Source organism: Enterobacter asburiae (assembly GCF_024599655.1).
GTDB classification, from domain to species: domain Bacteria; phylum Pseudomonadota; class Gammaproteobacteria; order Enterobacterales; family Enterobacteriaceae; genus Enterobacter; species Enterobacter asburiae_D.
On sequence record NZ_CP102247.1, the window covers coordinates 2,747,764 to 2,973,271 of the forward strand.

Consider the following 225,508-nt stretch of genomic DNA (forward strand, 5'->3'; position numbering starts at 1 on the left):
TGCACGAGGTGATGCGCTTATCGATTGAGTATCTGCGTGCCGACAACTATCAGGCCTATGGCGATCTGGACGCGCAGCAGGCGCAGGACGAGATGGAAGCGGTCTATAACCGCTGGCGCGCCGAAAACAACACCCTGCTGAAGGCCGCAACCGAAGAGAACCAGAGCAGCTTCACGCAGATGCAGTGGACGCTGGCGGCGATTCTGCTCGCCGTTATCGCGGTTCTGGTGGTCATCTGGCAGGGTTTACAGCACCTGCTGTTAAAACCACTCCACTCCATTATGAACCATATTCGCGCCATTGCAGGGGGCGACTTGACGCAGGATATCGCCATCTCTGGCCGCAACGAGATGGGGCAGCTGGCCACCGGCCTGCATGAGATGCAGCAGTCGCTGGTGACCACCGTCAGCGCCGTACGTGGAAGTACCGACTCCATCTACACCGGTGCAGGCGAAATTGCCGCAGGAAGCAACGATCTTTCCGCCCGCACCGAGCAGCAGGCCGCCTCGCTGGAAGAGACCGCCGCCAGCATGGAAGAGCTGACCGCGACCGTGAAGCAGAACTCCGATAACGCCCGTCAGGCCACGCTGCTGGCGAAAAACGCCTCTGAAACGGCCGCGCGCGGCGGTCACGTCGTGGATAACGTGGTTCGCACCATGAACGAAATCGCCGACAGTTCGCAGCAAATCGCGCATATTACCGGCGTGATTGACAGCATCGCGTTCCAGACCAACATTCTGGCGCTTAACGCAGCGGTGGAAGCGGCGCGCGCCGGGGAACAGGGGCGCGGTTTTGCGGTTGTTGCAGGCGAAGTCCGTACGCTGGCGAGCCGCAGCGCGCAGGCGGCGAAAGAGATCAAAGGGCTTATTGAGAACTCCGTCAGCCGGGTGAATACCGGTTCTGAGCAGGTCAGCGAGGCTGGCACCACCATGAAGGAAATTGTCGCCGCCGTCACCCGCGTGACCGATATCATGGGTGAGATTTCATCTGCCTCTGACGAGCAGAGCCGCGGTATTGAGCAGGTGAGCCTGGCCGTTTCGCAGATGGATAGCGTGACGCAGCAAAACGCCGCGCTGGTGCAGGAGTCCGCCACGGCGGCTGCGGCACTGGAAGATCAGTCCGAGCAGCTGCGCCAGGCGGTAGCGGCGTTTCGCCTGAACGGCAAAGAAAAAGCGGTCGCCCCACGCCCGGCCAGTCTGAAAACGCCACAGCTGCTGCGCCCGGCAACTACAGCCGCCTCCACCGACAGCAACTGGGAAACGTTCTGAGTCTCAGGCGGGCGAGCATATCGCCCGCTAGCGGCTGCGCTTGGCGTGCCGCTCCCAGTTTTCCTGTTTTGCTTCATCGGATTTTCGCAGTGAAACATAGCATGCCCCGCTGCCGCCGTGATGCGGCAGCGCCACGCAGAAAGCCTGCACTTCCTCAAACTCGGTTAACCAGCGCGCCAGATAGCTGCGCACCACATTGGGATGCGAATTCTGCTCGCGCCCTTTCCCGTGAATGATAATCAGATTGCGTAACCCGTCTCGTCCGGCCTGGCGGATAAAAGAATAGAGCATCTGACGGCAGCGTTCCGCTGGCTGACGCAGGAGGTTTAAGCTGGCCTGGCGGGCGTATTTACCCGAGCGCAGCTTATCGATAACGCCCTGCTGTACCCCTTCGCGCTGGAACGCCAGCGGCTCCTCCAGGGGAAGCACGTCAAGAAAATCCAGCGTCAGGAAGTTATCCAGCTGTTCGCTATTCACCTCCCCGCGCGCCCGCGTATTGCGGCTGGGCTGCCAGTGAATATCCGCGCAGCGCTTCAGGGGCTGGACATCTTCCATGGCGTCAAGAAAAAATGATTTGTCGTCAGGGTTCATGGACATCCTCCGGCTACATCTGAGGACTGTACTATACCTGCGCCAGAGACCGGCCTCAATCACCGTTACAGGGCGATGCGTGGCAATATTATTAACCTGATGAATATATATAGTAATTATTAAATAAACTTAAATCAGACTTAACTAAAATTTCAGCAAAGGTAAAATACGTGATTTGTGTTAAAATTTCATTAAATCAATCACTCGCCTGCCTTTCATTTTTCGGGAAAAGTGTTATACCTAAATATACCTGCCCCATGGAAATAATACCCAGGATTGGCGAAAGGACGCACTGCTGTGTGTACTATAGGGTCTGTCTGATGTCGGGCAGATCCTGTTTTTTTAATAAGCATTTCACGCTCAGATTAATTTTCTCGCTTCCCTTCTGAATTGCGTAATTAATGATTCCGCCAGGGGCGTCTGCCGTGAATCACGGCGCTGAATTAAATAATAGGCCGCTTTAGGAAGCGATTCGACAACCGGCAGCATAACCAGACGGCGCGCCAGCAGCGGGTCACAGCCTAGCTCCTGCGGCAATATGCTTAAAAAATCACTTTGCGCGACCAGGCTAATACAGGAAGAAAAGGTTTCGCAAACCACACCAATTCGCGGTATTTGCGAACGATCGCTAAATACCTCTTCTAATTGCTTGTAATAGCTTCCCCGCGGCGTCGGCATTGTCCAGTTATAATGCAGAAGTTCATTAATAGACGTCGCCCCCATGGCCGGATGTCCATCCCGACAAAATACCGCAAACGGTTTTTCGAAGAGCTTTTCAAACGTAAATTCCTGGTCGTAAGGCCCCTGATAATAGGTGTTGATGGTGAAGTCCAGTTCGCCCTGGCGTAATTCATTGATCATCGACACCAGTTGCCCTTCCATAATCCGCACCTTGACCTGCGGATGCTGTGCATGGAAGCGGGTAATGACGGCGGGCATCAGCGTGCGTGAAACGCTGGCCCCCATTCCTATATTGATCTGCCCGGCCAGCTCCCCCTGCCGCTGACGGATGTCATCCTGCGCCGCACGCAGCTCTTCCAGAATCAACCTGGCGCGCTGGTAAAAGCCCTCGCCGCATTCGGTCAACGCGACGCCCTTACTCCTGCGCACGAAAAGCTGCGCCGCCATGCCCTCCTCCAGCTCTTTGATGGATTTGGTCAGCGCCGGCTGGGAAAGATTCAGCGTCCTGCTGGCACCGCGGATGCTGCCCTGACGCGCAACCTCAACAAACGCCCGGATTTGATGAAATTTAATCTGGAATGTCATAGCCCGACCGATAACCGTTGTTTATCAGAGTAAAGAAACTGTCATCTACTTTAATGGAAAGGGATGTGCGAGGGTAATTCCTGAACGGTTAAAACTGTGAAAAATCGGTTAGTGATAAGTAAAAACTATCACAGCGTGAAGCAGTTCACATATTTTAATGATGACAGGAACAGATATGGACACACTGGCGCAGTACATCCAGACGTTATCCCCGCAGCTGAGCGCATGGCGTCGTGATTTTCACCATTATGCGGAATCCGGCTGGGTAGAGTTTCGTACCGCCGCGAAAGTCGCGGAAATCCTCGACGCGCTGGGTTACGAACTGGCGATGGGTCGCGACGTGGTGGATGCCGAAAGCCGGATGGGGTTGCCCGATGCCGCTACCCTGGAGCAAGAGTTTGCCCGCGCGCGGGCGCAGGGGGCGCCTGAGAAATGGCTGGCGCCGTTTGAAGGCGGGTTTACCGGCATTGTGGCGACCCTCAATACCGGGCGTCCTGGACCGACCCTGGCGTTTCGCGTCGACATGGATGCTCTTGACTTAAGCGAAGCGCTGGATGAAAGCCATCGCCCGTTTCGCGACGGTTTTGCCTCCTGCAATCCGGGAATGATGCACGCCTGCGCGCACGACGGCCACACCACGATTGGTCTGGGGCTGGCGCGGGTGCTTAAGCAGAATGAAGCGCAGCTCAACGGCACCCTCAAGCTGATCTTCCAGCCTGCCGAAGAAGGCACCCGCGGCGCGCGCGCCATGGTTGCCGCCGGGGCGCTGGACGACGTGGACTATTTCACCGCCATCCATATTGGTACCGGCGTCCCTGCCGGAACGGTGATTTGCGGCAGCGATAACTTTATGGCCACCACCAAGTTTGACGTGAACTTTACCGGCGTTGCCGCACACGCGGGCGGTAAACCGGAGGACGGACGTAACGCCCTGCTCGCCGCCGCGCAGGCCGCCCTCGCCCTGCACAGCATCGCCCCGCACAGCGAAGGCGCCTCCCGGGTGAACGTCGGGGTGATGCAGGCGGGCAGCGGACGCAACGTGGTACCTGCGAATGCCCTGATAAAGGTTGAAACCCGCGGTGAAAGCGAAGCGATTAATCAGTACGTCTTTGAACGCGCGCAGGCGGTCATTACCGGTGCAGCGGCGCTCTACGGCGTGCGCGCCGAGATGCGCCTGATGGGTGCCGCGACGTCCAGCGCGCCGACACCGGCGTGGGTTGATTATCTGCGCGAACAGGCGAGCCAGGTTTCCGGGGTTCTCCACGCTATCGATAAGGTGAAGGCGCCAGCAGGCTCCGAAGACGCCACGCTGATGATGGCCCGCGTGCAGCAGAACGGCGGCATGGCGTCCTATATGGTGTTCGGCACGGATTTGAGCGCCGGGCATCACAACGAAAAATTCGACTTCGATGAGCAGGTCATGGCCATCGCCATTGAAACGCTGGCGCGAACTGCGCTCAATTTCCCGTGGACGCGAGGTGTGTAATGCAGGAGAACTACGCTTTTATTGCCGATGCGATCGACACGCGATGTCGGACGTTAACCGATATTGCCGACGCGATCTGGGATCGTCCTGAAACCCGCTTTGAAGAGTTCTGGTCCGCCGAACGGCTCGCCAGCGAGCTGGAGTCAGAAGGATTTACGCTGACGCGCGAGGCTGGCGGTATTCCAAATGCCTTTATCGCCAGCTTCGGCAGCGGGAAACCGGTCATCGCCCTGCTGGGTGAATACGACGCGCTGGCCGGGTTAAGCCAGCAGGCGCACTGCGCAACGGCGCAATCCGCCACGCCGGGAGCTAACGGCCACGGCTGCGGACATAACCTCTTAGGCACCGCGGCGCTGGCGGGCGCGGTGGCGGTGAAAAGCTGGCTGGAACAGCACGGCGGCAGCGGAACGGTGCGTTTTTACGGCTGTCCCGGTGAAGAAGGTGGCTCCGGGAAAACCTTTATGGTGCGCGAAGGCCTGTTTGATGACGTCGATGCCGCCGTCACCTGGCACCCGGAAGCCTTCGCCGGGATGTTTAACGTCAGCACGCTCGCGAATATTCAGGCAGCCTGGCGTTTTCACGGTGTGGCGGCACATGCAGCCAACTCCCCTCATCTGGGACGCAGCGCGCTGGACGCCGTGACGCTGATGACTACCGGCACCAACTTCCTCAACGAACACATCATTGAGAAAGCGCGCGTCCATTACGCCATTACCGATACCGGCGGGATTTCGCCCAACGTGGTGCAGGCGCAGGCTGAGGTGCTGTACTTGATCCGCGCCCCGGAGATGGCCGATGCGCAGCAGATTTACGAACGCATCGAGAAAATCGCCCAGGGCGCGGCGATGATGACCGAAACCACCGTCGAGTGCCGCTTTGATAAAGCCTGCTCCAGCTACCTGCCGAACCGCACGCTTGAAGCGGCGATGTATCGCGCGTTGCAGCACTACGGCACGCCAGAATGGGCCGCCGAGGAACGCGACTTTGCCCGCGAGATCCGCGCCACCCTGACGCCCAACGATCTGCAAAACAGCCTGAAAAATATTGCCGCAACGGGGGGAGACGCGGGTAAAGCCTTTGCCCGTCGTCATCAGGAGACGCTGCTGGTGGATGAAGTCGCGCCCTATGCCGTCACCGACAACGTGCTGGCTGGCTCCACGGACGTGGGCGACGTCAGCTGGAAAATGCCGGTCGCCCAGTGCTTCAGCCCCTGCTTTACCGTCGGCACGCCGCTGCACACCTGGCAACTGGTGGCGCAGGGGCGTACCTCCATCGCCCACAAAGGCATGCTGCTGGCCGGAAAAGTAATGGGCGCGACCGTGCTCAATCTGCTGCAGGACGCAGCGCTGCTGAAAAAATGCCGTGAAGAGTTCGAACAACAATTACAAGAAAAACCGTACGTGTGTCCGATCCCACATGGCGTGACACCGTCACCTTTAAAATAAAAAAACACAACACAACAACACAACACTCCCGAGGAACGCCCATGAGTATGTCATCCATACCTTCGCATTCCCCATCCGGTAAGCTCTATGGCTGGGTTGAAAGGATCGGCAATAAAGTGCCGCACCCTTTCCTGCTGTTTATCTATCTGATTGTGATTTTAATGGTCGCCACCGCCGTGCTCTCCGCCTTTGACGTGAGCGTGCGCAGCCCGGCTGACGGCAGCCTGGTGGCGGTAAAAAACCTGCTCAGCGTTGACGGACTGCACTGGTTTTTGCCGAACGTTATCAAAAACTTCAGCGGTTTCGCCCCGCTGGGCGCCATTCTGGCGCTGGTGCTGGGTGCCGGGCTGGCGGAACGCGTGGGCTTGCTGCCCGCATTAATGGTGAAGATGGCTTCGCACGTCAGCGCCCGTTACGCCAGCTATATGGTGCTATTTATCGCCTTCTTCAGCCATATCTCCTCCGACGCCGCGCTGGTGATCATGCCGCCGATGGGGGCGCTGATTTTCCTCGCCGTCGGGCGTCATCCCGTGGCGGGCCTGCTGTCGGCGATTGCGGGCGTGGGCTGCGGATTCACCGCCAACCTGCTGATCGTCACCACCGACGTGCTGCTGTCCGGCATCAGCACGGAGGCGGCAAAGACCATTGATGCGGCAATGCACGTCAGCGTGATCGACAACTGGTACTTTATGGCAAGCTCGGTGATTGTCCTGACGATTGTCGGCGGGCTGATTACCGACAAGATCATCGAGCCGCGCCTGGGTAAATGGGAAGGCCGTAGCGATGAAAAGCTGGACACCCTGAGCAAAGAGCAGCGCTTCGGCCTGCGCGTGGCTGGCGTGGTCTCGCTGGCCTTTATCGCGCTGGTGGCGCTAATGGTGGTGCCGGAAAACGGCATACTGCGCGATCCGGTTAAACATACCGTCCTGCCGTCGCCGTTTATTCAGGGCATCGTACCGCTGATTATCCTCTTCTTCTTTGTCGTTTCACTCGCCTACGGTATCGCGACCGGCAAAATCCGCCGTCAGGGCGATCTGCCGCAGCTGATGATCGAGCCGATGAAAGAGATGGCGGGCTTTATCGTGATGGTGTTCCCGCTGGCGCAGTTTGTGGCGATGTTTAACTGGAGCAACATGGGCAAGTTTATGGCCGTGGGGCTGACCGACGCGCTGGAGGCTGCCGGGCTAAGCGGCGTACCGGCGTTTGTCGGTCTGGCGCTGCTGTCATCCCTGCTGTGCATGTTTATCGCCAGCGGCTCCGCCATCTGGTCGATTCTGGCCCCGATCTTCGTGCCGATGTTTATGATGCTGGGGTTCCATCCGGCGTTTGCGCAGATCCTGTTTCGCATCGCGGACTCCTCGGTGATTCCGCTGGCGCCGGTTTCGCCGTTTGTTCCGCTGTTTTTAGGCTTCCTGCAGCGCTATAAACCGGAAGCCAAACTGGGTACCTACTATTCGCTGGTTTTACCCTATCCGCTTATCTTTTTAGGGGTATGGCTGGTGATGCTGGTGGCATGGTATCTTGTCGGCCTGCCGATTGGGCCGGGGATTTACCCGAGGCTGAACTAAAGGAATGAGGATGCTGAGATTACTCGAAGATAAGATTGCGACGCCGCTCGGGCCGCTGTGGGTGATCGCGGACGAGCAGTTCTGCCTGCGCGCCGTCGAATGGGAAGAGCACAGCGACCGCATGGAAGAACTGCTCCATGTTCACTACCGCGCACAGGGGTATGAACGTATTCACGCCACCAACCCGGGCGGGCTGAGCGACAAGCTTGCGGCCTACTTCGAAGGCGATCTCAGCATCATCGATACTCTGCCGACCGCTACGGCAGGCACCCCTTTTCAGCGCGAAGTGTGGCAGGCCCTGCGGTCGATTCCGTGCGGGCAGGTCATGCATTACGGCCAGCTCGCGGAGCAGCTAGGCCGCGCAGGGGCCGCACGTGCGGTGGGTGCCGCGAACGGCTCGAACCCGGTCAGCATTGTGGTGCCCTGCCATCGCGTTATTGGCCGCAACGGCACCATGACGGGCTATGCTGGCGGCGTGCAGCGAAAAGAGTGGTTGCTGCGTCACGAAGGGTATCTCTTGCTCTAGTTCCCAGGCTTTTTGTGCTTAATTTTCTTCCGGTTAGGCTAAAAATCCATAATCAAGCTGTGGAATTTCAAGAAGATGGCGACATGTTGTCGCCTCTTGTCCTTATTGAGGGTTTGTCAGGCTTACGTACTTACCAAAAAGATGTTAAAATTGACCAATATCAATTAAGGCTTGAGCAAACCTATGATCCCGGAAAAGCGAATTATACGACGCATTCAGTCTGGCGGTTGTGCTATCCATTGCCAGGATTGCAGCATCAGCCAGCTCTGTATCCCGTTTACCCTGAATGAGCATGAACTCGATCAGCTTGATAATATCATCGAGCGTAAAAAGCCTATTCAGAAAGGGCAGACGCTGTTTAAAGCGGGAGACGAACTGAAATCGCTCTATGCTATCCGTTCTGGCACCATCAAGAGCTACACCATCACCGAACAGGGTGATGAGCAGATCACCGGCTTCCATCTGGCGGGCGACCTGGTGGGCTTTGACGCCATCGGCACGGGCCATCACCCGAGCTTTGCTCAGGCACTCGAAACCTCGATGGTTTGCGAAATCCCGTTTGAAACCCTGGACGATCTGTCCGGCAAGATGCCTAACCTGCGTCAGCAGATGATGCGTCTGATGAGCGGTGAGATCAAAGGCGATCAGGACATGATCCTGCTGCTTTCCAAAAAGAATGCGGAAGAGCGCCTGGCCGCGTTTATCTACAACCTCTCCCGCCGCTTCGCCGAGCGTGGCTTCTCGCCACGTGAATTCCGTCTGACGATGACGCGTGGCGATATCGGTAACTACCTGGGTCTGACCGTGGAAACCATCAGCCGTCTGCTGGGCCGTTTCCAGAAAAGCGGAATGCTGGCCGTTAAGGGTAAATACATCACTATCGAAAACGGTGAAGCGCTGGCCGTTCTTGCCGGGCACGCCCGCAACGTGGCGTAACTTTCCGCCTGTTGATGACCAGACTGATAAATTCTTGTGATTTATTGGTCTGGTATAATCACTTCCGTTCCAAGATATTTTCACCGCAGCACGTCCCCACACAGCGCCCGAAAGGTTCTCGTTGAGGTTATGAATTGAGAGAAAGTTTGTTTTTCGTTTCAGTCGTGATTGCCTCTGTGACCTTTATCTTCATCTGGATCATGCTTGTCGGCCCGATGAAGGGGGAGGAAAAAACCTACGTTCAGGACTCCACGACCTTTGCGATAGCGGTGATGGTGCTGCTGTTTATTGCGTTTATCGCGGTGACGACCACGGTACTTTTCCTCTGATAATTTTTCATGAATTATTGATCTGGTAAAACCTCCCCTCTGTTTCATTCAGGATATATAGGTTACTCTTTTAATTACAGACTGTGGTGACAGTAGTAAGGAGACCTGTATGGCCAAGTATCAAAACATGCTGGTAGCTATCGATCCGAATCAGGACGATCAGCCAGCATTACGACGCGCTGTGTATTTACATCAACGGATTGGTGGCAAAATCAAAGCGTTTTTGCCGATCTATGACTTCTCGTATGAGATGACCACCCTTCTGTCGCCTGACGAGCGCACCGCTATGCGTCAGGGCGTCATCAGCCAGCGTACCGCGTGGATCCGTGAACAGGCGAAGTATTACCTGGAAGCGGGTGTACCCATTGATATTAAAGTGGTCTGGCATAACCGACCTTTCGAAGCCATCATCCAGGAGATTGTCGCCGGTGGGCACGACCTGCTGCTGAAGATGGCGCACCAGCACGACAAGCTGGAATCCGTGATTTTCACCCCGACCGACTGGCACCTACTGCGTAAATGCCCTTGCCCGGTCTGGATGGTGAAAGACCAGCCGTGGCCTGAAGGCGGGAAAGCCGTTGTGGCGGTAAACCTCGCGAGTGAAGAGGATTACCACAATTCGCTGAACGAGAAGCTGGTGAAGGAGACCATCCAGCTTGCCGATCAGGTGAATCATACCGAAGTGCATCTGGTTGGTGCCTATCCGGTCACCCCGATTAACATTGCCATTGAGCTGCCTGAATTTGACCCGAGCGTGTACAACGACGCGATCCGCGGTCAACACCTGCTGGCTATGAAAGCGCTGCGCCAGAAATTCAGCATCGATGAGAAAATGACCCACGTGGAAAAAGGGCTGCCTGAAGAGGTGATCCCGGACCTGGCGGAACACCTGCAGGCGGGGATTGTGGTGCTGGGCACCATTGGCCGGACCGGTATTTCTGCGGCGTTCCTCGGCAATACCGCTGAACAGGTGATCGACCATCTGCGCTGCGACCTGCTGGTCATTAAGCCGGATGAGTACCAAACGCCGGTTGAGCTGGACGATCCTGAAGACGATTAACCAGCAGGATGAAAAAAAACCGTCGGGGAACCGGCGTTTTTTTTTTGCCGGGTGGCGGCTTCGCCTTACCCGGCCTACGGATTTGGTAGGCCCGGTAAGCTTGTGCGCCACCGGGCTTTACCCTGTCAGAGTGATTTCAGAATCGCATCCACGCTGGCTTTGGCATCACCAAACAGCATATGGGTGTTCTCTTTGAAGAACAGCGGGTTCTGAACCCCGGCATAGCCGGTATTCATGGAGCGTTTAAACACAATCACGTTCTGCGCCTTCCACACTTCCAGAACAGGCATACCGGCGATTGGGCTACCCGGATCGTCCTGTGCAGCAGGGTTAACGGTATCGTTAGCACCAATGACCAGCACGGTGTCGGTATCGGCGAAATCATCGTTGATCTCATCCATTTCCAGCACGATGTCGTAAGGCACTTTCGCTTCCGCCAGCAGCACGTTCATGTGGCCCGGCAGACGCCCTGCCACCGGGTGAATACCAAAGCGAACCTTGATACCCCGCGCGCGCAGCTTCTCGGTGATTTCCGCCACCGGATACTGCGCCTGTGCCACCGCCATGCCGTAGCCCGGGGTGATGATCACGGAATGCGAGTTTTTCAGCATGTCTGCGGTATCTTCAGCAGAAATTTCACGGTGCTCACCCACTTCTTCATCCGCACTGGAAGAAGACCCATCGGTCCCGAAACCACCGGCGATAACGCTGATGAACGAGCGGTTCATCGCCTTACACATGATGTAAGACAGGATCGCACCGGAAGAACCCACCAGCGCACCGGTGACGATCAGCAGGTCATTGCTCAGCATAAAGCCTGCCGCCGCTGCGGCCCAACCGGAGTAGGAGTTCAGCATCGAGACAACCACCGGCATATCCGCACCGCCGATGGACGCCACCAGGTGCCAGCCGAAGGCCAGCGCGATGATAGTCATTACCAGCAACGCCAGCACCTGCAGACCGACGCTTTCGGTACGCACGAAGACCACCAGCAGTACAAACGACACCACCAGCGCCGCCAGGTTCAGCTTATGACGGTTTGGTAGCATCAGCGGCTTAGAGGAGATCTTCCCGCGCAGCTTGCCGAACGCCACAATGGAGCCAGTGAAGGTTACCGCACCGATGAAGATACCGAGGAACACCTCCGTCAGGTGGATGTTCACCAGAATCGGTTCCAGGCCCGGTTCGTGATACAGGTAGCTGTTGAAGCCCACCAGCACCGCCGCCAGACCCACGAAGCTGTGCAGAATGGCAACCAGCTCCGGCATTTCGGTCATTTCGACGCGTTTTGCCAGGCGAATACCAATCGCGCCGCCGATGATCATCGCCACCAGGATCCACGCCACGTTGCCGGTATCCGGCCCGAAGATGGTGGCAATCAGCGCAATCGCCATCCCGGCGATACCAAAGTTATTCCCCTGCTGAGACGTTTCGTGTTTGGAAAGCCCCGCCAGACTGAAAATAAACAGGATTGCAGCAACAATGTATGCGGCTGTCACTAATCCTCCAGACATATGCTACCCCTTAGCCTTTACGAAACATTTTCAGCATGCGCTGAGTCACGGTGAAACCACCGAAAATATTGATACTGGCGATCAGCACCGCGATAAAGCTCAGGAAGCTGATCCAGCCGCCGTGACCAATCTGCAGTAACGCCCCCACCACGATGATCCCGGAGATGGCGTTGGTTACCGACATCAGCGGCGTATGCAGCGCATGAGAGACGTTCCACACCACGTAGTAGCCTACGACGCAGGAGAGCGCGAAGACGGTAAAGTGGCCGAGGAACTCTTTCGGCGCAACGTCAGCCAGCCAGCCGAACAGAATAATCACCAGCGCCATGATCGCGTATTTACGCCACGGAGAAGCCGGTTTGGCGGGTTCTTTTGGCGCGGGCGCCGCTTTCGGTGCCGCCTGAGGCTGAGCAGAAACCTGAATAGGCGGCGCAGGCCAGGTAATTTCACCTTCACGGACGACGGTGACGCCGCGCACCACCACATCGTCGAAATCAACGGTGACGTTGCCGTCTTTCTCTTTGCAGAGCAGCTTCAGCAGGTTGACCAGGTTAGTGCCGTAGAGCTGAGAAGACTGCGTTGGCAGACGGCCCGGCAGATCGGTATAACCGATCACCTTCACGCCGTTCGCGGTCGTGGTCACCTGATTCGGTACGGTATATTCGCAGTTACCGCCGTTTTGGGCGGCCAGGTCGACAATCACGCTGCCCGACTTCATGGAGTCAACCATCTCACGGGTAATCAGCTTCGGCGCCGGTTTACCCGGAATAAGCGCGGTGGTGACAATAATGTCGACATCTTTCGCCTGAGCGGCGAAGAGTTCCATTTCGGCTTTGATAAACGCTTCGGACATCACCTTCGCGTAACCGTCGCCGCTGCCTGCCTCTTCCTTGAAGTCCAGCTCAAGGAATTCGGCACCCATACTCTGGACCTGTTCCTTTACTTCAGGACGGGTGTCAAAGGCGCGTACGATCGCGCCCAGGCTGTTTGCCGCACCGATTGCGGCAAGGCCCGCCACGCCCGCGCCAATCACCATCACTTTCGCCGGAGGGACTTTACCCGCGGCGGTGATTTGACCGGTAAAGAAGCGACCAAATTCGTGGGCCGCTTCAACAATGGCGCGGTAGCCGGCAATGTTTGCCATGGAGCTTAAGGCATCCAGCGACTGCGCGCGCGAAATGCGCGGCACGGAGTCCATCGCCATCACGGTCACGCCACGGGCTGCCAGCTTCTCCATCAGCTCCGGATTTTGCGCAGGCCAGATGAAGCTCACCAGGGTCGTCCCGGGATTCAGCAGCGCAATCTCACTCTCTTCCGGTGCGTTGACCTTCAGAATCACCGGCGACTGCCAGACGTCAGCACCGTCGACCACTTCCGCGCCAGCCTGGATAAAGGCCTCGTCATCGAAACTCGCCAGTTTGCCTGCGCCGCTTTCAACCGCGACCGTAAAACCCAGTTTAAGCAGTTGCTCCACCGTTTTCGGTGTTGCCGCTACGCGGGTTTCATTGGCTAACCGTTCTTTTGGTACCCCAATACGCATAGTTTTCCCTTCCATCGGTTTTTGATGATGGTTTATCGATAAATGCCCGCGGTTTGTATCAATTTTCGCCATCGCGCGAGCGACGAGATATGATTAACCCCGGAAAATAAAACAGTAACAAACTGTCTATAACCTACTGAAAATAGCGCCCGCGATCTACCGCCAGAAAACACTATTTCTTACTTTATCTGTGAAAAATAAGCGATCGGCGTCACTGACAGTGATATTTACCTTAAATTCATTGCCAGAACCGATAAATCGCGCAAGCGGAGCGGTAAAAACATGATATAGCGCCGTAAGAGAACAACTTATTAACATTAAATTAACTTGTAAAAGTCATATGCTTTATCAGTTTTACTTGTCAAACGCGTGTTTTTTCAACATATCACTAAATGTTATCGAATTCGGTGATTCAGTCAGCACAGGCAGTGAAAAATGGCGCAGACAGCGACGGGTTTTAAATGCAATAATCGGGACCGTCTCAAATTAACAACAATACCAGTACATGGTTTGCGCAAGGCGAAGGATCATTTTTATGAAGCTTAAGAACACACTCCTGGCGTCCGCACTTCTTTCCGCGACCGCCCTGTCTGCGAATGCCGCAACAGAGTTAACGCCGGAGCAAGCGGCAGCGTTAAAACCTTTTGACCATACGGTCATTGTGGGTCGTTATAATTCTATTGGCGACGCCGTCGCCGCGGCATCAAAAGCTGCTGATAAAAACGGGGCTGCCTCGTTTTATGTCGTTGATCAGTCCGATTACGGCAACAGCGGTAACCAGCGCGTGACCATTGCGCTGTTCAAAGACAATGCGCCAAAAGCTGACGCACCGAAAAACCGCGTGATCAACGGTGTTGTTGAACTGCCGAAAGATCAGGCGATTGAGCTGGAACCTTACGACACCGTTACCGTTCAGGGCTTCTACCGCAGCCAGCCTGAAGTGAACGATGCCATCACCAAAGCCGCGAAAGAGAAAGGGGCCTACTCTTTCTTCATCGTGCGTCAGGTCGATGCTAACCAGGGTGGCAACCAGCGTATTACCGCTTTCATCTATAAAAAAGATGCGAAAAAACGTGTTCTGCAGAGCCCGGATGCTATCCCGGCGAATTCAGAAGCAGGTCGCGCGGCAATAGCAAAAGGCGGCGAAGAAGCGAAGAAAGTTGAAATTCCAGGCGTAGCAACGACGGCTGCCCCAAGCGCTGAAGTGGGCCGTTTCTTTGAAACGCAGTCCACGAAAGGTGGCCGTTACTCCGTTACGCTGCCGGACGGTACCAAAATTGAAGAGCTGAATAACGCCACTGCAGCGCAGATGGTGCCGTTCGACAGCATCAAGTTTACCGGCAACTACGGCAACATGACGGAAGTCTCTTACCAGGTCGCGAAGCGTGCGGCGAAGAAAGGGGCGAAGTACTACCACATCACCCGCCAGTGGCAGGAACGTGGTAACAACGTGACCATCAGCGCCGATCTGTACAAGTAACAAAATCGTTTATGAAAGGCGGCGCAATGCCGCCTTTTTTGTTACTTTTTTTGAATTTCTGCCCCACGTCATTGCATGCTTTCGTTACACTCCGTAAAATCCCGCGCCTTAGTGTGATCCACCATTTTTATGCGCCTGAGCGAAATAATTATTCTGGATTTTGACCTTTCATAACAGGAAGCCAATGGAAAAGAAACTTGGCCTGAGTGCTCTGACTGCACTCGTTTTAAGCTCAATGCTGGGTGCAGGCGTATTCAGTTTGCCGCAGAATATGGCGGCCGTCGCCAGCCCTTCCGCGCTCATGATTGGCTGGGGCATTACGGGTGTCGGAATACTGCTGCTGGCCTTCGCCATGCTGCTGCTCACCCGCATTCGCCCGGACCTGGACGGCGGCATTTTCACCTATGCGCGTGAAGGTTTCGGCGAGCTGATTGGCTTCTGTTCCGCGTGGGGATACTGGCTGTGTGCGGTTATCGCCAACGTCTCCTATCTGGTTATTGTCTTCTCGGCGCTCAGTTTCTTTACCGATACGCCTGAGCTGCGCTTCTTTGGCGACGGGAATACCTGGCAGTCTATTGTGGGCGCCTCGGTGTTGCTGTGGTTCGTCCACTGGCTGGTGTTGCGTGGCGTACAAACGGCCGCCAGCATCAACCTGGTGGCGACGCTGGCGAAACTGGTTCCGCTCGGCCTGTTTATCGTTCTGGCCTTTATTGCGTTCCGTCTGGACGTATTTAAGCTCGATTTCAGCGGCGTTGCGCTGGGCGTTCCCGTCTGGGAGCAGGTGAAAAACACGATGCTGATTACCCTTTGGGTATTCATCGGTGTTGAAGGCGCGGTCGTGGTTTCTGCCCGGGCCCGGAATAAACGCGATGTGGGCCGCGCGACGCTGCTGGCCGTACTGGCTGCGCTCGGGGTCTATCTGCTGGTGACGCTGCTGTCGCTGGGCGTGGTGGCGCGTCCTGAGCTGGCTGAAATGCGTAACCCGTCAATGGCAGGCCTGATGGTGAAAATGCTCGGCCCCTGGGGCGATGTGGTGATTGCCGCAGGGCTGATCGTCTCCGTCTGCGGCGCTTACCTGAGCTGGACCATCATGGCGGCTGAAGTGCCGTTCCTGGCCGCGACGCACAAGGCGTTTCCACGCCTGTTTGCCCGTCAAAACCAAAACAGCGCGCCGTCGGCATCACTCTGGCTGACCAACATCAGCGTTCAGGTCTGTCTGGTGCTGATCTGGCTCACAGGTTCAGACTATAACACCCTGCTGACCATCGCCTCGGAGATGATTCTGGTACCCTATTTCTTAGTGGGTGCGTATCTGTTAAAAATTGCCACACGCCCGGCGCATTATGTCGTGGGTGTCGGAGCCTGTATTTACGGCCTGTGGTTGTTGTATGCTTCCGGACCTCTGCATCTGCTGCTGTCGGTAGTGCTGTACGCACCGGGTCTGCTGGTGTTTATCTACGCCCGCCGCACGCATCAGCTGGAGAACGCGCTGAAACGCCGTGAGATGGCATTAATTGGACTGCTACTGGTTGCTGCCCTACCGGCAACCTGGATGTTAATGGGATAGCATCGCCTTTCCCATTGTTGAACTGTAAAGGAGAATACGATGGGAAATGCACCGCTTCGCCCAATACTGATTACCGGCGGAGGTCGCCGTATCGGCCTCGCCCTCGCCCATCACTTCCTCAACCTTCGCCATCCGGTCATTGTTAGCTACCGTACGGAATACCCGTCGATTGAAGGATTACGTAAAGCCGGTGCTGTCTGCATTCAGGCTGATTTTTCAACCGATGAAGGCATTCTGGCTTTCGCGGAAGAGGTGAAATCCACCACGACGGGGCTGCGCGCCGTGATCCATAACGCCAGCGCATGGCGTGCCGAAAAACCCGGGACGTCACTCAGCGAAACGCTCTCCGCCATGCTGCAGATCCACGTTAATACCCCTTATCTACTCAACCACGCCCTGCAGGATCTGCTGCGCGGTCATGGGCACGCTGCGGGCGACATTATTCACTTTACCGATTATGTGGTGGAGCGCGGAAGCGACAAGCACATCGCCTACGCGGCCAGCAAAGCCGCGCTGGATAACATGACGCGCTCGTTTGCCCGCAAGCTCGCGCCCGAGGTGAAGGTGAACGCCATCGCCCCGGCGATGATTTTGTTTAACGAAAACGATGATGCGGAGTATCGCCAGCAGGCGCTGAATAAGTCGCTCATGAAAATCGCCCCGGGCGAGAAAGAGGTGATCGATCTTGTGGATTACCTGCTCACCAGCTGCTACGTCACCGGCAGAACCTTTGCCGTGGACGGCGGCCGACCGCTGCGCTAGTGAAAGCAAATAACAGACTGAATAGCGCAACCGGCGTTAATTTTGAAAGATTAATGGAAGGTTAAGGTTTCGCAGTGTATGTTGGCTTTTTTCACGAAAACAGACGCTGTATGAATAAGATTGTTTATGTTGAAGACGAACCCGAAGTCGGGCAACTGATCGCCGCCTATCTGGGTAAACATGATATGGACGTCATTGTTGAACCTCGCGGCGATCGTGCCGAAGAGGTGGTCGTCCGTGAAAACCCGGATCTGGTGCTGCTGGATATCATGTTGCCAGGCAAAGACGGTATGACGCTCTGCCGTGACCTGCGCGCCCGCTGGGAGGGACCTATCGTCCTGCTCACCTCACTGGACAGCGATATGAACCACATTTTGTCGCTGGAGATGGGTGCCAATGACTACATTCTGAAAACCACACCGCCTGCCGTCCTGCTTGCACGCCTGCGCCTGCATTTACGCCAGCACGCCAGCATCGAACGCGAAGCGCCCGCGCCGTCTCTGACGCCGCACAAAGCGATGCGCTTCGGTACTCTGTCTATTGACCCCATTAACCGCCAGGTGCTGCTCTCTGGCGAGCTTATCGCCCTCTCCACCGCAGATTTTGACCTGCTGTGGGAGCTGGCAACGCACGCCGGGCAAATCATGGACCGCGACGCGCTGCTGAAAAATCTGCGCGGCGTGAGCTATGACGGAATGGACCGCAGCGTTGACGTGGCGATTTCGCGTCTGCGCAAAAAGCTGCAGGATAACGCTACCGAGCCCTACCGCATTAAAACCGTGCGTAATAAGGGTTACCTGTTTGCCCCGCATGCCTGGGAAACCTGATTCCGTTATCTGGCTAGCATAACGTGCGCGAAATGAAGGCATTACACAGCGATGTCCTTCTTTCGCGCGTTTATTTTTACGTTTGCGCAACAATTAACTTGCTAAGCACGCGAACTATCCCATAATTAAAACTTCATCCATCCTTTCTACAGCCAGCACTGCCCCGGCGACATGCAGACTCTTTTATCACCGTGAAGCTCTCACGATACCTCTCCCATAAAATCTTGAAATGAGGATTTAAGCCCATGAAATATGTATAGCTACAGTCAGGTAGAAGCCATCAAAACCAATCTTGAATGGATTGTTAATCAGGCAGCGCTTAGCTATCCCTCCCCCTCACGCGCCGATCAAAAAGCGATCTTTGATCTCCTTGAACTCATCCAGTCTTACGAAATTCTCCTGGATTTAATTCGCGAATTCGGGGCCGATGTGATTGATATGCACATTGCGGAAGGACTGGCCGTAACGGAAACACTCATCGCCAAGGTAAAAAACAGCGCGAAAGCCATGTAACACGCTTCACAGACATGAAAATATCGACGGGTTTTCATGTATATTCTGCACAAAGCGTTTCTTCGGTGAGATCCAATGAAAAAGCTGTTTGTGCAGTTTTAGTGTGCAGAAAATCCGCAACTCGTTGAAATAGCTTTATTTGTCTTGATATCAGTGAGTTAGCCAGAAACGTTTAACGGACATCTACGGACGTGTACGGTCTTTTTTGTGCCCCTATCGGTGTCCCTTCCTTCAAAATGCCCCCAAATTTGCCCCCATAATTCTGATTCGATTGGCTGATTTGCGAGCACTTTTCCAGTTTTTAAACCTCCTGCTTTACTGCCCCCAACTCCCAACAGCATAATCACCGTGAATGAGTTGTATGACTTAATCGGCGTGCGCTATTTTGTTGATTACTGCTTGTTTGCATGGCATTACTTCACTCCCCTTATGACATTTGAGAAGGACTTCTATGAAACAATTATTCTCTCACCTTCCGGAGGAATTCCTCCATACTCACCTCGGTAAATTCAGATTTGGATCCTTTGACGACATCCCAAAAGACGATGAACCGTTTGTCTACCCTAAGTTCAGCGACATTCGTTTCATTCTACCTCCTGTGTTTGCTCAAGAGGGTGGATGCATCATTTTTGCCGATGGGTTAAAAATTCTGGAAAGCATGGGGGATGAGGCATTTAACATCGACCCAATTCGCTGGCACAAAGTTAAAAGCTACATTGCCAACGGTATTGTCGAGTATCCGGAGATGAGCTCGCCATTCCGAATTATGGATGGTCGGCACAGAACCCTCGCTCTTACTCAACTTTATCCTGGTATAAAAATTCCAGTTATCGTCCCTCACAGCCTTCACAGTGAAGTTATTGAAACAGGAATTTTCAATAAAGCGATCGTTGAACCAATGCTTTAACTGCAGGTAGATAGGCAGGCAATACATTGGTCCCCATTTAGTGTGCTTATCTGTGCCTATACTTTCAGTCTGACAACTGGAGGTGCCCGATGTGTGGACGTTTTGCACAATCCCAAACCCGTGAAGAATATCTGACATACCTGGCCGATGAAGCGGATCGCATACGACCCTGAACCTATTGGCCAGTACAACGTGGCACCAGGCACTAAGGTTTTGCTGCTGAGCGAACGCGACGAGAAACTGCATCTTGATCCTGTTTTCTGGGGTTACGCACCCGGGTGGTGGGGTAAGCCGCCACTGATTAACGCGCGCGTCGAGACGGCGGCCACTAGCAGAATGTTTAAACCACTCTGGCAGCATGGCCGGGCGATATGCTTCGCCGATGGATGGTTCGAGTGGAAAAAAGAAGGCGACATAAAACAACCCTACTTTATCCACCGCGCTGACGGTCAGCCCATTTTTATGGCGGCGATCGGCAGCACGCCGTTCGAGCGTGGAGATGAAGCTGAAGGTTTTCTCATCGTGACGTCCGCAGTTGATAAAGGCTTGGTTGATATCCACGATCGCAGGCCACTAGTTCTGTCACCGGAAGCGGCCCGCGAATGGATGCGGCAGGATGTTGGTGGGACGGAGGCTGAAGTGATAGCCGCCGACGGCGCTGTGCCAGCCGATAAATTCATTTGGCACCCCGTTCTACCCTCAGTAGGCAATCCTCGTAATCAAGGATCTGATTTGATTATGCCAATACACTCTGTCTAGCTTTCAACATTATTTTTACTTTTATTACTCTTGCATAGTATAATTTCGAAAAGGAAATGACAGAGCAGATACTATGTGGAATTATATTAAAAATAACGAAGCAATTACTGTTGCTATACTTAGTGCACTAGCTTACGTCGCCACGTATATCTTCGAGTGTGGATATGCAAATTTTTACGGCATCCCAAAAGAGTTAATATCCATCTCTTTGGGAAATATTATAACAATGTCCCTCACTCTTTTTGTTGTGTCTTACATGTGTTTCATTTTCTGCAGCCTTCCTCTGGTATTAATGACTAGACTGAATAAAAATATATACATATCAACCATATTACCACGTATAATCTCATTTTCCATTTTTGTTACAATCATTCTTTTTTTGAATGGTTCCGCTAATTATATTAATTTAAAGAAAACCATTTATACTATGGTGGCAATTTTCTTTATGGCTTCATTTATGGCTTTCCTCAAGGAGAAGGAGAAGGAGAAGGAGAAGGAGAAGGAGAAGGAGAAGGAGAAGGAGAATGCCATACAAATGAACGAAGCCTCACCTTTCAAAGTAATTGACAGCGCTTTTGCAAATTTATTTATTGCGGGTGCAGCGTCGATGATATTTATTTTAAGCTGCGGGACATATATTGCTAAAACCACCTTACCTTTAGGGAATATTCAGTTAAGTGGTAAGGAATACTCTATCATTCGTGTTTATGGAGAGAATTTTATAGCCATAGAAAAAGAAGACATGAGTAAGGAAACTGCAAAAAGAAATAAAATCTATATATTTAAAGGTGAAGACCTTAAGTCCACCCCAATTATTACCCATGAAGTAAAACCAGCCAAGGAAAATAAAATCAACACTCCTTAGATAAAAACAAGCCACTTTAAATATTTTAAAGTTTCATTTCACACTTATTAAATCTGCGAATCTTGTTGTATACCGCGGCGACAGCATTTCGCGTTTCATCTGCCACTGCTGCTGAATGCCCTGTCCGGCAAAGTAAAGAGTTCCTTTCCCATCTTTCGCATTCAAGTGATCGAGCACCTCCATCAATCTTTCACTACCGGCACGCGGCGCGTTCTCGTCGAACAAGTTGAGCTGGGCCACACCCTGGCTGAAGAAGTCACCCAGCATTATGCCGGCTTTCTGGTACCGGTGACCATCCTTCCAGATTTTGTCTAGGCACTTTACCGCGGCGTTGATAATGTCGCGGGAATCCTGAGTGGGGGTGAGAAGCTTCATGGACGCACTGTTACCGTAATACGGCTCTTTAAGCGCAAAGGGAGAGGTTTTCACGAACGCAGAGATAAAGCGGCAGTACTGATGTTCACCCCGAAGTTTTTCAGCACCACGGGCGGCATAGCTGCAGATAGCCTGGCGCATTTGTTCATACTCAGTAACGCGTTCGCCGAATGACCGACTGCAGACGATTTCCTGCTTAGCTGGTGCAAATTCCTCCAGATCGAGGCATGGCTCTCCGCGTAGCTCCCTAACCGTTCGCTCGAGTACCACGTTAAAGTGTTTACGGATAATCCACGTACTCTGCTCAGAGAGATCCAGAGCTGTTTTGATGCCCATGGCATTCAGCTTCTTGCTTATGCGCCTGCCGACGCCCCACACGTCCTCAACGGGTACCAGGGCAAGGAGTCGGCGCTGGCGATCGATATTGGACAGGTCCACTACCCCGCCCGTTTGCCGCTGCCATTTCTTGGCCGCGTGATTGGCCAGCTTCGCCAGTGTCTTTGTCTGGGCTATCCCAACCCCAACAGTCAGGTGCGTACGCTTCTGAACCGTAGCGCGGATTTCTTTGCCGAAGTCAGTCAGGTCCCGGCAGTTGCGAACGCCAGTCAGGTCGCAAAAAGCTTCATCGATACTGTAAATTTCGACGCGGGGGCTCATTTCTTCGAGCGTTGTCATTACACGGTTCGACATGTCCGCATAAAGCTCGTAGTTACTGCTGAAGCAAACAACGCCAGCACGCCGGAAAAGCTCTCTTTGTTTGAAGAAAGGCTCTCCCATGGTAATTCCAGCGGCCTTGGCCTCGGCGCTTCGTGCGATTACACAGCCATCATTATTTGAGAGAACGACAACCGGGCGCCCTCTCAGGTCAGGCCTGAATACGGTCTCGCATGATGCGTAGAACGAATTCACATCACAGAGCGCAAACATAGTCAGCTCGCCGATTTGACGATGAAAGTAACAACGCCGAAAACGTCCAGCGTATCTTCGTTGCCTACAACAATCGGACTGTAGGCGCTGTTCATAGGATTGAGCTGCACTGTCGGTCGAAGCTGCAGGCGTTTAACAGTGAATTCCCCTTCTACTGCGGCGATGACAATGTCACCGTGCTCAGCCGTGCGCGAACTGTCCACCACCAGCAGATCGCCGTCACTGATCCCGGCTTCAATCATCGAGTCGCCTGCAGCTTTAACGAAATACGTTGAGCTCGGATGAGCGACAAGTAACTCATTGAGATCGATACGCTGTTCAACGTAATCAGCTGCGGGACTTGGGAAACCACACTGAACTAAGTCACTGAAAAGCGGGAGAGCGATAATTTCTCGCAGTTCTGTTGGCCTGATGAATTCCATTGCACACACCTCAAATACTGTTTTTGTATACAGTAGTTTTATTTGTAAGTGTCCGCAAGATACAGGCCCTACCGTCACTGCTTAAAGCTTCGCCGTTTCGTTTCTAAGTTTCTCTCTCGTTTCGAATTATGGCTTTTGTAAATTTTTCGATAATGGCTCTGTTTGAGCCGAATCAAATCGTGCAGAGCTAGTACTCGCAGACAATGATTAGTGATTTTTTTAGTTTCCTGATTGCAAACTTTCTACCTTATGATTCAACTCCTTGATTGCCTGAAGGCATAGCGCGATGACGCCAGAATATTCCACTGTGTAGCTGCGCTTACTGTCATCTCGCTTTCTTGTCAGCTGTCTGGTGTTTGTCACCTCACCAGCCTCATTTACCTCTTCAACAGACTCATACTGATCATGATCTTCAAATACCGATCCAACAGCCTCCGGCAGAACTTTGATGAGTTCCTGGGCAATCACCCCAGCCGATGGAAGGCCGCTGTCCTTCCAGTTGAATGTCACTCCACTTAAGCACATAACTTTGTCGAGTGCGTTCTCGATGGCTTTGACATCGTCTTTTTTATCCGCATCCGAAGTCTGAGTCAGTGATGCGCAGGTGATATTTCCAGGGGTAATAAATCTATCTCCCCGCATTGCGAAATATTTTTCTGTGCCGGGTTTGGCTGCCTGGGTTGTGACAAATACCAGATCACCATAATTTTCGCAGAAGGAGTAGGACATACTATCCAGAGAGCCCGGATACTTGAACGCAAACACTCCGAAACTGCTGGACTGAGTAATGACATTTATTGAACCAGTGGCATTTAAAGCAGATGAAATCGTGCCTCCTGATTTTCCGTTCACCGTACCCAGCCGTGAATCATCCCCGGCAGCCACCGTTCCCGCTGCTGTTCCAACGCCCCTCGTAGCACTGTCTCCCAAACCGAGGTTTGTGCGAGCGCCTGATGCGGTTGTCGATCCGGTACCGCCCTGATTAACAGGTACGGCCCCGCCGCTCTTAGTCGCCATATTGTTAGACAGATATTTCCATGATGGGCCGGTGAAGGTGGTGCCGTCAGGCAGCTTTACCGTGATGTTTCCGGCAGCACTGAAAACCTGCTGCCAGTTCTGTTTGTCGTAATTCAGTCCACGCAGAGCTTCAGCACTTTGCGCCACCAGCGCGGCAGTGACCATGTTCAGCGCCACACGGGGCACCGCTGACCAGGCTGCGCCCGATTGCGTGGGCCCAGTAAAGTTGCTGACCAGCATCAGCTGGGTATTGCTCTCGACTGATTTCACCGGCAGCGTATAAGGTACACCGCCCACAGTAGAGACAATGAAGTCACCTGCGGTGAGTTCTGTTGCGAATGAGGTTCCGGAACCGCCAACAATGGCGGACCCGTTTGTCAGGGTGATGGTACCTGCCGACATAAAGGACTCCTGAATTCAGATAATAAAAAACCCGCCGGAGCGGGTTTTCGTGTTGTTCATTTTGAACAGGTCGACCTGGTAAAGTTGTTTTTACTTATCCACCCCCAGCTGAAGGGATATCCAGCTTTGTATTCAACCTGGCTTGCTACTTGTCGCACACCATATATCTGTACGGTTTGTTCCTGCCCACCTAAAAGGGTTACAGCCTCACACACAGGAAGCTGCTTCTCAAAAATGTTTGCTGAGCAAGCAGAAAGAAGACAGACAATTAGCAAACTGCCGAGTATTTTTTTCATTTTTTATCCCTGAGGTAATTCGTACTTTGAAACTTAACCTGACGGGAAAATTAATGAAAATAGATTGAACAGATCAATATCGATTAATTGATCGTTTAAAACGATCAATTAATCAAATGCAGCCGTGTTGATTGCCGTCAAAGCTATTCCAGTCGTTGTCCCACCCGCAGCAGAGCCGGTTGCCGTAGTCGAGGGCGCGGCATTAATCCTGCTTGATGAACCATTAAACCGACATCCTGAGTAGGCTGTGATATTCACAATAGTGGGTGGTTTAGTGTTATTGTTCTGAATGATCTGGGAACCAAGAATAGCGGGAGCCACCGCATAACTTCCTGGCAAAGTGACGTCAATATTAATTCCACCTGTTGCAGCTCCTGGTGTCCCAACAGTCACGAGATCACTCAATATCCGACTCTCGTTTGTCAGGACCAGCTTTCCGGAAGCATCCCAGATAGCAAATCCCCATTTTGGCAATGTCTGTGGGAAAATGGCAAATATGTAAGCCGTTAAGGTATGTGCCTGTCCATAAGCATTGCTTGACCCAACAAGAATATTTCCCCCTGATCTTGCGGCAGTAACTACCGTGGGCTGAGCAGTATCACTCGTTTTGCAAAAAACCATCGCCGGATATGAAACGTCCAGAGCTATTGTTGCAGATGCACCGTGATATGCCCCGCTTGCTACTGAGTTAACCACTACCCTCCTGTAGAGACAAAATGGCGTGGACTGAGGCGTAATAAAGGGATTTCCATTATCCAGAGCTATCAGTGCGCCATAATCTGCCATTATGCTTTCTCCACAAAAACTACGAGCTCACATTCAGAGGCTGGATAGTTTCCAATCCCTGCGCTGTTTGCTGCTCCAAGAGTTATCGTATTTCCGCTGGCGACGATACTGCGCCCTACCGAGACCGCCCCCTTATCCAGAGAAACGACAAACCCGACCTTCATTCCTGCCGGAATGGTAAACGACCAGCTTCCAGAGTTTTGCCCCTCAGAAAGTTGAATACGTCCGACCACTGAAACTGGCTTAATACCATAATTGTTCGGATTGCCATTGGCATCCCATGTCTGAATGCCCCACGTCATTAAAATACTCCTGTAAGTTTACCAATCTGTACGCGGAGGACACCGTTCGCATCCCTGATGCTGTCAGTAACGTTCGTGGTCTTTCTTGCGCCCTGCCCATCGCTGCCGTAGTTTTCCCAGGTACCGCCTTTGTCCAGTTTCCACCCGGACTGCCCTGGGACGTAATTGTTGGACTGGATGAAGTTGCCGATTTTGGCATTGGTGATCGTGCCATCCTGAATAAACGCTGAGCTCATAAAGACCTGACCATTAACCACCGCGAACGGTGAATACTGGGTATCACCACTGCCACTCATCAATACAAACTGATTAGCGTTGAACCCAATACGGGTAACTACTGGTTTCCCGGCCTCAGCAAGCACAGCAATCGACATCCCGGCGTTGTACATCACCCCGTTTATCCTCACGCCTGTTTTGAGGGTGTAGATTGCCGAAGCACCGGAGGCATCGACGACGGCTGTGAGCTTGTCTTCCAGGGAAGCGGTGACGTTGTCGATCTGCGCCTGCACCTGTGTCGACATTTCGGCCATTGCCCTATCCACCTCAGCAATAGTCGTTTTCACAACCAGGATATCGGCACGTACCTCTCCGTATTGCGCCCATTGATGTTCAACTGTTCCGTGGTTAGCCAGCGCGTTCTGCATTGCGGCTTCAAGATTGGTATCAATATCGCTGGTCAGGCGGTCGCCGTCGGCCGAGGTAAGGAAATCGTCTGCTATTTCACCCAGATAATCATCAGCATTATCGTTAGACATCCCCCTGATCCAGTCGGTGTACCCGGACTCGTTGCCCGTTCTGTCAACCAGCTGTGCGCGATACCAGAATTCCTGCCCGGCTTTCAGCCCGAGCTGGGTATATTCAGCAGATGGATAAGGTACGTCCGATAGCAGCAACGGATCGGAAAAGTCGCTGTTGGCCGTGTACTGGAGTTCTGTTTTGAGGGTATCGCCGGTGTTTCCCGGGAACCCCCAGTTCAGACGAATACCCCAGTTAATTCCCGTAGCCATAAAGCCCACTGGCTTGGGCGGATTGCCCACTTTGCCGGTCAACGTCTTCTCTTCCGAAAATCCCCACCCGGATGAAATTTCCGCTGCATTGATAGCACGCACGCGCACCAGGTACCGTCCGGCGTAGATGCCGGAAACGTCAAAGGAAGCGGTGGAGCTACGAGGCACGTTAACCCAGTTCCCGTCGTTGCGGCGCCACTGCGCCTCATAAGCGATGGCATTTTGTGCCTGGTCCCAGCTCACTCGCATGGTTTCGACGCTGATATTCTGCTGAACCACCGAAAACGAGCTGATCGCGATGTTGGCTGGCGGCGACTGATTACCTGGAGGGATGACACTTACCGGCCGCTGATCAATGATGGCACCCGTATCGATTCGGGCATATTTATCCGGATCGTGATTTGCCCCCGTGATGGTATATGTCCCGTCATTGTTATCGGTGACACTAATTACCCTGTACTGCTGCGCATAGAGTTCATCAGATTCAATAACCCATACAGCCTCAGCCTGCGGAAGTTCACTAAAGGCGGTTGTCACGGTAATCATTTCACCTGACAGGGACTGAATCGTCCGGAATTGGGTAATACCCGACGGCAGGTTTACCATTATCCTGTCACCGGCCTTAGCACTTGGTACCCGGTCAAGTTTGAGTACACGGCCATTAACCGCGGATAATCGACCACCTAAATCTCGGCCAGAGAGATTTCGGTCAGCGACAGCAATTATGTAGCCAGGCTGAGGGATATTGCCGTCCAGACCAACCTCAAACGTTACAATCCTATCTTTATTGTTGGTCAGGATCCCCCAGCGCCCTTTTCTGTTAGCCTCAGACTGCCGGGTGCAACCGATGGCGGTGATCTCAAGCTGGTTGAAACCATAGCGCGCCACCAAAGCCTGCTCGAAGACGGGCTCCATTGCATCAGCATACCCATTTGCCGGATCAGACCAGGATACAAGAGCGTTTGTATAGCGACTTTTGGTTGTGCTGCTGGAATATACGAATTTGCCGTCGACAACGTTAGCATGCGTGTAGGTAAAATCGACATCTCTGGGCATGTCTGCAAGGGCAACAATCTGGTCGTCTCCCCAGTAGGTCATGCCTCGAAAAATGGCGGCGAAGTCACGCAGGACGGTGTAAGCGTCATTCCGATCCTGAATGTATACGTTGCAGGTGTAACGAGGTTCAGTTCCGCTACCCCCCTTACCATCCGGTACCGGTTGATCACAATATTGAGCGACCTGATAAAGCGTCCATTTGTCGATATTGGCTGCCGTTAGCCGATTACCAAGGCCGAAGCGGTCAGTGACCACCAGATCGTAAAATATCCACGCAGGGTTATCCGTCCATGCCCACTTAAATGCGCCCGTCCAGGTGCCGCTGTACGTTCGTGTTTCGGGGTCATAGTTATCGGGCACACGAATAACTCGCCCGCGAGGCTCGCAGGAAATTTGCGGTATTGAGCCATTGAACTGGCTCGAATCAAATTCGATGTACAGTAGCGCGGTGTTCGGATAGCGCAGTTTGGCGTCGATTACTTCTGTGAAGCTTTGCAGCGTCATCGTGTCGCCAATCTTCGCGCTATTTGCGTCAGCTGTAATCTTGCGCAGCCTGATGGTCCAGGTGCTGCCCGCCTGAGGTAAATCAATACGGTGGCTGCGTTCATAACCAGAGGTAGTTTTCCCGGTCACGCTGGTATTTAGCACCGTCTGCCAGGTACCGCCATCTGTCTGCAGGTCAATTGCGTAGTTGACCGAATAGCCAACCAGATCGCCATCGTCCTCCTGTTTGAAGAGAGAAGCCCATTTTAGACGCAGGCGAACAGCTGAAAGCTGCGTATTGGTGAACGTGCGCGTCCACGCTGTAGAGCTGGAAACTTCGGTACCTACATTGATTTCGTTTTCAGTACCTGGGATCCCTTGAATGTATTTTTGCGCCTGAGTTCCAGAACGAAACTCCCAAGCCACACCGCTGAAGTTCTGTGAACCATCTGAGTTCTCAAGTGCGGTGCCATCGAGATAAATATCGCGCGCAGTGAGGCCACCAGCAAACTCCCCCTCTCCCAGCGCGAGAAGGATTTTGGCCTTGGCTACTGACTGCAGATCGTCTGGCTGTTCTGTAGGAGTTCTTGAGCTTGAACTGCCGCCCTTGCGGCCTTTAATAGCGGTTGCTATAGCCATATTGCGCCCATAAAAAAAGCCACCCGGAGGTGGCTGATTGAAATGTGTTTAATCTAGTAGAATTCAACTTTCGTATTCGCTGTCATTAGTACTGGCTTCGGCACAGGATTCCCTGCGCTCTGCACTGTTACTTTACATATTTCAGGAACAAGCTTTTCGCTATAATGACAAGTATTCGTTGCTGTATAACCTTCCGAGTAAACTGATGTGTTTATAATTTTATAATCAAGAGGCTTCCTGTCTTTATCAACATAAGATATTTCGTTTTTAGAGAGGACCTTTCCAGAACCATAAAACTCAGAACGTATCAAATTAGAATTATCATCATAAAAATGCTCAGATATTTTCTTACCCAAATAATAAGTATCTTTAATTAAGCCATTCGAGTAAAGACTATATCGTAACTCGTCACCATTTTCATTTTTAGTCAAAATATTACATTTTTCATCGAGCTGTATTAAGAAAGGCTTACCATCTCTTTGGCCAACAAGACTTCCATTGCTATTTTTTAAATTTGTTTCATGACCAGACGAAACGTTATCAAGATCTAAGCTTTCGACACAACCATTCTTAGCTAGTCTGATGGCGATTTTATAAGTGACCTTACCATTTTCTTCAACATCAGTATCTAATGATTTGACAGCTCCTTTAACTGGATTGAAATCAAACATAGTAGATAAATTATAGAGGAGAGGTATGTAATGGTTATCAGCTAAAGCCATGCCTGAAAATAAGGAAGTACAAAGGAAAAGAGTAGATATTTTTTTCATTTTTGAATCTAAGCTCAAGTTACCCCATATTAAGTAAGCCCATTACAGCATGCTTACTGCTGATCTTCAACATAGATACCGGCGGAGATGATCGCGCCACCTATACGGCGCCGTCCGTACAAGAGCGGTACCGGATTGCCCTGAGCTGTCGTATTTGTTACTCCACCAAAGGCATAACTAGCCTTGTTGTCTGCCGATTGCTTGCTGGCAAGTCCGGTTGTCTGTGGAGAAAGCATTTGAACGACACCGCCAAGGGCCATCGCAGCGCCAAATTGCATTAGAGGAACACCGACAGCACCACCGCCAAAGTATGACGCCACAGCACCAACTGCGACCAAAGCCACGCCTAAGATGGTCTGGAATACTCCACCACGTTTACTCCCGAGGATAACCGGCGCAATACGGATATCAGCACTACTCTGATCCATAGAGAGTTCGTCATCGTTCAGGTTACGCTTTCCACTGAATACAGCGTAAGTAAGCCCACGCTGCTTGCTGGTATTCAAAAACCGCTCGAAGCCTGGCACGATAACGCACAATGCGCGGATGGCTTCTTTTGGTGATGCTACAGAAAGTTGGAATTCGCGGCCAAACGTAGTACCCAAAACACCATATAGGCGAACAGTACGGACGGATTCGTACATTATCCCTCCTGCATGATTAGGCTTTTATGCCTGACAATTTTCATTGTTCTCTCCATCCAGTACCCTCCATATGGCACACGTTGACTGAGGTGACCATAAAGATGATGGAGAAGCATGTTCCCCTCCAGCAAGATCCCTGAATGGTTCCACTTATTCGATTCCACCTGCATGATGATCAAATCGCCCGGCATTGGCGATCCATTGAATTCGCGGAACCCACATTCGTACCAGCAATCCTGATAGAAATTATCCGGATAGGAGTCCTCCCACCACGGATAATCAACACGGTAATCCTTAAGTTCAACATCCTGCTCCTGCCGGAAATAGCTCATTACCAGCCCCCAACAGTCGTAGTGTCCGAGCACAAACGGGCGCCCGAGCAGCGGCAATTCTCCGCGGGGAGTAATGGTACGAAAGTCTCCTTCCGGCCAACTGACAATATGCCAGGGCAGCAACGTTGCATCGCATTGAGCCTTGTCCAGTTCACTTGGTTGGGTCGTCGCATCAGGGTGACTATGTACGATTCCCGTTATCGTCCCCCAGTCTTCAGCAGCAGCGTAATCCTCTGGCGCAAGATGAAACTGTTCAGTTGGTTCGACAGCCAGATTACGGCATGGGAAATAGCGTTCCACCCGGCTTTTCTGCGCTATCACGCCGCAGCATTCGTGGGGATAGTCTTTCGCAGCATGCGCCAGGATGTCCTGAATTGTTTTCTGACGCATGTTAACTCCTGATCAAAGATGTTCCTGGAAAACCACCGAAAGGAAGTTCATCGTGTTCACCAAACCGAAGCTTGCAGGCGGTGAGCGTGCCGTTGCATTCATCCAATGAGGGATCGCTTACCGGATTGTTGTTTCTGTCGAAGTAAAGCGTGCCGGCATAATCGCACCCATCGCCGGTGCGGTACCTATTCCGGATGCACCATGTGCAAAGGGAATGCAGCTGTCTGGTCGGAATCATCAATCCCTGCAGATCCATCGGGCTGGTAAGAACAAACTCGATACTTTCACCGGGAAGCTCGCTATTTTTACCGTCGATATAGAAAACCCGCTTCCTCACCTGCAAGGGATCTGCTGTTGGATTTCCATCCGGGAAATTACGCGCATCCAGGTAATGCGCAAAAGTGTCATGAATCGTAACTTTGGCCTGCAGCATATCGTCATAGGCCAGACAGAGCGCAGTGATAGAGCTGTCAATGTTGGCAACGGTGAGCCTCGGCTGGGCGCTACTGCCATCGGTTGACGCTTCCAGTCCCTCGAGTTTATATGGCCAGGCACCATACTCTTCGCCCTGCCACCAGATACTCTTCGCCTTTAACTTTGATTCGTCGCCACCAGCAGCCGCAATCTCTTCTTCAGTATGCGGGAGGTTATAAGCGTGAAAGCGCAGAACGTCGTCAAGACCAAACGCAGAACCGTCTACCTCAAGAAGACGTATTTTTTCACCCGGTTCGAGGCGTTGATAATCTTCAGTAATCATGGTGTGTATGCCTGTTTGAAGGTTGCTTTTATGGTTATCACTTTGCTGGATAGCGGCTGGGCTTTAATGGAATCAGCTTCAATCCGGTATAAACCGGTTTCGCCAACAGGAGACGTCCAGATAAAGGATTTTGTGATGTGCTTGCGGCAAAAACTCAGCGCATCGAGCATCTCAGCTTTTTTTCCCGTTAAGGTCATCGGCCATGACTGTTTTTCAGGGTTGATGCCTTCACCGGCGATCTGTTCAAAGCCGTCTCCGAAAGATGCAGAGCGTGTTGCGTAAGTGAACTCCCCTTCCATTCCCGCCTGAATCTGGGTTCGCCAGGTAAATGTTTCGATCGTCACTTTTCCTCCGGGCATAAAAAAACCCGCCGAACCGGGTATAATTCGATTATTCGCTGAAAGAAATTTCATCTCCAATTGTCGATTCATTACGTATATTTGAATGGCTATTACACAATTTCACTACACAGCGAGTTCTCATGAAAACACTACTAATCGCAGCTCTTTCTTTAGCGCTTGTGGCGCCCTCGATCACTTATGCAAAAGGTTCTCGTGGTCATTACACCAACGGGAAAGGCTCCTCACACAAGGGTGGGACATATACAACACACAAGTATCTGCCCCGTAAATAATTAATCTTGTGATAGCAGGCTCAAACAAGGGACTGCTATCAGTTTATCAACGGCTTTTCATAGCGTTCCAAATCAACCTTCCGGGTTGCAACTCTTTAGCAATTCCAGCACGAACAGACTGATCGATGGTCTGTTTATAAGCCCGAGAAATAGCATCGTTATTGCCGGAAGGCTGCTGCTGAGTGTTCTGGTTATGAACGATCACGGACGTTTGAACGGTTACGCCGCCAGTTGCCGAAGATTGCAGCCCATACATCGGGGCGCGGCCAACATAACCGCCGTTTGCATACCCCTGAGCTCCACGCATAAGCGCATACAGATTGCCGACACCCAGTGCACGGGTCGCTTCCTTCGTAAACACAAACTCACCGCCGTGTACAACGCCTTTCGGTTGGTATTTACCGCCATCTCCCGTGTAGCCGCCTCCATCAAAACCGGGGACCAAACCACCACCTGAGAAACCAAAGAACGCGCCGATACCGGTTCCACCAAACGCTGACTTCATTCCATTAACCAGAGCCAGTTGGGTCAGCATCTGGGCGATGCCCTTGAGGAAAGTGGAAAGAAAATCTGAGAAGTTAGATTTACCTGTTGTGAAGAAATCAGTCAGGGTGCTGGCCATCCCGGTGAACGCGTTACTAGTAACCGTCTGCACCTGCGAGTACACATTGGTCGCGCTGTCTTCGAAATCAGCCCATCCCTTTTTCGCGCCGGTCAGCCAGTCACCGCGTAGCTGATCCTCAGCATTATAGTAATCGTTAGCTGCCTTAAGCTGTTTCTGGTATCCCTCTTCATCCAGCGAACCACCAGTATTTTTCCAGCCGGCGGCGAGCTGACTTTTTGCCAGCTCTCGCTGCGCCTGGCGGTCACCCATCCCCGCGCCACCCAGTAATGCGGCCTGTTTCTCAGCCATCTGCGTGACGTATTTCTGCGAGGTATCCATGCGCTTGTTCAGCAGTTCCTGCGCGGAAATCTGATCACCCAACAGGGCTTTCTGCCGCACTAACTGTAGCACCTGGTCTTTACTCGCGAGCAGAGATTGCTCCTGCTTTGTCAGAGAGCGAGATCGGGAGGCCTCTTCCAGCACCTGAAATTTCGCTTCCGTAGTCCAAAGGTCTTTGCGCTGTTGGCTGATATTGTCGTTCAGCCCTTTATGCTGCTGCAGCGCGCGTAACTGTGCCTGAAGCGCCAGTAGCTCGGCCTGGGCAGCATCCGTGCTGCGATCGCCAGCCGATAAAGTGCCCTGCTTTCCGGTTTTCGTCTTTTTACCAAAAGCAGCAACCTCTTCCCGATCCTTCTTGGTGGTTGCAGTACTTATCTTTCTGGTCGTATCGAGGTATTTACCTGCACTGATATCAGCGGCATCCCAGTCTTTTTTCAACTGAGAGACACTGTCGCCATAAGCGCTGGCCATTTGTTCGTTATAGTCCTGCCATCCCTGCAAAGTATCCGTTTTCGCCCAGTCAGGAATGAGATTAATCGCAGCCGCAATAGAGGAAGAAATGATCTGGTTCAGCTTCTGGAAAACGATCGCTACGCTGTAATAAATTGCGTTGAATTCCTTCAGTGTGTTTGATGCCAGCTCTGCTACCCACTGACCGATATTCTGCATGGCCTCAGATGCCCAGTCTTTGATATCCAGCCACAGGCGACCAAACGGTGTCAGCGAGTCATAAGCCTGCTCTCCGCGCTCAGCCATTGTGTCGCCAAACAAATCCATGGCCTGTGTAACTGCAGCAGTCTGGTCCTTCTGCTTCACCAGCTCATCAATGTGCTTAAGCTGCGAAACAGTCAGGAAGTTGTATTGTTCGTTTAGACTCTGAAGGGCTTTAACGGGGTCTTTTTCGATGTCCTTATAGGCTTTGGTGATGTCCTGCGCCGACACAATACCGGTCTGAACCGCCAACGCCGTAGAGCCCGCCGCTTTTTCGAGCTGCTGCTGTGTGAGCGAACCCATGCTAATTAGTTCAGTCATCAGACTCTGAACGGTTTCTACAGTAGCGCCAGTAGAGGCAGCAATCGACTGAGAGGAAGCCATAACCTGGAGCGCTGAAGTGCTGGCAATGTTGCCTGTCCTGATAATGGCCTTATTAATATCGTCGTAGGCTGTGAAGTAGTCTGCTCCCGCTTTTGCAGCAATCAGAACAGCACCGGCCAGGCCACCAATGGCCACTCGGGCAGGAGTCACCATCGACAACATCGCTTTCAGAGCATTGCCTACACCGCCAAACGAATCGCGCAGCTGGCCGCCCTGCTGAATGGCTACCATATAAACCGGCATACCAGACGCCAATGAAGTTACGATGTCGGTCATTTGCATTGGTAGATAACGCATCGCGTTGCGGTATTGCCCCGCGCTGATCGCTCCTGACTTCCACGCTTCCTCCTGCTCTTTCAGTCGGGCGATCATGGGTGCAGCACGATCGGACACGCCAAGTTGGGCTGCTTTTAGCTCTAACAGTTCTGCGCGCGTTTTTCCGATTGCTGTAACCTGCTCTTCCAGCGAATCGATAAAGGTCTTGCCCGCCGAAGCTGCACGCTGCACTGCCTGTGCCTGTTCAATGCGAGCCCGCCCCTCTGCGGTCTCAGACTCCATGACCTGCGCCAGTTTAGCTCGGGTCGTCTCAAGCACGCTGTTGTAGCGAGTAAAGTCTTCATCCCCTACCAGCCCTTTACCGCGAAACTTCGCCAGGCTCTCCTGGATCGTGTCCAGTTCATCCAGCGCCTTGTTTACCGGGCTAATTTTATTCAGCAGGTTCTGCAGCTCCTGGCGCTGTTGCTTCAGGCTTTCACTGTTTTTCTTCTGGTTATCGATACCGGTACGGAACGTACTGTTCAGGTCATCAGCTTTACCTGCCGCGGCGGACGCGGTCTCCTGAAAGCGATCCAATGCCTGATTACCGCGCTCCAGCTCACTGGTATTTACACGCAGGGAAATCGTGGCGATATCGTTACTCATTCCGCCCTCTCTTTATGCATAATTTTTAGCGCAGCACTTTCCATCACCCGGATGTCCGAAAGCGCGGTTGCCTCGTCGTCGACGTTGTGCAAACGCATCACCCAGGGCAAAACGTTATAGTCGAGCCCGGACGCGCCCCCCATTCCCGTTCGCCATTGCGTACTGACAGTCTGAAACACCAGGAATGAAGTCCATACATCTGGCCAGACGTCGATGTAATGATCGTCGTAATCATCCGGCGTAAGCCCGTATGGTGCCAGGTCTGCCGCTGTGGGTTCAGGCGTATAGAACGCAGAGGCAACCGCTATCAGTTTTTTTCGCGCTGCCCCATCAGCTCGCGGTAGTAGGTTTCCGGGATGGCCTTCATCGCCGCCGGATAGTTTTCCAGCAGCACCGACAGGTTTTCCGCGTTGAATGCATCGGGAAGTGCCCAGCCAGCAATGATTTCCATCAGAAAATCAGTGGCGGTTTTGCCTTCCAGTTTTTCCAGATTAGCCAGCTCTTTGAGTGGCTTATGATTAAACGTGAAGGTCAGCACGCCATCCTCATCGCCGGCGCGCGGGATCGAGACGTTGGCCTTAAATGTAGGTTTTGGCTGAAGGGTGAATTTGGTCGCCATCGATACCTCTTAACGGAAAAAAGCCTCCACAATGGGAGGCATGGAATAGTGAAAGCTCTGACGGCTAGGCGGCAGCGTCAGTCACCTTGTAGAACGTCATCGCCGATGACTGCAGGTTCAGCACCACACTTACTGTCTCTACCTCGTTAACCGCAGTAGTTGGCGTATCGTCAAAGGACGCCGTGGCCGCCCAGTAACGGTTTTCCTTCGCCTTCGGCACGTACATGTAAGCCGCAACCGTCTCTTCGTCTTCGTCCAGTTGGCGCAGCAACGGATAAACCGGGAGAGTTGAGTCGTGAGCGATCGAGTAGGTCTGAGAGACTGCGGATTTATAGGTATTCAGGTTTCGCTGGCGGTCGTCGCTCAGGAACTGAATCTGTGTGGTGTTCTGATCGCCACCAGATTTCGACACCTCAGTAATTTGCGGCAGCTCGGTCCATTCAAGAACCTTGCGGATCGAACCGGTACCGCCACCAGCGGCATATTTGTTTTTGTTGGTGGTATTGATATTGCGAAGAGTTACGGCGCTTTCGGCAATCGCATCAATTTTTGCAATGACGTTATCAACACCGGACCAGTTGCAGTTCACATGAACAATATCACCCACCTTGAGTGCGTCCGCTTCACTCACGGTGATCACCATATTTTCGGCGTTCGTCGCCCCGGTGAAAGTAATGGCTGGGCCATAACCCGATGCCAGATAGACGTGAGCGCCGTTAGGCAATGCAAAGCCCATATTGGTTTCTCCTTCAGAAACGGGAAAACCGGCTCAAGGCCGGTCAGTTGTGGGACATCAGAGGGGAATCAGCTGTTAATGTCTGCCCGATAATTTAGGCTGACAGGAACGGTGTAGGACACAGGTGTAGGGATGCCGCGGAATATGCCAGGCACGCTGCTAATCCAGCAGGTAAAGTCTTTGCCTGCAATTTCCTGCCCCTCAGGGAACAATTCTGCCACCCTGCCCGCCAGAGCAACGACGGAGGTGCGGCCGGAGCCGGCTGGCGCCACGACATTAATCTGGTACACGCCTGAATAAGTCCGGCAGCGCAATCCGAGATCGATTGTTCGCGGCGTAACGGGCATATCGTGAACGGCCAGGTACATCTCGTTAGCAGGGGGTGTAAACGGCACGTTTTCCCAGGCAACCGGGATACCTTCAGCATCAGCCCACTCGCCGAGCCTGGCGGCCAGCACCGCCGCGATATCGGGAATCATTTAGTCACCTCCCTTACTGCTTGCTCAAAAAATCGCTGAAACTCAGCAGCAGTAATGCGTACCATCCCTCCCGGAGCTTGGGAAGAGTGCCCCATCTCCAGTCGATACGCGTAAGGGACGTTGTTGCAGAAATAAATAGCCTTCATCCCGACTTTGAACAGCGACAGCGTGTAATTCCCTGAGGCTTTTGTCAGATTTCCGGTTTTATCTACACGTCCCGTTTCATCTGTGGCCGGTGCATCAAAAGAAACCTGCCAGTTGCCCCGAAACCGTCCACCGGTATATCCAGGCGGCGCTTTGATATCCATCCCATCCACCAGTCGAGCCTTCTTCTTAAGTCGTCCGGTTTTAGTCAGGTTGGCAGGGTCCGATTTTTGCGCTTCGTTATGGTCGTATACCGCCTGATTGTAAGAAGATGCCGTCTGGTTGATGCCCCAGAGTTCCGGGTTGCCGACAGGTGACATCATCACCAGTTGATTAAGGATCCGAATGCCGACAGCACGTACGACCGCTTCCTGATTCGCTTTGGCTTTGTCCACGAACGCGGTGATGGCAGCCGTGAACGCCTTGTTATCGCTCATGCTATGCCCTCAACTGAGATTTGTAGCAGAGCACCACACCGCCCGGTTTCACCGGGTTAGGCTTAACCACGCGGTGGATTACACCGTCCACGTCGATCAGATCGCCGATTTTGATTTCCTGCTCAGCACTGAAGACAATCCGAACATCGCCGTTTTCAATGACGGTTTCGTCAATTTCGCCTGGCGCGTAATCCGTCTTAACTCCTCTGGCGGTGAACTGGATATCATCGGAACGATGCTCCACACCACCGATGACGATTAACGTGCCCTTACGCGTGACGTTGTACGCAATGCCGTTCTGCTTGAGCATACGAGTCGTTGTCGCCTGCATTCGCTGATAGTTGATGGCCATTACGCGCGCTCCGCGAAAGCATTGATTGCATATCCACGCCCACCAGCCAGGTCGCCGAGAATAGCCATTACCGCCGGATAGGATGGTGTGAACACCTCACCATCGGCAACCGCATAGGTCATGGTTACGGCGCCTTCGACACGTTCGGTTTTAACCGCGGCCTCACGAACGCTTGAAAGCAAATCGCCCTCAATCGCCTCGATAGCCAGCATGCATTGTGCGGTGATAACCTGCCGCGGCACCTGGTCGGGTGGGAAATCATGTTCATCCAGAACGACATTCACGCGTGGCCATGCCAGAGCCTGTCTCGGGCCAGCTTTTGAGCCTACCCAGTCCAGCCCCTCTAGGTAATCCATTGCCTTAATCAACAAAGGTGTAAGCTTGTCAGGCAGTTCAATGCCGCGTATTTCCGCAAATGAGGCAAGATCCTCTTCACTGGCGTAGCTGTTGGCATCAGGAGAGGTGATATCGGTATTGATCATCGAATCATCCTGTTTATGGGGCTTTCGCCCCATTCGTTATTCTCCGGCAGGTGCAGTAAAAGTGATCTCATCCGTGGTTTTCGCCACTCCTTCAACCGTGCCGGTTACCGTGAAGGTGCCTGCCGTATCAGAGGTGAGCTTGACCGTCGCCCCACCAGCAGAGCCGGTCTGAGAACTGGCCGTGCTAAGCGTGCCGCCCGTTGAATTCCAGGCAACGGTTTTGCCGGAAACACCTGCTCCGTTTAGCGTGTACTTCAGGGAAATGGTGACCGCATCGGTGCTGTCAGCGGTTGCGGAGGTTTTATCCGCTGACAGCGTTACTCCCCCGCAGTGGATCCCAGCTTAATCAGCACGCCAGCCGTAGATTTGTTACTGGTGAAGTGCTTCTTCCAGTTACCTGCAGTGCCGATTTTGGTCAGGTCCGGGTTATCACCTTTGGAGGTATCCCAGCTGTAACCCAGCAGGTCGACATTCACCACACCTTCTGCACGGTATCCGATCGCCAGGTTTTCCTGATCGTTGATGTCGTAGGAACGGAAGCCCGGCGCCTGAGACTCGGTGACGGTAACCGCACCAGCTACCAGCCCAAGGATCGCATCAGCGTCCATGGTGTCGGTCACCAGCACAGGTTTACCCAGCGTGCCTGGCTGCCCGCCGTAAACCACCACGCCCGCTTCTTCGTAGATTTTGTTGGCGATCGCCTCATCCACGATGTCGAAGTAAGTGGCGGAGTGCATAACGAAGAGCACAACACGGTTGAACTTGTCGCCGTACTTACGCAGGCCGCGCGTCAGGGTCTTCTTACCGTCTGTTTCGATATCTGCGGTAACCACCATGTCCGCGTTTGCGCCAATAGCAGCCGTAAGCGCTTTCAAGCCATATTTCACATAGCCTTCCAGCGTCGCATCAGCAACATCAGTGCCGATCACCTCTGAGAACTCGTCAACCGAGCGGCCGCGGCGTTTGAACGCTTCTTCAGTAGTTTCATATGGACCGTATTTCCACGGCGCTTTGACGGATACGGCTTCACCGGCGCCAATCTTCTTACCCGTCACCTTTTCGGTGGAGTTAACGTCACGCGATTCGATTGAGCCGCCCACTTTGTAGAAGGCTCGCTTGCGGAAATCGCCTTCAATCAGCTCGTTATCCAGCAGGATCGCGCCGTTGGAGGACGCGTTGAAAATTGCCAGGTTGTCCTGGCGACGCTCGAGGAAAGCGGTCTGCGCCAGATCGTCATAAATGATCAGGTCACTATTAACAGTGCTAGACATGGGTTAATCCCTTATTTCGGAAGTTTGAGGAAGGCCTGCTGGCCATGCTTGCGGATGTAATCCGCTTTGTCGCTGGCGCTCATTTCGGAACGTTTCAGGCTGCCACCACCGTTTGGCTTGTGCCCGCCCGCGCCAGTGCCTTCAGCGCGTGGGAACAGATGCGGAGCCGTCTCCTTAAGAGACTCCGCCCATTCGAGTGGACTCAGTGGCGTTTTGCCGTCTTTACCGAACAGAACATCGCCATTTGCATCAACTGCTATGGCCTCGCCTTCGTCGTTGAGCTGGAAAGTGCCTTTGGCACGCAGAATGAGATCGTCGGATGCTTCCGGCAGCGCACCAGCTTTTGAGGCTGCTGCACGGATTGCATCGCCCAGAACTCGATCCCGGAATTTGTTGGAGAACGCTTCGGCTTTGTCGGCGCGTTCATTTGCGGCTTTGATTTGCTTATCGACGTCAGCACGCAAACGCTCGGTGCGCTTATCGAGCACCTCATCGATTTTCCCGGCGGCAATAAGCTTTGCCTCTTCATCGTCAGAAAAACGCTGGAGAATGCCGCGTACAGCGTCTGGATCGATACCTTCAAAGCGGGACAGGTTTTCTTTCTGCTGTTTAATGGTGCCCAGCAGTTCGCTATTTTTCGTTTTGAGGCCAGTGACTTCGCTGGTCACGCGCTCATCAATCAGCTTCTGGATTTCTGGGGTGATTTCGATACCACCGCCACCGCTGCCCTCACCGCCGCTTTCAGGTGCGTAAAATTTCAGAAGCATGTTTCGAATTAACATAATTTCCCCTCGGGATTTTGCCGGGCCTCGCCCATAAAAAAGCCCCGGCAGATGCCAGGGCGTGAAGAAAGAAGTGGTTGTTAGTTGTCAGTGCCTGAGAGCTGCTTCAAGCGTTCCAGGCTGATCCATTCGCCTTTGTCAGTGAACATATCAGCCAGGTTGATTTCACCGGCTCGGAACAGACGGCCACGCTCGGCACCCAAAACCTGATCCTGCCGTTGAGCTGGCTGACGCTCGAGCCATTCCAGATACGTGGTTTTAGCTGGCACCTGGCCATCCATGCTGGCACGACTCCCCTCGTCCATCTCGTCGATATCGATGCCGAGTTCGCGCCACGACTTGAGGATCAGGGTTTCGGTAGAACGACAGCAAAAATGAATTTTCCCGGGTCCCTGCAGGTAAGGCACCTTATGCCCGACCGGTTTGTTATCCAGGGTGTAACGCAGCAGGTCACGAATAATGCAGTCATGACTTGTTTTATTGTCCAGCGTAGACAGCCACTGTTTGCCTTTCACGATATCGCTGTTGGCGCTGGTGAAGCTGTTGCGTGCAGTGGCAGCCAGATGATTAACGGCTGTTTTAGCGATGCTGGCGGCATTTGCCCTGCTCATCTGCAGCGCGCCGTCGCGATAGTCTTTGTTGGCGTGGCCACGAACATTGCGGGCTATAGTTTCTACCGTGTCGCCGGCAAGATAACCCCTGCGGACAGCGTTCACGATACGCGCCAGCCTGTCCGATTCCAGATTAACCGCCCACTCACTCAGCAGCCGCCCCTGAAAGGGCTGCGCCATCGCCGCGGCATACACCATATCGGCGGTGATGCCCTGCAGCGGATAGTGAGACAAGACCTGTGATGGCAGAAGGGAATCGAACAGGCTCAGCTGATAACTGGCTTCGTTCTTTGCCAGCGCCACCAGCTCACTCTCGAGCCCTGCCTGCATGGTGGCAACGGCCTGATGGTTAAGCTCACGCACGCTGCCCAGTAAACTCTGCAGACGGCTAACGGTGAAGCTCTCAGGAGGCAATCTGTCCAGCGCATCTAGTAGCCGTGCCGAAAGATCCGCGTCCGTTTCGTTAAGCAACTTCACCATCCGGTTTGCCACTCCGGTGGCGTAGCGACTTAACCAGACGGAATGTGCGATCGACTCATCGCGCAGGCTTTCGTTAATGGTGGCCATATCAGCCTCCCGTCAACGTTGGTGCCTGATTGCGAAGCGCATCAATAACCTCGTCCGGACTGTCGGCCGGGTCAATGAGATCGAGCTTCTGCAGCGCGCGAATCATATCGCTATCGCGCAGCGCACCGGACTGCCAGGCGTTGACGATTGCCGTCACCATGCCCGACTCGGCAACCTTCGCTATGAATTCCTGATTGATGGTGTAACTCGTTGTTTCGCCCTTGATGCCGAGGTATTTCGCACACCATCCCAGCGCCAGCGTATAGGCCTCAGAAACGTTCGAAACGCAGATACCGAGCACCGATGTGGAAGATGTTTGCTCACCACTCGCCTGCGTCGCAGTCTTCGCCGTGGCGTTCTGCTCAATCAGTCGGGCGCCCAGTTGCACCATGTAATCGCGCTTACTGTCCATGGCCTCTTTAGCCAGCATGTTCGGCTGCGCCTGGGCATAGCCAAACGAGCCCTCCTTGGGAAGCAAAAGCGGTGATCGGGAACCAATTTTCACGCCCTTCTTCTCGAGGTGATCGCGCCAGCCGGTATCGAGCCCGGTCATATACGGCTGCACCTGGCCACAGAACCACACGCTGTCTTCATAGTCAGCACTGTTACGGTAATGCCCGTGGTTTATCTCCACCAGCGCGGCCAGCGGTGAATCATCGATAGTGGGATCGTTATTCTGAGCACCGACAAAGGTGAACGGAATTTCGTCCCAGTAGTCCTTTCCTTTCGGCTTAGGGTGGTACTCACTGTCAACGGTGTAGGTTCCGCTTGCGGTGCCACCAGCCCGGCGCCACACCCGGCAGATGAACCGCCCTTCTTCCAGCGCCAGCTCGCGGTACTGGATTTCATCCTTGTAAGCGTAACCATCCGGCTCTTCTACGCATTCGCGCAGGACCACAAGCACCAGCTGATCGCGCCCGTTAATTCGCTTTGTTCGCCAATTAATGATGTTCTCTGCCGGGTAGCGGAGGATAATCGCCTCATCGGATGCTTCTGCGTAGTCAACATAAAGCCCCTCTCGTGCCACCTCCAGCACGTTCTCGGTCACCAGTTGCGACTGCTGATAGATGCTGGTTCCGGCCCCGTCAGCATTGTCCAACAGGTACTTCAGCTTCTCCGGACCGTTAACCGTGGGGTCCTTGCGATACGCCATCCCAAGCATGCCGATCTTCGTATTGCCGGCAATGGCGTAGAACACCGCGCGGCTCAGATAGTCCTCATTACGCTTACGGTTGCGCGTGGATTTATCAGTTGGGTCGAGATAAGGCAGATATTTATTACCCGCCGCCTTTACGGCCTCAGCGCCTTTGCAGAAGTCCCTGTATTTCCGCCAGGCAGCAGAAGCCGCCCGGTGTTCTGGTCGAACCCAGGTGATATCGTCGTTTGCCATATCAGAAAGTAGTGTCCATAGTGATTGAGTATGCCGGTTTCACGATCGGGTAATCCTTCACGATGAAGTACCCACCAGCATCATTGGGGTGATCGTTATCAGCTGATTTGTCCGGTTCGCCATTGGCCGCCCAGATTTGCTGTTCGAGGCTTTCGGTGTAAACCGGGCAATTCTGCACATTCACCAGGTAGCGGCGTTCTCCGTTGGCGTTGCAGAACATGGCGTTCATCGAGTTGATGCGATCCTTAACCGGCGGGTTGGCATCATCAACGATGACGCTGAATCCGGCATCATTGAGCTGAGCAATATCTGTCTTGCTGGCGTTCTGTGATTTGCGGGAGTCGCCAGAGGCATCCGGATAGATGTAAATCTCCCGGCTCTTCACATAACGGCCATCCTCGTAGCGCCAGAACTCTTCCTGGATACGCTTAATCATCGCTGGCGTGTCGTAGACCTTCACCAGCTCACGGACCGCACGTGGTAGGCCATTACGCTTAACGTGAACAATCGCGGCCATTTTTCCCACGTTGAAGTCCATACCAATGAACAGCGGATCCCCGTCCTGAATCTCGTCAGAACAGTTATTCAGCTTGCGGTTAAATGTGTGGTAAATGGTCCCGCTGTTAAGGTTGGTGAATTTCCCTCGCAGGTATGCCTGAATCAGTTCATCCGGATAAGAACTCAACAGCGACGGGATGTAATCCGCGGGCAGGTTCTTAGCGTTATCGAATGTGCTGGCCTGTATCAGACCGTACAGTGCCGCAAGCTCTGGCTTTTCACGTACGGCCTTCACAAACTGCTGATAAACAAATTTGAAACCTTCCGGCGTTGTCGTTACGTCAATTCCATTCCTCAGGCCCGGGATGTTGTAACGCATACGGGCGATAATTTTTCGCCAAGCCTGCAGTGCTTTGGCAGCCGCCATGACGTCCAGCTCATCCACCATCGCATTACCGATTTTGAAACCGACTATCGAGCCGGGTTTCTCCATCGAGCGGCAGATAGTTGTCCCGCGGTAACGCCGTCCCTCATAGAAGTGAACCTCTTTGTTCCCCTCATTGATTTTGACGTTCAAGCCCCAGTCAAAGGCCACCTCTTCAATCGTCGGGTAGAAGATGTCACGAATCTGCGGGTACGTCGGCGCGAAATAGCCCTGGTTGATTTTAGGGTGCTCCCACATCCCCTTACAGATGCCGCCACAACCTACCCACGTCTTACCGGAGCCGAACCCGGCAACGTAGGCTTTGAATTTGTGCTGCATAGCGAGGAAGCGCGCCTGAGGAATGTTAAGTGTCGGGCTGATCCCCATCGTCTGCCCTCGCATCCACTACGTTGATATTGATCTGCACTGGGGTTGGTTCATCGTCCTCACCATCACCCGCCAGCTCTTTACGGAGTTTCTCAACCTCCAGCTGCCGGCGTTCGATTTCTATCTGCTGCAGGCGCTGCGCAAACTCGCTATCAGCCAGGCCAAGGCGTTTCATGACCGCTTCGTACATGCGCTCGCGGCTGATGGCTGTGATTTCTACGCCGTTCTTGCCGACCTTCACGCCTGAGTAAGCCAGCGCAGCATCAGGGGAAAGTTTCCTCGTGTCTGCGAAGTAAGGCTGGCCAATGCCGTCGCCGTTGCAGCGCGGGCATACTGGGTTAGGCTCTCTGTTGTGGTCATAGCCGTAACCGCCGGAATCTTCAGGTTCGCGTCTGTCACGTTCAACAGCCTCGAGCCTCTTCTCTTCGAACTCAACTGCATCGCGCCACTGATACTGGTGACCGAAGCCCCAGCAATAACGACAAGCCCCGCGACGATACTGCGACAGCTGATTGGCATCGAAAGTAGCGAGCTGCCACATCTGCTCAAGCACTTCATCGGCACTTCCAAGAGTGCGCACAATGGACGCTTTTTGCTGCTGCGCAATAGCCTGCGCAACTGAAGTTTTCTGAAGGAGTTGATAGCCGATTTGTTCAGCTGATTTTTTACTGTAGCCAGCCCGGATAGCTGCCTGTGTGGCATTGCCATCCTTCAGGTATTCTGCGACAAAGCGTCTTTGCTGTGCCGTTAACCCATCATCATCCACCAGCTCATTTGCGCTTTTATCTTTCTGCGCAGTGCGCATTTTTTTCTGCGCAGGTTTTTGCGCAGTTTGCGCAGAAGGTTTTTTGATGTATCGGCGGGCAGTCGCATAATTCAGTCCCTGCGCTTCACACCACTCTTTCGGTGATACGCCGGTTGCGGCATGTTCGGACAGGAACCGTTGCTGAAGCTCGCCCCAGTCCGGTTTTGCCATGTTTTTTCCTTGCGTCACTCACTATCAAATAGCAATAAAAAAGGCCGCATGAGCGACCTTGTTTTGTGAAGATACGATTAAAGGAGTTTGATTTTGACCTCGTACCCCTCAAGACCTGTCATCGCTTCACGAGCGATAAACTCAATTTCGGAAACTTCATGGCCTGTTTTTTTTCGTAACTCTGAAATTTTTTTTGATATGAGGGCAGAAATTTCTTCTTCTGCCTTGTGCGTCAGTTCTTCAATTTTCATTATTACCTCTTTTGGCCGTTTACTATTTCCATTATCAAGTGAGACGACAGTTATCGATACATTGCCGCTAACCTAACTGTATGTAAATAGTAGACTACCTGTGTAACAGATGCTGAATGGGCTAACTTCCAACTAGTCACCTACAGGAGGTCCCCAGCGTCAGTAATGCCCTAAAGAATGATAAAAAAAGCTCCTTCATCATTACAAGGGCTTTTGCCATAGAGGGATGGATACCTCCTGGTGAATCGTCGCTCAGTCACCGGAAGCCCGCAGCCTAATTTGTTAAAGATTGGCGCATGACAAGAAGACCCATCAGACACGTCACTGCCACTATGAACTGGGCTAATTCAAAACCTTCCACTACAGCAAAACCTGTAGGTAGTGGTTACCTTTTCCGGCAAGGATCATCAACCGTAAGATGCGAGGTTTCACATTATTGCATTTAAAAGTGCATTTAGTTTGCAATATTTGTGTGAGATGTTATTTTGCCAAAGCCTTAGAGCAAGAAGCACACAAATAAAACAAAAGATTCAACTCATAATTGCCCCTCACAAGGGGCATTTTTTATGGCAGAACGCATTTCAACCCATTCGTTCTTGTGCATGTGATTTCGAGTAAAATTTAATCTGATTATAGGGAATACCATGTGAAGCATATGCAACAAGAAAGAACTATCAAAGACCGTTAACCTGAGGAAATTCCTAATACTTTTCGCTTACGCTTGTTGATTACTGGCTGACTGCCAGGCTATCCAAGACTCTGATGTGGAGAATGCCAACTCCAGGGAAACATCGATAAAAAGAGCAAGTGAAACTGAGACTCCTTTAGCTCTCCATGCGAGGGCTTTTTTTTGGCATCACCCAATCTATCAGATTGCGCTTAAAATATATGCTAATGCTAGTGTCCAAGAGCGAGATAGTGGCAGAACCTTGCGGATGAGGTTCTATTTCAGACACTGCTCTTTGATGTAGTCCTGCAGGTAGCCAATTTGCTTTCTCACTGTGACGATTCGCTTTCTGAGGGTGAAATAATCCCGTTCAGCGGAGTCAGTAAGTCTGGGGCTGGTAGCATCGCCCATGCCGCCGGTGCTGGTCGCTCCGTTCGCGGGACATCTGGCGTTGACGTGCAACCCACACTTACCAGTGCTAACGCAACGCTGCAGATCTTCAAGCTGAGATTTCGCATCGGCTAATTCCTTCGTGTATTTAGCATCCAGTGCCGCTGCATCACGCTGGCGGGTCTGCATGTCTTTGATGGTGGCGATCGACAGGCTGAGTTTCTCAGTGGCTTTATCGCGTTGGTCTTTATAAGCGATGGCGTTGTCGCGGTAGTGGTTAATCGCCCAAGCCATGGTAACTAGCAGGCTGATAACGACAGCGAAGATGATGGCTGTTAATCGGCTCATTTCTGACCCCACTCGCAGACTTCGCGCTCAACCTCCCGGCGGGATACCAAGCCCTTCCACTGCTTGCCACCGGCATACGTCCACCGCTGCAGTTCTTTGCATGCACCCGGAATATCACCGGCATTCAGTTTCTTCAGCAGCGTCGATCTGCTAAACGCCCCAGTTCCCACGTTGTAAGTAAAGGAATAAAGTGCGGCGCGGGTAGGTTCAGGGATGTAGACCTTAATAAGCGGGTCGATAGCTGCAGCAACCTTGCGCAGATCTGACTGCAGTAGTGCATCGCACTCTTTATCGGTGTAACGGTGCCCGCGGCGAACGTCGGCACCAGTGTGCCCATCGCAAACAGTCCAGACGCCGACGACATCCTGATAAGCGTAGTAGCGTCGACCTTCCAGCCCATCCGCATTGCCCAGCAATACTGCAGCAATGGTGATTGCTCCGGATCCGCCAACAATGGCACCCACCAGTTTATTCCTGAGTGTCGGGTTCATCTCGGCTCCTGCTGCGGCGTTTGTCTTCGCGGATCTTGAAATAGAGATTCGTCAGATAAGTCAGTACGGCAATGATGATGCCCACCAGCACGCCGATAGCGTTCCACTGTTCGGGACTGTAGGCATTCAGCATGCCGTTTAGGATGCTGCCGGCTGAAGCGCCGTATGCAGCGCCGGTGGTTAATTTGTCCATGCGATACATGCTCTCACCTCGCTCTGTGCGGGTGCTAAATTTGGGAATAAAAAAAGCCCGCTCTTTCGAAGCGGGCCAATGAGTTGACTATTTGTAAGGTAGGTGTGAGTGAGACCTATGCTCAGGAGTGAAACTGTATCGGCTGATTCACTATAGGCTCAGGAGAACCACCGGAGAGGTAGGCACATCTCACAACTCAAAGCGTAGCAGCAGATTACAAAACCATAAAAAAAGGCCTGCTTTTTATGGCAGGCTCTCAAGGAATTTGAAACTTGTATTGTTGTTGTCATGGTGCCGGGTGCCTCCCGGTGACTCTACCCCAGTCAGCAAAGACGCGCGCATACCTGCAGATAGCAGTTGACTGGAACGCCCTTTCGCTTAGAAAGGATTCACCACAGAAATAATTTACGTGCTATTCATTCCTGTGGTCAATGGATTATCTTTGAACAAAAAAAAAGCCTACTCATAGGAGCAGGCAACCATACGCTAACAGCATGCACGCTGTTAGTAAACGCACTCAATACAAAGCACTTCCATATCCATTCCACCGGATATTTAGAAGAGTAGTTCGAAAAGGATGAAGTGCAATAAATACAGTGCAATATCGTGCGATAAATCTTCTTAGCTAATTGGTGGAGAAAGTGGGCCGGAGAGAACTTCCGCTTCTCCGTTATCGCAGAGGGGATCTCCCTGCGTCAGATGCCAGACACCAGTTATAGTCTGGCCAGTTTCAAGATCCTCGGTTACACCATTGGTGTAGTAGGCAACCTGAATCTTGCCGTTGTGCTGTACCCAGTAGAAACCTTCTTCCATTTTCCCTCCTGCTTGGTTGGGAAAATTATAAATCACCGCGGGGTTGGTTGGTTTTAGAAATTCTTAAATCGCTTTTAAGCAAAAGCCCCACGGGGTTAACCGCAGGGCTTTAAACGAAGGCATTAACCCATCGTTAGAGGAAAATTACCACAGATTCGGGAAATGTAAATAGCTCACGATAAAATAATGCCCTATTTTGTTATCTGCTTCAGCTGCGCATCAGCCCATGCTTCTTCGATATCAAACTTGGTAATTAACTGATCGTAGAATGGCTTAACAGACTTCTTCCAGGTATCGAGGCTGATTGCATCCGTTATCTGACATACAGCTGCGTAAGCCTCAGTCGATGGAATTCGCTCATATCCACGTCCGCCGCAGCGCTTGCAATCGGCCAGAACCGGCACGCCCTGCTTTTCAGAGAGGTCCTGATTCACTGCTTTACCGCGCCCGTGGCAGTCTTTACAGGCGCAGCTGACAACTTTCTTCCCTTTGCAGGTCGAGCAAAGGACCTTAGCGACTTCTTTCACCTGGCGCTTAACCTCGAAATCACTCGGAGATTGCTTAAGGTCTTTTGCCCATTGTGGAAGCTTCATCGTGTAGTGCGATTTCATCATGAAAACATCAGCCTCAATGAATCCCTGCCCCGAGCAGCAATCACACTGTTTCACGCTGGCGGCGCTGCGAGAATAATCTTCAAAAGCGAAAGTGGCCAGCTGGCGCATAACCAGTGGCTTAACCGCATCGTCCAGCTTGCGAAGCGCAGCTACTCGGTCGCACTTGGTCAGCGCATACTGGGCCAGCAACTCAATCGCCCTCTCCCGGTCATTGTTGCTGATCCCCATCTTCCCAAGAAAAGCGCTGTAACCCAACGCAGCCCGTTCCTGCGTCATACCAATAGCGGCCATGATATCCGTTCCGCTTAATGAGTCTGACGCCGTAGCGCGCGGAGAGTCGCTAATCATTGTCGATTTGGCGAAGTGATATTTGAGGGTATTTTCAAGATTCATGCGGTCTCCAGCTCGGTAATAGTGAGTTCCAATTTCCCGCCCTTAACGACAGGCATTTTCACAACGCGGTAATCAACAACCTGGCAGTCATCCATCCAGAATCCCGCCTTGGTTAAAGCGTCGAATGCAGCTTTTTGCAGGTTATCCAGATCACGGCGCCGGCGGTCTGGCATATGACATTCAATTCGGATTTTGAGTGGTGCAGCCGTTCGGATATTAAGCCGGGCGCTGCGAATGACACTGGCCACTGCATAGCGGTACGCGATGCCATCAGCGCTAATGTGCGTGCGCCCGCGGTTGTGCCGGTAATACCGGTTATTGCTCGGCGGCCAGGGCAAAGTGATTTGATATGTCTTCACGTTCACCCCCACATCCGGTTTCGCCGGCGGCTATCCGGGCGCGCTGGTGTATTTGAGGTCGGCAAGAATGCACTGACAGTCCATGTCACGTAATCCGGGTTAAGGCTACGCTCAACTCGTACCCCGCGCGCCATGTAACGCTTAACGAGTTCGTCGGCCTGTTCGGTGCTGCAATCGGTGTGGTGGAACCAGGTCTTCTTCATCCCCATCACCCCGCGAAACCAAGCAGTTGCGCGGCGACATTTTCTGCCTCATCACGACTGCGGAATGAACGCGACAGGACCCAACGCCAGAGGACATCGAGCGCAGCTTTATAGAGTTGCTGGAACTCGAGCTCGTCCATGTTGGCAAACGAGATGCTTCGAGGATGTTTTTTGAGTGTTCCGTCAGGGAGCTGAATGGCATCAAAGTGCCCTGCCTCGACGATCACCCAAGAGCGGTAAGCATCGAAGGATTTGCACAGGCTAATGCCATTCGTGACGCGCCGGTAAGCAACCTGCTCAAGATACTGCTCGGCAGCATCGATAAGCGCGCCTTCATTCCCGCCATACGAAGCCAGGAACTTGGCGTAGCCGGTGATCAGCTTCCGCTCGTTACTCGAGATAGCCCCGCCAGTTGGTTCCCAGTATTCAAAACCGAGATTGAGAAGCGCGAAAAAGCGCCGGTGAAATGCCGGGTTTCGTACCCGCCTGAACTCGGCAACAAGAACATCGCCGAGCCGGGTTTTGGATTGCAGAATAACGCTGGTCTCGGGCGTAGCCGGGATCAGTATTCCTGAGTGGTGTTTTATAAGTTGTAATTCTAGCGCCATGGTTCTCTCCGTGGCGCATCAGGTATAGGTTGTTCAGGCCTATGAAAGAATAATATCAGACGGAGGTGTAACTCGGTACCCCAGCCGTTTTGCAAATTGCATAAATCCGTTGAGAGTGAAAATTTCTTCCTCTTCGAGTAACGGTCGTAATGAAACTATTCCGTTTACTCGATAAACCAGATATCTCCCTTCCGCCGGGAAGCTATAGATAACTGCCTTATCGGCCCTTCTGACCACGTCGTACCATTGATCATCTGCATTAAAGGCATCTGCACTACACACTATTTCCCCCAGAGCGACTTATTGACGCGGTAAACAGTAATCGGGAACAGCCAGGGGAACGCAAACAGCGATACTCTTTGAAACTGCTCCAGTGAAATTCACGCGATTAATTAAACCACTCGTCAGCGCTTTCCCAGGTCTCCTGCACGATATGTTCGACCTCTTTCTTGTCACTCCCGAAAACAGTCAGCCCATCATGGCTGGCACGCTTAATCGTAAGCTGGCAATCATCAAACTGCTTACTGAGCCTTTTCAGCAGTTCTGACTCGAGCGCAGGTATAGCTCCATCAGGAAGTTTCTTCATGCGATCAATGGTTAACTCGATTTTCATATGTCCCTCCGCAATGAATTACTGTATGCATATACAGTATATTTATAAACGTATCTCACGGATTTTGCAACGCTTTAAGAGTAGAAATGCAAACCTGAGTTTTGAACAAAGGGCCTAAAAGAACATAGGCTGGCTTTGATTCCCGCTCAAAAGCTCTGTACGGCCCTTTCTCTGAAAATCATCCATGTCGGTTGATCTCTGAATCATTAATAATAATATCGTTCAAGGCTATGAAGGAGAGTTATGGAGGAAAGATGTTGGGCTGGAAATTACTAATTGGCTTTCTTTTTGTCGCAATCGTTGGGTTAGCACTGTTCGGTTTCGTTTTTTCACTCCAGCAGTTGACGTAAAAAGTACGATCATCCTCTGTTGCATGCCATGCACGAAACGCAAAAAACCCGCTCAGGGCGGGTTTTTTATGACTTTCACTTATCTGCTCAGGCTTGTGCCGTCATCGCTGTCGTAAGTGTTCAGGTCACTCTCAGCGATTACAGCGCAACAACGTTAGCAGCTGCCGGACCTTTGGCACCATTCTCAATCGAGAACTCAACCTTTTGGCCTTCATCCAACGTTTTATAATCATTACTCTGAATAGCAGAAAAATGTACAAAAACATCTTTGCTACCATCAGTTGGGCTAATGAAACCGAAGCCTTTTTCAGAGTTAAACCATTTTACTAAACCAGTCATTTTATTTGACATAGATACTTCCTTTAATTTTATTGAGCCACATGTTGTGGCGAACATGGCCTGATTGCAAATGAGGACTTACTGGGCAATTTGGAGAAGGCTCATGCAGAAGAGTATCTAAGGATAACACTTGAAATGAGGACTGCTTTATTAAAACTGCTTTCATAAGGTCTGTATGCCAAACCGAGGACACATAGTGAACCCACACGAGACATTAAGCAAGATTAGATTTGTCAGCGATTTACTGAGGAAATTTACAATCCAACGATGTTTTAAATTTGCTTGAGGAGAGTATCAAATTCACACGCTACTCTTGCTGTCGGGAGAAATGCCGTGCCCTATCATCTCTATTCAATCTATACTTCATCCTTGTGAAAAACCGCTAACGATGACGAATATAGTGTTTGTCTTTCTTATCAAAATCATTCCAGCTTTTGATTTGCTCTGGCTTTGAGCCCTTTTCTATCATTACTTATCATAAAATTCTTATGCTTAGAAAATTTATATTATGAGAAACATAATATAAGAACAGGAAGTGAGCCTTCAAATCAACATGCGGTCAGCATCTAAGGTGATCACGCCTGAATCCCCTTTCCTCTTGCCAGGTTAATTCTGTCAATGCATTCCCTCAATGCTTTGACTTGCTCCGAAGTGAGTTCAGATTCATCAATTGTTGTCAGAAAAGCGTTGAGGGAGCGCTCAATATCGTTTTTAGTCAATCGTAAACAGATAACCTTAACCCAACGTGGCGAGAACTTGCTGAGGCCGATTGCTCTTGTGATGCGCAGTTTCATGAGATGCCTCTTTAACGCCAGTGGTGGCGATTTGTAACTCGGTTATAACACACGTGGAGAAGACTTATGTGACTATTTCGCCTTAGAAATTTCTAAGGGTCGTTTAGCCAGGGTAACCGGGCTTTCAGTAAACATCTAAGTTGGTTTTCCAGCATGTCACACAAGCGCCTCGTCATAACCCGAAGCGGCTTATCACGTGAAGGTAGTTTTTACAGTCATACAAAGGCTGGAATGTCAGCTTTGTGCCAAAAGCGGACGTAGCTAACAGTACTTAGTGTTGATCAGCGGGAAGCTGGTCAACTCCATTACCAACTGATCGTTGTATCTAATATTGGGGCAGGTCGGGCCGGGCTGTGCAAGCGGCCTAACAAATTTCGTTGAGAACACTTATTCCTGTTGTTAGTTATTCTCCTACCGAAATTATTCTTCCAATTTCATTAACTATCGCCTCCTTGCATTGCATGAGTTCTTTCCGATAAAAGGCTTCATGTTTATGGAAACGTGGCGCTGGAACTAATAATGAGATAGAAAAACGACCAAAAAGTGTGTCTAGCGCTACTGCTATCGTGCAGACGCCCTCAAGAGTTTCACCCAGATCTATAGCCAGCCCATTGGCACGAACATCGGCGATCAGCTCCAGAAGCTGTGGAAGAGTTTTAACTGTCATTCCGGTTAGATCTTCATAGGCATCGCCTACCAGTATGCGGACATCTTCATCCCTTTCCATAGCCAGTAACACACGACCGCCGGAAGTACTGTAGAGCGGCAAATTAAGTCCAATACGAGGTACAACACGTAATTCACGTGATGCTACAACGTAATGGACGATTGCCAGCTGGGTACCACTGGCACGTGCCAGGGTCACTGTTTCATTAATATTGGCCGAAAGCTGCTCCAGGAAGGGACGTACAAGATCCACTACATCGCTGTGCACACTGGAAATAAGTTTGAGTAGTGCTGGTCCCAGACGCAGACCACCTGCACCGCTGCTACGCACAAGTTGAGCACTGTCTAAGGCCGCGACAATACGCTGCACCGTTGAACGAGGGAGAGCAACCTCCTGCGCAATTTCCCCCAGACTCATGCCGCCTGGGTGTTTACCCAGCACATTCAAAATTGCAGCTGCACGGGCGATAACCTGAATCCCGCCGGGTTTTTCATCCTCAAAGCTTGAAGCATTAACGGCCATATAGAGCTCCTTATCATCCGGTGACGGACAGCCTGTTATCTCAGTTCTTGTCTTAATTATCACATTGCAATGGACGCTACCACAATGTAAGATGCCACAATGTACCACAATACGGTACATTGTATCGATTTAATGCACGAGAACTTTGTATGAATGCACAGCGTTCTACCCAACCCTTGCCCCCCTTTACCTGGCGCCTTGCAATGGGGTTTGTGGGTGTACTGATTGCAGCCTTGACCTCCGGACTTAATGGTCGGGTTATAGATATAGCGCTTGCAGATGTGCGTGCCGGAATTGGCGTGACTTATGATCAAGCCAGCTGGTTCACATCTGCCTACCAGGCCGCGGAAGTAGTGGCGATGATGATCGCACCATGGTTTGCTGTGACTTTTTCGCTGCGTAAATTCGCGCTTGCTAGCGCTGGCGGTTTTATGGTTTGCGGCATACTTTTACCCTTACTGCCGAATGCGCCGTTGTTTATTCTCTTGCGAACGATACAGGGCCTGTTTAGCGGCGCACTTCCTCCCTTACTCATGACTGTGGCGCTACGTTTTCTGCCACCATCTATAAAACTTTATGGACTTGGAGCTTATGCTCTGACTGCGACTTTAGGTCCAAATGTGGCACCTTCACTGGCGGCATTCTGGACAGATGAAGTGAGCTGGATGTTCATGTTCTGGCAAGCGGTCCCCGCCATTTTGATTTCGATGATATTTATTGGCTGGGGTTTGCCGCAGGACCCGATTTATCTCGACCGATTTAAACAGATCGACCTGTTCGGTATGCTTACCGGCTGTTCTGGTATGGCGTTTTTAATAATCGCCATCACTCAGGGTGGACGTCTGGACTGGTTTGAATCGCCGTTATTTAATTGTCTGTTATCCAGCGCCATCGTGTGCCTGGCGATTTTTCTGATTAATGAATGGTTTCATCCCCTCCCTTTGTTCAAATTACAGATGCTGGAGAGAAGTAACTTTTCATATGGCCTGATGGCGCTCGCTGTAGTGTTGGTACTGGCGCTGGCTGGCTCGGCTTTGCCGTCCAATTTCTTTGGCAAAGTAGAGGGCTTTCGAACAGCGCAATTTGCGCCGCTGGCTTTGACCATTGGGCTCCCGCAGTTAATTATCACTCCACTTGTTGCCGCACTGCTTAGTCTGCGCTGGGTTGATTGTCGCTGGCTGATAGCTTTCGGGATTGCTCTGATGATTTTCGCCAGCCTGATGGGTATGCAGATAACCAGCGACTGGGCACGCCAGAATTTCTGGGCCATACAGGTTCTGCTGGCGATTGGATTACCGTCAATTATTTTACCGTTGCTTATGAGCGCAACCAGCGTTGTGGCTCCCCCGGAAGGACATTATGCCTCTGCTATGTTCAATACCGTACGGGGTTTTTCAAGCATCGCTGCTGGCGTATTAGTGGAATGGTTTATAAATCACAGAGAACAATTTCATTCTAATGTTCTGGTCAATAACGTAGCCAACCGCCCATGGTTGATATCGACACCGGTCAGTGAGCAGGCCAGCAGCAGCATCCCTTTATTACACGACGGCAGCATCAGCAACACCGAGAACATCGCGGGATTTATCACCTTATTAAAACATCAGGCAATTGTTCTGAGTCTGGGCGACAGCTATCTGCTGATGACTGGCTTTGCCGTCCTGCTGTTATTACTCACTGTCTGGTTGCCAAAACGTGTCTGGCCGCCCCAGACACGTTTTCAACCTGCCATGACTAAATAGAGGTGGTTAAATGAAATTTTCTGTATCCAGAAGGACGATTCTGCTCAGCGCATTATTAATTCTGATGATGACGATGATATTTTTCGTCTGGTCGACAATGCTGAATAATGATACACGTACCAATGATGCCTATGTGAATGCGGATTACACACTGGTAGCACCAAAAGTATCGGGTTATATCAAAAATATCTATGTCGCGGATAACCAACGGGTTAAAGCAGGGCAAACACTGGCCACGCTGGATGACCGAGACTACACAATAGCGCTTGAAATGGCGCAAGCTAATTTGCAGCTTAGTCAAGCAAAACACCTGAGCAGCCTTGCACAACTGGAGCAGCAACAATCCATTATTGCTCAGACTAAAGCGACCCTTTTAGCCAGTCAGGCATCGGCGCAGTACGCCAGTCAGAACGCTGAACGTTTTAACAAACTTTATCAAAGAGGTACCGTCGCTGCGGACGATCAACAAAAAGCTCATTCAACGCAGCGTTCTGCATCCGCAGTCGTTCGTCAGAACGAAGCTGCTCTGACCTCAGCAGAAAAACAGGTAGGCGTGTTGAGGGCTGCATTACGTCAGGCGGAAGCCGATGTTGCAGTCGCGCAGGCAAAGGTCAGTCAGGCGAGGCTTAACCTTTCTTATACGCGTATTGTTGCACCAGTCGATGGGATGGTAGGCCAGCGTTCGGTGCGCCTCGGTGCCTACGTTAACGCAGGGACACGTCTGCTGGCCGTGGTTCCGCTACATCAAACTTACATCACTGCCAATTATCTTGAAACACAGCTGGCAAATGTTCAGCAGGGGCAGAAGGTCTTAATTAAAATTGATGCCATGCCTGGCAAAAAGTTTACTGGACATGTCGATAGTATCGCTCCTGCAACCGGCGCAACGTTTTCAGCCATCCAGCCAGACAATGCAACGGGTAACTTTACTAAAGTCGTCCAGCGTTTACCGGTGAAAATAGTGCTGGATGGTAATCAACCCGATGCAAAATTATTGCGCGTCGGGATGTCAGCCGTTCCTGAAATTGAGATCCGCTAATATTCCAGATACACTCAAAAAACCGCTCTATTTTTGAACGTCTGGCTTAGAAACGGTGTTCCCGTTAGCGATACGTAATATCCTGTAGGAGATATATGGCACCGACACCAGACTAAATTCCTGTTAAAAAACACATGTAGTATCACGATCATATTTAGTCGACCCTCATTTACAGGGAGTGATCGACTAAATATTTTTATCAGGCAACGATACGGCTAAACAAGAGATTATTATTCACGCCTGGCTATCAAAAAACTTAATGCTGCATAAGCGCCAGTGTTTTTTCCTTAACCCGCTCCAAAATTTTCTGCGCCTCTTCGGTTGAGCGAATATTAGTGTATCCAATGACTAACCCATAACGTTTTTGTGTCTGCGCATACCAGCTCGAGAGTGGCCGGACGTAAAGCTCGTGCTGTGTCCATAATGCAGCTAATGCGGTATCTACAATGCCACGTTGCAGAAAGGCAACAATATGCATCCCGCCATCTGTAAGCTCAAATTCAAATAACCCTGGAAAGCTCGTTTCAATTGCTTCAAGCATCATGCGACGCCGCTGCTGATAGAGTAAGCGCATCTTTTTTATATGCCGGTAGAAGTGCCCTTCGCTAAGGAATTGCGCAAGTATTTTTTGCGGCAGTAATGGTAGACCCGTTTCAAGGATTTCGCCCAGTTCACTGAAACGGGCTACCGTCTCCTGTGGTATTACCATATAGCCGATACGCATAGCTGGCATTAGCGTTTTACTAAACGTACCGGTATAAATAACCCGGTCATGCATATCGAGGCTTTTCAACGCCGGGATTACTTTTCGTGTGTAATGAAACTCTCCGTCGTAATCATCTTCGATTATCCAGCTACTGTTTTGCTGTGCCCAGGCCAGCAGCTGATGCTTACGCGGTAATGAAAGGCTAACTGCGAGCGGACTTTGATGAGTGGGTGTAACGATAGCGAAGCGTGCATCATTGTGATAGCGCTGAAGAAAATCAACATCCATGCCCTGCCGATCAACAGGTATATAGTGCAGATTGGATGCCATTCGCTTCAATAATTGCTGACCATAAAAGTAGCCAGGATCTTCAAACAGCACTTTATCGTCAGGCTGTGCAAGTACCGACAGAATTAACCGTAAGTTGGCCCGATAGCCGCTGGTAACAAAGATTTGCTCCGGTCGGCAATTCATTCCTCTTGAAATATTGAGATAACTTGAAATGGCCTCACGTAGCGGCTGAAAGCCCATTACCGGGGGCATGAGCATTTCTTCTGGACGAAGACTTCGCGCCGCTTTTCCCGATATTAGTAACCATTTTTTATGGGGAAATTCATCCAGGGCAGGGATTCCGAGCCTCAGATCACCCTTCCTTTCAGTAATCTGTGTGTTAAGTGAACAAGACGATACAGCGTTGTCTGCGCTGACCGTTGAAGTTAGCCTGAGCTCCGGATTTATATAGGTCCCCTTTGCCCCCAGACTCACGAAATAGCCTTCTCCAATAAGAATTTCATACGCGGTTTCTACCGTTTTTCGCGCTACCTGCAACTCGCTTGCTAGCGAACGAATCGAGGGAACGCGCGCTCCCGGTTTCAGAAGACCGTCCTGAATCTGCTGACGATAGCGGGCATAAATCTCTTTGTACCCCATTAAATGCACCTTTAGATGTCCTATCAATTAAGTGCAATAATGGCCCTTTTTAACCAGACATACAAGATTAAGATATGGCTATTAACTAAGCCACTCAATATGAGGCGTCATGAAGATTGAACATTACGACACCGCTACTGACCTTGCCCGTTGCTTTGCGCTGATGCGGGAACTACGCAGCAAACTGACGAATGAGAAACAATTTATCGCCCAGGTACAGCGCCAGCAGGCGCAAGGCTATCGGCTTGCAGGACTGGAGCAGGATGGCAAACCAATAGCGCTGGCCGGTTATCGACTGCTCGAAAATTTTATTCACGGGCAATTCTGTTACGTCGACGATCTGGTAACAGTGAGCGAGGCTCGCGGTCAGGGGATGGGTGCAACGCTGTTGAATCACTTAGCGGTAATCGCACGTGAATACGGTTGTGGTCAGATGGTCCTTGATACCGCCATTAGTAATTCAGGAGCCCAGACATTTTATCAGCGTGTCGGATACACCGCCCTCGGCCTGCACTTTTATAGCGATCTCACCTGAGGAAAAAAATGATGAAACTGCTTCACATTAAAGTCAGTCCGGATTTATCAGGATCGGCATCCCGCGCGGCGTCTGAACGCCTTGTAGAAAAATTACGCGCGCATCATGCCGAGCTTGAAGAATCAGTTCTGGACCTGGCTCAACGGCCGCTACCACATCTTGATGCATTTACCATTGCTGGTTTTTTTACCCCACCAGACCTACGTAGTGAAGCTCAGCTCACCGCTATTAAGACTTCGGAACAACTGGTAGATCAGCTTTTTGATTGCGACACACTGGTTATCTCATCACCGATGTGGAACCTCGGCCTGCCTTCCGTGCTGAAGGCCTGGTTCGATCATATAACCCGCGCCGGACGAACTTTCGCCTTTACGCCAGAGGGCAAAAAAATAGGGCTAGTCAGCGGCAAAAAAGTGTATTGCGTTGTCGCCAGCGGCAGCGTATTTGCCCACGGTCCATTTGTAGCAGATGACCAGTTCACGCCCTACATTCGCGTAGCGCTTGAATATATTGGCATTACCGACGTGCAATTTATTCGGGTAGACGGCACGCATGACCCCGTAACTCGTACTACAGCATTACCCCATGCACTGCAAACCATTGATCGTTTATTTTAAAAAGAGGATTACAATATGTCGTCACGTGTGAATCATTTCAAAACCATCCCGGCACTGGCTAAAACACTTGCCGATGCTTCTATGGCATTAGGAAAAATCTCGCTGGATAAAAAACTTAAGCACTTAGTGGATATCCGTGCCTCACAGCTAAATCATTGTGCATTTTGTCTGGATATGCATGTTAAAGAAGCAAAAATGCATGGAGAGCGTGAACTGCGTCTTTATCACGTTGCAATCTGGCGGGAATCGCCATTGTTCAGCGCCAAAGAGAAAGCTGCTCTGGCACTGACTGAAGCTTTGACCCGCATTGGTAATAATGGTGTAAGCGAAGCGCTTTACAACGAATTGCGCGAACATTTCTCTGAAGTGGAAGTATCAGAGTTAACATTCACCGTTGCTGTAATTAATGCCTGGAACCGTCTGCAGATTTTATCGCAGATGGCACCAGGCTCGATGGATAGCGCTTACGGTCTGGATCGTGCTGAATTACATTAATAAATGTCCGCCAACAACACTTCTTGTTGGCGGCTTTATTTTTTAATTATAAGCTTACATATACTGTAATAACCGCACACGAATAGTATTCATAGTGTATTTTCAACCTAATATTATACATGCTTAAAAGAATATTAAGATCGATTATATTCATCGCTAGCTGTTAAAAAAGTAAAAACCGCCTTTCGGCGGTTTTTACTTTTGGGGAAATGAGTAACCAATCGCGAGAAGAAAATGAATGGTAATTTATGCCTTGGCCAGCGGCTTCATTCGAAAGCTGACGCCCATACGATTAAGTGCATTCATTGTTGCAATAACGATGGTCAAATCGACCAAATCTTTTTCACCAAATACTGAAAGCGCTGCAGAATACGCTTCATCCGAAGCATGTGTCTCACTTACTCTGGTAACTTCTTCAGCCCATGCCAGCGCCGCTTGCTCCAGATCCGAGAATAAATATGTAGCCTCCTCCCATACGGGAATCAGAACTATTTTCTCTACCGACATGCCACACTTCATAAGATCGCGGGTGTGAATATCAATACAATGCGCGCAGCCATTAATCTGAGATACTCTTAAAAAAACCAAATGTATTAACTCTTCCGGGAGATTTGTTCCTGTTGTGGCGAAATGATGCAGCGTTCCCAGTGCTTTTGAGCCTTCTGCAGATACCTGGAACCAATTTGGACGTTTCATTTGTTTTCCTTTAGAAAGTGTTACTTGATTGATTTATCTACGGAAATATGCCTCACCTTCTTCAGAAGGATTACTGATGGATACTTCAGTGTTAAGTCATCATAATCAAAATTGACATATAAAAAAGACACAAAGAAGAGGAAAACGCGTAGGACATGTTAGAAATGGAATGCCATGAAACTAATATGGGTTTAACTTTGATTCAACAATGATGATTGTTTGAATGGCCAATTTTAGTCTTTATGCAGAAATGGCACCTGAGGATGTGACTTGGTGAAGGTCTTCATCATTATGGTAAAAAAGTTGCAGGATACATTGTCGGATCACTCTTTCTTCTGGCTGAACTGCCGATTACCAGCAGGCTAAAGCCTGGCTATCCCAAACGACAATCGACGTTCCCAGGGAAGAAATGTTTAATTCATATGTAATGAAATTCGTTCTGTACGTACACCTCTCGCTCATAGCGGACCATTTCTTTCCTATGCCCTTCCTTCAGCCTTCATCCGCTCGTATTTGGCTTTGAGACGCTCTGCAGGTGTCGGTCCCTTCGACGATACTGGTGCTGCCAACGCTCTACGAACTGGCGGAATCGGCTTCCCGGCCAGCACCCGCTTTTCCCACACATCCAGAATGTCACTGGCTTCACGCTCGAGTTCTTTAAGACTCAACTGACCATTTGTTCCACGGCGCCGCAGTTCAAGGCAAATGTGGTAATAAACCGCCTTTGGCCACGGATATAGCTCGCTGCTCGGGTACCGATAAACCAGCTTCCTCCACTTCCAGTATTCAGCCATGACGTCAGCAGTGGTGATCCCCAGCACGCAGCGCCCTTCCCTGCACCACTTGATGAACTGGCCTGGAGAAGGCAGGAATGGACGCTCCTGACGGCGTACCATGCGCATACCGGCCTCAACCTGCTCCAGAGTGGTGATCCCGTTTTCTTTGAAGGCCAGCACCCACTGGCGGCGGATTTCGTCTACGTCGTCTTGGCTTCGATTAACCAAGCTTGCCGGGAACGCGGCCGCCAGCTGCACAAACAGGCCGTTGATAATCTGCGCCACCTGCTGCGTTTGTTCGCGTTCGGTGTACTTCTCAGGCAGGTTGTGCGCTACGCAGCGGGCCTGTTCCCGGTCAAAATTGCGAATGCTCTCTGCTAGGTTTTTCATTCCAGCACCCCGTCAATCCAGTCAGTGTTATGCAGGTCAATGCCGCCCCGGGGAGGTTTTACCGCTCCGGTTGCACGCAGCCGCTTGGTGGTGAGCTGATCCCACTGCTTGCGCAGACTCGAAGGGCTCAGGATGTTGTCTTTCCAGAATTCGTCCCGGTTAGCCCACTGGAACAGGTCACAGATTTCGTAGTGGGTACGTTTGTCCTGGACACGCATCAGCCTGATGGTGTTTGCCCATTCCGCCCAGTTTGGCTCAGATAGCGATGCGTTGACGGTGAGAAGCCTGTCGTAAATCCAGCGTGCTGCCTTGAGGTCGTCAGCGGATCCCCATGATTTACCTGCCGGGGTGTATATCCCGGCGGCAGCTTCTGGATGGCGAGAGAGAAACTTTTGAGTTTTCTGGTTTCGGGATTCGTCAGAATTCCGAGACGAGGATATTTTAATATTGTTCTTGTTATAGTCTTGGGTGTCTACCGTTTCCGGGAAGACTTTTCCCGTTTTCGGTAACACTTTTTCCGATTTCGGGAAGGTTTTTCCCGTTTTCGGTTTGTCTAAAATCCAGGCGGAAAGGTCAGTATTTATACCGACCGTTTTCATCACGCCCTGCTTTTGACTGAAGATAATTTTGCGATCTGCGAGCGATTTGAGCGCATCCGAAACGTGGGAATCACTCAGCCCTGTAAGCTCGGCGATCACCGTGTTCGTAACGCGGTCCTGTTTCTTGTTCCAGCCGTAGGTAAGCCAGATCACCGCCTCAAAACACTGCCACTCCCGGCCTGACATTCTCAGACGAGGCTTGAGCTGTTGGATCTCGTTAGCGACCTTGGTATACCCGTTCGACAGGTCGGCCATACGACCTCCCGGTTGTTCGGTTCTATTGGGGAAATTGATAATTTCAGCTGTGTTTGACATACTTAGCTCCGCAATTACACTCCGTTTTTGCACCTGAAAGCCGTTGGTGTTCGAGCACCGCGGCTTTCGCCTTTTCTGAAGTCTTCACATTGCCCCCAGCATGGTTGTAACCATCGCCAGTAAAGGCGCCGTTAGGTCAGGGTCGACTCTGAACATTTCGAAAATCCCCTCGCCTAACTCCTTCAGCTTTTCCTTCTTCGGTGCATCGAGCATCAGAGCTTGCTTCGCCTCACTCACCTCTTTTTCCAACCTGGCCATTCGGTAGGCAAACGAGTCGTTCTTTACGACGCGGTCGCGGTATCGAATCGGTAATACAGACATGATCGCGGGCACCAGCTGTTCGACGTTCTTTCGGTACGATGCGGAGTCTTCTTTGTTGTCCAGCCAGCGGAACAGCTTCACGTTCCAGACATCGGCCTGGCCTGAAAAATCCACGCCAACAACTTGAAGTTCTTCAGCTGCTTCTTGGATTTGAAGCGCAACAGCTACGCGCCCTTCTGCCGCTGCCCAAGCTCGTACCGCTGAGCAGATATCGCGATGATCGATATCCTTCACTGCCGATTCGCTTTGATGACACTGGAATATCAGTGAATTAGAGGAAGCTCTGCTACTCTGTTGAAATGAAACAGTTTGCATTGTTAAGGCTCCTGTTTAGGTAAACCGTCAGTTGGGTTTGGATAGAGGTCGGGGCGCAGCTCGTGTGGGGTGACGCCAGTGGCGTTGTATATTCGAAGAACACGATCGGCGGGAACAATCCCCTTATAGCGGTTCCGCCAATGACTAATAGTCATTGCACTAACTTCCAGCAGTTCTGCTAACCGGGTTGCGGTTCCTGCTCTAGTAATGGCTTTATCAATTGCTTTCATAGTTAACTCCAATGGTAACCATCAAATTAAACTAAATGTTTATTTTAATGTCAACATTTTGAATATTGAGCTAATAAACTTTTGGTTTAGAATTCTGTTATGAAAGAAAAAACTCATCAGATTAATCATCCGCAAGTGCAAAGGCTCAACGAGATCCTTGAGCTTAAGAATTTGACCAAGTCAGACATGGCTCGCATTTGCGGTGTCAGTGCTCAATCGGTCAATAACTGGTTCGTGCGCGGCACTATCGGGAAAAGCTCGGCGATAAAACTGGCAGATGCGCTTGGGGTGAGTCTTGAGTGGGTCCTTGGCCAAGAGGTCAATGAGAAGGACGGTTTAAAAGATGATGAACGGAAACTACTCGAGCTCTACCGACAACTTCCCGACGATGAAGAAAAACAGAATTTCCTTCGAGTGTTGTCGCTCCGTCTGAAAGAACTAGATGCTCTGTACGAGAAGTACATGAAGGGTCGGATTACGAAGCTAGAATAGTTCAATAAAAATCAATGAATTGAAGTTGAAATTTTGTCGATTTTAGAATGATTTTAAAGGATCGCCATTGACTACATTGACCACCCCACTTTGGAATTCGATGGGAGTGATTCCACCAATAGACGAGGCTGACCCAACCAGCCACGCACGCTCTCCATACGTGATGGATATAGTGAATTTTGTTAACATGTTTGCTCTTACAGCAACGCGAAGAAAAATTCTTAAGGGGTTTTTGGCTTACCGTTCATGCTTGAGTCAGGTTGGGCTAACAGAAGGATTTCAGTGGGTTGACGGGAGTTTTACAGAGAATATTGAGCTTACTGAGCGGCGCGCACCCAATGACGTCGATGTTGTTACTTTTTTCAAATTTCTCCCTGGTGATGACGATTCATCAGTAATAAATCGAAATCCAGACTTGTTTGATCATGAGTATGTTAAAAAAAATTACCTTGTAGATTCTTACTATGAGGGGCTTGACGCACCAGGTCATTACCTTGTCGATAGGACTGTATATTGGTACAGTATGTGGGCGCATAAACGTGATTTATCATGGAAGGGGTTTATCCAAATCCCATTAAACCCGCAACTCGATGTTGTTGCGTTAACTATACTTAATGCAAGTGAGGCTGAGGAGGGAAACAATGAATCGTAACGATTATATGTTCGCTCTCAGTGAACGCGAACAGCTAAGCAACCTATTGAAAAGCACACCTGAAAGCTCTTCCATAAGCAGAAGAAGCTTAGAAACTCGTCTAAAGAAAGTAGAGAGTATTATCTCAGAAGCAAACCTGTTAGAACACGAGCCAACCAGTGCAGTACTTACATTCAAAGGTCCTACAGTAATGGGGACTCATGGTATTTCTGCATCATTCGGTACAAAAGCACTCTCATTTTTCAATGATGCAATTGCATATGTTGCAAGCGCATTTAATGGCCCGCTTCCATCATCGGGTAAAGTGCCGAATATAGAAAACAATCACTTAATGATTACAGCAGCTGCCAGGGGGTCTTTTGGTTTTGTCTTAGAGGAGTTCAGACCAGATGCACCGCTGGGCTTTGATGAACAAACTCCTGTTTCTAAGGCTTTAGAAAAGACACAACAGATTTTACAGGCAAGCTTAGATGGTGATAATGAAAAGCTCTCCGATGCCCTTGAAGAACTAGATCAAAGAGCCTTAGATAAAATCAGGGGATTCATTCATTATCTATATGAAAATAAAACAGTATTTACTCTAAAAAATAACAACTATAGCATCTCATTTCGAGAGCCAAAACAGTTGGAGAATACCTATCAGCAACTAGGTAGTGATAACATAAAACAGGAGATTATCGAGGCAGATATTTTCTTCTTAGGCACTCTTCCAAATAAACGCCAATGTGAATTTATTGAACTAGGTTTTACCGAGATAAAAACAGCAAAAATCGACAAGTCCATTGAAGACCCGAATGTTATCAACCAACACCTCGGTGTGAAGGCCAGAGCAACATTTTCTAAAAAGACTATCGGTGAAGGAAAACCAAGATTCACTCTTATCAAACTACCTGAATGGGCAAACAACGCTCAAAATTGATAGTTTTGTAGTCATCATGCAAGTGTAAACAACCCCAAATCCCAGCCCTCGCTGGGATTTTTTTTATCCCAACCCCGCAAATTATGCATCACTCCTTACGCGAACTAAACATTTTGTTTATTATATAATACTCATTATGTTGACACGATTTTAAACTTTGTGTTTAATGAATTCACCAAGACGCACTACGAACCACCAAGGCAGGACGCCCACGAAGTAGCCGCCGACGGCACATGAACAGTCGGATGAGGTGGAGAGATTAACGCGCATCAGGTGTAAACGTTCCGCTGGCCGGCGATAAGGCAAACGAGGGTGAGAATGATTGATTTCGCACGCAAACCAGGACGGCAGCAAGCCGTAAAACTTAACTTGTTCGAAGTGATTCTTCGCCGCCTGTGCTACCTGCTGGCGCAAAAGGGGAATCCAGATGTGTAACTCAACGAAATGCGGGTACTGCAGCAAGCCGGCTAAACCGGAGGAAGTAGTCAAAAGTACCCTTCTCTATCGCAACGGCGCACAGCTGGCGCGCAAAGAAAAAGAATACTGTTCTGAACGTTGTGCTTCGTACGACCAGATGGCCCACGAGGCATAACGTAAAAGCCGCGCAAGGCGGCCCGTACGTCCGGTGCTCCCGACCAAAGTTACACCGGAAAACTACTTAAAAAACCAAAGTTCACCCAATGGGCGCTATCTCTGGCCCGGGGATCTTACATCCAAAAAAGAGGATCTCACATGGAATTTTTCTATGTAGTGAAGGCTACGCAGAAATCCGGCAAAGAAGACGCAGTGATTTGGTTCACTGCGAAATCTGAAGCCCGTGCAAACCTGCAGCTCGATGTTGAGCTGGAAGAAGCAGGTATTGAAACCGGACGCGGTAAAGATTACGCCAAACCTGTTCGCACCGATTTCCCGGTCTACAACGACCTCCCGGAAGAAAGCACCGTGGATTACACCTGGTGCAAAAGCTACGAACTCCAGGACGATGGACGCACCTGGCTACCAAAGGCTGCCGCTGAGTCTACTGAAGCCGTTGACAACATTGCCGCACCGGAACCGACCGTTAAAGTCGAAACTATCGTCGAGAGTGTCCCGCTTGAAAACCGCACTCCAGCGGTTCGTTTTGCCGTCCACCTGACCAGCGACAAATACCAGTCACACATCACTAAAGAGCAGCAGCTGGCTGCCAGCGAAATGTCACTGGATGAAGGCAACACCTATCTCCAGAACCTGCTGATGGCGAAGAGCGACATCCCTGAAGTTGCCGAACTCAGCCTGAACGCTGAGTGGAAACTGGTTCAGGCGATTAAGCAGGTATTCGCGCCAGATGAAGCGCACGAAACTGAAATTATCGCTGCATTCATGGCTGACTGGGCGAGAGCAGATGCCGGCGACCGCAATCAGTTAGTTGAAGAGTGGAGAAGCGGAAAGCTTATTCTTCTTAAATCAGATATCGCCAGCGAGATCGGTGTTACAACCGGTCAGGATCCAGAACCTGAAAACGGTCTTCAGATTGACGAGAATGATGACGAAACCACTCGTTATCCAGTCGTGCGTATGCCGTTCCGGAAGCAGCTACTCGCCCAGTTCACCGCCAATGAACTGCGTCACCACTTAACCCGCGAAGAGTACGAAGCTATCAGCGCGCTGGAGATGGACACTGACAACAGCTATGTCCAGAACCTGCTGCTGGCGGCAGAAAACTGCGAAGAGGTGAAGGGTTACGATACCAAAGACCTTTGGCGCTATACCGACGCCATTCGAAAGGTGTTCAGCCAGGAGAAGCGCCACGAACTCGCTTTGGTTCTCCGTTTTACCCGAATCTGGGCGGCGACTGATTATATTGACCGCGGCATTCTCGTTCGCGAATGGGCTGCAGGTAATCGCATCAGTAATGTTCAGCGTACTGATTCTGGTACCAATGCAGACGGTGGCTATGTGACGGATCGCGGCGAAGGCGCGCACCACACTCTGGACACTCTCGATCTTGAGATCGCCTGTGCCCTGCTGCCTATGGATTTCCATCACTTTGAAATCCCCTCAAGCGTTTTACGTCGCGCCAAAGAAATCGTGGCGAAGAAAGAAGAACCATGGAAATCATGGAGCGCCATCCTGCGTCATCAGCCCGGCGTACTGGCGGTGAACCGTGCGGCAATCTTCAATCTGATCCGCATCGCACCAGAAAACATTCATCACACGCCAGCGACTCATCTTGAGTTTGTGAATAAAACCATGACGGCTGAGTTTAACTCTGCTGTGGAGTTGCTGCCGCTGTCTACTCCGGCTGTTGAGACCGAAGCACCAGTTGAACAACCGCAGGTTGAAAATCTCGGCAGCGGCATGTTCTCCATCGATGGCCTGATGGGTGGAAATAACAATCCGGGCATCAATACCACCTCAAATGAAGTCGAACAAACGGAAAACGCAGCGGAGACCACCAACGATGTGCAGATGGAAACGGCTAAGCCAGAAAAAGACGAAGATGTTGGTTCGATACCACCAGGCGAAAGCACTGATGCAGCTAATACGCAGACAGATTCCATAGCGCCGGAAGAGCAGCAGTCAGAACCCGTAATCGAATACCCGGCTTACTTCGAGCCTGGCCGCTACGAAGGTCTGCCGAATGATGTTTATCACGCAGCAAACGGTATTAGCTCAACCCAGGTAAAAGATGCCCGCGTCAGCCTGATGTACTTCAACGCGCGCCATGTGGCTAAAACTATCCCACGTACAGCATCCAAAGTGCTGGATATGGGAAATCTGGTGCACGCCCTTGCACTGCAGCCGGAAAACCTCGAAGCAGAGTTCAGCGTAGAACCTGAGATCCCGGAGGGAGCTTTCACCACCACCGCAACTCTGCGTGAGTTCATCGACGTGTACAACGCCAGCCTGCCGGCGCTGCTAAGCGCTGACGAGATTAAAGCGTTGCTTGAAGAACATAACGCGTCCCTTCCCGCTCCAGTGCCGCTTGGCGCAAGCCTGGAAGAAACGGCTCAAAGCTATATGGCTCTCCCTGCTGAGTACCAGCGTATTGAAGAAGGCCAGAAGCAAACGGCAACGGCAATGAAGGCATGTATCAAAGAGTACAACGCCACTCTGCCGTCGCCGGTTAAAACCAGCGGTAGCCGTGATGCGCTACTTGAGCAATTAGCGATCATCAATCCTGATCTGGTGGCACAGGAAGCGCAGAAACCGACGCCGCTGAAAGTCTCCGGCAGCAAAGCAGACATGTTCCAGGCAGTGAAGTCGGTTAAGCCCGATGCCATATTTGCCGACGAACTGCTGGATGCCTGGCGCGACAACCCTGGCGAAAAGATTCTGGTTACACGCCAGCAGCTGGCCACAGCGCGTGTAATTCAGTCTGCACTCCTTGCGCACCCGACCGCCGGCATGCTGCTGACACATCCAAGCCGCGCCGTTGAAGTGAGCTATTTCGGTTTCGACGACGAAACCGGATTAGAAGTGCGTGTACGCCCTGACCTCGAGATTGAATTAGACGGCGTGCGCATCGGTGCTGACCTGAAAACCATCAGCATGTGGAATGTGAAGCAAGAAAGCCTGCGCGCCAGACTGCACCGGGAAATCATTGACCGGGACTACCACCTCAGTGCGGCTATGTATTGCGAGACCGCGGCGCTGGACCAGTTCTTCTGGATTTTCGTCAACAAAGACGAGAACTACCACTGGATCGCCATCATCGAGGCGTCCACCGAACTGCTTGAACTGGGCATGCTCGAGTACCGTAAAACGATGCGCGCCATCGCAACCGGATTCGACACGGGCGAATGGCCAGCGCCGATCACTACCGATTACACCGATGAACTGAACGACTTCGACCTGCGCCGCCTCGAAGCGCTGCGCGCTCAGGCTTAAGGGGGATTTATGCATAACACTAACGTTACCGTTGCTGACCAGAACACCGTTATTAACTCCAACGTGGCTTTGTTCGATTCCCAGTATCTGAACGCCATCAGCACATTTGCGCAGATCATGGCTCAGGGCACTGCCACCGTTCCTAAACACCTGCAGGGCAACCAGGCCGACTGCATGGCAGTTGCGATGCAAGCGGCACAGTGGCAGATGAATCCTTTTGCCGTGGCCCAAAAGACGCACCTGATTAACGGTGTGCTCGGGTATGAAGCGCAGCTGGTTAATGCAGTCATTTCACGCAGTGGCGTGCTGGCCAGCCGCTTTGAATATGAATGGTACGGGCCATGGGAAAAAGTTGTTGGAAAATTCCATATTCGTAAAGGCGAAAAAGGCGAGTACCGGGTCCCGGGCTGGACCCTGGCTGACGAAGCCGGGATCGGCATTATTATCCGCGCAACCCTGAAAGGTGAAGATCAGCCAAGGGAACTCGATTTGCTGCTGGCTCAGGCCCGTACCCGAAATTCTACCCTCTGGGCTGACGACCCTCGCCAGCAACTGGCGTACCTGGCCGTCAAACGCTGGGCGAGGCTGTTCTGCCCGGATGTGATTCTGGGCGTTTATACCCCGGATGAGCTCGATGATCGACGTGAAGAACGAGAGGTAAACCCGGCACCGGCGCAGCACGTGAGCCTTGCAGACATTTCAGGTGACAACGTCACTACCACTCAAACGGCTCAGGAATCAGCTCAAAACATCGATGCACTTGCTGATGATTTCCGTGATCGCATCGAGGCGGCTCAGGATGTGGATAGCGCTAAAGCTCTGCGCGCAGATATTGAAACCGTGAGAGCAACGCTGGGTTCTGCCCTGTTCACTGAGCTGAAAAACAAAGCCGTGAAGCGTTATTACCTGGTTGATGCACGGAACAAAGTCGAAGCAGCCATCAATTCATTGCCATCTTCAGATGAGCCGGATGCAGCTGCGCGGTTCGCGGAGGTAGAGCGCGTTCTTGCAGCGTCTAAACGCCATCTGGGCGACGAATTGCATGGTCAGTTCAGCATCACCCTGGCGGACATGAAACCGGAATACGTGGACTAACGAGATCGGGAGGGAAAACCCTCCCTCAAGGAGAAGAAATGCGACTGATTAATCGAGGCAGTAAGCAATCCCCTTTGGCTCGCCAGGCATGTGAAATCGCACTCGCAGCCCACCAGCAAAGATATGGTGACTATGGGCGCAGCAAGATGAAAGAGACCTATACGGTGAGAGTGGAAGGCGTGAAGGTCTGGGTTGAAGTGGTCAACTGCAAGGCAAGCTACGTGGCCACAGCAATGACTGGTATGCGTCGACTGCGTTCCCTGCCCGGGCAGACAAACTGAAACTGAAATATCAACGACTAAAGACCGGCATATCTATACTCATGCCGGTTACCTGAGGTGAACCATGTCGCAGGTAATTTACGATTCAGAATGGGGCGTTGCTTCAAAACTAAAAGAGAAGACAGGCCTTACCGATCGTCAGATTAAAAGCTATCGCCAAACCTCCTGGGTAGAAGGTGTTCATTTTAAGAGAATCCCATTGGATGGAAGCAGCTCCGAAGAGCGAGGACTTGTCTGGTACAACATCCCAAACATTAACAGGTTTGTGAAGGAGGCATAATGGCTGCAATGCCAACGGGTGTTGAGATCCACAACAATAAGATACGAATAAGTTTCAAGTTTCAGGGCGTTAGATGTCGAGAAACATTGAAAGGATGGATCGTAAATCCATCGAATCTCAAAAAAGCCGGGAATCTAAGGGCCAAAATTGTAAGCGAGATTCAGCTGGGCACTTTTGACTACCGGGGCGTGTTTCCGGAGTCAAAGGTAGCAGCAAAGTTTTATACATCTAAAAATATTACGACCTTCGCCGAACTTGCATCAACCTGGTATGAAAACCATAAAATCGATCTCTCACCCAATGCCGCAAGAAGCTATGGCATAGCTGTAAGAACTTTAACAAAACTAATTGGCCCTGAAACGCTGGTTGCATCCATCACCAACAGCGACATTCTGGGCTGGAGAAAGGAATTACTGACTGGTGAGACTAACTATGCTCCCGAAAAGAGAAGAAATAAAACCGGCCGCGCCGTTAGAACAGTAGATTATTATCTGGCCATCCTGCGACAAATCCTCGACTATGCGGTCAAAAATAAAGTCATTTCATATCAACCATATGTCGGGATAAAAAGGCTTCGCAAAGGGCAAACAAAACCCGATCCACTGCTGAGACATGAATTTGAGCAGTTGAAAGAGACTGCTCCGGCTCAGCAGAAAAACATGTGGCAATTTTTCGCTTATACCGGCGTTCGGCCCGGGGAGCTTTGCGCTCTTGCCTGGGAGGATATCGATCTTAATTCCGGCGAAGCTACGATTGCACGCAATCTAACTCAGGAAGGTTTGTTTGGACCACCCAAAACCGAAGCTGGATACCGGACGATAAAGTTACTGGAGCCGGCTCTGGAAGCATTGCGAGCTCAAAAGGAACTTACTGGGGGTGCCCCTAAAGTACCAATCACTTTTCACCACCGGGAGTTCGGTAAAACGGAAACGCAGAAACTGCACTTTGTGTTTATGCCTCGACCTCAGAAAGGCAAGCAAGCTGCGTACTATTCAGTCAGTTCAATTGTGTCATTATGGGATATTACGGTAAGACGATCGGGAATTCGCCGCAGACGCCCCTATCAGCTGCGTCATACATACGCATGCTGGATGTTGTCGGCAGGTGCTAATCCTGCTTTTATAGCGAATCAGATGGGTCATGAGAATGCAGAGATGGTCTTCCATGTATACTCTGCGTGGATAAATGCTCTCGATAGCGATCAGGTATCATTTTTGAATCAGCGCTTTGGCGGATATGCAAATGCCCCTATAGTGCCCCTGAAGGTAAAAACAAAGTAGTTAATTACTTGATTTCCCGGTGATATTTAATGAAAAAGCTGTTTGTGCAGTTTTATCTTTTGCTGTTTGTCTGCTTCCTGGTCATGACCATGCTGGTCGGGCTGGTCTATAAATTCACCGCCGAACGTGCGGGCAGGCAGTCGCTGGACGATCTGATGAAAAGCTCGCTCTATCTGATGCGCAGCGAGCTGAGAGAGATCCCGCCGCACGACTGGGCGAAAACCCTCAAAGAGCTGGATCTGAACCTGTCATTCGATTTACGCATCGAGCCGTTAAAAGATTTTGAGCTGGATCCGCCCGCCATGCAGCGTCTGCGCGACGGGGACATCGTCGCGCTGGACGAGAAATACACCTTTATCCAGCGTATTCCGCGCAGCCATTACGTGCTGGCCGTCGGGCCGGTGCCCTATCTCTATTATCTGCACCAGATGCGTCTGCTGGACATGGCGCTGATGGCCTTTATCGCCATTTCGCTCGCGTTTCCGGTCTTTATCTGGATGCGCCCCCACTGGCAGGACATGCTGAAGCTGGAATCCGCCGCGCAGCGCTTTGGCGAGGGGCATTTTACCGAACGCATCCACTTTGACAGCGGTTCCAGTTTTGAACGTCTGGGCGTGGCCTTTAACCAGATGGCCGATAACATCAATGCCCTGATTGCCAGTAAGAAGCAGCTGATCGACGGGATTGCCCACGAGCTGCGCACGCCGCTGGTTCGCCTGCGCTATCGTCTGGAGATGAGCGAGAATCTGACGGAAGCGGAGTCTCAGGCACTTAACCGCGACATTGGCCAGCTTGAAGGGCTGATTGAGGAGCTGCTGACCTACGCGCGCCTCGATCGTCCGCAAAACGAACTGAACCTCAGCACGCCGGACCTGCCCGCCTGGCTGCAAACCCACATCGATGACGTTCAGAGCGTGAACCCGCAGCGCACGCTGTTAACGCGCGTCACACCGGGTGATTACGGCGCGCTCGATATGCGCCTGATGGAGCGCGTGCTGGACAACCTGATGAACAATGCCATGCGCTACAGCGAAAGTACGCTACAGATTGGGCTGGATTTGCAGGGCAATCAGGCCAGCCTGACGGTAGAGGATGACGGTCCGGGAATTGCCCCGGAAGCGCGAGAAACCGTGTTTGAACCGTTTGTCCGCCTCGACCCCAGCCGCGATCGCGCCACAGGCGGATGCGGCCTGGGACTGGCGATTGTCTACTCTATCGCGCAGGCGATGGGCGGCACGGTGCATTGCGAAGAGAGCGAGCTCGGCGGCGCGCGCTTCTGCTTTAGCTGGCCGGTGTACCATAACATCGCCCTTCCCGTCCCTGCCTGACCTCAACCGCACGCTGGCCTGACCCGGCGTGCTGTGCTATATGATAAGTATGTTGTAACTAATGAGAGTGCTTATGGCGACCTACGATCTCCTCGAACGGCTGAACAGCACGTTTCGGGAAATAGAACACGAGCTCCTGACCCTGACCGAACGTTTGCAGGCCTGCCGCCTGCTGGCCGCGCGCGTCTTTACCCTGCCCGATGTGGCTAAAGGGGCCGAGCACGACCCGCTGGACGCCATCGAGGTTGAACAGCACATCGGCAGCGCCGCCCTTGAGCTGGCGCTGAAACACTATCGCCGCCTGTTTATCCAGCAGCAGTCAGAAAACCGCAGCAGTAAGGCGGCCGTGCGTCTGCCCGGCGTGATCTGCCTGCAAACCGATGCGACAACGCGCGACGCGCTGGAAAGCCAGATTACCCATATCAACACCCTGAAAGCGGCATTTGAAAAGATCATTACCGAAGAGTCCGGCCTCGCCCCTGCCGCCCGGTTTGAATGGGTGCACCGCCAGCTTCCGGGGCTGATTACCCTGAACGCCTATCGCACGCTGACGGTACTGCGTCACCCCGCCACGCTGCGCTTCGGCTGGGCGAATAAGCACATCATTAAAAACTTCACCCGGGATGAGATTCTGGCGCAGCTGGAAAAAAGCCTGAAGACGCCGCGCACCGTCGCACCGTGGTCACGTGAACAGTGGATTGAGCGCCTGGAACAGGAGTATCACAGCATCGCCTCGCTGCCGGCGGACACGCGCCTCAAGATAAAGCGCCCGGTGAAGGTGCAGCCTATCGCCCGCGTCTGGTATTCCGGTCAGCAAAAACAGGTTCAGTATGCCTGTCCGACGCCGCTGATTGCGCTTTATGATGCCGAGCAGGGGGCCATCGTGCCGGATATTGGTGAGCTTTTGAATTACGATGCGGACAATGTCCAGCACCGTTACAGACCTCAGGCGCAGCCGCTGCAGCTGATTATTCCGCGGCTGCACCTGTATGTGGCGGGTTGATTATTTCAGGCTGCCGACCATCGCTTCCGGACGAACCCAGGCGTCGAACTCCGCCTCCGTCAGATAGCCCAGCGCCAGGGCGGAGGCTTTCAGCGTCAGCCCCTCTTTATGCGCTTTTTTAGCGATCTCGGCGGCCTTGTCGTAGCCGATATGGGTATTCAGCGCCGTCACCAGCATCAGGGATTCATTGAGCAACTGGCTGATACGTTCGCGATTCGGCTCAATCCCTACCGCACAGTGCTCGTTAAAGCTCTCCATCCCGTCCGCCAGCAGACGAATCGATTGCAGAACGTTGTGGATCACCATCGGGCGATAGACGTTTAGCTCGAAGTTGCCGGACGCACCGCCCAGGTTGACGGCCACGTCGTTGCCCAACACCTGACAGCAGAGCATGGTCATGGCTTCGCACTGGGTCGGGTTGACCTTACCCGGCATGATAGAGCTGCCCGGCTCGTTTTCCGGAATGCTGATTTCACCGATGCCGCAGCGCGGGCCCGAGGCCAGCCAGCGCACGTCGTTGGCGATTTTCATCAGCGAGGCCGCCAGCCCTTTCAGCGCGCCGTGGGTGTGGACCAGCGCATCGCAGGTCGCCAGCGCTTCAAACTTATTGGGCGCCGTGACGAACGGCTGTCCGGTGATGTTTGCCAGCTCCTCCGCCACGCGCACCGCGTATTCTGGATGGGTGTTTAACCCGGTCCCGACCGCCGTCCCGCCGAGCGCCAGCTCCGCCAGATGTGGCAGGCTGTACTCAATATGCTTCAGATTATGTTCCAGCATCGCCACCCAGCCGGAAATCTCCTGGCCGAGCGTCAGCGGCGTGGCGTCCTGCAGGTGCGTACGGCCAATTTTAACGATGTCGCGGAAGGCCTGCGCTTTCTCGTTGAGCGTGGATTTCAGAACGTTGAGCTGCGGGATAAGCTGCTCGCGGATAGCAATCACCGCCGCCACGTGCATCGCCGTCGGGAAGACGTCGTTAGAACTCTGGCTTTTGTTGACGTCATCGTTCGGATGGACCTTACGCTCCATGCCGCGCACACCGCCCAGCAGTTCGCTCGCCCGGTTCGCCAGCACTTCGTTCATGTTCATGTTGCTCTGGGTGCCGGAACCGGTCTGCCAGATGGCGAGGGGGAATTCATCGGGATGCTTACCCGCCAGCACTTCGTCGGCGGCGTTGATGATGGCGGTCGCTTTGTCTGCCGTCAGCAGGCCTAAATCCTGGTTCACCTTAGCGGCTGCACGTTTGGTGAGCGCCAGCGCCTGAATCAGCGAGACGGGCATTTTTTCAGTCGAGATACGGAAATGCTCCAGCGAACGCTGGGTTTGCGCGCCCCATAGCTTGTCGGCCGGGACGTCGATGGCGCCCATCGAATCTTTCTCATGGCGTACCGTGGTCATTACTTTCTCCTTGATAACAAAAGAGGGATTGCTCACATGCTTAAGGGATAAGTATTGATGACTTCTGGGAAACGATATGGCGCTTTGTGCGCTCTTTTTGGTGTCGGGTGGCGCTGACGCTTACCCGACCTACCGAATACGTAGGCCGGGTAAGGCGCAGCCGCCACCCGGCTTTTTAGCTTACTTCACGCAGGCCGAACACTGAGAGGACTGGATCTGCTTGAAGAAGTCGTTACCTTTGTCATCCACGAGGATAAACGCCGGGAAGTCTTCCACTTCAATTTTCCAGATCGCTTCCATACCCAGTTCCGGGTATTCCACGCACTCCAGGCTCTTGATGCTGCCCTGCGCGAGCACCGCCGCCGGGCCGCCGATGCTGCCGAGGTAGAAGCCGCCGTGCTTGTGGCAGGCGTCCGTCACCTGCTGGCTGCGGTTGCCTTTCGCCAGCATGATCATGCTGCCGCCGTTGGCCTGCAGCTGGTCAACGTACGAGTCCATGCGGCCCGCCGTCGTTGGGCCTAACGAGCCGGAGGCATAGCCTTCAGGCGTTTTCGCCGGGCCGGCGTAGTAGATCGGGTGATCTTTAATGTACTGCGGCAGCCCTTCACCGTTGTCCAGACGCTCTTTCAGCTTCGCGTGCGCGATGTCGCGGCCCACGATAATCGTGCCGTTCAGGGAGAGACGGGTCGAAACCGGATACTGCGAAAGCTGTGCCAGGATCTCTTTCATCGGACGGTTCAGATCAACGTGAACCGCTTCACCCTCACCCGCTTTACGCAGCTCTTCCGGAATGTATTTACCCGGGTTGTTTTCCAGTTTTTCGATCCACACGCCTTCGCGGTTGATCTTCGCCTTGATGTTGCGATCCGCAGAGCAGGACACGCCCATCCCGACCGGACAGGATGCGCCGTGACGCGGCAGACGGATCACGCGCACGTCATGGGCGAAGTATTTGCCGCCAAACTGCGCCCCGAGGCCCAGGTTACGCGCCTCTTCCAGCAGTTCCTGCTCAAGCTGCACGTCGCGGAACGCCTGGCCGTGCTCGTTACCTTCGGTAGGCAGGCCGTCATAGTATTTGGTTGAGGCCAGCTTGACGGTTTTCAGCGTGCTTTCAGCCGAGGTACCGCCGATCACGAAGGCAATATGGTACGGCGGGCACGCCGCGGTGCCGAGGGTGCGCATCTTCTCAACCAGGTAGTTCTTCAGCTTGCCCGGGGTGAGTAGCGCTTTGGTTTCCTGATAGAGATAGGTTTTATTGGCTGAACCGCCGCCTTTGGCGATGCAGAGGAATTTGTATTCGTCACCGTCGACGCTGTAGAGATCGATCTGTGCAGGCAGGTTGGTGCCGGTGTTGACCTCTTTGTACATATCCAGCGCCGCGTTTTGCGAGTAGCGCAGGTTATCTTCGGTGTAGGTGTTGTAGACGCCGTGCGCCAGGGCCGCTTCGTCACCGCCGCCGGTCCAGACGCGCTGGCCTTTTTTACCGACGATGATCGCCGTGCCGGTGTCCTGACAGGTTGGCAGAACACCTTTCGCCGCGATGTCTGAGTTACGCAGGAACTGCAGGGCAACGTATTTATCGTTTTCGCTGGCCTGCGGGTCGCTCAGGATATCGGCAACCTGCTGCTGGTGCGCTGGGCGGAGCATAAACGAGGCGTCGTGGAAAGCGTGCTGCGCCAGCAGCGTCAGCGCCTGCGGATCAACCTTGAGGATCTCTTGTCCTTCAAACTCAGAGACGGAGACGTGATCGCGGGTTAACAGGTAATACTCGGTGTGATCCTTACTGAGGGGGAAAGGATCCTGATAATGGAAGGGTTTATTCGACATTGGTCTCTCACTTACTGCTTCGGTCTGTTTATTCAGGGCAGATGTTCCGCTGCCCGGCTTAAAAGCGAGTCAGCTTATCCTACACAATTTTTTAACAAAAACTGAGACTAGTACGACTTTTTACATCCACAGGTTACTTCCATGAGGTTTATTGCTTTAATACCCGGAGTTAATTCCACAATTGAATCAGGGCTTGATAATGCAAAAACTCATTAACTCAGTGCAAAACTACGCCTGGGGAAGTAAAACTGCGTTAACGGATCTCTACGGTATCGCGAACCCGAACAACCTGCCGATGGCAGAACTGTGGATGGGGGCACACCCGAAGAGCAGCTCAAAAATTGAAGACGCCAGCGGCCAGGTACGCAGCCTGCGTGACGTAATTGATGCCGATAAAGCCGCGCTGCTGGGTGACAAGGTCGCTCACCGCTTCGGCGAACTGCCGTTCCTGTTCAAGGTGCTGTGCGCCGACCAGCCGCTCTCCATCCAGGTTCACCCGAACAAGAAAGCCTCTGAAATCGGCTTTGCGAAAGAGAACGCGGCGGGTATCCCGTTAGACGCCGCCGAGCGTAACTACAAAGATCCTAACCACAAGCCGGAGCTGGTCTTTGCGCTGACCCCGTTCCTGGCGATGAACGCGTTCCGCGAGTTTTCAGAGATCGTTTCTCTGCTGCAACCGGTCGCGGGCGCCAACAAGGCTATCGCCCACTTCCTCGAAAACCCGAACGCAGACGCGCTGAGCCAGCTGTTTGCCAGCCTGCTGAATATGCAGGGTGAAGAGAAATCTCATGCGCTGGCGGTACTGAAAGCAGCCCTGGACAGCCAGCAGGGTGAACCGTGGGAGACCATCCGCCTGATTTCCGAGTTTTACCCGGACGACAGCGGCCTGTTCTCCCCTCTGCTGCTGAACGTGGTGAAGCTGAACCCGGGCGAAGCGATGTTCCTGTTCGCTGAAACCCCGCACGCCTACCTTCAGGGCGTGGCGCTGGAGGTGATGGCCAATTCCGATAACGTGCTGCGCGCGGGCCTGACGCCGAAATACATCGACATCCCTGAGCTGGTTGCCAACGTGAAGTTCGTGGCGAAACCTGCCGCGGAGCTGCTGACTCAGCCGGTGAAAAACGGCGCAGAGCTGGACTTCCCGATTCCGGTTGAAGATTTTGCCTTCTCCCTGCACGACCTGAACCCGGCCGAAACCGCCATCGCGCAGGACAGCGCGGCAATCCTGTTCTGCGTGGAGGGCGAAGCGACGCTGCGCAAAGGCGAACAGCGTCTGGTGCTTAAAGCCGGTGAGTCAGCATTCGTTGCAGCCAATGAGTCTCCGGTTAGCGTAAGCGGCACTGGTCGCCTGGCGCGCGTTTTCAATAAGCTTTAAGCACTTACTGAATTTTTTAACAACTCTTGCTAAGCTAGTTGCAGGCTTAATATCTCCAGGCGGTTTTTACCGCCTGGTTTCATTTTAGGGATAGTCGCAATGAAAAAATCGGTCGTAGCGGTTGGAGTGATTGTAGCGTTAGGCGTGGTCTGGACGGGTGCGTCCTGGTTTACCGGGAAACAGCTGGAAGGCCGTCTGGCTGAGATGGTGGCGCAGGCTAACGGAGAGATTAAGCGCAGCGCGCCGGAGGCGGGCCTTGAGCTGAGCTACCAGAATTATCATCGCGGCGTGTTTACCAGCCGTATGCAGCTGGTAGTGAAGCCGGTTGCCGGTGCTGAAAACGGCTGGCTGAAACCGGGCCAGAGCGTGGTGCTGGACGAGGTGGTGAGCCACGGTCCGCTGCCGCTGGCGCAGCTGAAGTCCTTTAACCTGATCCCGTCGATGGCGTCTGTTCATACCGTGCTGGTGAATAACGACGTCACCAAACCGCTGTTTGACCTGGCGAAGAATGAGTCGCCTTTCGACATTAATACCCGAATTAGCTATGCCGGTGACACAAGTTCCGATATTGCCCTGAAAGCGCTGAACTACGAGAAAGAGAATGAGAAAGTCGCCTTCAGCGGCGGCCACTTCAAACTCGATGCTGACCGCGACGGAAACGTGTTCTCCCTGACGGGTGAAGCGGAAAGTGGCCTGGTCAATGCCGTGAATGAATATAACCAAAAAGTTCAGCTCACCTTCAGCAACCTGAAAGCCGACGGCAACAGCCGAATGACCGATTTCCAGGAGCGTATCGGCGATCAAAAGCTGTCTCTCGACAAGGTTGCCATTGCGGTTGAAGGAAAAGAGATGGCCGTGCTGGAAGGCATGGACGTCAACGGCAAATCCGACGTTTCCAAAGACGGTAAGAGCATCAACACCCAGCTGGATTACACGCTGAAGAGCCTGAAAGTGCAGAATCAGGATCTGGGCACCGGCAAACTGTCGCTGAAGATCGGCAATATCGACGGCCAGGCGTGGCACGAGTTTAGCCAGAAATACAGCAAAGAGAGCCAGGCGCTGCTGACCGATGCCGCGCTGCAGCAGAACCCTGAGGTATATCAGCAGCAGGCGATGGCGGTGCTGTTCAACAACCTGCCTATCCTGCTGAAAGGCGAGCCGGTGATAACCGTTGCGCCGCTGAGTTGGAAAAACAGCAAAGGCGAAACCAGCTTCAACCTGTCTCTGTTCCTGAAAGATCCGGCAAGCGCAACGGGTGAACCGCAGACGCTGGCGCAGGAAGTGGATCGCAGCGTGAAGTCGCTTGACAGCAAGCTGACCATCCCGATGGATATGGCGACCGAGTTTATGACCCAGATTGCGAAGCTGGAAGGCTACGGCGATGAAGACGCCGGCAAGCTGGCTAACCAGCAGGTGAAAGGGCTGGCGGCAATGGGCCAGATGTTCCGCATCACCAAAGTGGAAAACAACACGATTTCCACCAGCCTGCAGTACGCCAATGGCCAGGTAACGCTCAACGGCGACAAGATGCCGCTGGAAGACTTCGTCGGCATGTTTGGTATGCCAACGCTGGGGATGCCGGAACCGGCAGCACCGGCAGCACCAGCCGAACCGACGGCACCGCAGCAGTAAACGTCAAAACCCCTCGAATGAGGGGTTTTTATTGCCCGCTAGCTTTTCCATCCAGCCAGGAAATCCAGCAGAAGCGCGTTCACTTTCTCTGGCTGCTCCTCCTGCGGCAGATGGCCGCACTCATCAATACCCTGCGCCCGCAGGTTTTCCGCCATTTCGGCCCAGACGCTTTCCATATCGAAAAGTTTGCCGACCGCATGAAAATCATTACCCCACAGCGACATTACCGGGCAGGTGATTTTCACCTCAGCGTCAGCCATATCCTGCGCCACATCCTCTGCGTTGGCGCGATAGTCAGCCATCGCGCCGCGCACGGCGCCCGGCGCCTGATACGCCCGAACATAGGTGTCAAACGCCTCGCCGCTAATGGTCGACGGATTGTAGGTCCAGTCAGAGAAAAAGTGGCGCAGCCAGATATGCTCCCGACCCGCAATCAGCGCTTCCGGCAGGTCTGGCACAAGATGAAACAGGAAGAACCAGTACGCACGCGCAATCGACGCATTCAGATCGCGCGCCACAATACGGGTTGGTACGTTATCCATCACTACCAGTCGATCCACCAGCTCAGGGTAATCTTTTGCAAACCGCGTCGCGACGCGCGCGCCGCGATCGTGCCCCACCAGCACCACTTTCTGTAAACCCAGCACACGCATCAGTTCCCGGATGTCCCGCGCCATGTTGCGCTTATCATAGCCAGAAGCAGGTTTATCCGTTTCGCCATACCCGCGTAAATCAGGTGCGATCATGCGGTAGTACCGGGACAGTACGGGTATCTGGTAGCGCCAGGCATAGTTTGTTTCAGGAAAACCATGCAGGAGAATAACCGGTGCGCCTTCACCCTCTTCGACCACAAACTGACGGATACCGTTTGCCGTTACGGTGTAACTTTTCATGCTCGTCACCTCACTTTATTTCAGCAGAGGCACGTTGGCCGCACGCTGATAAGGACCGTAATTGACAGGATTCCAGCTATAGCCCTGCTGCCAGGCGGTGATATGACCGATACCGGGGAAAGGCAGATGCGCTGCGGCCATCCACTCACCGTCTTTCGCCAGCGCGTTAAACTCCTGCGCCCTGGATGAGATGGCTTTTTTCGGATCGACATCAAAGCGAATAGACACTTCAGGGTGCGGGAACTGGACGGCAGGAGCATGAATCAAATCCCCAATGAAGTTGATAGCCGTCCCCTTCGACGCGAAGCGATAAACGGTACTGCCAGGCGTATGCCCAACGGCATATGCCGTCCGGACTTCCGGGATAGGCGAAGCTGGCGGGACGAAGGTTTTAAGGTGCCCGGCGGCTTTATAGGCGGACAGCGCATTCCTGGCGATAGCGAAATACGCCTTCGCATTAGCCGGCGCGCTCGCTTCTTTTGCAGGGTCAAGCCAGTAGTCGGCCTCCCCCTGCGGTACATATACGGTGGCATTCGGGAACAGCGCCTTACCCTCTGCATCACTCAGGCCGCACACGTGGTCAAGATGCAGGTGGGTCAGGAAAATGGTATCAACCTGCTCGGGACGGTACCCTGATGCGTTCATATTGCTGACCAGCTGGCCGGCCGTTTCCGCCATGCAGTGACCACCCCCGCTGTCAATCATGACCAGGTGTTTACCGGTATTAACCAAAAACGCGTTGAAGGAAGTAGGCATGCGTTCGGAATCGATTTTGCGTTGCGCCAACAGGTTGCGAACCTTGTCGGGTGAAAGCCCTTGCAATAGCGTTGGCGAAAGATCGTTATAGCCGTCGAACAGCGCCGTCACCTCGTATTCCCCTACCGCCAGACGATAATAGCCCGGGACCTGCTGTTTCACCTGCGCAGGGGCATCTGCCCACGATGTGCCAGCAAAGAGCAGGCCACTGAATGCAAGAACCGTTTTCAACTTTTTCATCTTCACTCCAAATTCATGTTTATCAGGATGTGAAGAGACTATGGCAGCGTAACGATAAATAATGTAGATAGGTAATTTGATAAGGCAGCATAACGATAAACGATATAATGAGACTTGAAGATATTGAAGTGTTTGTCGAAGCCGTCAAGGCGGGTAGCCTGGCGGGCGCCGCGCGTCGGCTCTCTGTGAGCGCCATGGCGGCGTCACGGTCTCTTAATAATCTTGAGGCTGAACTGGGGGTCAGGCTGGTGCACCGCACCACGCGTTCCCTCTCACCTACCAGCGATGGTGACATTTTTTTGCCGCATGCACAGGCGCTACTGGAAGATAAAAGCAACGCGCTTGCTGACCTGTTTCCCGAAGGGACCCACCTTTCCGGACGCCTGCGCATTACCGCCTCAGCGGGGTTTGGCCGGAAGATTGTGGCTCCCATGCTGACCCGGTTCATGCAACAGCATCCTTCCCTGCAGGTCGATTTACTCGCCACCGACGAACAGGTTGATATTGTCGGAAAAGGCATAGACGTGGCGTTACGCATTGCGCCGCTGCGCGATAACCGGCTGGTTGCCCATCGTCTGTGTCACAACCCTCGCGATCTCTGCGCCAGCGCGACGTATCTTGCCGCCAATGGCTATCCCAAATCGTTTAACGATCTGGCGGCACACAGCTGTCTGACCACGTCAGACACCGTTCACTGGTCATTCGAACAGGGCGAACAGCGTTACAAACAAAAGGTGTCGGGCCGATTCTCCGCGAACTCTATTGAGGCAATTTTCGAAGCCTGCCTGGGAGGGTTGGGGATCGCCAATTTATCCCGCTGGTACGTAGAGCCGACGTTCAGAGAGGGTAAACTCGTGCGGATCGTTCTTGAGGATGCCCAGCCGGAATCGCTGGCAGTGTGGGCGGTTTACCCGACCTCCCGCCTGATCCCGGCAAAAGTACGAAAGTTTGTGGAAGCGCTGGAAGCCGAATTGCTGCTCAATCCGCTAACGCAACCCACCTGATATCATTTCACCGTCACCAGCCGCGCCGCCACAATCTGGTGCCCGGCCTGCACATCCGTATTGTCGATGCGCTGCATGATCCTGTCTGCCAGCGTGTAGCCCATCTCCCGAGCAGGGGTGGTGGCCCACACGATCGGCAGGTCGTCGAGGGCGTTTTCACCGACGTCAGCGAACGCCCCGAGCGCCACCTGGTGGCCGAAGAAGGTTTCCACCCCGCCCTCGCCGCCTTGACGCCCGGCGCGGATCAGGCCAAACCAGGCGCCCATGGCAATCACATCGTTGTAGCAAATCACGGCGCTGATCGTCGGACTGCTTCGCAGCAGCGCGCCTATCGCTTCCGCCGCTTTCTTCTGGCTGGATTCACACTCCACGACCCATTCGCTGTGGAACGGCAGACCGTATTTAATTAGCGTTGCGCAGTAGCCGCCTACCCGCTCGGCGCGGGTCAGGGACGAGCTTTTCCCGCCCAGCCAGGCAATGCGCTGATGCCCGCGACGAATAAGATGCTCGGTCAGCATTTGCGCGGCCTGCATGTTATCCGGGCGCAGCGTATCGGCCTCGTCCAGGTAGCTGGCGCGCGAAGCAAACACCAGCGGCACGCCTTTCGCGGCGGCGCGCTCGCACAGTTCGCTGCCCACGCCCGACGCTCCGGCAACGATCACCCCGTCTACCCCCTGGTTAAGCAGCATATCGAGCCGGGAGAGAAGCTGATCGGCCTCGCGACCGCCGTGCAGCAGAAAGACCATTCGTCCCTGCGCTTCAAGCGCTTCGGTTAACCCGGCGGTCAGCTCCGCATAGAAAGGTGACGTCAGGTCGCGAACTATCAGGCCAATCACCCCGCTTTGCCCGCCGCGCAGCGCCGACGCCTGACGGTTACGCACAAAGCCCAGCTGTTCAACCGCCTCGTTCACCCGCTGACCGGTGGCAGGAGAGATTCGCCCTTTCCCGCTTAGCACCAGAGAAACGGTGCTGACGGAAACGCCCGCCGCCAGCGCGACATCGTTGATGGTGATTTTTTTCGCTACAGCCATGTGTCGGCGTGACTCCCTGAAATGAGATCGGTAAAACGTTTTATCAATACGTTATCTTTATACTACCAGTCAAAGCCTGAGAATGTGATTTAGCGCGCACTAAACTTTGATAAAACGTTTTATCTTCTCGCAGCATTGAAGCAGACAAACTGATTTTAACAATAAAGGAGTCGTTTTATGACGGCGAAAGCAGCACAAAAAATATCGCTGTGGGAATTTTTCCAGCAACTGGGTAAAACCTTTATGCTGCCCGTGGCACTCCTCTCGTTCTGCGGGATCATGCTCGGGATCGGCAGTTCGCTAAGCAGTAAAGACGTCATCACGCTGATCCCGTTCCTCGGTACCCCCGTGCTGCAGGCGATCTTCATCTGGATGAGTAAAGTCGGCTCCTTTGCGTTTAGCTTCCTGCCCGTCATGTTCTGCATCGCCATCCCGCTAGGCCTGGCGCGCGAAAATAAAGGCGTCGCGGCGTTTGCCGGTTTTGTGGGTTACGCGGTGATGAACCTGGCGGTTAACTTCTGGCTGACTGCGAAAGGCATTCTGCCGACCACCGACGCTGCCGTGCTGAAAGCCAACAACATTCAGAGCGTGATCGGTATCCAGTCCATCGATACCGGGATCCTCGGGGCAGTGATCGCGGGTGTAATTATCTGGATGCTGCACGAGCGCTTCCACAATATCCGCCTGCCGGATGCCCTGGCCTTCTTCGGCGGTACCCGCTTCGTACCGATTATCACCCTGGTGGTGATGGGCCTGTTTGGTCTGATCATTCCACTGATCTGGCCGGTCTTCGCGATGGGCATCAACGGCATTGGCCGCATCATCAACGGCGCGGGAGATTTTGGTCCGATGATCTTCGGCACCGGCGAGCGTCTGCTCCTGCCGTTTGGTCTGCAGCATATCCTGGTGGCCCTGATTCGCTTCACCGAAGCGGGCGGTACGATGGAGGTGTGCGGTCACGACGTGAGCGGCGCGCTGACCATCTTCCAGGCGCAGCTGAGCTGCCCGACCACCCACGGCTTCTCCGAAAGCGCCACCCGCTTCCTGTCTCAGGGTAAAATGCCTGCCTTCCTCGGCGGCCTGCCGGGTGCCGCGCTGGCGATGTACCACTGCGCGCGCCCGGAAAACCGTCATAAAATTAAAGGCCTGCTGATTTCCGGCGTCATCGCCTGCGTCGTGGGCGGTACCACCGAGCCAATCGAATTCCTGTTCCTGTTCGTCGCGCCGGTGCTGTACCTCATCCACGCGGTGCTGACCGGCCTGGGCTTTACCGTGATGGCGGTGCTGGGCGTGACCATCGGCAACACCGACGGCAACGTGATCGACTTCGTGGTGTTCGGGATCCTGCACGGCCTGTCCACCAAGTGGTACCTGGTGCCGGTCGTGGCGGCTATCTGGTTCGCGGTGTACTACGGTATCTTCCGCTTCGCCATCACCCGCTTTAACCTGAAAACGCCTGGCCGCGATACCGATACGGCAAGCAGCGTTGAACAGGCGGTAGCCGGGACCGTGGGCAAGTCTGGCTATAACACCCCGGCCATTCTGGCGGCGCTGGGCGGTGCGGATAACATCACCTCTCTGGATAACTGCATTACCCGCCTGCGTCTGTCGGTGGCGGATATGTCAAAAGTGAATACCAACGCCCTGAAAGCCAACCGGGCCATTGGCGTGGTACAGTTAAATCAGCACAATTTGCAGGTGGTTATCGGCCCGCAGGTGCAGTCGGTGAAGGATGAGCTGGCTACCCTGATGCGAACAGTAGAAGCCTGATGCCTCAGCCCCCTCTCATGAGGGGGTTTTACTTTAAGGATTAACGTCATGTTTGATTTCTCTACCGTCGTGGATCGACACGGCACCTGGTGTACCCAGTGGGACTACGTCGCCGACCGCTTTGGCGCGGTCGACCTGCTGCCCTTCACCATCTCGGATATGGATTTCGCTACCGCTCCCTGCATTACCGACGCGCTGCATCAGCGCATCAATCACGGCGTGTTGGGCTACAGCCGCTGGAAGAACGATGAGTTTCTCGCCGCCGTCGCGCACTGGTTCCAGCAGCGCTTTAACAGCCAGATTGAGACCGAATCGGTCGTTTATGGCCCTTCCGTTATTTATATGGTTTCTGAGTTGATTCGTCTCTGGTCAAACCCCGGCGACGGCGTGGTGGTACATACCCCGGCATACGATGCGTTTTACAAAGCCATCGAAGGCAATGGGCGTCACGTGGTGCCCGTAGAGATGGAAAAGCATGCCGCTGGCTGGCTGGGAAACATGGCTGCGCTGGAAGCGGCCCTGGCGAAACCTGAAAACAAAATTTTGCTGCTGTGCAGCCCGCAAAACCCGACCGGCAAGGTCTGGACGCGGGAAGAACTGACGCAGATGGCGGAACTGTGCGAGCGCTATGACGTGGCGGTTATCAGTGATGAAATCCATATGGATATGGTGTGGGGCGAGCATCGTCACACGCCGTGGAACGCGGTGGCGCGCGGTAAATGGGCGCTTCTCACCTCCGGCTCGAAAAGCTTTAATATTCCGGCGCTGACGGGCGCTTACGGCCTTATTGGCGATGAGGAGAGCCGTAACGGTTATCTCAGCGCGCTAAAAGGCCGGGACGGCCTCTCTTCCCCTTCCGTGCTGGCGCTGACGGCGCATATCGCCGCCTATCAGCAGGGAGCGCCGTGGCTGGATGCCCTGCGGGGTTATCTGGAAGGGAATTTGTTGTATATCGCACAGGAACTAAACAGCGCTTTTCCGAAACTGAACTGGCAGCCGCCAGAAGCGACCTATCTGGCCTGGATTGACCTGCGTCCGCTGAATATTGACGATCGGGCGCTGCAAAAAGTGCTGATCGAGCAGCAAAAGGTTGCCATCATGCCGGGATATACCTACGGCAAGGAGGGAAATGGCTTTGTTCGCCTGAATGCGGGCTGCCCGCGCAGCAAGCTGGAACAAGGCGTTCAGCGCCTCATTGCCGGGATTAACGCACTCCTGTAATCAATTTGCGCAACGGAATATTCCCTTGCGCAAATAGCTTTTTACCCCGTTTTGTTTTTATAATATGGCGCACTTTAACCAGAAAAGAGTGCGACCATGATTGATACACGCCTGCCTTTAACTGATATTCATCGTCACCTTGACGGTAACATTCGTGCCCAAACCATCCTCGATCTTGGCCGCCAGTTCAATTTAACGCTTCCAGCGCAGACGCTTGAGTCGCTGATCCCGCATGTACAGGTGACCTCCAATGAACCGGACCTGGTCAGCTTCCTGAGCAAACTCGACTGGGGCGTGAAGATGCTGGCCTCGCTGGATGCCTGCCGCCGCGTGGCGTTTGAGAACATTGAAGATGCGGCCCGTAACGGCCTGCATTACGTCGAGCTGCGCTTCTCGCCGGGCTACATGGCGATGACCCACAACCTGCCCGTTGCAGGCGTTGTAGAAGCCGTCATTGAAGGCGTCCGCGAAGGGTGTAAAACCTTCGACGTTCAGGCCCGTCTGATTGGCATTATGAGCCGTACGTTCGGCGAAGCCGCCTGCCTGCAGGAGCTGGAAGCGCTGCTGGCCCATCGCGATGCCATCACCGCGGTCGACCTCGCCGGCGACGAGCTGGGCTTCCCGGGCAGTCTGTTCCTCTCCCACTTCAACCGCGCGCGCGATGCCGGCTGGCACATTACCGTGCATGCGGGTGAAGCGGCTGGCCCGGAAAGCATCTGGCAGGCCATCCGCGAGCTGGGCGCCGAGCGTATCGGTCACGGCGTGAAGGCGGTTGAAGATCGCGCCCTGATGGATTTCCTGGCGGAGCAGCGTATCGGGATTGAGTCGTGTTTGACGTCTAACATTCAGACCAGCACCGTGGCAACGCTGGCGCATCATCCGCTGAAAACGTTCCTCGAGCACGGCGTGCTGGCCTCGCTGAACACCGACGACCCTGCGGTTCAGGGCGTGGATATCATCCACGAGTACAACATCGCCGCACCGCAGGCGGGCTTGAGCCGCGAGCAGATCCGTCAGGCGCAGATTAACGGGCTGGAAATTGCCTTCCTGACGCCTGAAGAGAAGCAGGCGCTGCGGGATAAGGTGGCAACCGCGTAAACCCTTTGCCGGGTGGCGGCTACGCCTAACCCGGCCTACAAAAGCATTTCAAACTTATGCCAGACAGAGCGTGGCGCGATGTTTGGCAGATTCGATGCCCAGTTCAATCAGCTCCATAATCTGAATCGCCTGGCTGGCCGGAACCGGATTGTCTCCCGTGCCGTTAAGCGCATCGCGGATGGCCGCATAGTAGGCCGGATAGTTTCCCGGGATCGTCAGCAGGGTCTCCTCAACGAGTTCCTCGCCTTCAACCCGCGTGACCACGCCGTCGCGCATGTCATAGCCCCAGTCTTCCTGCGGTAAACGTTCACCGCTTTTCAGACGGTCCTCCTGCGGATCGAGACCAAACTTCACGTAGCTCCCGCGCGTACCGTGAATGATATAGCGGGCCGATTCTGCGGCCGCGACCATCGTGCCGTGCAGCACAATCCGCCGCTGCGGGTAGCTGAGCACTGCGTGGAAGTAATCGGTTGTCTGCGCGCCGGGCCTGAGCTGGGCCAGATCGACCGTCATGCTCACCGGCAGACCAAAAAGATTGACGGCCTGATCGAGCAGGTGCGGGGCTAAATCGTACCAGATACCGCTGCCCGGACCGGCCTGCTCGCGCCAGCGGTTTCTCACCTGCGGACGGAAGCGGTCAAAGTGCGATTCAAAAAAGAGGATCTCCCCTAGCGTGCCCTCGCTGAGAAGCCTTTTTACCGTCAGAAAATCGCTGTCCCAGCGGCGGTTATGGAATACCGACAGCAGCCTGCCCAGGCTCTTTGCCAGCGCATCCAGCTCGCGAGCCTGAGACAGCGTGACGGTAAAGGGCTTATCGACAACCACGTGCTTACCGGCTTCCAGCGCGGCTTTTGCAAGCGGAAAGTGGGTGTCGTTCGGCGTGGGGATGACGATTAAATCAATATTCGGATCGTTGAAAAGGTGTTTAGGTTCAGAGACAACCGGCACGGAGGGCCAGTCGGCGTGGACTTTAGCGGCATCGCTGCTGGATACCGCCGCCAGCGCCATCCCCGGCGTCCCGGCAATCAGAGGCGCATGAAACGTTTTGCTCGCGTACCCGTAGCCGATAAGCCCGACGCGGATATTATCACTCATAGTGCCATCCTCTTTTATGACGTTCTTATTTCACACTGGCTAACCTGTCATGACCACAGATTAATAATGTGCCATATGACTTAAAATAGCAGGTTGTACGGGTTGTTTTTGTTACATAGTATTAACCTACTGATTTTGTTTAAGGGAACCGTTCCCAAAGCTCTTGCCGTCGGGGAAACGTCGCTGTAACATTTGCGCCCTGTATTTATGGATAAAGTACAATTACGAATCATGACGTCAATTATTAATCGAATCATTGAATTAGCGGGATGGATTGTCCTTGGGGTTTCGGTCATTTTGCTGGGCGTTGCCAGCCATATCGATAACTACCAGCCGCCGGAGCCTGTCACAGTCGCCCAACCTAAGTAACCGGTTACCGCAATAAAGAGTGACATAATATGTCAGTTACTTATTGCCAGCCCTGGTGAACACGGTTAACCTTCTCTTCCAGGCATCGTCTGATGCCTGAATTTCAGCAAAGAAAACTCCTAATTTCGTCGCGTTACCTGAGTGGGCTGTTTACGTCTTAATTAATCCGTTTATTATTCGACCGAATTACCTTAACTGGTATTACTCACTTTTATATGGAAACTTATTAATATGACAGTTCAGGACTATTTATTAAAATTTCGCAAGATCAATTCGCTTGAGAGCCTGGAAAAACTGTTTGACCATCTGAACTACACCCTGTCGGATAATCAGGACATCATTAATATGTATCGCGCCGCTGACCATCGCCGTGCGGAGCTGGTTTCCGGTGGTCGTTTGTTCAACGTCGGTGAAGTGCCTAAGTCCGTATGGCGTTACGTTTTATAAGAAAGTAGCCATCCGCGCGAAATGTTATATACTCTCCGCCCTGCAAACTGGCTGTACAACATTTCGCGCAGATTATGGGAGAGTTCATGACCGCAACGCCTGGAGAACGCATTGGAGGCTGGTTAATCGCCCCACTGGCATGGCTGCTGGTTGCCTTATTAAGCGCATCGCTTGCGCTGCTGCTGTATACCACCGCATTAGTTACCCCTCACGCCATCCAGACCCTGATGTCGCAAAGCGTGCTGAATATTGCGATGTGGTTTGTGTCGTTCGTTTTCGCGATTGGAATGTGGTACTACACGCTGTGGCTGACCATTGCCTTCTTTAAGCGCCGCAAGAGTGTGCCGAAGCACTACATCATCTGGCTGCTGATTTCGGTTCTGCTGGCGGTGAAAGCCTTTGCTTTTTCGCCCGTTTCAGACGCTCTGGCCGTTCGTCAGCTGCTTTTCCCACTGCTGGCTGCGGCGCTGCTGGTGCCCTATTTCAAGCGTTCGACGCGGGTGAAAAACACCTTCGTGAACCCGTAATAACCCTACAGATAACCTGTTGTCGCCTGCGTTGGTTTGTCCGATAATAGGCGGCTTTTTTATTTCAGGCTAAATAATGACCGATTACTTACTGCTCTTTGTCGGCACCGTGCTGGTTAACAACTTCGTTCTGGTGAAGTTCCTTGGCCTGTGCCCGTTTATGGGCGTGTCCAAAAAGCTGGAAACGGCGATGGGCATGGGGCTGGCGACGACCTTCGTGATGACGCTGGCGTCCATCTGCGCGTGGTGGATCGATACCTGGATCCTCATCCCGCTGGGGTTAACCTATCTTCGTACGCTGGCCTTTATTCTGGTTATCGCGGTGGTGGTGCAATTTACCGAAATGGTGGTGCGCAAAACCAGCCCGGCGCTTTATCGCCTGCTGGGCATCTTCCTGCCGCTGATCACCACCAACTGCGCCGTTCTCGGCGTGGCGCTGCTGAACATCAACCTTGGCCATAACTTTATGCAGTCGGCGCTGTATGGTTTTTCTGCGGCAGTCGGTTTCTCCCTGGTAATGGTGCTGTTCGCCTCCATTCGCGAGCGCCTGGCAGCAGCGGATATTCCTGCGCCCTTCCGCGGTAACGCGATTGCGCTGGTGACCGCAGGTTTAATGTCTCTGGCCTTTATGGGCTTTAGTGGTCTGGTGAAGTTGTAATGAATGCTATCTGGATTGCCATCGCCTCTATCAGCGTTCTGGGGTTGGTGTTTGGCCTTATCCTGGGTTACGCCTCCCGCCGTTTCGCGGTAGAGGACGATCCTGTTGTTGAGAAAATTGATGAGCTGCTGCCGCAAAGCCAGTGCGGGCAGTGTGGCTATCCCGGCTGCCGCCCCTATGCCGAAGCGGTAGGGATTCAGGGTGAAAAAATTAACCGCTGCGCCCCCGGCGGCGAAGCGGTGATGCTGAAAATCGCGACCCTGCTCAACGTTGATCCGCAGCCCGTTGACGGCGATGCGGACGTGCAGGAGCCGGTCCGTGCCCTGGCCGTGATCGACGAAGCCAACTGCATCGGCTGCACCAAATGTATTCAGGCCTGCCCGGTTGACGCCATCGTGGGCGCAACCCGCGCTATGCACACCGTCGTGGCGGACCTCTGCACCGGCTGTAACCTCTGCGTGGCCCCCTGCCCGACGCAATGTATCGAGCTGCGCCCGGTTGAAACGACTACCGAAAGCTGGAAGTGGGATCTTCAAACCATTCCGGTTCGCAATATTCCTGTGGAACAACATGCTTAAGTTATTTTCTGCTTTCAGAAAAGAGAAGATCTGGGACTTTGACGGCGGTATTCATCCACCGGAAATGAAAACCCAGTCCAACGGCACGCCGCTGCGTCAAATTCCGCTGGCGACGCGTTACGTTATGCCGCTCAAGCAGCATATTGGCGCTGAGGGTGAGCTGTGCGTGAAAGAAGGCGATACGGTGCTTCGCGGCCAGCCGCTGACCTTTGGTCGCGGACGCATGCTGCCGGTCCACGCGCCCACCTCCGGTAAGGTGGTCGCCATTGCTCCGCATACGGTGGCGCATCCGTCCGCGCTCTCAGAACTGAGCGTGATTATTGAAGCCGACGGCGAAGACCGCTGGATTGACCGTGACGGCTGGAGCGATTACCGCACCCACAGCCGCGAAGCGCTTATCGAGCGAATTCATCAGTTCGGCGTCGCCGGGCTGGGTGGCGCGGGCTTCCCGACCGGCGTCAAGCTGCGCGGCGGTGGCGATAACATTCAGACGTTGATTATCAACGCCGCCGAGTGCGAGCCGTATATTACCGCCGACGATCGTCTGATGCAGGACTGTGCCGCCCAGGTGGTGGAGGGCATCCGCATCCTCGCGCACATTCTGCAGCCGCGGGAAGTGCTGATCGGTATCGAAGACAATAAACCCCAGGCTATTTCCATGCTGCGCGCGGTGCTGGCGGGCAGTCACGATATTAGCCTGCGCGTTATCCCGACCAAGTACCCTTCTGGCGGCGCAAAACAGCTGACGCAAATTCTCACCGGCAAGCAGGTTCCGCACGGCGGACGCTCTTCGGATATCGGCGTGCTGATGCAAAACGTCGGCACCGCTTATGCCGTGAAGCGCGCGGTGATTGACGGCGAACCGTTAACCGAGCGCGTGGTGACGCTGACCGGGGAATCGATTTCTCGTCCGGGCAACGTCTGGGCGCGTCTGGGTACGCCGGTGCGCCATCTGCTGGAACAGGCTGAGTTTTGCCCGGGCAGCGACCAGATGGTGATCATGGGCGGCCCGCTGATGGGCTTTACCCTGCCGTGGCTGGACGTTCCGGTAGTGAAAATCACCAACTGTCTGCTCGCGCCTTCCCCGACCGAGATGGGCGAAGAGCAGGAAGAGAAAGGCTGCATCCGCTGCAGCGCCTGCGCCGATGCCTGCCCGGCGGATCTGCTCCCGCAGCAGCTGTACTGGTACAGCAAAGGCCAACTGCACGACAAAGCAAAAGCCCATAACCTGGCCGACTGCATTGAATGCGGCGCCTGCGCCTGGGTCTGCCCGAGCAACATCCCGCTGGTGCAGTATTTCCGCCAGGAGAAGGCTGAAATTTATGCCATCTCCATGGAAGAAAAACGCGCTGCGGAAGCCAAAGCGCGCTTCGAAGCGCGCCAGGCGCGACTGGAACGCGAAAAAGTCGCCCGTCAGGAACGCCATAAGCAGGCCGCCGTTCAGCCTGCCGAAAAAGATCAGGATGCCATTAACGCCGCACTGGCGCGCGTTCGTGAGAAAAAAGCAACCGCGGCACAGCCTGTGGTGATCCCTGCAGGTGAGAAACCTGATAACAGCGAAGCCATCGCCGCACGTGAGGCGCGTAAGGCCGCAGCGCGTGCCCGTCAGGCTGAAAAAGCGCAAACGGCCCAGGCAGAGGCGGAGATCGACCCGCGTAAAGCCGCCGTTGAAGCGGCAATAGCCCGCGCCAAAGCCCGCAAAGCCGGTGAGCAAAGCGTGGTCGTCGAGCAGGATGAGGTCGACCCGCGCAAAGCGGCCGTTGAAGCGGCGATTGCCCGCGCCAAAGCGCGCAAAGCAGCGCAGCAGGCTCCTGCGGCAGAACCCGAAGCACCGGTCGACCCTCGCAAAGCCGCCGTCGAAGCGGCCATCGCTCGCGCCAAAGCCCGTAAGGCGGCGCAGCAGGAAGAGCAACCGCAGGCCGCCAACGATGACCCGCGCAAGGCCGCCGTCGCCGCCGCCATTGCGCGCGTTCAGGCGAAGAAAGCCGCACAGCAAGCAGTTAACGAGGATTAAATGGTTTTCAGAATCGCAAGCTCCCCTTACACCCACAATCAGCGCCAGACATCGCGCATCATGATGCTGGTCTGCCTGGCGGCGCTGCCGGGCATTGCCGTTCAGTGCTGGTTTTTCGGCTGGGGAACCCTGTTCCAGATAATCCTGGGCTGTGCCAGCGCCTTAGCGGCGGAAGCCCTTGTGCTTAAGCTGCGCAAGGCGGCTGTCTCCCGCATTCTTGCCGACAACTCCGCGCTGCTGACCGGTCTGCTGCTGGCCATCAGTATCCCACCGTTCGCCCCATGGTGGATGGTGGTTCTCGGGACCGTTTTCGCCGTGATCATTGCCAAACAGCTGTACGGCGGGCTCGGTCATAACCCGTTTAACCCGGCGATGATTGGCTACGTGGTGCTGCTGATCTCCTTCCCGGTGCAGATGACCAGCTGGCTGCCGCCGCACGAGATTGCGGCCACGGTTCCGGGCTTTATGGATGCCCTGCACGTTATCTTTACCGGCCATACGGCGCTCGGCGCTGACATGAACACGCTGCGCATGGGCGTGGACGGTATCAGCCAGGCGACGCCTCTCGATACCTTTAAAACGTCCCTGCACGCCGGGCACAGTGTTGAGCAGATCATGAAATCCGCGATCTACAGCGGCATGCTGGCGGGTGCAGGCTGGCAGTGGGTTAACCTGGCGTATCTGCTGGGCGGCCTGTTCCTGCTGCAGCAGAAAGCCATTCGCTGGCATATTCCGGTCAGCTTCCTCGTGACGCTGGCGGTTTGCGCGACGCTGGGATGGGTCTTCTCTCCTGAATCCCTGGCCAGCCCGCAGATGCATTTGCTCTCCGGTGCGACCATGCTAGGTGCCTTCTTTATCCTGACGGATCCGGTTACGGCGTCAACGACTAACCGCGGCCGCCTGATCTTCGGCGCGCTGGCGGGCCTGCTGGTATGGCTGATCCGCAGCTTTGGCGGTTACCCGGACGGCGTGGCATTTGCCGTCCTGCTCGCCAACATTACCGTTCCGCTCATCGACTACTACACGCGTCCGCGCGTGTACGGCCATCGCTAAGGGTTTCGCCATGCTAAAAACGATGCAAAAACACGGCGTCACGCTGGCTGTCTTCGCCGCGGTCCTGACGGGGCTGACGGCACTGGTGAATGCGTTAACCAAAACGACCATCGAAGAACAGGCTTCAAAGCAGCAAAAGGCGCTCTTCGATCAGGTGATTCCGTCAGATTTCTACGATAATGACCTGCAAAAAAGCTGCTTTGTGGTAGACGCGCCACAGCTTGGGAAAGGCGCGCACCGTGTCTTTATCGCCCGCAAAGGGGATAAACCGGTAGGCGCAGTGATGGAAGCGACGGCGCCCGACGGCTATTCCGGCGCTATTCAACTGCTTGTCGGCAGCGATTTCACCGGCACGATACTGGGCACCCGCGTGACGGAACACCATGAGACGCCGGGTCTTGGCGATAAAATTGAAACCCGGCTGAGCGACTGGATTTTGCACTTCGCCGGTAAAGTTATCCATGGCGAAGGTGACACCGCGTTTGCGGTGAAGAAAGACGGCGGCGAGTTCGACCAGTTCACCGGCGCGACCATCACGCCACGCGCCGTGGTGAACGCCGTAAAACGAGCCGGGCTGTATGCTGAAACGCTGCCCGCGCAAATCAACAATCTTCCAGCCTGTGGAGAGTAATCATGAGCCAGGTTAAAGAGGTTATTGTCCAGGGGTTGTGGAAGAACAACTCCGCGCTGGTACAGCTTCTGGGGATGTGCCCACTGCTGGCGGTAACGTCCACCGCCACCAACGCGCTCGGTCTGGGTCTGGCAACCACGCTGGTGCTGACCCTGACCAACCTCTCCATCTCCGCCCTGCGCCGCTGGACGCCGTCGGAAATTCGTATTCCGATTTACGTCATGATCATTGCGTCGGTGGTCAGTATCGTCCAGATGCTGATTAACGCCTACGCGTTTGGCCTGTACCAGTCGCTCGGGATCTTTATTCCCCTGATCGTCACCAACTGTATCGTCGTCGGGCGTGCTGAAGCCTTCGCGGTGAAAAACAGCCCCGCCATGTCGGCGCTGGATGGTTTTTCCATTGGCATGGGCGCCACGTGCGCCATGTTCGTGCTGGGCTCGCTGCGCGAGATCCTCGGTAACGGTACGCTGTTTGACGGCGCAGATGCGCTGCTCGGCGGCTGGGCCAAAGTGCTGCGCGTTGAAGTGTTCCACACCGATACGCCATTCCTGCTGGCGATGCTCCCGCCTGGCGCATTTATTGGCCTTGGCATGATGCTGGCGATAAAATACCTGATTGATGAGAAACGTAAGCGCCGCGCGGCTGAGCGTAGCGTTCTGGAAGGGACACCCGAGAAGGCTTCATGAATAAAGAAAAGCGCATTGCGATCCTGACCCGTCTGCGGGACGAGAACCCGCACCCGACGACGGAGCTGAATTTTACCTCCCCGTTTGAGCTGTTGATCGCCGTGTTGCTCTCTGCGCAGGCTACCGATGTGAGCGTCAATAAAGCCACTGCCCTGCTCTATCCGGTCGCCAATACGCCGAAAGCCATGCTGGAGCTGGGCGTGGAAGGCGTGAAGTCCTATATCAAAACCATCGGCCTGTTTAACAGCAAAGCAGAGAACGTCATTAAGACCTGCCGGATCCTGCTGGAACAACACGGAGGCGAAGTGCCGGAGGACCGCGCCGCGCTGGAAGCCTTACCCGGCGTGGGGCGTAAGACCGCGAACGTGGTGCTCAATACCGCGTTTGGCTGGCCCACTATCGCCGTGGATACGCATATCTTTCGCGTGTCTAACCGGACTAACTTTGCGCCGGGGAAAAATGTCGAGCAGGTCGAAGAGAAGCTGCTGAAAGTGGTTCCGGCAGAATTTAAGGTTGATTGCCACCACTGGCTGATTCTGCACGGCCGTTATACCTGTATTGCCCGCAAGCCTCGCTGCGGCTCCTGCATTATTGAAGATCTCTGCGAATACAAAGATAAAGTGTATTCCTGATCGTCCCAACCCCACACCAAAAGAAGGGCTATCGAGCGTTCTTCTTTTGGCCGTTATTTGTCCGTCTTTCGCTTCCTCTGACCTGTCACTTGTTCGGCTGTTTAACGCTCAAACAGGTTAATACTTTTTTCATAGCCAAAAATTTCTATACATCTGTGATCGCGATCACCCTGATAACTTCATGTTGAATTTTTGTTGTCAAAATCGGCCTAAACCCTTTGTCTGACAAGATACTCTCCTTCCTATACCGAAGATAAGACCAGCTATTTTTCAGAATATGGGCTATATCACTGCATGAAGCGGTAAATAGCAGAACATATCGCCAAAAGCCGATTGGATAGGGTTATTGCCAGTCGAAAAAACTGCCTTTACTCATGGCATGAAATTTAACGCTGAATAACATTTATATGAACCGACGATTATACCACCCCAGATATATGTAACAGATTATTACAAACGTATTGCCAGATGGGGCAGGATAGTGAACATTACCCGCCGTTTCTCCTCCCAATATAACTATAAGGCGTATGGGCTACGGCCATCACGCTATGAACACCCCCGTTAATATGGGATGTAAAAAAAGAGGTATATGTGTCTACTGCAAACAATAAACCAACAGATGAAAGCGTGAGTCTTAACGCTTTTAAACAGCCTAAAGCGTTCTATCTCATCTTCTCTATCGAGTTATGGGAGCGTTTTGGTTATTACGGCCTGCAAGGGATCATGGCCGTTTACCTGGTAAAACAGCTGGGTATGTCCGAAGCCGATTCCATCACGCTGTTCTCTTCCTTCAGTGCTCTGGTGTACGGTCTGGTCGCTATTGGCGGCTGGCTGGGCGATAAAGTTCTCGGGACTAAACGCGTCATCATGCTGGGCGCCATTGTCCTGGCAATTGGCTATGGTCTGGTTGCATGGTCAGGGCATGATGCCGCTGTCGTGTATATGGGTATGGCGACGATTGCCGTCGGTAACGGTCTGTTCAAAGCGAACCCGTCCTCCCTGCTTTCGACCTGCTATAACAAAGACGATCCGCGTCTGGACGGTGCATTTACCATGTACTACATGTCCATCAACATCGGTTCGTTCTTCTCAATGCTGGCAACCCCATGGCTCGCGGCAAAATTCGGCTGGAGCGTGGCGTTTGCCCTGAGCTTCGTGGGTATGCTGATCACCGTGGTGAACTTCCTGTTCTGCCGCAGCTGGGTTAAAGACTACGGTTCAAAACCTGACTTCGAGCCTGTGCATATGGGCAAACTGCTGGCGACCATCGTGGGCGTTGTTGTCCTCGCGGCAATCGCCACCTGGCTGCTGCACAACCAGGGTATCGCACGTGCCGTTCTGGGCGTGGTTGCGCTGGGTATCGTGATCATCTTTGCGAAAGAAGCCTTCGCCATGCAGGGTGCTGCCCGTCGTAAGATGATTGTGGCGTTCATTCTGATGCTGGAAGCGATTATCTTCTTCGTGCTGTACAGCCAGATGCCAACGTCCCTGAACTTCTTCGCTATTCGTAACGTTGAGCATTCAATCCTCGGTATCGCGTTCGAACCTGAGCAGTTCCAGGCGCTGAACCCGTTCTGGATCATGATTGGTTCCCCGATTCTGGCCGCTATCTATAACAAGATGGGCGACCGTCTGCCAATGCCGCACAAGTTCGCCGTGGGCATGGTGCTGTGTTCTTGCGCCTTCCTGGTGCTGCCGCTGGGTACCAAATTTGCCACCGACGCCGGTATCGTGTCCGTTAACTGGCTGATCCTGAGCTACGCGCTGCAGTCTATCGGCGAGCTGATGATCTCCGGTCTGGGCCTGGCAATGGTTGCACAGCTGGTGCCGCAGCGTCTGATGGGCTTCATTATGGGTAGCTGGTTCCTGACCACTGCGGGTGCGGCAATCATTGCAGGTAAGATTGCTAACCTGATGGCGGTTCCGGAAAACGTGACTGATCCACTGCTTTCCCTGAACGTGTACGGTACCGTGTTCATGCAGATTGGTATCGCGACTGCGGTTATTGCCGTTCTGATGCTGCTGACCGCACCGAAACTGAACCGTATGACTCAGGACGACGACAAGACGGCTGAAGCGACCAAAACCGCTACCGCGTAATATTATTGAGAAACGACGAGCCGCTAATGCATATTAGCGGCTTTTTTTTTCTCCGTTTGGGCACTAACATAGCTGGAACCTCAGCAAAAAGGAGTTACCGATGAAACTGTTCTACAAACCGGGCGCGTGCTCTCTTGCTTCCCATATCACCCTGCGCGAGAGCGGCAAAGATTTTACGCTGGATGGCGTTGATCTGATGAAAAAACGTCTGGAAAACGGTGATGATTTTCTTGCCATCAACCCGAAAGGACAAGTTCCGGCGCTCCTGCTGGATGACGGTACCCTGCTGACCGAAGGCGTGGCGATTATGCAGTTCCTGGCCGATAGCGTACCCGATCGCCATCTGCTGGCGCCGGTCAGTACCATTTCTCGCTATAAAACGTTGGAATGGCTGAACTACATTGCGACCGAGCTGCACAAAGGTTTTACGCCACTGTTCCGCCCGGATACGCCAGAGGAGTTCAAACCGACCCTGCGCGCGCTTCTTGAGAAAAAGCTGCAGTACGTTAATGCATCGCTGAAAGACGATCAGTGGATTGCGGGTTCGCGCTTCACGATTGCCGATGCGTACCTGTTCACCGTGCTGCGCTGGGCGCGCGCGGTTAAGCTGAACCTGGAAGGGTTAGACCATATTGCATCGTATATGAAACGCGTGGCAGAGCGTCCTGCCGTGGCTGCGGCGCTGAAAGCGGAAGGTCTTAGCTAATATCGCCCGGCGGCGCTTCGCTTGCACGGGCCTACGGGTTTTGTAGGCCGGGTAAGCGCAGCGCCACCCGGCATAGTTTAAAGCTGGGTTGCGCTGAAATAGTGCTCCGGCTTCGCGATACGATCCTGTGCCGCTACCACCTGCAGTTCATATTCCTGCATCTCTTTCGTCGCAATCATGATTTCGTACACCGCCGCAGTAACGTGCTCCAGCGCGTCGCGTATCGTCGCCCCTTGCAGTAATTTCACCAACAGCAGACCGCTGGTGACATCTCCGACCCCAACCGGCTGGCGCAGGCCAAAATCCACCAGCGGACGGCTGATATGCCAGGCGTCATCTTTCGTCACCAGAAGCATCTCAAAACGGTCCTGGCTCAGCCCTGCGCGCGCAAGGTGTTTAACCAGCACAACCTCAGGCCCCTGAGCGATCAGTTCACGAGACGCGCTTACCGCCTCTTCTACGCTGTTAACCGGACGCTCGCAGAGAATTTCGAGTTCGACCAGGTTTGGCGCAATGATATCGCTGGCGGGCAGCGCGTGACGGACGTGAAACTCTGCAACGCCAGGCGCCACGATGCAGCCTTTCTCCGGATGGCCCATGACGGGGTCGCAGAAGTATTTTGCCGCCGGGTTTGCGGCTTTCACCTGGCGCACGATGCCGAGGATGTGCTCCCCCTGCTCCGCTGAGCCGAGGTAACCGCTTAGCACGGCGTCACAGCGTTTAAGCTGGTCGATATCGGCAATACCCTGCACAACCTCGGTGAGGTGCGAAGGCGGCATCACGCAGCCGGTCCATTTGCCGTACTGCGTGTGGTTAGAGAACTGCACGGTATTAAGGGGCCAGACGTTGACGCCGAGACGACGCATCGGGAATTCCGCGGCGCTATTGCCAGCGTGTCCAAAAACAACGTGGGACTGAATGGCGAGGATGTTCTTCATTTTTTTCTTACCAAACCCTGAAAAAACAAAAAGGGGCGTGGTTTCCCACGCCCCCTGGAGACTGTTAATTACTTCCAGCAGACAAGGCAGTAGTTCTTCTTGCCGCGACGCAGCAGCGTGTAGCGACCATACAGACGGTCGCCGTCAACGAAGGTGTATTCCGGGTCGGCCTGTTTCTCACCGTTGATGGTGATAGCGTTAGACGCGATGGTTTTACGCGCCTGACCGCGGGAAGGCTGGAGCTCAGAGTCCACCAGCGCCTGCATCAGGTCAGCCCCTTTTTCCATCTCAACCATTGGCACGCCGTCCTGCGCCAGCTGTTCGAAGTCCGCTTCGCTCAGATCGCTCAGGGTACCGTTGAACAGGCTTGCGGTAATGCGTTTTGCCGCAGCCAGACCTTCTTCACCGTGAACCAGTTTGGTCACTTCGTCCGCCAGCACGTACTGCGCGCGCGGCGCTTTACCGCTGTTCTTGTCTTCTTCTTCCAGCGCGTTGATCTCTTCAATGTCCATAAAGGTGAAGAACTTCAGGAAGCGGTAAACATCGGCATCCGCCGTGTTGATCCAGAACTGGTAGAATTTGTACGGGCTGGTTTTCTTCGGATCGAGCCATACCGCGCCCCCTTCGGTTTTACCAAATTTGGTGCCGTCGGCTTTGGTGATCAGCGGAACGGTCAGACCGAAGACCTGATTCTGGTGCAGACGACGGGTCAGGTCGATACCGGAGGTGATGTTACCCCACTGATCGGAACCGCCAATCTGCAGGGAAACACCGTGCAGTTTGTTCAGGCAGGCAAAGTCATAACCCTGCAGCAGGTTGTAGGAGAACTCGGTAAAGGAGATACCCTGGTCGTCGCGGTTCAGACGCTGCTTCACGGCCTCTTTGTTAATCATCTGGTTAACAGAGAAGTGCTTGCCGATATCACGCAGGAAGGTCAGCACGTTCATGCCACCAAACCAGTCGTAGTTGTTCGCAGCAATGGCGGCGTTATCACCACAGTTGAAGTCGAGGAACGGTGCAACCTGTTTGCGGATCTTATCCACCCACTCCTGCACGGTATCTTCGGTATTCAGTTTACGCTCAGCGGCTTTAAAGCTTGGGTCACCAATCAGACCGGTTGCACCGCCCACCAGGGCAACAGGCTTATGGCCCGCCATCTGGAAGCGTTTCAGGCATAACAATGGAACAAGATGCCCCAAATGCAAGCTGTCAGCGGTGGGATCGAAGCCGCAATAGAGCGCGATCGGGCCTTGCGCCAGTCGCTCTGCTAACGCTTCCTCGTCCGTCACCTGGGCCACGAGGCCCCGCTCTTGCAATTGTTTAATCAAGTTACTGCTTGCCATCAAATTCTCCATGTATAAACGACTGCACCTTTGCCGGTACACGACTTTTCGCCTGATGCGAAAGGACAATAGAATAAAGCGCAAGCGCGGCGTGCGCTAGCGCTTAAATCAACAAATTTCGGGGATTACGGTGCCAGTCTGTCGATTTTCCAGCCGCCATTCTCGCGCTGGTATAAAAAGCGGTCGTGCAGGCGATGTTCACCGCCCTGCCAGAATTCCATCTGCTCAATAGGGATACGAAAACCGCCCCAGAAGCTTGGCAGGGGAATTTCACCCTGCTGGAACTTCTGTTTCAGCTCCAGGAATTTACTTTCCAGCACGCCGCGGGCAGAAATTCGGCTGGACTGTTTTGATACCCAGGCGCCAATCTGGCTGTCTCGCGGACGGCTGTGGAAATACTTCACCACTTCCAGCGTCGAGAGACGTTCCGCCTTGCCGGTGACCATCACCTGACGTTCCAGCATGTGCCAGGGGAACAGCAGGCTGATACGCGGATTGTTTTCCAAATGGTGCGCTTTGCGGCTGCCGAGGTTGGTATAGAACACCAGGCCTTTCTCGTCATAGTGCTTGAGCAATACGATGCGCTGATAGGGTTGACCGTTTTCATCAACCGTCGCGACAACCATGGCCGTTGGATCGGCAAGTTTCGCTTCGCAGGCCTGTTTCAGCCAGCGTTCAAAAAGCACGAGGGGTTCAGCGGGAAGATCCTGACGACGCAGGCCGCCTTTGGTGTATTCACGGCGCAGATGCGCAATTTGCTGCAGTTCGTCGTTATCTGACATGGCGTTAGCTGACATTGAGAGTGGGTGGCGCTATTGTGCGCCGCCCCTGTAAAAATCTCAACGCTTCGGATTTTCAAGCTGGCAATTGTTCAGCACAATGCGGTCGCGTTTGTAGACCGTAGCGCTGTCGCCTTTCGACCAGAAGACGTAGATACCGTCGGTGTAACGTGCGCCGGAGGCCGACATGCCCTGCTTCAGCGTCAGCAATTTATTGTCGTAAACAAAGCTGGCTTCCTGGCGTGGATTATTCAGCTTCACGGTCAGCGGTTTTTCGTCGCAGCGATACTCCAGCGTATCGGTCTGCATGCGCTCAAGGAGCTGGTTGTAGACGCTGCATCCTGACAGTAACAAAGGGGCGGCAATTAGAAGAAGTTTTTTCATGGGCGTATTCCGAAGACTTTCCTGGTCCTGGAGGGCATGGCTGCCCTCCTGTTTCGTTCCATTCTAACCACGACATGCCGCGCTGAATTTCAGTTAACTCTGATTATGACGAGGATTTGCCGGGAAAATCGCCCCGAGGACACTCGCTTCACGAGCACCGGTTACCGACGGCAAGTTGCCCGGCAGTCCGGCAATGGTGCGCCAGGCGAGCCAGGCGAAGGCCAGCGCCTCCATATCATCACCGCTGATGCCGGCCTCATCGGTCGTGGTCACCTCGGTACCCGGCAGTAGCCCCGCGAGGCGCGCCATCACCAGCGGGTTGCGGCTTCCTCCGCCGCACACCAGCAGGCGCTCACATCCGCCGCTGAGCAGCACCTGTTCGGAAATAGACACGGCTGTGAGTTCTGCAAGCGTCGCCTGGACATCCTGCGGCGCGAGCGCCGGGAATGGCGCCAGCTGACGCTCAAGCCAGCCCAGGTTGAAGTATTCACGCCCCGTGCTTTTAGGGGCAGGCAGGGCAAAATAAGGATCGCTTAGCATCGACTGCAGCAGCGGAAGAATCACTTTCCCACTGCTCGCCCACTCGGCGTTTTTATCATACGGTTGACCGCACTGACGCCAGATCCAGGCATCCATTAACATATTGCCCGGGCCGGTATCGTAGCCGCGGACGGGCTGCCCCGGAATGAGCATCGACAGGTTGGCAATCCCACCAATGTTGAGCACCATCCGCCGCTCTGTTGGGTGCGCCAGCAACGCCTGATGGAACGCGGGTACCAGCGGCGCGCCCTGCCCGCCAAGGGCGATATCGCGACGACGGAAATCGCCTACTACCGTCACGCCCGTCTTAGCCACAATTTGGTTGTTATCGCCGATTTGCAGGGTATGCGGGGCGTCCCCAATAGGCTCATGCCAGACCGTTTGTCCGTGACACCCGATAGCCACCACATCCTGCGGGCGAAGATGTTCTTTTTGCATCAAAGCCTGCACCGCATCCGCAAACAGCGCCCCCAGGCGGACATCAAGCTGTCCAAGCTGGGAAAGGGTTAGCTGCTGCCCCTGACAGATACTCAGAATATCCTCTTTCAGTGAAATGGGGATTGGCCAGGTCAGGCTCGCCTGCTGTGCCACCATGTTTTCGTCAATGGCGGCCAGAACGACATCTACCCCATCCAGACTGGTGCCTGACATCACACCAATGTAGCGACCCGATTTCATGCGCTTTCCTTACGTTGCGTGGGCTAAGGACATCCACTCAACCATAAACGGCGCAGCTTTGCCATCCGGCAATAATATTTTTTAACAATGTCAGACGGGCAACACAGGCGAACCCTGTTTATGTCTCGTTAAGCCAAATTCAAGTACAATTTTCCTATTGTTAGTGCAAAGATATGAACTATGGCCCCTTATGCCATATAATTTAGCCATAACGGATGCCCCACTCGGGCGTTTTTGGTGAACAGGAGATTCAAATGATTTTACGTGTACTGGGCGTTTCGCTGATTGGTTTAACTCTGGCTGGCTGTGTGAATGACAGTTCACTTTCTGGCGACGTTTACAGCGCTTCTGAAGCGAAACAGGTTCAGAACGTGACTTACGGTACCGTTGTTAACGCACGTCCTGTACAGATCCAGGGGGGTGATGAAAGCAACGTAATGGGTGCAATCGGCGGTGCCGTTCTGGGTGGTTTCCTCGGTAATACCGTCGGTGGCGGCACGGGTCGCTCGCTGGCAACAGCCGCAGGCGCCGTTGCGGGTGGCGTAGCCGGCCAGGGCGTTCAGGGTGCGATGAACAAAACCCAGGGCGTAGAGCTGGAAATCCGTAAAGACGACGGCAGCACTATCATGGTTGTACAGAAACAAGGCAACACCCGCTTCTCTGCAGGCCAGCGCGTTGTTCTGGCAAGCAACGGACGTCAGGTGACCGTTTCCCCACGTTAATTAAAAATGGATGTGGCCATCGGGCCACATCCATTTACAATATATATCACTCCCACAAATATATTTACAAAATATATTCACCACACCTATTATTTACCACGGCATATATTGTTTCTGCGCAAAGTATTTAGCGCGCTAATTGATTAAACTCATCGCAATCCTCTTACCTTCATTCATTATAAAGTCGTTAAAAACCTATATGATTGCGAATCGTCGTTCTCTAAAGAGTCGTTATATCGCGTTCTGCCTCGGTTGCATTGTTGTCATCGGGATATTACAAACGCTCTATTTAAAGGTCGTTGAATGGGTACCTTCCTTTTCACCGCTTTTATTCCCTACGCTCACCATTTTTCTGCTGGTGTTCCACCTGTTTATTGCCTGTTTCATGGTGATGAAATACTGGTGTGACAGAAAACGGCTGTATCTGGTGGCCTTTGCCTTCGCCTTTGCGGGCTCCGCATTGCTGATGGTCGGAACGCTCTCCAGCTTTCCCGCCTGGCTGGACCTCTACCAGTTCAACGTGGTGAACTACAACGATGCGATGATCTACTATATGTTCCGCCATCTCTTAATGGCGGTGCTTATCATCGTTGCGGCAATACTCTATACCACGCGCAATTATCCTCTTTCACGACTGGCGCATATCGCGATTGTAAGCGGCGAGTTTCTCTTTACGGCCTGTGCGGTGGGATTGGCCTGGATCTATTCCAGTCATTCAACATTCTTATCAATTGACCTGGTTGATAATGAAACGCGTCAGTTTATGGTTCTCTGGAGCCAGTTCATTAATATTTCATTAATTGCTTTGTGGGTGGTGACATTAGCAGCGCTGATGTTTATTACGCGCGTACGCAATTTATTTTGGGTAGGCGGTAATTTTTTGTGCGTCTGCTATATCGTCACGCTCTCAATGCTGTTGATGGGTGGACATGCCGAAGGTATCTCCTGGTATCGCGCCCGCTTATTTGAAACTGTCGCCACGCTGCTGATTATTTTTGTTCTGCTCTACGATGTCTTCAGGCTGTATCGCGACTCGCACGTAAAATACCAGCAGTCCTACCAGAACTCGATTCGCGACCCGCTCACGCGCCTGTACAACCGCAGTTATTTTTATGAATCATTAAAGCAGGCTCTGGATATCGCCAAACCCAGCCGCCCTGTTTCCGTCATCGTCAGCGATCTCGATCGCTTCAAGCGTATCAACGACACCTACGGGCATCTTCAGGGCGACAAAGTCCTGCAGTTTGTCGCCAATCTGCTGATGGATTCGGTGCGCCCGCAGGATATCGCGGCCCGTATCGGTGGTGAGGAGTTTGTTCTGATGCTGGCCAACACCCCATCAGACGCGGCGTACCAGGTGGCAGAACGCATACGGTTGAAGCTGAGCAGCTTTGATCACACCAGCAGCGGCGGTCAGCTACCGGAGCCGATCACCATCAGCATGGGGGTGTTTACGGCAACCTCCTCGTCGGTAAGCGCAGAGGAGTGCGTGGAAAGTGCCGACAAGGCAATGTATGAAGCGAAGGAGACAGGCCGTAACCGTGTGGTCGTCTTTAAGTAAAAAAAAGGCCTTGCTACTGCAAGGCCTTGTTGTTTGTCAGTCTCTCGACTGCAGCTCATGGATGTTTTGCTCCAGGCGCCCAATGAGGCTAATGAGCATTTCCAGCTCCGCCGGTGAAACACCTGACAGGATCTCACCGCGCGTTTTGGTAATCACGGCTTCCATTTCCGTAATGATAGGCGCCGCTTTCTCGGTGAGTTTAATCCGTTTCGCACGACGATCGCTGGCGCAGGTTTGCCGCGAGATCAACCCCTTCTCTTCCAGCTGGTCAAGCGTGCGCACCAGCGACGGTTGCTCAATTCCTATCGCTTTTGCCAGTTGAATTTGCGACTGATCGGGCGGCAGCTGATGGATGTTGTGCAGCGTGACCCAATGCGTCTGTGTGAGCTCCAGAGGTTTCAGGCGATGGTCAATCAGAGCACGCCAGACGCGTACCAACCTTGCCAGATCAGAACCTAATGGCGATTCCAATTTCATCTCCTTATAATTAGCTTGCTAAGTTATTATACTGATTTTAGAATAGTGTGCAGCATTTGTATTGCCAAAACAAATGCAATACTGCATTCATCGAACTTAAAAGTATGACTTACACTGAATTGTGATGCTTCATCATACTAAGACAAGCCAACGCGGCATTCTGTTCACTGCAAAGGATTTCTGCCCGTGACGTTTTTTCATCGCTCAGAGGGTTTACCCCTTCAGGACCTGATCTTCGGTGCGTCAGTCTACTTTCCTCCCCTGTTTAAGGCCGTTCTGGTGGGCTTTATTCTCTGGCTCATCGCGCATCGTCTGCTTCGCGACTGGATGTACTCCGGCGAAGTCTGGCATCCCATGCTGATGGATCTTTCCCTGTTTGCCCTCTCCGTAAGCCTGGGCCTTGTCGTTTTGACTGCGTGGTGAATATGTCCCTGAAAACGTTAAAATACTTTTCCACCCTGTTTGTCCTTGCCCTCGCGCTGGTTGCGGGCTGGTGGATGTGGAATTTTTATATGCAGTCGCCCTGGACGCGTGACGGCAAAGTTCGTGCTGAACAGGTCAGCATCACCCCTCAGGTGTCGGGAAGCATCACGACGCTGTTGGTCAAGGATAACCAGTTCGTCAAAAAGGGAGAGGTTTTATTCCGAATTGACGACACCCCGTACCACATTGCGATTCTGAACGCCCAGGCGCAGCTGGCGAAAGCCCAGTCGGATCTGGCAAAGGCAAACAACGAGGCCAACCGCCGCCGTCACCTGTCGCAAAACTACATCTCAGCGGAAGATTTAGACACCGCGAATATTAACGTTAAGGCTATGCAGGCGAGCGTCAACGTGGCGGAGGCGACCCTTAAGCAGGCGCAGTGGCAACTGACCCAAACCGTGATTACGGCACCGGTCGATGGATGGGTGACCAACCTCTCCGCCCGCGTGGGTAACTACGCCACTACCGGCCAGCCGGTTTTTGCCCTCGTCGACAGCCACTCCTTCTACGTCGTGGGCTATTTCGAAGAGACCAAGCTTCGCCATATTCGCGAGGGATCGCCCGCCGCGATAACGCTTTACAGCGGCTCGCAAAAGTTACAGGGTCACGTATCCAGCATTGGCCGGGCCATTTACGATCAAAGCGTTGAAACGGATTCAGGGCTGGTGCCGGACATTAAGCCGAACGTTCCCTGGGTGCGTCTGGCCCAGCGCGTGCCGGTTCGCGTAGAATTTGATCGTTTGCCGGAGGACATTACCCTGGTATCCGGCACCACCTGCACCGTCTCCATCGGAACCCGCTAATGAAGCTTCAGGGGCTCGCCTGGCACAACACGCCGTGGATGAAAGCGACGCGTCCCCAATGGCGCTACGCGCTGCGTAACGGCATTGCCATGTGCCTTGCGCTGACCGTCGCCTACTATCTGAACCTGGATGAACCCTACTGGGCGATGACGTCCGCAGCGGTGGTCAGTTTCCCAACGGTCGGCGGGGTGATCAGTAAAAGCCTTGGCCGTATCGCAGGCAGCCTGCTCGGCGCCACCGCGGCGTTAATTATCGCGGGCCATACGCTAAACGATCCGTGGCTGTTCCTGCTGAGCATGGCGGCATGGCTGGGATGCTGTACCTGGGCCTGCGCCCATTTTACCAATAACGTCGCCTACGCGTTCCAGCTGGCGGGCTATACCGCCGCCATTATCGCCTTTCCGGTGGTAAACGTGCTCGACACCACCGAGCTGTGGGATATCGCGCAGGCGCGCGTCTGCGAAGTGATTGTCGGGATCCTCAGCGGCGGCTTTATGATGATGATCCTTCCCAGCACGTCCGACGGCACCGCGCTCATCACCGCGCTGAGAACCATGCATACCCGACTGCTGGAGCACGCGAGCCTGCTGTGGCAACCGGATACCAGCGACGACATCCGCCTCGCGCATGAAAAGGTTATCGGACAGATCCTGACCATGAATCTGTTGCGTATTCAGGCGTTCTGGAGCCACTACCGCTTTCGCCGTCAGAACACCCTGCTTAACTATTTGCTGCACCAGCAGCTGCGCATGACCAGTGCCATCTCCAGCCTGCGCCGGATGCTGCTCAACTGGCCGACGCCGCCTGAAAACACCCGTGCCGTGATAGAAGCGCTACTCGCGGCCCTTGCGCGCCCAGATGCGGACATCTACACCGTGGCGCGGATTATCGCCCCGCTCGCCCCGGCTGATGAGAACGACTACCGCCATCGCGCCTTCTGGCAGCGCCTGAATTACTTTTGTCGGCTGTACCTGCGCAGCAGTCGCTGGATCGCGTCCGTCGAAAATGCCACCCCATTAACGGAGTTCAACGTCCCCGGCAGCCCGGCACTCGCACGCCATACCGACTACCTGGAAGCGCTGTGGAGCGGTTTTCGCACCTTCTGCGCGCTGATGCTGGTAGGAGCGTGGAGCATTACCACGCAATGGGAGTCCGGCACGGCGGCCCTGACGCTTGCCGCCATCAGCTGCGTGCTTTACTCCGTCGCGGCCTCGCCGTTCAACTCGCTTACGCTCCTGCTGCGCACGCTGGTGCTGCTGTCGCTGTTCAGCTTTGTGGTGAAGTTTGGCCTGATGGTGCAGATAAGCGATCTGTGGCAGTTCCTGCTGTTTCTGTTTCCCCTGTTAACCACCATGCAGCTTCTGAAGCTGCAAATGCCCAAACTGGCGGGTCTCTGGGGACAGCTGATTGTCTTTATGGGGTCGTTTATCTCCGTGACGAATCCCCCGGTTTACGATTACGCCGACTTTCTCAATGACAACCTGGCGAAGATCCTGGGCGTGGGGCTGGCGTGGCTGGCTTTCGCGGTGCTGCGTCCCGGCTCCGATGCCCGCAAGAGCCGCAGGCATATTCGGGAGTTACGCAGAGGGTTTGTCGACCAGCTCAGCCGTAAACCGCATCTGGGTGAAAACGAGTATGAATCGCTGGTGTATCACCACGTCAGCCAGCTGAATAACAGCCAGGACGCGCTGTCGCGGCGCTGGCTGCTGCGCTGGGGCGTGGTGCTGTTGAACTGCTCGCACGTGGTCTGGCAGCTTCGCGCGTGGGAAACGCGCTCCGATCCGCTGTCGCAGGTTCGTGATGTTTGCATCTCCCTGCTGCGCGATGTGATGAGCGAGCGCGGCGTCCAGCAGCGGCCGCTGGAAACCACGCTGAATGAACTGCAGCGGATCTGCGATACGCTGGCACGGCATCATCTGCCCGCAGCCCGTGATTTGGCCTCGATAATCTGGCGCCTGCACTGCTCGCTGTCGCAGCTGGAACAGGCCCCGCCGCCGGGTACGATTGGGGATCAGATCACGCCGCACGCATAGCGTGCCCCGCCGCCACCGAGCGGTTTAGGGCTATCGGACATGTTATCGCCACCGACATGAATCATCAGCGCTTTGCCTTTCACCTCATCCAGCTTTTTCAGTCGCGGTGCGACAACGGGATCGGTGGCTTTACCATCGTTATTCACCACCAGCACAGGCAGATCGCCTAAATGCCCCATGCCATCCGGGCCTTCATGCTTGCCGGAATGCTGCGGATCGAGGTGACCCCCGGCCGCTTCCGCCGCCGACGGTTTGCCCTCTTTTAAAGCGGGCTGGCAGCTGCCTTTGGCGTGAACATGGAAACCATGTTCACCGGGAGGGAGGGCTTTGAGGTTGGGGGCAAACTCCAGTCCTTTATCGGTTTCAGTGATTTTCACCGTTCCGATGGACTGACCCACACCCTGTGAGGTGACGAGATTCATTTCCACTTCGTCACTGGCTGCCTGCGCCCCTGCGCAAACAACCAGCGTGACCAGTGCCAGAGCAAAACGCTTCATAATGACCTCCGCGGGTTATTTTTTGCCCCTTAAGTGTATACCAGGGGCAAAGATTTCACCGGAAAGTCACCTTCATGCGGTTTATGGTACGTCGTAACCCAGCGCGGCCTTGCGGATGCGGAACCACTGCTGACGGGTCATCTGCAGCTCTTCAGCCGCCAGCGCAGAACGCACGCGCTCAATTTTGCCGGAACCGATAATCGGCAGCGGTTTTGACGGCAGGCGCAGGATCCACGCGTAAACCACCTGCTCGATGCTCTCGGCGTTCAGCTCGCGGGCGATGGTTTCAAGCTCGTTGCGCAGCGGCTGGAATTCATCATCATTAAACAGACGTCCGCCCCCCAGGCACGACCAGGCCATCGGGCGAATGCGCAGCTGCTGCAGCTGATCGAGGGTACCGTCCAGCAGCAGCGGCTGGTGTACCGGGGAGATCTCAACCTGGTTAGTGGCCAGGGTAAACGGCAGACGCGACTGAAGCAGCGCAAACTGTGCCGGGGTAAAGTTAGACACGCCGAAGTGACGCACTTTCCCACTCTGGTGCAGGTTCAGGAAGGCTTCCGCCACCTCATCGGCATCCATCAGCGGGTCGGGGCGGTGGATTAACAGCAGGTCAATACGGTCGGTCGCCAGATTGACCAGCGACTGCTCGGCGCTCTTGATGATGTGTGCGCTGTCGGTGATGTAATGACCGAGGGCGTGCTCAGGTTTTGCCGTGGTGGCAATCCCACACTTCGTGACGATCTCCATGCGATCGCGGAGTGCCGGAACCAGCTTGAGCGCCTCGCCGAACGCGGCCTCGCACTGGTAGCCACCGTAAATATCCGCATGATCGACCGTGGTGATGCCTAAATCGAGGTGCTCTTCAATAAAGCTCGCCAGCTGGAGGGGGGACATATTCCAGTCCATCAGGCGCCAGTAGCCCATAACAAAACGGGAGAATTCTGGCCCCTGGGGGGCAAGGGTAATTCGCTGAACCATAACATTTTCCTCAAGGACGTAATGTCATGAGTATACGCAATTACCGTGTTAAAAAAGTGAAGGTTGCTGCGGTTCTTCGGTCTCACCGGCTTTGTTTGCGCGTATTTTGCGCAGAAAACGCTGTCGGCAGAGGCGTAGCACCTCCTGCTTCTGCGTGTCGCTAAAGTTTTGCCAGTTAAAACGCTCATCACGGGTACGCATGCACCCGCGGCAATATCCGCGTTCATCGACCTGACAAATACCCCGGCACGGGCTCTGGATGGGGAAAAACTCCAGCTGCTCTGCCACACTCACCTCCCGATAGCCACTCTCACCTACAGTGAAGACGCTAAACGCGCCGCGTGCAAGGCCTATATCACAGATTTATGGCATTAAGGTTTCACTAATCTTCCCTCTCTATACTCGGCCCATCATGACAATGACAGGTTCACCGATCGATGTGGTTAATCAAAAAGTTACAATGTAACGACATTAAATTTACTCTGGGCTGTGCACTCTTCTTTACTCTGCTTAACGGGCTGTTTATCCAGCGCAGCTGGGCCATTATTGGCCCTGTGCATCTTCACGACTTCCTGTTTGCCGCCTCCGTCCCGCTGGTGCTGTTTTGCGGTTGGGTGATTGTTTTTAGCCTGCTGAATATCCCGTATCTCCGCAAGCCGCTGCTGATTGTGTTGACGATCGGATGCGCTGCAGCAACCTACTTTATGTACACCTATGGCGCGGTGATCGATCAGAACATGATTGTGAACGTGTTCGAAACCAACTCTCAGGAAGCGACCGCCCTGGTGACCCCGCAGATGATCCTGTGGATTGTCATTGCCGGCCTCGTGCCTTCCGCGGTGCTGGCGTTGACCCGTATTCGTACCGGGAAATGGTGGTATGCCCTGCTGACGCGGGTTGCCGCGATGCTCGGCGCCCTGCTGGTGATTATCCTGATTGCCGCGCTGTTTTATAAAGACTACGCGTCGCTGTTCCGCAATAACAAAAGCATCGTCAAAATGGTCACCCCGGCGAACTATGTCAGCGCCGTGGTGAAGTACAGCAAAATGCGCTGGTTTGCCGGCGATCAAACGCTGGTTCGCATTGGTGAAGATGCCCATAAAGGGCCACTGATTACCGGTCAACAAAAGAAAACCGTTCTGGTGCTTGTCGTCGGCGAAGCGTCTCGCGCGGCAAACTACTCCCTGAACGGTTACGGGCGCGAAACCAACCCGGAACTGAAAAAGCAGGATGTGATTAACTTCCCGCAGGCCTCCTCGTGTGGGACTGAAACCGCGGTCTCCGTTCCCTGTATGTTCTCCGGCATGACGCGCAGCAAATACGATGCCGACCTGGCTCACCATCGCGAAGGACTGCTCGACGTGCTCAAGCATGCGGGTATCAACCTGCTGTGGCGCGACAACGACGGCGGCTGTAAAGGTGCCTGCGATCGCATCCCTCATACCGACATGACGCAGTGGAATCTGGATCAGTTCTGCAAAGACAAATCCTGTATTGACGATGTCAATTTCTACCGTCTGGACAACGTGCTGGATGGCGTGAAGCAAGACACGGTGCTGGTTATCCACCTGATGGGGAGCCACGGTCCGGCATACTATCGCCGTTACCCGGACAACTTCCGTAAATTCACCCCAACCTGCGACACCAATGAAATTCAGGATTGCGATCATCAGGCGCTGATGAACACCTATGACAACACCATCCTCTATACCGACAGCATGGTCAGCAAAACCATTGATGCGCTGAAAGCGCGCCAGGGAAGCATGAACACCGCGCTGATTTATCTCTCAGATCACGGTGAATCGCTGGGTGAAAGCGGTATTTATCTGCACGGTACGCCGTACATGCTGGCACCGGAGCAGCAAACGCATATTCCGTTTATGTTCTGGCTGTCACCGGATTACGCGAAAAACTTTGGCGTAAACGAACAGTGTTTGCGTGACCATGCAGCAAAAAATGCGGTTTCTCAGGACAATTTGTTCTCGACCGTACTGGGTATGATGGACGTGAAATCAACGGTTTATCAACAGCAGCTGGATATCCTGAGCGCATGTCGCCAGTAAACGCGCTTGCATTAGACCGAACGGTCTATTAGAGTGCGGCCATGAGCAGAAATACTGAACACGATACCCGCGAACATTTACTGGCGACCGGCGAGCAGCTTTGCATGCATCGCGGGTTTACCGGTATGGGGTTGAGCGAGTTGTTAAAAACCGCTGAGGTACCGAAGGGGTCGTTTTACCACTACTTTCGGTCCAAAGAGGCCTTCGGCGTGGCGATGCTGGAGCGTCATTATGCTGGCTACCACCAGCGTCTGGCGACCCACTTTGCATCGGGTGAAGGCAACTACCGGGATCGTGTTCTGAACTACTATCAGGAAACGCTGAACCAGTTCTGTCAGCAGGGCATCATCAGCGGTTGCCTGACCGTTAAGCTGTCTGCAGAAGTGTGCGATCTTTCTGAAGATATGCGCACGGCGATGGATAAAGGTGCCCGCGGCGTTATCGCCCTGCTGGCCCAGGCGCTGGAGAAAGGCCGCGATGAAAAAACGCTGGCCTTTTCCGGCGAGCCGCTAACCCAGGCGCAGGTATTATATGCGCTCTGGCTAGGCGCTAACCTGCAGGCAAAAATTTCGCGCAGTGCCGTGCCGCTGGAAAGCGCGCTGGCACATGTGAAAATCAGTATTACTGCGCCTGGCGTATAGCAGGCGTTTTTATTTACCTTATTACTAGTCGACTGGTCTACTCAGGAGTCTTTATGTCAGCTGAAAAATTATTTACCCCCTTAAAAGTGGGTGCCGTCACTGCGCCAAACCGCGTGTTTATGGCTCCGCTTACCCGTCTGCGCAGCATTGAGCCGGGTGACATCCCAACCCCACTGATGGGTGAATACTATCGTCAGCGCGCAAGCTCTGGCCTGATCATCACCGAAGCCACGCAGATTTCTGCTCAGGCTAAGGGTTATGCGGGTGCGCCGGGTCTTCACAGCCCGGAACAGATCGCCGCATGGAAGAAAATCACCGCGGGCGTTCACGCTGAAGAGGGTCGCATTGCGGTCCAGCTGTGGCATACCGGTCGTATCTCTCACAGCAGCATTCAGCCTGGCGGCCAGGCACCGGTCTCCGCTTCGGCCCTGAGCGCAAATACCCGTACGTCCCTGCGTGATGAAAACGGCAATGCGATCCGCGTGGATACCTCTATGCCGCGCGCGCTTGAGCTGGACGAGATCCCGGGTATCGTGAACGACTTCCGCCAGGCCGTGGCCAACGCTCGTGAAGCCGGTTTTGACCTGATTGAGCTGCACTCCGCCCATGGCTATCTGCTGCACCAGTTCCTGTCACCGTCGTCTAACCATCGCACCGACCAGTACGGCGGCAGCGTTGAAAACCGCGCTCGCCTGGTGCTGGAAGTGGTTGACGCTGTATGCCAGGAGTGGAGCCCGGACCGTATCGGGATCCGCGTCTCCCCAATCGGTTCTTTCCAGAACGTCGACAACGGTCCGAACGAAGAAGCTGATGCTCTGTACCTGATCGAAGAGCTGGCTAAACGTGGCATCGCCTATCTGCACATGTCCGAGCCGGACTGGGCTGGCGGTAAGCCTTACACGGACGCATTCCGTCAGAAAGTGCGCGAGCGTTTCCACGGGGTGATCATCGGCGCGGGGGCTTATACCCCAGAGAAAGCCGAAGACCTGATCGGCAAAGGGCTGATTGATGCCGTCGCGTTTGGCCGCGACTACATCGCCAACCCGGATCTGGTTGCCCGCCTGCAGAAAAAAGCGGCCCTGAACCCGCAGCGCCCTGAAAGCTTCTACGGCGGCGGCGCGGAAGGCTACACCGACTACCCTTCTCTGTAATCTCGCCGTTGTTCATTGATAGCGGCGATACTTCGCCGCTATACTAAAACATCGTTTCTGTTCAAAAAGACAGTCTATTTCATTGGTTAATGAGGAAATTATGCGCCTACTTCACACCATGCTGCGCGTTGGCGATCTGCAACGTTCCATTGATTTCTACACTAACGTACTGGGCATGAAGCTGCTGCGCACCAGCGAAAACCCGGAATACAAATACTCGCTGGCGTTCGTGGGTTACGGCCCGGAAACGGATGAAGCGGTGATCGAGCTGACCTACAACTGGGGCGTAGACAGCTATGAGCTGGGCACTGCCTACGGCCACATCGCGCTGGAAGTGGACAACGCGGCCGAAGCGTGTGAGCGCATTCGCAGCAACGGCGGTAACGTTACGCGCGAAGCGGGCCCGGTAAAAGGCGGCACCACCGTGATTGCGTTCGTGGAAGATCCGGACGGTTACAAAATCGAGCTGATTGAAGCCAAAGACGCGGGTCGCGGTCTGGGCAACTGATCCCTCAGGGCGCAACATGCGCCCGTTGTTTTACTGCATCACCCTGCAAAATTTGCCATAATGCGCTCTGCTTTTTCCCCTTGTAAGAGACCCTGATGTCCGATAACGCTCAATATAGCGGTCTGTGCGACCGTTTTCGTGGTTTTTATCCCGTTGTCATTGATGTTGAAACAGCCGGATTTAACGCTAAAACCGATGCGCTGCTCGAAATTGCCGCCATCACGCTGAAGATGGATGAACAGGGCTGGCTTATCCCGGACACCACGCTGCATTTCCACGTTGAACCTTTCGAAGGGGCAAACTTACAGCCGGAAGCGCTGGCGTTTAACGGTATCGATCCGCATAACCCGCTGCGTGGTGCAGTGAGTGAATATGATGCGCTGCACGCCATTTTTAAAATGGTGCGTAAAGGCATGAAAGAGAGTAACTGCAGCCGCGCCATCATGGTGGCCCATAACGCCACCTTCGATCACAGCTTTACCATGGCCGCCGCCGAGCGCGCCGCGCTTAAACGCAACCCCTTCCATCCTTTTGTGACCTTCGACACCGCCGCCCTGAGCGGCCTGGCCCTGGGACAAACGGTGTTATCAAAGGCCTGCATCACGGCAGGAATTGAGTTTGACGGCACGCAGGCACATTCCGCTTTATACGATACGGAGCGCACCGCAGAGCTGTTCTGTGAGATCGTCAACCGCTGGAAGCGTCTGGGCGGCTGGCCGCTGCCGATGGGTGATGAGGCCGAGCGCCAATCGTAGGTCGGGTAAGCGCAGCGCCACCCGACAAAAAAAAAAGCGACCACATAGCGGGTCGCTTTTTTATTTCAGCAGAAAATTACTCTGCGTCCGGCTCTTCAGTTTTGTACTTCGCTGCCGTCTCTTTGATCAGCTGCTGCAGTTCGCCGCGCTGATACATTTCAATCAGGATATCGCAGCCGCCTACCAGTTCACCGTCAACCCACAGCTGTGGGAAAGTCGGCCAGTTAGCGTACTTTGGCAGCTCAGCGCGGATGTCCGGGTTCTGCAGGATATCAACGTAAGCAAAACGCTCACCACAGGCTGACAGTGCCTGAACCGCTTGTGCGGAGAAGCCGCAGCTTGGCAGCTTCGGAGAACCTTTCATATACAGCAGAATCGGGTTTTCAGCGATCTGGCGCTGGATTTTTTCAATAGTGGTGCTCATGTCTTGCTTCCTTTAACATCTGTTACGGCATTCGTCTGACATTGTAGCGGGTCAGACTGGCATCGGAAAATAACATTTTTGTCACGTTTATACATTCTACCCCGAGTCACGAAAAGTTGCATTGCAAATGGTGTTTACCCCTGCGGCGGTCAGGGTTTTGCTTAGGGAGTGGGCAATTGTGCGACAGAACGATGAATTTTTTTGCACTTGCTAACGAAACACGCTTGTAGATTGAAAAATGCTATTAACTTTCTGGGTTTTTATAGATTAGAATCGACGGGCTTTGTAAATCACACGCGGGTATTATTGATAACCTGCATTTATCAGGGGACTGCCCAGTGGCGCGGATAAATAAAATCTCGATCACGCTCTGTGCTTTACTGTTTACTTCACTCACTTTCACGCCAGTGGCAAACGCCTCTCAGCAGGCGCGGCATTCTGCTGTACAAAAAAACCATCTGGTGAAAGCCACAGAACGTAAGAAAAAAACCACCGCTAAGAACGACAAGAAAAAAATACCGGCTCAAACGAAACAGACCGCTTCCAGCAAGACGAAAACAAAACCTACCCGCACTGCCCACTCCGCCAAAAATAAAGCTTCGCAAACCGCCGCTAACCTCGTTACTGAAAAATGCATCACGCGTAAAGGCCACAAGGCGAAATGCACGAAGGTCACGAAAATAGCGGAAGTGCATAAAGTGCGAGTACAGAAAGCGCAAAAAACCGCGATGAACAAACTGATGGGGCAGATTGGCAAACCCTATCACTGGGGTGGCAGCTCGCCGCGTACCGGTTTTGACTGCAGCGGCCTCGTCTATTACGCCTATAAAGATCTGGTCAAATTCCGCATTCCTCGTACCGCCAATGAGATGTACCACCTTCGCGATGCCTCTCCGGTTGACCGCGGTGAGCTGGAAAACGGCGATCTGGTGTTCTTCCGCACCCAGGGTCGCGGCACGGCTGACCACGTCGGCGTCTATGTCGGCAACGGGAAATTCATCCAGTCACCGCGTAGCGGCCAGGATATTCAGATCACCTCTCTCAGTGAAGACTACTGGGTACGCCACTACGTCGGCGCGCGTCGCGTGATGACGCCAAAAACCATTCGCTAACCCCTGCCCTGCCACATTCGTGGCGGGGTAAGTTCCTCTTTTGCATAACCTTTCAATTTGCTATCCTGTCCCTGTTGTCTGTGTGGTTATTGGCAACGCAAAATACAATAAGGAGAGAAGCAATGTCGTTCGAATTACCTGCACTACCGTATGCAAAAGACGCCCTGGCACCGCACATTTCGGCGGAAACCCTGGAATATCATTACGGCAAGCATCACCAGACGTACGTCACCAACCTGAACAATCTGATCAAGGGCACCGATTTTGAAGGCAAAACGCTGGAAGAGATCGTTCGCAGCTCAGAGGGTGGCGTATTTAACAACGCCGCTCAGGTGTGGAACCACACCTTCTACTGGCACTGCCTGGCGCCGAATGCCGGCGGTGAACCTGCCGGTGAACTGGCTACCGCTATCACTGCCGCATTTGGCAGCTTCGCGGATTTCAAAGCGAAATTTACCGATGCAGCCATCAAGAACTTCGGTTCTGGCTGGACGTGGCTGGTTAAAGAGGCGGATGGCAAACTGGCTATCGTTTCCACCTCTAACGCGGGCACCCCGCTGACCACCAGCGCTAAGCCGCTGATGACCGTAGACGTTTGGGAACACGCTTACTACATTGATTACCGCAACGCGCGCCCGAACTACCTGGAGCACTTCTGGGCACTGGTTAACTGGGACTTTGTCGCGAAGAACTTCGCCGCGTAAGAGACACGCAGAAGGGTTCGCCCTTCTGCGTTTTTGGTTTATTCCGCAGCGCAGGCTGCTTCAGGCTGTTTACGACCCGACATCATCACCAGCAGCAGGCCGAGCGCGGCAATAATCGCCCCCATCACCGGCACAAAGCTGTATCCCAGTCCCCCTGAAATCACGGCCCCACCGGCCGCCGCACCGAGCGCATTGCCCAGGTTGAAGGCACCGATGTTGACCGAAGATGAGAGGCCCGGCGCTTCATGCGCGACGCGCATCACGCGCATCTGCAGCGGCGGCACCACGGCAAAGGTGGCAGCACCCCAGACGACCATCGCGATCGCGACCCCAAACTCATTACGCGCCAGCCACGGAATGGCGATCATGATGACAATCAGCAGGGTTAAGAAGCCCTTCAGCGTCCCGCTCACGGAACGGTCGGCAAATTTCCCGCCGAGATAGTTACCGATCGAGAAGCCCACGCCAATCAGCACCAGCATCGCGGTCACAAAGAGTGGCGTTGCGTGGGTGATGTCATGCAATACCGGTGAAATATAGGTGTAGAGGGTAAACATCGCCCCTGCCCCCAGCACGGTGGTGAGCAGCGCGGAGAGCACCTGCGGACGCATCAGCACCGACAGTTCTCTACGCACGTCAGGACGTTCCCCCGCGCTGCCTTTCGGCAAGGAGAAGAACAACGCCACCATCGCAACCACGCCCAGCCCGGCAGTCGCCAGGAAGGACATACGCCAGCCGATCGCTTCCCCCAGCCAGGTTGCCGCAGGCACCCCGCCGATGTTGGCAATCGTTAGCCCCATAAACATGGTTGCCACGGCGCTCGCCTGCTTATGTTTTGGCACCACGCTGGCAGCCACGACCGACCCCAGCCCAAAGAACGCGCCGTGGTTAAGGCTGGTCAGAATGCGTGACAGCATCAATGTGGTGTAGTCCGGCGCAATCGCCGAAAGCACGTTGCCCAGGGTGAAGATCGCCATCAGGAAAATCAGCGCATTGCGGCGCGCGCGGTGCGAAAGCAGAAGCGTCATCAGCGGCGCCCCTACCATCACGCCGATAGCGTAGGCGCTGATTAACATGCCTGCCGCAGGGATCGAGACGTCTACGCCCCGGGCAATAACGGGCAGTAACCCCATCGGGGAGAATTCAGTGGTGCCAATCCCAAAAGCGCCAATCGCCAGGGCCAGCAGGGGAAAATTGATTTTCATGCGTCAACTCCGGATGCCGTGTCATGTGGTGACACAGAACAAAGAAGCGGAAAGCATGACATCAATCACAAAAAATGAGAAGTTAACAAAATGGCAAAAGATTTTTGCCAGAGAAGTAACAATCCGGGGAGTCGGGAGGGAGAAGGCTCTCCCTCCGCGTAAATCAGTGCAGCGCTGCCGTCAGACCGGCCGCGACAATCAGAGCCAGCACAACAACGGTGGTGAACAGCGAAAACTTAAGATCGGAACTCATCAATTTTTCTCCTTTTAATCCCCACACGAAAAGTGAGCTTGCTCATTTTTGCACAGATTACGTCAAAAATCTTCCTGGATTTATACTGATAACCACTTTACCTCTTCCCCTTTTCATCAAGATAGGACAAAATTCCACGCTAAATTTATTAGCGTACCGGCCATTGACCCCCTCCTGACGTCCCGTGTCGTTTTCCCGGCGTGCCGCAATTCAACATTGCGAGATAAGGGTGAGAGAAGGCAAACGTTTACCTTCATGTTTTTCAGGAGTTTAGGATATGGTCTGGAGTGACATTTAATGGCAACAATTAAAGACGTAGCAAAACGCGCAAACGTTTCCACTACAACCGTATCACATGTAATTAACAAAACCCGCTTCGTGGCGGAAGAGACGCGCAATGCCGTCTGGGCAGCGATCAAAGAGCTGCACTATTCGCCAAGCGCGGTTGCGCGTAGCCTCAAGGTTAATCACACCAAGTCCATTGGATTGCTGGCGACCAGCAGTGAAGCGGCCTATTTTGCCGAGATCATTGAAGCGGTTGAAAAAAACTGCTTCCAGAAAGGCTATACCCTCATTCTGGGCAACGCATGGAACAGCATTGAAAAACAGCGCGCCTACCTGTCGATGATGGCGCAAAAGCGCGTTGATGGCCTGCTGGTGATGTGTTCCGAGTACCCGGAATCCGTGCTGTCGATGCTCGAAGAGTATCGCCACATTCCGATGGTGGTGATGGACTGGGGCGAAGCGCGCGCGGATTTCACCGATTCCGTTATCGATAACGCCTTTGAAGGCGGCTATATGGCCGGTCGTTATCTGATCGAACGCGGCCACCGCGAGATTGGCGTGATCCCCGGTCCGCTGGAGCGCAACACCGGCGCGGGCCGTCTGGCCGGTTTTATGAAAGCGATGGAAGAAGCGCTGATCAACGTGCCGGAAAACTGGATTGTGCAGGGTGACTTTGAGCCGGAGTCGGGCTACCGCGCGATGCAGCAAATCGTCTCCCAGCCGCACCGTCCGACCGCCGTTTTCTGCGGGGGCGACATCATGGCGATGGGTGCGCTCTGCGCTGCCGACGAGCTGGGCCTGCGCGTCCCGCAGGATATTTCTGTGATCGGGTATGACAACGTGCGTAACGCGCGTTTCTTCACGCCAGCGCTGACCACCATTCACCAGCCGAAAGATTCGCTGGGCGAAACGGCCTTCAATATGCTGATGGACAGGATCGTCAACAAGCGTGAAGAGTCGCAGTCCATTGAAGTTCACCCGCGTCTTATCGAACGCCGTTCCGTTGCGGACGGTCCGTTCCGCGACTACCGTCGTTAATCGCTTTACGGGGCCAGCTACGCTGGCTCCCGTAACCATTCCCGGTTTAGCGTTTCGCTGTCTCCCAGATAATCCAGCAGCCAGGCCATCGCAGGCGAGACATCATTTTGCTGCCAGGTGAGGCAGCAGGCCGCATCCGGGAACGGATTCTCCAGCGTCAGCTCAACCCACTCCCCGGTATCGATGCGCGGACGCGCGAAATGAACGGGCACCATTGCGACGCACAGTCCGGCACTGAGACACGTCGCCGACGATTCCCAGTCGGGGGCCACTACCCGCCGCTGGTTGTCCAGAAGCCAGGTGATACGCTTGGGCAATGAACGGGACGTATCCTCCAGCACCAGCGACGGCCAGTTGCGCAGCGTATCATCGCTCAGCGGCCCTTCCATCGCCGCCAGCGGATGATCGCTTGCCACCACGCACTTCCAGCTCAGCATCCCCATATCGCGAAAAGCGTAACGCCCCCCGACCGGGATCGCCTGCGTGGCCCCGATCGCCATCTCTGCCCTGCCGTCCGCCAGCGCATCCCAGACGCCGTTGAACACCTCCTGCGAAACCCGCAGTTCGACATCCGAAAAATGACGATAGAAGTCGACGATCATCTGCCGGGTGCGTTCCGGCTTAACGATGTTGTCCACCGCGATGGAAAGATGCCCCCGCCAGCCGTTAGCGATCTGCTGACACTGTTCGCGGGTGATCTGCATTTTTTTGATAACAGAACGCCCTTCCTTCAAAAACCACGCGCCTGCGGGCGTTAATTCCACATCACGATGCCGCCGTTCAAACAGCGGAACAGCCAGCCACTCCTCCAGCTGACGCACCGTGTAGCTGATTGCCGAAGGGACGCGGTGCAGCTCCTGCGCCGCACTGCTAAAGCTACCGTTACGCGCAACAGCATCGACCACTTCAAGAGAATAATCTGACCACATTTTCTGCCTGCAAAAAATTTGAATGCACCCGCCAAATATTAGCGTTTCACAAGCGGCTTTGCACTCCCTACACTCAGCGCCAATGTATACCTGCCTCCTCAGGAGAATAAAATAATGCAACCCAGGAACGGTTTTTTAGTCTGGCTCGGCGGCTTAAGCGTGCTGGGCTTTTTGGCCACCGATATGTACCTGCCGGCGTTTGCCGCCATGCAGGAAGATTTGCAAACCCCGGCTGCCGCCATCAGCGCCAGCCTGAGTTTATTCCTCGCCGGTTTTGCTTTCGCACAGCTTCTCTGGGGACCGCTCTCGGATCGCTTCGGTCGTAAACCGGTACTGCTGCTGGGCCTGGCCATTTTTGCCGTGGGCTGCCTGGGGATGTTATGGGTACGCGATGCCACCTGGCTGCTGGTGCTGCGTTTTATTCAGGCCGTGGGCGTCTGTGCCGCGGCCGTGACCTGGCAGGCGCTGGTCACCGACTATTACCCGGCTAACCGCACTAACCGTATTTTCGCCACCATTATGCCGCTGGTGGGTCTCTCACCTGCCCTCGCTCCCCTGCTGGGCAGCTGGATCCTCGCGCATTTCGACTGGCAGGCCATCTTCGCCACGCTGTTTGCCATTACCCTGGTACTGATGCTGCCGGCGTTCGCCCTCAAGCCCGCGCATAAAAAAGAAGCGCATGCTGACGCGAAGCCGATTACCTTCACGTCCCTGCTCAGCACCAAAGCGTATCGCGGCAATGTCCTGATCTATGCCGCCTGCTCGGCAAGCTTCTTCGCGTGGCTCACCGGTTCGCCGTTCATTCTGCACGATATGGGCTACAGCCCGGCAGCCATCGGCCTGAGCTATGTTCCGCAGACTATCGCGTTCCTGGTGGGCGGGTACGGCTGCCGCGCGGCGCTTCAGAAGTGGGAAGGTCAGCAGATGCTGCCGTGGCTGCTGGTGCTGTATGCGCTGAGCGTCATCGGGACCTGGGCCGTTGGCTTTATTCCGGGTGCCGGTCTGGCTGAAATTTTGATCCCATTCTGCGTGATGGCCGTTGCGAACGGGGCGATTTACCCGATTGTCGTAGCCCAGGCGCTGCGTCCGTTCCCGCAGGCGACGGGCCGCGCCGCCGCGCTGCAGAACACCCTGCAGCTGGGGCTGTGCTTCCTGGCAAGCCTGGTGGTCTCGGCGCTGATTGCCACGCCGCTCCTGACCACCACCAGCGTAATGCTGGTCACCGTTGCGCTGGCGGTGATGGGCTATCGCCTGCAGGCAGCCGCGCAGCGCGAGCAGGACAACCGCACTCAGGTTGAAACGTCGCATGCATAATCGCGCCGGAAATCATGTTAATTTTCAGTGATTAGGTTGCTAAGAATTTTCTATTGAATCACCAAATTTTGAGGCCTATACTAAATTTGGTTCGATTAAATACGATAAATATTAAGTGTTAACGGGAGCCGGAGCGCTCCCGTTTTACCATGGAAGGCATTTCGGCAAGGGTTATCTCCCTTCCTCTGTTCTACGTCGGATATTAGCCTCGCGGTATTTACCGTGAGATTTCTCACAAACCAAAAAAAGCGTCTACGCTGTTTTAAGGTTCTGATCACAGTAGGGTGATGGAGAAGCTATGAGTTCATCGTGTATAGAAGAAGTCAGCGTTCCGGACGATAACTGGTCCCGGATCGTCAGTGAACTGTTAGGTCGAGCAGGCATCACTATCAATGGGTCATCGCCGTCCGATCCTCAGGTTAAACATCCCGACTTTTTTAAACGCGTGTTGCGAGAGGGATCGTTAGGCCTGGGAGAAAGCTATATGGACGGCTGGTGGGAGTGCGAACGTCTGGATACCTTTTTCGCCAGCGTGCTGCGTGCCGGTCTTGAAAATCAACTCCCTCGCAATCTGAAAGACACCCTGCGTGTCGCCTCTGCCCGACTGTTCAATCTGCAAAGTAAAAAACGCGCGTGGATCGTTGGCAAAGAACACTACGATCTTGGCAATGACCTGTTCAGCCGTATGCTGGACCCTTTCATGCAGTACTCCTGCGCCTACTGGAAAGACGCGTCGACGCTTGAAGAGGCTCAGCAGGCCAAGCTGCGTCTGATTAGCGAGAAGCTGCAGCTTCAGCCTGGTATGCGCGTGCTGGATATCGGCTGCGGCTGGGGCGGGCTGGCGTATTTTATGGCGAAGCACTATGGCGTCAGCGTCGTCGGCGTGACGATTTCAGCGGAACAGCAAAAAATGGCGCGAGAGCGCTGCCAGGGTCTCGATGTCGATATCCGGCTGCAGGACTACCGTGACCTGAACGAACAGTTTGACCGAATCGTTTCCGTCGGCATGTTCGAGCACGTCGGGCCGAAAAACTACGATACCTATTTTGAGGTGGTGGATCGTAATCTGAAACCGGACGGCATCTTCCTGCTGCACACCATTGGCTCTAAGCGGACCGACAATAACGTTGACCCGTGGATCAACAAGTACATCTTTCCGAATGGCTGTTTACCGTCCGTTCGCCAGATTGCCAACGCCAGTGAACCCCATTTCGTGATGGAAGACTGGCATAACTTTGGCGCGGATTACGACACCACGTTGATGGCATGGCACGCGCGTTTTCAGGAGACCTGGCCTGAGATTGCGGACAACTATTCTGAACGATTCAAGCGGATGTTTAGCTATTATCTGAATGCCTGCGCGGGGGCGTTTCGCGCACGGGATATTCAGCTCTGGCAGGTGGTATTCAGCCGTGGGATTGAACACGGACTCCGTGTCGCACGCTGAAAAATAACCCCGGTAGCCCGGGGTTATTTTTTATTCTTCTTCTGCGGCGGTCTTTATTATTGCCGCTTCTTTTGCTGCCAGCACGCGCTCAACCGTATCCACCACCGCCTGGGTTTGCGGATCGATTTCAATATTCACGCGGTGTCCCAGTTTTTTCGCACCCAGCGTGGTGCGCTGCAGCGTTTCAGGAATTAAATGTACGCAAAAACGCGTGGGCGTTACTTCACCCACCGTCAGGCTAATCCCATCGATGCCAATAAATCCTTTATAGAGGATGTATTTCATTAATGAAGGATCCTGCATTTTAAACCAGATTTGACGGTTATTTTCCGAGGTCACAATTTTCGCCACTTCAGCGGTGGTCATGATGTGCCCGGACATCAGGTGGCCGCCAATCTCATCGCTGAACTTCGCCGCACGCTCAACGTTGACGGTATCTCCCACCGCCAGCTCGCCCAGGTTGGTGATGCGCAGCGTCTCTTTCATTAAATCAAAGCTAATCTGATTGCCGTTAATTTCGGTAACGGTCAGGCAGCAGCCGTTATGGGCGATCGACGCGCCGGTTTCAATGCCCTCAAGCATATATTCCGGCAGCTCAACAACATGAGTACGGAAATTAGGTTTTTCATCAATGGACACCACTTTGGCGGTGCCCTGCACAATACCAGTAAACATGCTTACAACTCCTGTTTTTTCCGGACGGTGGTGACACCGTTTAATCCCACCACAATAACAGTTGGAAAAACAGGTTGCCAGCGGAGCGCATTTTCTGGCGATTTTTTCACTAGATAAATAGCTAAAGCCCGCTACAATAGCTGGCACCCCCCTGCATTTTCTTCTTGCTGCCCGTTTCGGCGGCTTTTTTAGTCTCTCAAATAACTACAAAATAAAGGTGTTCACGTGCAGAAGTACATGAATGAAGCGCGCCAGTTATTGGCACTGGCTATACCAGTGATCGTCGCGCAAGTGGCCCAGACCGCAATGGGATTTGTGGATACGGTAATGGCAGGTGGCTACAGCGCCACCGATATGGCGGCCGTTGCTATCGGCACGTCAATCTGGCTTCCGGCCATCCTGTTCGGCCACGGTCTGCTGCTCGCGCTCACGCCTGTTATCGCTCAGCTCAATGGCTCGGGTCGTCGCGAGCGCATTGCCCACCAGGTTCGTCAGGGTTTCTGGCTGGCAGGGTTTGTCTCCGTGCTGATCATGGTTGTGCTCTGGAACGCGGGCCATATCATTCGCGCTATGCATAACATTGACCCGGCACTGGCTGATAAAGCCGTGGGCTATCTGCGCGCCCTGCTCTGGGGTGCGCCCGGCTACCTCTTTTTCCAGGTGGCGCGTAACCAGTGTGAGGGCCTGGCGAAAACCAAGCCCGGGATGGTGATGGGCTTTATCGGCCTGCTGGTCAATATTCCAGTGAACTATATCTTTATTTACGGTCACTTCGGGATGCCGGAGCTGGGCGGCGTCGGCTGCGGCGTGGCGACGGCAGCCGTTTACTGGGTGATGTTTTTCGCGATGATCACCTATGTAAAACACGCCCGTTCCATGCGCGATATTCGCAACGAGAACAGATTTAGCACGCCGGACTGGAGCATCATGACGCGTCTGGTGCAGTTAGGGTTGCCAATTGCCCTCGCCCTGTTCTTTGAGGTGACCCTGTTTGCCGTGGTCGCTCTGCTGGTCTCCCCGCTGGGCATTGTGAACGTGGCCGGGCACCAGATTGCGCTGAACTTCAGCTCCCTGATGTTCGTCCTGCCGATGTCCCTGGCGGCGGCGGTGACGATCCGCGTGGGCTTCCGCCTGGGCCAGGGCTCAACGCTGGATGCGCAAACGGCCGCCCGGACCGGGCTGGGCGTCGGCGTCTGCATGGCTGTCTGTACGGCGCTCTTTACCGTGGCACTGCGGGAGCAGATCGCCCTGCTCTACAACGACAATCCGGAAGTGGTGACGCTGGCCTCGCACCTGATGCTGCTGGCCGCGATTTACCAGATCTCTGACTCCATCCAGGTGATTGGCAGCGGCGTGCTGCGCGGATATAAAGACACGCGCTCCATCTTCTTTATCACCTTCATTGCCTACTGGGTGCTGGGACTGCCGGCTGGCTATATCCTGGCGCTTACCGATCTGGTGGTGGATCGCATGGGTCCGGCAGGGTTCTGGATGGGCTTTATCATCGGCCTGACGTCGGCGGCGATTATGATGATGATGCGAATGCGCTTCCTGCAACGCCAGCCATCAACGATCATTTTGCAGCGCGCTGCACGTTAACGACGCAGTAGCCGCCGCCCGGCGGCTACTTTCTCTTCACTTTGCGCGGTAATGAAGCAATCGCGTGAAATCAGAGAGAAAAATGCATTTTCCCTCTTGCCACCTCGGTGCTGTGCCGCTAATATTCGTCCCCGTTGTCACCGACAACACGTTGCGTTCATAGCTCAGTTGGTTAGAGCACCACCTTGACATGGTGGGGGTCGTTGGTTCGAGTCCAATTGAACGCACCATTCTGCGTCCGTAGCTCAGTTGGTTAGAGCACCACCTTGACATGGTGGGGGTCGGTGGTTCGAGTCCACTCGGACGCACCATTTCAGTCCTGAAATGGTGCAAATCCTCTTCTGATATCCTGAATTTTCCTAATCCCTTATTTTCATCATTATTCTCCTGCTACGCTTTTCCTATGGAAAAAAAACAGGAAGACCGTCGATGAAGAAAATCGCGATTATCGGCTCCGGCCCCACAGGGATTTATACTTTTTATCATCTCCTTAAAAACAGCACGCCGCTCTCAGTTTCCATCTTTGAACAATCCGAAGACGCTGGCGTGGGTATGCCCTATAACGACGACGATAACTCTCGTCTGATGCTGGCGAACATTGCGAGCATTGAAATCCCGCCCATTTTTATGACTTACCTCGACTGGCTTAAGGGCCAGAGTGACGCCCATCTTGCACGCTTTAAGGTGGATAAAGCCCGCCTGCATGACCGGCAGTTCCTGCCCCGACTCCTGCTGGGTGAGTATTTCCGCGACAGCTTTCTTTCCATCGTAAAAGAGGCAAAAAGGCTGGGATTCAACGTTGATGTCCATGAATCTGCGAAGGTGACTGACATCATTACCGCGACAACCGGCGTTACGCTTTCCGTAAACGGCAGCGTCTTGCCCGATCAATTCGACCTTGCGGTTATCGCCACCGGCCACGTCTGGCCAGAAGAGGATGAAGCCACGCGCACGTTCTTCCCAAGCCCTTGGTCCGGTCTGATGGACGCCCGTATTCCTCCCTGCCGCGTCGGTATTATGGGGACATCGTTAAGCGGTCTCGACGCGGCCATGGCGGTAGTGATGCAGCACGGTGCGTTTCGCGACGATAAATTCGTGCTGGATAAAGGCAGCGAAGCATTAAACATTGTCCTGATGTCCAGGACGGGCATCCTGCCGGAAGCCGATTTTTACTGCCCTATCCCCTACGAACCGTTGTCGGTATTGACCGAACGCGCGGCTGAAAGCGAGATTGCCAAAGGGTCGTATGGCCTGCTCGACCGCATCTTTACCCTGATGGTCAAAGAGCTTCAGCTCGCTGACCCGACGTGGTGCGAGAAAATATCGCTGCATAAGCAGAATGCGGACAGCATCCGTGAGGCCTGGTTTGAGGATCGTAAACTGCACGGTCCGTTTACCTGGGCGGAGGAGAATCTCAACGAAGTTGAGCGGAACAAACGCGAACGGCGCACCGTGGCCTGGCGCTATACCGTCCTTCGGCTGCATGAGGTGGTTCAGGAGATTGTCCCCCACCTCGACGAAGAGGACAGAGAGCGCTTTAAGCAAGGCCTGGCCCGGGTATTTATCGACAACTATGCGGCCATTCCCCCGCAGTCGATCCGAAGGCTGCTCGCGCTTCGCGAAGCCGACATCATTAGCGTGGCTGCGCTCGGTGACGATTACGAGCTGGATGTTGGCAGCGATCGAACGGTGATAACCACAAAAGAGACCGTTTACCGCTTCGACGTTTTTATTGATGCGCGCGGGCAAAAGCCGCTCAAAACGAAAGATCTGCCCTTCCCGACGCTGCGCAAACAGCTGGAAGCCACGGGCGAAGAGATACCCGACGTCGGCGAGGATTACACCTTAAAAGCGCCTGACACCGTTCGCGGGCGCATCGCCTTCGGCGCGATACCGTGGCTGATGCACGATCGTCCCTTCGTTCAGGGGCTGGCGGAGTGTGCAGAGATTGCACAAGCAATGGCGAAGGCGGCGGAAAAACCCGCGACCGGATCGCGGCGCAGATTACCGTATCTTGAGAACTGACAGGGCGTCCATGCCCTGCTGTCGCGGATTACTCGAAGAAGACTTCCGGGTTTTCAGACAGCGAAACGAAGGTTTTCGTCTCTTTATCCAGGGCAAGAATTTTGCCGCTTTCAATGTCGTACACCCAGCCGTGCAGTCGGATAGAGTTATTACGCAGGCCCACCGCGACGGACGGATGGGTCTTAATGTTGCTCAGCTGCGCAAACACGTTCTCCTGCACCATCGCATTGACTTTATCGATCGGCTTATCCCAGGTTTTCTTCTCAACCACGGCTTTCGCCGCGTCGGAATAGCGCAGCCAGTGTGACACAGCAGGCATCGGCTCCAGGTTCGCGTTATCGGCAATCGCCTTCATCGCGCCACAGTTGGAGTGACCGCAAATCACGATATCCGTGACGCCCAGCGCCACCACGGCGTATTCGATGGTGGCGGACACGCCGCCAGGCTCCGGCCCGAACGGCGGCACGATGTTGCCAGCATTACGAATGACAAAGAGTTGTCCTGGCTCCTGCTGGGTGACCAGTTCCGGGACCAGACGGCTGTCGGAGCATGAGATGAACAGCGCTTTGGGATTCTGGCTGGACGCTAAACTGCGGAAGAGTTCTTTACGTTGCGGGAAAATCTCTTTTTGAAAGCTGAGAAAACCTTCAATGATATGTTGCATAGCAATGTCTCTTTTATCTGTTTTAGTTTAGGTATGATCGAGATCACACTCGTAAAGTTTACCCATCGTGGTTTACTTCAGACAAGCAATATATTTCTGGCCCGACCGCTGCACAATCTCGTCCGCCAAGGCCTGGATGTTCTGCCCTTCGAACGCGCCGTAAAGACGTTCAAAGGTTTTGCCTTCGAGATGACTCACGACTGACTCCACGGTGCGGGCCGGCAGCGGAAGATAATTCGGATAGCTCCACATAAACGAGACGCCGTCTTTACCCGGCGTGACCTGCAGAATATCGCCCACCAGCAGTACCCCGTCCCCTTCCTGCCAGTGCAGCACGGTTCCACCGGCAAAATGCCCGCCCAGACGTAGCAGGGTGACCGACGGGAAAACGTCCAGCGAATCCCCCTCCCAGAAATGAATGGCCGGGCTGTCGCGCATAACCCACTCTCTGTCGCTGGCGTGCAGGTACACCGGCGCATCAAACGCCGCAGCCCACTCCTGCATCGTGGTGTAATAGTGCGGATGTGAAATCGCAATTGCGCTGAGGCCGCCGAGGGCGGTAATGAGCGTTTTGGTTGCGGGGTCGAGGTTGGCGATGCAGTCCCAGAGGATATTCCCGTGAGGCGTTTGCAGGAGCAGCGCCCGCTGGTTGATCGCAAACGCAGGGACCGTTTTGATCCCAAACAGCCGGGGCTCCAGCTGCTGCCATTTGTTGGTATGCGTGGCGGTGACGGTGTCGAGATCGGTCCACGCCTGGCCCGTGGCGGGCACATACTGGCGCTCGTCCTCGCAAATCGGACATCGGTCCGGCTGCGTATCGTAGGCGGTTCCACAGGTTTTACAGAGTGTAATCATGTGCTCTCCTCAGCGATAAAGCACTGAGTATGGCAGGGATTATCCTTATGTGCTGCGAGGTACATTGCTGGCTTTTTTTGCCCTATACTGTGCCAGTATCAAAAACTGAACTGAGCAGGTGCCACATGGAAATTGATCTCGATAACTTAGTCTTTAACGGTCTGGATGAAGCCGAAGAGCGTAATGCGGAACGTCTGGACGATGCGGACAAAAAAGCGCAGGCGATTGTCGCCGACGATGACTGCGGCGATGCCTGCAAGATCTAATAAAAAAGCACCGGGAAACCGGTGCTTTTTTATTTCACTCGTTAAACGTCACGCACACCTCGTTCCAGTACGTTTCGCGCGTGCGGCGCAGTTCAGCGTGACGTTTTATCATGGAACCACTCCGGGTCAATGTTGGCAACGTCCACGCCATACAGGCTGGCGACAGGCAGGATTGACTCAAGAACACGTTGCGCGCTGTTCTCCGCATTCACTGGTCGGGTCGCAAAAAACCGCCGTAACGTGCTGATCCACTTTTTCATCGTCTTACCCTCTCTCGCCGTGTCTGACCTCAGTTAAGCACTCAAATGCCGCGCGGGGGAAATACCAAAATCCACTGTCGATGTGCAGGATTTGCAAATAGCATCCCGTTCTTTTCACTCTTCATTAACACCTTGTTCACTAATGCTTTTTTGCTCATAGCAAAGAACGATTTCTTATTTGGCGATAGCTTTCGCTTATGGGAGCGTAGCGGGGTAAAACAAAAACAACGGGATGGCGAATGACTATGGCAGCAAACATGAAAGGGTTTACCAAACGGACATGGGTACTGGGATTACTGGCGGCGGGCAGCCTGCTTTCAGCGCAGGCACAGGCCGATCAGCTGGCGGATATTAAGGCCGCAGGGGTGGTGAAAGTGGCCACGTTTGACGCCAACCCGCCGTTTGGCTCTATTGATGCAAAAACGCACGAGATCGTGGGTTATGACGTGGACTTCGCCAAAGCGCTTGCAAAATCGCTCGGCGTGAAGCTTGAACTGGTTGCCACTAATCCGGCTAACCGTATTCCGCTGCTGCAGTCCGGGAAAGCAGATCTGATCGTGGCGGATATTACTATCACCCCGGAACGCGCGCAGGTGATTGATTTCTCGACCCCTTACTTCGTCACCGGCCAGCAGTTCCTGGTCCCGGCTAAGTCCCCGGACAAGCTTGATGACTATAGCCGGGCGCGCATTGGCGCGGTCAAAGGAACGACGGGCGAACAGGCGCTGCACCAGCGTTTCCCGCAGTCACGCGTGCTCTCTTATGACGATATTCCCCTGGCGCTGACGGCACTGCGCAATGGAAACGTGCAGGCCATCACCCAGGACAGCACCATTCTGGCCGGTCTGCTGGCGCAGGCACCGGATAAAGCGAACTTTAAAATCCTGCCCGACCTGCTCAGTAAAGAAGAGATTGGCGTTGGGGTGAAGAAAGGTGAAACGGCGCTGCTGAAAGCCGTCAACGACGAGCTGGTCAATCTCGAGAAGAACGGCCAGGCGGCAAAAATCTACGACGTCTGGTTTGGTCCAGGCACCCCAGCCCCACAGCCTCGCGCCTTTAAAATAGAAGCCAGATAATTATGCTCTCAGCTTTATTTTCACACTCCGCGGCCGGTGCCGCGGATTTTTCACATCTGGAACAGGCCAGCGTCGAGTTTCGTCATGTGGACAAACGCTACGGCGACCATCAGGTTTTAAACGACATAAATCTCACCATCACGCCCGGTGAAGTGGTCGCCATCCTCGGCCCCTCGGGCTCCGGTAAATCCACCCTGATTCGTCTCATCAACCAGCTTGAAACTCTGAGCGGCGGAGAGATTCTGATCGACAACAAGCCTACCGGAAAGCTCTCCGGTACCGGGCTGCGCCAGCTGCGCAGCCGCGTGGGGTTTGTGTTCCAGCAGTTCAATCTTTACGCCCACCTCACCGCCAGCCAGAACATCACCCTGGCCCTGGAGCACGTTCACGGCTGGAAGCCGCAGCCTGCCCAGGAGCGCGCGCTGACCCTGCTGGAGAAGGTCGGAATGCTGGAAAAAGCCCACCATTTCCCGGCAGAGCTTTCCGGTGGACAGCAGCAGCGCGTCGCGATTGCCCGCGCCCTCGCCTCTTCACCGCAAATCATTCTGTTCGATGAACCCACCTCCGCGCTGGATCCGGAGATGATTGGTGAAGTGCTGTACGTGATGAAAGCCCTCGCCCACAGCGGGATCACGATGATCGTGGTGACCCACGAGATGCAGTTTGCCCGGGAAATTGCCGACCGGATTGTCTTTATCGACGGCGGGCAAATTCTGGAAACCGCGCCGCCGGCGCAGTTTTTCAGCCAGCCGTCGCATCCGCGCGCGCAGCGGTTCCTGCAAAAGGTGCTCAACCCGCTGCATCAGGAGCATTTGTAATGCCCGCGCTCGACTGGCAGGGGGTACTGACCGGACAGCCTCTGCAGTGGATACTCTCCGGATTCCTCACCACTCTGTGGGTAACGCTTGCCGGGATGCTGCTGGCCAGCCTGCTCGCACTGCTCTTTATGCTTCTGCGCCTTTCCGGCGGACGCCTCGGGAACGCGGTCGTCAGCAGCTGGGTATCGCTGTTTCGCAATACGCCGCTGCTGGTGCAGCTGCTGTTCTGGTATTTTGCCGCCTGGAACGGGCTACCTCAGGCGTTCCGCGACGCGGTGAACGCGGATCACAGCTGGTCAATTCTGCCCGGCGACGTCTGGTGGTTTACGCCCGAATTTTTATGTTCTGCCTGGGGTTTGGGCGTCTTTACCTCGGCGTTTTTAATCGAAGAGGTGGAGTCGGGGTTACGTTCCGTGCCTGCCGGACAGCTGGAGGCGGCGCTCGCTCAGGGATTCTCCGCGTGGCGTCTGTTTCGTTACATCCTTCTGCCGCAGGGCCTGGCCAACGCCTGGCAGCCGGTCGTGGGCCAGTACCTTAATCTGATGAAGCTCTCCTCGCTCGCGAGCGGAATTGGCTTTGCCGAGCTGACCTATCAGGTCAGGCAGATCGAGAGCTATAACGCGCACGCGCTGGAGGCATTCACCCTCGGAACCGCACTCTATCTGCTGACCAGCCTGGTCATGGGGATGGTGCTGGTTCGCATTGGACCTGAAGCGAAACGTAAACGCCCAAACGTCGCCACCTCAGGGAGTGAAAAACATGATTGCCGGACTTAATGTCATCACCGACAACCTCGATTATCTGCTGTGGGGACGCGCGGCAACGGGTGAACCGGGGGGCGTACTGCTCTCGTTGATAATGGCGATTGGGGCTGCCGTCATCGCTCTGCCCGGCGGGATAGTGCTCGCGTGTCTGGCCTGGCGCTTTACCGGGCTTGTGCGAAAGGCCCTCTTTTTGTGGGCAGAGCTGATTCGCGGTATCCCGCTCATCTTCGTGATTTTCTGGATGTGGTATCTCCTGCCGCTTATGACCGGAGGCGATCTGCCGGGGGCGCTTACCGTCACGCTAGCCCTGGCCTGGTTTACCGCGGCAACCGTAATGCACTCGGTGCTGGCCGGGCTTAATGCGCTACCGTCCGGGCAGTACGAGGCCGCACTGTCTCAGGGATTCAGCACGCAGCAAACCCTCTTACGCGTGCTGCTGCCGCAGGCGCTGAGGAATATTCTGCCGTCGCTGGTGGGGATTTTTATCAGCCTGCTGAAGGATACGTCGCTGGCGTTTATCGTGAACGTACCGGAACTGACCACGGTGGCGGGACAGGTCAACAACCGGGTGCAAATCTACCCGGCGGCCATTTTTATCTTTACGGGCGTGGTCTACTACCTGCTCTGCTGCTCGCTCGAGCAGCTTGCGAAGCGCTGGCGCTTTACCCGGCCAGCGCTTTAACCACCGTTTCCATCGCTTCGGTTGTCAGTTCACTGCGTTTAACGCGCTGGTTCGCCAGCGCGGTACGCAGGACTCCGGCAATGACAATATGCTTTGGCTCCTGCCCTAAATCACGCATCTCAAGCACCACCTTCCCGACCACCCGGCACATCTCCTGGTACAGCGCTTCATCTTTGGTCACGTTACCCATCGTCATCACTCCATTGCCTTTTAAACGTTGAGCTTAAATGATTCTCCTGCCGGATACAAAAAAGAAGCCCGGCGAGAGACTCGCCGGGCTTCATATGTAAAATCAGTAAATTAGTTGTTTACTGGAATAACCGCGCCTTTGTACTTGGTGCGGATCCAGTCCTGAATCTCTTTCGAGTGCAGCACGTTCACCAGCGCGACGATATCTTTCTTCTTCTCGTCACCGCGGTGCACGGTAATGATGTTGGCGTACGGGTTGTTTTCACCGCTCTCTACCGCAATCGGGTCGTGAACCGGGTCCAGACCCGCATCAATCGCGTAGTTGGCGTTGATCACCACCGCAGCGCCTTCGTCGTTGTTGTACATCTGCGGCAGCAGAGAGGCTTCCACGTTAGGCGTGAACTGCAGCTTTTTCGGGTTCTCGACGATATCGCTGATGCGCGCGGTCACTTTATCGATGCCCGGCTTCAGCTTGATCACGCCCTCTTTCTCGAAGATGGAGAGAATGCGCCCTTCTTCTGAAACCGCGTCACGCATGATGATCTTGCCACCTTCCGGCAGGTCTTTCAGCGACTTGTATTTTTTGGAATAGATGCCGATTGGCTCAATGTGGATCGCGCCCGCACTGACAAAATCGTAGTCTTTATCGCCCGCATGATCTTTCAGCACGCTGTTCAGGTAAGGAATGTGCTGGAAATAGTTCGCGTCGATGTCATGACCCGCCAGCGCGGTGTTCGGCAGAATGTAGTCCTGGAACGGTTTAATCTCCAGGTCGATACCCTGCTTCGCCAGAATCGGCTTTGCCTGCTCCAGAATTTCGGCGTGCGGCGTGTTGGATGCGCCCACGGTCAGGGTGTCAGCCCAGGAAGCGAAGCTCAGGGCGCTCAGGGTTGCGGCGGCGATCAGTGTCAGTGTCTTTTTCATGATGTGGTTCCTGTGTGTTATTAGAGATTATCTTTTGTCTAACAGTGAAGTAATGACATCGCCGCAGAACTGGATAATGAAAACGATGATCAGAATGGTCACCGTTGCCACCAGCGTGACGTCACCATGGTTGCGCTGGAATCCTTCCAGATAAGCCAGATTTCCCAAACCGCCGGCGCCAATCACCCCCGCCATTGCGCTGTAGCTCACCAGCGCAATCAGCGTCACTGTAATACCTGATACCAGTGCAGGTGATGATTCCGGCAGTAAAACCCGAAACACTAACGTGCTCAGTCGTGCGCCCATCGAGCGCGTTGCTTCTATAACGCCTTTATCCACTTCACGCAGGGCGATCTCCACCAGGCGTGCGTAGAACGGTGCGGCGCCCACAATCAGCGCCGGCAGCGCCGCGTTGGCGCCAAGAATGGTGCCGACGACGGTCTTGGTGAACGGGATCAGCAGGACAATTAGGATGATGAACGGAATGGAGCGGAACACGTTCACCACAATCGAAATGACGCTGTAGACCGTGCGGTTGTGGAACAGCCCGCCGCGCGCGGTTAAAAACAGCGCCAGCCCCAGCACGAGACCCAGCACAAACGTCGCCACGCCGGACAGTGCGGTCATGTACAGCGTCTCCAGCGTCGCCGCCCAGAGCTGATCCCACTTGAGATGCGGAAAGAGATTCTCAGCCATGTTTAATCACCTCGCCTTCAATATCGCTGTGCTGCAGGTCGGCGAGGATATTGTTCAGTTGTTCATCGGATGCCACGACATGTACCCAGAGCTGACCAAACACGCCGTGGGCGGTTTGCGTCATTTTCCCGTGCAGGATGTTAAACGGCAGGCCGTAGCGCAGGGTCAGTTCACCCACGATCGGCTTATGGGTGCTGTGCCCGGTAAAGTTTAGCCTGATGACCGTGCCTTCCAGATCCTTTGCCAGTTCGGTATTGAAGGTTTCCTCTTCGGCGTACTGGCTCACCTGGCGGACAAACTGCTGCGTAATCGGCTGCTGCGGATGGGTAAAGACGCTCAGCACGTCGCCCTCTTCCACGACTTTACCGTTCTCCATCACCGCCACGCGGTCGCAGATTTTGCGCACCACGTGCATCTCGTGCGTGATCAGCACGATGGTCAGTTTGAAACGACGGTTAATATCCAGCAGCAGATCGAGTATCTGATCGGTGGTCTGCGGGTCTAGCGCGGACGTGGCCTCATCGCAGAGCAGCACGTCAGGGTTGTTTGCCAGCGCGCGCGCAATACCAACGCGCTGTTTTTGCCCGCCGCTCAGCTGGGACGGGTAGGCATGCTCACGCCCCTTCAGGCCTACCAGCTCCACCAGCTCGGCGACGCGCGCCTTGATATTGGCTTTTGGCACACCGGCGATTTGCATCGAGAAAGCGATGTTCTCGCTCACGGTGCGCGACCACAGCAGGTTGAAGTGCTGGAACACCATGCTGATTTTCAGACGCGCCTGGCGCAGCGCTTCACCCTTTGCAGCAGAGATATCCTGCCCGTTAATGGTGACGCTTCCGGCGCTGGGTTTTTCCAGGCCGTTCAGCAGACGAATCAGCGTGCTTTTCCCGGCCCCGCTGTAGCCGATAATTCCGTAAATCTGTCCCTGCTCTATCGTCAAATTGACGTTATCAACGGCAGTCAGCGCGACCTTTCCGTTGTCAAAAACCTTCGAAATATTCCTGAGTACGATCATTCTTATTCTTTATCCGTTTCGCGCATGGCTGTTTAGCAGTATGGATGTCCAAACGATAGTAAACAGGCGTTATCAGGTTTTAAATGACCAAAAAAGAATTTGTTATAACTTTAAGAAATAAACAGCGGATTGAGCGGGTGGGGAGCATTTAGACCAATTTCAGCAATGATTATCTGCCGGATGCATATCTGCCGGTAGATGCCCGCAAAAAACGGTCATTTTTGCAGCATTTCATACCGATATAGCCATCCTCACATCCAGACAACTTTACGTCTTTCTGTCCTGACTTCCAAAAACGGCATATATATTCTTTTCTGTTCTAAAGAGCAGTGAATGGTTCTTTATTGAGAAAATTTCACCGCCCTATCATCCCGTCATGACATCCAGAAAGGAAAACATCATGACGATTTATCACTCCGTCACTGAACTGATTGGTCGTACCCCGCTTATCCAGCTGCATAAGCTTGATACCGGTCCCTGCTCGCTGTTCCTGAAGCTGGAAAACCAGAATCCGGGCGGTTCTATTAAGGATCGCGTTGCGCTGTCGATGATTAACGAAGCGGAGCGTACCGGGCAGCTGCTGCCGGGCGGCACGATTATTGAGGCCACGGCGGGGAATACCGGTCTCGGCCTGGCGCTGATCGCCGCCCAGAAGGGCTACTCGCTGATCCTGGTGGTGCCGGACAAAATGAGCCGCGAGAAGATTTTCCACCTGCGCGCGCTGGGTGCCCAGGTGGTGCTAACCCGCTCCGACGTTAACAAGGGCCACCCCGCCTATTACCAGGATTACGCCCAGCGCCTGGCCAATGAGCTGCCCGGCGCGTTTTACATCGACCAGTTCAATAACGAAGCCAACCCGCTGGCGCACCGCACCACCACGGCACCGGAGCTGTACGAGCAGCTTGACGGCAGGATCGACGCCATCGTGGTGGGCGTCGGCTCAGGCGGTACGCTGGGCGGCCTGCAGGCGTGGTTCGCCGAGCACTCTCCGCACACGGAGTTTGTCCTGGCTGACCCGGCCGGTTCCGTTCTGGCCGACCAGGTGGAAACTGGACGCTACCACGACGCGGGCTCCTGGCTGGTTGAGGGTATTGGCGAAGACTTTATTCCGCCGCTGGCCCACATTGAAGGGGTGAATCGCGCCTGGCGCATCACCGATCGCGAGGCCTTTACCACCGCGCGCGATCTGCTAAAAACGGAAGGCATTCTGGCGGGCTCCTCCAGCGGCACGCTGCTGGCGGCCGCGCTGAAATATTGCCAGGCGCAGACCGCGCCGAAACGCGTGGTGACCTTCGCCTGCGACAGCGGCAATAAGTACCTCTCGAAGATGTTCAACGATGACTGGATGCGTCAGCAAGGGCTCATCACCCGCCCTCAGGCTGGCGATCTCTCTGACTACATCGCCCTTCGCCACGATGAAGGCGCCACCGTCACCGCCGCCCCGGACGACACGCTCTCCACCGTACTGGCACGCATGCGTCTGTATGACATCTCCCAGCTGCCGGTGCTGGAGAACGGCAAGGTGGTGGGCATTATCGACGAGTGGGATCTCCTGCGGCATATCGGCGGCGACGGCGATCGCTTCTCGCTTCCGGTGACGGCAGCCATGACGCGTCAGGTGGAGTTCCTGGATAAACACGCCCCGGAAAGCGCCCTGAACGCCATCTTCGACCGCGGCCTGGTGGCCGTGATTAATGACAACGACCGTTTTCTCGGTCTGATTACGCGCAGCGACGTTTTGACCGCCTGGCGCAACCGTCTTCAGCAATAAAGGAATAGATGATGAAAAACCTGGCTACCCTGAGCGTACACAGCGGCGAATTCAACGACCAGCACGGCGCCGTCATGCCGCCGATTTACGCTACCTCGACGTTTGCGCAACCGTCACCCGGCGAGCATACCGGCTATGAGTATTCCCGCAGCGGCAACCCTACCCGCCACGCGCTGGAAACCGCCATCGCCGAACTGGAAGGCGGCACGCGCGGCTACGCCTTTGCCTCCGGTCTGGCGGCCATCTCCACGGTGCTCGAACTGCTGGATAAAGACAGCCATATTGTCGCCATCGATGACGTTTACGGTGGGACGTACCGCCTGATTGAAAACGTGCGCAAGCGCAGCACCGGCCTGCAGGTCAGCTGGGTTAAACCGGACGACCTGGCCGGGCTTGAGGCCGCCATTCGCCCGGATACCCGCATGGTGTGGGTCGAAACGCCAACCAACCCGCTCCTGAAGCTGGCGGATCTGGCGGCCATTGCGGCGATCGCCCGTCGTCATAACGTCATCAGCGTGGCGGATAACACCTTCGCGTCGCCGGTGATCCACCGTCCGCTGGAGTCGGGTTTCGATATCGTGTTGCACTCCGCCACCAAATACCTGAACGGCCATTCTGACGTGGTGGCCGGGCTGGCGATTGTCGGGGACAACAAGGAACTGGCGGATAAGCTGGGCTATCTGCAAAACGCGGTAGGCGGCGTATTGGATCCGTTCAGCAGCTTCCTGACGCTGCGCGGTATTCGCACGCTGGCGTTGAGGGTAGAAAAGCACAGCACCAACGCGCTGACGATTGCGCAATGGCTCGATCAGCATCCTCTGGTCGAAAAGGTGTTCTATCCCGGCCTGGAATCGCATCCGCAGTATCAGCTTGCCCGCACGCAGATGGCGCTGCCCGGCGGAATGATTTCCGTCGTGGTAAAAGGCGATGCGCAACGCGCCACCGAGGTGATTCGCAACCTGAAGCTGTTCACCCTCGCAGAGAGCCTCGGCGGCGTGGAAAGTCTGGTGAGCCAGCCTTACAGCATGACCCACGCCTCGATTCCGCTGGAGCAACGCCTCGCAAACGGCATTGTGCCGCAGCTGATCCGTCTGTCAGTCGGGATTGAAGATCCGAAAGACCTGATTGCCGACCTCAGCCAGGCGCTGCAAAAATAAGCAAAATGCGGCAGGTCAATCACCTGCCGCCATAAGTTGTCATCATGGCTTAACGCCTTGATAACAATATTATGTGAAACTGCATAGATTATTTCTGAAACACCGTTTCCATTTTCCTTTTATCTTAAAATCAGCGTATAATGCGCGCCTAATCCCTGGTGAATGGTTTCAGCGCTTGGAATACAAAAAACAACGTACAACTTCTCCACTCCTTCGTTGGGCTGTCACTCAGGCACACTTTCTTCTGCACGCTCATTTGATGTCTCCTATCCTTAGTGCGTGTCATATACTCTTTTGCAACACAGGTTTGACTCCGCGGCGGTGCGCCCCCGGAGCGAGATTTCCATATCCTTCCCAACTTAAAGACTAAGACTGTCATGAAAAAGACGAAAATTGTTTGTACTATCGGCCCGAAAACCGAATCTGAAGAGATGCTGACCAAGATGCTGGACGCCGGCATGAACGTGATGCGTCTGAACTTCTCCCACGGTGACTACGCAGAACACGGTCAGCGTATCCAGAACTTGCGCAACGTGATGAGCAAGACCGGTAAAAAAGCGGCGATCCTGCTGGATACCAAAGGTCCAGAAATCCGTACCATCAAACTGGAAGGCGGTAACGACGTTTCCCTGAAAGCGGGCCAGACCTTCACCTTCACCACCGACAAAACCGTTGTCGGCAACAGCGAAATCGTTGCAGTGACCTACGAAGGCTTCACCAGCGATCTGTCCGTCGGTAACACCGTGCTGGTAGACGATGGTCTGATCGGTATGGAAGTCACCGCGATCGAAGGTAACAAGGTTATCTGTAAAGTGCTGAACAACGGCGACCTGGGCGAAAACAAAGGCGTTAACCTGCCGGGCGTCTCTATCGCACTGCCAGCACTGGCTGAAAAAGACAAACAGGACCTGATCTTCGGTTGTGAACAAGGCGTTGACTTTGTTGCGGCCTCCTTCATCCGTAAGCGTTCTGACGTGGTTGAAATTCGTGAGCACCTGAAAGCGCACGGCGGCGAGAAGATCCAGATCATCTCCAAAATTGAAAACCAGGAAGGCCTGAACAACTTCGACGAGATCCTCGAAGCGTCTGACGGCATCATGGTTGCACGTGGCGACCTGGGCGTAGAAATCCCGGTTGAAGAAGTGATCTTCGCGCAGAAGATGATGATCGAGAAATGTGTTCGCGCGCGTAAAGTGGTTATCACCGCAACGCAGATGCTGGACTCCATGATCAAAAACCCACGCCCAACCCGCGCAGAAGCAGGCGACGTGGCAAACGCCATCCTCGACGGTACTGATGCCGTTATGCTGTCCGGTGAATCCGCGAAAGGTAAATATCCGCTGGAAGCGGTGTCCATCATGGCCACCATCTGCGAACGTACCGACCGCGTGATGAAAAGCCGTCTGGACTACAACAACGACAGCCGCAAGCTGCGCATCACCGAAGCAGTATGCCGCGGTGCAGTAGAAACGGCTGAGAAACTGGAAGCACCGCTGATCGTGGTTGCCACCCAGGGCGGTAAATCTGCTCGCGCGGTGCGTAAATACTTCCCGGATGCGACTATCCTGGCGCTGACCACCAACGAAACCACTGCCCGTCAGCTGGTGCTGAGCAAAGGCGTGATCCCTCACCTGGTGAAAGAAATCGCGTCTACGGATGATTTCTACCGTCTGGGCAAAGAAGTGGCGCTGGAGCTGGTTGATCGCGGTCTGGCACAGAAAGGTGACGTTGTGGTCATGGTTTCTGGCGCGCTGGTACCAAGCGGAACCACCAATACCGCATCTGTTCACGTGCTGTAATAATTCCCGAACGAATTAATTTTGATAAAAAGCGCCTCCGGGCGCTTTTTTTATTCCCGGCATTAGCCAAAGTCATTCAAATTGCAAATCGGGTTTCTCTATTTAATTGCGAATTATCTAAGATGAATCCGATGATAAATGCCTTTTTTTACATAGATTTTTGCCCCAAAAGGGCTGATTCGATGCTTCTTTGAGCGAACGATCAAAAATAGGTGTATTCCCATCAAAAAAATATTCTCAACCCAAAAAACTTTGTGTAATACTTGTAACGCTACATGGAGATTAACTCAATCTAGAGGGTATTAATAATGAATCGTACTAAACTGGTACTGGGCGCGGTAATCCTGGGTTCTACTCTGCTGGCTGGTTGCTCCAGCAACGCTAAAATCGATCAGCTGTCTTCTGACGTTCAGACTCTGAACGCTAAAGTTGACCAGCTGAGCAACGACGTGAACGCAATGCGTTCCGACGTTCAGGCTGCTAAAGACGACGCAGCTCGCGCTAACCAGCGTCTGGACAACCAGGCTACTAAATACCGTAAGTAATAGTACCTGTTAATAAAATGGCGCACATTGTGCGCCATTTTTTTTGCCTGCGTCAAACGGCTACTGCGTCACCTTCTCCCCTTCATCTTCCGCTACCGCTGCGGACACCCGACTGTTCTGCACCGACAACACGCTATTGCTGGCTGACGGACCGCTACCTGACGACACGATAACCGGGATCCCGGCGCGGCGTGACAGGGCTTTCTCAATCAGAGTCTTATCGCTTCCCGCCTGAGAGACAAAGGTCGCAAAGTCTGCGGAATGCGTAATGGGCGAGACCTGCGGGTTTTCCCCTTCTACCTGCGCCAGCGGGCGGTGGACTTCAATATAGCGTTTACCGTCCGGCTCCACGGAGAACTTCACGGGTTCATTGATAATCTGTACCCGCGTGCCAACCCGCACCTGTTCGAACAGAGCTTTAATGTCCGGGGCATTCATCCGCATACAGCCGGAGCTGACGCGCAGGCCGACGCTGTCGGGCGCGCTGGTGCCGTGGATGAGATATTCCCCATTCCCCACGCCTAAACGCAGTGCGAAGCGTCCAAGAGGGTTATTTGGCCCGGCAGGTACCACCGGCGGTAATTTAATTCCCTGCTCCAGAGAGCGCGCTCTGATGCCCGGCGTAGGTGTCCAGGTGGGATTCGGGATTTTCTGGCTCACGCGCGTGGTCGTGACCGGCGTTTCCAGCCCCAGCTGTCCGATGCCGAGCGGGAAGACCTGAACGATGTTTTCTCCCGGCGGGAAGTAGTAGAGCCGAAGCTCTGCGAGGTTCACCACAATGCCCTCGCGTGGCGTATCCGGCAGCAGCATCTGCGACGGAATAGTAATCACGGTTCCCGGCGCAGGGTTTACCGGCGCAATGGTATTGTTCGTTTCCAGGATCACCTGCGCCGCCGTATTAAACCGGCGGGCGATGGTCTGAAGCTTATTATCCCCTTCCTGTATCGTGTAGGTTTGATTTTGCCCAATCAGGCGGCTGCCTGCGGGCGGCAATGGATAGTCCATCGCGCGGGCCGAATTAAGTGCGCCGAGCGAACTGAGGAGTAATAGAGTTATTAGAGACGCGCGCTTCATGCTGAGATTCCTTATTCACTGACAGAACGCCAGAAAGCTGAAAAACCAGCGAGGCGGGAACCACCTCGCGAAACAGAATGAATGCTGTTCTGTAAGTCTAGCTAAGGATTGCAGCTTTGGCGCGAATGGCGCGAATCATCGCTTCCAGTCCCTGGGATCGGGACGGGGTGAGGTGTTGGGTCAGGGCCATTTTTTCAAACCACGGGCGGACATCGAACGCGACAATGTCCTGCGCCGACATCTGGTGATAGAGAATAAAGACGACCGCAATAAGCCCTTTCACAATGGCCGCGTCGCTGTCGCCGCGTAATTCGATAGTGCCGTCGTCAGATTGCTTCATCACAATCCACACCTGGCTCTGACAGCCCTGAATGATATTATCCGGGTTATGCGCCTCTTCGCTGAGCGGCGGCAGACGCTGCCCCAGCTCGATGATATAGAGATACTTCTCTTCCCAGTTTGCGCAACGCGAGAAGTTGCGCAGTAATTTATCTTTGTCCGGCAGTTCCGCCATCTTTCGCCTCTCCGTTAGCCCAGCAGCTGGTGAATGCGCTTAAGCCCCGCCACCAGCCTGTCGACTTCTTCCGTTGTGTTGTACATCACCAGCGACGCGCGGCACATTGCCGGTACCTGGTAAAACGCCATCAGCGGCATCGCGCAGTGGTGCCCGGTACGGACCGCCACGCCGTAGTTATCGAGGAAACTGCCCACGTCATAAGCGTGATGTTTCCCAAGATTGAACGCAATCACCCCTTGCCGGTCGGCGGGCCCGTAGAGGGTCAGATCCGGTACGCTGGCAAGCTCCGCAAGCGCATAGTGCATCAGCAGCTGTTCGTACTCCTGAATGCTGTCAAGGCCGATTGCGGAGACGTAGGAAATCGCCGCCCCCAGACCGATAATCCCGCCGGTATTGGGCGTGCCCGCCTCAAAACGCCACGGCGCGCGGGCATAGGTGGTGCCTTCCGTCAGGCTGACGGTGGCGATCATCGACCCGCCCCCTTCCCATGGCGGCATCGCCTGCAGGATTGCCTCTTTCACGTACAGCACGCCAATCCCGGTCGGCCCATAGAGCTTGTGGCCTGAAAAGACGTAGAAATCGCAGTCCAGCGCCTGGACGTCAACCGCGTGGTGCATCACCGCCTGAGCGCCGTCAATCAGCACCTTCGCGCCCGCCTGATGGGCCTTTTCTACAATCTCTGCCACCGGGTTTTCCGTCCCCAGCACGTTGGAGACCTGGGTGACCGCCACCAGCCGCGTTTTATCGTCAAGCAGTGCGTCTAGCTGCTCGAGCTGCAGCGTCCCGTCGGCGTTCAACGGGATCACCCGCAGCTGCGCGCCAACGCGCTCGCAGAGCATCTGCCACGGCACGATATTGGCGTGGTGCTCCATCTGGGTGATGATGATGTTATCCCCCGCGTGGACCTGCGCGTTGCCCCAGCTGTTAGCGACAAGGTTGATCCCTTCGGTGGTTCCGCGCACGAAGACCAGCTCTTCAGGCGAACGTGCATTGAGGAAGGCGGCCAGCTGCGTACGCACGTTTTCCATACGCTGGGTCGCCTCGGCGCTCAGGGTATGAATACCGCGATGCACGGCGGCGTAGCCGTGGCGATAAAACTCGGCTTCCGCATCCACCACCTGATTCGGCTTCTGCGCGCTGGCCGCGCTGTCCAGATAGGCCAGAGGAAGACCGTTCACTTCACGGGTCAGAACCGGAAAATCTGCCCGTACTTTCTCGACGGGAAAACTCATGCTTCGCCTCCAGGCAGACGCTGGCCGATACGCGCCAGCACCTGCTGTTTTAACTGACTATCGTGAAGCGCTTCCGTCAGCTCGGCGGCAAACGCATAGATAATCATTTTCTGCGCCGCCTGCTCGTCGATGCCGCGGGAACGCAGGTAGAACATCTGCTCGTCGTCGATGCGCCCGACCGTCGCACCGTGGCTGCACTTCACATCGTCGGCGTAGATCTCCAGCTGCGGTTTGGTGTCCACCTCCGCCAGGCGGCCTAACAGCAGATTGTTGTTGGTCATCTGCCCATCGGTTTTAATGGCGTGCTGCGCCACGTTAATCAGTCCGTTAAACACCGCGCGGCCTCTGTCGCTGACGATGGTTTTATGCAGCTGGCGGCTGTTGCAGTAGCCCTTATTGTGCTCAAGCCAGGTGCGCGTGTCGCACACCTCTGATTTAACCGGCATCGCCAGGCTGTTGATGCGCAGCGTGGTGTTTTCACCGTTAAGCTGCGTGCTGGTGTTGTGACGTAGCACCGCCCCGCCGAGCAGGAAGCTATGGCTGTACGCCGCGGCATCCTGACCCAGTACAATGTCGTTATGGGCAAAGTGGTGGCTCTGCGCATTTTCAAACGCCAGCTTGACGTGGTGAAGCTGCGCATTGGCGGCAACGTTCATCGTCAGACGGGATCCGGTAAAGTGACGCGTCTCGTTGAGGCTGACGTAATGTTCGATGACCGTGGCCTCCGCCCCCTCCGCCAGCTCCAGATGGTGGCGATAGTGCGCGGTGTTGATTTCGTCGCCGTCCAGCCCCTGGGTGATGTGCATCAGCAGCAGCGGCTTCGCCGGACGCTGGTTACGCTTCACGCGGATATGCGTCACGCTGCGGGCCAGACTCTCGGTCAGGTGCAGGAAAACCTCAGGCTGAACCGGGGCGCTAAGAGACTGGCGATCGTCGTTGATCTCAATCTCAAATCCGCTCGCCGGAAGCGCGTCGCTCAGCTCAGGACGGAACTCACCGTCGACAAACACCAGGCGCACGGCATCCACGCCCACTGCCAGCGCGTCACGCTGCGCAGGTGTGAGATCCGCCAGACGGGTCACAAACTCGGCGTTCAGCAGGCCATCAAGCGGGGTGTACTTCCAGTTTTCATGCTTACGCGTCGGCAGGCCGAGACGCAGCATCTGCTGCAGATGCTGCTGCGCCTGCTCAGAGCGCATGCCGCCCTGGGCTTCAAACAGCCTGTGCCACTGCTGGAGCGCATTACTGCTGTTCGGTAAGCCAGCCATAGCCCTGCTCCTCCAGTTGTTTAACCAGCGTGAAATCACCGGATTTCACAATACGTCCCTGGTAAAGCACGTGAACGTAATCCGGCTTGATGTAGTCCAGAATGCGCTGGTAGTGGGTGACGATAATGAACGAACGCTTGCCGTCGCGCAGGGAGTTCACCCCGTCAGCGACAATCTTCAGGGCGTCGATATCCAGACCGGAGTCGGTCTCATCCAGAATGCACAGCTCGGGCTCCAGCACCGCCATCTGCAGAATGTCGTTACGCTTTTTCTCGCCGCCGGAGAAGCCAACGTTCACCGAACGGGTCAGCAGATCCTCCGGCATTTTCAGCAGCTTGATCTTCTCTTCCATCAGGTCCTGGAAGTCGAAGCGATCCAGCGCCTCCAGGCCGCGATACTTGCGCACCGCATTCAGCGCCGTCTGCAGGAAGAACTGGTTGCTGACGCCCGGTATTTCGACCGGGTACTGGAAGGCCATAAAGATGCCCTCTCCCGCGCGGTCTTCCGGCGACATCTCCAGCAGATCTTTGCCATTAAACTCGACCGAGCCGTGGGTCACCTCATAATCTTCGCGCCCCGCCAGCGTCGCAGAAAGCGTACTTTTCCCGGAGCCGTTCGGCCCCATGATGGCGTGGACTTCACCCGGTTTGACGTCAAAATTGAGGCCACGCAGGATGGCTTTGTCTTCTACGCTAACCTGTAAATCTTTAATGCTTAACATGTGCTTTCCTTAACCGACGCTGTGTTCAAGACTAATGGCGAGGAGTTTCTGAGCTTCAACGGCAAATTCCAGCGGCAGTTCAGAGAACACATCCTTACAGAAGCCGTTGACGATCATCGAGATGGCGTCTTCTTCGCTGATCCCGCGCTGCAGGCAGTAGAAGAGCTGATCTTCCCCAATCCGCGACGTCGTCGCCTCGTGCTCAAGCTGGGCCGTGTTGTTACGGCACTCGACGTACGGGAAGGTATGCGCCCCGCAGTCTGCGCCAATCAGCATCGAGTCACACTGGGTAAAGTTTCGCGCATTGGTGGCCGTCGGCATGATTTTCACCAGCCCGCGATAGCTGTTCTGGCTATGCCCGGCGGAAATCCCTTTCGAGATGATGGTGGATTTGGTGTTTTTACCGATATGGATCATCTTGGTGCCGGTATCGGCCTGCTGATGGCCGCTGGTCAGCGCCACGGAGTAAAACTCACCGATAGAGTTATCCCCGCGCAGGATGCAGCTCGGGTATTTCCAGGTGATGGCCGAGCCGGTTTCGGACTGGGTCCACGACATCTTGCTGTTTTCGCCTTCGCACAGCGCGCGCTTGGTGACGAAGTTCAGGATACCGCCGGTATTGCCGTCGCCCGGGAACCAGTTTTGCACCGTGGAGTATTTCACCTCGGCATCTTTATGGATGATGACCTCCACTACCGCCGCGTGCAGCTGGTAGCTGTCGCGGACCGGAGCGGAGCACCCTTCGATGTAGCTGACGTAGCTGCCTTCATCCGCGACCAGAATCGTGCGCTCGAACTGGCCGGTTTTTTCGGCATTGATGCGGAAATAGGTGGAAAGCTCCATCGGACAGCGCACGCCTTTCGGCACATAGATAAAGGTGCCGTCAGAGGCTACCGCCGCGTTGAGCGCCGCAAAGAAGTTGTCGTTAGAGGGCACCACGGTCCCAATGTACTTTTTCACCAGTTCCGGATGATCGTGAATCGCTTCTCCGAAGGAGCAGAAAATGATCCCCTGCTCAGCGAGCTTCTCGCGGTAGGTGGTCGCCACCGAGACGGAGTCGAAAATGGCGTCCACCGCCACCTCTCTCCCCTCACGCACGGGTACGCCAAGCTGATTAAAGGCTTCTTCCACCTCTTTGCTGAGGAAGCTGTTCTCCGCGCCAGTTTGCTGCACCGCGCCGGGCTGCGAGGCGCAGGTGTCGTCACAGCTGCCGCAGGACGGCGCAGAGTAGTAGCTGTAATCCTGATAGTTCAGCTTGTCATAATGCGCTTTCAGCCAGTGCGGCTCTTCCATCTGCAGCCAGGCGCGGAAGGCGCTCAGGCGAAACTCCAGCATCCACTCCGGCTCGTTACGTTTCGCCGAGATCGCCCGCACGACATCTTCGTTGATGCCTTTCGCCAGCTCATCGGTCTGCAGCTGGGTGAAGAACCCCTCTTTATAGTTGAGGTGTCCACCGCCCCAGGTATTTACTTCACTCGTTGCTTCAGTATTACGAGACATAGTACCGCCTATACCCCAAAGCTTTCGCCGCAGCCGCATTCGTTCTGGGCTTTCGGGTTATGAAATTTGAATAACTGGTTTAAGCCTTCGCGGACGTAGTCCACTTCGGTGCCGTCAATAAACGGCATGGCCTGCAGCGCGACGTACAGTTTCGCGCCGTCCGTCTCGAACACCAGGTCATCTTTCTCGGGTTCGGTGACGGTATCGAGCACGTAGCCAAAACCTGCGCAACCGGTCTGTTTGACGCCCAACCGCACGCCGAGGATCTCGGGCTTTTTCGCCACCAGCTCGTGAATATGTGCCGCCGCCGCTGGCGTGAGCGTTAAGCCGCGCCAGGCAAAATCGGCAGGATTAAAGGTTTCTGAATGCAGTTCCATAGGTCCACCTCATCTGATAAGCCATCAGGGCATAACACCATGTTAGTGATAACGATTATCACTTCAACCCTCTGTCAGCAGGGGCATTCGGCTAAACCGCCCTTTTTGCCTACTTTTATTAAGCATAGACCCTATGGCAGGATGCAGTCAGGATGGATGTATTTGTTCAATGCATTGATTAATAATGCATTTCGTCGCGGTATTTATGACGGAGAGGAGAAAAGTAAAATATGCATCGGAAATGCCTATTTTTGAGATAGATTTTTTTATTTCGATGAAATCAGGCCATTTTAATAAAATCAGTGGCTTACGAATAGCAAACATTAGACAATTAAGGATCGTTTCGTAAATTTTTTCGCAAAAAAAACACTTTAACCCATTGTTTTCCCACCCAAAACCAATAGAAATAGTGGTAATTCCATCGCCGGGCAGTGGCTGCAAAATATGTCGATGAAAGCCCCGGCGGATACGGGGCTAATGATACTCACGGTTTAAAGACCGCTTTCAGCAGTAGACTTCGCGCGCGCGATGGCTCCAGCGTTAAATATTGGATGTTCATAGTTATCGGTTACATCACGGACCCTGTATATCTTCCATATGCCAGATTCACGCCGAACGAATACCTGAAGCTCTAACTTCCCTCCGTACTCCTTGCCAATCCATACGGGCAAAATTTCGCCGCCCATAAAAGGCTTAGCATCACCGACAGTGAGCGCCGATACCCATGATGGATCATAGTCCTGCGCATAAGCGAAGTAGTCAGATCCAATAAGGTCTTGCTCGGGTATCGCCTCAATATCATCCAGTCTCTTGAGCGTGTCGGCAGAGACATATTCGCGCAACTCAGACGGCGAATAAGCATTGTCGCTGCTGGTAAGAGACATCAGATAAGTAGAGTAAAAAGAATGTACTCGCATCGGCGCACTCTGATCCGGCTTAACTGAGCAAGCGGAGAGCAAGCATGTGTATAACACTATTGCGGCTCTCATCAATTCATCCTGTAAATTTTGTAGGCCGGATGAGCCGCGCGATACCCCGGGCCAGGGTACATGCTGTGCTGTCGGAAATCGGAGATCCATTGTGTCCCGTCATACATGGTCATATGCCCGCTGGAGTTTCCTCCCTGATAGGGTTGAATCACAGCGACATCACCGCTCAACAATGTTGAACCCGGCGGAACTTCACGAAATCCCGCTCGCAGTAATGATTGCCCGTAATCTTTTGCGTTTAGCGTTCTCTCAAGCCGTATGCCGCCAGCAGCTATAGCCTCCCTGGTAAAGGTAGCACATTCATTATGGGAACGACCGAGAGCGCGTGACCGGAGGTGTGAAACAGCAGCTTCTTTATTCCAACTCATTCTTAGTTCCTTTAAGTAAGTAAGAAGGAAATTATTAAATTAACTACTGATAAATTGTGGGATTAAAAATGCTGAAGTTTATTTTTAAAACTCAAAGGCAAGATCGACGCTATGACAGCGGTACTGGTGCAATGCATCTTCGCGAATACCTATGCCGTATCGCCGGAAACAAAAAAGGCCCTCTGGGCCTCTGACGATCAGTGATGAAATGAGACTGCAAACCCCTGTTCACGCCAGTGGTCGAGCTGTTCCTGCTGGCGAGGCGTTGGGGATTTCCCCGTCCAGACGAAGATTTTTTGCCCAGGGAACAGTTCAGGACGCGGCGAATCAATAGGTTCCGCCAGAACGTCAATGTGCCAGCCCTTCTGCGATAATCGCGCGGCTTCCAGCCACAGGTGGGTGCGGTCATCGCATTCCCAGCCAATCAGCAGCGCGTCTTTACCGGCTTTTTTGCGGGATTCCGACAGGCTTGCAATGGCGAATTCGATCAGTACACCGTCAAACAGGCTCGCCATGTGACGCACGGTATTTTGATCCTGATTCATTCGCTGACGGACGGGAGAGATAATATTGTCAATCAGCGCGTCCATCGCGTGATCGCGGCGGAATTCACTGATTTTGGCGCGCAGTTTTGCCGGGCTGGCGTAACGCAGAACGGTCATCATCTCTTCCTGGAACGAGACCCAGTTGCCCTGAGTCAACACTTCTTTGTTTTCCAGCAAGGCTTTGACTTTTCCGACCGAGACGCCGCTCTTCATCAGGCGCTTGATCTCTTCAATGCGCAGGATATCTTCATCGTCGAACTGACGATGACCCCCTTCGCTGCGCTGCGGCTTCAACAATCCATAACGGCGCTGCCAGGCACGCAGCGTAACGGGGTTGATACCGCATCGTTCGGCTACTTCGCCGATACTGTAATAGGCCATTAACTCCCTCACGCTCAGAACTTCCATACCTAACTGCACCAACCTTATCAGATTGTACACACCATTTGTATAACTAAGACCGCATTTTGAACGGGTGAACGGGGTTCTTTCCCATCCACCTGTTAATACATTGTTGTATAAAATTTGCCATTCGTACAGTTAAGTCTGCCGGAATGTGTACAGCTTTATCAGAAGTCGAACTTTTTCTCCGGCCACGCAATCGCGGGAATACCGCCGTGGCGCGGGCTGGCAAAAAGATGCCCCTGGAACTGGGAAATCCCCGCAGACTCCAGCCACATCCACTCTTCCGCCTTCTCTACCCCCACCGCGCAGAACTGGATCTCTAGCGAGGAGCAGCATTTGATAATCGCCTGAATAATGGCCTGTCGGGGGCCACTTTTATGCACGTTCGCCACCAGATCGCGATTAATCTTAATTCTGTCCGGCTGGAACTGCGCCAGCAGCTGCAGCCCGGCAAAACCGGCGCCAAAGTGATCGATCGTCACGCTGATGCCCGCGCTTTTTAACTGCCTGACCGAATCCGTGAATTCATCAAAACGGGAAATGGCTTCGCTCTCGGTGAACTCCACCACAATTTGCTCGGGCACAAACCCATTTGCTTCAATCGCGGTGAGCAGGAAATCCACGGCGTTGGGAATGTTGACCAGCGTCATGGGCAGCAGGTTAAGGGATAACGTCTGGTCCTGTAGCCCCAGCGCGCTGGCCATGGAGAGCGCCACCTGCTTGCTTTGTAAATCCGAGGCATACACCTCGTCACGCGGCCGGTTAGCGAAATAGACCCCCGGCGGGTCGCCGTCAGGGGTGCGGAGAAGCGCCTCCCAGGAGACGACCTGTTGCATAAACGGATCGACTATCGGCTGGAACGCAAAGCTGCAATCCGCCCCCTTCGCGACCACCTCAGGCTGCGCCGACAGGCGCGTTTCCTCGCGAACGAACTCCCAGGAATCCGCCGGCGGCAGTTCAAAATAGTTCGCTTTTTCCGTGGCCTCGACAAAGGTGCGGAAAAACTGCAGCGGGCGATCGTTATACGTCAGCTGATAGCGTGTCGTTCCCCTGTTAAGCACCTGCTGCAGCACCTCGTCCCTGTCGAAGTGGCGTAAATCAAAAAGCTCCATGCCCACGTTGCCAAACCGTCGGACGGGCCCGTGATCGCGCATCAGCTCCACCACGTTATGGTGCCGCGTGTCGCTGCAGATCTGCTCATAGATGGCAGAGACGTGCTCCACTGGCCCTTCAAGCAGCTGAAAAAAATGTGTGCCGTTAAACAGCAGGATCCCCGTGACGTTGGATTGCCGATTTTTACTATTTGCAGCAGCGACCATTGCTTCCAGCGCCTTCACTGGAACGTCCTCGCAGATATGACTGCGGTAAATGATGGTTGTGAGCATGCGATTCCTGGGGGTTAGGGTTTTGGCCACAAAAAAGGTGGATAAGGATCATTTATAGCACATTAATTGCCTGACAAATAATTTACATCTCAACCATTTACGGCAGTTAATGAAACATTTTTCTGTGCTGTACAACTTACCCGTACCAGACCTTTTTGTACAATATATCCTGTAACATTACCGGCTCATGACAAGATCATAAGACAATGAAAATAAAGCAATTTATAAAATATATCATAAAAATATTAAAAAACTGTACATTTTCAGTGTACAGATTTAGGAATTATGTATACCTTAATTGTAACGTTAGTGATTACAAAATTTTACAGGAGCGAAACATGCAGCAGAAAGGTTACGCCACAGATTCCGCAGCAGCGATCGCACAGTACTTCGAAAAGGCCGCACTGCCTACCCAGCAGGAGACGCTGGGTCAGGTGGTTGTCGAAATCCTCAGCGACGGGCGGAACCTGAATCGCAAATCGCTCTGTACCAAACTGCTCAGCCGCCTCGAAAGGGCCGATGGTCCGGAAGAGGAAGAGCATTACCACATGCTGCTTGGTCTGCTCTTCGAACGATAACGTGATGAATAGCAGTGACGCAGATCGACTGATCGACCAGCTTATCGGTGAAGCCGTTCTTTCTCTTCTGAAAGAGCGGGGGCCAGTGACAACCGAAGGATTGCTGCAGCGTCTGCGGGTAATGAAAGAACATGAAAAGGATCCCCGGCGGCGGGAGACACTTGCGGTGGTGATTGCCGACATCGGCTCAAACAGCATCGCCTTTACACGTCGCAGAACCGCGCAAGGACGAACGAACAGAGAGGGACCTCTCAACGATAACAGAGACAATGTAGTGCCGTTATTTGGAAGTGGAAAACCGTCCGACCCCAAAAAAATACATTGACTGCAATTTAACAGCTACGGTGAGAACAAATGAGACAAAATATTCAGCTTCAACCCGAATACCATTCTGCTTTTTTAGACAGTGCGCTGTCGGAATATTTCCGTCACGCAGGCGATCGTTTTGCTGAAGAGTCCGCTGTTTTTTCTACTGCAGTACGCTGTGTTCTGGCCTCCGAAGGCCATCTGTCTAATAAAGCGATCATCCTCTGGCTCATTCAGACGCTGGAAGCCACCCACGATGTGGTTCAGGCGGATGTGATTCGCAAGACCCTGGAAATCGTGGTGGGTTACACGATGGACGATCTGTAAGCTCCTGCGCTCAACGCCTCCTAACGTGTCATCGTCAAAACTGACGAACAGTCTGACGATGACACGCGCCTTTCCCGCGTAACACCCTGTAAAACCAGCAAAGCCAATCTGGCACGGTTCCTGCTTACCTCTGCTTACGGGACTGGGTTGTCCAGTCAACTTTGCTTCATTTCTTAACAGGTCTGTTATTGATGAAAAAGATCGCCAGCGTCTGCCCTTACTGCGGTGCAGGCTGTAAATTAAACCTTGTCGTTGAAAATAACCGTATCATCCGTGCCGAAGCGGCAGAGGGCGTCACAAACCAGGGCACCCTGTGTCTGAAGGGCTTTTACGGTTGGGACTTCCTCAACGATACCCGTCTGCTCACCCCGCGCCTGACTCAGCCGATGATCCGCTACCACAAAGGCGAGGCGTTCACCCCCGTTACCTGGGAAGAGGCTATCCGCTACACCGCCCACAGGCTCAGCAGCATTAAAGCGCAGCACGGGCCTCGGTCGATCATGACCACCGGCTCCTCCCGCGGAACCGGCAATGAAACAAACTATGTGATGCAAAAATTTGCCCGCGCGGTGCTGAACACCAACAACGTGGACTGCTGCGCGCGCGTCTGTCACGGCCCTTCCGTGGCCGGTTTACAGGAAACCCTCGGCAACGGCGCGATGAGCAACTCAATCAACGATATTGAAAACTCAAAATGCCTGCTGGTGTTTGGCTATAACTGCGCGGACTCCCACCCTATCGTCGCCCGTCGGGTGCTGAAAGCGCGGGAAAACGGCGCGAAAATCATCGTCTGCGATCCGCGGCGAATTGAAACGGCGCGCATCGCCGACCAGCATCTGCAGCTGAAAAACGGCAGTAACATGGCGCTGGTGAACGCCTTTGGCTACGTGCTGCTGGAAGAGGAACTCTACGACAAAAGCTACGTGGCGCGCTTTACGGAGGGGCTTGAGGCCTATCGCCAGACGGTGAAAGACTATGCGCCGGAGAAGGTCGAGCATCTTACCGGCATTGCCGCCCGCGACGTTCGCCAGGCGATGCGCACCTTCGCGGCGGCCCCTTCCGCCACCGTGATGTGGGGGATGGGCGTGACCCAGTTTGGTCAGGCTGTGGATGTGGTCAAAGGGCTTTCCAGCCTGGCGCTGCTGACCGGTAACCTTGGCCGCCCCGCCGTCGGCGTCGGGCCCGTGCGCGGACAAAACAACGTTCAGGGCGCCTGCGATATGGGCGTTCTGCCGAATATGTTCCCCGGCTATCAGGATGTGACCGATCCGGCGGTCAGGCAGAAGTTCGCCGACGCGTGGGGGATTGACGTCAATAAAATGGACGATCGGGTCGGGACGCGCATTACCGAGGTGCCTCATCTGGCGCTGGAAGGCAAGGTCAAGGCCTACTACATCATGGGGGAAGATCCGCTTCAGACCGAAGCCGATCTCGGCCTCGTTCGCAGCGGTTTTGAGGCGCTCGACTTTGTCGTGGTTCAGGACATCTTTATGACCAAAACGGCAGAAGTGGCGGACGTTCTGCTCCCTGCCACCTCCTGGGGTGAACACGGCGGCGTCTTTACCTGTGCCGATCGCGGGTTCCAGCGTTTTGGCAAAGCCATTGAGGCCAGCGGCAACGTGAAGCGCGACTGGGAGATTATCAGCCTGCTCGCCACAGAGATGGGCTACCCGATGCATTATGACTCCAACCAGCAGATCTGGGATGAGATGCGCGAGCTGTGCCCTCTCTTCTACGGCGTGACGTATGAAAAAATGGGCGAGATGGGCCACGTGCAGTGGCCGTGCCCGACGCTGGATCACCCGGGAACGCCGTACCTGTACAAAGACAATCAGTTCGACACCCCAACCGGTAAAGGGCAGCTCTTTGCCGCGCCGTGGCGCGCGCCGGCGGAAACCCCGGATGCGGATTTCCCGCTAGTGCTATGTACAGTACGTGAAGTGGGACACTACTCCTGCCGCTCGATGACCGGGAACTGCGCCGCGCTGCAGAGCCTGGCCGATGAGCCGGGACGGGTGCAAATGCACCCTGCCGATGCGGAAAAACTGGGCATTACTGACGGACAACTGGTCTGGGTGCGCTCACGTCGCGGCAAAGTGATTACCCGCGCCAGCATCAGCGAGCGTATCAACGCCGGGGCCGTCTACATGACCTATCAATGGTGGATTGGCGCCTGCAACGAGCTGACCCAGGACAACCTCGACCCCATCTCCAAAACGCCGGAAACGAAGTACTGCGCGGTGCAGCTGGAGGCGATTGAGGACCAGCGCTGGGCGGAGGATTTTGCGGCGTCGGCGTATCAGTCCATGAAGTCGCGGTTGATTAGCGCGGTGAATGTCTGAAGAAATGTCGGGTGGCGTCACTGCCACCCGGCAACTAAACGACGATAGTCCCACCGTCTCTTCCGCTCATCTGTCGTAACCGATCAGATGGTCACGCAATTTGTTCGGGTAGGCATTCTGTTCGACCATCCTGTGAATGAGCGCCATAAGCTCGTAATCACTGCGCAGATCGAATTTTTGCATCAGCAAATACTTATGCGTGAATACCGTTTTATCACTTGTCCTGAGCACATCCGCAATTTGCCCTACCGATAACCCTCTGTAAAAATTCACCGTAACGCGGATCTGCTGCGGCGAGAGTATCTTATGCTGGCACTCGAAACAGCCTTTATGCTGCCAGCGATATCCCGGCAGCTGCGTACGGTACCAGGCAATAAACAGCATCTCGCTAACCTGACCAAGCGGGGCGCGGCGGGAGATGAACATCATATCCTGAAAACAGGATGAAAATGCGGAAAAACGCCGTTCATCGTCCACCAGCCCAATCACAATCCCTTTTTTTCGCGCTTTCAATTCAGGAATACAGGTCAGCGTTTCCCCAGGGCATAAAGCGAGAATAATAATATCGGCGGCACTGACGCTGTCATAAGTAAGCTCAGTATCAAAATGAATTTGATGCCTGAAGTTATGCAAGAAGAAATCCACAAGAAAATATTGCAGACCATTTTTAAAAAAAGAATCCGGTTCTTTAATCAGAATATTCAACATTACAATTACCGACATCTGCATATCAATAAGGACAACTAACGCGCGTGTCGATCAGTTGTATTGCATCGTCATGACCACAACGGCACTAATGCTCCCCGGCGTCGCACCGCCGGTAATAGATTTGACTGATGCCTGCATAGCCATCGTCGCGGTTCTGTCTGCTGCAATGCTCTGCGTAATGCTTGTCCCGGTGCCTTTTAACGCATCGGTTGCAGCCTCGCGCATCGCAATCGCGACGTTCGTGGCCGAGCCGCTGTTCATATAGTAATCCACCCCCGCGACGGGATCGGGGTTACCGGTAAAGGAGACCGTAACGCTGCGCGTGCCTGCCGGACACTGGGTAAACAGCAGGCTAAAAGGCACAGGATCGGATGTCGACCCCGGCGTGACCATATTGGATGCCTGAATATTGCCGAGATTAATATCCAGAGTGTTATTCCCACCGTTAAAGATACAGGGGGAGGCAACAATATTTCCGGTAACGCTGACGTTTACACTGTCCGCCGCAAATAAATGACAGCTGATTAATGTAGCGCCGAGTGCTGCCGTGCGCAGAATATTCATCGTTTTATCCATCACTGATACGTCAAATTTAAGGTTGCAGACGCATTGGCGGTACCGGGTTCAACCGTCGTTTGCGTCTGGTAATAACGCGCTGTTAAAGGAAACGCCTGCTGCCCGCCAGTGGTGACGTTTAGCGGTAGACGCGTATTCAACGTGATGGGGGTACCGTTGTAGAGTAACTGAACGCCAACCCCTTTTGCCGTGCCGGTATTACCCTGCCCCGTCAGCGCGAGGACGCTCGTTGTGGCCACGTCAGGGTTCTGAATACCGCTGAGCGAAACGTTGACGTTGGCGCCCGGGTCGCAGTTCAGTCCCAGATTCTGCGTATTCTGGGCGCCTGCGGGCGTGGTTCCTACCGTTGACCCAAACGTCGCGGCAGAAATGTCACCGATGGGAAACGTCAGCTGCGGTGTTGTAATGCTGCAGGCCAGCACGTTGATGGTTCCGTCCAGCAGCGTCGTCGTCAGGCCATCACGATAAACGCCGTCACTGCCCTGCAGCATCACCACGCCCAGCACGCCAGGCGTCAGCGACCCTGATGCGACCGGTCCGGTAACGATGAGTTCTATTTTACCGCCCCACCATTCGACATAATCAGACTGTGCGTTATACGAAAAGGTATTGGTCGGGTTTTCAAAATAATTACCCGACGAAAAGCGCACGCCGATACCGTTTACATTGGTGTTATAAACATGATTACCGTAAGTACTCGGTGTCGCATTAAGGTAGCGCATGCTAAAACCCAGCATTAACGGGTTGGTACATCCCGTTAAATAGGAACCGGTTAACGTCGCGTTTCGCGAAAATAATACGGTGCCCACGGCGACATCGCGCTGGACCGTAATTGTGCCAATGGATAAGGTTGATTCCTGCGGCGTAATCGTCGTGCAGGTTCCTGCATAAGCACTGTTCCAGCCTGCTGCGACACACAGCAGGAATATGATGTTAATTAAGCGCATTTTAAAAACCCTAAAGACAATTGACGTTAATTTCGGTAATTCCGCCTGCCGAAGGCTGCGGGGAAAGCACGTACGGTGCGCGGCATTGCCGATCGCTCTCCGCTCCCCACGAGACGAAGACGGTTCCCTGTGTGTCCAGACCGGTGAGATAAGCCTGACCTCTATCGCCAACAATAACGCTGCTGCCGTCGGCGCCATTCAGGCTTGCCGTTGCGCCAAAGGGAACAAACTGGCCGTTATGCAGTAAATTAAATAACGCCCGTCGCCCCACCTTCGCCTTATAGCCGGCCAAAACGATCGCGCCGCGAGTGGGCGTCACCGTCCGGGTATTAATATCCAGCTCAACATCATCCGGCAGGCTTTCCGGGGCAAGGGTGATGTCATTTTTACGGTATACGGAGAGATTGCTGACCACCGTATATCCGCGGTAATCCGTTCTGACACCCGGCTGATTGCGAATATCGACGTCGTGCGCGCCCGGCGCGCTAATCAGAACATTGGTCTCACCCAGGGGCTGCGAAAGCGTAATCCCCTCTCTGTGAGCGAGAATGCCCCCCTGTAAGCCGTAGTTAAGCCGCTCGCTGTTTTTGTCGTAGCTGTAGCCCGCCGTCACTTCGCCGTAGGTTCCCTTATAATCACCATTCATATTGCCCGTGTAGCCAACGCCGTCCGACCCGTATCCCTGCTGCACGCTCCAGTTCAGGGCGTGGTTTTCCAGCGCCACGCCGTTCAGGCCGACGTTCTGCGTGGTGCCGTTATTCTTGCTGGCGCTCACGCCATAGTTAGCCCAGGTTTGCGGCAAAAACTTCTCCAGAGGAATGCTGACGTTAAAGGCCAGCAACCGATCTTTGTCGTACCGTTTATTGTCATCGTATGAACCCGCGCTGCCGTTTTTACTGTAGGTCCAGGTGAGTCCATAACTGATGTTGTGCCAGTAGTTGTTGTAACCCAGGCTGTATGACGCCATCGTTTGACCCGAATTCCAGTAGTCTTCGCGGGCCGCGCTCAGCGTCAGCGAGCCAAGATTACCGCCCAGCGTCTGGCTCATCGTAAGTTCGGCCCGGTTGCGGCGTCGGCCCTGAAGCGCGGAGCTGTCGCCGTACGAATCAAGGATCTCCTGCATTCCGTAGTAACCGCTGGTCGAGTAGCGGTAGCCCGCAATCGAAAAATGGGTTCCTGTCCCCACAAAGTTTTTACTGTATCGCGCCCGCCAGGACTGGCCGTTGGATTTCTCACCACCCTGCGGGGTGGACCAGGCCTGGGTCATGTCCGCAGAAATCGCGCCGAAATCCCCCATGTTTTTCCCAAGCCCGGTGGCGATCGACTGATATTTACTCGACTCCTGCAGCCCGCCATAGAGCGTCAGGCCATACGGCAACCCATAAATCCCGGTGATTTGCCCAAACGGGGTCTTATCAACGCTGCTGCTATAAGAACGGTACTGCCCCCCGGTCACCGCATATTTCAGGCGCCCTTCACGCTGCAAAACCGGTAATGAGGCATAAGGCAGGGTGAAATGCTGCTCGCTGCCGTCCGCTTCCTTAACGGTGACATCCAGATCGCCCGCGCCCCCCGTGGGGTACATATCGGTAATCTCAAAAGCGCCCGGCGCCACGTAGCTCTGATAAATCTGGTAGCCATTCTGGCGAACAATGACCTGCGCATTGGTACGCGCGATACCCCGCACCACGGGCGCATAGCCTTTGAGCGAATCCGGGAGCATGTCGTCGTCTGAAGCCAGCTGTCCGCCGCGAAACGGCATGCTGTCGAACACGTCGGCTGGGGCGGAGCTATCCCCCAGGGTGAGCTGCGCCTTGAGCGGAATAATGGCCCGCTGTGCATAGGTGTAGACGGTATCCCATTTGTCCTGACCGCTCTCATCCCGCGACCAGGTGGTGTAATTTCGCAGTCGCCACGGCCCAAGGTTGATACCCGGGCGCAGGTTGGCATATTGACTGTTGGTGTTTTTACTCTCGTTCTGTTTCACCCAGGTGTTTGCGCCACTCAGGCTGTAGTTCAGCATCGCGGCGGCGATCCCCTCATCCCACTGCTCTGGTGGGACATATCCTCTCGCAGGCAGATCGATTGCGGCCTGAGGAATGCTGATAACCAGCCGCTGTGCGCTAAACTGAAAATCCGTACTGGCATGAGGGATCGCCTGCAGGTTAACGCAGGTTGCGTTTTCTACAGCCAGGTTGGGAAACAGCGCCGTTTTGACGCCCCATTTTTTTAGCTGTGCAATGCTCAGGCAAGGCTGCAGGCTGTCGTTTTCCTTCCCGTTTTTTCCGGCAACAAAATCAATATCGCTGGTCTCAATAAGCTGGTCGTCAAGAATGATATCAACATGGTATTTCCCTGGTGCCTGCGAACCTGATTCAAACGCAGATAAATCGGCTTTACCCATTCCCGGATTATCCAGCTCTACCAGCTCGGCGTTAAAAGAATCACTGGCGTTAACCGCGGGTACTGCATTAGCCAGCGCGAAGGCGATACATATCGCCAGCCGCGCGGGTTGCATTTTTTTATTTTTCGTTGCCATCATCATAAACCTGACTCGATATTGAGGATGCTGCTTTCTTCAGAAATTAAAAGCTGGCCTGATGCGTTATTCCCGGGCTGCCGTAATCATTGATCACTTTAAATATAATCTGATTACCCGCGGTGCCCGGTGGCAGGCTAAATATGGCCACTTTGCCAGGGTCCACCCAGGTGACATCCTCCAGCTTTTTTCCGCCAATACTTATTTCATTAAAGTTAATGACGTACGGCGTGGGATTAGTAACCTGAAGTTTATTTCCGCTCCGCGACCAGGTTAATTTACTCGCCTGTTCATCAGGCGTTGACGCCTTCAGACCTGCCGGACGATAAATGAGCTTGATGCGGGTTTTAACGGCAATTTGCAACGCGTTTGCCTGTTTTGTGGCTGACGGTATCGCTTTAATATTTAACCAGAACAGGCTCTCTTTATCCTGCGGTAGCGATCCAGAGAATAAAATACGCTCAATATTTTGCTGGCCACCGTTCAGTCTGTACAGGGGGGGCGTGACGATAAATGGCGCTTTATTAGCATTACCCTCTGGCATGTCGACCCAGGACTGAATTAAATAAGGGGCTGCATCCACATTATTTACGCTAATGGACGCCTCTTTTTTCCCGCCATCAAAAATTACGCGGGTACCGCCAATCACGACCCCGGCAAACGCTTGTGACAGCGAAGCAGTCATCACCGCCGCGCTCAGCAGGGTTTTGCTAATAACATTCATTTCAAACCTCTTAAAACAAGGGGGCAATAATGCCCCCGCGCAGCGCCTCGCGGCGCTGGCTCTTGTTATGCTTTATGGCTAGTTATAAACAACGGAGAAGTTAGCGACGGAGTTTGCAGGACCGGCGGTCACCGCTGCCGCTGTTGAAATATACTGCGCGTAGAAATTCAGCGTATTATCGGCGGTGCTGCTTAACACATAGCTATAGCTGTTACTGCCGTGCAGCGGCAGATCCGCTTTATCCGCGGTCATCAAATTAATAGCAACACCCGTTGCCGCGCCGACGACGGAGGTATCAATAGCCAGCAGATCGGCGTTAGTCAGGTCAGGCGTACCGTCAAAACGGACTTTGGCACTGGTGACCGTGACCGGGCAGTTCTTCAGGACAATATCGAATTTCGTTGCCGCAGTTCTGGAGCCTGTTGCCGGAAATTCTGTTTTATTGTAATCGCCTAATACTACCACCTGATTTTGAGAGGCAACCGCCACATCACAGGCTGAATCCAGGATGTTACCATTAAAGTTAACGGTTCCTGCAGCAGCGAAAGCATTGCCCACCATTAAGGCAGAACCTGTCACAACCATCGCTAAAATAATGTTCTTTTTCATAATCTTCATTTTCCTGTTTACGGGATAACTTTATTTATTATTGAAATTCATGCAGCAGAAAGCCGATAAAAGAATCGCTATACATTCTTTTACTTTTCGATAAATGACTTAAGGTCTTTCTGACTGACTGGTTAAAATTTATATAATCATTTTGGTGAACACAACTTTTTGCTGGTCTAGCTGTAGACTCTGATTTAACGAAAGATCAACATTTCTTCCAGGATAGGCTTATGCCTTATTTCCCTGGTCTATTAGTAGACTTGAACATCTTTTTCTTTTCATTCAACACGTTAGATATCAAGCGCTCAACGGTCTACTTTTGGACCTTGCCGAAACATTCCCTGACCCCTTCATTTTTAAGATAATTCTCTGCACAGATCAAAAAATGATCGGCCCCCGTAGTCGCTGTGAGGTATAATTATGAATACACGTTTAACCACGCCATTGAATAACCACGAATCAACCGTTCTTGGTTTAAAACCGTTTATCCATATCGATACCCTGATTAAATCAGTGCTGCCAGCTTCGAACAGAATGATCATCTGTCGGGGAGAAACCGTACATTATTATAAAGATGATGTGCGCCAGTGTTTTTTACTTCTCCAGGGCAGCGTGGCGCTTCATCGTCGCGGCGACGGTATTGTTTTAAACTCTGAATCAGCACCGTTTATTCTGGGCGTCAGCAGTCAATTTTCTTCGGAGCATCTCTACGTCAGGGCTCTGGAGACGGCAGAAATTGCCCGCGTGTCGCTGGAGACGTTTAATCAGATTGTTTCACAGCAGGATTTATGGGAGCACTTTTCAAAGCTGCTAATTTATACCGCCTCACGGGTGTATGAGCATTGCGCGCAAATATCACAAATGTCCGCCTATGACATTATTCGCTTCCAGCTTGTTGAGCTCATGCAGGAGCCCGATGCCATACGGAAAAATACGACGGCGGCCGCGTACATCAAAAGCCGGACGTATCTTTCACGCAGTGGAATTATGCGTATTCTGGCAGAGCTGAGGACAGGGAAGTACATCACAATGGAGCGTGGGGTGCTGCTTGACATTCACCATCTGCCGCGAAAATATTGACAGCCAGCGTGCCTGTACCCGGGAGAAGCGCTATAATTAGCCAGGTTATTTTTAAGGTTGTCGGCTACTATGTCCCTTCCAGAAAAGTCTCAACGGGGTTCTCCCTACGCGCAAGAGCTTATTTCACACCTGTTGCCTGATTGCACAACCCATCGCGCCGCCCGCGGCGAGCGGCTGGACCTGCAAATCAACGGTCAGGGCATGTGCTATTTAATTCTTGAAGGCACCATCGCCATCTACAGAAGAAGCGATGACATGATGCTGTCTACGGCCCGCAGCCCCGCGGTGTTCGGCCTCGCTAACCTCTCCGATATCTATTTCAATGATTATATTAAGACCGTCAGCCCTTGTCTGATAGGAACGCTCACCGCCGAGAGGGTGAATGCTATTATTCAAGAGAAGGCGCTTTGGGGACTGCTTTCTAAACAGCTCATGTTTGTGTACAGCCGTCTTTATAACAACGTGATGCCGCAGGGCGCGCCGACGGCGTATGAGATGATTCGCCAGCAGCTGGTCAAGCTGATGGAGGAAGATGAGAGCTATCGGCTCAGCGTGACGGCGGAAAGGTATATCAGGGAGAAAACCCAGCTCTCCCGCAGCGGCGTGATGCGCATTCTGGCGGATTTAAAAACCGGCGGATTCATCGAGATGGAAGAAGGCAGGCTCATTAAAATCAATAAACTCCCCGCCCGATACTGAATTTCAGACACAAAAAAGGCCGCACTCGCGGCCCTTTTATTCCCATGTACTCAATGGACGTGAACGCCCAACCGCCAGGCAAAGTAGATCTCTTCTTTCAGTTCATTCGAAGAGAGCGCCAGCAAATCTGTAAATTCCAGCTCAAGCTGTTTCAGCTTTTTCAGGTACTGCGCCGGAGACAGGTTGCTCTTATCGCGACGTAAATATTCAATTGCCAGCTGTGTTGGGGTTATTTCAGTATCCATGATGTCCTCGCTTATGTACAAAACCTAACCAGTATACCACAACGCACTGGCTAGTTTTTGACCAAAGGCAAAACATCTGAAAACTTTACACAACCGCCGTGGTTAGCCGCGACGAGCAGCACAGGCGATCCTGCTCATCGAGAATATCTATCTGCCACACCTGATGGCGGCTTCCGGCGTGCAGCGCGCGGCAAACACCGCGCACGCGCCCGCTGCGCACCGAGCGAATGTGGTTAGCATTCACCTCGAGCCCGACAACCTTCTGCTCCCCTTCGGTACAGAGATACCCCGCCACCGAGCCCAGCGTTTCGGCCAGCACGACGGATGCTCCGCCGTGCAATAAACCAAACGGCTGGTGGGTGCGACTGTCGACGGGCATGGTAGCCTCAATCTCATCGTCGCCAATGCGAATGAACTGGATATCCAGCAGCCCCACCATATTCCCCTCGCCCATGGCGTTTAGCGCCTGCAGCGTCACTGCACGTTTCCAGATCATCCAATTATCTCCAGTAAAGCCTGCAATGGGTGACGTACGCCGTTACCCTCTACCCGTTTTACCTGGCTGCGGCAGGAGTAGCCCGTCGCCAGGCAGCGGTTTCGCGGCAAACGCTGCATTGCCTGATGCCAGGACAGCTCATAGATGCCGAGCGAGTTGGCGTGGTTTTTCACTTCGTGTCCGTAGGTTCCGGCCATCCCGCAGCAGCCTACGTTGACGCTCTCCAGCTTCGCACCAAAGCGGGCAAAGACAGACGCCCACTGCGCGGGGGCACCCGGCAGCGCGGTCACTTCCGTGCAGTGACCGAACAGATACCACGGCTCACCGCTGACATCCTGAACAGCCCTATCTTCCAGCGCCATCGGCAGCCACTCGTGCACCAGCATCACGTTGAAATCGCCGCGCTTATCGCCCAGCGTCTGCTTGTATTCATCGCGATAGCAAAGCACCAGCGCCGGATCGACGCCGACCATCGGTATCCCGAGCTGCGCCACGCGGTTTAAGAAGTCAGACGTTTTCTGCGCGGTCTTCGCAAATCGCTTCAGGAAACCTTTAATGTGCTGCGCCTTGCCGTTCGGAGAGAACGGCAGCACAACCGGCTGGTAGCCCACTTTCTCCGCCAGGCGGACGAAATCGGCCACCACCTGCGCATCGTAGTAGCTGGTGAACGGATCCTGCACCACCAGCACTACATTGGCTTTTTGCTCCGGAGCGAGCGCCTCCAGCTGTTCCAGGGTCATGTTCGCCGAACGGTGGCCGACGAGCTGGCGCTGCAGAGACGGGACCGACAGCAGCGGCAGATCGACCATGCCGATGTGTTTTTCGGAGAGCTTGCGCACCAGCGGCTGGTTGATAAAGAAGTTGAAGGTCTTTGGCGCACGCGCCATCAGCGGCGCGTAGCTTTCCACCGTCGCCACCAGATGGTCGCGCACCGGGCGGAGGTATCGGGTGTGATAAAGCTGCAGGAAACGCGAGCGGAATTCCGGCACGTCGATTTTAATCGGGCACTGGGTGGAGCAGGCTTTGCAGGCCAGACAGCCGGACATCGCCTCTTTCACCTCATGGGAGAAATCGTACTCGCCCTTGTTGGCATGCCAGCTGTTGCGGGTGCGCTCAATCAGCGAGCGCAGGCTGGCCCGTTTTTCCGGCAGCTCCTGCTCCAGCTTGAGCGGATCCACCCCGCGGTCGGCCAGCAGACGCAGCCACTCGCGCACCAGCGTCGCTCGCCCTTTCGGCGAGTGGATACGGTTGCTGGTGATTTTCATCGACGGGCACATCGGGCTTTTCACATCAAAGTTAAAGCACAGGCCGTTGCCGTTGCACTCCATCGCGCCGCGCCAGGAAGCGCGCACAGCAATCGGGATCTGTCTGTCGTACGTGCCGCGCTTGACGGCATCCACCTGCAGCATCGGGGCATCAACACCCTCAGGCGGGCAGATTTTACCCGGGTTGAGGCGGTTATGCGGATCGAAAGCCGCTTTCACCTTGCGCAACTCCGCGTAGAGCTGTTCGCCGAAGAATGCCGGGCTGTACTCCGCGCGGAACCCTTTCCCGTGCTCTCCCCACAGCAGACCGCCGTATTTGGCGGTTAAGGCCACCACGTCGTCGGAGATCTGCTTCATCAGGATCTCCTGCTGCGGGTCGCACATATCCAGCGCCGGACGCACGTGCAGTACCCCGGCGTCGACGTGGCCGAACATACCGTAGCTCAGGCCGTGGCTGTCCAGCAGGGCGCGAAACTCAACGATATAATCCGCCAGATGCTCAGGCGGCACGCAGGTATCTTCGGCAAAGGGAATGGGCTTCGCCGCCCCTTTCGCATTGCCGAGCAGGCCCACGGCTTTTTTACGCATCCCATAGATACGCTCAATCCCGGCCAGATCGTTACAGAGCTGCCAGCCGATCACGCCGCCTTCCCCCTGCGCAATCAGCTCATCCAGCCGCTGGCAGAGCGTGGTGACCTGGCGCTCAATCAGCTCCGCATCATCGCCGGCAAACTCCACGATATTGAGACCGAGCATCTCTTTATCCGGCACGTCGGTAATGAGGTCACTCACGGAGTGCCAGACAATATCTTCCCGGGCCAGATTGAGCACCTTAGAGTCGACGGTCTCCACCGACAGCGCCTGCGCTTTCACCATAAACGGCGCATTGCGCAGCGCAGAGTCGAAGGAGTCATATTTGACGTTCACCAGACGACGCACTTTCGGCAACCGTGTGATATCCAGCCGCGCTTCGGTAATAAACGCCAGCGTCCCTTCGGAGCCGGTCAGCACGCGGGTTAAATCAAACTGGGTCAGGTCGTCGTTAAAGACGTGGCGCAGATCGTACCCGGTCAGGAAGCGGTTCAGTTTGGGGAACTTATCGAGAATAAGCTGGCGGTTGTCGCGGCAGCGTTCCAGCACGGTGCGATAGATGCGCCCGCTGGCGGTGTTATCTTTGCCCAGCGTTTCCGCCAGTTCGACCGGCATCGGCTGGGTATCGAGGATATCGCCGCCCAGCAGAACCGCACGCACGCCCAGCACGTGATCGGAGGTTTTACCGTAGACCAGCGAGCCCTGCCCGGAGGCATCCGTGTTAATCATCCCGCCAAGGGTCGCGCGGTTGCTGGTGGAGAGCTCAGGGGCAAAAAAGTAGCCGTAAGGCTTGAGATACTGATTAAGCTGATCTTTGATGACGCCCGCTTCGACCCGCACCCACCCCTCTTCCGGGTTGATCTCAATGATGCGGTTCATATAGCGCGACATATCAACAATGATGCCCTGGTTCAGCGCCTGACCATTGGTCCCGGTGCCGCCGCCGCGCGGCGTAAAGACCAGCGAGGCAAACCGCTCCTGCGTGGCCAGCCGGGCGATAAGCGCGACGTCTGCCGTTGAACGGGGGAAAACCACGGCATCGGGAAGAAGCTGGTAGATACTGTTATCGGTCGCCATCGTCAGCCTGTCGGCATAGTTCGTGGCGGTATCACCTGTAAAACCCTGTTGCTCCAGTGCTTGCAAAAAATTAAGCACCAGCTGAACGACGCCAGGTGCCTGAGAAATCTGTGGGATCATAACTGTCGACCCTAATTAGAGTTGTATATACACGTCATCCTTCGAGCTGCCTCTGCGTTGGCTGCGTCTGCTCACCCCAGTCACTTACTTGAGTAAGCTCCTGGGGATTCTCAGACTTGCCGCCTTGATGCAACTCGAATGATTTTGTGTATAAAATCGTTTGCGTTGTGTCTGGAAAGTTTTATCACATTTTTTTCTTATAATCTCTGCTGAATTACAGGCAAAATCCGCCTGTCAAAAACCGCTGAGATCATTAATGATTAAAGAGACGCGGTTTTCCGTTCCCGCCAGTCGTACTGGCGTTCTTTTAAGGAAAGTTTCATTTATGGTCAATCTTCGCCAGCCCAGGGATGTTGCGCAAATTTTGCTGTCGGTGCTGTTTCTGGCCCTTATGATTATTGCGTGTCTGTGGATTGTTCAACCCTTTATTCTCGGCTTTGCGTGGGCTGCGACCGTTGTCGTTGCCACGTGGCCTTTGCTGCTGCGCTTGCAGAAGCTGCTGTTGGGCCGTCGCGGGTTAGCCGTGCTGGTCATGACGCTCCTGCTGTTCCTGCTGTTTATTATTCCTATTGCCCTGCTGGTGAATAGCCTGGTGGATTCCAGTGGCCCCGTTATTCGCGCCATTAGCAGCGGCGACCTGACGCTGCCGGACCTCGCCTGGCTGAACAGCATTCCGCTGGTGGGCGCCAAACTCTACAGCGGCTGGCATAGCCTGCTGGAGATGGGCGGCAGCGCGCTGATGGCAAAAGTCCGCCCGTACATTGGCACCACCACCACCTGGTTTGTCGGTCAGGCGGCGCATATCGGCCGCTTTATGATGCACTGTACCCTGATGCTGCTCTTCAGCGCCCTGCTTTACTGGCGCGGTGAGCAGGTAGCTTTAGGCGTTCGTCACTTTGCCACCCGCCTGGCGGGCAAACGCGGTGACGCAGCGGTACTGCTGGCTGCGCAGGCCGTGCGCGCAGTGGCGCTGGGCGTGGTGGTCACCGCGCTGGTGCAGGCGGTGCTGGGCGGTATCGGCCTGGCGATTTCCGGCGTGCCGTACGCCACCGTGTTCACCGTTGTCATGCTGATGACCTGTCTTGCGCAACTGGGACCGCTGCTGGTGCTGGTACCCTGCATTATCTGGCTCTACTGGACGGGTGATACCACGTGGGGAACGGTGCTGCTGGTCTGGAGCTGCGTGGTAGGCACCATGGATAACGTCATTCGCCCGATCCTCATCCGCATGGGTGCAGACCTGCCGCTGATTCTGATCCTCTCCGGGGTGATTGGCGGATTGATTGCCTTTGGCATGATTGGCCTGTTTATCGGCCCGGTGCTGCTCGCCGTCACCTGGCGTCTGTTCTCCGCCTGGGTGCATGAAATTCCGCCGCCGGGAACTGACCCGGACGTGATTTTGAGCGAACTGGAAGAGCTGGAAGAGAAGAACACGCATTAAGTTTTTTTGCCGGGTGGCGCTAACGCTTACCCGGCCTACATTCTCCCTCACAATACTTTAACGATGTTAAAGTATTTATTCGTTAATCACTGGTCAGACCCGCCCATTCAGCATTAAGCCTGCTATTAACCTCAAGAAATCTTTACGTCTCTTAAACTATTGAGACGAATCCGATCGACGCTAAATAACACAATGCCTACTATTAGCACACGGTTATAAATCAACACCTTGATTTATAAGCATGGAAATCCCCTGAGTGAAACAACGAATTGCTGTGTGTAGTCTTTGCCCATCTCCCACGATGGGCTTTTTTTTATCCTGATGTTCGCACCAGAGCCAGCAATGACGGCGTTTCAGGAATTTAGCACGTTGAGGGTATGCGATTACCTGTGTGCCGTTTGTGTACCATTTGTGTGCAATAGGCGTAAATCAGTCGAGTGTTACAACAATTTTCTGACTGCGGATTTTGGCGGGATGATGTGATGATTACTTTGAAAATCCCCTCATGCCTAAAGGTCATGAAGGGCTGATGTTGATGCTTAACGTGTTGACCAGTTCCCCATGCTTTTGTTTACACCGCCTTGACGGTTTGAATTTACGTTTTCCCTTTTAATGTAATCGGTAAGCCATTTTTGCAGACTAGCCCCCATTTTTTGCAAATCACCCGTTGTTGCGTTGTTGGTTCCCGTTACCCCGCCTTTGTTACCGTTGTCATTAATGGTAATGTTCACAACTGGCGCTGTTGAACCTAAACCGCCACGTGTAGCGCCCAATTTAGGAATATCAGGAACCGCAAAAGAGTTAGCCGCCGCTTTTGGTGCGCTAGATGAAAACAACCCATCAAAACCACCCTTAACGAATCCCGCAATCGGTTCAACAATCCAATCCTGAACCATGTATTTTTCGGTAATTGTGGCAATTGATTTAACAAAATTAGTCCAGCCAGCTTCACCAGTGGTAAAGAAATTAGTTAATGCGTCTGTCAGACCATCAACAGCCGTATCAAAAATTTTTTCTGATTGGCTAGCAACGTCATTTACTTGTTTTTGATATTTAATCCATCCCGCATTCATTCCCGCAATTGATGATGATTGGTATGATTGCATTTCATCATAACCAGCGATATTTTCAGCCAATACATTTTTACGCCCCAACTCTATTTTCTGGAACATTTCAACATATTCTTTAGAACCGATTGATTTATGATGTTCCAGCGCTAAACGGTCTACATTTTCGCGCATACGGTCGAACTGCTGATTAATCTGGTCAATTCGGTTAGCAAAATCATGTTGGCCAGAAGTCATAGAATAAGAATATAATTTATTACTCCACGCCTTATCAACAGAATCACCAATTGAATTAATTTGCTGGTCAAACTGTAATCCAGCCTGTTTAATTTGCGTTTGGTATGCAATTAGGCGTTTAGCGGCCTTTTCCGCTTCTGTTAATCCATGGTGCGTATGCAATGAAGGATTAAGCGCCTTATGTAGTGATAACGACGCAAAATTTAAATCTTCTGGTTTGGTTATGCCAACATGAAAATTATTAATTAGTTCATGGTATTTTTGAACATGCTGTTTACTAGATGCTTCTGCTCGACTCCATAACGCCGAATTATCACCAGTAATCAACATATCAAAAGTTTCACCCATACCGGAAAGTGCGTTTTTAAATGATTGCCAGTAACTTTCATCTTTAAAATTAACATCAGCGCCAGAAATATGATTCATGATAAGCGCTTGCTTTTCCATCTGGTCAGTAATCGCAGATTGCATTAACAATCGTGTTTTATCTTCATCCCCAGCTTTAGCGGCTGAAATAATCACATCCTGCTGCGCCTGAGACATTGAACCCTTTAACGCCTCAAAATTAGATTTAAAATTAGATAGCGGGTCTGCAAACGCTTTATCAAGTGCGCTTTCAACCTTTGCAAATTGCGCTTGCTGGTCGCTCGTTAGGCGGCTCATTGCCTCCTCATATGTGCTTTGCGCCTTTAGGAACCGCGACGACATTTGCGAGCTATTAACGCCAGCATTTGCAGCTTTTGTAACGGCTTCTTGAAAACTGGTAAAGCTAGTTGTCGCATTATCCACCTGTGAATAAAGATTTTGCACATACTGCGGATTTAATAGCGAATAATCATTATTAATTGCCGCTGCGGTCTGCAATTCTTTAGCTGCATCCGTCGCTTCACTCAAATCATCGGCTATGCGCTCAATTCCTTCAAATAATTCCATTCCACCCAAAATTAAACCAGTAGTGCCCAATCCCCCCATACCCAAATTAGACATAAATATTGATGCCGAACCACGCAAACGGGAAAGATTTCCGCTCATTAATTCATGGCTCATTACGCCTAATTCACGTTGCGCACTATGGTTTGTTTTAAGTGAATTAATGAAGTTTGCGAAAAAACCCTTTCCAGCCTTTTCACCTGATTCAGATATTTCATTTACTACATTGCTTTGAATGGATTGAAAATCACGAACAAGATTACCCATTTTCCCGCGCGTCATTCCATTTGCGCCAGTTATTTTACTAACCGCATCAGATAGACCGCTTGCACTTTCTGTTGCGCCAGTGGCGGCTTTTGATAATTCATCAAGCCTTTTTGTAGCCGTTTCTACTTGTGATGTATCAACCGAAAAACCTAGTTCAGCATTATCACCTGCCATTATATTCACCTTTGATTTGATATTGATTTACTTTGTTCGCTACACTCACGCCCCTACGGGGCTGGTGGGTGAAGAAAAGGAAGTTTTTCTTACACCATCACCATTAATTGAATTACTGATTTAAATTTAGAAACCACATCGGCGCATATGACGTGCATTGCGGCGCTGGCGTTCCTGTTTTTTCTGAAAATCGTGCTTCTGCTGTGCTTCTGCGTCATGCAACTTAATGATTTTGAATCGGCTGGTTGATTTAGTTTCGGCTAATTGTTCATTGCGTTTAGCCGCTGCATTTGCTGCTAGTTCGCGCGTTTTATAAAAGATTAACCCTTTTCGTGCTTCCTTTATAAAGCTGTGCTAGGCTGGGTGAAGGTTCTCCAGCCTCCACCAGCACCATAGACCATTTAACAAAACTTTCATCTATAATCATTTTTTATTCCCCAATGTAACGTTAAGATAGTCACGCACGCCACGCTTTACCAAATCAGCAATGTTATTCCGTTGATTCAATGCGCGGCGTGCTTTAAGGGCTTCTGTTAGATTCCCTGATTTGAATAACTCCTTAGTATTATTCAAATCAGGTTCAACAATTTCATTTAGCACATATTCATATTTATCTTTCTGCGCTGCCGGAATCGTTGCATTCATTTTCTGTGCATAACGCATACCTTCAATATAATCAGTAAAAATTCGTTTAGGTTTGACGCCACGATTTGCTACATTTTGGTCTGATGGAACATCTTCAACCCTTTTACCTTTACGCCAAAAAAAGACGCCATATTTTTTATCAGCCATTTTTGATTTCCTCTTTAAGAATCAGGAAAGCCCAAAACATTACAACCATGATTGCAATTGTCATGCTACACTTCCTTTATTTAATTAATTGGATTGTGCACGTTCGATTGTAAGAGCATCAATCAGGGCTTGCGTTGATTGCATCTTTTCCAAAGTCTCACTTACTTTATTAACGTGGCTATTAATCTTGTTTTCACCATTATCCCATTGTCCAAACCCCAAATTTGTAACTCCAATACGGGTTAAGTTTGCAACCTCATTATTATATTGATTTAGAAGATTTTGCATTCTCGATTGCAGCACCTGACTATATTCATTATCATCAATCATTCGGTTTTTATATTTTTGCTGATACATTTTAATTTTCCTATTTTTAAATTTAGATAAAAGAGTGTGCATGAGTTTCCTCTTTGATTTTGTGAAGTTTAAATTGTATTTATCGTATTGTTATTTTAAATTGAAATTTCTTTTGATAAGCGACTGATAAGCATCTTAATAATTGCATTTCTGCTTAGAGGAATCCCATTTTCTTTGTGATATTTATTTTTATAACTTTCAATTATCTCTATTTCATCATCTGACAGATATACAGCAACCTTATTCTTGCAGTTAGGCATGAATCATCCTCTTGTTGTGGCGATGAGTTCATTCTATTATATAGGCATAGTATCAACAAGGGAATTGCACCTATATTTCACCTACACTCTATCTAAAGGATCAAATTATGATCAAGTCTGTCAACACATCGCCTATAAGCAAAGAAGAAGCACTCTCATTAGTCAATCAAGCCGCATCTAACCTATTGAAAGCAGAGGAAAGGTTAGATTACCTGACCAGAAAAACATATTTAATCCAAATAACAATCAATAACAAAACTTATTTTTTATGTGACGATGATTCTTTAAATGAAAAATTCGGCGGGGCAATTAAATTCAAACGAAAATGCGATGCACAACAAGAATTAATGTTTTGGCTGGAACGAATAGATGCGATCGGGAATCCAAATCTAAAGTGTGAAATTGTGATTGAAAAGGATTTGCTTCGTAACTTTATCTCACACACTAAAAAACAAATTAACAAATAAATATAGTCTTATTAATGGAACCGCTAATTACAAACCTGCATGGGTGATTTAACCTAATCGCCCTTCCATCTCCCGGATAAATAAAATGCAAAAACAATCATCCACCATAGCATTATGTTTATTAGCTGCCAGTTTAACAGGATGCGCCCAACGTAATGCAATTATAGAACATGTTAATGAATTAAAACCCAATCATAATAAATCTCTGGTACTCTCACAAAATGACGATGGATTATTAATCTGTAAAAACGAGCGTGATGAATCTTTCAACCTGGAAATTACTGGTGTTTATCCCGAAATGCTCAATGACATTACTCATCTTTACCGCAAAGGAACAACATTAAGCGATCCTGACCACCATATTACAGGGCTAATAGATCAAGGTGAAATAAAAATAGAGGGTGAGAATATAGAATTGTACACTGAAATGGTTTCAGCTATACCGCCACAAATCGGATTGATTTATTTTTATAAAAACAAAAATGAGTATTATGCCTTTAAAACAAAGTCCCCTATAACACCGCATTTAGACAACTTCTTTTTGTGTCATCACGTCACTAGGGGATAGATGCAGCATAGGCGCACTAAGCGCCTCTCTAAGCCGCTCCAACTCCAACCCTACGAATCACACTTTGTTCTGCTTTCCATTGTCTGTTGGTACGTTTCCGGCGCAAATCCTAGGCATTGAGCGTCATGGTGCATTCGCCCTATCACATACCACCAACAACAGCCCCCGCAAGTTCAATTTGTGATCGATGGCTTCACTGGACGCATCATGAGGCGTTTAGGCTCAAAGACATACAATCATACAATCGCCTTACCTTATAGAGTTTAACGCTACAACGGGGCAGCAGGAGGAGCGCCATGATGAATGTCTTTTAGGTCTAGATTTTTAGTTTCTTCCAAAATAGACCTTTCTAAATAAGAATAGGCTAAATGTCTAAGATGGCTTTCATCTTCGGATAAATGATTTCTGACTCCATGCACAATTTTGGATCTTATCTGATATATTCTTTTAAAAGTTTCCTTTATATGTTTTCTATCTTGAATTTTATTCCCTATTAGATAAGCGCATCTATCGGAGAGAATTGTTGTTAGACCACCCTCAGAATCATCATCACCAAAAATTGATTCAAGCCCCATACAAATTTGAATGAAAGCCATAGTTTCATCATCAGTGATTTCAGATTGCACCAACCAATCAATAGCAGCCCTAATGCGCAGTGCTTCTTTTGAGTCGTCCTTTATTAGTGCATTTAACAAGAGAAGTGAGTGATTTATTTTTTCTACAATATAGCCGTTTTCAAATTCAGAATTAAAGATAAAGTTGTGCAAAAACTTCCCCACTGACTCCGATATGTAAACCCTACTGTTCATCCAAGGATACTTAACATTGACACAATCAATCTCAATTGTATCAGCAGTACCAGACAATGATTGTAATAATGTGGATGTCAGATTAGTTTTTCCTGACTTAATCAGCTTGATGGTTTTAATTAAAAAAATGAAGACTTTCAAATCTTGCAAGATCGACTTTATAAATGAACCAGGATAACTTCCTGAGAGATATCCATTCTTTTTTATGCTCGCAATCACATACTTTTCTTTTTCAGGGAACAAACCGAAGGCGATACTCTCACCCGTCCTAATTGATACAAACTCATAATCAATCGGCTCTATATCGATTTTAAGATTTCTAAAGTGAAAATCAATGGAGTAATCCATCGGTGTTTCACAGTAAACATTGCATAAAGCATCCACAAAATCATCTATCGCTTGCGCATCCGTTGTCGATCTGTCTTTGAAATGGTGTTTTTTCATTCCATCAAAAATAATCCAACATGATAATGCATCAATTTTAAACTTAATCTTTCTTTTATTAAGCTCATTTGCCAGTGCTTCATAAAGAGAAAAGTCATAATGACCAGCCCGACCAGTAAAGACTATTTCTGGCTTGAAAAATATCTCTCTGATTGTATCTTTAATTTTCGTTTTCGCTTTCTCGTGCATTTTAACTTTCTTTTTAAGAAATCAGTTTTGTAAGTTTAAGGTGATTTTTTAGAAAATGAAAGAGTCGAAATGTGTCAAACTTCAAATGATTAGGTTCGCTACGCTCACGCCCCTACGGGGCTGGTGGGTGAAGAAAAGGAAGTTTTGAAACCACATTCTTTCCACCCACCAGCGCGGAGCGCAGCAAGGCGAAGCCGCAGCTAAAATCAAAATTAGATACCCGTCAAAATTCGTATTTGTTAACTAGTACAGAAATGCAATTAATAACCATCACACGCGCGCGCGCAACATGCCCCACTATGCGATGTGTTAGCAAAAACAAAAATGCGCCCCTTAAATTAGAGACGCATTGATTTATCTAAACAGGTTTTCGAATCACACGATTTTTTGGAGAGCCATCTTTTTCAAAATACCTAGAAGGCCAAATTTCTTGAGGTGACACGCCAATTGCATTAGCAATAATTAATTCGCCTCTAGGCCATTCTCTACTAAGTGCATTTAGCAACGTGCTACTTGATAAACCATGCTCACGGGATAACCCCGCCATACTGATTTTCTTTTTCTTTAAAGCGGCAAGAATATCCGCTTTGTGCCAGTCTGTTTCCTGCATACATGCATCCCCGTGGTGACGATCACGACGAGGTTTGCAGTACCAGCAAACAAACAAAACTGGCGAGCCTTTCGACTCCCTCGCCGTGACCGCCATAACTGACGTGCGCACGCGCATCGGCAATTCCTTGCCAATGGTTTTGTTTGTTTGGGGCTGCAAATCCCCACCAGCGCCTTTTTCACGCTGGTAGAAGGAATTTACCACAAATCGACAACACCCCCAACCCCTAGGGGTGTACCCAACTCACAGTTCATTCACTTGAACGACCTTCATTCATCAACCTCTATAAAAAGCATTCCAATGCTTATTTATAGAGTGGCGAATGAGTGAATATGAAGGTGAATTTTTGGTTGAATAATTCAGGTGAATATTCAGGTGAATGAATCGGCCTGTAAGCCCCGCCGCGCCTGGGTTTCGTGGTGAATGAAGGGCTGAATGATTCAGGTGAATCATTCGGTGAATATTCAGGTGAATTTAATTCGGTCAAATATTCACCACCCATTCGAATAGGTTGAATGAATTGGTTGAATTATCACCAGCGAGCAATGCACATAAAATGAACGATTTCGTCCAACTAAAAATCACTAAATCCATTTTATTGATTCTTTTTATTATCAGATTCAATTTAAATTGATCACAATTAGTTAAGCCAGAATGATTTTTAATTTTTAAAATTGAATTTACATACAGTGGTTTTAGCCTCAATCTGTTGACAGTTAGTTAGACTTTAGCTGGTAGTGCTTACTATATCCGGTAATGCTTGCCGCTATTCCTCCCCTCGCCTACCATGACCGCACTCAGAATACATCTAAGAGATACCCTACATGAGCGATTTAATTACACCTCGTGAAGCACAACTTTTGGCTAAAATTGGATCAACCGCTTTTTATATGGCTAAACGTTTTAACCCTAAAGAATTTCCAAAAGAGCATGTAGTTACTTGCGATAAAAACAAAAAAACAAAGCATCTATATAAAAAAGAAGAAGTAATTGAATTTTTCTTAATTAAATATCCAAATTACGGTGAATGATATGCGCACAGGAATGTTTATTGATTGGTCTGCTATTCCTGATTATTATTACACTCTCGCGATTGATTATTACGCACCCGCCAACTACGGTGAGTGGTCTGAATATGATGGTATAAATGATGAATTGTGTGCAATTGAATTAGCTGAAATTCAATTGCAATCAGAAAAGCGGTTACGCCCTGTAATTGAAAATCTATTTAACCGAAAACAGGTCGGCTTCCTTTATGGTGAATCCAACACAGGCAAATCATTTGCGGCATTATCTCTTTTAAACAGAGTTGCACAGGGTAAACCGTGGGCTGGTTTGCGAGTTGCTAAAGAATGCCATGCTTTTTATTTTGATGGTGAAACAGGCGTTGAAATCAAAGATCGAAATACAGCGTGGTCTAATAAGTTTAATAGTGGCGTTAAAAATGACAGAATGCACATCTTGTCACCACAAATAAACTTATTTGATAAAGAAATACAGAATCGAATAATAAATGATGTAAATAAAATTACCAATAACAAAGGCGGCATCATTTGTTTTGATACGCTTTCTTCATTTTTGGCATACTACACAAAAAAAAGCATTGATGGAAAAACCATTTTGGATATGGAAAATCCTGATGAAAATGATGCTATTGCAATGCGTAAGCTGATTTCGATTTTGAAAAGAATTGCAGTAGAAACAAATTCTTTTGTCTTGATGGTTCACCACGGCGGCAAAGATGCGGCTAAAGGTATGAAAGGAGCCATTACCCTTAAAAATGACTCTGATACAGTCATTAAACTAGAGCAAATGCAGGGTAATGATTTTGGGTTATCCGTATCACTCACTATCGAAAAAAACCGTAGCGCTGCAAAATTACCAGTGATGCAATTTGATTTATGCACAGCGGATAACGGAATTACCGTCTGTGAATTACATGATATTAATAATGAATTATGCGATTATCCTGAAGAAAATGAAAAAGGTTATCAGGTAAACGCCAATACTAAGACGTTGGTATTTATTGATAGGCCAACTCCAGTAATTGCAGCAGGAAAAATAGAACGCAAACAAGCTAATGATGAACCATTTATCATGCAGCAATCACCGAAAAATGATTATGCGCAAATGCACACGCAACAGCGGCAACCACTAACAACGCAACAGCATAATAAGCAATTAATGCAAAACGCTGTAAATGCAGAATCATATGAAGCAGGAGTTAATTTTACTCAAAATGCTGCGCGTAATAACACTCTCGCTTACGAGTCATATATGAGCGAGTTAAAAAAGAAAAATGCACCAGCACAAGAGCGAGTTTTAGAAAGGATAATACAGTTAATGGAATTTAGTGCTGATGGCTGTGTACATGAATCCGATTTAACGAAGGCATTAAAAATTGAGTATAAAATGCAGCCAAATAATATAAAGCGAGCAATTACAGGGCTTGAACGATGTAGATTCATTATGAATAATCGAGGGAAAATTCATATCATTACCCCACCAGCACAGATAATGACTTAATATATAGGATACTAAAATGACCGATATAAATTACATGCGCGAAAAAATGCGTAAGCTACAGATTGAAAAATACGTTAATGAGAATAAAAGGCTAATCGCGGCACAGATAAAAGAACAATCCCAGAAAGTACAACTTACAGGGCTGGTGTGTGGTGATGATGCTGTAGCTTTGTCTGGTGTGAGCAAGCCAATGTTTTATGCAGCTAAACGATTTAACCCGAAAGAATTTCCTCAGGCGATTTATCAAGAACATGAGGGCTACATCTGGTATCGAAAACAAGATATTGTCGATTTCTTTACAAAGTACCCAGCTCGCCGATATGGTGGTAAATATAATGGCTAATTTCTTTACTGATTTAAATAACTTCATCAAGCAAAAACCACTTGATTACATGCGCGAATTTGGAATTGAAATCGAACCAAATATGCAAATCCCCTGCCCTATATGTGGGGGTGAAAATCGTTTTAATTGGAGAAGTACAGGCAAGCATGCAAATACGGGTTATTGCAGGTCAGGCGACAGTCACGGCGGTAATGTATTGCAACCACTAACAATCATACAAGCGATAACTAAATTTTCTCTTTCTGATATTGGTGCGCATTTAGGTTTTAATAAAACCAAGAAATGGCACAACCCCAATCATCTTATAATGAGGAATGCGCCAAAACAAAAATCCTATGTGCAGTCACTTGAACCTTTAAGTGAAGTTCAGTTAAATGAATTTAATAAAATCGCCAGCCAGTATTTTAAAAATGCCACATATAAAGAAAGCCCTTATCTATTATCAAAGGGCATTTCTAAAATGATGTGGGTAACAGGCCATGATAAAACCCTCTTGCCATACAGCCGTAATGGAAAAATATCAGCATTACAGGCCTTAAGCAAAGATGGGAAAGATAAAAACCTTATTAAATACAGTCAAGGAAGCGGCGCATACTATGCCGAATGGATGCCAAATGTGGAGATTAGAACAATATTCATTGGTGAAGGTCTCGCAACCGTCTGCGCTATTCAAGAGACATTATCCCATTTTTATCATGGTTCATTATTTGTGACATCACGAAGCGCTAACAATCTATATTATGTAGCAAGTGAATTACGTTGTTTATTCCCTACCGTACCAATATGTGTACTTACTGACAACGATGAAAGTAATGCAGGTTTAAAAGCAACAAAAAAGACTATTGAGAACATTAATAACTGCTGGTGGGCAATGCCCGTTAACGTTGGTGAGGATTGGTGTGATGTTTTTCAGCGCGGAAAATCTTTCTTGCATGATGAATTTCGAGGGGTTCTTACAAACAGCATCCCAACGCTATCATTATAAATACTCTTACTCTGATTACATTGATTTATTTTCAAGAACCACCATCACCTGCCCTTTACATGGTCAATTTGAACGTATCGGCATTTATCACATTTACGGCGATGAATGCCCCACATGCCAACACAGTAAGCAGCGAATTTATTATAACTATGTAATGCAATCGGAGAACATTATCAAAATTGGCAGGTCAGCTAACGTCTTTGCGCGAATGAGTAAATTATCATTTGATTTAGGTCGACCGTGTTTATTGCATAATGTATGCTCTTACAACTCAAGACGTGAAGCATGGGATTCAGAACGGTTCGCCCATTCCATGTTCAAACAATTCAATATATCGCCGTTTGATTTAAAATTCGCTGGTTCGTCTGAATTTTTCAAAATAGTGCCATCAATGGCATGTAATTCCTTAATTATTTCAGGGGGTAAATTAGTTTATGAGCATCATTAAATGTTAGCCCCTTTCGGGGCTTAACATCTACTTGTCATTTTTCGAGTTGTCAGTATAACTTACGATTTTACACTCTGTGTTTTTCTCATTGATAATATTATACTGCCTATTTATGCCATCACCTGTATAGATGATTGAAAATTCATCCCAAGCGCTAACAGGCATATCAGGGCTTTTGCCACCTTTAAATTTCTTAGGGTCTATTGCATGAGCATATACAGATACATTTATTCCATTTTGCATTTGCACACCACCAACCATGTGATAAAGTCCAGTACCATGTTCAGCTAGTAATTCTTTATCTCCTTTTCCAACCATAGCAATATTGATTACATCACTATCCAGAATATCCACATGCGGATATTCTGCACCACAATTTAACTTGTAATTGTAACTATATTCAGCATGACAAAAAGCAGACGTAAAACCAGTTGCAATTATTGCACTTAATAGAATTTTTTTCATTTATTGGAACCATCAATTTCATACTGGTACTTAAAATACCACACAATTAAAATGGTTTTTGTAATAAAGGATTTCAATCTGTTTAATTACTTATGTTCGCTACGCTCACGCCCCTACGGGGCTGGTGGGTGAAGAAAAGGAAGTTTTGAAACCACATTCTTTCCACCCACCAGCGCGGAGCGCGTGAACGAAGTGAACTTAATTAATTAGCATCATTCAGCGCCTTTAACATTTTCTGTAATGGTAAGCGCGTTATATAAACTCTATCAGTAATTCCATGCGCTGCATGACCTAAAATAAAGGTTCGTGTACTATCATCAGCATCAGTATCACGTAATCTGTTAGACATACTATGGCGGTAGCAATGGCTTGTTCGTTTTAAACCAATAGTTTTATACGCCTTGCTGATTTTATCCATAATGCTGTTTAATCCATTCTTCATTACGGGCTTTTCTTCCCATACGTTAAGCGCTAAAAGTGCATCGCAAATTGGTATGTTTCGTTTACTTGATTCTGTTTTAGTGGTTTTCCCTTCTTCATGAGTATTAATGCTAATGCATTTAATCCCTTCTATTTCGATGTAATCATCCTTTGTGATTTGCCGTAACTCGCTAACCCGCATCCCTGTATAATACATAAGTACATTAGCCCAATAATTTTGAACGTCTTTAGTTACTGCTGGTTGCTCAATCATTTTTTGAATTGAGTTGGGGTAACTTCCTCTTTAGGTTTCTCAACACTGACCTTTTTATAATTCATCCCCCTGAATGGATTTTTATCAATCCATTCTTTAACATTCAACACAAACGCAAACATACTACCCAATGCGGTAATAATTTTCTGTTTAGTCATGGAGGCTAATTTTTCTTCATCCATGCAAGATTTAAATGAAATAACATGCTCTTTCGTTATTTCTTCCACAGTCTCAATATTTTTCGATGTACACCAAACAATAAATCTATCTATGCAACCCGAATATGCCTTAATAGTTTTCTCTTTCCATTCAGTGTTAGCGTCAAAGTACGCTTTTTTGGCTACCGCTAAGGAATGCCCCTGTGCGACCTTCTGAGGCCGTTTAGTGCTTAAGGCAAGGGATTGCATTGGCGAAGCGGTAGTAACAGCGTGTGGCGCTTCCTGCGAAGCCGTCGCAAGATTCCTCAATCGTTCAATCTCGTCCGAGGCAACGAGGCCATCACGAAACTTTTTCAGCATTTCCCGCATTGAGGAAAATGGTGCTTCAAGGGATTTTAGCTCCATATACCGGATTGTTATAGATGCCGTTCTTTTTATGGCAATTGATTTATCGCGGGTGCGCAGGATGATTTCAATCGTGCGTTTTTCATAACGCTTGCGCCATACATACCCCTTTTTATTTGTGTGCGATATGTGTGCAATTTGTGTGTCCATTTTCAAGCCTTGCTTAATTTTGGTTATGCCGAAAAACCGCATACCCTCAAATCAATCAATGACTTAAATCCCCTGAGTGAAACAACGAATTGCTGTGTGTAGTCTTTGCCCATCTCCCACGATGGGCTTTTTTTTATCCTGATTACGCGCGCTTCACCTCACAGGCACTGAGCATCCGCCACTCCGCAGGCAGCACCCGCGTTTCCCCCGTCACATTGACCGTCACCGCCTGGCGGATATCCGCCGACGATGCGCCAACCTGCAGTTCAAACTCACCCGGCTCAACGATGCGTTTCCCGTCGCGACGGGTAAAGTTGAACATCTCAACCGGCAGCGTAAAGGCGAGCGTGGCGGTTTCGCCCGGCGAGAGCGTGACGCGCTGGAAGGCCTTCAGCTCCTGAAGCGGCCGCACCTGCGTGGCGACCTTATCTCTGACATAAACCTGCACCACCTCGCTGCCGCTGCGCTCTCCGGTATTGGTGATATCCACACTCAGCGTCACCTCGCCGTCGATCGGCACGCTGGATGCCGCCACTTTTGCCGCTCCCCAGCTAAACTGCGTCCAGCCGAGGCCGAAGCCAAACGGGTAACGCGAACCGAAATGGAACGCAAACGGCGTGCCGCCGCTTTTGAGCTTGTGATTGTAGTAATAAGGCATTGCCCCGGCGCTTTTCGGCACGCTCACCACCAGACGCCCCTGCGGCTCGGCACGCCCCGTCAGCACGTCCGCAATCGCCCAGCCCCCTTCCTGCCCCGGCGCCCACGCCATTATCAGCGCCGCCACCTTGTCCTCCAGCCCCTGAAGGTTGTACGGACGCCCGCCGGTCATCACGACAATCACTGGCTTGCCCGTCGCCACCAGCGCCTCCAGCAACTGTTGCTGGACGCCCGGCAGGTTCAGGGAATCGGTATCGGAACCTTCCCCCACGGTACCGCTCTGGAACAGCCCGGCGAGATCGCCCACGCAGGCCACCACCACGTCACTCTCCTGCGCGGCGTTTACCGCCTCGGGGATCAGGGCGGTGCTTAGTGAAACCGGCGACTGCTGCATCGGTTTGCCGCCGCTGTCACCCGGGAAGACCGGCGCGCCCGCCATCCGTTTTTCGATGATGTGGCACCCTTTGGCATAGCGGACGTTCGATGCACCGAGATACTGCTCCAGCGCCGCGCGCGGGGTCGTGACCTGCGAGGTCTCTTCCACCATATCGCTGATGATCAAATGCACCGGGAAGCTGTAGCCGCTCAGTAACGCCAGCGGATCGTCTGCCGTCGGCCCCACTACCGCCACGCGGGGTTTGCCGCCGAGCGGTAAAATGCCGTTGTTTTCCAGCAGCGTGACCGATTTTGTCGCCACCTCCCGCGCGGCCTGGCGGGTCATATCGTTTTGCAGATCGATACCGTTTTCATCCGCGTACGGCTTTTCAAACAGCCCCAGACGGAATTTTTCGGTCAGCACGCGCGCCACAATCTCATCCACTTTCGCCATAGAGATCAGCCCGCGCTCTACCGCTTCCGCCAGATGCCGCGCGCAGTCATCTTTCGGCAGCTCAACGTCCAGCCCGGCGTTGAACGCCAGCGCAGCAGATTCGGCCGCGTCGTGGGAAATGCCGTGGTGCTGGTGCAGCAGGCTGACGCCGCCGTAATCCGCCACAATAATCCCGTCGAATCCCCACTGTTCGCGCAGGACGGTGGTCAGCAGGAAGCTGTCGCTGTGCCCCGGCTGGTTATCGATATCGTGGTACGCGGGCATCACCGAACCGGCGTTTGCCAGCTTGACCGCCATTTCAAACGGCAGCAGGAAGGTGTCGTTCAGCTCGCTGAACCCCAGGTGCACCGGCGCATGGTTTCGCGCGCCCTCGCTGAACGAGTGCCCCACGTAATGTTTCAGGGTCGCCAGCAGGTCGCGTTTATCGCCCTGTAATCCTTTGACGTAGGCGGTCGCCATCACGCCCACCAGCCAGGGATCTTCCCCGAAGGTCTCTTCGGTACGCCCCCAGCGCACGTCTCGGGATACGTCCAGCACCGGCGCAAGCCCCTGCTGGCAGCCGACGGAGCGCGCCTCTTTGCCAATCTGCTCTGCCGCCCGCTGCACAAGCTCCGGATCCCAGGTCGAACCGTAGTTCAATGACGACGGGAACAGGGTGGCGTCTTTGCAGAGCAGCCCTACCAGACACTCTTCATGGAACAGCGCCGGAATGCCAAGACGCGTCTCTTCAATCATCATCCGCTGCAGGCGATTCGCTGCGCGCACGCCGGTTTTCGCATCAACGATGTGGGTGCCCAGCGGACGCGTGATCTGCCCGACGCCCAGCTTTAGCCGTTCGCTAAGCGACGCCTGCTCGCTCACGCCGGCGAATTCATCACTGAGGTCGCTGCGCTCGCGGTGGTTACCGTTTTCATCGAGGATCAGCCAGTACGCGTGCATCTGGGCGAACTTCTCTTCTGGGGTCATACGCGCCAGTAAATCGGCGACGCGCTCGTGCACGGGACGTCCCGCGTCCTTATAGATAGCAGTCATGTTTTACTCCTGTAGTGCGGAAGGGGTTGCCGGGCTGAGCTGCCCCGCGTCGGGTCTGACTTCACGCTTGCTGGCCAGCTCTTGGGCGATGGAGTCCACCAGCCGGCTGTTGAGCTTGTAGATGGCAAGCAGCGCGACCATGCAGAGGAACAGCGCGCAAGGGATAAGGGTGAACAGCGCGTTGATGGTCGAGAGAACGCCTGGCGCCTGGGTTGCCTGTCCCGGGGCGTAATCCACCATGCCAAGCACCCAGCCGACGACCGCCCCGCCCAGCGCCAGGCCAAACTTGATGGCAAACAGCGCGGTGGAGAAGACCAGCCCGTCCAGACGACGGCCGCTGCGGTGCTCTTCGTAGTCGACCACATCGGAGAACATGGTCCACTGCAGCGGCGTGGTGAGGTTTTGCACAAAGCTAAAGACGATGTTGAGGCCAAAAATCAGCCACACTTGCGAAGGCGGCAGGAAGAAAATCAGCGCGCCGAAAATGACGAAGGAAATAATGGTCCACTGGTAGGCGCGTACGCGATCAAATTTCCCCAGCAGCCGTTCAGATAATAATGCGCCGCTTAAGGAGGCCACCATGCCGGAAACAATAAAGGCAAAAACCAGATCCGGGCGCAACAGCACATAGTTCACGTAATACATGGTGGCGGAACCGCGCGTCACCACCGCCGTTAACAGCAAAATATTAAACAGGAACACAATACGCCACTGGCTGTTCCCGGCCAGCAGTTTTAAATCGGTGAGCATGGAGCCGGAAGTATCATTGCGCGGAGAATAACGCTCGCGGGTCATCAGAAAACAGCAGAAGAACAGCACAATTCCCAGCAGCCCCATCAGGCTCATGGCATAGAAATAGCCTTTCTGCACGTTGCCCTGGCCTAACAATGAGACCAGCGGCAGGGCAATAACCGTCACAACCAACCCGCCGATAAACGACAGGCCAAAGCGCCACGACTGCAGAGAGTGACGCTCGCGCGGGTCCAGCGTCAGCGCGCCGGGCATGGCGCAGTAAGGGACGTTAATCGCCGAATAGATAAGGCTAAGAATGGCGTAGGTCACGCAGGCATAGACGATTTTCCCGGACGGCCCGACGTCCGGCACGTAGAAGGTGATCAGACAGCTCACGCCAAACGGGATGGCGAACCACAGCAGCCAGGGACGGAAACGTCCGTGACGCGTCCGGGTGCGATCGACGAGTGCGCCAATGCACGGGTCGACAAACGCATCGACCACGCGCACCACTAAAAACATGGTGCCCATAATCGCGGCGGGCAGCCCAAACACGTCTGTATAAAAATAAGCGAGAAATAACGTTGCCGTTTGCCAGACCAGCGCGCTGGCCATATCGCCTAAGCCATAGCCTATTTTATCTTTGGTACGCAATACAGAGGAGAGTGTCATTGTTATTTGCCTTTTTATCAGGTTAAAACGTATTTCAACCAGTTGCGCATCATCTGAAGGGAAATGCGCAGTAAGGCTCAAGTATTAGCAACGGTTTGCGCGCTAACAATTGTCTAAATTGACAGACAAATTATGATATTTGGTTTTTTGTTTTATTTGTGATGGGGAGCATATTCGGACGGAAATAAAAAAGGCGAGGAGATATCTCCTCGCCTTTATCCGTTTTTAAGCGGTTACTTATTCAGTTCCGCCAGGCTCAGCCAGGTTTGCACCACGGTATCCGGGTTCAGGGACAGGCTATCAATCCCCTCTTCCATCAGCCATGCGGCAAAGTCTTCATGGTCGGATGGACCCTGACCACAAATCCCGACGTATTTACCCTGCTTCTTCGCCGCGCGGATGGACATGGAGAGCAGCGCTTTCACCGCCTCGTTGCGCTCGTCGAACAGTTCGGAAACCACGCCGGAGTCGCGGTCCAGACCCAGCGTCAGCTGCGTCATGTCGTTCGAGCCGATTGAGAAGCCGTCGAAGTGCTCGAGGAACTGCTCGGCCAGCAGGGCGTTGGACGGAATTTCACACATCATGATGATCTTCAGCCCGTTCTCGCCGCGCTTCAGACCCTGACGCGCAAGCTCGTCCACCACGGCTTTCGCCTGATCCACGGTACGTACGAACGGGATCATGATTTCAACGTTGGTCAGCCCCATCTCGTTGCGCACGCGTTTCACCGCCTCACACTCCAGCGCGAAGCAGTCGCGGAAGCTGTCGGACACGTAGCGTCCGGCCCCGCGGAAGCCCAGCATCGGGTTCTCTTCTTCCGGCTCGTAGCGCTCGCCGCCGACCAGGTTGGCGTATTCGTTAGACTTAAAGTCAGACAGACGCACGATCACGCGTTTCGGATAGAAGGCGGCGCCCAGCGTCGCGATCCCTTCGGTCAGACGGCCGACGTAGAACTCTTTCGGTGAGTCGTAGCCTTTCATCATCTCGCGGATTTCGTTCTGCAGCTTCGGATCCTGATCGTCAAACTCCAGCAGCGCACGCGGGTGAACGCCGATCATACGGTTGATGATAAATTCCAGACGCGCCAGGCCAACGCCTTCGTTCGGCAGGCAGGCGAAGTCAAACGCGCGGTCCGGGTTGCCGACGTTCATCATGATCTTCAGCGGCAGGTCCGGCATGGTATCTACGCTGGAGCTCTTCACGCTGAAGTCGAGGATTTCAGCGTAGACGTAGCCGGTATCACCTTCGGCACAGGAGACGGTCACGTTCTGCCCGTCCTTCATGCGCTCGGTGGCGTCACCGCAGCCGACAACCGCAGGAATACCCAGCTCGCGGGCAATGATCGCCGCGTGACAGGTTCGACCGCCGCGGTTGGTGACGATAGCCGCCGCTTTCTTCATGATCGGTTCCCAGTCCGGGTCGGTCATGTCGGTCACCAGCACGTCGCCTGGCTCAATGCGGTTCATCTCGCTAATGTCGTGGATCACTTTGACCGGACCGGCACCGATACGGTGACCGATGGCACGGCCTTCCGCCACGATTTTGCCCTGCGCGTGCAGCGTATAACGCTCCATCACCTGACCGCGAGAGCGGACGGTTTCCGGACGCGCCTGCACGATAAACAGCTTGCCGGTGTTACCGTCTTTCGCCCATTCGATGTCCATCGGACGGCCGTAGTGTTTTTCAATCTGCACCGCCTGCTTCGCCAGTTCCTGCACTTCGGCGTCGGTCAGGGAGAAGCGGTCGCGCTGCTCCTGCGGTACATCTTCAATTTTAACCTGCTTGCCATGCTCCTGGGTTGGGGCATAGATCATGCGGATTTTTTTCGAGCCCATGGTGCGGCGCACCACCGACGGACGGCCAGCGGCCAGCGTAGGCTTGTGGACGTAGAATTCGTCAGGGTTTACCGCGCCCTGCACCACCATCTCACCCAGACCCCACGCGGAGGTGATAAACACCACCTGGTCAAAGCCGGATTCGGTATCAATGGAGAACATCACGCCGGATGAGCCTACGTCCGAGCGCACCATGCGCTGCACGCCAGCGGAGAGCGCGACGCCGCGATGGTCGTAACCCTGGTGTACGCGATAGGAGATGGCGCGATCGTTGAACAGGGAAGCAAACACGTGCTTCACCGCCACCAGCACCGCATCGTAACCCTGGACGTTGAGGAAGGTTTCCTGCTGCCCGGCAAACGAGGCGTCCGGCATATCTTCTGCGGTTGCAGAGGAACGCACGGCAAAGGAGGCCTGCGCATCGTCAGCAGAGAGCTGGTTGTACGCGTCGTGAATGGCTTTTTCCAGTTCCTGCTGGAAAGGTGTGTCGATGATCCACTGGCGGATCTGCGCCCCGGCTTTGGCAAGCTCGGTAACGTCATCAATATCCGTTTTATCCAGCAGGTCGTAAATGCGCTGGTTAACACCGCTCTGGTCTAAAAACAGGTTAAAGGCATCGGCGGTGGTGGCAAACCCGTTCGGTACGGAAACACCCATACCCGACAGATTTGTAATCATTTCACCCAGGGAGGCATTTTTGCCCCCAACTCTGTCTACATCATTCATGCCGAGTTGGTTATACCAAAGCACCAGCGGTGACGAGCCATTGTTGGACATCGAAACAATCCTTTTGTGATATTTGATCGGAGTAAGTAACACCTGACTACGTATTTATACTGGCATATTTATTTCCGCTAAAAAAACGGTGAATCGTGTAAGCAATTTAAATTTTCAACTTTTCGGATACTTTCCCATCAACGATTAACCCGATGATTCCTCTATATTCAGCCAGAAACCCCAAAAATAAAGTCGCTATTTGAAAAATGAAATCCGCTTTTCAGGAAAATCAAAAACACCGTTTCATTTATAATTAAGACAAGTTCTTTGCTGTCTAATTTACTTTTTTAATTTATGCTTTCAGACAATTAGGTCTGATATTCAGGGTGAGTAAAATGGATAGTGCTGTCGATCGCCACGTTTTTTATATTTCTGATGGTACGGCGATCACCGCCGAGGTGCTGGGCCACGCGGTGATGTCGCAGTTTCCCGTTTCGATTAACAGCATCACGCTGCCGTTTGTCGAAAACGAAAGCCGCGCCAAAGCGGTGAAGGACCAGATTGACGCCATCTACCAGCAGACCGGCGTCCGCCCGCTGGTGTTCTACTCTATCGTTATCCCCGAGATTCGCGCCATCATTCTGCAAAGTGAAGGCTTCTGCCAGGATATCGTGCAGGCGCTGGTGGCTCCGCTCCAGAGCGAGTTGAAGCTCGACCCGACCCCTATCGCCCACCGTACCCACGGGCTTAATCCCGGTAACCTGATTAAGTACGACGCGCGTATCGCCGCCATTGACTACACCCTTGCCCACGACGACGGTATCTCCCTGCGTAATCTCGACCAGGCGCAGGTGATCCTGCTTGGCGTGTCGCGCTGCGGAAAAACGCCCACCAGTCTCTATCTGGCAATGCAGTTTGGCATTCGCGCCGCAAACTACCCGTTTATCGCTGATGACATGGATAACCTGGTCCTGCCCGCCGCCCTTAAGCCGCTGCAGCACAAGCTGTTCGGCCTGACGATCAACCCGGAACGCCTCGCAGCCATCCGCGAAGAGCGACGCGAGAACAGCCGCTACGCCTCCATGCGCCAGTGCCGAATGGAGGTTTCCGAAGTGGAAGCGCTGTACCGCAAAAACCAGATCCCGTGGCTGAACAGCACCAACTATTCGGTCGAAGAAATTGCCACCAAAATTCTCGACATCATGGGACTTAACCGCCGCATGTACTAATATGCTAGTACATTAACTCAGATTCAGGTATCATCATCTGCAACCACGGGGCGGTGTCGCCCCGAACTTGAAATCAGCAGGGATTGGTTTAAGGTGATGCCCATCACTTCCCGGTAGTCTGCCGATGAAGCAAAAATTTTCTGAGACATTCCATGAATAAAACCGATGAACTCCGCACTGCGCGCATTGACAGCCTGGTGACGCCGGCTGAACTGGCACAGCGGCACCCTGTTTCCGCCGCCGTCGCGGAACACGTGACGGCTTCCCGCCGCCGCATTGAAAAAATCCTGAATGGTGAAGACAAACGTCTTCTGGTGGTGATTGGGCCTTGCTCCATCCACGATCTGGATGCCGCGATGGATTATGCAAAACGGCTTCAGGGACTGCGGGATAAGTACCAGCATCGCCTTGAGATCGTGATGCGTACCTACTTTGAAAAACCGCGGACCGTGGTGGGCTGGAAGGGACTGATTTCCGACCCTGACCTCAACGGCAGCTATCGTGTGAACCACGGTATCGAGCTGGCGCGGAAGCTGCTTTTACAGGTCAACGAGCTGGGCGTGCCGACGGCGACCGAGTTTCTCGATATGGTGACCGGGCAGTTTATCGCCGACCTGATAAGCTGGGGCGCGATTGGCGCGCGCACTACTGAAAGCCAGATCCACCGTGAGATGGCCTCCGCCCTCTCCTGTCCGGTCGGCTTTAAAAACGGGACCGATGGCAACACCCGTATCGCGGTGGATGCCATCCGCGCTGCCCGTGCCAGCCACATGTTCCTGTCGCCGGACAAGAGCGGTCACATGACCATCTACCAGACCAGCGGTAACCCTTACGGCCATATCATTATGCGCGGCGGGAAGAAACCCAATTACCATGCAGAAGATATTGCAGCGGCCTGTGAAACGCTGGCCGAGTTCGACCTGCCGGAACATCTGGTGGTGGACTTCAGCCACGGCAACTGCCAGAAGCAGCATCGCCGCCAGCTGGACGTCTGCGATGAGATCTGCCAGCAGATCCGCAGCGGTTCCACCGCCGTGGCAGGGATTATGGCCGAGAGCTTCATCAAGGAAGGCACGCAGAAAATCGTTGCCGGACAGCAGATGGTTTACGGCCAGTCGATCACCGACCCGTGCCTGAGCTGGGAAGACAGCGAACTGCTGCTGGAGAAGCTGGCTTCAGCCGTGGACACGCGCTTTTAAAATCCTGCCGGGTGGCGCTGCGCTTACCCGGCCTACGGTACGTGCCCTTCTCCCTCTCCCTGTGGGAGAGGGCATCAGACCGCACTTCACCCCCAAATTTGATCCCCTCACCCTTTTTTCACAAAAACGCTTGCCGTGAATTTGCAGTTTATTGATAATGATTATCATTGTTACATTGATTGCTATTTATAAACATTATGTCACGTACGGATAACAGTGCGGCAACGCCAGCAAAAAAACACACAGCGCCAGCCCCCGCCGAGCGTCGGATTGACAGCAAAACCCTCCTCGGCGATGAGGGACGGGTCATTATCGAGCATGACGGCCAGCGCTATCTTCTGCGCCAGACCCATGCCGGAAAACTGATCCTCACAAAATAAACAACACCTAAAAATACGCCAGCCACCCAGGTGATACCCAGGCAGCCAGCGCTTTTCACTTCTTATGGAGAGTTGCTATGCCACACCTGCCTTCCGCATCTTTACGTCCGTCACTTCTGGCGCTGGCGATTGCCAGTACACTGCCGGGCGTCGCGTTCGCCGCCACAGACGACATTACCGTCACCGCCACGGGCAACGCCCGCAGCGCCTTTGAAGCGCCCATGATGGTAAGCGTGATTGACGCCAGCGCGCCGGAGAAACAGACCGCCAGCTCGGCGGCCGACCTGCTGCGTAACGTCCCCGGTCTGATGCTGGACGGCACCGGGCGCACCAACGGGCAGGACGTAAACCTGCGCGGCTATGACCGTCGCGGCGTGCTGGTGCTGGTTGACGGCGTGCGCCAGGGAACCGATACCGGCCATCTGAACAGCACCTTCCTCGACCCTGCGCTAATCAAACGTATCGAAGTGGTCCGCGGCCCGTCGGCCCTGCTGTACGGAAGCGGCGCACTGGGCGGCGTGATCTCCTATGACACCGCCGATGCCAACGATCTGCTCGAACCGGGTAAAAACAGCGGCTACCGCGTGTTTGGAACGGGCGCGACGGGCGATCATAGCCTCGGGATGGGGGCCAGCGCCTACGGCCGCACCGATACGCTGGACGGTCTGGTCTCATGGTCCAGCCGGGATCGCGGTGATATCCGCCAGAGCGACGGTGCAACCGCGCCTAACGACGAATCCATCAACAACATGCTGGCGAAAGGCAGCTGGAAACTCGACCCGGCCCAGACCCTGAGCGGCTCCCTGCGCTACTACAACAACGCCGCTCAGGAGCCGAAAAACCCGCAAACCACCGGGGCGGACAGCAGTAACCCGATGACCGACCGCTCCACCATCCAGCGCGATGCGCAGGTTGGCTACCGCATTGCACCGGAAGGATACGACTGGCTGGACGCCGACGCGAAGATCTACTGGTCCGAAGCGCGCATTAATGCCCAGAACGTCGACGGTAGCGGTGAGTTTCGCAAGCAGACCACCAAAGGCGGCAAGGTGGAAAACCGCACCCGCCTGTTCAGCGACACCTTTGCAGCACACCTTCTGACCTACGGCGGGGAGTACTATCGTCAGGAGCAGCATCCGGGCGGGACAACCACCGGCTTCCCGGACGCGAAAATCGACTTCAGCTCCGGCTGGCTGCAGGATGAGATTACCCTGCGCGATCTGCCTGTTACCCTGCTGGGCGGCACGCGCTATGACAACTACCGCGGCAGCAGCGACGGCTACAACGATGTGGATGCCGACAAGTGGTCATCCCGCGCCGGGTTAACCGTCAGTCCAACCGACTGGCTGATGCTGTTTGGCTCTTACGCGCAGGCCTTCCGCGCGCCGACCATGGGCGAAATGTATAACGACGCCAAACACTTCTCCATTGGCCGCTTTTATACCAACTACTGGGTGCCAAACCCGAACCTGCGCCCGGAAACCAACGAAACGCAGGAGTTTGGTTTTGGCCTGCGCTTTGACGATCTGATGCTTGCCAACGATGCGCTGGAGTTTAAAGCCAGCTATTTCGATACCAAAGCCAAAGACTATATCTCCACCACCGTCGATTTTGCCGCCGCGACCACCATGTCGTACAACGTCCCGAACGCCAAAATCTGGGGTTGGGACATGATGGCAAAATACTCGGCCGACCTCTTCAGCCTCGACCTGGCCTATAACCGCACGCGCGGGAAAGACACCGATACGGGCGAGTATATCTCCAGCATTAACCCGGATACCGTCACCAGCAAGCTGGATCTCCCGGTGGCGCAAAGCGGGTTCTCCGTCGGCTGGATCGGTACTTTTGTCGATCGCTCAACGCATATCAGCAGCAGCTACAGCAAGCAGCCGGGCTATGCGGTCAACGATTTCTACGTGAGCTACAAAGGCCAGGAACGGCTCAAAGGCGTGACCACCACGCTGGTGCTGGGCAACGCCTTTGACAAAGCCTACTGGTCACCTCAGGGCATTCCGCAGGACGGTCGTAACGGCAAGATTTTCGTAAGCTATCAGTGGTAATTCCCTTCGGGGCAACTATTCAGAAGGAAGAGACAATGAATCACTACACGCGCTGGCTTGAGCTAAAAGAAGCCAATCCGGGTAAATACGCGCGCGACGTCGCAGGGTTAATGAACATCAGCGAAGCGGAGCTGACCTTTGCCCGCGTGGGTCACGACGCCTGGCGACTGCGCGGTGAAATCCGCGAGATCCTGGGCTCGCTGGAGGCAGTGGGCGAAACCAAATGTATCTGCCGCAACGAATACGCCGTTCACGAACAGGTGGGGAACTTCACCAACCAGCACCTGAACGGCCACGCCGGGCTGGTGCTGAACCCGCGCGCGCTGGATCTGCGCCTGTTCCTCAACCAGTGGGCGAGCGCGTTTCACATCAGCGAAACCACCGCCCGCGGCGAGCGGCAGAGCATTCAGTTCTTCGACCACCAGGGCGATGCCCTGCTGAAGGTCTACGCCACGGATAACACCGACGTTTCCGCCTGGGGCGACGTGCTGACCCGCTTTATCTTTGCCGACAACCCGCCGCTGGCGTTGAGGATGGCCGATGCCCCGGCTCACGCTGAAAACGCGGATGCCGCGCTGGTGGATAAAGAGTGGCGCGCCATGACCGACGTTCATCAGTTCTTCAGCCTGCTCAAGCGCCATAACCTCAGCCGCCAGCAGGCGTTTCGCCTGGTGGGTGACGATCTGGCCTGCCGGGTAGAAAACACCGCGCTGGCGCAGCTGCTGGAAACGGCGCGTCAGGACGGTAACGAAATCATGGTCTTCGTGGGTAACCGCGGCTGCGTGCAGATCTTCACCGGCGCGGTGGAAAAGCTGGTGCCGATGAAAGGCTGGCTGAACGTCTTTAACCCAACCTTTACCCTGCATCTGCTTGAAGGATCCATTGCAGAAACCTGGGTCACGCGCAAGCCGACGGCTGACGGGCATGTCACCAGCCTGGAGCTGTTTGCCGCCGACGGGACGCAAATCGCCCAGCTGTACGGTCAGCGTACGGAAGGCGAACCGGAGCAGAGCCAGTGGCGCAGCCAGATTGACGCCTTAACGGCGAAAGGGCTGGCCGCATGAAACGGTGGCTTGCCCTGCTCAGCGCCCTGCCCCTGCTGGCGTCTGCTGCGCCGCAGGAGAAAATCGTTACCCTCGGCGGCGACGTCACCGAGATTGTCTACGCCCTCGGCGCGGCCTCCTCGCTGGTGGCGCGCGACAGCACCAGCCAGTGGCCGCAGGCGGCGAACGACCTGCCTGACGTGGGCTATCTGCGCCAGCTCAATGCGGAAGGGATCTTATCCATGCGCCCCACGCTGGTGCTGGCCAGCGCTCAGGCGCAGCCGTCCCTGGCGCTAAAGCAGGTTGAGCAAAGCCACGTCAGGGTGATCGCTGTTCCTGCCGGTAACGACCTGAGCGTCATTGACGAAAAGGTGCGGATCGTCGCTGAAGCGACGCACCGCGAGGTCGAGGGGGAGGTCCTGCGCAAGACGCTGCGCCAGGCGCTGTCGGCGCTTCCCGACTCACCGCTCAATAAGCGGGTGCTGTTTATTCTCAACCACGGCGGGATGACCGCGATGGCCGCCGGGCAACAGACCGGCGCAGATGCTGCCATTCGTGCGGCGGGGCTGCAGAACGCGATGCAGGGGTTCACCCGCTATCAGCCGCTGTCTCAGGAAGGCACGATCGCCAGCCGACCCGATCTGGTGGTGATTTCTCAGGACGGTCTCAGCGCCCTGGGCGGTGAAGCGAATCTGTGGACGCTGCCCGGCCTGGCGCAAACCCCGGCGGGACGGAATAAGCAGCTGCTGGCGATTGACGATATGGCGCTGCTGGGCTTCAGCGTGCGAACGCCGGAAGCCATCCAGCAGCTGCGTGCCAAAGCGGAACAGCTGCCCTGATGTCCCGGCGGATAACCTTATCGTTATGGATGCTGACCGCGATCCTGACCATCATGACGCTCGCAGCGACCGGGGTTGGGGCATTACGCCTGCCGGTCAGCCTGCTGTGGGACGGCAGCGACGAGGCGCTGCGTCAAATCTGGCTGACGATCCGCCTGCCCCGCGTGCTGCTGGCGCTGGCGATCGGCGGTTCACTGGCGCTGGCGGGCTGCGTGATGCAGGGGCTGTTTCGAAATCCGCTGGCGGACCCGGGACTGCTCGGCATCAGCAGCGGCGCGGCGCTCGCCGTTGCGCTGTGGGTGGTGCTTCCGCTCTCGCTGCCTGCCCTGGTGATGCTGTACGCCCCGATGCTCGCGGCGTTTCTTGGCGCGCTGGCCGCCACCTTCGTGATTTTCCTGCTCAGCCGACAGCGTGACGCCTCCCTGTCGCGCCTGCTGCTGGTGGGAATTGCCATCAACGCCCTGTGCGGCGCGGCCGTCGGGGTGCTGTCATGGCTCAGCAATGATGCCCAGCTTCGCCAGCTTTCGCTCTGGGGAATGGGCAGCCTCGGGCAGGCGCAGTGGTCAACGCTGCTGGCCGTCGCGTCACTGATGGTCCCCACCGCGCTGGTTATCTGGCGTCTGGCAGGCGCCCTCAACCTGCTGCAGCTGGGCGACGAAGAGGCGCATTACCTCGGCGTGGAGGTTGCCGCCGTGCAGCGGATCCTGCTGCTGTGCAGTGCCCTGCTGGTGGCTGCCGCCGTGGCGGTCAGCGGCGTGATCGGCTTCGTCGGCCTGGTGGTGCCGCACCTGGTGCGCATGTGGCTGGGAGCCGACCACCGGGCCGTGCTCCCCGGCTCGGTGCTGGCCGGCGCGCTGCTCCTGCTGGTTGCCGATACGCTGGCGCGCAGCGTGGTCGCCCCGGCGGAAATGCCGGTCGGCTTATTGACCAGCCTTCTCGGCGCGCCGTGGTTTCTGTGGCTTATCTTTCGTCGCGGAGGTGCGCATGGCTGAACGCTACTGTGCAGAAAACCTTGTTTTTCGCGCCGGACAACGCACGCTGATTAACGACGTGTCGCTGACCTTATCTCAGGGCGAGCTGGTGGCGCTGATTGGCCCCAACGGCGCCGGGAAATCAACGCTGTTGCGGCTGCTGACCGGCTATCTTAAACCTGCGGGCGGACGGTGCAGCCTGGCGGGTACATCGCTTGCGGCCTGGCAGCCGGACAGGCTCTCCCGCTACCGGGCGGTAATGCGCCAGAACACACAGCTCGGATTTGACTGGCCGGTTGAGGCGGTCGTCGGTATGGGGCGAGCGCCCTGGACCCGCACGCCTGAAGCGTCGGTTATTGAGGAGGTCATGGCCGTCACCGGCTGTTTACCGCTGGCAGGCAGGCAGTTTGCCGCACTCTCCGGCGGCGAGCAGCAGCGCATCCAGCTCGCCCGCGCGCTGGCTCAGCTCTGGTGCGACGGCGCGCCGCGCGGCTGGCTGTTCCTTGATGAACCCACGTCTGCGCTGGATCTCTATCACCAGCAGCATCTGCTGCGCCTGCTGAAGTCCCTGACCCGTCGGGGGCATCTGCACGTGTGCGCGGTGCTGCACGACCTTAATCTGGCGGCGCTGTGGGCGGACCGCATCCTGCTGCTGCATGGCGGCACAATCGTGTCCCAGGGAGCACCGGAAACCGTTTTACAGGCCGACGCGCTGGCGCGCTGGTACGGCGCGCAGGTGATCGTCGGCAGGCATCCGGCTCACGCCGCGCCTCAGGTGTTTCTCGCCCCCTGATCGGGCTGGTAAAAATCTTTCAGGGTTTCCAGCAGGGCATGGGCCGCCTTAGAGAGCTGCGTGTGCCCTGGATGGATCGCTCCGATACACTTTTCAATGGGTGGGCTGTCCAGCGGAATACAGACCGCGCCCAGCGACGCCATCTGCGTCTCGCACAGCGCCGGGACGGCGCTGCCGCCCAGGCCACTCGCAACCATTCTCCCGACCGTCACCAGCTGGTGACTTTCCAGCGCGACATCCAGCTTTCTGCCGCTTCGCGCCAGCTCCTCCTCCATCATCAGACGCACCGCAGAGGGGCGCTGCAGGGTGATGAAATCCAGCGTCAGCAGCTCTTCCCAGGTCAGGCGCTTTTTGCCCGCCAGCGAGGAGTCTTTCGGCACAATGGCAACAAACCTGTCGAGGCCCAGCGAGGTAAACAGCAGGTTGTGCGTCGGCGCGGGCTCAAAGGCGATGCCCATCTCGACCCGCCCTTCCCGCACCATCTCGATCACCTGCTCGTTAATAACGTCATGCACGGTGACGTTGACCCCGGCATGACGATCGCGAAATGCCTTTAGCACCTCGGGGAGGACATTCGCGGCAAACGACGGCATGGCGGCGACCGAGATTTTACCGCGCTGCAGGGTAAAGCACTGGTGCATCGCCTCTTCGACGTTATCCCAGTCGGCAAGCAGCTGGCGCGCCATGGGCAAAAACGTCTCCCCCTCTTGCGTCAGCGCGACCTTGCGCGTGCTCCGCAGCAGCAGCGGTCCGCCGAGCGTGTCCTCAAGCGCTTTAATGGTCAGGCTCAGGGCCGGCTGGGAAAGATTCAGCCGTTCGCTGGCGTGCGCGAAATTCAGAGTGTGAGCTACCGCTAAAAACGCGCGTAACTGTTTGACACTCATTCTCACTTTTCATCCTGTTAACTAATTGAAAAAATTTAGTTAACAGGAAATTAATAAAAAAACCAAATGAGTGGGTCACAAATTCAAAATTAACAAATGAGTCGCCGCCCCTAATGATACCGGCACGGTTAACGGGAGGGATGACTATGGCGGGACTGGATAAGCGCGTCGGCAGCTATGCGCAGGCGCTGGATGGGCTGACGGACGGGATGACCTTGCTGGCGGGCGGCTTTGGCCTGTGCGGTATTCCGGAGAACCTGATTGCAGAGGTCAGACGCCGTCAGGTGAAAGACCTGACGGTGGTATCAAACAACTGCGGCGTGGACGGTTTCGGTCTCGGGCTACTGCTCGAAACGCGGCAGGTTCGCAAAGTGGTGGCCTCTTACGTCGGCGAGAACGCGCTTTTCGAGCGGCAGGTGCTGAGCGGCGAACTGGAGATTGAACTCACGCCTCAGGGCACGCTGGCGGAAAAGGTGCGCGCGGGCGGCGCGGGCATTCCGGCATTTTACACGGCCACCGGCTACGGCACGCCCGTGGCTGCCGGCAAAGACGTGCGCCAGTTTGCGGGGAAGCACTACATCCTTGAAGAGGCCATTACCGGTGATTTCGCGCTCATTAAGGGCTGGAAAGCGGACTGGTACGGCAACGTTGTCTATCGGCATACCGCGCAAAATTTTAATCCGCTGATGGCAACGGCGGGCCGGATAACGGTCGTCGAGGTGGAAGAGATCGTTCCTCCGGGCGAGCTGCCCCCGTCGGCCATTCATACCCCGGGAATTTACGTCGACAGGCTGATAGTCGGCCAGTTTGAAAAACGCATTGAACAGCGCACGCTGCGCGTGGAAGGAGTGTGACGATGTTAACCCGTGAACAGATGGCCATGCGCATCGCCCGCGAGCTGCGCGACGGTTACTACGTCAATCTGGGGATCGGCATCCCTACCCTGGTAGCGAACTACATTCCGGACGGGATGGACGTGATGCTCCAGTCGGAAAACGGACTGCTGGGGATGGGGGCCTTTCCTGACGAGCAGAGCCTTGACGCCGACATGATCAACGCCGGTAAACAGACCGTGACCGCGCGCACCGGTGCGGCCATTTTCGACTCGGCCCAGTCGTTTGCCATGATCCGCGGCGGTCATGTCGACCTGACCGTACTGGGCGCGTTTGAAGTGGACGTCGAGGGCAATATCGCCTCGTGGATGATCCCCGGAAAGATGGTGAAAGGCATGGGCGGCGCGATGGATCTTGTCGCCGGGGCGCAGAACATCATTGTGGTGATGACCCACGCCTCGAAAAGCGGTGAGTCAAAGCTGCTGCCGCGCTGCACGCTGCCGCTCACGGGCGCGGGCTGCATCCGTCGGGTCTTAACCGACCTCGCCTTGCTTGAGATCGAGAACGGCGCGTTCGTCCTGCGCGAATACGCCCCCGGCGTCAGCATCGACGAAATTGCGGCTAAGACGGCCGGGAAAATGACCGTGGCGGACGACGTTCGCGAGATGCGCTTCAACTGAGGACTCACGATGAAAGAGGTCATGATTGTCGGGGCAACGCGAACCCCTATTGGCAGTTTTCGCGGATCGCTATCGTCCCTTTCAGCGGTTGAGCTGGGGGCCGCCGCGGTGCGGCACCTGCTGGAGAACAGCGGTCTTAGCGCAGAACAGGTAGATGAACTGATTTTCGGACAGGTGCTGACGGCCGGGTGCGGACAAAACCCTGCGCGCCAGACGGCCATCACCGCCGGATTGCCCGTCAGTACGCCGGCGACAACGGTCAACCTGGTGTGCGGCGCGGGCTTAAAGGCGGTGCAGCTCGCCGCGCAGGCGATCCGTAGCGGCGACGCGGATGTGGCGATTGCTGGCGGTCAGGAGAGCATGAGCAGCGCCCCCTATCTGCTGGACGGCGCGCGTTCAGGGCTGCGTTTTGGCCATACGGGCCTGCAGGACAGCATGATTACCGACGGTCTGTGGGACGCTTTCAACGATTACCACATGGGGATCACCGCTGAAAACGTCGCCCGTGAGAATGACATTTCCCGCGAGCAGCAGGACGCCTTTGCCGCCCGGTCGCAGCACAAAGCGGCCTCCGCCATCGAAGCGGGCCGCTTTGACGACGAGATTGCGCCGGTGACGGTGAAACAGGGTAAAAAACCGCCGCTTATCGTCCGCCGTGACGAACAGCCCCGGCCAGGCACCACCGCTGAGCAGCTGGCGCAGCTGCGCCCCGCTTTTTTGCAGGTGGAAGGCACGGTCACGGCCGGAAATGCGTCAACGCTCAACGACGGTGCCGCTGCGGTGCTGCTGATGAGCGGCGAAAAGGCGCGGGAGAGCGGTTTGCCGATCCTGGGTCGCATCGTGAGCTACGCCGTAACGGGCGTTGACCCGTCGGTGATGGGCATCGGTCCGGTCAGCGCCTGCCGGACGGCGCTGTCGCGGGCGGGCTGGACGCTGGATGACGTGGACCTCATTGAAGCCAATGAGGCCTTTGCCGCCCAGGCGCTGGCGGTGGGCAAGCAGCTCGGCTGGGATGAGCGCAAGGTGAACGTTAACGGCGGCGCTATCGCCCTGGGTCATCCGATTGGCGCCTCCGGCTGCCGCATCCTCGTGACGCTGCTGTACGAAATGAAGCGCCGTGACGTTAAAAAAGGGCTCGTCACCCTGTGCGTAGGCGGCGGGCAAGGCATTGCTCTCACCGTCGAGCGTTAAGCATCTCGTTGGTACCCGAATAATAATTAAAGTGAGGAGTCGTAATGAGTGTGTTAATTGCCCTGGCGGCGCTGGCGCTGCTGATGCTGGCGGCCTATCGCGGATACAGCGTTATTTTGTTTGCGCCGATTGCGGCGCTCGGCGCCGTGCTGCTGACCGATCCGGGTGCCGTCGGCCCGACGTTTACCGGCCTGTTTATGGAAAAGATGGTGGGCTTCGTTAAGCTCTACTTCCCGGTATTCCTGCTGGGGGCGGTGTTTGGCAAGCTGATTGAGCTTTCCGGTTTCTCACGCTCCATCGTCGCCGCCGCGATTCAGATCCTCGGTCGTCGCCACGCCATTCCGGTGATTGTCCTGGTGTGCGCGCTGTTAACCTACGGCGGCGTGTCGCTGTTCGTGGTGGCGTTTGCGGTTTACCCTTTCGCCGCGGAGCTGTTCCGCCAGAGCGGTATCCCCAAGCGGCTGATCCCGGCCACCGTGGCTCTGGGGGCATTCTCGTTTACCATGGACGCCCTGCCCGGCACGCCGCAGATCCAGAATATCATCCCCACCAGCTTCTTTGGCACGAACGCCTGGGCCGCGCCGTGGCTGGGGCTTATTGGCTCTCTGTTTATTATCGTCTTTGGCCTGCTCTGGCTGGAGCGCCAGCGTCGTAAGGCGTTCAATAACAACGAAGGTTACGGCACGGATCTGAAAAATGAGCCCGAAACGCCGGATAACATTAACCTTCCGCACCCGCTGATTGCTATCTCCCCGCTGCTGGTGGTGGGCATACTGAACCTGCTGTTTACCCGCTGGATCCCCGGCTGGTACGGTACGACCCACGAGCTTACCCTGCCCGGACTGGCGAAACCGATTGTGACCGAGGTGGGCAAGATCACCGCCATCTGGGCCGTGGAAGCGGCGCTGATCTCCGGTATCGTGCTGGTGCTGATTTTTGGCTTTCGCAATATCCGGGGGCGTCTGGCTGAAGGCAGCCGGACCGCGGTGAGCGGTGCCATTCTGGCGGCGATGAATACCGCCTCTGAGTACGGTTTCGGCGCGGTGATCTCCGCCCTGCCCGGGTTCCTGGTGTTATCCAAAGCGCTGGCGGCCATCCCCAATCCGCTGCTGAATGAGGCCATCAGCGTGACGGTGCTTGCGGGGATCACCGGCTCGGCGTCCGGGGGGATGAGTATTGCGCTCGCCGCCATGTCCGACTCGTTTGTCGCCGCCGCCCACGCCGCCAATATCCCGCTTGAGGTGCTGCACCGCGTGGCCTCAATGGCGAGCGGCGGGATGGATACGCTGCCCCATAACGGCGCGGTGATTACCCTGCTGGCGATTACCGGCCTGAGCCATCGCCAGGCCTACGGCGGCATTTTCGCGATCACCATTATTAAAAGTCTGGCAGTGCTTTTTGTCATTGCCGTGTTCTATCTGACCGGCATTGTGTAAGGAGAGAAAGATGAATCTGAACGGTAAGACCGCACTGGTCACAGGCTCGACCAGCGGCATTGGGCTGGGGATCGCCCGCGTACTGGCGAAGGCCGGGGCACAGCTGATCCTCAACGGTTTCGGCGACAGCGAATCAGCAAGAGTTGAAATTGCGCAACTGGGCAAAACGCCGGGCTATCACGATGCAGACCTGCGTGACGTGCTGCAAATTGAAGCCATGATGCGCTACGCCGAATCGCAGTTTGGCGGCGTGGACATTCTTGTCAACAACGCCGGGATACAGCATGTCGCCCCGGTTGACGCGTTTCCGGTGGAGAAATGGAACGATATTATCGCCATTAATCTCTCCTCGGTATTTCACACCAGCCGGCTGGCGCTGCCCGCCATGCGCGAGAAAAACTGGGGGCGCATCATCAATATCGCCTCCGTTCACGGGCTGGTCGCGTCAAAAGAGAAGTCAGCCTACGTGGCCGCCAAGCATGGCGTAGTGGGCTTTACGAAATCGCTGGCGCTGGAAACCGCCCGCACCGGTGTTACCGCCAATACCATCTGCCCAGGCTGGGTACTGACGCCGCTGGTGCAACAGCAAATTGATAAGCGTATCGCAGAGGGCGTGCCGCCGGAGCAGGCGCGCGATCTGCTCCTTGCAGAGAAACAGCCTTCGGGCGAGTTTGTCACCCCTGAGCAGCTGGGTGAACTGGCGCTGTTTTTGTGCAGCGACAGCGCCGTGAACGTTCGCGGCGCCGCGTGGAATATGGATGGGGGATGGGTTGCGCAGTGATTTCCAGGCCAGGTAGGCGACGCCGCCACCCGGCAAACAGGGTTAGCTTGAGCAGCTGACCTCCAGCCGCTTGCCCCAGTCAGGGGGGCGGCTGACGTAGTCATCATCCCGGTCGGCAAACGGCGTGCGCAGCGCCAGATGCAAACGGTGTAGCTCGTCGTATTCCCCCTGCTCTGCCTGCTCAATCGCCCGCTGCGCCAGCCAGTTGCGCAATACCATCGCGGGATTCGTCGCGTTCATCTGCGTCTGGCGGACAGCGTCGTCCACCTGCTCCTGCTGCAGCCGCGTGCGGTACTGGGCAAACCAGTCGTCAAACGCCTGCCTGTCAATAAACTCGTCGCGCAGCGGCGAGGCCGCGCTGTGCTGCTCCGTCTGGCCCAGCATCCGGAAGGTACGGGTATAATCGCTGCCCTCACGCGCCATCAGGGCAAACAGACCGTTGAGGATGTCGTTATCGCCCCTCTCCTGCGTCATCAGCCCCAGCTTGTTGCGCATCAGCGTGCCATATTCCCGCAGTAATATGTCCTGATAGCTGTCGAGCGCATCGTTGAGGGCATCAACGTCGATGAACGGCGAAAGGGGTTGCGCAAGCCGCTGCAGGTTCCACAGGCCAACCGCTGGCTGATTGTCAAAGCTGTAGCGTCCCTGATAGTCGGAGTGGTTGCAGATATAGCCGGGCTGATAATCGTCCAGGAAACCAAACGGACCGTAATCAAAGGTCAACCCGAGGATCGACATGTTGTCCGTATTCATCACGCCATGGGCAAAGCCTACCGTTTGCCAGCGGGCAATCAGGGCTGCGGTTCGGGCAACCACGTCCCTGAACCAGAGAACGTATTTATCCGCCTCGTCCTGCAGATGTGCCCAGTGGTGACGAATGGCAAAGTCAGCCAACTGGCGAACCTTGTCCGGCTCGCGGCGATAGTAAAAGTGCTCAAAATGGCCGAAGCGCAAATGGCTTTGCGCAATGCGCATCAGCATTGCCCCCTTTTCTACCGTTTCGCGCACTATCGGCGTATCGCTGGTGACAATCGACAGCGCGCGGGTAGTGGGAATACCCAGGGCGTGCATCGCTTCAGACGCCAGGCTTTCACGGATCGTTGAACGCAGCACCGCGCGCCCGTCGCCCATTCGCGACCAGGGAGTAAGGCCTGCGCCTTTCAGGTGCCAGTCAACCGTCTCCCCGTTGGGAAGCTGTTGTTCACCGAGCAGGATCCCCCTGCCGTCGCCCAGCTGCCCCGCCCAGACGCCAAACTGATGTCCGCTATAGACCTGAGCCAGAGGTTGCATACCGGCGAGAAGCGTTTCACCGCCCCAGACGCCTGCGCCCTCTGAACGCTGAAACAGCTCATGCGGAATGGCCAGCTCTTCTGCCAGCAAATCGTTATGCCAGATAAGGCGTGAATTTTGTAACGGTGTCGGTTTGAGTGCGGTGTAAAAGCCAGGCAACTCGTCATGCCAGTGAGCGGTAAAAGACAGGGTCATAGGTCCTCCTGCTTTTAGTGTAGAGGGTTTACCCGGACTTAAACACGGGCGAAAGCAAGGGTTATCGCTGCTGAACCAGCGTAGTGACGTGTTCTGCAGAGACGGCTGGCCAGAGTGCCCCCTGCATGGCGCCAAAATTGAAGGATAAAACGCGTTGCAACAGGCCGTGGTCGTCAATGCCCGAGACGATCACTGACTGGCAGTGCGGCGTGATTTGCCAGAGGATGGCGCGCATAAAAGGCTCAAAAGAGAGCTCCGGAGCACGCTGCTGAATGAAGCCTTTATCAAGGATGACCCGTTTAAATAATCCATCATAGACCGCTTTGAGCGATGCGGCGCCTGCGCCAAAGTTTGCCAGGACCAACGGGAAATGGATTGCCATTCTCGCCAGCTGCAGGTCGTCCTTACCATTATTTAAACCTGGATAATTCTCATTAACAGTAAACTCAAGAAACGGATAACGCTCAAGGATTGAAACAGCGTTTCCATTACTTAATAAAAATTCAACTATTGCAGGTGTAATATTGATCCATGCAATTAACTGATGCTGAATAAAAAACAGTTTACAGGTATCAAGCAATTGCAGTTTTTCGTTAAACAGCGCTAACTCTTCAGCCGCTGAAAGCCGAGGGATAACAAGCTCAGTGGGGATCCGCACATCGCTGCCGACGCCAGTAAAGTTAACCAGAATTTCTAAACCTTTAAGCTCACCTGCGCTATTACGGGCAGGTAAAAGCAGCAGTTCAGACTGGTAAGCATTATCTAGCGTAATAATCATTGCACTCGCCCCGCATTAAAGATGAGAGAGGACATCCTGGAGCAATTGCCGACACAATTCCACTGTCTTGATTTTAATAAGATTAATTTCATTAGTTCCGTATTAATTTTCAGATTTATCCCTGAATCTAAAATAATTTTATCCTGGTTGCAGAATAATAGCCAGTTTTAGATAAAACAGACACATGCAGGATTCGCTAATTTTAGGCAAATTTAACTTTAAGCATCTTATTTGAGAAAAAACGGCATGATTTATTACTGACCATGCCGTCTTAAGAGAAGTATCCGACTAAAGACTATATACGTCGTGCCTGCCAGAAATTTTTACGCCAGTAAACATTATCAAGAGAAGAGCGCATAACGCCGCGGCTGGTCGAGGCGTGAATGAACTGATTGTCTGTATCATATATGCCCACATGGAGACCGCTTTCACCCGATCCGGTTTTGAAGAAAACCAGGTCCCCGGGCAGAAGATCGTCTTTATCAATTTCAGTGCCAATTTCTGCCTGTTTGCGCGTTTCGCGCGGAAGCTGTAAATCAAACTTATCGCGAAACGTCATCAGCACGAATCCGGAGCAATCCACGCCGCCGCGGCTCATTCCGCCGTAGCGATAAGGCGTGCCGCGCCAGTTGCTCAGCTGATCGTTAAGGCTGGCAATGACGGTGATCGAATCTGAAAGCCGTGGGTTAGGCGGCGGCGCACGATGGCTACTGCATCCCGCAAGAAAGAGTGTGGCCATCAGGAGAAACCAGAATCGCATTTTCAGACGAATCCTCTGCTTTTTTTGTTCTTTTCGTAATTTAGCGTGCAATTGTGCTAAGAGGCAAGAAACGGTTACGACTGCCCGGTAGAAATCAGCATCTTATGTCCCTCTATATCCAGCCTGCGGAACGACATGTTGTACGCGCGGGCAAGATGGGGTGGCGTAAGAACCCTATCTCGCGCACCGCTGGCGATCATCTTTCCCTTCGACAGCAGCCACACCCGGTGGGCATGACGCAGGGTGTGGTTGAGGTCATGGCTGCTCATCACCACGGCGATCCCTTTTCGGCTCAGGGCGCTTAGCAGCGTATCCAGTGCCGCCTGCTGCGCCACGTCCAGACCGCTCATGGGCTCATCGAGGAGCAGCATCCGCCCGTGAGGATTGCCTGCCGGGTGGATCTGAAGAATGACCGCCGCCAGGCGCACCCGCTGCCACTCTCCGCCGGAAAGCTGGCTGGCGTGCCGGGAGAGTTTATCTTCCAGCCCGAGCGCTGCGGCCACGTCCGTCAGGAGTGACGTTTGTTGTTTGTCGTGCAAATGCAGCATCAGATAGTGCCAGACCGGCATCGCAAAGGGCGGCATCTGCTGCTGCACAAGGTAACTGCGCCGATGCGCCAGCGAGACCGGCGTCCAGTCGGCGAGCGTATGCTCCAGCAGCGTTATCTGCCCTTCTCCGTCGGTCATGCCTGCCATCCGTGCCAGCAGCGTGCTCTTCCCCGCACCGTTTGGCCCGACAAGATGCAGGATTTCGCCCGCATTGACGGTACCGGTTATCGGCTCCAGACGTTCCTTCTCGGCAACGTCCGTGAGCTGCATCAGCAACGACATTATTTCGCCAGCGCCAGCTTGATCGATTCCATGACGATCGGATCCTCGGGGGTCATATCCGGCGAAAAGCGCTGAACCACCTGGCCGTCGCGACCAATCAGGAACTTTTCAAAATTCCACAGGATATCGTCCGGGTAAAGCGGCGCGCGGCCTTTGCTGGCCATGCGTTCATAAAAACCGCTTCCTTCAGGCGCAACGGCCTTCGGCGCGGCAGCGATCAGCTTCGCATACAGCGGATGGCGGTCTTCACCGTTGACATCGATTTTGCTGAACATCGGGAACGTCACGCCATAGGTGGTGCTGCAGAAGGTTTTAATCTCCTCTTCGCTGCCCGGCTCCTGGCCGAGGAACTGGTTGCACGGGAAGCCCAGCACGGTGAAGCCGTCTTTCTCCCAGGCCTTCTGAATGTTTTCCAGCTGCTCGTACTGCGGCGTCAGGCCACATTTGGATGCCACGTTGACGATAAGCAACACGTTGCCTTTGTAGCCTTCCAGCGTGGTTTTCTCGCCGTCAATGGTGGTCACTTCGGTATTCAGAATATTAGTCTGCATAGCATTCCCTCAGATTGTCTTACAGCTAGTTGATTTAACGTCCAGCTTTTAATAGTAGCCAGATAAATACCGGCGCGCCCAGCGTGGCGGTCACCACGCCAATCGGCAGCTCTGCGGCCGTCAGGGCAAGCCGGGCGATGATATCGGCCACCAGCAGCGTGACGGCCCCGGCAACCGCCGAGGCCGGAAGCAGAGTCCGATGGTCCGTGAGGCCACACAGGCGCAGCATGTGCGGAATAACCAGCCCGATAAAACCGATCGCGCCCGCCAGAGCCACGCTGACACCGACCAGCCAGCCAATGGCGATCACCAGCACATTACGCCAGAACGCAATCGGCATGCCGAGCTGGCGGGCAGAGGTTTCACCCAGCGCGAGCATATTCAGCGGCTGCGCCTGCAGGGCAGCCCACACGATGACCGGTACCAGCAGCGCCATCAGCCAGCCCTGGTGCCAGTCAACGCCCCCAAAGCCGCCCATCATCCAGTACATCAGCTGACGCAGGTCAAAGGAGGTTGAAAAGTAGACCGCCCAGGTCATCAACGCGCTGCAGATGATCCCCAGCGCCACGCCGGCAAGCAGCAGACGGCTGGTCGATAGGTGCCGTCTGGCGAAGCGAAGAAGGATTGCTGTGATCAGTAGTGCGCCGAGAATAGCGCTCAGGCTAATACTCCATCCGGAGAGTTCTCCCCCGCCCAGCATCACCGCCGCAATCAGACCCACGCCAGCTCCGTTCGACACGCCGAGTAGCCCGGGCTCCGCCAGCGGGTTATCAAACAACGCCTGCATAATGGTGCCGCACAGCGCCAGCGCGGCCCCCACCAGAACCACCGCGACGGTGCGCGGCAGGCGAATTTGCCAGACGAAGAGCTGCCCGTCCGGTCCCCACCAGCTTTCAGGCCCTATCCATCGGTCTCCGGCGCAGAGGCTCACGGCTGCGGCGACAATGAGCAACAGCACCAGCAAAAGCAGGCGACGCTTATCAGAACGGTGCTGGCGGTGGGCATAATCAAGCATGGGTACGGTTTTAGTAGCGTGAGATGTAATTGATTTTACGGCGGGTTTGCCGGAGTGCGCAAAGAAAAAAGGCCGCGTGGGCGGCCTTTTTAGTTAGTTCATATTACTCTGCTTTGGGCGTTGCGTTTTCGACACGGCTTTTTAACTTCTGGCCGGGTCTGAAGGTCACCACGCGGCGGGCTGTAATGGGAATATCTTCCCCCGTCTTCGGGTTACGGCCCGGACGTTGGTTTTTGTCTCGCAAATCAAAATTGCCAAAACCGGAGAGTTTTACCTGCTCACCATTTTCCAGAGCACGACGGATCTCTTCGAAAAACAGCTCTACCAGCTCTTTGGCATCCCGTTTGCTAAGCCCAAGCTTATCAAACAGATATTCTGACATTTCAGCTTTTGTAAGCGCCATAGGTTCAATCCCTCAATGATGCCTGGAATCGCTCTTTTAATGCCTCTACACATTTGGCGACGGTAGCGGCAATCTCCTCTTCTTCGAGTGTACGGCTGGTATCCTGAAGGATAAGGCTAATAGCGAGGCTCTTGAAACCTTCTGCTACGCCCTTGCCGCGGTACACGTCAAATAAGTTTACGCCAACTACCTGATTTACGCCAACTTTCTTACATTCGGCCAAAATATCTGCTGCGGGCACATTTTCCGCGACCACAACCGCGATATCACGGCGGTTTGCCGGGAAGCGGGAGACGTCCTGAGCCTGAGGAATAACGCGGTCAGCCACCGGGTTCCATTCCAGCTCGAACACGATGGTACGGCCGTTCAGGTCCAGCTTGCGCTCCAGCTCAGGGTGAACAACCCCAATAAAACCAACGCGTTTGCCGTCTAAATAGATGGCTGCGCTCTGGCCCGGATGCAGAGCCGGGATGGCTTCTGCGCGGAATTCAATTTCAGATAATTTACCGGTCAGATCCAGAATCGCTTCCAGATCGCCCTTCATATCGTAGAAATCAACCGTGCCTTTTGCCAGGTCCCAGTGCTCTTCATAGCGGTTGCCGCTGATGGCGCCAGCCAGCATGAGATCCTGACGGATGCCTAAATTTGCCTGATTATCCGGTACAAAGCGCAAACCGCTTTCGAAAATTCGCACGCGGTTTTGCTGACGATTCTGGTTGTAAACGACTGTGCCAAGCAGGCCCGTCCACAGAGACAGACGCATCGCGGACATTTCGCTGGAGATTGGGCTTGGCAGGATCAGCGCCTCCTGGCCCGGGTGGATCAGCTGCTGCAGCTTTGGATCCACAAAGCTGTAGGTGATCACTTCCTGGTAGCCTTTGTCGTTCAGCATGGTTTTCACACGCTTCAGGGACAGGTCGGCTTCACGGTGGGAGCCCATCACCAGACCTGCCTGCACAGGCTCGTCAGGGATGTTGTTGTAGCCGTAAACGCGGGCCACTTCTTCCACCAGATCTTCTTCAATTTCCATGTCGAAACGCCATGATGGCGCAACGGCTTTCCACTCGTCCTGGCCTTCGGTCACTTCGCAGCCCAGACGCGTCAGGATGTCGGTCACCTGCGCATCCGCAACGTGATGACCAATCAGGCGGTCCAGCTTGCTGCGGCGCAGGGTAATGGTGGCACGCTTCGGCAGGGTCGCGTCGTTAGTGACGTCGATAACCGGGCCCGCTTCGCCGCCGCAGATGTCGATCAGCAGGCGGGTCGCACGTTCCATCGCTTTGTACTGCAGCGCCGGGTCAACACCGCGCTCGTAGCGGTGGGAGGCATCGGTATGCAGGCCGTGACGGCGTGCGCGACCGGTGATGGAGAGCGGGCTGAAGAACGCGCATTCCAGCAGGACGTTTTGCGTCTCATCATTCACGCCTGAGTGCTCGCCCCCGAAGATACCGCCCATTGCCAGCGCTTTGCTGTGGTCAGCAATCACCAGGGTGTCGGCATTCAGTTTGGCTTCGCTGCCGTCCAGCAGAACCAGGGTTTCGCCCTCTTTCGCCATGCGCACAACGATGCCGCCGTCGATACGATCTTTATCGAACGCGTGCATTGGCTGGCCCAGCTCCAGCAGAACGTAGTTGGTCACGTCAACCACGGCGTCGATAGAGCGGATACCGCAGCGGCGCAGCTTCTCCTTCATCCACAGCGGGGTTGGCGCTTTCACGTTGATGCCTTTCACCACGCGACCAAGGTAGCGCGGGCAAGCATCCGCAGCGTCAACCTGAATAGGCAGCACGTCACTGATGGTCGCTTCAACCGGCGCGATGTCCGGCGCGTTCAGTTCGGTCTTGTTCAGCACGGCCACGTCGCGCGCCACGCCGATGATACCTAAGCAGTCGGCACGGTTTGGCGTGACGCTGATTTCGATGGTGTTGTCATCAAGCTTCAGGTATTCACGGATATCGGTGCCGACTGGCGCATCCAGCGGCAGCTCAATGATGCCGTTGTGGTCGTCGGAAATACCCAGCTCGGAGAAGGAGCACAGCATGCCTTCAGACGGCTCGCCGCGCAGCTTAGCCGCTTTAATTTTGAAATCGCCCGGCAGCACCGCTCCCACGGTCGCCACGGCCACCTTCAGGCCCTGACGGCAGTTTGGCGCACCGCAGACGATATCCAGCAGACGGTCACCGCCCACGTTCACTTTTGTCACGCGCAGTTTGTCAGCGTTAGGGTGCTGGCCGCACTCTACCACTTCGCCGACGACCACGCCGTTGAAGGCACCGGAAACCGGCTCAACGCCGTCCACTTCCAGACCCGCCATGGTGATCTGGTTAGAAAGCGCGTCGCTGTCCAGCGTGGTGTTCACCCACTCGCGTAACCACAGTTCACTGAATTTCATTGTTCTGTCCTGCCCTTATTTAAACTGTTTGAGGAAACGCAGATCGTTTTCGAAGAATGCACGTAAGTCGGTCACGCCGTAGCGCAGCATGGTCAGACGCTCCATGCCCATGCCGAAGGCAAAGCCGGAGTAAACTTCCGGATCGATACCCACGTTGCGTAGCACGTTTGGATGCACCATGCCGCAGCCCAGCACTTCCAGCCATTTGCCGTTTTTACCCATCACGTCAACTTCCGCCGACGGTTCGGTGAACGGGAAGTAGGACGGGCGGAAACGAACCTGCAGGTCTTCCTCAAAGAAGTTGTTCAGGAAATCGTGCAGCGTGCCCTTCAGGTTGGTGAAGCTGATATTTTTATCAACAATCAGGCCTTCCATCTGGTGGAACATTGGGGTGTGGGTCTGATCGTAGTCGTTACGATAGACGCGGCCCGGCGCGATAATACGGATTGGCGGCTCCTGATCCTTCATGGTACGGATCTGAACGCCGGAGGTCTGAGTACGCAGCAGACGCGTAGCGTCGAACCAGAAAGTGTCGTGGTCAGCGCGTGCCGGATGATGGCCAGGAATGTTCAGGGCGTCGAAGTTATGGTAATCATCTTCGATTTCCGGGCCAGTCGCCACGGTAAAGCCGAGCTCACCGAAGAAACTTTCAATGCGATCGATGGTGCGGGTAACCGGGTGCAGACCGCCGTTTTCGATACGGCGACCCGGCAGAGAAACGTCGATCGTCTCTGCGGCCAGACGCGCATTAAGGACCGCGCTTTCCAGCTCGGCTTTGCGCGCGTTCAGCGCCTGCTGTACCTGCTCTTTGGCTTCGTTAATCACCGCACCGGCTGCCGGGCGTTCTTCTGGCGGCAGCTCGCGCAGGGTTGTCATTTGAAGGGTCAGGTGCCCTTTCTTCCCAAGATATTCGACGCGGACATTGTCTAACGCGGCAACATCTGAGGCCTGATTAATGGCGGCTGTTGCACTGGCAACCAGCTCTGCGAGATGTGACATGATTTTCCTCATTATGTCGGTGCAGACACCGATTTGGTGGAGTTATTCTCTCAAATTCAGGCACAAAAAAAGCCTCCATCGGGAGGCTTATCTGGCGCTGTTTTTCGTTTCATCTTTCACGCGCTAGCCTCCTGAAATCAGGTGCTAAAGTAAAAGAAGAAGCGGAAAATAGCAGCATTCATGCTTGCGTTACCTTGTCTGGTAAAAACCGTTAAGACCTTATTGAAAAGCCTGGACGGGTAAAAGTCAATGTTCTGATGATGTTAAAACAAAAGAGGGAGCAAAGCTCCCTCTCTCAACTGGCTTATGCCAGTGCTGCTTTCGCTTTTTCGACCAGAGCGGTGAACGCTACTTTGTCGAATACTGCGATGTCAGCCAGGATCTTACGGTCGATTTCAACAGAGGCTTTTTTCAGGCCGTTGATGAATTTGCTGTAAGAAATACCGTTCTGACGTGCTGCTGCGTTGATACGCGCAATCCACAGTTGACGGAACTGACGCTTACGCTGACGACGGTCACGGTAAGCGTACTGACCTGCTTTGATAACAGCCTGGAAGGCAACGCGGTAAACGCGTGAACGCGCACCGTAGTAGCCTTTAGCTTGTTTCAAAATTTTCTTGTGACGTGCACGTGCAATTACACCACGTTTTACGCGAGCCATATGTGCTCTCCTGTATCTATATTCTTAGTAAAAAAATTAAACGTTAACGGCTTATGCGTACGGCAGGCACGCGATAACCAGACCCAGATCGCCTTTAGAAACGAGGCCTTTTGGACGCAGGTGACGTTTACGCTTAGTAGATTTTTTGGTCAGAATATGACGCAGGTTTGCGTGCTTACGCTTAAATCCACCACCACCGGTTTTTTTGAAGCGCTTAGCAGCACCGCGTACGGTCTTAATTTTTGGCATCTTAATAACTTCCACTTCGCATTGTTAAATAAACGAAACATAGGCGAACAAAACCTATGAAACCCGAAGGCTCCACAGATTTTGCTGCTTGAAGGCCTTACTGTTTCTTCTTAGGAGCGAGCACCATGATCATCTGGCGGCCTTCGATCTTCGTAGGGAAGGATTCGACTACTGCCAGTTCACTCAGATCGTCACGGACGCGGTTAAGCACTTCCATACCAATCTGTTGGTGGGCCATCTCACGACCGCGGAAACGCAGTGTGATCTTGGCCTTATCGCCATCTTCCAGAAAGCGAATCAGGCTGCGGAGTTTTACCTGATAATCGCCATCGTCGGTACCAGGACGGAATTTGATTTCCTTAACCTGGATAACTTTTTGCTTCTTCTTCTGTTCCTTAGAAGACTTACTCTTTTCATAAAGGAACTTGCCGTAGTCCATGATACGACAAACTGGCGGTTCGGCGTTAGGGCTGATTTCAACTAAATCTACTCCAGCTTCTTCAGCTTTTTCGATCGCTTCTCTCAGACTCACAATCCCCAGTGGTTCACCTTCAAGATCTGTTAAGCGAACTTCCTGGGCGCGAATCTCGCCATTGATACGATTCGGACGTGCCGTTTGAACTCGTTTTCCGCCTTTAATACCTTATTCCTCCAGTTGTTGAAGACTGCGGCTGCGAATCTCTTGTTGCAGCTTCTCAATCACTTCACTTACGTCCAGGCTCCCCAGGTCTTTACCACGGCGGGTGCGAACGGCAACTTTGCCTGCTTCCACCTCTTTATCACCACAGACCAACATATACGGGACACGACGTAAAGTGTGCTCGCGGATTTTAAAGCCAATCTTCTCATTTCTCAAGTCTGCTTTTACGCGAATGCCCGCATTTTGTAGTTTCTGCGTCAATTCTTTAACGTAATCCGCCTGAGAATCGGTAATGTTCATCACCACGACCTGCACTGGCGCAAGCCAGGTTGGGAAGAAGCCAGCGAACTCTTCGGTCAGGATGCCGATGAAGCGCTCCAGAGAACCGAGAATTGCACGGTGAATCATTACCGGTACCTGACGCTCGTTGTCTTCGCCAACATAAGAGGCGCTTAAACGCTGCGGCAGGGAGAAGTCCAGCTGTACAGTACCGCACTGCCATGCGCGATCGAGGCAGTCATACAGGGTAAATTCAATTTTCGGACCGTAGAATGCGCCCTCGCCCAGCTGGTATTCGAACGGAATGCCGTTCTCTTCCAGCGCCACGGCGAGATCCGCTTCTGCGCGATCCCAGGTCTCATCGCTACCGATACGTTTTTCCGGACGCGTTGAGAGTTTGACAACGATCTTCTCGAAGCCAAAGGTGCTGTACATATCGTAGACCATACGAATACAGGCGTTAACTTCGTCACGAACCTGATCTTCAGTACAGAAGATATGCGCATCATCCTGAGTAAAGCCACGAACGCGCATCAGACCGTGCAGCGCACCTGATGGCTCGTTACGGTGGCAGCTACCGAACTCCGCCATACGCAGCGGCAGGTCGCGGTAGGATTTCAGACCCTGGTTGAAGATCTGAACGTGGCCCGGGCAGTTCATTGGCTTGATGCAGTATTCACGGTTCTCAGACGAGGTGGTGAACATCGCATCTTTGTAGTTGTCCCAGTGGCCGGTTTTTTCCCACAGCACACGGTCCATCATGAACGGGCCTTTCACTTCCTGATACTGGTACTCTTTCAGCTTGGAGCGTACGAAAGTTTCCAGTTCACGGAAGATGGTCCAGCCGTCGTTATGCCAGAACACCATACCCGGCGCTTCTTCCTGCATGTGATACAGGTCAAGCTGCTTACCGATTTTACGGTGGTCACGCTTCGCCGCCTCTTCCAGGCGCAGCAGGTACGCGTTCAGGGCTTTTTTATCGGCCCACGCGGTACCATAGATACGCTGCAACATCTTGTTGTTGCTGTCGCCACGCCAGTAGGCGCCCGCGATCTTCATCAGCTTAAAGTGATGACAGAAGCGCATGTTCGGCACGTGCGGTCCACGGCACATGTCGACGTATTCTTCGTGATGGTACAAGCCAGGCTTGTCATCATGAGCAATGTTTTCGTCAAGAATAGAGACCTTGTAGCTCTCGCCGCGCTTCACGAAGGTTTCACGCGCTTCGTGCCAGCTGACTTTCTTCTTGATGACGTCATAGTTCGTTTCGGCGAGCTCGTGCATGCGTTTTTCGAGCGCGTCGATATCTTCCTGAGTCAGGGTGTGGTCGAGGTCAACGTCGTAGTAGAAACCGTTGTCGATAACCGGACCGATCGCCATTTTGGTGTTTGGCCACAGCTGTTTGATGGCATGACCTAACAGGTGCGCGCAGGAGTGACGAATGATCTCCAGACCTTCTTCGTCTTTCGCAGTGATGATTGCAAGCGTCGCATCGTTTTCGATCAGATCGGAGGCATCCACCAGCTCACCGTTAACACGGCCAGCGATAGTCGCTTTTGCGAGACCAGGACCAATGTCCAGGGCAACATCCATTGGGCTAACAGCGCGGTCGAAATGGCGTTGACTGCCATCAGGAAGAGTAATTACAGGCATTTTATATCCTTATTTGCAGTGATGCCCCACACATAAGAGCATATACAAAGAAAATAATCGTGATTTGACAATAGATTACGACACCATCTGACCAACAATCGTCAAATTGGTTCGTCATCATTCACCTGCCGAATTCAGATTAATGCGGATTTACGGCAAGCGACGTAATGTTAACACTAACGCAAAGGAGATTGCACCCTCTGCGGCCAGATTGATGGGCTGGCACTTTCGTACGAATTTGCAGGTTGCTTCTCCCCTGCGCTCGCATTTCGAAGATGCTGGGCTACTCTTGAACAGGTCCTTAAACCCAAAGGTGCATACCATGAACGTATCCAGCAGAACGGTTGTGATATTGAATCTCCTTTCCGCCACAGGTTTATTGTTGATTCTAGCCGAACGATTCCACTGGTTCTGAGCCGCCCCCTGCGCTGGCATAACCTAATCGATCCTGAGAAGGGGCATATTTCGGCCCTGTTTGGTAGACTGTGGATATCAACGAACAAGGATTAGGTTATGCCAACAAAACGATTTGCCGTAAAACACTGGAAAATGGTGCTGGTGCTGATTGCCATCTGCGGCGCAATGCTGCTACTCCGTTGGGCGGCAATGATTTGGGGCTAGGGGCGAAGACAGGTCATCAGAAGGGACGTCAAAAAACCACAGACAATAAACGGGCCGACATCATCGTCGGCCCGCTTTCATTACATTCTATAACCCAGTGATACCGTGGTTCTGCGGTCGGTATGATCCGGCGCAGATTCTGGTGGTGAAGAGTTCCAGGTCACGTTGTAGGCCACTTTCAGACCAAAGTGTTCGTTGATAGCCACGTTCAGCGCCGTCTCAGAGTTCAGCGTCGTGTCGTCGGCACCAAATACAGAAACACCCTGGGTAAATTTGGTGTTGTCAGTCATCTGCCAGGCATAGGTACCGGAAGCGTAACCGAGCGGTTGGGTTTTGGTATCGCCATTGGTGTACTCGTCATAACGCACACCCGGACCGAATTCAAAACGGAGGCTGTGTACCGGACCGTTCAGGAACTGGCGACCATAACCGGCGGTGAACACATCGCGCTGGCGATAACCGTTGTAACGGTCGGTTAACCAGCTTGCCTGTCCAAACAGGTAGTCATAGTCGGTCATGTTGTAACGGCTACGTCCGCCTACCGCATATTTCTCGGAAGAACGTTCGTCATTAGCGGACGTGTTGCTGGCATTACCCCACAGAGACCAGGCGGTGGTGTTGCCGTACCAGGTGAGCGTACTGTCCGCCGTCAGAGAAGAGCTTTTCGTGTTACCGGATTGTGCCAGGTACCCGGCGTTCAGGTTACCTTCAAACGGTTTTTTCGCGGTGGAAGGATCGTCCATGACAGTAAAAACGGTATCATCAGCGGTCGCGTTCATAGCCGCAAACACGCCACCCGCCAGCATCAGTGCAGCGGGCACTGTCTTTAAAAGCTTCATTTTATTAAGGAGTCCGTACAACAAAAAAAGAGACCACACGGTCCCGGAATCTTTCTTGAGGATCAATGACAAGGCGTCCAGAGAAAGGTAACAAATTATAAAAAGCCGCAAATAACATAGCAATGTTTTCTTATTTCATTTTTTGAATAAGAACGATCTCAAAAAGCGTTTTATTTTATATATCCCCCGCCCCACTTTTTGTCAGTATTCATATTTAAAATCATACTGTTATTTACATTGCCTTCCTGTCAAATGGTGCCAGGCTAATAAGAACCCATGCTAAAAGGAGGTAATGATGGTTTCTATCTATACTCTGACGCTCTCCCCTTCCCTGGATTCCGCCACCCTGACGCCGCAGATTTACCCGGAAGGTAAATTGCGCTGTAGCGCCCCGGTCTTTGAGCCCGGCGGCGGCGGGATCAACGTGGCGCGCGCCATTACACACCTCGGCGGCAAAGCTACGGCTATTTTCCCCACCGGCGGTGCCACCGGCGAACACCTTGTCTCTCTGCTGGCAGATGAACAGGTGGCCGTAGAGACCGTCGAGGCCAAAGACTGGACGCGGCAAAACCTGCATGTCCACGTAGAATCAAGCGGCGAGCAGTACCGTTTTGTCATGCCGGGCGCGAAACTCAGCGATGACGAGTTTCGTCAGCTTGAAGAGAAAGTGCTGACCATAGAAAGCGGTGCGCTGCTGGTGATAAGCGGCAGCCTGCCGCCCGGCGTAAGCACGGAAAAATTAACGGCTCTGATTCAGGCGGTACAGCAGCGCGGCATCCGCTGCATTGTCGACAGCAGCGGCGAGGCCCTGCAGGCGGCCCTGGTGCCGGGCAATCTGGAGCTTGTTAAACCCAACCAGAAAGAGTTAAGCGCGCTGGTCAACCGCGAACTGACGCAGCCTGATGATGTTCGCACCGCCGCGCAGGAGCTGGTACGCAGCGGCAAAGCCCGACGCGTAGTCGTCTCACTTGGCCCTCAGGGGGCGCTGGCCGTCGATGAATCATCGTCCGTTCAGGTTGTCCCACCGCCAATGAAGAGCCAGAGCACGGTTGGCGCGGGCGATAGCATGGTGGGCGCGATGACGCTAAAACTGGCGCAGGGTGCGTCGCTGCTGGAAATGACACGCTACGGCGTGGCGGCGGGTAGCGCCGCAACCATCAACCAGGGCACGCGTCTCTGTTCACTTGCCGATACGCAAAAAATCGTCGATTACCTGTCCCGAAATTAACCCCTTTTCCCCTTCGTCTTTACGGAGGGGAATGTCCTCTCTGAGTCGCCAAACGCAAACTATCGACTATGCTAAGAAAACTTCCATGATAACAATGAGGTGAATTATGAGCAGTGGTGACATCACACGTTACGTCGTGACCATCAACCTTCATGAAGCATCGCTGACCGAGCTGAATGAGCTCAACAATGCTTTCACCCGGGCTAATTTTCTCCTCACCCTGACGGATGACGAGGGCAATATTCATGATTTAGGCACCCTGGCATTTGGTCTGATCGCCGCCCTGAGCCAGGAAGAGGTTCATGCGCTGGCCGCCAGTCTGGTGGAAAGCGTGACCGACAAGCCTGCCGAAATCGGCGTGGATACCTGGGAAAGCTGGCGGAAAAAAGAACAATAAGTGCGCTGTATGAATTTAAACCGCTCAGGTGTGCGTTAGTTCGTATTTTTTTACCGCCATTATGCGCTAACTTTATGATCTGGCAGACAACATGGGAGAGACAACATGTGGCAGGCTATCAGTCATCTTTTACGTGAGCAGCTGGGTGAAGGTGAAATTGAACTGCGTAACGAACTGCCAGGCGGTGAAATTCACGCCGCGTGGCATTTACGCTACGCAGGGCGCGATCTTTTCGTTAAGTGCGATGAGCGAGAGCTGCTTCCGATATTTACCGCCGAAGCCGACCAGCTGGAGCTGTTGTCGCGCAGTAAAACGGTGACGGTCCCGCAGGTTCTGGCCGTGGGGAGCGACCGCGACTACAGCTTCCTGGTGATGGAGTATCTCCCCGCCCGGCCGCTGGATGCCCATAATGCGTTCATTCTCGGCCAACAGCTAGCGCGCCTGCATCAATGGAGCGACCAGCCGCAGTTTGGTCTCGATTTTGACAACGATCTCTCTACCACGCCACAGCCCAATGCCTGGCAGCGTCGCTGGTCGACATTTTTTGCCGAGCAGCGCATTGGCTGGCAGCTTGAGCTGGCCGCCGAGAAAGGGCTGGAATTTGGCAATATTGATGCCATCGTCGAGCACGTTCAACAGCGTCTGGCATCCCACCAGCCTCAGGCGTCTCTGCTTCACGGCGATTTGTGGTCCAATAACTGCGCGCTGGGTCCCAACGGCCCCTATATCTTTGACCCGGCCTGCTACTGGGGTGACAGAGAGTGCGATCTTGCCATGCTGCCGCTTCATCCGGAACAGCCGCCGCAGATATACGACGGATACCAGTCTGTTTCCCCCCTGCCGCCCGGTTTCCTCGACCGCCAGCCGGTGTATCAGCTTTATACCCTGATGAACCGAGCCATTCTTTTTGGCGGAGAACACCTTGTTAACGCGCAGCGGGCGCTTGAGCGTATGCTTGCCGCCTGAGAAGAAAAGGGTGGCCTTGCCGCCACCCCTATCGCTTACAGAAAACCGAGCAGTGAGAAGAAGAAGTATCCCGCCACAATGATGATGACGGGAAGGATATAGAGCGGGAAAATTTGCAGGAAAATGGTGTGACGCGGCACAACAATGCGGGATTCAATCTGCTCCCGACTCATCCCTTCCGGGCCTTTGGCCTGCTCCAGAATCAACTGATCCTCAACGCCTTCGCGTAAAAAGCGCGTCTGGCGACTCATTCTCGCGCCAGAGGCCTGCAGTGCCAGCGCGACAAAGATGAGGGCGTATATCACCCAAAAGCCGATGTTCAGCTGTTGATGAAAATCCGGGGTGGGTGAGTTAAACCAGAAAACATTCAAAAATGGCGTATTAAAACGCATCATCTCAATCATGACATGAGCGAAATCAAGCATTACCGCATTGATACCCGGCTGTTTTTCACTGTGATCGTACATAAATTTGAGTACAGAAATCAGCGTAGAAATGACGGCAGGAATAAAAATAACCCAGCCAGCAATGCGTTTTAAGACCGCAATGCGTCCAGCTTGTTGATACGTCATCAGTTCCTCTTCATAAAGACGCGTTATTTGTGCCTAAGTCTACCTGCTGGCCATCAATTTCGCCCGATCTTTGAAAGCAATATGCTAAATTGCAGATTGTGCTTAGCACGTATCGTCTGTCGAACACCTGGATAAGGAGACGTTGTGATGTCGACACCGCGCCAAATTCTTGCCGCAATTTTTGACATGGATGGATTACTGATCGATTCCGAACCGCTGTGGGATCGCGCCGAACTGGATGTGATGGCCAGCCTGGGCGTGGATATCAGCCGCCGTAATGAACTTCCCGATACGCTGGGCCTGCGCATCGATATGGTGGTTGACCTGTGGTTTGCCCAACAGCCGTGGGTGGGTCCCGATCGCGATGAGGTGACCGCACGCATTATCAGCCGCGCCATTTCTCTGGTGGAAGAGAACAGGCCGCTGCTGCCCGGCGTACGCGAGGCCGTTGCGCTGTGTAAAGCCCAGGGGCTGAAGGTCGGACTGGCCTCGGCTTCACCGCTGCATATGCTGGAAAAAGTGCTCACGATGTTTGAACTGCGCGACAGTTTCGACGCGCTGGCGTCCGCTGAAAAATTGCCTTACAGCAAGCCGCACCCGCAGGTCTATCTGGACTGTGCCGCAAAGCTGGGCCTGGATCCTCTCAACTGCGTTGCGCTGGAAGATTCCGTTAACGGTATGGTGGCGTCGAAGGCTGCGCGGATGCGCTCCATTGTGGTGCCCGCTGAAGAAGGCCGTCACGATCCCCGGTTTGCGCTTGCCGATGTGAAGCTTAATTCGCTGGCAGAACTCACGGCGCATCACCTGCAGGGCAGTTAGCGCCCTCCTCCGGTTTGTGACAAACAGTTACACCGTCACCTCTTCCGCCTACTGTATAAAAACCCTATACTGTATGAATTGACAGTTTTGTGGGTTTTATCATGACGGCGGAAGGCCACCTGCTTTTTTCTATTGCGTGCGCGGTATTTGCCAAAAACGCTGAACTCACCCCCGTGCTGGCACAGGGGGACTGGTGGCATATTGTCCCTTCCGCCGTATTGACCTGTCTGCTGCCCGACATTGACCATCCCAAATCCTTCCTCGGGCAACGCCTGAAGTGGGTGTCGAAACCCATCGCCCGCGCGTTCGGCCACCGGGGGTTTACGCACAGCCTGCTGGCCGTATTTGGCCTGCTGACGCTTTTCTATTTAAAGGTGCCCGAAAGCTGGATAGTCCCCGCCGATGCCATCCAGGGGATGGTGCTGGGCTATTTAAGCCATATTCTCGCCGATATGCTGACGCCTGCGGGCGTGCCGCTGCTTTGGCCCTGCCGCTGGCGCTTCCGTTTTCCCATCCTCGCCCCGCAGAAAGGAAACCAGCTTGAGCGCGTATTGTGCATGGCGCTGTTTGCTTACGCCGTCTGGATGCCGCAAACCTTGCCCGAAAACAGTGCAGTTCGCTGGTCATCCCAGATGATTAATTCGCTGCAATTTCAGTTTAATCGCTTTATTCATCACCAGATTGAACAGTAAACCAACAAAATTATCTCATTTGTCATAACCCATTCCATTTGGATATAAGCGCTACATCACACTTCTGCTAACCTTCCGCCAACAGGATCGGTAAAAACCGACCCAATAATAAATCAGGAGAACGGGGATGAATTTTCCACTCATCGCGAACGTCGTTGTGTTCGTTGTATTGCTATTGCTTCTCGCGCAGGCGCGCCACAAACAGTGGAGCCTGGCGAAAAAAGTGCTGGTTGGTCTGGCCATGGGTGTCGTATTTGGTCTGGCATTACAGGCAATTTATGGCTCCGATAATCCAGTTCTGAAAGACTCTATTCAGTGGTTCAACATCGTCGGTAACGGCTATGTCCAGCTGCTGCAGATGATCGTTATGCCGCTGGTGTTCGCCTCTATTCTGAGCGCCGTGGCCCGCCTGCATAACGCCACTCAGCTGGGAAAAATCAGTTTCCTGACCATTGGTACGCTGCTGTTCACCACGCTGATTGCCGCGCTGGTGGGTGTGCTGGTCACCAACCTGTTTGGCCTGACCGCAGAAGGTCTGGTTCAGGGTACCGCTGAAACGGCGCGTCTTACCGCGATTCAAACCAACTACGTGGGTAAAGTGGCTGACCTGACCGTGCCGCAGATGGTGCTCTCCTTCATTCCGAAGAACCCGTTTGCTGACCTGACCGGTGCGAGCCCAACCTCGATCATCAGCGTGGTTATTTTCGCCGCGTTCCTGGGCGTAGCGGCGCTGAAGCTGCTGAAGGACGACGCGCCAAAAGGCGAACGCGTGCTGACCGCGATTGACACCCTGCAAAGCTGGGTGATGAAGCTGGTTCGTCTGGTCATGCAGCTCACCCCT

The 225,508-nt window shown here is 53.6% G+C and carries 238 protein-coding genes, 2 tRNA genes, 2 other RNA genes, 2 pseudogenes and 1 other annotated feature (2 of these 245 running past the window's edge); of the genes and pseudogenes, 117 read left to right on the top strand and 127 right to left on the bottom strand.

From position 1 onward, the window contains the following. Positions 1–1,268, top strand: partial view of a methyl-accepting chemotaxis citrate transducer gene (gene tcp, locus NQ230_RS12945; RefSeq protein WP_257257916.1) — the 3' portion only. 394 nt of this gene lie to the left of the window's left edge; 1,268 of the gene's 1,662 nt are visible here — the last part of the coding sequence; the start codon falls outside the window, past its left edge; its stop codon occupies positions 1,266–1,268. 27 nt (positions 1,269–1,295) lie between these two features. Here the strand turns inward: tcp and smrA are convergent, their stop codons facing one another. Continuing rightward, on the bottom strand, positions 1,296–1,859 hold the full coding sequence (gene smrA / locus NQ230_RS12950; protein ID WP_257257917.1) for a DNA endonuclease SmrA: 564 nt from the start codon (positions 1,857–1,859) through the stop codon (positions 1,296–1,298). Between the two features lie 360 nt (positions 1,860–2,219). Continuing rightward, a complete protein-coding gene (locus tag NQ230_RS12955) occupies positions 2,220–3,125 on the bottom strand; it encodes a LysR family transcriptional regulator (protein WP_252031096.1) in 906 nt (301 codons plus the stop codon). A 175-nt stretch (positions 3,126–3,300) separates the two neighbouring features. Between NQ230_RS12955 and NQ230_RS12960 the strand changes: the two genes are divergently transcribed. The 7 genes from NQ230_RS12960 (at position 3,301) to uspE (ending at position 10,475) form a co-directional block, all read left to right on the top strand. After that, complete coding sequence (locus NQ230_RS12960; protein WP_257257918.1) at positions 3,301–4,611, top strand: M20 family metallo-hydrolase; 1,311 nt, start codon at positions 3,301–3,303, stop codon at positions 4,609–4,611. Further along, on the top strand, positions 4,611–6,056 hold the full coding sequence (locus NQ230_RS12965; RefSeq protein WP_257257919.1) for a M20 family metallopeptidase: 1,446 nt from the start codon (positions 4,611–4,613) through the stop codon (positions 6,054–6,056). Before NQ230_RS12960 ends, NQ230_RS12965 begins: the two co-directional genes overlap by 1 nt. 41 nt (positions 6,057–6,097) lie before the next feature. Further along, entirely contained in the window at positions 6,098–7,624 is a 1,527-nt protein-coding gene (gene abgT, locus NQ230_RS12970) for a p-aminobenzoyl-glutamate transporter (protein ID WP_032657666.1), read from the top strand. 10 nt (positions 7,625–7,634) lie between these two features. Then, positions 7,635–8,150: a methylated-DNA--[protein]-cysteine S-methyltransferase gene (gene ogt, locus NQ230_RS12975; RefSeq protein ID WP_121423521.1), complete on the top strand. Its 516-nt coding sequence runs from the start codon at positions 7,635–7,637 to the stop codon at positions 8,148–8,150. 183 nt (positions 8,151–8,333) lie between these two features. Then, positions 8,334–9,086, top strand: coding sequence for a fumarate/nitrate reduction transcriptional regulator Fnr (gene fnr / locus NQ230_RS12980; protein WP_006174991.1), 753 nt, complete (start codon positions 8,334–8,336; stop codon positions 9,084–9,086). A 146-nt stretch (positions 9,087–9,232) separates the two neighbouring features. Next, positions 9,233–9,415: a hypothetical protein gene (locus NQ230_RS12985; RefSeq protein WP_014883604.1), complete on the top strand. Its 183-nt coding sequence runs from the start codon at positions 9,233–9,235 to the stop codon at positions 9,413–9,415. A gap of 109 nt (positions 9,416–9,524) precedes the next feature. Further along, positions 9,525–10,475, top strand: a complete 951-nt coding sequence (gene uspE, locus NQ230_RS12990; protein WP_023335478.1) for a universal stress protein UspE — start codon at positions 9,525–9,527, stop codon at positions 10,473–10,475. Positions 10,476–10,600: 125 nt separating this feature from the next. Here the strand turns inward: uspE and pntB are convergent, their stop codons facing one another. Both pntB and pntA read right to left on the bottom strand, forming a co-directional pair. Continuing rightward, on the bottom strand, positions 10,601–11,989 hold the full coding sequence (gene pntB, locus NQ230_RS12995) for a Re/Si-specific NAD(P)(+) transhydrogenase subunit beta (RefSeq protein ID WP_024909329.1): 1,389 nt from the start codon (positions 11,987–11,989) through the stop codon (positions 10,601–10,603). Between the two features lie 10 nt (positions 11,990–11,999). Further along, positions 12,000–13,529 (bottom strand): Re/Si-specific NAD(P)(+) transhydrogenase subunit alpha, encoded by a 1,530-nt coding sequence (pntA, locus tag NQ230_RS13000; RefSeq protein ID WP_121423520.1) that lies wholly within the window; start codon positions 13,527–13,529, stop codon positions 12,000–12,002. Positions 13,530–14,064: 535 nt separating this feature from the next. On the opposite strand from pntA, the gene ydgH reads away from it, so the two are divergent. The 8 genes and pseudogenes from ydgH to NQ230_RS23075 all read left to right on the top strand — a co-directional run bounded on the left by ydgH (position 14,065) and on the right by NQ230_RS23075 (position 21,209). Then, positions 14,065–15,009 (top strand): DUF1471 family protein YdgH, encoded by a 945-nt coding sequence (ydgH, locus tag NQ230_RS13005; RefSeq protein WP_024909331.1) that lies wholly within the window; start codon positions 14,065–14,067, stop codon positions 15,007–15,009. A gap of 184 nt (positions 15,010–15,193) precedes the next feature. After that, positions 15,194–16,576 (top strand): amino acid permease, encoded by a 1,383-nt coding sequence (locus NQ230_RS13010; RefSeq protein ID WP_257257920.1) that lies wholly within the window; start codon positions 15,194–15,196, stop codon positions 16,574–16,576. A 39-nt stretch (positions 16,577–16,615) separates the two neighbouring features. Further along, complete coding sequence (gene folM, locus NQ230_RS13015; protein ID WP_061715397.1) at positions 16,616–17,338, top strand: dihydromonapterin reductase; 723 nt, start codon at positions 16,616–16,618, stop codon at positions 17,336–17,338. A 110-nt stretch (positions 17,339–17,448) separates the two neighbouring features. Further along, the gene (gene rstA, locus NQ230_RS13020) at positions 17,449–18,165 is read left to right on the top strand and encodes a two-component system response regulator RstA (protein WP_021241154.1); all 717 of its coding nucleotides are present in this window, start codon (positions 17,449–17,451) and stop codon (positions 18,163–18,165) included. A gap of 252 nt (positions 18,166–18,417) precedes the next feature. Further along, positions 18,418–18,678 (top strand): hypothetical protein, encoded by a 261-nt coding sequence (locus NQ230_RS13025; RefSeq protein WP_257257921.1) that lies wholly within the window; start codon positions 18,418–18,420, stop codon positions 18,676–18,678. Positions 18,679–19,129: 451 nt separating this feature from the next. Beyond that, complete coding sequence (locus NQ230_RS13030) at positions 19,130–19,585, top strand: hypothetical protein (protein ID WP_257257922.1); 456 nt, start codon at positions 19,130–19,132, stop codon at positions 19,583–19,585. Between the two features lie 89 nt (positions 19,586–19,674). Then, positions 19,675–20,344 (top strand): annotated as a pseudogene (locus tag NQ230_RS13035) (SOS response-associated peptidase). 73 nt (positions 20,345–20,417) lie between these two features. After that, the gene (locus NQ230_RS23075; RefSeq protein WP_503467199.1) at positions 20,418–21,209 is read left to right on the top strand and encodes an STM1630 family protein; all 792 of its coding nucleotides are present in this window, start codon (positions 20,418–20,420) and stop codon (positions 21,207–21,209) included. Between the two features lie 33 nt (positions 21,210–21,242). Here NQ230_RS23075 and NQ230_RS13045 read toward each other — a convergent pair whose 3' ends face one another. From NQ230_RS13045 to NQ230_RS13240, 41 genes are all read right to left on the bottom strand, one after another. Beyond that, a complete protein-coding gene (locus tag NQ230_RS13045) occupies positions 21,243–22,511 on the bottom strand; it encodes a Y-family DNA polymerase (protein ID WP_257257924.1) in 1,269 nt (422 codons plus the stop codon). A 2-nt stretch (positions 22,512–22,513) separates the two neighbouring features. Further along, complete coding sequence (locus NQ230_RS13050) at positions 22,514–22,933, bottom strand: translesion error-prone DNA polymerase V autoproteolytic subunit (protein ID WP_232948424.1); 420 nt, start codon at positions 22,931–22,933, stop codon at positions 22,514–22,516. 219 nt (positions 22,934–23,152) lie between these two features. Continuing rightward, positions 23,153–24,352, bottom strand: coding sequence for a tail fiber domain-containing protein (locus NQ230_RS13055; RefSeq protein WP_257257925.1), 1,200 nt, complete (start codon positions 24,350–24,352; stop codon positions 23,153–23,155). Between the two features lie 56 nt (positions 24,353–24,408). Beyond that, entirely contained in the window at positions 24,409–24,648 is a 240-nt protein-coding gene (gene cor, locus NQ230_RS13060; protein ID WP_257257926.1) for a phage exclusion lipoprotein Cor, read from the bottom strand. 108 nt (positions 24,649–24,756) lie between these two features. After that, positions 24,757–25,434, bottom strand: coding sequence for a hypothetical protein (locus tag NQ230_RS13065; RefSeq protein ID WP_257257927.1), 678 nt, complete (start codon positions 25,432–25,434; stop codon positions 24,757–24,759). Further along, positions 25,434–25,736 carry a hypothetical protein gene (locus tag NQ230_RS13070; protein WP_257257928.1) on the bottom strand — a complete coding sequence of 101 codons (303 nt, stop codon included), beginning with the start codon at positions 25,734–25,736 and terminating at the stop codon, positions 25,434–25,436. Before NQ230_RS13070 ends, NQ230_RS13065 begins: the two co-directional genes overlap by 1 nt. Further along, positions 25,736–28,921, bottom strand: a complete 3,186-nt coding sequence (locus tag NQ230_RS13075) for a TipJ family phage tail tip protein (RefSeq protein ID WP_257257929.1) — start codon at positions 28,919–28,921, stop codon at positions 25,736–25,738. The genes NQ230_RS13070 and NQ230_RS13075 overlap by 1 nt, the downstream gene beginning before the upstream one ends. A gap of 53 nt (positions 28,922–28,974) precedes the next feature. After that, a complete protein-coding gene (locus NQ230_RS13080) occupies positions 28,975–29,709 on the bottom strand; it encodes a YnfC family lipoprotein (RefSeq protein WP_257257930.1) in 735 nt (244 codons plus the stop codon). Between the two features lie 35 nt (positions 29,710–29,744). Next, complete coding sequence (locus NQ230_RS13085; protein WP_257257931.1) at positions 29,745–30,335, bottom strand: tail assembly protein; 591 nt, start codon at positions 30,333–30,335, stop codon at positions 29,745–29,747. Beyond that, on the bottom strand, positions 30,335–31,057 hold the full coding sequence (locus tag NQ230_RS13090; RefSeq protein ID WP_257257932.1) for a C40 family peptidase: 723 nt from the start codon (positions 31,055–31,057) through the stop codon (positions 30,335–30,337). The genes NQ230_RS13085 and NQ230_RS13090 overlap by 1 nt, the downstream gene beginning before the upstream one ends. Before the next feature lies 1 nt (position 31,058). Continuing rightward, positions 31,059–31,814 carry a phage minor tail protein L gene (locus tag NQ230_RS13095; RefSeq protein ID WP_257257934.1) on the bottom strand — a complete coding sequence of 252 codons (756 nt, stop codon included), beginning with the start codon at positions 31,812–31,814 and terminating at the stop codon, positions 31,059–31,061. Continuing rightward, complete coding sequence (locus NQ230_RS13100; RefSeq protein WP_257257935.1) at positions 31,811–32,158, bottom strand: phage tail protein; 348 nt, start codon at positions 32,156–32,158, stop codon at positions 31,811–31,813. The genes NQ230_RS13095 and NQ230_RS13100 overlap by 4 nt, the downstream gene beginning before the upstream one ends. 336 nt (positions 32,159–32,494) lie before the next feature. Continuing rightward, on the bottom strand, positions 32,495–35,407 hold the full coding sequence (locus tag NQ230_RS13105) for a phage tail tape measure protein (protein ID WP_257257936.1): 2,913 nt from the start codon (positions 35,405–35,407) through the stop codon (positions 32,495–32,497). After that, the gene (locus tag NQ230_RS13110; protein ID WP_050437749.1) at positions 35,404–35,667 is read right to left on the bottom strand and encodes a DUF1799 domain-containing protein; all 264 of its coding nucleotides are present in this window, start codon (positions 35,665–35,667) and stop codon (positions 35,404–35,406) included. The genes NQ230_RS13105 and NQ230_RS13110 overlap by 4 nt, the downstream gene beginning before the upstream one ends. 47 nt (positions 35,668–35,714) lie before the next feature. Continuing rightward, positions 35,715–36,026 carry a phage tail assembly chaperone gene (locus tag NQ230_RS13115; RefSeq protein ID WP_025913015.1) on the bottom strand — a complete coding sequence of 104 codons (312 nt, stop codon included), beginning with the start codon at positions 36,024–36,026 and terminating at the stop codon, positions 35,715–35,717. A 64-nt stretch (positions 36,027–36,090) separates the two neighbouring features. Continuing rightward, positions 36,091–36,762 carry a phage tail protein gene (locus NQ230_RS13120; protein WP_257257938.1) on the bottom strand — a complete coding sequence of 224 codons (672 nt, stop codon included), beginning with the start codon at positions 36,760–36,762 and terminating at the stop codon, positions 36,091–36,093. 68 nt (positions 36,763–36,830) lie between these two features. Then, entirely contained in the window at positions 36,831–37,241 is a 411-nt protein-coding gene (locus NQ230_RS13125) for a DUF4128 domain-containing protein (protein ID WP_257257939.1), read from the bottom strand. Beyond that, positions 37,238–37,822 (bottom strand): hypothetical protein, encoded by a 585-nt coding sequence (locus NQ230_RS13130; protein ID WP_257257940.1) that lies wholly within the window; start codon positions 37,820–37,822, stop codon positions 37,238–37,240. Before NQ230_RS13130 ends, NQ230_RS13125 begins: the two co-directional genes overlap by 4 nt. 1 nt (position 37,823) lies before the next feature. Then, positions 37,824–38,174, bottom strand: a complete 351-nt coding sequence (locus tag NQ230_RS13135) for a hypothetical protein (RefSeq protein ID WP_257257941.1) — start codon at positions 38,172–38,174, stop codon at positions 37,824–37,826. After that, positions 38,174–38,656: a DnaT-like ssDNA-binding protein gene (locus NQ230_RS13140; RefSeq protein WP_257257942.1), complete on the bottom strand. Its 483-nt coding sequence runs from the start codon at positions 38,654–38,656 to the stop codon at positions 38,174–38,176. Before NQ230_RS13140 ends, NQ230_RS13135 begins: the two co-directional genes overlap by 1 nt. 36 nt (positions 38,657–38,692) lie before the next feature. After that, on the bottom strand, positions 38,693–38,992 hold the full coding sequence (locus NQ230_RS22985) for an Ig-like domain-containing protein (RefSeq protein WP_371745456.1): 300 nt from the start codon (positions 38,990–38,992) through the stop codon (positions 38,693–38,695). Beyond that, positions 38,974–39,927, bottom strand: a complete 954-nt coding sequence (locus tag NQ230_RS13145) for a major capsid protein (protein ID WP_257257943.1) — start codon at positions 39,925–39,927, stop codon at positions 38,974–38,976. Before NQ230_RS13145 ends, NQ230_RS22985 begins: the two co-directional genes overlap by 19 nt. A gap of 11 nt (positions 39,928–39,938) precedes the next feature. After that, complete coding sequence (locus tag NQ230_RS13150) at positions 39,939–40,709, bottom strand: hypothetical protein (protein ID WP_257257944.1); 771 nt, start codon at positions 40,707–40,709, stop codon at positions 39,939–39,941. Between the two features lie 80 nt (positions 40,710–40,789). Further along, positions 40,790–41,887, bottom strand: coding sequence for a phage minor head protein (locus NQ230_RS13155; protein ID WP_257257945.1), 1,098 nt, complete (start codon positions 41,885–41,887; stop codon positions 40,790–40,792). A gap of 1 nt (position 41,888) precedes the next feature. After that, entirely contained in the window at positions 41,889–43,277 is a 1,389-nt protein-coding gene (locus NQ230_RS13160; RefSeq protein WP_257257946.1) for a DUF4055 domain-containing protein, read from the bottom strand. Position 43,278: 1 nt separating this feature from the next. Continuing rightward, complete coding sequence (locus NQ230_RS13165) at positions 43,279–44,586, bottom strand: terminase large subunit domain-containing protein (protein ID WP_257257947.1); 1,308 nt, start codon at positions 44,584–44,586, stop codon at positions 43,279–43,281. Continuing rightward, a complete protein-coding gene (locus NQ230_RS13170; RefSeq protein ID WP_257257948.1) occupies positions 44,564–45,562 on the bottom strand; it encodes a terminase small subunit in 999 nt (332 codons plus the stop codon). Before NQ230_RS13170 ends, NQ230_RS13165 begins: the two co-directional genes overlap by 23 nt. Before the next feature lie 77 nt (positions 45,563–45,639). Further along, positions 45,640–45,813 (bottom strand): GnsA/GnsB family addiction module toxin, encoded by a 174-nt coding sequence (locus NQ230_RS13175; RefSeq protein ID WP_065419808.1) that lies wholly within the window; start codon positions 45,811–45,813, stop codon positions 45,640–45,642. 943 nt (positions 45,814–46,756) lie between these two features. Further along, positions 46,757–47,218 (bottom strand): lysis protein, encoded by a 462-nt coding sequence (locus NQ230_RS13180; RefSeq protein WP_257257950.1) that lies wholly within the window; start codon positions 47,216–47,218, stop codon positions 46,757–46,759. Beyond that, positions 47,215–47,709: a lysozyme gene (locus NQ230_RS13185; RefSeq protein WP_257257951.1), complete on the bottom strand. Its 495-nt coding sequence runs from the start codon at positions 47,707–47,709 to the stop codon at positions 47,215–47,217. The genes NQ230_RS13180 and NQ230_RS13185 overlap by 4 nt, the downstream gene beginning before the upstream one ends. Further along, entirely contained in the window at positions 47,687–47,911 is a 225-nt protein-coding gene (locus tag NQ230_RS13190; RefSeq protein WP_257257952.1) for a class II holin family protein, read from the bottom strand. The genes NQ230_RS13185 and NQ230_RS13190 overlap by 23 nt, the downstream gene beginning before the upstream one ends. Positions 47,912–48,523: 612 nt before the next feature. Further along, a complete protein-coding gene (locus NQ230_RS13195; protein WP_257257954.1) occupies positions 48,524–48,715 on the bottom strand; it encodes a hypothetical protein in 192 nt (63 codons plus the stop codon). Between the two features lie 191 nt (positions 48,716–48,906). Continuing rightward, a complete protein-coding gene (locus NQ230_RS13200; protein ID WP_257257955.1) occupies positions 48,907–49,722 on the bottom strand; it encodes an antitermination protein in 816 nt (271 codons plus the stop codon). Continuing rightward, entirely contained in the window at positions 49,719–50,081 is a 363-nt protein-coding gene (rusA, locus tag NQ230_RS13205) for a crossover junction endodeoxyribonuclease RusA (protein WP_257257957.1), read from the bottom strand. The genes NQ230_RS13200 and rusA overlap by 4 nt, the downstream gene beginning before the upstream one ends. A gap of 2 nt (positions 50,082–50,083) precedes the next feature. Next, entirely contained in the window at positions 50,084–50,290 is a 207-nt protein-coding gene (locus NQ230_RS13210) for a hypothetical protein (protein ID WP_257257958.1), read from the bottom strand. Further along, positions 50,290–50,892 carry a DUF1367 family protein gene (locus tag NQ230_RS13215; RefSeq protein WP_257257959.1) on the bottom strand — a complete coding sequence of 201 codons (603 nt, stop codon included), beginning with the start codon at positions 50,890–50,892 and terminating at the stop codon, positions 50,290–50,292. Before NQ230_RS13215 ends, NQ230_RS13210 begins: the two co-directional genes overlap by 1 nt. A gap of 39 nt (positions 50,893–50,931) precedes the next feature. Further along, the gene (locus tag NQ230_RS22990; protein WP_224065701.1) at positions 50,932–51,174 is read right to left on the bottom strand and encodes a hypothetical protein; all 243 of its coding nucleotides are present in this window, start codon (positions 51,172–51,174) and stop codon (positions 50,932–50,934) included. Positions 51,175–51,280: 106 nt separating this feature from the next. Next, entirely contained in the window at positions 51,281–51,505 is a 225-nt protein-coding gene (locus NQ230_RS13225; protein WP_096151615.1) for a DinI family protein, read from the bottom strand. A 488-nt stretch (positions 51,506–51,993) separates the two neighbouring features. After that, positions 51,994–52,206, bottom strand: a complete 213-nt coding sequence (gene cspE / locus NQ230_RS13230) for a transcription antiterminator/RNA stability regulator CspE (protein ID WP_063154301.1) — start codon at positions 52,204–52,206, stop codon at positions 51,994–51,996. Positions 52,207–52,769: 563 nt separating this feature from the next. Beyond that, entirely contained in the window at positions 52,770–52,988 is a 219-nt protein-coding gene (locus tag NQ230_RS13235; RefSeq protein WP_063154302.1) for a hypothetical protein, read from the bottom strand. Between the two features lie 403 nt (positions 52,989–53,391). Continuing rightward, positions 53,392–54,177, bottom strand: a complete 786-nt coding sequence (locus NQ230_RS13240; RefSeq protein ID WP_023324740.1) for an IclR family transcriptional regulator — start codon at positions 54,175–54,177, stop codon at positions 53,392–53,394. A 149-nt stretch (positions 54,178–54,326) separates the two neighbouring features. Between NQ230_RS13240 and NQ230_RS13245 the strand changes: the two genes are divergently transcribed. Further along, positions 54,327–55,919 (top strand): MFS transporter, encoded by a 1,593-nt coding sequence (locus tag NQ230_RS13245; RefSeq protein WP_257257960.1) that lies wholly within the window; start codon positions 54,327–54,329, stop codon positions 55,917–55,919. 10 nt (positions 55,920–55,929) lie between these two features. Continuing rightward, positions 55,930–56,958, top strand: coding sequence for an HlyD family secretion protein (locus NQ230_RS13250; RefSeq protein ID WP_045337414.1), 1,029 nt, complete (start codon positions 55,930–55,932; stop codon positions 56,956–56,958). Positions 56,959–57,214: 256 nt separating this feature from the next. Here the strand turns inward: NQ230_RS13250 and pdxR are convergent, their stop codons facing one another. Then, the gene (gene pdxR / locus NQ230_RS13255; RefSeq protein ID WP_023324743.1) at positions 57,215–58,594 is read right to left on the bottom strand and encodes a MocR-like pyridoxine biosynthesis transcription factor PdxR; all 1,380 of its coding nucleotides are present in this window, start codon (positions 58,592–58,594) and stop codon (positions 57,215–57,217) included. 109 nt (positions 58,595–58,703) lie between these two features. Here pdxR and NQ230_RS13260 point away from each other — a divergent pair, with 109 nt between their 5' ends. Genes NQ230_RS13260 through NQ230_RS13270 form a run of 3 tightly spaced genes read left to right on the top strand, consistent with a single transcriptional unit; the run spans position 58,704 to position 60,241 of the window. Beyond that, positions 58,704–59,129 (top strand): GNAT family N-acetyltransferase, encoded by a 426-nt coding sequence (locus NQ230_RS13260; RefSeq protein ID WP_063154308.1) that lies wholly within the window; start codon positions 58,704–58,706, stop codon positions 59,127–59,129. Between the two features lie 8 nt (positions 59,130–59,137). Further along, a complete protein-coding gene (locus tag NQ230_RS13265) occupies positions 59,138–59,746 on the top strand; it encodes an FMN-dependent NADH-azoreductase (protein ID WP_224222677.1) in 609 nt (202 codons plus the stop codon). A 15-nt stretch (positions 59,747–59,761) separates the two neighbouring features. Continuing rightward, the gene (locus NQ230_RS13270) at positions 59,762–60,241 is read left to right on the top strand and encodes a carboxymuconolactone decarboxylase family protein (protein ID WP_059356660.1); all 480 of its coding nucleotides are present in this window, start codon (positions 59,762–59,764) and stop codon (positions 60,239–60,241) included. 246 nt (positions 60,242–60,487) lie between these two features. On the opposite strand, the gene NQ230_RS13275 is transcribed toward NQ230_RS13270, so the two are convergent. The 5 genes from NQ230_RS13275 to NQ230_RS13295 all read right to left on the bottom strand — a co-directional run bounded on the left by NQ230_RS13275 (position 60,488) and on the right by NQ230_RS13295 (position 63,883). Beyond that, a complete protein-coding gene (locus NQ230_RS13275) occupies positions 60,488–60,937 on the bottom strand; it encodes a carboxymuconolactone decarboxylase family protein (protein WP_005131814.1) in 450 nt (149 codons plus the stop codon). Between the two features lie 479 nt (positions 60,938–61,416). Continuing rightward, positions 61,417–62,103 (bottom strand): replication protein P, encoded by a 687-nt coding sequence (locus tag NQ230_RS13280; RefSeq protein WP_257257963.1) that lies wholly within the window; start codon positions 62,101–62,103, stop codon positions 61,417–61,419. Continuing rightward, positions 62,100–63,017, bottom strand: coding sequence for a phage replication protein O (locus NQ230_RS13285; RefSeq protein WP_257257964.1), 918 nt, complete (start codon positions 63,015–63,017; stop codon positions 62,100–62,102). Before NQ230_RS13285 ends, NQ230_RS13280 begins: the two co-directional genes overlap by 4 nt. A gap of 84 nt (positions 63,018–63,101) precedes the next feature. Then, complete coding sequence (locus NQ230_RS13290; RefSeq protein WP_257257965.1) at positions 63,102–63,653, bottom strand: toxin YdaT family protein; 552 nt, start codon at positions 63,651–63,653, stop codon at positions 63,102–63,104. A 2-nt stretch (positions 63,654–63,655) separates the two neighbouring features. Further along, positions 63,656–63,883 carry a transcriptional regulator gene (locus NQ230_RS13295; protein WP_028016003.1) on the bottom strand — a complete coding sequence of 76 codons (228 nt, stop codon included), beginning with the start codon at positions 63,881–63,883 and terminating at the stop codon, positions 63,656–63,658. Between the two features lie 99 nt (positions 63,884–63,982). Between NQ230_RS13295 and NQ230_RS13300 the strand changes: the two genes are divergently transcribed. The 12 genes and pseudogenes from NQ230_RS13300 to tus all read left to right on the top strand — a co-directional run bounded on the left by NQ230_RS13300 (position 63,983) and on the right by tus (position 75,083). Then, complete coding sequence (locus NQ230_RS13300) at positions 63,983–64,375, top strand: helix-turn-helix domain-containing protein (protein WP_028016004.1); 393 nt, start codon at positions 63,983–63,985, stop codon at positions 64,373–64,375. Between the two features lie 67 nt (positions 64,376–64,442). Beyond that, positions 64,443–65,027, top strand: coding sequence for a DUF6932 family protein (locus tag NQ230_RS13305; RefSeq protein WP_257257967.1), 585 nt, complete (start codon positions 64,443–64,445; stop codon positions 65,025–65,027). Next, positions 65,017–65,946 carry a hypothetical protein gene (locus NQ230_RS13310; RefSeq protein WP_047363330.1) on the top strand — a complete coding sequence of 310 codons (930 nt, stop codon included), beginning with the start codon at positions 65,017–65,019 and terminating at the stop codon, positions 65,944–65,946. Before NQ230_RS13305 ends, NQ230_RS13310 begins: the two co-directional genes overlap by 11 nt. Positions 65,947–66,225: 279 nt before the next feature. Next, positions 66,226–66,381: pseudogene (locus tag NQ230_RS13315) on the top strand (hypothetical protein); the annotation flags it as partial. Further along, positions 66,374–66,538, top strand: coding sequence for a YdaE family protein (locus tag NQ230_RS13320; protein ID WP_232929799.1), 165 nt, complete (start codon positions 66,374–66,376; stop codon positions 66,536–66,538). The pseudogene NQ230_RS13315 and the gene NQ230_RS13320, both read left to right, overlap by 8 nt. 140 nt (positions 66,539–66,678) lie before the next feature. Next, positions 66,679–69,816, top strand: a complete 3,138-nt coding sequence (locus NQ230_RS13325) for a RecE family exodeoxyribonuclease (protein ID WP_257257971.1) — start codon at positions 66,679–66,681, stop codon at positions 69,814–69,816. Positions 69,817–69,825: 9 nt separating this feature from the next. Further along, complete coding sequence (locus NQ230_RS13330; RefSeq protein WP_257257972.1) at positions 69,826–70,911, top strand: RecT family recombinase; 1,086 nt, start codon at positions 69,826–69,828, stop codon at positions 70,909–70,911. A 38-nt stretch (positions 70,912–70,949) separates the two neighbouring features. Beyond that, positions 70,950–71,192 carry a DUF4060 family protein gene (locus NQ230_RS13335; protein ID WP_257257974.1) on the top strand — a complete coding sequence of 81 codons (243 nt, stop codon included), beginning with the start codon at positions 70,950–70,952 and terminating at the stop codon, positions 71,190–71,192. A 64-nt stretch (positions 71,193–71,256) separates the two neighbouring features. Beyond that, positions 71,257–71,472, top strand: a complete 216-nt coding sequence (xisR, locus tag NQ230_RS13340; protein WP_047647992.1) for an excisionase family protein — start codon at positions 71,257–71,259, stop codon at positions 71,470–71,472. Beyond that, complete coding sequence (locus tag NQ230_RS13345) at positions 71,472–72,752, top strand: site-specific integrase (RefSeq protein ID WP_257257977.1); 1,281 nt, start codon at positions 71,472–71,474, stop codon at positions 72,750–72,752. Before xisR ends, NQ230_RS13345 begins: the two co-directional genes overlap by 1 nt. A gap of 29 nt (positions 72,753–72,781) precedes the next feature. Further along, positions 72,782–74,080 carry a two-component system sensor histidine kinase RstB gene (rstB, locus tag NQ230_RS13350; protein WP_047647993.1) on the top strand — a complete coding sequence of 433 codons (1,299 nt, stop codon included), beginning with the start codon at positions 72,782–72,784 and terminating at the stop codon, positions 74,078–74,080. A gap of 73 nt (positions 74,081–74,153) precedes the next feature. Next, on the top strand, positions 74,154–75,083 hold the full coding sequence (gene tus, locus NQ230_RS13355; protein ID WP_257257978.1) for a DNA replication terminus site-binding protein: 930 nt from the start codon (positions 74,154–74,156) through the stop codon (positions 75,081–75,083). Here the strand turns inward: tus and fumC are convergent, their stop codons facing one another. Together fumC and fumA are read right to left on the bottom strand one after the other, a co-directional pair. Next, a complete protein-coding gene (gene fumC, locus NQ230_RS13360) occupies positions 75,084–76,478 on the bottom strand; it encodes a class II fumarate hydratase (RefSeq protein WP_029740298.1) in 1,395 nt (464 codons plus the stop codon). A gap of 180 nt (positions 76,479–76,658) precedes the next feature. After that, the gene (fumA, locus tag NQ230_RS13365; protein ID WP_219322377.1) at positions 76,659–78,305 is read right to left on the bottom strand and encodes a class I fumarate hydratase FumA; all 1,647 of its coding nucleotides are present in this window, start codon (positions 78,303–78,305) and stop codon (positions 76,659–76,661) included. A gap of 199 nt (positions 78,306–78,504) precedes the next feature. Between fumA and manA the strand changes: the two genes are divergently transcribed. After that, positions 78,505–79,680 (top strand): mannose-6-phosphate isomerase, encoded by a 1,176-nt coding sequence (manA, locus tag NQ230_RS13370; RefSeq protein ID WP_257257983.1) that lies wholly within the window; start codon positions 78,505–78,507, stop codon positions 79,678–79,680. 99 nt (positions 79,681–79,779) lie between these two features. Further along, positions 79,780–81,312 carry a YdgA family protein gene (locus NQ230_RS13375; protein WP_257257984.1) on the top strand — a complete coding sequence of 511 codons (1,533 nt, stop codon included), beginning with the start codon at positions 79,780–79,782 and terminating at the stop codon, positions 81,310–81,312. 38 nt (positions 81,313–81,350) lie between these two features. Here the strand turns inward: NQ230_RS13375 and NQ230_RS13380 are convergent, their stop codons facing one another. Further along, a complete protein-coding gene (locus NQ230_RS13380) occupies positions 81,351–82,205 on the bottom strand; it encodes an alpha/beta fold hydrolase (protein ID WP_257257985.1) in 855 nt (284 codons plus the stop codon). A gap of 15 nt (positions 82,206–82,220) precedes the next feature. Continuing rightward, on the bottom strand, positions 82,221–83,201 hold the full coding sequence (locus tag NQ230_RS13385; RefSeq protein ID WP_257257986.1) for an MBL fold metallo-hydrolase: 981 nt from the start codon (positions 83,199–83,201) through the stop codon (positions 82,221–82,223). 107 nt (positions 83,202–83,308) lie between these two features. Between NQ230_RS13385 and NQ230_RS13390 the strand changes: the two genes are divergently transcribed. Continuing rightward, positions 83,309–84,205, top strand: a complete 897-nt coding sequence (locus NQ230_RS13390; protein ID WP_257257987.1) for a LysR family transcriptional regulator — start codon at positions 83,309–83,311, stop codon at positions 84,203–84,205. A 2-nt stretch (positions 84,206–84,207) separates the two neighbouring features. Here the strand turns inward: NQ230_RS13390 and NQ230_RS13395 are convergent, their stop codons facing one another. Then, positions 84,208–85,236 carry a Mal regulon transcriptional regulator MalI gene (locus tag NQ230_RS13395; protein WP_121423508.1) on the bottom strand — a complete coding sequence of 343 codons (1,029 nt, stop codon included), beginning with the start codon at positions 85,234–85,236 and terminating at the stop codon, positions 84,208–84,210. 177 nt (positions 85,237–85,413) lie between these two features. Here NQ230_RS13395 and malX point away from each other — a divergent pair, with 177 nt between their 5' ends. From malX to add, 3 genes are all read left to right on the top strand, one after another. Further along, positions 85,414–87,006 (top strand): maltose/glucose-specific PTS transporter subunit IIBC, encoded by a 1,593-nt coding sequence (gene malX / locus NQ230_RS13400; protein WP_121423507.1) that lies wholly within the window; start codon positions 85,414–85,416, stop codon positions 87,004–87,006. A gap of 48 nt (positions 87,007–87,054) precedes the next feature. Further along, a complete protein-coding gene (locus tag NQ230_RS13405) occupies positions 87,055–88,227 on the top strand; it encodes a MalY/PatB family protein (protein WP_159513989.1) in 1,173 nt (390 codons plus the stop codon). Between the two features lie 96 nt (positions 88,228–88,323). After that, positions 88,324–89,325: an adenosine deaminase gene (gene add / locus NQ230_RS13410; protein WP_121423505.1), complete on the top strand. Its 1,002-nt coding sequence runs from the start codon at positions 88,324–88,326 to the stop codon at positions 89,323–89,325. A 54-nt stretch (positions 89,326–89,379) separates the two neighbouring features. Here the strand turns inward: add and NQ230_RS13415 are convergent, their stop codons facing one another. Then, the gene (locus tag NQ230_RS13415) at positions 89,380–90,420 is read right to left on the bottom strand and encodes an oxidoreductase (RefSeq protein WP_213820740.1); all 1,041 of its coding nucleotides are present in this window, start codon (positions 90,418–90,420) and stop codon (positions 89,380–89,382) included. A 243-nt stretch (positions 90,421–90,663) separates the two neighbouring features. Between NQ230_RS13415 and blr the strand changes: the two genes are divergently transcribed. From blr to gstA, 12 genes are all read left to right on the top strand, one after another. Further along, positions 90,664–90,789 (top strand): division septum protein Blr, encoded by a 126-nt coding sequence (blr, locus tag NQ230_RS13420; protein WP_168112406.1) that lies wholly within the window; start codon positions 90,664–90,666, stop codon positions 90,787–90,789. 231 nt (positions 90,790–91,020) lie between these two features. Continuing rightward, positions 91,021–91,236 (top strand): transcription modulator YdgT, encoded by a 216-nt coding sequence (gene ydgT, locus NQ230_RS13425; RefSeq protein WP_013096896.1) that lies wholly within the window; start codon positions 91,021–91,023, stop codon positions 91,234–91,236. A gap of 86 nt (positions 91,237–91,322) precedes the next feature. Further along, positions 91,323–91,763, top strand: a complete 441-nt coding sequence (locus tag NQ230_RS13430) for a DUF2569 domain-containing protein (RefSeq protein WP_023335458.1) — start codon at positions 91,323–91,325, stop codon at positions 91,761–91,763. 76 nt (positions 91,764–91,839) lie between these two features. Continuing rightward, complete coding sequence (gene rsxA, locus NQ230_RS13435; protein WP_008500564.1) at positions 91,840–92,421, top strand: electron transport complex subunit RsxA; 582 nt, start codon at positions 91,840–91,842, stop codon at positions 92,419–92,421. Further along, complete coding sequence (gene rsxB, locus NQ230_RS13440; protein ID WP_032657710.1) at positions 92,421–92,999, top strand: electron transport complex subunit RsxB; 579 nt, start codon at positions 92,421–92,423, stop codon at positions 92,997–92,999. The genes rsxA and rsxB overlap by 1 nt, the downstream gene beginning before the upstream one ends. Beyond that, complete coding sequence (rsxC, locus tag NQ230_RS13445; protein ID WP_219322369.1) at positions 92,992–95,013, top strand: electron transport complex subunit RsxC; 2,022 nt, start codon at positions 92,992–92,994, stop codon at positions 95,011–95,013. Before rsxB ends, rsxC begins: the two co-directional genes overlap by 8 nt. After that, positions 95,014–96,066, top strand: coding sequence for an electron transport complex subunit RsxD (gene rsxD / locus NQ230_RS13450; RefSeq protein WP_159513984.1), 1,053 nt, complete (start codon positions 95,014–95,016; stop codon positions 96,064–96,066). A 10-nt stretch (positions 96,067–96,076) separates the two neighbouring features. After that, complete coding sequence (rsxG, locus tag NQ230_RS13455; RefSeq protein WP_063142978.1) at positions 96,077–96,697, top strand: electron transport complex subunit RsxG; 621 nt, start codon at positions 96,077–96,079, stop codon at positions 96,695–96,697. Between the two features lie 2 nt (positions 96,698–96,699). Beyond that, positions 96,700–97,386 carry an electron transport complex subunit E gene (locus NQ230_RS13460; RefSeq protein ID WP_219322364.1) on the top strand — a complete coding sequence of 229 codons (687 nt, stop codon included), beginning with the start codon at positions 96,700–96,702 and terminating at the stop codon, positions 97,384–97,386. Further along, the gene (gene nth / locus NQ230_RS13465) at positions 97,383–98,018 is read left to right on the top strand and encodes an endonuclease III (protein ID WP_213328477.1); all 636 of its coding nucleotides are present in this window, start codon (positions 97,383–97,385) and stop codon (positions 98,016–98,018) included. Before NQ230_RS13460 ends, nth begins: the two co-directional genes overlap by 4 nt. Positions 98,019–98,609: 591 nt before the next feature. After that, a complete protein-coding gene (dtpA, locus tag NQ230_RS13470; RefSeq protein ID WP_213820744.1) occupies positions 98,610–100,118 on the top strand; it encodes a dipeptide/tripeptide permease DtpA in 1,509 nt (502 codons plus the stop codon). Positions 100,119–100,218: 100 nt separating this feature from the next. Further along, positions 100,219–100,824, top strand: a complete 606-nt coding sequence (gstA, locus tag NQ230_RS13475) for a glutathione transferase GstA (RefSeq protein WP_063142974.1) — start codon at positions 100,219–100,221, stop codon at positions 100,822–100,824. 77 nt (positions 100,825–100,901) lie between these two features. On the opposite strand, the gene pdxY is transcribed toward gstA, so the two are convergent. The 5 genes from pdxY to anmK all read right to left on the bottom strand — a co-directional run bounded on the left by pdxY (position 100,902) and on the right by anmK (position 105,486). Continuing rightward, complete coding sequence (pdxY, locus tag NQ230_RS13480) at positions 100,902–101,762, bottom strand: pyridoxal kinase PdxY (protein ID WP_257257988.1); 861 nt, start codon at positions 101,760–101,762, stop codon at positions 100,902–100,904. A gap of 68 nt (positions 101,763–101,830) precedes the next feature. Then, positions 101,831–103,105 (bottom strand): tyrosine--tRNA ligase, encoded by a 1,275-nt coding sequence (gene tyrS / locus NQ230_RS13485; RefSeq protein WP_121423496.1) that lies wholly within the window; start codon positions 103,103–103,105, stop codon positions 101,831–101,833. 125 nt (positions 103,106–103,230) lie between these two features. Next, positions 103,231–103,887, bottom strand: coding sequence for a pyridoxamine 5'-phosphate oxidase (gene pdxH / locus NQ230_RS13490; RefSeq protein ID WP_024909355.1), 657 nt, complete (start codon positions 103,885–103,887; stop codon positions 103,231–103,233). 57 nt (positions 103,888–103,944) lie between these two features. Beyond that, positions 103,945–104,268, bottom strand: a complete 324-nt coding sequence (gene mliC, locus NQ230_RS13495; protein WP_023335447.1) for a C-type lysozyme inhibitor — start codon at positions 104,266–104,268, stop codon at positions 103,945–103,947. A gap of 93 nt (positions 104,269–104,361) precedes the next feature. Continuing rightward, complete coding sequence (gene anmK, locus NQ230_RS13500) at positions 104,362–105,486, bottom strand: anhydro-N-acetylmuramic acid kinase (protein WP_257257989.1); 1,125 nt, start codon at positions 105,484–105,486, stop codon at positions 104,362–104,364. Between the two features lie 254 nt (positions 105,487–105,740). On the opposite strand from anmK, the gene slyB reads away from it, so the two are divergent. Together slyB and NQ230_RS13510 are read left to right on the top strand one after the other, a co-directional pair. Then, complete coding sequence (gene slyB, locus NQ230_RS13505) at positions 105,741–106,208, top strand: outer membrane lipoprotein SlyB (protein WP_063142969.1); 468 nt, start codon at positions 105,741–105,743, stop codon at positions 106,206–106,208. A 199-nt stretch (positions 106,209–106,407) separates the two neighbouring features. After that, the gene (locus tag NQ230_RS13510; protein WP_121423494.1) at positions 106,408–107,769 is read left to right on the top strand and encodes a sensor domain-containing diguanylate cyclase; all 1,362 of its coding nucleotides are present in this window, start codon (positions 106,408–106,410) and stop codon (positions 107,767–107,769) included. A gap of 36 nt (positions 107,770–107,805) precedes the next feature. Here the strand turns inward: NQ230_RS13510 and slyA are convergent, their stop codons facing one another. Continuing rightward, positions 107,806–108,246 carry a transcriptional regulator SlyA gene (gene slyA / locus NQ230_RS13515; protein WP_024909359.1) on the bottom strand — a complete coding sequence of 147 codons (441 nt, stop codon included), beginning with the start codon at positions 108,244–108,246 and terminating at the stop codon, positions 107,806–107,808. 186 nt (positions 108,247–108,432) lie between these two features. On the opposite strand from slyA, the gene NQ230_RS13520 reads away from it, so the two are divergent. The 3 genes from NQ230_RS13520 to NQ230_RS13530 are packed head-to-tail and all read left to right on the top strand — an operon-like array spanning position 108,433 to position 111,565. Continuing rightward, entirely contained in the window at positions 108,433–108,669 is a 237-nt protein-coding gene (locus tag NQ230_RS13520) for a DUF1656 domain-containing protein (protein WP_121423493.1), read from the top strand. A gap of 2 nt (positions 108,670–108,671) precedes the next feature. Then, positions 108,672–109,532, top strand: a complete 861-nt coding sequence (locus NQ230_RS13525; protein ID WP_257257990.1) for an efflux RND transporter periplasmic adaptor subunit — start codon at positions 108,672–108,674, stop codon at positions 109,530–109,532. Beyond that, positions 109,532–111,565: an FUSC family protein gene (locus tag NQ230_RS13530; protein WP_257257991.1), complete on the top strand. Its 2,034-nt coding sequence runs from the start codon at positions 109,532–109,534 to the stop codon at positions 111,563–111,565. The genes NQ230_RS13525 and NQ230_RS13530 overlap by 1 nt, the downstream gene beginning before the upstream one ends. Here the strand turns inward: NQ230_RS13530 and sodC are convergent. From sodC to NQ230_RS13545, 3 genes are all read right to left on the bottom strand, one after another. After that, a complete protein-coding gene (sodC, locus tag NQ230_RS13535; RefSeq protein WP_121423491.1) occupies positions 111,544–112,062 on the bottom strand; it encodes a superoxide dismutase [Cu-Zn] SodC in 519 nt (172 codons plus the stop codon). The genes NQ230_RS13530 and sodC overlap by 22 nt on opposite strands. An 81-nt stretch (positions 112,063–112,143) precedes the next feature. Next, positions 112,144–113,040 (bottom strand): aldo/keto reductase, encoded by an 897-nt coding sequence (locus NQ230_RS13540; RefSeq protein WP_032638255.1) that lies wholly within the window; start codon positions 113,038–113,040, stop codon positions 112,144–112,146. A 48-nt stretch (positions 113,041–113,088) separates the two neighbouring features. Beyond that, positions 113,089–113,328, bottom strand: a complete 240-nt coding sequence (locus tag NQ230_RS13545) for a DUF1289 domain-containing protein (RefSeq protein WP_023335439.1) — start codon at positions 113,326–113,328, stop codon at positions 113,089–113,091. A 149-nt stretch (positions 113,329–113,477) separates the two neighbouring features. Between NQ230_RS13545 and eptA the strand changes: the two genes are divergently transcribed. The 5 genes from eptA (at position 113,478) to rnt (ending at position 118,158) form a co-directional block, all read left to right on the top strand. Continuing rightward, a complete protein-coding gene (eptA, locus tag NQ230_RS13550; protein ID WP_257257992.1) occupies positions 113,478–115,103 on the top strand; it encodes a phosphoethanolamine transferase EptA in 1,626 nt (541 codons plus the stop codon). 41 nt (positions 115,104–115,144) lie between these two features. Then, positions 115,145–115,744 carry a TetR/AcrR family transcriptional regulator gene (locus NQ230_RS13555; protein ID WP_257257993.1) on the top strand — a complete coding sequence of 200 codons (600 nt, stop codon included), beginning with the start codon at positions 115,145–115,147 and terminating at the stop codon, positions 115,742–115,744. Between the two features lie 53 nt (positions 115,745–115,797). Further along, positions 115,798–116,895: an alkene reductase gene (locus NQ230_RS13560; RefSeq protein ID WP_045353833.1), complete on the top strand. Its 1,098-nt coding sequence runs from the start codon at positions 115,798–115,800 to the stop codon at positions 116,893–116,895. Between the two features lie 100 nt (positions 116,896–116,995). Beyond that, entirely contained in the window at positions 116,996–117,403 is a 408-nt protein-coding gene (gloA, locus tag NQ230_RS13565) for a lactoylglutathione lyase (RefSeq protein ID WP_013096923.1), read from the top strand. 95 nt (positions 117,404–117,498) lie between these two features. Further along, on the top strand, positions 117,499–118,158 hold the full coding sequence (rnt, locus tag NQ230_RS13570; protein WP_257257994.1) for a ribonuclease T: 660 nt from the start codon (positions 117,499–117,501) through the stop codon (positions 118,156–118,158). A 76-nt stretch (positions 118,159–118,234) separates the two neighbouring features. On the opposite strand, the gene grxD is transcribed toward rnt, so the two are convergent. Beyond that, positions 118,235–118,582 (bottom strand): monothiol glutaredoxin 4, encoded by a 348-nt coding sequence (grxD, locus tag NQ230_RS13575; protein ID WP_003832760.1) that lies wholly within the window; start codon positions 118,580–118,582, stop codon positions 118,235–118,237. Positions 118,583–118,920: 338 nt separating this feature from the next. Between grxD and NQ230_RS13580 the strand changes: the two genes are divergently transcribed. Further along, positions 118,921–119,694: a C40 family peptidase gene (locus NQ230_RS13580; RefSeq protein ID WP_257257995.1), complete on the top strand. Its 774-nt coding sequence runs from the start codon at positions 118,921–118,923 to the stop codon at positions 119,692–119,694. A 122-nt stretch (positions 119,695–119,816) separates the two neighbouring features. Beyond that, complete coding sequence (gene sodB / locus NQ230_RS13585) at positions 119,817–120,398, top strand: superoxide dismutase [Fe] (protein ID WP_193939868.1); 582 nt, start codon at positions 119,817–119,819, stop codon at positions 120,396–120,398. A gap of 38 nt (positions 120,399–120,436) precedes the next feature. Here sodB and NQ230_RS13590 read toward each other — a convergent pair whose 3' ends face one another. Together NQ230_RS13590 and cydH are read right to left on the bottom strand one after the other, a co-directional pair. After that, positions 120,437–121,603: an MFS transporter gene (locus tag NQ230_RS13590; protein WP_257257996.1), complete on the bottom strand. Its 1,167-nt coding sequence runs from the start codon at positions 121,601–121,603 to the stop codon at positions 120,437–120,439. A gap of 163 nt (positions 121,604–121,766) precedes the next feature. Then, positions 121,767–121,856, bottom strand: coding sequence for a cytochrome bd-I oxidase subunit CydH (gene cydH, locus NQ230_RS13595; protein WP_008500596.1), 90 nt, complete (start codon positions 121,854–121,856; stop codon positions 121,767–121,769). Positions 121,857–122,153: 297 nt separating this feature from the next. Between cydH and purR the strand changes: the two genes are divergently transcribed. Then, entirely contained in the window at positions 122,154–123,179 is a 1,026-nt protein-coding gene (purR, locus tag NQ230_RS13600) for an HTH-type transcriptional repressor PurR (protein WP_023335431.1), read from the top strand. A gap of 17 nt (positions 123,180–123,196) precedes the next feature. Here purR and punR read toward each other — a convergent pair whose 3' ends face one another. Continuing rightward, complete coding sequence (punR, locus tag NQ230_RS13605; protein ID WP_257257997.1) at positions 123,197–124,108, bottom strand: DNA-binding transcriptional activator PunR; 912 nt, start codon at positions 124,106–124,108, stop codon at positions 123,197–123,199. Positions 124,109–124,222: 114 nt separating this feature from the next. Here punR and punC point away from each other — a divergent pair, with 114 nt between their 5' ends. Continuing rightward, positions 124,223–125,422, top strand: coding sequence for a purine nucleoside transporter PunC (gene punC, locus NQ230_RS13610; RefSeq protein WP_257257998.1), 1,200 nt, complete (start codon positions 124,223–124,225; stop codon positions 125,420–125,422). A 298-nt stretch (positions 125,423–125,720) separates the two neighbouring features. Continuing rightward, positions 125,721–126,869 (top strand): cyclopropane fatty acyl phospholipid synthase, encoded by a 1,149-nt coding sequence (gene cfa / locus NQ230_RS13615; RefSeq protein WP_148243094.1) that lies wholly within the window; start codon positions 125,721–125,723, stop codon positions 126,867–126,869. Between the two features lie 30 nt (positions 126,870–126,899). On the opposite strand, the gene NQ230_RS13620 is transcribed toward cfa, so the two are convergent. Further along, a complete protein-coding gene (locus NQ230_RS13620; RefSeq protein WP_023311347.1) occupies positions 126,900–127,544 on the bottom strand; it encodes a riboflavin synthase in 645 nt (214 codons plus the stop codon). A 225-nt stretch (positions 127,545–127,769) separates the two neighbouring features. On the opposite strand from NQ230_RS13620, the gene mdtK reads away from it, so the two are divergent. The 4 genes from mdtK to NQ230_RS13640 all read left to right on the top strand — a co-directional run bounded on the left by mdtK (position 127,770) and on the right by NQ230_RS13640 (position 131,168). Next, positions 127,770–129,143, top strand: coding sequence for an MdtK family multidrug efflux MATE transporter (mdtK, locus tag NQ230_RS13625; RefSeq protein WP_121423481.1), 1,374 nt, complete (start codon positions 127,770–127,772; stop codon positions 129,141–129,143). A 153-nt stretch (positions 129,144–129,296) separates the two neighbouring features. Continuing rightward, positions 129,297–129,373 (top strand) — tRNA-Val (locus NQ230_RS13630). Positions 129,374–129,377: 4 nt separating this feature from the next. Continuing rightward, positions 129,378–129,454: transfer RNA gene (locus tag NQ230_RS13635), tRNA-Val, on the top strand. Between the two features lie 118 nt (positions 129,455–129,572). Continuing rightward, positions 129,573–131,168, top strand: coding sequence for an FAD-NAD(P)-binding protein (locus tag NQ230_RS13640; RefSeq protein WP_257257999.1), 1,596 nt, complete (start codon positions 129,573–129,575; stop codon positions 131,166–131,168). A gap of 28 nt (positions 131,169–131,196) precedes the next feature. On the opposite strand, the gene NQ230_RS13645 is transcribed toward NQ230_RS13640, so the two are convergent. Then, positions 131,197–131,832 (bottom strand): carbonic anhydrase, encoded by a 636-nt coding sequence (locus NQ230_RS13645; RefSeq protein WP_023335425.1) that lies wholly within the window; start codon positions 131,830–131,832, stop codon positions 131,197–131,199. A gap of 72 nt (positions 131,833–131,904) precedes the next feature. Then, the gene (locus tag NQ230_RS13650; RefSeq protein ID WP_213820762.1) at positions 131,905–132,687 is read right to left on the bottom strand and encodes an MBL fold metallo-hydrolase; all 783 of its coding nucleotides are present in this window, start codon (positions 132,685–132,687) and stop codon (positions 131,905–131,907) included. A gap of 125 nt (positions 132,688–132,812) precedes the next feature. Here NQ230_RS13650 and NQ230_RS13655 point away from each other — a divergent pair, with 125 nt between their 5' ends. Beyond that, positions 132,813–132,953 (top strand): hypothetical protein, encoded by a 141-nt coding sequence (locus NQ230_RS13655; protein ID WP_003857665.1) that lies wholly within the window; start codon positions 132,813–132,815, stop codon positions 132,951–132,953. 92 nt (positions 132,954–133,045) lie between these two features. Here NQ230_RS13655 and NQ230_RS13660 read toward each other — a convergent pair whose 3' ends face one another. After that, entirely contained in the window at positions 133,046–133,213 is a 168-nt protein-coding gene (locus NQ230_RS13660; RefSeq protein ID WP_014831607.1) for a hypothetical protein, read from the bottom strand. Positions 133,214–133,470: 257 nt separating this feature from the next. Between NQ230_RS13660 and NQ230_RS13665 the strand changes: the two genes are divergently transcribed. Genes NQ230_RS13665 through NQ230_RS13680 form a run of 4 tightly spaced genes read left to right on the top strand, consistent with a single transcriptional unit; the run spans position 133,471 to position 136,553 of the window. Next, entirely contained in the window at positions 133,471–134,289 is an 819-nt protein-coding gene (locus tag NQ230_RS13665; RefSeq protein ID WP_371745457.1) for an ABC transporter substrate-binding protein, read from the top strand. 2 nt (positions 134,290–134,291) lie between these two features. Next, entirely contained in the window at positions 134,292–135,107 is an 816-nt protein-coding gene (locus NQ230_RS13670; protein ID WP_257258000.1) for an amino acid ABC transporter ATP-binding protein, read from the top strand. Next, on the top strand, positions 135,107–135,883 hold the full coding sequence (locus NQ230_RS13675; protein ID WP_257258001.1) for an amino acid ABC transporter permease: 777 nt from the start codon (positions 135,107–135,109) through the stop codon (positions 135,881–135,883). The genes NQ230_RS13670 and NQ230_RS13675 overlap by 1 nt, the downstream gene beginning before the upstream one ends. Beyond that, positions 135,867–136,553 (top strand): amino acid ABC transporter permease, encoded by a 687-nt coding sequence (locus NQ230_RS13680; protein ID WP_121423476.1) that lies wholly within the window; start codon positions 135,867–135,869, stop codon positions 136,551–136,553. Before NQ230_RS13675 ends, NQ230_RS13680 begins: the two co-directional genes overlap by 17 nt. Here the strand turns inward: NQ230_RS13680 and fumD are convergent. The 4 genes from fumD to NQ230_RS13700 form a co-directional block, all read right to left on the bottom strand. Beyond that, a complete protein-coding gene (fumD, locus tag NQ230_RS13685) occupies positions 136,534–136,743 on the bottom strand; it encodes a fumarate hydratase FumD (protein WP_008500615.1) in 210 nt (69 codons plus the stop codon). The two genes, NQ230_RS13680 and fumD, sit on opposite strands and share 20 nt — an antisense overlap. 110 nt (positions 136,744–136,853) lie before the next feature. Continuing rightward, positions 136,854–137,666: a MetQ/NlpA family ABC transporter substrate-binding protein gene (locus NQ230_RS13690; protein ID WP_003857677.1), complete on the bottom strand. Its 813-nt coding sequence runs from the start codon at positions 137,664–137,666 to the stop codon at positions 136,854–136,856. Between the two features lie 27 nt (positions 137,667–137,693). Further along, positions 137,694–138,362, bottom strand: a complete 669-nt coding sequence (locus NQ230_RS13695; RefSeq protein ID WP_063142944.1) for a methionine ABC transporter permease — start codon at positions 138,360–138,362, stop codon at positions 137,694–137,696. Continuing rightward, positions 138,355–139,377: a methionine ABC transporter ATP-binding protein gene (locus NQ230_RS13700; RefSeq protein ID WP_257258002.1), complete on the bottom strand. Its 1,023-nt coding sequence runs from the start codon at positions 139,375–139,377 to the stop codon at positions 138,355–138,357. Before NQ230_RS13700 ends, NQ230_RS13695 begins: the two co-directional genes overlap by 8 nt. Before the next feature lie 400 nt (positions 139,378–139,777). Between NQ230_RS13700 and NQ230_RS13705 the strand changes: the two genes are divergently transcribed. The 5 genes from NQ230_RS13705 (at position 139,778) to lpp (ending at position 144,649) form a co-directional block, all read left to right on the top strand. Next, complete coding sequence (locus NQ230_RS13705; RefSeq protein WP_257258003.1) at positions 139,778–141,148, top strand: pyridoxal-phosphate dependent enzyme; 1,371 nt, start codon at positions 139,778–139,780, stop codon at positions 141,146–141,148. An 11-nt stretch (positions 141,149–141,159) separates the two neighbouring features. Continuing rightward, positions 141,160–142,305, top strand: coding sequence for a trans-sulfuration enzyme family protein (locus NQ230_RS13710; protein ID WP_257261342.1), 1,146 nt, complete (start codon positions 141,160–141,162; stop codon positions 142,303–142,305). Positions 142,306–142,378: 73 nt separating this feature from the next. Continuing rightward, complete coding sequence (ynhH, locus tag NQ230_RS23055; RefSeq protein WP_418921897.1) at positions 142,379–142,675, top strand: protein YnhH; 297 nt, start codon at positions 142,379–142,381, stop codon at positions 142,673–142,675. A gap of 7 nt (positions 142,676–142,682) precedes the next feature. Beyond that, the gene (gene pykF / locus NQ230_RS13715) at positions 142,683–144,104 is read left to right on the top strand and encodes a pyruvate kinase PykF (protein ID WP_024909386.1); all 1,422 of its coding nucleotides are present in this window, start codon (positions 142,683–142,685) and stop codon (positions 144,102–144,104) included. 308 nt (positions 144,105–144,412) lie between these two features. Further along, complete coding sequence (gene lpp / locus NQ230_RS13720) at positions 144,413–144,649, top strand: murein lipoprotein Lpp (protein ID WP_001082307.1); 237 nt, start codon at positions 144,413–144,415, stop codon at positions 144,647–144,649. A 60-nt stretch (positions 144,650–144,709) separates the two neighbouring features. Here the strand turns inward: lpp and ldtE are convergent, their stop codons facing one another. The 11 genes from ldtE to NQ230_RS13775 form a co-directional block, all read right to left on the bottom strand. After that, the gene (gene ldtE, locus NQ230_RS13725) at positions 144,710–145,723 is read right to left on the bottom strand and encodes a L,D-transpeptidase LdtE (RefSeq protein WP_047648024.1); all 1,014 of its coding nucleotides are present in this window, start codon (positions 145,721–145,723) and stop codon (positions 144,710–144,712) included. A gap of 97 nt (positions 145,724–145,820) precedes the next feature. Then, entirely contained in the window at positions 145,821–146,237 is a 417-nt protein-coding gene (gene sufE, locus NQ230_RS13730; protein WP_121423471.1) for a cysteine desulfuration protein SufE, read from the bottom strand. A gap of 14 nt (positions 146,238–146,251) precedes the next feature. Next, on the bottom strand, positions 146,252–147,472 hold the full coding sequence (sufS, locus tag NQ230_RS13735; RefSeq protein ID WP_121423470.1) for a cysteine desulfurase SufS: 1,221 nt from the start codon (positions 147,470–147,472) through the stop codon (positions 146,252–146,254). Further along, positions 147,469–148,740, bottom strand: a complete 1,272-nt coding sequence (gene sufD, locus NQ230_RS13740; protein ID WP_257258004.1) for a Fe-S cluster assembly protein SufD — start codon at positions 148,738–148,740, stop codon at positions 147,469–147,471. Before sufD ends, sufS begins: the two co-directional genes overlap by 4 nt. Continuing rightward, complete coding sequence (gene sufC, locus NQ230_RS13745) at positions 148,715–149,461, bottom strand: Fe-S cluster assembly ATPase SufC (protein ID WP_014831592.1); 747 nt, start codon at positions 149,459–149,461, stop codon at positions 148,715–148,717. The genes sufD and sufC overlap by 26 nt, the downstream gene beginning before the upstream one ends. 9 nt (positions 149,462–149,470) lie before the next feature. Beyond that, positions 149,471–150,961, bottom strand: coding sequence for a Fe-S cluster assembly protein SufB (gene sufB, locus NQ230_RS13750; protein ID WP_257258005.1), 1,491 nt, complete (start codon positions 150,959–150,961; stop codon positions 149,471–149,473). A gap of 8 nt (positions 150,962–150,969) precedes the next feature. Beyond that, a complete protein-coding gene (gene sufA, locus NQ230_RS13755) occupies positions 150,970–151,338 on the bottom strand; it encodes a Fe-S cluster assembly scaffold SufA (RefSeq protein ID WP_008500631.1) in 369 nt (122 codons plus the stop codon). A 491-nt stretch (positions 151,339–151,829) separates the two neighbouring features. After that, positions 151,830–152,255 (bottom strand): YqhG/Tai3 family protein, encoded by a 426-nt coding sequence (locus NQ230_RS13760; protein ID WP_257258006.1) that lies wholly within the window; start codon positions 152,253–152,255, stop codon positions 151,830–151,832. A gap of 71 nt (positions 152,256–152,326) precedes the next feature. Then, entirely contained in the window at positions 152,327–152,695 is a 369-nt protein-coding gene (locus tag NQ230_RS13765) for an NlpC/P60 family protein (RefSeq protein WP_257258007.1), read from the bottom strand. 197 nt (positions 152,696–152,892) lie between these two features. Then, complete coding sequence (locus NQ230_RS13770; protein WP_257258008.1) at positions 152,893–153,621, bottom strand: MerR family transcriptional regulator; 729 nt, start codon at positions 153,619–153,621, stop codon at positions 152,893–152,895. A gap of 188 nt (positions 153,622–153,809) precedes the next feature. Further along, positions 153,810–155,030 (bottom strand): diguanylate phosphodiesterase, encoded by a 1,221-nt coding sequence (locus NQ230_RS13775; RefSeq protein WP_257258009.1) that lies wholly within the window; start codon positions 155,028–155,030, stop codon positions 153,810–153,812. Between the two features lie 338 nt (positions 155,031–155,368). Here NQ230_RS13775 and ycgZ point away from each other — a divergent pair, with 338 nt between their 5' ends. The 4 genes from ycgZ (at position 155,369) to fdhF (ending at position 158,583) form a co-directional block, all read left to right on the top strand. Then, positions 155,369–155,608: a regulatory protein YcgZ gene (gene ycgZ, locus NQ230_RS13780; RefSeq protein ID WP_029739771.1), complete on the top strand. Its 240-nt coding sequence runs from the start codon at positions 155,369–155,371 to the stop codon at positions 155,606–155,608. A 4-nt stretch (positions 155,609–155,612) separates the two neighbouring features. Further along, the gene (locus tag NQ230_RS13785) at positions 155,613–155,933 is read left to right on the top strand and encodes a hypothetical protein (protein ID WP_159513959.1); all 321 of its coding nucleotides are present in this window, start codon (positions 155,613–155,615) and stop codon (positions 155,931–155,933) included. Between the two features lie 29 nt (positions 155,934–155,962). Further along, a complete protein-coding gene (locus NQ230_RS13790) occupies positions 155,963–156,241 on the top strand; it encodes a biofilm/acid-resistance regulator YmgB/AriR (protein ID WP_023311323.1) in 279 nt (92 codons plus the stop codon). A 191-nt stretch (positions 156,242–156,432) separates the two neighbouring features. Continuing rightward, the gene (fdhF, locus tag NQ230_RS13795) at positions 156,433–158,583 is read left to right on the top strand and encodes a formate dehydrogenase subunit alpha (protein ID WP_257258010.1); all 2,151 of its coding nucleotides are present in this window, start codon (positions 156,433–156,435) and stop codon (positions 158,581–158,583) included. 66 nt (positions 158,584–158,649) lie between these two features. Here the strand turns inward: fdhF and NQ230_RS13800 are convergent, their stop codons facing one another. The 6 genes from NQ230_RS13800 to NQ230_RS13825 all read right to left on the bottom strand — a co-directional run bounded on the left by NQ230_RS13800 (position 158,650) and on the right by NQ230_RS13825 (position 164,686). Then, the gene (locus NQ230_RS13800) at positions 158,650–159,291 is read right to left on the bottom strand and encodes a helix-turn-helix transcriptional regulator (protein ID WP_257258011.1); all 642 of its coding nucleotides are present in this window, start codon (positions 159,289–159,291) and stop codon (positions 158,650–158,652) included. 51 nt (positions 159,292–159,342) lie between these two features. Continuing rightward, complete coding sequence (locus tag NQ230_RS13805) at positions 159,343–159,855, bottom strand: fimbrial protein (protein WP_257258012.1); 513 nt, start codon at positions 159,853–159,855, stop codon at positions 159,343–159,345. An 11-nt stretch (positions 159,856–159,866) separates the two neighbouring features. After that, positions 159,867–160,814 carry a fimbrial protein gene (locus tag NQ230_RS13810; protein ID WP_257258013.1) on the bottom strand — a complete coding sequence of 316 codons (948 nt, stop codon included), beginning with the start codon at positions 160,812–160,814 and terminating at the stop codon, positions 159,867–159,869. Between the two features lie 10 nt (positions 160,815–160,824). Beyond that, on the bottom strand, positions 160,825–163,353 hold the full coding sequence (locus tag NQ230_RS13815) for a fimbria/pilus outer membrane usher protein (protein ID WP_257261343.1): 2,529 nt from the start codon (positions 163,351–163,353) through the stop codon (positions 160,825–160,827). Positions 163,354–163,399: 46 nt separating this feature from the next. Next, entirely contained in the window at positions 163,400–164,077 is a 678-nt protein-coding gene (locus NQ230_RS13820; protein ID WP_159513954.1) for a fimbrial biogenesis chaperone, read from the bottom strand. 78 nt (positions 164,078–164,155) lie between these two features. Further along, entirely contained in the window at positions 164,156–164,686 is a 531-nt protein-coding gene (locus tag NQ230_RS13825; RefSeq protein ID WP_257258014.1) for a fimbrial protein, read from the bottom strand. Positions 164,687–165,106: 420 nt separating this feature from the next. Between NQ230_RS13825 and NQ230_RS13830 the strand changes: the two genes are divergently transcribed. Together NQ230_RS13830 and NQ230_RS13835 are read left to right on the top strand one after the other, a co-directional pair. Next, positions 165,107–165,766, top strand: coding sequence for a helix-turn-helix domain-containing protein (locus NQ230_RS13830; RefSeq protein ID WP_121423458.1), 660 nt, complete (start codon positions 165,107–165,109; stop codon positions 165,764–165,766). A 69-nt stretch (positions 165,767–165,835) separates the two neighbouring features. Further along, entirely contained in the window at positions 165,836–166,465 is a 630-nt protein-coding gene (locus NQ230_RS13835; protein ID WP_257258015.1) for a helix-turn-helix domain-containing protein, read from the top strand. 50 nt (positions 166,466–166,515) lie between these two features. Here the strand turns inward: NQ230_RS13835 and NQ230_RS13840 are convergent, their stop codons facing one another. The 3 genes from NQ230_RS13840 to ydiJ all read right to left on the bottom strand — a co-directional run bounded on the left by NQ230_RS13840 (position 166,516) and on the right by ydiJ (position 170,259). Next, positions 166,516–166,710, bottom strand: a complete 195-nt coding sequence (locus NQ230_RS13840; protein ID WP_003857766.1) for a YdiH family protein — start codon at positions 166,708–166,710, stop codon at positions 166,516–166,518. Between the two features lie 85 nt (positions 166,711–166,795). After that, positions 166,796–167,206 carry a 1,4-dihydroxy-2-naphthoyl-CoA hydrolase gene (menI, locus tag NQ230_RS13845; RefSeq protein ID WP_023311321.1) on the bottom strand — a complete coding sequence of 137 codons (411 nt, stop codon included), beginning with the start codon at positions 167,204–167,206 and terminating at the stop codon, positions 166,796–166,798. Continuing rightward, entirely contained in the window at positions 167,203–170,259 is a 3,057-nt protein-coding gene (gene ydiJ / locus NQ230_RS13850) for a D-2-hydroxyglutarate dehydrogenase YdiJ (RefSeq protein WP_257258016.1), read from the bottom strand. Before ydiJ ends, menI begins: the two co-directional genes overlap by 4 nt. A gap of 325 nt (positions 170,260–170,584) precedes the next feature. On the opposite strand from ydiJ, the gene ydiK reads away from it, so the two are divergent. Together ydiK and rprA (NQ230_RS13860) are read left to right on the top strand one after the other, a co-directional pair. Beyond that, entirely contained in the window at positions 170,585–171,700 is a 1,116-nt protein-coding gene (gene ydiK / locus NQ230_RS13855) for an AI-2E family transporter YdiK (protein WP_159513949.1), read from the top strand. Between the two features lie 209 nt (positions 171,701–171,909). Next, positions 171,910–172,017, top strand: an RNA gene (rprA, locus tag NQ230_RS13860) — antisense sRNA RprA. A 222-nt stretch (positions 172,018–172,239) separates the two neighbouring features. Here the strand turns inward: rprA (NQ230_RS13860) and NQ230_RS13865 are convergent. From NQ230_RS13865 to NQ230_RS13880, 4 genes are all read right to left on the bottom strand, one after another. After that, positions 172,240–174,375: a phage tail tape measure C-terminal domain-containing protein gene (locus NQ230_RS13865; protein WP_257258017.1), complete on the bottom strand. Its 2,136-nt coding sequence runs from the start codon at positions 174,373–174,375 to the stop codon at positions 172,240–172,242. A gap of 423 nt (positions 174,376–174,798) precedes the next feature. Next, positions 174,799–175,167 carry a hypothetical protein gene (locus NQ230_RS13870; protein WP_257258018.1) on the bottom strand — a complete coding sequence of 123 codons (369 nt, stop codon included), beginning with the start codon at positions 175,165–175,167 and terminating at the stop codon, positions 174,799–174,801. Between the two features lie 84 nt (positions 175,168–175,251). Continuing rightward, positions 175,252–175,566 (bottom strand): hypothetical protein, encoded by a 315-nt coding sequence (locus tag NQ230_RS13875; RefSeq protein WP_257258019.1) that lies wholly within the window; start codon positions 175,564–175,566, stop codon positions 175,252–175,254. A gap of 53 nt (positions 175,567–175,619) precedes the next feature. Next, a complete protein-coding gene (locus NQ230_RS13880) occupies positions 175,620–175,784 on the bottom strand; it encodes a hypothetical protein (RefSeq protein WP_223540332.1) in 165 nt (54 codons plus the stop codon). 107 nt (positions 175,785–175,891) lie between these two features. On the opposite strand from NQ230_RS13880, the gene NQ230_RS13885 reads away from it, so the two are divergent. Together NQ230_RS13885 and NQ230_RS13890 are read left to right on the top strand one after the other, a co-directional pair. Continuing rightward, complete coding sequence (locus tag NQ230_RS13885; protein WP_257258020.1) at positions 175,892–176,251, top strand: hypothetical protein; 360 nt, start codon at positions 175,892–175,894, stop codon at positions 176,249–176,251. Between the two features lie 85 nt (positions 176,252–176,336). Then, entirely contained in the window at positions 176,337–176,819 is a 483-nt protein-coding gene (locus tag NQ230_RS13890) for a hypothetical protein (protein ID WP_257258021.1), read from the top strand. Between the two features lie 269 nt (positions 176,820–177,088). On the opposite strand, the gene NQ230_RS13895 is transcribed toward NQ230_RS13890, so the two are convergent. Both NQ230_RS13895 and NQ230_RS13900 read right to left on the bottom strand, forming a co-directional pair. Then, complete coding sequence (locus NQ230_RS13895; protein WP_257258022.1) at positions 177,089–178,261, bottom strand: HEPN domain-containing protein; 1,173 nt, start codon at positions 178,259–178,261, stop codon at positions 177,089–177,091. Positions 178,262–178,619: 358 nt separating this feature from the next. Further along, positions 178,620–178,871, bottom strand: a complete 252-nt coding sequence (locus tag NQ230_RS13900; protein WP_238461106.1) for a helix-turn-helix domain-containing protein — start codon at positions 178,869–178,871, stop codon at positions 178,620–178,622. An 824-nt stretch (positions 178,872–179,695) separates the two neighbouring features. On the opposite strand from NQ230_RS13900, the gene NQ230_RS13905 reads away from it, so the two are divergent. The 5 genes from NQ230_RS13905 to NQ230_RS23080 are packed head-to-tail and all read left to right on the top strand — an operon-like array spanning position 179,696 to position 183,173. Beyond that, positions 179,696–179,902, top strand: coding sequence for a hypothetical protein (locus NQ230_RS13905; protein WP_213782060.1), 207 nt, complete (start codon positions 179,696–179,698; stop codon positions 179,900–179,902). Position 179,903: 1 nt separating this feature from the next. Further along, positions 179,904–181,397: an AAA family ATPase gene (locus tag NQ230_RS13910; protein ID WP_257258023.1), complete on the top strand. Its 1,494-nt coding sequence runs from the start codon at positions 179,904–179,906 to the stop codon at positions 181,395–181,397. Positions 181,398–181,413: 16 nt separating this feature from the next. Then, positions 181,414–181,740 carry a hypothetical protein gene (locus NQ230_RS13915; protein ID WP_213782010.1) on the top strand — a complete coding sequence of 109 codons (327 nt, stop codon included), beginning with the start codon at positions 181,414–181,416 and terminating at the stop codon, positions 181,738–181,740. Beyond that, complete coding sequence (locus NQ230_RS13920; protein ID WP_257258024.1) at positions 181,733–182,725, top strand: primase/helicase family protein; 993 nt, start codon at positions 181,733–181,735, stop codon at positions 182,723–182,725. The genes NQ230_RS13915 and NQ230_RS13920 overlap by 8 nt, the downstream gene beginning before the upstream one ends. Continuing rightward, a complete protein-coding gene (locus NQ230_RS23080) occupies positions 182,676–183,173 on the top strand; it encodes a GIY-YIG nuclease family protein (RefSeq protein ID WP_503467211.1) in 498 nt (165 codons plus the stop codon). The genes NQ230_RS13920 and NQ230_RS23080 overlap by 50 nt, the downstream gene beginning before the upstream one ends. A 27-nt stretch (positions 183,174–183,200) precedes the next feature. Here the strand turns inward: NQ230_RS23080 and NQ230_RS13925 are convergent, their stop codons facing one another. From NQ230_RS13925 to NQ230_RS13935, 3 genes are all read right to left on the bottom strand, one after another. After that, on the bottom strand, positions 183,201–183,638 hold the full coding sequence (locus tag NQ230_RS13925; protein WP_257258025.1) for a hypothetical protein: 438 nt from the start codon (positions 183,636–183,638) through the stop codon (positions 183,201–183,203). 202 nt (positions 183,639–183,840) lie between these two features. Next, the gene (locus NQ230_RS13930; protein WP_257258026.1) at positions 183,841–184,332 is read right to left on the bottom strand and encodes a tyrosine-type recombinase/integrase; all 492 of its coding nucleotides are present in this window, start codon (positions 184,330–184,332) and stop codon (positions 183,841–183,843) included. Then, positions 184,329–185,045, bottom strand: coding sequence for a phage integrase N-terminal SAM-like domain-containing protein (locus tag NQ230_RS13935; RefSeq protein ID WP_257258027.1), 717 nt, complete (start codon positions 185,043–185,045; stop codon positions 184,329–184,331). The genes NQ230_RS13930 and NQ230_RS13935 overlap by 4 nt, the downstream gene beginning before the upstream one ends. 17 nt (positions 185,046–185,062) lie before the next feature. On the opposite strand from NQ230_RS13935, the gene rprA (NQ230_RS13940) reads away from it, so the two are divergent. Further along, positions 185,063–185,182, top strand: an RNA gene (gene rprA, locus NQ230_RS13940) — antisense sRNA RprA. A gap of 5 nt (positions 185,183–185,187) precedes the next feature. Here rprA (NQ230_RS13940) and NQ230_RS13945 read toward each other — a convergent pair. The 3 genes from NQ230_RS13945 to ppsA form a co-directional block, all read right to left on the bottom strand. Further along, on the bottom strand, positions 185,188–187,563 hold the full coding sequence (locus tag NQ230_RS13945; protein WP_257258028.1) for a glycoside hydrolase family 3 N-terminal domain-containing protein: 2,376 nt from the start codon (positions 187,561–187,563) through the stop codon (positions 185,188–185,190). A 3-nt stretch (positions 187,564–187,566) separates the two neighbouring features. Beyond that, on the bottom strand, positions 187,567–188,967 hold the full coding sequence (locus NQ230_RS13950) for an MFS transporter (protein ID WP_257258029.1): 1,401 nt from the start codon (positions 188,965–188,967) through the stop codon (positions 187,567–187,569). 233 nt (positions 188,968–189,200) lie between these two features. Beyond that, positions 189,201–191,579: a phosphoenolpyruvate synthase gene (gene ppsA / locus NQ230_RS13955; protein ID WP_257258030.1), complete on the bottom strand. Its 2,379-nt coding sequence runs from the start codon at positions 191,577–191,579 to the stop codon at positions 189,201–189,203. A gap of 335 nt (positions 191,580–191,914) precedes the next feature. Between ppsA and ppsR the strand changes: the two genes are divergently transcribed. The 8 genes from ppsR to NQ230_RS13995 all read left to right on the top strand — a co-directional run bounded on the left by ppsR (position 191,915) and on the right by NQ230_RS13995 (position 200,033). After that, complete coding sequence (gene ppsR / locus NQ230_RS13960; RefSeq protein WP_063142920.1) at positions 191,915–192,748, top strand: posphoenolpyruvate synthetase regulatory kinase/phosphorylase PpsR; 834 nt, start codon at positions 191,915–191,917, stop codon at positions 192,746–192,748. Positions 192,749–192,900: 152 nt separating this feature from the next. Continuing rightward, positions 192,901–193,947 (top strand): 3-deoxy-7-phosphoheptulonate synthase AroH, encoded by a 1,047-nt coding sequence (aroH, locus tag NQ230_RS13965; RefSeq protein WP_048991567.1) that lies wholly within the window; start codon positions 192,901–192,903, stop codon positions 193,945–193,947. A 197-nt stretch (positions 193,948–194,144) separates the two neighbouring features. Then, complete coding sequence (gene hemP, locus NQ230_RS13970) at positions 194,145–194,327, top strand: hemin uptake protein HemP (protein ID WP_252031239.1); 183 nt, start codon at positions 194,145–194,147, stop codon at positions 194,325–194,327. A gap of 77 nt (positions 194,328–194,404) precedes the next feature. Further along, positions 194,405–196,387 (top strand): TonB-dependent hemoglobin/transferrin/lactoferrin family receptor, encoded by a 1,983-nt coding sequence (locus NQ230_RS13975; protein WP_257258031.1) that lies wholly within the window; start codon positions 194,405–194,407, stop codon positions 196,385–196,387. 35 nt (positions 196,388–196,422) lie between these two features. Then, a complete protein-coding gene (gene chuS, locus NQ230_RS13980; protein ID WP_213821745.1) occupies positions 196,423–197,451 on the top strand; it encodes a hemin-degrading factor in 1,029 nt (342 codons plus the stop codon). Beyond that, the gene (locus tag NQ230_RS13985; protein WP_257258032.1) at positions 197,448–198,269 is read left to right on the top strand and encodes a heme/hemin ABC transporter substrate-binding protein; all 822 of its coding nucleotides are present in this window, start codon (positions 197,448–197,450) and stop codon (positions 198,267–198,269) included. Before chuS ends, NQ230_RS13985 begins: the two co-directional genes overlap by 4 nt. Then, on the top strand, positions 198,269–199,261 hold the full coding sequence (locus NQ230_RS13990; RefSeq protein ID WP_213821743.1) for a FecCD family ABC transporter permease: 993 nt from the start codon (positions 198,269–198,271) through the stop codon (positions 199,259–199,261). The genes NQ230_RS13985 and NQ230_RS13990 overlap by 1 nt, the downstream gene beginning before the upstream one ends. Next, positions 199,254–200,033, top strand: coding sequence for a heme ABC transporter ATP-binding protein (locus tag NQ230_RS13995; RefSeq protein ID WP_159513942.1), 780 nt, complete (start codon positions 199,254–199,256; stop codon positions 200,031–200,033). The genes NQ230_RS13990 and NQ230_RS13995 overlap by 8 nt, the downstream gene beginning before the upstream one ends. Here NQ230_RS13995 and NQ230_RS14000 read toward each other — a convergent pair. Next, entirely contained in the window at positions 200,012–200,923 is a 912-nt protein-coding gene (locus tag NQ230_RS14000; RefSeq protein WP_257258033.1) for a LysR family transcriptional regulator, read from the bottom strand. The genes NQ230_RS13995 and NQ230_RS14000 overlap by 22 nt on opposite strands. 140 nt (positions 200,924–201,063) lie before the next feature. On the opposite strand from NQ230_RS14000, the gene NQ230_RS14005 reads away from it, so the two are divergent. From NQ230_RS14005 to NQ230_RS14025, 5 genes are read left to right on the top strand one after another with little or no spacing between them, the layout of a single operon-like run. After that, positions 201,064–201,771: a CoA transferase subunit A gene (locus NQ230_RS14005; protein WP_121423446.1), complete on the top strand. Its 708-nt coding sequence runs from the start codon at positions 201,064–201,066 to the stop codon at positions 201,769–201,771. A 2-nt stretch (positions 201,772–201,773) separates the two neighbouring features. Then, a complete protein-coding gene (locus NQ230_RS14010) occupies positions 201,774–202,430 on the top strand; it encodes a CoA transferase subunit B (protein ID WP_257258034.1) in 657 nt (218 codons plus the stop codon). Between the two features lie 9 nt (positions 202,431–202,439). Continuing rightward, positions 202,440–203,621: an acetyl-CoA C-acetyltransferase gene (locus NQ230_RS14015; protein ID WP_257258035.1), complete on the top strand. Its 1,182-nt coding sequence runs from the start codon at positions 202,440–202,442 to the stop codon at positions 203,619–203,621. Positions 203,622–203,665: 44 nt separating this feature from the next. After that, on the top strand, positions 203,666–205,057 hold the full coding sequence (locus NQ230_RS14020; protein ID WP_257258036.1) for a GntP family permease: 1,392 nt from the start codon (positions 203,666–203,668) through the stop codon (positions 205,055–205,057). 10 nt (positions 205,058–205,067) lie between these two features. Further along, positions 205,068–205,838: a 3-hydroxybutyrate dehydrogenase gene (locus NQ230_RS14025; RefSeq protein WP_213328527.1), complete on the top strand. Its 771-nt coding sequence runs from the start codon at positions 205,068–205,070 to the stop codon at positions 205,836–205,838. A 42-nt stretch (positions 205,839–205,880) separates the two neighbouring features. On the opposite strand, the gene selO is transcribed toward NQ230_RS14025, so the two are convergent. The 14 genes from selO to thrS form a co-directional block, all read right to left on the bottom strand. Continuing rightward, positions 205,881–207,323, bottom strand: a complete 1,443-nt coding sequence (gene selO, locus NQ230_RS14030) for a protein adenylyltransferase SelO (protein ID WP_257258037.1) — start codon at positions 207,321–207,323, stop codon at positions 205,881–205,883. 61 nt (positions 207,324–207,384) lie between these two features. Beyond that, positions 207,385–208,101 (bottom strand): EAL domain-containing protein, encoded by a 717-nt coding sequence (locus NQ230_RS14035; RefSeq protein ID WP_023335378.1) that lies wholly within the window; start codon positions 208,099–208,101, stop codon positions 207,385–207,387. Positions 208,102–208,396: 295 nt separating this feature from the next. Next, positions 208,397–208,861 carry a C40 family peptidase gene (locus NQ230_RS14040; RefSeq protein WP_023335377.1) on the bottom strand — a complete coding sequence of 155 codons (465 nt, stop codon included), beginning with the start codon at positions 208,859–208,861 and terminating at the stop codon, positions 208,397–208,399. Between the two features lie 74 nt (positions 208,862–208,935). Next, positions 208,936–209,691 (bottom strand): vitamin B12 ABC transporter ATP-binding protein BtuD, encoded by a 756-nt coding sequence (gene btuD, locus NQ230_RS14045; protein WP_257258038.1) that lies wholly within the window; start codon positions 209,689–209,691, stop codon positions 208,936–208,938. Next, a complete protein-coding gene (locus NQ230_RS14050) occupies positions 209,691–210,242 on the bottom strand; it encodes a glutathione peroxidase (protein ID WP_196365908.1) in 552 nt (183 codons plus the stop codon). The genes btuD and NQ230_RS14050 overlap by 1 nt, the downstream gene beginning before the upstream one ends. Positions 210,243–210,276: 34 nt before the next feature. After that, positions 210,277–211,257: a vitamin B12 ABC transporter permease BtuC gene (gene btuC / locus NQ230_RS14055; protein ID WP_257258039.1), complete on the bottom strand. Its 981-nt coding sequence runs from the start codon at positions 211,255–211,257 to the stop codon at positions 210,277–210,279. A 103-nt stretch (positions 211,258–211,360) separates the two neighbouring features. After that, a complete protein-coding gene (ihfA, locus tag NQ230_RS14060; RefSeq protein WP_003857805.1) occupies positions 211,361–211,660 on the bottom strand; it encodes an integration host factor subunit alpha in 300 nt (99 codons plus the stop codon). 4 nt (positions 211,661–211,664) lie between these two features. Continuing rightward, positions 211,665–214,052 carry a phenylalanine--tRNA ligase subunit beta gene (gene pheT / locus NQ230_RS14065; RefSeq protein ID WP_121423438.1) on the bottom strand — a complete coding sequence of 796 codons (2,388 nt, stop codon included), beginning with the start codon at positions 214,050–214,052 and terminating at the stop codon, positions 211,665–211,667. Positions 214,053–214,067: 15 nt separating this feature from the next. After that, positions 214,068–215,051: a phenylalanine--tRNA ligase subunit alpha gene (gene pheS / locus NQ230_RS14070; protein ID WP_010426091.1), complete on the bottom strand. Its 984-nt coding sequence runs from the start codon at positions 215,049–215,051 to the stop codon at positions 214,068–214,070. A 62-nt stretch (positions 215,052–215,113) separates the two neighbouring features. Then, positions 215,114–215,238, bottom strand: a sequence feature (Phe leader region). Further along, complete coding sequence (gene pheM, locus NQ230_RS14075) at positions 215,189–215,233, bottom strand: pheST operon leader peptide PheM (protein ID WP_001386830.1); 45 nt, start codon at positions 215,231–215,233, stop codon at positions 215,189–215,191. Its footprint overlaps the feature before it by 45 nt. 117 nt (positions 215,239–215,355) lie before the next feature. Then, positions 215,356–215,712 carry a 50S ribosomal protein L20 gene (gene rplT / locus NQ230_RS14080; RefSeq protein WP_000124850.1) on the bottom strand — a complete coding sequence of 119 codons (357 nt, stop codon included), beginning with the start codon at positions 215,710–215,712 and terminating at the stop codon, positions 215,356–215,358. 51 nt (positions 215,713–215,763) lie between these two features. Then, positions 215,764–215,961, bottom strand: a complete 198-nt coding sequence (rpmI, locus tag NQ230_RS14085) for a 50S ribosomal protein L35 (RefSeq protein WP_003030583.1) — start codon at positions 215,959–215,961, stop codon at positions 215,764–215,766. Between the two features lie 97 nt (positions 215,962–216,058). Continuing rightward, positions 216,059–216,601 carry a translation initiation factor IF-3 gene (infC, locus tag NQ230_RS14090; RefSeq protein WP_014069901.1) on the bottom strand — a complete coding sequence of 181 codons (543 nt, stop codon included), beginning with the start codon at positions 216,599–216,601 and terminating at the stop codon, positions 216,059–216,061. Between the two features lie 3 nt (positions 216,602–216,604). Beyond that, a complete protein-coding gene (gene thrS / locus NQ230_RS14095; RefSeq protein WP_159513932.1) occupies positions 216,605–218,533 on the bottom strand; it encodes a threonine--tRNA ligase in 1,929 nt (642 codons plus the stop codon). Between the two features lie 322 nt (positions 218,534–218,855). On the opposite strand from thrS, the gene yncL reads away from it, so the two are divergent. Next, a complete protein-coding gene (gene yncL / locus NQ230_RS14100) occupies positions 218,856–218,948 on the top strand; it encodes a stress response membrane protein YncL (RefSeq protein WP_121424372.1) in 93 nt (30 codons plus the stop codon). Positions 218,949–219,046: 98 nt separating this feature from the next. Continuing rightward, positions 219,047–219,154, top strand: a complete 108-nt coding sequence (yniD, locus tag NQ230_RS14105) for a small membrane protein YniD (protein ID WP_008500658.1) — start codon at positions 219,047–219,049, stop codon at positions 219,152–219,154. A gap of 80 nt (positions 219,155–219,234) precedes the next feature. On the opposite strand, the gene NQ230_RS14110 is transcribed toward yniD, so the two are convergent. Further along, on the bottom strand, positions 219,235–219,993 hold the full coding sequence (locus tag NQ230_RS14110) for a DUF481 domain-containing protein (protein WP_029740435.1): 759 nt from the start codon (positions 219,991–219,993) through the stop codon (positions 219,235–219,237). Between the two features lie 295 nt (positions 219,994–220,288). Here NQ230_RS14110 and pfkB point away from each other — a divergent pair, with 295 nt between their 5' ends. From pfkB to NQ230_RS14125, 3 genes are all read left to right on the top strand, one after another. Continuing rightward, complete coding sequence (pfkB, locus tag NQ230_RS14115; RefSeq protein ID WP_121423437.1) at positions 220,289–221,221, top strand: 6-phosphofructokinase II; 933 nt, start codon at positions 220,289–220,291, stop codon at positions 221,219–221,221. Positions 221,222–221,327: 106 nt separating this feature from the next. Then, positions 221,328–221,618 carry a type V toxin-antitoxin system endoribonuclease antitoxin GhoS gene (ghoS, locus tag NQ230_RS14120; protein ID WP_257258040.1) on the top strand — a complete coding sequence of 97 codons (291 nt, stop codon included), beginning with the start codon at positions 221,328–221,330 and terminating at the stop codon, positions 221,616–221,618. 105 nt (positions 221,619–221,723) lie between these two features. Beyond that, entirely contained in the window at positions 221,724–222,584 is an 861-nt protein-coding gene (locus NQ230_RS14125) for a fructosamine kinase family protein (protein ID WP_029740438.1), read from the top strand. Positions 222,585–222,619: 35 nt separating this feature from the next. On the opposite strand, the gene NQ230_RS14130 is transcribed toward NQ230_RS14125, so the two are convergent. Next, the gene (locus NQ230_RS14130; RefSeq protein WP_023311291.1) at positions 222,620–223,156 is read right to left on the bottom strand and encodes a YniB family protein; all 537 of its coding nucleotides are present in this window, start codon (positions 223,154–223,156) and stop codon (positions 222,620–222,622) included. Between the two features lie 147 nt (positions 223,157–223,303). Here NQ230_RS14130 and hxpB point away from each other — a divergent pair, with 147 nt between their 5' ends. From hxpB to NQ230_RS14145, 3 genes are all read left to right on the top strand, one after another. Beyond that, a complete protein-coding gene (gene hxpB / locus NQ230_RS14135) occupies positions 223,304–223,975 on the top strand; it encodes a hexitol phosphatase HxpB (RefSeq protein ID WP_193939914.1) in 672 nt (223 codons plus the stop codon). A 101-nt stretch (positions 223,976–224,076) separates the two neighbouring features. Further along, the gene (locus NQ230_RS14140; protein WP_014883483.1) at positions 224,077–224,667 is read left to right on the top strand and encodes a metal-dependent hydrolase; all 591 of its coding nucleotides are present in this window, start codon (positions 224,077–224,079) and stop codon (positions 224,665–224,667) included. Positions 224,668–224,794: 127 nt separating this feature from the next. Beyond that, positions 224,795–225,508, top strand: partial view of an L-cystine transporter gene (locus tag NQ230_RS14145; RefSeq protein WP_029740442.1) — the 5' portion only. 678 nt of this gene lie beyond the right edge of the window; the window shows 714 of its 1,392 coding nt (coding positions 1–714); its start codon is at positions 224,795–224,797; its stop codon lies beyond the right edge, outside the window.

Excerpts from the sequence above, each read along its gene's own strand:
- smrA (WP_257257917.1), bottom strand. The coding sequence starts at position 1,859 with ATGAACCCTGACGACAAATCATTTTTTCTTGACGCCATGGAAGATGTC.
- NQ230_RS12955 (WP_252031096.1), bottom strand. The coding sequence starts at position 3,125 with ATGACATTCCAGATTAAATTTCATCAAATCCGGGCGTTTGTTGAGGTT.
- NQ230_RS12960 (WP_257257918.1), top strand. The coding sequence starts at position 3,301 with ATGGACACACTGGCGCAGTACATCCAGACGTTATCCCCGCAGCTGAGC.
- NQ230_RS12965 (WP_257257919.1), top strand. The coding sequence starts at position 4,611 with ATGCAGGAGAACTACGCTTTTATTGCCGATGCGATCGACACGCGATGT.
- abgT (WP_032657666.1), top strand. The coding sequence starts at position 6,098 with ATGAGTATGTCATCCATACCTTCGCATTCCCCATCCGGTAAGCTCTAT.
- ogt (WP_121423521.1), top strand. The coding sequence starts at position 7,635 with ATGCTGAGATTACTCGAAGATAAGATTGCGACGCCGCTCGGGCCGCTG.
- fnr (WP_006174991.1), top strand. The coding sequence starts at position 8,334 with ATGATCCCGGAAAAGCGAATTATACGACGCATTCAGTCTGGCGGTTGT.
- uspE (WP_023335478.1), top strand. The coding sequence starts at position 9,525 with ATGGCCAAGTATCAAAACATGCTGGTAGCTATCGATCCGAATCAGGAC.
- pntB (WP_024909329.1), bottom strand. The coding sequence starts at position 11,989 with ATGTCTGGAGGATTAGTGACAGCCGCATACATTGTTGCTGCAATCCTG.
- pntA (WP_121423520.1), bottom strand. The coding sequence starts at position 13,529 with ATGCGTATTGGGGTACCAAAAGAACGGTTAGCCAATGAAACCCGCGTA.
- ydgH (WP_024909331.1), top strand. The coding sequence starts at position 14,065 with ATGAAGCTTAAGAACACACTCCTGGCGTCCGCACTTCTTTCCGCGACC.
- NQ230_RS13010 (WP_257257920.1), top strand. The coding sequence starts at position 15,194 with ATGGAAAAGAAACTTGGCCTGAGTGCTCTGACTGCACTCGTTTTAAGC.
- folM (WP_061715397.1), top strand. The coding sequence starts at position 16,616 with ATGGGAAATGCACCGCTTCGCCCAATACTGATTACCGGCGGAGGTCGC.
- rstA (WP_021241154.1), top strand. The coding sequence starts at position 17,449 with ATGAATAAGATTGTTTATGTTGAAGACGAACCCGAAGTCGGGCAACTG.
- NQ230_RS13025 (WP_257257921.1), top strand. The coding sequence starts at position 18,418 with ATGTATAGCTACAGTCAGGTAGAAGCCATCAAAACCAATCTTGAATGG.
- NQ230_RS13030 (WP_257257922.1), top strand. The coding sequence starts at position 19,130 with ATGAAACAATTATTCTCTCACCTTCCGGAGGAATTCCTCCATACTCAC.
- NQ230_RS23075 (WP_503467199.1), top strand. The coding sequence starts at position 20,418 with ATGTGGAATTATATTAAAAATAACGAAGCAATTACTGTTGCTATACTT.
- NQ230_RS13045 (WP_257257924.1), bottom strand. The coding sequence starts at position 22,511 with ATGTTTGCGCTCTGTGATGTGAATTCGTTCTACGCATCATGCGAGACC.
- NQ230_RS13050 (WP_232948424.1), bottom strand. The coding sequence starts at position 22,933 with ATGGAATTCATCAGGCCAACAGAACTGCGAGAAATTATCGCTCTCCCG.
- NQ230_RS13055 (WP_257257925.1), bottom strand. The coding sequence starts at position 24,352 with ATGTCGGCAGGTACCATCACCCTGACAAACGGGTCCGCCATTGTTGGC.
- cor (WP_257257926.1), bottom strand. The coding sequence starts at position 24,648 with ATGAAAAAAATACTCGGCAGTTTGCTAATTGTCTGTCTTCTTTCTGCT.
- NQ230_RS13065 (WP_257257927.1), bottom strand. The coding sequence starts at position 25,434 with ATGGCAGATTATGGCGCACTGATAGCTCTGGATAATGGAAATCCCTTT.
- NQ230_RS13070 (WP_257257928.1), bottom strand. The coding sequence starts at position 25,736 with ATGACGTGGGGCATTCAGACATGGGATGCCAATGGCAATCCGAACAAT.
- NQ230_RS13075 (WP_257257929.1), bottom strand. The coding sequence starts at position 28,921 with ATGGCTATAGCAACCGCTATTAAAGGCCGCAAGGGCGGCAGTTCAAGC.
- NQ230_RS13085 (WP_257257931.1), bottom strand. The coding sequence starts at position 30,335 with ATGTACGAATCCGTCCGTACTGTTCGCCTATATGGTGTTTTGGGTACT.
- NQ230_RS13090 (WP_257257932.1), bottom strand. The coding sequence starts at position 31,057 with ATGCGTCAGAAAACAATTCAGGACATCCTGGCGCATGCTGCGAAAGAC.
- NQ230_RS13095 (WP_257257934.1), bottom strand. The coding sequence starts at position 31,814 with ATGATTACTGAAGATTATCAACGCCTCGAACCGGGTGAAAAAATACGT.
- NQ230_RS13105 (WP_257257936.1), bottom strand. The coding sequence starts at position 35,407 with ATGAGTAACGATATCGCCACGATTTCCCTGCGTGTAAATACCAGTGAG.
- NQ230_RS13115 (WP_025913015.1), bottom strand. The coding sequence starts at position 36,026 with ATGGCGACCAAATTCACCCTTCAGCCAAAACCTACATTTAAGGCCAAC.
- NQ230_RS13120 (WP_257257938.1), bottom strand. The coding sequence starts at position 36,762 with ATGGGCTTTGCATTGCCTAACGGCGCTCACGTCTATCTGGCATCGGGT.
- NQ230_RS13125 (WP_257257939.1), bottom strand. The coding sequence starts at position 37,241 with ATGATTCCCGATATCGCGGCGGTGCTGGCCGCCAGGCTCGGCGAGTGG.
- NQ230_RS13130 (WP_257257940.1), bottom strand. The coding sequence starts at position 37,822 with ATGAGCGATAACAAGGCGTTCACGGCTGCCATCACCGCGTTCGTGGAC.
- NQ230_RS13135 (WP_257257941.1), bottom strand. The coding sequence starts at position 38,174 with ATGGCCATCAACTATCAGCGAATGCAGGCGACAACGACTCGTATGCTC.
- NQ230_RS13140 (WP_257257942.1), bottom strand. The coding sequence starts at position 38,656 with ATGATCAATACCGATATCACCTCTCCTGATGCCAACAGCTACGCCAGT.
- NQ230_RS13145 (WP_257257943.1), bottom strand. The coding sequence starts at position 39,927 with ATGTCTAGCACTGTTAATAGTGACCTGATCATTTATGACGATCTGGCG.
- NQ230_RS13150 (WP_257257944.1), bottom strand. The coding sequence starts at position 40,709 with ATGTTAATTCGAAACATGCTTCTGAAATTTTACGCACCTGAAAGCGGC.
- NQ230_RS13155 (WP_257257945.1), bottom strand. The coding sequence starts at position 41,887 with ATGGCCACCATTAACGAAAGCCTGCGCGATGAGTCGATCGCACATTCC.
- NQ230_RS13160 (WP_257257946.1), bottom strand. The coding sequence starts at position 43,277 with ATGGCAAACGACGATATCACCTGGGTTCGACCAGAACACCGGGCGGCT.
- NQ230_RS13165 (WP_257257947.1), bottom strand. The coding sequence starts at position 44,586 with ATGGGGATCAGCCCGACACTTAACATTCCTCAGGCGCGCTTCCTCGCT.
- NQ230_RS13170 (WP_257257948.1), bottom strand. The coding sequence starts at position 45,562 with ATGGCAAAACCGGACTGGGGCGAGCTTCAGCAACGGTTCCTGTCCGAA.
- NQ230_RS13175 (WP_065419808.1), bottom strand. The coding sequence starts at position 45,813 with ATGAAAATTGAAGAACTGACGCACAAGGCAGAAGAAGAAATTTCTGCC.
- NQ230_RS13180 (WP_257257950.1), bottom strand. The coding sequence starts at position 47,218 with ATGAGCCGATTAACAGCCATCATCTTCGCTGTCGTTATCAGCCTGCTA.
- NQ230_RS13185 (WP_257257951.1), bottom strand. The coding sequence starts at position 47,709 with ATGAACCCGACACTCAGGAATAAACTGGTGGGTGCCATTGTTGGCGGA.
- NQ230_RS13190 (WP_257257952.1), bottom strand. The coding sequence starts at position 47,911 with ATGTATCGCATGGACAAATTAACCACCGGCGCTGCATACGGCGCTTCA.
- NQ230_RS13195 (WP_257257954.1), bottom strand. The coding sequence starts at position 48,715 with ATGGAAGAAGGTTTCTACTGGGTACAGCACAACGGCAAGATTCAGGTT.
- NQ230_RS13200 (WP_257257955.1), bottom strand. The coding sequence starts at position 49,722 with ATGAATCTTGAAAATACCCTCAAATATCACTTCGCCAAATCGACAATG.
- NQ230_RS13210 (WP_257257958.1), bottom strand. The coding sequence starts at position 50,290 with ATGGGGATGAAGAAGACCTGGTTCCACCACACCGATTGCAGCACCGAA.
- NQ230_RS13215 (WP_257257959.1), bottom strand. The coding sequence starts at position 50,892 with ATGGCGCTAGAATTACAACTTATAAAACACCACTCAGGAATACTGATC.
- NQ230_RS13225 (WP_096151615.1), bottom strand. The coding sequence starts at position 51,505 with ATGAAAATCGAGTTAACCATTGATCGCATGAAGAAACTTCCTGATGGA.
- cspE (WP_063154301.1), bottom strand. The coding sequence starts at position 52,206 with ATGTCAAATAAAATGACTGGTTTAGTAAAATGGTTTAACTCTGAAAAA.
- NQ230_RS13235 (WP_063154302.1), bottom strand. The coding sequence starts at position 52,988 with ATGAAACTGCGCATCACAAGAGCAATCGGCCTCAGCAAGTTCTCGCCA.
- NQ230_RS13240 (WP_023324740.1), bottom strand. The coding sequence starts at position 54,177 with ATGGCCGTTAATGCTTCAAGCTTTGAGGATGAAAAACCCGGCGGGATT.
- NQ230_RS13245 (WP_257257960.1), top strand. The coding sequence starts at position 54,327 with ATGAATGCACAGCGTTCTACCCAACCCTTGCCCCCCTTTACCTGGCGC.
- NQ230_RS13250 (WP_045337414.1), top strand. The coding sequence starts at position 55,930 with ATGAAATTTTCTGTATCCAGAAGGACGATTCTGCTCAGCGCATTATTA.
- pdxR (WP_023324743.1), bottom strand. The coding sequence starts at position 58,594 with ATGGGGTACAAAGAGATTTATGCCCGCTATCGTCAGCAGATTCAGGAC.
- NQ230_RS13260 (WP_063154308.1), top strand. The coding sequence starts at position 58,704 with ATGAAGATTGAACATTACGACACCGCTACTGACCTTGCCCGTTGCTTT.
- NQ230_RS13265 (WP_224222677.1), top strand. The coding sequence starts at position 59,138 with ATGATGAAACTGCTTCACATTAAAGTCAGTCCGGATTTATCAGGATCG.
- NQ230_RS13270 (WP_059356660.1), top strand. The coding sequence starts at position 59,762 with ATGTCGTCACGTGTGAATCATTTCAAAACCATCCCGGCACTGGCTAAA.
- NQ230_RS13275 (WP_005131814.1), bottom strand. The coding sequence starts at position 60,937 with ATGAAACGTCCAAATTGGTTCCAGGTATCTGCAGAAGGCTCAAAAGCA.
- NQ230_RS13280 (WP_257257963.1), bottom strand. The coding sequence starts at position 62,103 with ATGAAAAACCTAGCAGAGAGCATTCGCAATTTTGACCGGGAACAGGCC.
- NQ230_RS13285 (WP_257257964.1), bottom strand. The coding sequence starts at position 63,017 with ATGTCAAACACAGCTGAAATTATCAATTTCCCCAATAGAACCGAACAA.
- NQ230_RS13290 (WP_257257965.1), bottom strand. The coding sequence starts at position 63,653 with ATGCAAACTGTTTCATTTCAACAGAGTAGCAGAGCTTCCTCTAATTCA.
- NQ230_RS13295 (WP_028016003.1), bottom strand. The coding sequence starts at position 63,883 with ATGAAAGCAATTGATAAAGCCATTACTAGAGCAGGAACCGCAACCCGG.
- NQ230_RS13300 (WP_028016004.1), top strand. The coding sequence starts at position 63,983 with ATGAAAGAAAAAACTCATCAGATTAATCATCCGCAAGTGCAAAGGCTC.
- NQ230_RS13310 (WP_047363330.1), top strand. The coding sequence starts at position 65,017 with ATGAATCGTAACGATTATATGTTCGCTCTCAGTGAACGCGAACAGCTA.
- NQ230_RS13320 (WP_232929799.1), top strand. The coding sequence starts at position 66,374 with ATGTGTAACTCAACGAAATGCGGGTACTGCAGCAAGCCGGCTAAACCG.
- NQ230_RS13325 (WP_257257971.1), top strand. The coding sequence starts at position 66,679 with ATGGAATTTTTCTATGTAGTGAAGGCTACGCAGAAATCCGGCAAAGAA.
- NQ230_RS13330 (WP_257257972.1), top strand. The coding sequence starts at position 69,826 with ATGCATAACACTAACGTTACCGTTGCTGACCAGAACACCGTTATTAAC.
- NQ230_RS13335 (WP_257257974.1), top strand. The coding sequence starts at position 70,950 with ATGCGACTGATTAATCGAGGCAGTAAGCAATCCCCTTTGGCTCGCCAG.
- xisR (WP_047647992.1), top strand. The coding sequence starts at position 71,257 with ATGTCGCAGGTAATTTACGATTCAGAATGGGGCGTTGCTTCAAAACTA.
- NQ230_RS13345 (WP_257257977.1), top strand. The coding sequence starts at position 71,472 with ATGGCTGCAATGCCAACGGGTGTTGAGATCCACAACAATAAGATACGA.
- rstB (WP_047647993.1), top strand. The coding sequence starts at position 72,782 with ATGAAAAAGCTGTTTGTGCAGTTTTATCTTTTGCTGTTTGTCTGCTTC.
- tus (WP_257257978.1), top strand. The coding sequence starts at position 74,154 with ATGGCGACCTACGATCTCCTCGAACGGCTGAACAGCACGTTTCGGGAA.
- fumC (WP_029740298.1), bottom strand. The coding sequence starts at position 76,478 with ATGACCACGGTACGCCATGAGAAAGATTCGATGGGCGCCATCGACGTC.
- fumA (WP_219322377.1), bottom strand. The coding sequence starts at position 78,305 with ATGTCGAATAAACCCTTCCATTATCAGGATCCTTTCCCCCTCAGTAAG.
- manA (WP_257257983.1), top strand. The coding sequence starts at position 78,505 with ATGCAAAAACTCATTAACTCAGTGCAAAACTACGCCTGGGGAAGTAAA.
- NQ230_RS13375 (WP_257257984.1), top strand. The coding sequence starts at position 79,780 with ATGAAAAAATCGGTCGTAGCGGTTGGAGTGATTGTAGCGTTAGGCGTG.
- NQ230_RS13380 (WP_257257985.1), bottom strand. The coding sequence starts at position 82,205 with ATGAAAAGTTACACCGTAACGGCAAACGGTATCCGTCAGTTTGTGGTC.
- NQ230_RS13385 (WP_257257986.1), bottom strand. The coding sequence starts at position 83,201 with ATGAAAAAGTTGAAAACGGTTCTTGCATTCAGTGGCCTGCTCTTTGCT.
- NQ230_RS13390 (WP_257257987.1), top strand. The coding sequence starts at position 83,309 with ATGAGACTTGAAGATATTGAAGTGTTTGTCGAAGCCGTCAAGGCGGGT.
- NQ230_RS13395 (WP_121423508.1), bottom strand. The coding sequence starts at position 85,236 with ATGGCTGTAGCGAAAAAAATCACCATCAACGATGTCGCGCTGGCGGCG.
- malX (WP_121423507.1), top strand. The coding sequence starts at position 85,414 with ATGACGGCGAAAGCAGCACAAAAAATATCGCTGTGGGAATTTTTCCAG.
- NQ230_RS13405 (WP_159513989.1), top strand. The coding sequence starts at position 87,055 with ATGTTTGATTTCTCTACCGTCGTGGATCGACACGGCACCTGGTGTACC.
- add (WP_121423505.1), top strand. The coding sequence starts at position 88,324 with ATGATTGATACACGCCTGCCTTTAACTGATATTCATCGTCACCTTGAC.
- NQ230_RS13415 (WP_213820740.1), bottom strand. The coding sequence starts at position 90,420 with ATGAGTGATAATATCCGCGTCGGGCTTATCGGCTACGGGTACGCGAGC.
- ydgT (WP_013096896.1), top strand. The coding sequence starts at position 91,021 with ATGACAGTTCAGGACTATTTATTAAAATTTCGCAAGATCAATTCGCTT.
- NQ230_RS13430 (WP_023335458.1), top strand. The coding sequence starts at position 91,323 with ATGACCGCAACGCCTGGAGAACGCATTGGAGGCTGGTTAATCGCCCCA.
- rsxA (WP_008500564.1), top strand. The coding sequence starts at position 91,840 with ATGACCGATTACTTACTGCTCTTTGTCGGCACCGTGCTGGTTAACAAC.
- rsxB (WP_032657710.1), top strand. The coding sequence starts at position 92,421 with ATGAATGCTATCTGGATTGCCATCGCCTCTATCAGCGTTCTGGGGTTG.
- rsxC (WP_219322369.1), top strand. The coding sequence starts at position 92,992 with ATGCTTAAGTTATTTTCTGCTTTCAGAAAAGAGAAGATCTGGGACTTT.
- rsxD (WP_159513984.1), top strand. The coding sequence starts at position 95,014 with ATGGTTTTCAGAATCGCAAGCTCCCCTTACACCCACAATCAGCGCCAG.
- rsxG (WP_063142978.1), top strand. The coding sequence starts at position 96,077 with ATGCTAAAAACGATGCAAAAACACGGCGTCACGCTGGCTGTCTTCGCC.
- NQ230_RS13460 (WP_219322364.1), top strand. The coding sequence starts at position 96,700 with ATGAGCCAGGTTAAAGAGGTTATTGTCCAGGGGTTGTGGAAGAACAAC.
- nth (WP_213328477.1), top strand. The coding sequence starts at position 97,383 with ATGAATAAAGAAAAGCGCATTGCGATCCTGACCCGTCTGCGGGACGAG.
- gstA (WP_063142974.1), top strand. The coding sequence starts at position 100,219 with ATGAAACTGTTCTACAAACCGGGCGCGTGCTCTCTTGCTTCCCATATC.
- pdxY (WP_257257988.1), bottom strand. The coding sequence starts at position 101,762 with ATGAAGAACATCCTCGCCATTCAGTCCCACGTTGTTTTTGGACACGCT.
- tyrS (WP_121423496.1), bottom strand. The coding sequence starts at position 103,105 with ATGGCAAGCAGTAACTTGATTAAACAATTGCAAGAGCGGGGCCTCGTG.
- pdxH (WP_024909355.1), bottom strand. The coding sequence starts at position 103,887 with ATGTCAGATAACGACGAACTGCAGCAAATTGCGCATCTGCGCCGTGAA.
- mliC (WP_023335447.1), bottom strand. The coding sequence starts at position 104,268 with ATGAAAAAACTTCTTCTAATTGCCGCCCCTTTGTTACTGTCAGGATGC.
- anmK (WP_257257989.1), bottom strand. The coding sequence starts at position 105,486 with ATGAAATCGGGTCGCTACATTGGTGTGATGTCAGGCACCAGTCTGGAT.
- slyB (WP_063142969.1), top strand. The coding sequence starts at position 105,741 with ATGATTTTACGTGTACTGGGCGTTTCGCTGATTGGTTTAACTCTGGCT.
- NQ230_RS13510 (WP_121423494.1), top strand. The coding sequence starts at position 106,408 with ATGATTGCGAATCGTCGTTCTCTAAAGAGTCGTTATATCGCGTTCTGC.
- slyA (WP_024909359.1), bottom strand. The coding sequence starts at position 108,246 with ATGAAATTGGAATCGCCATTAGGTTCTGATCTGGCAAGGTTGGTACGC.
- NQ230_RS13525 (WP_257257990.1), top strand. The coding sequence starts at position 108,672 with ATGTCCCTGAAAACGTTAAAATACTTTTCCACCCTGTTTGTCCTTGCC.
- NQ230_RS13530 (WP_257257991.1), top strand. The coding sequence starts at position 109,532 with ATGAAGCTTCAGGGGCTCGCCTGGCACAACACGCCGTGGATGAAAGCG.
- sodC (WP_121423491.1), bottom strand. The coding sequence starts at position 112,062 with ATGAAGCGTTTTGCTCTGGCACTGGTCACGCTGGTTGTTTGCGCAGGG.
- NQ230_RS13540 (WP_032638255.1), bottom strand. The coding sequence starts at position 113,040 with ATGGTTCAGCGAATTACCCTTGCCCCCCAGGGGCCAGAATTCTCCCGT.
- eptA (WP_257257992.1), top strand. The coding sequence starts at position 113,478 with ATGTGGTTAATCAAAAAGTTACAATGTAACGACATTAAATTTACTCTG.
- NQ230_RS13555 (WP_257257993.1), top strand. The coding sequence starts at position 115,145 with ATGAGCAGAAATACTGAACACGATACCCGCGAACATTTACTGGCGACC.
- NQ230_RS13560 (WP_045353833.1), top strand. The coding sequence starts at position 115,798 with ATGTCAGCTGAAAAATTATTTACCCCCTTAAAAGTGGGTGCCGTCACT.
- gloA (WP_013096923.1), top strand. The coding sequence starts at position 116,996 with ATGCGCCTACTTCACACCATGCTGCGCGTTGGCGATCTGCAACGTTCC.
- rnt (WP_257257994.1), top strand. The coding sequence starts at position 117,499 with ATGTCCGATAACGCTCAATATAGCGGTCTGTGCGACCGTTTTCGTGGT.
- grxD (WP_003832760.1), bottom strand. The coding sequence starts at position 118,582 with ATGAGCACCACTATTGAAAAAATCCAGCGCCAGATCGCTGAAAACCCG.
- sodB (WP_193939868.1), top strand. The coding sequence starts at position 119,817 with ATGTCGTTCGAATTACCTGCACTACCGTATGCAAAAGACGCCCTGGCA.
- NQ230_RS13590 (WP_257257996.1), bottom strand. The coding sequence starts at position 121,603 with ATGAAAATCAATTTTCCCCTGCTGGCCCTGGCGATTGGCGCTTTTGGG.
- cydH (WP_008500596.1), bottom strand. The coding sequence starts at position 121,856 with ATGAGTTCCGATCTTAAGTTTTCGCTGTTCACCACCGTTGTTGTGCTG.
- purR (WP_023335431.1), top strand. The coding sequence starts at position 122,154 with ATGGCAACAATTAAAGACGTAGCAAAACGCGCAAACGTTTCCACTACA.
- punR (WP_257257997.1), bottom strand. The coding sequence starts at position 124,108 with ATGTGGTCAGATTATTCTCTTGAAGTGGTCGATGCTGTTGCGCGTAAC.
- punC (WP_257257998.1), top strand. The coding sequence starts at position 124,223 with ATGCAACCCAGGAACGGTTTTTTAGTCTGGCTCGGCGGCTTAAGCGTG.
- cfa (WP_148243094.1), top strand. The coding sequence starts at position 125,721 with ATGAGTTCATCGTGTATAGAAGAAGTCAGCGTTCCGGACGATAACTGG.
- NQ230_RS13620 (WP_023311347.1), bottom strand. The coding sequence starts at position 127,544 with ATGTTTACTGGTATTGTGCAGGGCACCGCCAAAGTGGTGTCCATTGAT.
- NQ230_RS13640 (WP_257257999.1), top strand. The coding sequence starts at position 129,573 with ATGAAGAAAATCGCGATTATCGGCTCCGGCCCCACAGGGATTTATACT.
- NQ230_RS13645 (WP_023335425.1), bottom strand. The coding sequence starts at position 131,832 with ATGCAACATATCATTGAAGGTTTTCTCAGCTTTCAAAAAGAGATTTTC.
- NQ230_RS13650 (WP_213820762.1), bottom strand. The coding sequence starts at position 132,687 with ATGATTACACTCTGTAAAACCTGTGGAACCGCCTACGATACGCAGCCG.
- NQ230_RS13655 (WP_003857665.1), top strand. The coding sequence starts at position 132,813 with ATGGAAATTGATCTCGATAACTTAGTCTTTAACGGTCTGGATGAAGCC.
- NQ230_RS13660 (WP_014831607.1), bottom strand. The coding sequence starts at position 133,213 with ATGAAAAAGTGGATCAGCACGTTACGGCGGTTTTTTGCGACCCGACCA.
- NQ230_RS13665 (WP_371745457.1), top strand. The coding sequence starts at position 133,471 with ATGAAAGGGTTTACCAAACGGACATGGGTACTGGGATTACTGGCGGCG.
- NQ230_RS13670 (WP_257258000.1), top strand. The coding sequence starts at position 134,292 with ATGCTCTCAGCTTTATTTTCACACTCCGCGGCCGGTGCCGCGGATTTT.
- NQ230_RS13675 (WP_257258001.1), top strand. The coding sequence starts at position 135,107 with ATGCCCGCGCTCGACTGGCAGGGGGTACTGACCGGACAGCCTCTGCAG.
- NQ230_RS13680 (WP_121423476.1), top strand. The coding sequence starts at position 135,867 with ATGATTGCCGGACTTAATGTCATCACCGACAACCTCGATTATCTGCTG.
- fumD (WP_008500615.1), bottom strand. The coding sequence starts at position 136,743 with ATGGGTAACGTGACCAAAGATGAAGCGCTGTACCAGGAGATGTGCCGG.
- NQ230_RS13690 (WP_003857677.1), bottom strand. The coding sequence starts at position 137,666 with ATGAAAAAGACACTGACACTGATCGCCGCCGCAACCCTGAGCGCCCTG.
- NQ230_RS13695 (WP_063142944.1), bottom strand. The coding sequence starts at position 138,362 with ATGGCTGAGAATCTCTTTCCGCATCTCAAGTGGGATCAGCTCTGGGCG.
- NQ230_RS13700 (WP_257258002.1), bottom strand. The coding sequence starts at position 139,377 with ATGATCGTACTCAGGAATATTTCGAAGGTTTTTGACAACGGAAAGGTC.
- NQ230_RS13705 (WP_257258003.1), top strand. The coding sequence starts at position 139,778 with ATGACGATTTATCACTCCGTCACTGAACTGATTGGTCGTACCCCGCTT.
- NQ230_RS13710 (WP_257261342.1), top strand. The coding sequence starts at position 141,160 with ATGAAAAACCTGGCTACCCTGAGCGTACACAGCGGCGAATTCAACGAC.
- pykF (WP_024909386.1), top strand. The coding sequence starts at position 142,683 with ATGAAAAAGACGAAAATTGTTTGTACTATCGGCCCGAAAACCGAATCT.
- lpp (WP_001082307.1), top strand. The coding sequence starts at position 144,413 with ATGAATCGTACTAAACTGGTACTGGGCGCGGTAATCCTGGGTTCTACT.
- ldtE (WP_047648024.1), bottom strand. The coding sequence starts at position 145,723 with ATGAAGCGCGCGTCTCTAATAACTCTATTACTCCTCAGTTCGCTCGGC.
- sufE (WP_121423471.1), bottom strand. The coding sequence starts at position 146,237 with ATGGCGGAACTGCCGGACAAAGATAAATTACTGCGCAACTTCTCGCGT.
- sufS (WP_121423470.1), bottom strand. The coding sequence starts at position 147,472 with ATGAGTTTTCCCGTCGAGAAAGTACGGGCAGATTTTCCGGTTCTGACC.
- sufD (WP_257258004.1), bottom strand. The coding sequence starts at position 148,740 with ATGGCTGGCTTACCGAACAGCAGTAATGCGCTCCAGCAGTGGCACAGG.
- sufC (WP_014831592.1), bottom strand. The coding sequence starts at position 149,461 with ATGTTAAGCATTAAAGATTTACAGGTTAGCGTAGAAGACAAAGCCATC.
- sufB (WP_257258005.1), bottom strand. The coding sequence starts at position 150,961 with ATGTCTCGTAATACTGAAGCAACGAGTGAAGTAAATACCTGGGGCGGT.
- sufA (WP_008500631.1), bottom strand. The coding sequence starts at position 151,338 with ATGGAACTGCATTCAGAAACCTTTAATCCTGCCGATTTTGCCTGGCGC.
- NQ230_RS13760 (WP_257258006.1), bottom strand. The coding sequence starts at position 152,255 with ATGCGAGTACATTCTTTTTACTCTACTTATCTGATGTCTCTTACCAGC.
- NQ230_RS13765 (WP_257258007.1), bottom strand. The coding sequence starts at position 152,695 with ATGAGTTGGAATAAAGAAGCTGCTGTTTCACACCTCCGGTCACGCGCT.
- NQ230_RS13770 (WP_257258008.1), bottom strand. The coding sequence starts at position 153,621 with ATGGCCTATTACAGTATCGGCGAAGTAGCCGAACGATGCGGTATCAAC.
- NQ230_RS13775 (WP_257258009.1), bottom strand. The coding sequence starts at position 155,030 with ATGCTCACAACCATCATTTACCGCAGTCATATCTGCGAGGACGTTCCA.
- ycgZ (WP_029739771.1), top strand. The coding sequence starts at position 155,369 with ATGCAGCAGAAAGGTTACGCCACAGATTCCGCAGCAGCGATCGCACAG.
- NQ230_RS13785 (WP_159513959.1), top strand. The coding sequence starts at position 155,613 with ATGAATAGCAGTGACGCAGATCGACTGATCGACCAGCTTATCGGTGAA.
- NQ230_RS13790 (WP_023311323.1), top strand. The coding sequence starts at position 155,963 with ATGAGACAAAATATTCAGCTTCAACCCGAATACCATTCTGCTTTTTTA.
- fdhF (WP_257258010.1), top strand. The coding sequence starts at position 156,433 with ATGAAAAAGATCGCCAGCGTCTGCCCTTACTGCGGTGCAGGCTGTAAA.
- NQ230_RS13800 (WP_257258011.1), bottom strand. The coding sequence starts at position 159,291 with ATGTTGAATATTCTGATTAAAGAACCGGATTCTTTTTTTAAAAATGGT.
- NQ230_RS13805 (WP_257258012.1), bottom strand. The coding sequence starts at position 159,855 with ATGAATATTCTGCGCACGGCAGCACTCGGCGCTACATTAATCAGCTGT.
- NQ230_RS13810 (WP_257258013.1), bottom strand. The coding sequence starts at position 160,814 with ATGCGCTTAATTAACATCATATTCCTGCTGTGTGTCGCAGCAGGCTGG.
- NQ230_RS13815 (WP_257261343.1), bottom strand. The coding sequence starts at position 163,353 with ATGGCAACGAAAAATAAAAAAATGCAACCCGCGCGGCTGGCGATATGT.
- NQ230_RS13820 (WP_159513954.1), bottom strand. The coding sequence starts at position 164,077 with ATGAATGTTATTAGCAAAACCCTGCTGAGCGCGGCGGTGATGACTGCT.
- NQ230_RS13825 (WP_257258014.1), bottom strand. The coding sequence starts at position 164,686 with ATGAAAAAGAACATTATTTTAGCGATGGTTGTGACAGGTTCTGCCTTA.
- NQ230_RS13830 (WP_121423458.1), top strand. The coding sequence starts at position 165,107 with ATGAATACACGTTTAACCACGCCATTGAATAACCACGAATCAACCGTT.
- NQ230_RS13835 (WP_257258015.1), top strand. The coding sequence starts at position 165,836 with ATGTCCCTTCCAGAAAAGTCTCAACGGGGTTCTCCCTACGCGCAAGAG.
- NQ230_RS13840 (WP_003857766.1), bottom strand. The coding sequence starts at position 166,710 with ATGGATACTGAAATAACCCCAACACAGCTGGCAATTGAATATTTACGT.
- menI (WP_023311321.1), bottom strand. The coding sequence starts at position 167,206 with ATGATCTGGAAACGTGCAGTGACGCTGCAGGCGCTAAACGCCATGGGC.
- ydiJ (WP_257258016.1), bottom strand. The coding sequence starts at position 170,259 with ATGATCCCACAGATTTCTCAGGCACCTGGCGTCGTTCAGCTGGTGCTT.
- ydiK (WP_159513949.1), top strand. The coding sequence starts at position 170,585 with ATGGTCAATCTTCGCCAGCCCAGGGATGTTGCGCAAATTTTGCTGTCG.
- NQ230_RS13865 (WP_257258017.1), bottom strand. The coding sequence starts at position 174,375 with ATGGCAGGTGATAATGCTGAACTAGGTTTTTCGGTTGATACATCACAA.
- NQ230_RS13870 (WP_257258018.1), bottom strand. The coding sequence starts at position 175,167 with ATGGCTGATAAAAAATATGGCGTCTTTTTTTGGCGTAAAGGTAAAAGG.
- NQ230_RS13875 (WP_257258019.1), bottom strand. The coding sequence starts at position 175,566 with ATGCACACTCTTTTATCTAAATTTAAAAATAGGAAAATTAAAATGTAT.
- NQ230_RS13880 (WP_223540332.1), bottom strand. The coding sequence starts at position 175,784 with ATGCCTAACTGCAAGAATAAGGTTGCTGTATATCTGTCAGATGATGAA.
- NQ230_RS13885 (WP_257258020.1), top strand. The coding sequence starts at position 175,892 with ATGATCAAGTCTGTCAACACATCGCCTATAAGCAAAGAAGAAGCACTC.
- NQ230_RS13890 (WP_257258021.1), top strand. The coding sequence starts at position 176,337 with ATGCAAAAACAATCATCCACCATAGCATTATGTTTATTAGCTGCCAGT.
- NQ230_RS13895 (WP_257258022.1), bottom strand. The coding sequence starts at position 178,261 with ATGCACGAGAAAGCGAAAACGAAAATTAAAGATACAATCAGAGAGATA.
- NQ230_RS13900 (WP_238461106.1), bottom strand. The coding sequence starts at position 178,871 with ATGCAGGAAACAGACTGGCACAAAGCGGATATTCTTGCCGCTTTAAAG.
- NQ230_RS13905 (WP_213782060.1), top strand. The coding sequence starts at position 179,696 with ATGAGCGATTTAATTACACCTCGTGAAGCACAACTTTTGGCTAAAATT.
- NQ230_RS13910 (WP_257258023.1), top strand. The coding sequence starts at position 179,904 with ATGCGCACAGGAATGTTTATTGATTGGTCTGCTATTCCTGATTATTAT.
- NQ230_RS13915 (WP_213782010.1), top strand. The coding sequence starts at position 181,414 with ATGACCGATATAAATTACATGCGCGAAAAAATGCGTAAGCTACAGATT.
- NQ230_RS13920 (WP_257258024.1), top strand. The coding sequence starts at position 181,733 with ATGGCTAATTTCTTTACTGATTTAAATAACTTCATCAAGCAAAAACCA.
- NQ230_RS23080 (WP_503467211.1), top strand. The coding sequence starts at position 182,676 with ATGAATTTCGAGGGGTTCTTACAAACAGCATCCCAACGCTATCATTAT.
- NQ230_RS13925 (WP_257258025.1), bottom strand. The coding sequence starts at position 183,638 with ATGAAAAAAATTCTATTAAGTGCAATAATTGCAACTGGTTTTACGTCT.
- NQ230_RS13930 (WP_257258026.1), bottom strand. The coding sequence starts at position 184,332 with ATGATTGAGCAACCAGCAGTAACTAAAGACGTTCAAAATTATTGGGCT.
- NQ230_RS13935 (WP_257258027.1), bottom strand. The coding sequence starts at position 185,045 with ATGGACACACAAATTGCACACATATCGCACACAAATAAAAAGGGGTAT.
- NQ230_RS13945 (WP_257258028.1), bottom strand. The coding sequence starts at position 187,563 with ATGACTGCTATCTATAAGGACGCGGGACGTCCCGTGCACGAGCGCGTC.
- NQ230_RS13950 (WP_257258029.1), bottom strand. The coding sequence starts at position 188,967 with ATGACACTCTCCTCTGTATTGCGTACCAAAGATAAAATAGGCTATGGC.
- ppsA (WP_257258030.1), bottom strand. The coding sequence starts at position 191,579 with ATGTCCAACAATGGCTCGTCACCGCTGGTGCTTTGGTATAACCAACTC.
- ppsR (WP_063142920.1), top strand. The coding sequence starts at position 191,915 with ATGGATAGTGCTGTCGATCGCCACGTTTTTTATATTTCTGATGGTACG.
- aroH (WP_048991567.1), top strand. The coding sequence starts at position 192,901 with ATGAATAAAACCGATGAACTCCGCACTGCGCGCATTGACAGCCTGGTG.
- hemP (WP_252031239.1), top strand. The coding sequence starts at position 194,145 with ATGTCACGTACGGATAACAGTGCGGCAACGCCAGCAAAAAAACACACA.
- NQ230_RS13975 (WP_257258031.1), top strand. The coding sequence starts at position 194,405 with ATGCCACACCTGCCTTCCGCATCTTTACGTCCGTCACTTCTGGCGCTG.
- chuS (WP_213821745.1), top strand. The coding sequence starts at position 196,423 with ATGAATCACTACACGCGCTGGCTTGAGCTAAAAGAAGCCAATCCGGGT.
- NQ230_RS13985 (WP_257258032.1), top strand. The coding sequence starts at position 197,448 with ATGAAACGGTGGCTTGCCCTGCTCAGCGCCCTGCCCCTGCTGGCGTCT.
- NQ230_RS13990 (WP_213821743.1), top strand. The coding sequence starts at position 198,269 with ATGTCCCGGCGGATAACCTTATCGTTATGGATGCTGACCGCGATCCTG.
- NQ230_RS13995 (WP_159513942.1), top strand. The coding sequence starts at position 199,254 with ATGGCTGAACGCTACTGTGCAGAAAACCTTGTTTTTCGCGCCGGACAA.
- NQ230_RS14005 (WP_121423446.1), top strand. The coding sequence starts at position 201,064 with ATGGCGGGACTGGATAAGCGCGTCGGCAGCTATGCGCAGGCGCTGGAT.
- NQ230_RS14010 (WP_257258034.1), top strand. The coding sequence starts at position 201,774 with ATGTTAACCCGTGAACAGATGGCCATGCGCATCGCCCGCGAGCTGCGC.
- NQ230_RS14015 (WP_257258035.1), top strand. The coding sequence starts at position 202,440 with ATGAAAGAGGTCATGATTGTCGGGGCAACGCGAACCCCTATTGGCAGT.
- NQ230_RS14020 (WP_257258036.1), top strand. The coding sequence starts at position 203,666 with ATGAGTGTGTTAATTGCCCTGGCGGCGCTGGCGCTGCTGATGCTGGCG.
- NQ230_RS14025 (WP_213328527.1), top strand. The coding sequence starts at position 205,068 with ATGAATCTGAACGGTAAGACCGCACTGGTCACAGGCTCGACCAGCGGC.
- selO (WP_257258037.1), bottom strand. The coding sequence starts at position 207,323 with ATGACCCTGTCTTTTACCGCTCACTGGCATGACGAGTTGCCTGGCTTT.
- NQ230_RS14035 (WP_023335378.1), bottom strand. The coding sequence starts at position 208,101 with ATGATTATTACGCTAGATAATGCTTACCAGTCTGAACTGCTGCTTTTA.
- NQ230_RS14040 (WP_023335377.1), bottom strand. The coding sequence starts at position 208,861 with ATGCGATTCTGGTTTCTCCTGATGGCCACACTCTTTCTTGCGGGATGC.
- btuD (WP_257258038.1), bottom strand. The coding sequence starts at position 209,691 with ATGTCGTTGCTGATGCAGCTCACGGACGTTGCCGAGAAGGAACGTCTG.
- NQ230_RS14050 (WP_196365908.1), bottom strand. The coding sequence starts at position 210,242 with ATGCAGACTAATATTCTGAATACCGAAGTGACCACCATTGACGGCGAG.
- btuC (WP_257258039.1), bottom strand. The coding sequence starts at position 211,257 with ATGCTTGATTATGCCCACCGCCAGCACCGTTCTGATAAGCGTCGCCTG.
- ihfA (WP_003857805.1), bottom strand. The coding sequence starts at position 211,660 with ATGGCGCTTACAAAAGCTGAAATGTCAGAATATCTGTTTGATAAGCTT.
- pheT (WP_121423438.1), bottom strand. The coding sequence starts at position 214,052 with ATGAAATTCAGTGAACTGTGGTTACGCGAGTGGGTGAACACCACGCTG.
- pheS (WP_010426091.1), bottom strand. The coding sequence starts at position 215,051 with ATGTCACATCTCGCAGAGCTGGTTGCCAGTGCAACAGCCGCCATTAAT.
- rplT (WP_000124850.1), bottom strand. The coding sequence starts at position 215,712 with ATGGCTCGCGTAAAACGTGGTGTAATTGCACGTGCACGTCACAAGAAA.
- rpmI (WP_003030583.1), bottom strand. The coding sequence starts at position 215,961 with ATGCCAAAAATTAAGACCGTACGCGGTGCTGCTAAGCGCTTCAAAAAA.
- thrS (WP_159513932.1), bottom strand. The coding sequence starts at position 218,533 with ATGCCTGTAATTACTCTTCCTGATGGCAGTCAACGCCATTTCGACCGC.
- yncL (WP_121424372.1), top strand. The coding sequence starts at position 218,856 with ATGAACGTATCCAGCAGAACGGTTGTGATATTGAATCTCCTTTCCGCC.
- yniD (WP_008500658.1), top strand. The coding sequence starts at position 219,047 with ATGCCAACAAAACGATTTGCCGTAAAACACTGGAAAATGGTGCTGGTG.
- NQ230_RS14110 (WP_029740435.1), bottom strand. The coding sequence starts at position 219,993 with ATGAAGCTTTTAAAGACAGTGCCCGCTGCACTGATGCTGGCGGGTGGC.
- pfkB (WP_121423437.1), top strand. The coding sequence starts at position 220,289 with ATGGTTTCTATCTATACTCTGACGCTCTCCCCTTCCCTGGATTCCGCC.
- ghoS (WP_257258040.1), top strand. The coding sequence starts at position 221,328 with ATGAGCAGTGGTGACATCACACGTTACGTCGTGACCATCAACCTTCAT.
- NQ230_RS14125 (WP_029740438.1), top strand. The coding sequence starts at position 221,724 with ATGTGGCAGGCTATCAGTCATCTTTTACGTGAGCAGCTGGGTGAAGGT.
- NQ230_RS14130 (WP_023311291.1), bottom strand. The coding sequence starts at position 223,156 with ATGACGTATCAACAAGCTGGACGCATTGCGGTCTTAAAACGCATTGCT.
- hxpB (WP_193939914.1), top strand. The coding sequence starts at position 223,304 with ATGTCGACACCGCGCCAAATTCTTGCCGCAATTTTTGACATGGATGGA.
- NQ230_RS14140 (WP_014883483.1), top strand. The coding sequence starts at position 224,077 with ATGACGGCGGAAGGCCACCTGCTTTTTTCTATTGCGTGCGCGGTATTT.